General features: G+C 33.4%; 205 protein-coding genes and 2 tRNA genes (1 of these 207 cut by a window edge). 87 read left to right on the forward strand and 120 right to left on the reverse strand.

Going from position 1 to position 214924, the window contains the following annotated elements:
* The 3 genes from BM296_RS15980 to BM296_RS15990 all read right to left on the reverse strand — a co-directional run.
* Window positions 1-2822, reverse strand: the 5' portion of a protein-coding gene (locus tag BM296_RS15980) for a TonB-dependent receptor (protein WP_177214970.1). It extends 517 nt beyond the left edge of the window; only the first 2822 of its 3339 coding nucleotides appear in the window; it begins with the start codon at window positions 2820-2822; the stop codon falls past the left edge of the window.
* 196 nt (window positions 2823-3018) lie between these two features.
* Complete coding sequence (locus tag BM296_RS15985) at window positions 3019-4053, reverse strand: FecR family protein (RefSeq protein ID WP_091904454.1); 1035 nt, start codon at window positions 4051-4053, stop codon at window positions 3019-3021.
* Between the two features lie 96 nt (window positions 4054-4149).
* Complete coding sequence (locus BM296_RS15990; protein ID WP_091904456.1) at window positions 4150-4728, reverse strand: RNA polymerase sigma factor; 579 nt, start codon at window positions 4726-4728, stop codon at window positions 4150-4152.
* A gap of 424 nt (window positions 4729-5152) precedes the next feature.
* Between BM296_RS15990 and BM296_RS15995 the strand changes: the two genes are divergently transcribed.
* The gene (locus tag BM296_RS15995; RefSeq protein ID WP_091904459.1) at window positions 5153-6844 is read left to right on the forward strand and encodes a sulfatase family protein; all 1692 of its coding nucleotides are present in this window, start codon (window positions 5153-5155) and stop codon (window positions 6842-6844) included.
* A 71-nt stretch (window positions 6845-6915) separates the two neighbouring features.
* Here BM296_RS15995 and BM296_RS16000 read toward each other — a convergent pair whose 3' ends face one another.
* From BM296_RS16000 to BM296_RS16010, 3 genes are all read right to left on the reverse strand, one after another.
* Window positions 6916-7710 carry a hypothetical protein gene (locus tag BM296_RS16000; protein ID WP_091904461.1) on the reverse strand — a complete coding sequence of 265 codons (795 nt, stop codon included), beginning with the start codon at window positions 7708-7710 and terminating at the stop codon, window positions 6916-6918.
* Window position 7711: 1 nt separating this feature from the next.
* Window positions 7712-9106: a tyrosine-type recombinase/integrase gene (locus BM296_RS16005; RefSeq protein WP_091904463.1), complete on the reverse strand. Its 1395-nt coding sequence runs from the start codon at window positions 9104-9106 to the stop codon at window positions 7712-7714.
* A 55-nt stretch (window positions 9107-9161) separates the two neighbouring features.
* Window positions 9162-9235: transfer RNA gene (locus tag BM296_RS16010), tRNA-Met, on the reverse strand.
* Window positions 9236-9373: 138 nt separating this feature from the next.
* Here BM296_RS16010 and BM296_RS16015 point away from each other — a divergent pair.
* Together BM296_RS16015 and BM296_RS16020 are read left to right on the forward strand one after the other, a co-directional pair.
* Window positions 9374-9757, forward strand: a complete 384-nt coding sequence (locus BM296_RS16015) for an START-like domain-containing protein (RefSeq protein ID WP_027066832.1) — start codon at window positions 9374-9376, stop codon at window positions 9755-9757.
* A gap of 52 nt (window positions 9758-9809) precedes the next feature.
* Window positions 9810-10670 (forward strand): aminotransferase class IV, encoded by an 861-nt coding sequence (locus tag BM296_RS16020; RefSeq protein ID WP_091904465.1) that lies wholly within the window; start codon window positions 9810-9812, stop codon window positions 10668-10670.
* Here the strand turns inward: BM296_RS16020 and BM296_RS16025 are convergent.
* The 5 genes from BM296_RS16025 to BM296_RS16045 all read right to left on the reverse strand — a co-directional run bounded on the left by BM296_RS16025 (window position 10667) and on the right by BM296_RS16045 (window position 15191).
* A complete protein-coding gene (locus BM296_RS16025) occupies window positions 10667-11227 on the reverse strand; it encodes a YqgE/AlgH family protein (protein WP_027066834.1) in 561 nt (186 codons plus the stop codon). The genes BM296_RS16020 and BM296_RS16025 overlap by 4 nt on opposite strands.
* Window positions 11228-11338: 111 nt before the next feature.
* On the reverse strand, window positions 11339-11611 hold the full coding sequence (locus BM296_RS16030) for an HU family DNA-binding protein (RefSeq protein ID WP_027066835.1): 273 nt from the start codon (window positions 11609-11611) through the stop codon (window positions 11339-11341).
* A gap of 173 nt (window positions 11612-11784) precedes the next feature.
* The gene (gene fmt, locus BM296_RS16035; RefSeq protein ID WP_091904467.1) at window positions 11785-12732 is read right to left on the reverse strand and encodes a methionyl-tRNA formyltransferase; all 948 of its coding nucleotides are present in this window, start codon (window positions 12730-12732) and stop codon (window positions 11785-11787) included.
* 1 nt (window position 12733) lies between these two features.
* Window positions 12734-14629 (reverse strand): RecQ family ATP-dependent DNA helicase, encoded by a 1896-nt coding sequence (locus BM296_RS16040; RefSeq protein WP_091904469.1) that lies wholly within the window; start codon window positions 14627-14629, stop codon window positions 12734-12736.
* Complete coding sequence (locus BM296_RS16045; RefSeq protein ID WP_177214971.1) at window positions 14622-15191, reverse strand: AAA family ATPase; 570 nt, start codon at window positions 15189-15191, stop codon at window positions 14622-14624. Before BM296_RS16045 ends, BM296_RS16040 begins: the two co-directional genes overlap by 8 nt.
* An 87-nt stretch (window positions 15192-15278) precedes the next feature.
* Here BM296_RS16045 and BM296_RS16050 point away from each other — a divergent pair, with 87 nt between their 5' ends.
* From BM296_RS16050 to murA, 3 genes are all read left to right on the forward strand, one after another.
* Window positions 15279-15566 (forward strand): DUF493 family protein, encoded by a 288-nt coding sequence (locus tag BM296_RS16050; protein ID WP_027066839.1) that lies wholly within the window; start codon window positions 15279-15281, stop codon window positions 15564-15566.
* A gap of 81 nt (window positions 15567-15647) precedes the next feature.
* A complete protein-coding gene (locus BM296_RS16055; RefSeq protein ID WP_027066840.1) occupies window positions 15648-16310 on the forward strand; it encodes a DUF4290 domain-containing protein in 663 nt (220 codons plus the stop codon).
* 16 nt (window positions 16311-16326) lie between these two features.
* Window positions 16327-17634 carry a UDP-N-acetylglucosamine 1-carboxyvinyltransferase gene (gene murA, locus BM296_RS16060; protein ID WP_027066841.1) on the forward strand — a complete coding sequence of 436 codons (1308 nt, stop codon included), beginning with the start codon at window positions 16327-16329 and terminating at the stop codon, window positions 17632-17634.
* Between the two features lie 82 nt (window positions 17635-17716).
* Here murA and BM296_RS16065 read toward each other — a convergent pair whose 3' ends face one another.
* The 3 genes from BM296_RS16065 to BM296_RS16075 form a co-directional block, all read right to left on the reverse strand.
* The gene (locus BM296_RS16065) at window positions 17717-18715 is read right to left on the reverse strand and encodes a pirin family protein (RefSeq protein ID WP_091904473.1); all 999 of its coding nucleotides are present in this window, start codon (window positions 18713-18715) and stop codon (window positions 17717-17719) included.
* 24 nt (window positions 18716-18739) lie between these two features.
* Window positions 18740-19183 carry a VOC family protein gene (locus BM296_RS16070; RefSeq protein WP_027066843.1) on the reverse strand — a complete coding sequence of 148 codons (444 nt, stop codon included), beginning with the start codon at window positions 19181-19183 and terminating at the stop codon, window positions 18740-18742.
* An 82-nt stretch (window positions 19184-19265) separates the two neighbouring features.
* Window positions 19266-20693, reverse strand: coding sequence for an amidohydrolase (locus BM296_RS16075; protein WP_091904475.1), 1428 nt, complete (start codon window positions 20691-20693; stop codon window positions 19266-19268).
* Between the two features lie 226 nt (window positions 20694-20919).
* Here BM296_RS16075 and BM296_RS16080 point away from each other — a divergent pair, with 226 nt between their 5' ends.
* Window positions 20920-21969, forward strand: coding sequence for a DUF6340 family protein (locus tag BM296_RS16080; RefSeq protein ID WP_091904477.1), 1050 nt, complete (start codon window positions 20920-20922; stop codon window positions 21967-21969).
* A gap of 2 nt (window positions 21970-21971) precedes the next feature.
* Here BM296_RS16080 and BM296_RS16085 read toward each other — a convergent pair whose 3' ends face one another.
* From BM296_RS16085 to BM296_RS16095, 3 genes are read right to left on the reverse strand one after another with little or no spacing between them, the layout of a single operon-like run.
* Window positions 21972-23282 carry a cryptochrome/photolyase family protein gene (locus tag BM296_RS16085; protein ID WP_091904479.1) on the reverse strand — a complete coding sequence of 437 codons (1311 nt, stop codon included), beginning with the start codon at window positions 23280-23282 and terminating at the stop codon, window positions 21972-21974.
* Window positions 23283-23972 carry an SDR family NAD(P)-dependent oxidoreductase gene (locus BM296_RS16090; RefSeq protein ID WP_091904481.1) on the reverse strand — a complete coding sequence of 230 codons (690 nt, stop codon included), beginning with the start codon at window positions 23970-23972 and terminating at the stop codon, window positions 23283-23285.
* Window positions 23973-24470: an SRPBCC family protein gene (locus BM296_RS16095; RefSeq protein WP_091904483.1), complete on the reverse strand. Its 498-nt coding sequence runs from the start codon at window positions 24468-24470 to the stop codon at window positions 23973-23975. It abuts the gene before it with no gap.
* 171 nt (window positions 24471-24641) lie between these two features.
* Here BM296_RS16095 and BM296_RS16100 point away from each other — a divergent pair, with 171 nt between their 5' ends.
* Window positions 24642-25868, forward strand: a complete 1227-nt coding sequence (locus BM296_RS16100) for a YjiK family protein (protein ID WP_091904485.1) — start codon at window positions 24642-24644, stop codon at window positions 25866-25868.
* 90 nt (window positions 25869-25958) lie between these two features.
* On the forward strand, window positions 25959-26804 hold the full coding sequence (locus BM296_RS16105) for a DUF2911 domain-containing protein (protein ID WP_091904487.1): 846 nt from the start codon (window positions 25959-25961) through the stop codon (window positions 26802-26804).
* 73 nt (window positions 26805-26877) lie between these two features.
* Here the strand turns inward: BM296_RS16105 and galK are convergent, their stop codons facing one another.
* The 8 genes from galK to BM296_RS16145 all read right to left on the reverse strand — a co-directional run bounded on the left by galK (window position 26878) and on the right by BM296_RS16145 (window position 35948).
* Entirely contained in the window at window positions 26878-28035 is a 1158-nt protein-coding gene (galK, locus tag BM296_RS16110; protein ID WP_091904489.1) for a galactokinase, read from the reverse strand.
* A gap of 27 nt (window positions 28036-28062) precedes the next feature.
* The gene (locus tag BM296_RS16115; RefSeq protein WP_091904491.1) at window positions 28063-29799 is read right to left on the reverse strand and encodes a sodium:solute symporter family protein; all 1737 of its coding nucleotides are present in this window, start codon (window positions 29797-29799) and stop codon (window positions 28063-28065) included.
* 111 nt (window positions 29800-29910) lie between these two features.
* Entirely contained in the window at window positions 29911-32442 is a 2532-nt protein-coding gene (locus BM296_RS16120; protein WP_091904493.1) for a PIG-L family deacetylase, read from the reverse strand.
* An 80-nt stretch (window positions 32443-32522) separates the two neighbouring features.
* Window positions 32523-33101 carry a mechanosensitive ion channel domain-containing protein gene (locus BM296_RS16125; RefSeq protein ID WP_091904495.1) on the reverse strand — a complete coding sequence of 193 codons (579 nt, stop codon included), beginning with the start codon at window positions 33099-33101 and terminating at the stop codon, window positions 32523-32525.
* A 3-nt stretch (window positions 33102-33104) separates the two neighbouring features.
* A complete protein-coding gene (locus tag BM296_RS16130; protein WP_091904497.1) occupies window positions 33105-34052 on the reverse strand; it encodes a septum formation inhibitor Maf in 948 nt (315 codons plus the stop codon).
* Window positions 34053-34081: 29 nt separating this feature from the next.
* Window positions 34082-34669, reverse strand: a complete 588-nt coding sequence (locus BM296_RS16135; RefSeq protein WP_091904499.1) for a Maf family nucleotide pyrophosphatase — start codon at window positions 34667-34669, stop codon at window positions 34082-34084.
* Between the two features lie 3 nt (window positions 34670-34672).
* Window positions 34673-35200, reverse strand: a complete 528-nt coding sequence (locus BM296_RS16140) for a KdsC family phosphatase (RefSeq protein WP_091904501.1) — start codon at window positions 35198-35200, stop codon at window positions 34673-34675.
* Window positions 35184-35948, reverse strand: coding sequence for a Rossmann-like and DUF2520 domain-containing protein (locus BM296_RS16145; RefSeq protein ID WP_091904502.1), 765 nt, complete (start codon window positions 35946-35948; stop codon window positions 35184-35186). The genes BM296_RS16140 and BM296_RS16145 overlap by 17 nt, the downstream gene beginning before the upstream one ends.
* A gap of 137 nt (window positions 35949-36085) precedes the next feature.
* On the opposite strand from BM296_RS16145, the gene ccsA reads away from it, so the two are divergent.
* On the forward strand, window positions 36086-39265 hold the full coding sequence (gene ccsA / locus BM296_RS16150; RefSeq protein WP_091904504.1) for a cytochrome c biogenesis protein: 3180 nt from the start codon (window positions 36086-36088) through the stop codon (window positions 39263-39265).
* A 70-nt stretch (window positions 39266-39335) separates the two neighbouring features.
* Here ccsA and BM296_RS16155 read toward each other — a convergent pair whose 3' ends face one another.
* Window positions 39336-40607 carry a M14 family metallopeptidase gene (locus BM296_RS16155; RefSeq protein ID WP_091904506.1) on the reverse strand — a complete coding sequence of 424 codons (1272 nt, stop codon included), beginning with the start codon at window positions 40605-40607 and terminating at the stop codon, window positions 39336-39338.
* A 347-nt stretch (window positions 40608-40954) separates the two neighbouring features.
* Between BM296_RS16155 and BM296_RS16160 the strand changes: the two genes are divergently transcribed.
* Both BM296_RS16160 and bshB1 read left to right on the forward strand, forming a co-directional pair.
* Complete coding sequence (locus BM296_RS16160; RefSeq protein WP_091904508.1) at window positions 40955-42106, forward strand: trans-sulfuration enzyme family protein; 1152 nt, start codon at window positions 40955-40957, stop codon at window positions 42104-42106.
* Window positions 42107-42132: 26 nt separating this feature from the next.
* The gene (gene bshB1 / locus BM296_RS16165) at window positions 42133-42849 is read left to right on the forward strand and encodes a bacillithiol biosynthesis deacetylase BshB1 (RefSeq protein ID WP_091904510.1); all 717 of its coding nucleotides are present in this window, start codon (window positions 42133-42135) and stop codon (window positions 42847-42849) included.
* Here the strand turns inward: bshB1 and BM296_RS16170 are convergent.
* Together BM296_RS16170 and BM296_RS16175 are read right to left on the reverse strand one after the other, a co-directional pair.
* Entirely contained in the window at window positions 42846-44930 is a 2085-nt protein-coding gene (locus BM296_RS16170) for a tetratricopeptide repeat-containing sensor histidine kinase (protein WP_245787039.1), read from the reverse strand. The genes bshB1 and BM296_RS16170 overlap by 4 nt on opposite strands.
* 231 nt (window positions 44931-45161) lie before the next feature.
* Window positions 45162-47210 carry an ATP-binding protein gene (locus BM296_RS16175; RefSeq protein WP_091904512.1) on the reverse strand — a complete coding sequence of 683 codons (2049 nt, stop codon included), beginning with the start codon at window positions 47208-47210 and terminating at the stop codon, window positions 45162-45164.
* A 156-nt stretch (window positions 47211-47366) separates the two neighbouring features.
* On the opposite strand from BM296_RS16175, the gene BM296_RS16180 reads away from it, so the two are divergent.
* Window positions 47367-47442: transfer RNA gene (locus BM296_RS16180), tRNA-His, on the forward strand.
* A gap of 139 nt (window positions 47443-47581) precedes the next feature.
* On the opposite strand, the gene BM296_RS16185 is transcribed toward BM296_RS16180, so the two are convergent.
* The 3 genes from BM296_RS16185 to BM296_RS16195 all read right to left on the reverse strand — a co-directional run bounded on the left by BM296_RS16185 (window position 47582) and on the right by BM296_RS16195 (window position 50416).
* Window positions 47582-49132, reverse strand: a complete 1551-nt coding sequence (locus BM296_RS16185; RefSeq protein ID WP_091904514.1) for a M28 family peptidase — start codon at window positions 49130-49132, stop codon at window positions 47582-47584.
* Between the two features lie 158 nt (window positions 49133-49290).
* Window positions 49291-49980, reverse strand: a complete 690-nt coding sequence (locus BM296_RS16190) for an SGNH/GDSL hydrolase family protein (RefSeq protein ID WP_027066865.1) — start codon at window positions 49978-49980, stop codon at window positions 49291-49293.
* Window positions 49981-49993: 13 nt separating this feature from the next.
* Window positions 49994-50416 carry a hypothetical protein gene (locus tag BM296_RS16195; protein WP_143099091.1) on the reverse strand — a complete coding sequence of 141 codons (423 nt, stop codon included), beginning with the start codon at window positions 50414-50416 and terminating at the stop codon, window positions 49994-49996.
* A gap of 150 nt (window positions 50417-50566) precedes the next feature.
* On the opposite strand from BM296_RS16195, the gene BM296_RS16200 reads away from it, so the two are divergent.
* Window positions 50567-51022 (forward strand): YfiM family lipoprotein, encoded by a 456-nt coding sequence (locus tag BM296_RS16200; protein WP_177214972.1) that lies wholly within the window; start codon window positions 50567-50569, stop codon window positions 51020-51022.
* Window positions 51023-51035: 13 nt separating this feature from the next.
* Here BM296_RS16200 and BM296_RS16205 read toward each other — a convergent pair whose 3' ends face one another.
* Window positions 51036-52520: a S10 family peptidase gene (locus BM296_RS16205; protein WP_091904516.1), complete on the reverse strand. Its 1485-nt coding sequence runs from the start codon at window positions 52518-52520 to the stop codon at window positions 51036-51038.
* Between the two features lie 235 nt (window positions 52521-52755).
* Here BM296_RS16205 and BM296_RS16210 point away from each other — a divergent pair, with 235 nt between their 5' ends.
* From BM296_RS16210 to BM296_RS16220, 3 genes are all read left to right on the forward strand, one after another.
* Entirely contained in the window at window positions 52756-53892 is a 1137-nt protein-coding gene (locus BM296_RS16210) for a Gfo/Idh/MocA family protein (protein WP_091904518.1), read from the forward strand.
* A 190-nt stretch (window positions 53893-54082) separates the two neighbouring features.
* Window positions 54083-55705 (forward strand): PhoX family protein, encoded by a 1623-nt coding sequence (locus tag BM296_RS16215; RefSeq protein WP_143099092.1) that lies wholly within the window; start codon window positions 54083-54085, stop codon window positions 55703-55705.
* A gap of 75 nt (window positions 55706-55780) precedes the next feature.
* Entirely contained in the window at window positions 55781-57613 is a 1833-nt protein-coding gene (locus BM296_RS16220) for a cytochrome-c peroxidase (RefSeq protein WP_091904522.1), read from the forward strand.
* Here BM296_RS16220 and BM296_RS16225 read toward each other — a convergent pair.
* The 3 genes from BM296_RS16225 to BM296_RS16235 are packed head-to-tail and all read right to left on the reverse strand — an operon-like array spanning window position 57610 to window position 59619.
* Complete coding sequence (locus BM296_RS16225) at window positions 57610-58374, reverse strand: TIGR02757 family protein (RefSeq protein ID WP_091904524.1); 765 nt, start codon at window positions 58372-58374, stop codon at window positions 57610-57612. The two genes, BM296_RS16220 and BM296_RS16225, sit on opposite strands and share 4 nt — an antisense overlap.
* Window positions 58371-58928, reverse strand: a complete 558-nt coding sequence (locus BM296_RS16230) for a CPBP family intramembrane glutamic endopeptidase (RefSeq protein WP_091904526.1) — start codon at window positions 58926-58928, stop codon at window positions 58371-58373. Before BM296_RS16230 ends, BM296_RS16225 begins: the two co-directional genes overlap by 4 nt.
* Window positions 58929-58938: 10 nt before the next feature.
* Complete coding sequence (locus BM296_RS16235; RefSeq protein ID WP_027066872.1) at window positions 58939-59619, reverse strand: ABC transporter ATP-binding protein; 681 nt, start codon at window positions 59617-59619, stop codon at window positions 58939-58941.
* A gap of 231 nt (window positions 59620-59850) precedes the next feature.
* Between BM296_RS16235 and folE the strand changes: the two genes are divergently transcribed.
* The 4 genes from folE (at window position 59851) to BM296_RS16255 (ending at window position 62597) form a co-directional block, all read left to right on the forward strand.
* A complete protein-coding gene (gene folE / locus BM296_RS16240) occupies window positions 59851-60450 on the forward strand; it encodes a GTP cyclohydrolase I FolE (protein WP_027066873.1) in 600 nt (199 codons plus the stop codon).
* An 83-nt stretch (window positions 60451-60533) separates the two neighbouring features.
* Complete coding sequence (locus tag BM296_RS16245) at window positions 60534-60833, forward strand: hypothetical protein (RefSeq protein ID WP_027066874.1); 300 nt, start codon at window positions 60534-60536, stop codon at window positions 60831-60833.
* A 54-nt stretch (window positions 60834-60887) separates the two neighbouring features.
* Window positions 60888-62108: a sulfite oxidase gene (locus BM296_RS16250; RefSeq protein ID WP_091904528.1), complete on the forward strand. Its 1221-nt coding sequence runs from the start codon at window positions 60888-60890 to the stop codon at window positions 62106-62108.
* Window positions 62109-62597: a monoheme cytochrome C gene (locus BM296_RS16255; RefSeq protein WP_091904530.1), complete on the forward strand. Its 489-nt coding sequence runs from the start codon at window positions 62109-62111 to the stop codon at window positions 62595-62597.
* Between the two features lie 62 nt (window positions 62598-62659).
* On the opposite strand, the gene BM296_RS16260 is transcribed toward BM296_RS16255, so the two are convergent.
* The 9 genes from BM296_RS16260 to BM296_RS16300 form a co-directional block, all read right to left on the reverse strand.
* Window positions 62660-63214: a type 1 periplasmic binding fold superfamily protein gene (locus tag BM296_RS16260; RefSeq protein WP_091904903.1), complete on the reverse strand. Its 555-nt coding sequence runs from the start codon at window positions 63212-63214 to the stop codon at window positions 62660-62662.
* 34 nt (window positions 63215-63248) lie between these two features.
* Window positions 63249-65642: a TonB-dependent receptor gene (locus BM296_RS16265; RefSeq protein ID WP_091904532.1), complete on the reverse strand. Its 2394-nt coding sequence runs from the start codon at window positions 65640-65642 to the stop codon at window positions 63249-63251.
* Window positions 65643-65707: 65 nt separating this feature from the next.
* Window positions 65708-65947, reverse strand: coding sequence for a hypothetical protein (locus BM296_RS16270; RefSeq protein ID WP_218157896.1), 240 nt, complete (start codon window positions 65945-65947; stop codon window positions 65708-65710).
* Window positions 65948-66068: 121 nt separating this feature from the next.
* Window positions 66069-66383: a DUF6787 family protein gene (locus BM296_RS16275; RefSeq protein ID WP_091904534.1), complete on the reverse strand. Its 315-nt coding sequence runs from the start codon at window positions 66381-66383 to the stop codon at window positions 66069-66071.
* A 30-nt stretch (window positions 66384-66413) separates the two neighbouring features.
* A complete protein-coding gene (locus BM296_RS16280) occupies window positions 66414-66872 on the reverse strand; it encodes a DUF6146 family protein (RefSeq protein ID WP_091904536.1) in 459 nt (152 codons plus the stop codon).
* A gap of 65 nt (window positions 66873-66937) precedes the next feature.
* A complete protein-coding gene (locus BM296_RS16285) occupies window positions 66938-67570 on the reverse strand; it encodes a DUF937 domain-containing protein (protein ID WP_027066882.1) in 633 nt (210 codons plus the stop codon).
* 69 nt (window positions 67571-67639) lie between these two features.
* Entirely contained in the window at window positions 67640-68590 is a 951-nt protein-coding gene (locus BM296_RS16290; protein WP_091904538.1) for a D-2-hydroxyacid dehydrogenase, read from the reverse strand.
* Window positions 68591-68652: 62 nt separating this feature from the next.
* The gene (gene serC, locus BM296_RS16295) at window positions 68653-69717 is read right to left on the reverse strand and encodes a 3-phosphoserine/phosphohydroxythreonine transaminase (protein ID WP_091904540.1); all 1065 of its coding nucleotides are present in this window, start codon (window positions 69715-69717) and stop codon (window positions 68653-68655) included.
* Window positions 69718-69788: 71 nt separating this feature from the next.
* Entirely contained in the window at window positions 69789-70853 is a 1065-nt protein-coding gene (locus BM296_RS16300; RefSeq protein WP_091904542.1) for an acyl-CoA reductase, read from the reverse strand.
* An 89-nt stretch (window positions 70854-70942) separates the two neighbouring features.
* Here BM296_RS16300 and BM296_RS16305 point away from each other — a divergent pair, with 89 nt between their 5' ends.
* Window positions 70943-71293 carry a 4Fe-4S dicluster domain-containing protein gene (locus tag BM296_RS16305; RefSeq protein ID WP_027066886.1) on the forward strand — a complete coding sequence of 117 codons (351 nt, stop codon included), beginning with the start codon at window positions 70943-70945 and terminating at the stop codon, window positions 71291-71293.
* Between the two features lie 169 nt (window positions 71294-71462).
* On the opposite strand, the gene BM296_RS16310 is transcribed toward BM296_RS16305, so the two are convergent.
* From BM296_RS16310 to BM296_RS16320, 3 genes are read right to left on the reverse strand one after another with little or no spacing between them, the layout of a single operon-like run.
* On the reverse strand, window positions 71463-74564 hold the full coding sequence (locus BM296_RS16310) for a TonB-dependent receptor (RefSeq protein WP_282179800.1): 3102 nt from the start codon (window positions 74562-74564) through the stop codon (window positions 71463-71465).
* A gap of 15 nt (window positions 74565-74579) precedes the next feature.
* The gene (locus BM296_RS16315; RefSeq protein ID WP_091904544.1) at window positions 74580-75593 is read right to left on the reverse strand and encodes a FecR family protein; all 1014 of its coding nucleotides are present in this window, start codon (window positions 75591-75593) and stop codon (window positions 74580-74582) included.
* Window positions 75594-75650: 57 nt separating this feature from the next.
* Window positions 75651-76229 carry an RNA polymerase sigma factor gene (locus tag BM296_RS16320; protein ID WP_091904546.1) on the reverse strand — a complete coding sequence of 193 codons (579 nt, stop codon included), beginning with the start codon at window positions 76227-76229 and terminating at the stop codon, window positions 75651-75653.
* 199 nt (window positions 76230-76428) lie between these two features.
* Between BM296_RS16320 and ychF the strand changes: the two genes are divergently transcribed.
* Window positions 76429-77523: a redox-regulated ATPase YchF gene (gene ychF, locus BM296_RS16325; RefSeq protein ID WP_091904548.1), complete on the forward strand. Its 1095-nt coding sequence runs from the start codon at window positions 76429-76431 to the stop codon at window positions 77521-77523.
* Here the strand turns inward: ychF and BM296_RS16330 are convergent.
* Both BM296_RS16330 and BM296_RS16335 read right to left on the reverse strand, forming a co-directional pair.
* Window positions 77520-77813 (reverse strand): chaperone modulator CbpM, encoded by a 294-nt coding sequence (locus BM296_RS16330; protein ID WP_091904550.1) that lies wholly within the window; start codon window positions 77811-77813, stop codon window positions 77520-77522. The genes ychF and BM296_RS16330 overlap by 4 nt on opposite strands.
* Window position 77814: 1 nt before the next feature.
* Complete coding sequence (locus tag BM296_RS16335) at window positions 77815-78717, reverse strand: DnaJ C-terminal domain-containing protein (protein WP_091904552.1); 903 nt, start codon at window positions 78715-78717, stop codon at window positions 77815-77817.
* A 225-nt stretch (window positions 78718-78942) separates the two neighbouring features.
* On the opposite strand from BM296_RS16335, the gene BM296_RS16340 reads away from it, so the two are divergent.
* The 4 genes from BM296_RS16340 (at window position 78943) to BM296_RS16355 (ending at window position 84997) form a co-directional block, all read left to right on the forward strand.
* Window positions 78943-80808 carry a DNA topoisomerase IV subunit B gene (locus BM296_RS16340; protein WP_027066892.1) on the forward strand — a complete coding sequence of 622 codons (1866 nt, stop codon included), beginning with the start codon at window positions 78943-78945 and terminating at the stop codon, window positions 80806-80808.
* Window positions 80809-80833: 25 nt separating this feature from the next.
* Complete coding sequence (locus BM296_RS16345) at window positions 80834-83494, forward strand: DNA gyrase/topoisomerase IV subunit A (RefSeq protein ID WP_091904554.1); 2661 nt, start codon at window positions 80834-80836, stop codon at window positions 83492-83494.
* An 8-nt stretch (window positions 83495-83502) separates the two neighbouring features.
* Window positions 83503-83931 (forward strand): large-conductance mechanosensitive channel protein MscL, encoded by a 429-nt coding sequence (gene mscL, locus BM296_RS16350; protein ID WP_027066894.1) that lies wholly within the window; start codon window positions 83503-83505, stop codon window positions 83929-83931.
* A gap of 109 nt (window positions 83932-84040) precedes the next feature.
* A complete protein-coding gene (locus tag BM296_RS16355; protein WP_027066895.1) occupies window positions 84041-84997 on the forward strand; it encodes a sterol desaturase family protein in 957 nt (318 codons plus the stop codon).
* A gap of 71 nt (window positions 84998-85068) precedes the next feature.
* On the opposite strand, the gene BM296_RS16360 is transcribed toward BM296_RS16355, so the two are convergent.
* The 4 genes from BM296_RS16360 to BM296_RS16375 all read right to left on the reverse strand — a co-directional run bounded on the left by BM296_RS16360 (window position 85069) and on the right by BM296_RS16375 (window position 88269).
* The gene (locus tag BM296_RS16360) at window positions 85069-86538 is read right to left on the reverse strand and encodes a Gfo/Idh/MocA family protein (RefSeq protein WP_091904556.1); all 1470 of its coding nucleotides are present in this window, start codon (window positions 86536-86538) and stop codon (window positions 85069-85071) included.
* Between the two features lie 113 nt (window positions 86539-86651).
* Window positions 86652-87461: a TerC family protein gene (locus tag BM296_RS16365; protein ID WP_091904558.1), complete on the reverse strand. Its 810-nt coding sequence runs from the start codon at window positions 87459-87461 to the stop codon at window positions 86652-86654.
* A 2-nt stretch (window positions 87462-87463) separates the two neighbouring features.
* On the reverse strand, window positions 87464-87841 hold the full coding sequence (locus BM296_RS16370) for a hypothetical protein (RefSeq protein WP_317041561.1): 378 nt from the start codon (window positions 87839-87841) through the stop codon (window positions 87464-87466).
* 71 nt (window positions 87842-87912) lie between these two features.
* Window positions 87913-88269 carry a helix-turn-helix transcriptional regulator gene (locus BM296_RS16375; RefSeq protein ID WP_091904560.1) on the reverse strand — a complete coding sequence of 119 codons (357 nt, stop codon included), beginning with the start codon at window positions 88267-88269 and terminating at the stop codon, window positions 87913-87915.
* A 258-nt stretch (window positions 88270-88527) separates the two neighbouring features.
* Between BM296_RS16375 and BM296_RS16380 the strand changes: the two genes are divergently transcribed.
* The 3 genes from BM296_RS16380 (at window position 88528) to BM296_RS16390 (ending at window position 90836) form a co-directional block, all read left to right on the forward strand.
* The gene (locus tag BM296_RS16380; protein WP_091904561.1) at window positions 88528-89631 is read left to right on the forward strand and encodes a M14 family metallopeptidase; all 1104 of its coding nucleotides are present in this window, start codon (window positions 88528-88530) and stop codon (window positions 89629-89631) included.
* Between the two features lie 116 nt (window positions 89632-89747).
* Window positions 89748-90227, forward strand: a complete 480-nt coding sequence (locus BM296_RS16385) for an Lrp/AsnC family transcriptional regulator (protein WP_027066901.1) — start codon at window positions 89748-89750, stop codon at window positions 90225-90227.
* A gap of 87 nt (window positions 90228-90314) precedes the next feature.
* The gene (locus BM296_RS16390) at window positions 90315-90836 is read left to right on the forward strand and encodes a DinB family protein (RefSeq protein ID WP_091904562.1); all 522 of its coding nucleotides are present in this window, start codon (window positions 90315-90317) and stop codon (window positions 90834-90836) included.
* Here the strand turns inward: BM296_RS16390 and BM296_RS16395 are convergent.
* Both BM296_RS16395 and aroB read right to left on the reverse strand, forming a co-directional pair.
* A complete protein-coding gene (locus BM296_RS16395) occupies window positions 90833-91162 on the reverse strand; it encodes a hypothetical protein (RefSeq protein WP_091904563.1) in 330 nt (109 codons plus the stop codon). The two genes, BM296_RS16390 and BM296_RS16395, sit on opposite strands and share 4 nt — an antisense overlap.
* A gap of 108 nt (window positions 91163-91270) precedes the next feature.
* Window positions 91271-92332, reverse strand: a complete 1062-nt coding sequence (aroB, locus tag BM296_RS16400; protein WP_091904565.1) for a 3-dehydroquinate synthase — start codon at window positions 92330-92332, stop codon at window positions 91271-91273.
* A gap of 111 nt (window positions 92333-92443) precedes the next feature.
* Here aroB and BM296_RS16405 point away from each other — a divergent pair, with 111 nt between their 5' ends.
* Complete coding sequence (locus tag BM296_RS16405; RefSeq protein ID WP_091904568.1) at window positions 92444-93610, forward strand: proline dehydrogenase family protein; 1167 nt, start codon at window positions 92444-92446, stop codon at window positions 93608-93610.
* 7 nt (window positions 93611-93617) lie between these two features.
* On the opposite strand, the gene BM296_RS16410 is transcribed toward BM296_RS16405, so the two are convergent.
* From BM296_RS16410 to porX, 6 genes are all read right to left on the reverse strand, one after another.
* Window positions 93618-94001 carry a DUF4258 domain-containing protein gene (locus BM296_RS16410; protein ID WP_091904571.1) on the reverse strand — a complete coding sequence of 128 codons (384 nt, stop codon included), beginning with the start codon at window positions 93999-94001 and terminating at the stop codon, window positions 93618-93620.
* A 76-nt stretch (window positions 94002-94077) separates the two neighbouring features.
* Entirely contained in the window at window positions 94078-95277 is a 1200-nt protein-coding gene (locus BM296_RS16415) for an alanine dehydrogenase (protein ID WP_091904575.1), read from the reverse strand.
* Between the two features lie 98 nt (window positions 95278-95375).
* Window positions 95376-96020: a hypothetical protein gene (locus BM296_RS16420; RefSeq protein WP_091904579.1), complete on the reverse strand. Its 645-nt coding sequence runs from the start codon at window positions 96018-96020 to the stop codon at window positions 95376-95378.
* 103 nt (window positions 96021-96123) lie between these two features.
* Window positions 96124-96255, reverse strand: coding sequence for a hypothetical protein (locus BM296_RS19720; RefSeq protein WP_262493897.1), 132 nt, complete (start codon window positions 96253-96255; stop codon window positions 96124-96126).
* 227 nt (window positions 96256-96482) lie between these two features.
* On the reverse strand, window positions 96483-96893 hold the full coding sequence (gene tsaE, locus BM296_RS16425) for a tRNA (adenosine(37)-N6)-threonylcarbamoyltransferase complex ATPase subunit type 1 TsaE (RefSeq protein ID WP_091904582.1): 411 nt from the start codon (window positions 96891-96893) through the stop codon (window positions 96483-96485).
* A 10-nt stretch (window positions 96894-96903) separates the two neighbouring features.
* Window positions 96904-98448, reverse strand: a complete 1545-nt coding sequence (gene porX / locus BM296_RS16430; protein ID WP_091904584.1) for a T9SS response regulator signal transducer PorX — start codon at window positions 98446-98448, stop codon at window positions 96904-96906.
* Window positions 98449-98534: 86 nt separating this feature from the next.
* On the opposite strand from porX, the gene BM296_RS16435 reads away from it, so the two are divergent.
* From BM296_RS16435 to hisIE, 22 genes are all read left to right on the forward strand, one after another.
* Window positions 98535-99764, forward strand: a complete 1230-nt coding sequence (locus BM296_RS16435; protein ID WP_091904587.1) for an HD domain-containing protein — start codon at window positions 98535-98537, stop codon at window positions 99762-99764.
* A 23-nt stretch (window positions 99765-99787) separates the two neighbouring features.
* A complete protein-coding gene (lpxD, locus tag BM296_RS16440; protein ID WP_027066912.1) occupies window positions 99788-100804 on the forward strand; it encodes a UDP-3-O-(3-hydroxymyristoyl)glucosamine N-acyltransferase in 1017 nt (338 codons plus the stop codon).
* Window positions 100805-100806: 2 nt separating this feature from the next.
* Window positions 100807-102207 (forward strand): bifunctional UDP-3-O-[3-hydroxymyristoyl] N-acetylglucosamine deacetylase/3-hydroxyacyl-ACP dehydratase, encoded by a 1401-nt coding sequence (locus BM296_RS16445; protein WP_091904589.1) that lies wholly within the window; start codon window positions 100807-100809, stop codon window positions 102205-102207.
* A gap of 1 nt (window position 102208) precedes the next feature.
* The gene (lpxA, locus tag BM296_RS16450; protein WP_027066914.1) at window positions 102209-102994 is read left to right on the forward strand and encodes an acyl-ACP--UDP-N-acetylglucosamine O-acyltransferase; all 786 of its coding nucleotides are present in this window, start codon (window positions 102209-102211) and stop codon (window positions 102992-102994) included.
* Window positions 102995-103040: 46 nt separating this feature from the next.
* The gene (gene efp / locus BM296_RS16455) at window positions 103041-103607 is read left to right on the forward strand and encodes an elongation factor P (RefSeq protein ID WP_027066915.1); all 567 of its coding nucleotides are present in this window, start codon (window positions 103041-103043) and stop codon (window positions 103605-103607) included.
* A gap of 34 nt (window positions 103608-103641) precedes the next feature.
* Window positions 103642-104577 (forward strand): UDP-3-O-(3-hydroxymyristoyl)glucosamine N-acyltransferase, encoded by a 936-nt coding sequence (locus BM296_RS16460; RefSeq protein WP_091904592.1) that lies wholly within the window; start codon window positions 103642-103644, stop codon window positions 104575-104577.
* A gap of 73 nt (window positions 104578-104650) precedes the next feature.
* Window positions 104651-105523: a succinate--CoA ligase subunit alpha gene (sucD, locus tag BM296_RS16465; protein WP_027066917.1), complete on the forward strand. Its 873-nt coding sequence runs from the start codon at window positions 104651-104653 to the stop codon at window positions 105521-105523.
* 106 nt (window positions 105524-105629) lie between these two features.
* Window positions 105630-106379 carry a 3-oxoacyl-[acyl-carrier-protein] reductase gene (gene fabG / locus BM296_RS16470; RefSeq protein ID WP_091904596.1) on the forward strand — a complete coding sequence of 250 codons (750 nt, stop codon included), beginning with the start codon at window positions 105630-105632 and terminating at the stop codon, window positions 106377-106379.
* 67 nt (window positions 106380-106446) lie between these two features.
* Window positions 106447-108474: a hypothetical protein gene (locus BM296_RS16475; protein ID WP_091904600.1), complete on the forward strand. Its 2028-nt coding sequence runs from the start codon at window positions 106447-106449 to the stop codon at window positions 108472-108474.
* 10 nt (window positions 108475-108484) lie between these two features.
* Window positions 108485-109297 carry a prohibitin family protein gene (locus BM296_RS16480; protein ID WP_027066920.1) on the forward strand — a complete coding sequence of 271 codons (813 nt, stop codon included), beginning with the start codon at window positions 108485-108487 and terminating at the stop codon, window positions 109295-109297.
* A gap of 234 nt (window positions 109298-109531) precedes the next feature.
* Complete coding sequence (gene hisG, locus BM296_RS16485; protein WP_091904603.1) at window positions 109532-110389, forward strand: ATP phosphoribosyltransferase; 858 nt, start codon at window positions 109532-109534, stop codon at window positions 110387-110389.
* A gap of 96 nt (window positions 110390-110485) precedes the next feature.
* A complete protein-coding gene (gene hisD / locus BM296_RS16490) occupies window positions 110486-111772 on the forward strand; it encodes a histidinol dehydrogenase (RefSeq protein WP_091904606.1) in 1287 nt (428 codons plus the stop codon).
* A 43-nt stretch (window positions 111773-111815) separates the two neighbouring features.
* On the forward strand, window positions 111816-112862 hold the full coding sequence (hisC, locus tag BM296_RS16495; RefSeq protein WP_091904610.1) for a histidinol-phosphate transaminase: 1047 nt from the start codon (window positions 111816-111818) through the stop codon (window positions 112860-112862).
* A gap of 1 nt (window position 112863) precedes the next feature.
* Entirely contained in the window at window positions 112864-114006 is a 1143-nt protein-coding gene (gene hisB / locus BM296_RS16500) for a bifunctional histidinol-phosphatase/imidazoleglycerol-phosphate dehydratase HisB (protein WP_091904613.1), read from the forward strand.
* Between the two features lie 32 nt (window positions 114007-114038).
* Window positions 114039-114362, forward strand: a complete 324-nt coding sequence (locus BM296_RS16505; protein WP_091904616.1) for a four helix bundle protein — start codon at window positions 114039-114041, stop codon at window positions 114360-114362.
* Between the two features lie 86 nt (window positions 114363-114448).
* Window positions 114449-115030, forward strand: a complete 582-nt coding sequence (gene hisH, locus BM296_RS16510) for an imidazole glycerol phosphate synthase subunit HisH (protein WP_091904619.1) — start codon at window positions 114449-114451, stop codon at window positions 115028-115030.
* Window positions 115030-115452 (forward strand): GNAT family N-acetyltransferase, encoded by a 423-nt coding sequence (locus BM296_RS16515; protein ID WP_091904622.1) that lies wholly within the window; start codon window positions 115030-115032, stop codon window positions 115450-115452. Before hisH ends, BM296_RS16515 begins: the two co-directional genes overlap by 1 nt.
* 71 nt (window positions 115453-115523) lie before the next feature.
* Window positions 115524-115874 carry a four helix bundle protein gene (locus BM296_RS16520; protein ID WP_091904625.1) on the forward strand — a complete coding sequence of 117 codons (351 nt, stop codon included), beginning with the start codon at window positions 115524-115526 and terminating at the stop codon, window positions 115872-115874.
* Window positions 115875-115935: 61 nt separating this feature from the next.
* Window positions 115936-116664 carry a 1-(5-phosphoribosyl)-5-[(5-phosphoribosylamino)methylideneamino]imidazole-4-carboxamide isomerase gene (gene hisA, locus BM296_RS16525; protein ID WP_091904628.1) on the forward strand — a complete coding sequence of 243 codons (729 nt, stop codon included), beginning with the start codon at window positions 115936-115938 and terminating at the stop codon, window positions 116662-116664.
* A complete protein-coding gene (locus BM296_RS16530) occupies window positions 116657-117175 on the forward strand; it encodes a DinB family protein (RefSeq protein WP_091904632.1) in 519 nt (172 codons plus the stop codon). The genes hisA and BM296_RS16530 overlap by 8 nt, the downstream gene beginning before the upstream one ends.
* Window positions 117175-117930, forward strand: coding sequence for an imidazole glycerol phosphate synthase subunit HisF (gene hisF, locus BM296_RS16535; protein WP_091904635.1), 756 nt, complete (start codon window positions 117175-117177; stop codon window positions 117928-117930). The genes BM296_RS16530 and hisF overlap by 1 nt, the downstream gene beginning before the upstream one ends.
* A gap of 164 nt (window positions 117931-118094) precedes the next feature.
* Window positions 118095-118703 (forward strand): bifunctional phosphoribosyl-AMP cyclohydrolase/phosphoribosyl-ATP diphosphatase HisIE, encoded by a 609-nt coding sequence (gene hisIE, locus BM296_RS16540; RefSeq protein WP_091904639.1) that lies wholly within the window; start codon window positions 118095-118097, stop codon window positions 118701-118703.
* A gap of 46 nt (window positions 118704-118749) precedes the next feature.
* On the opposite strand, the gene BM296_RS16545 is transcribed toward hisIE, so the two are convergent.
* From BM296_RS16545 to BM296_RS16565, 5 genes are all read right to left on the reverse strand, one after another.
* Window positions 118750-119361, reverse strand: coding sequence for a DJ-1/PfpI family protein (locus BM296_RS16545; RefSeq protein WP_091904909.1), 612 nt, complete (start codon window positions 119359-119361; stop codon window positions 118750-118752).
* Between the two features lie 239 nt (window positions 119362-119600).
* Window positions 119601-120011: a GNAT family N-acetyltransferase gene (locus BM296_RS16550; protein WP_245787040.1), complete on the reverse strand. Its 411-nt coding sequence runs from the start codon at window positions 120009-120011 to the stop codon at window positions 119601-119603.
* Window positions 120012-120052: 41 nt separating this feature from the next.
* Complete coding sequence (locus BM296_RS16555; RefSeq protein WP_027066934.1) at window positions 120053-120244, reverse strand: hypothetical protein; 192 nt, start codon at window positions 120242-120244, stop codon at window positions 120053-120055.
* Window positions 120244-120912 carry a hypothetical protein gene (locus BM296_RS16560; RefSeq protein WP_143099093.1) on the reverse strand — a complete coding sequence of 223 codons (669 nt, stop codon included), beginning with the start codon at window positions 120910-120912 and terminating at the stop codon, window positions 120244-120246. The genes BM296_RS16555 and BM296_RS16560 overlap by 1 nt, the downstream gene beginning before the upstream one ends.
* Window positions 120913-121045: 133 nt before the next feature.
* The gene (locus tag BM296_RS16565; RefSeq protein ID WP_073244105.1) at window positions 121046-121360 is read right to left on the reverse strand and encodes a winged helix-turn-helix transcriptional regulator; all 315 of its coding nucleotides are present in this window, start codon (window positions 121358-121360) and stop codon (window positions 121046-121048) included.
* A 115-nt stretch (window positions 121361-121475) separates the two neighbouring features.
* On the opposite strand from BM296_RS16565, the gene BM296_RS16570 reads away from it, so the two are divergent.
* Window positions 121476-121988 (forward strand): VOC family protein, encoded by a 513-nt coding sequence (locus BM296_RS16570; protein WP_091904646.1) that lies wholly within the window; start codon window positions 121476-121478, stop codon window positions 121986-121988.
* An 81-nt stretch (window positions 121989-122069) separates the two neighbouring features.
* On the opposite strand, the gene BM296_RS16575 is transcribed toward BM296_RS16570, so the two are convergent.
* From BM296_RS16575 to BM296_RS16590, 4 genes are all read right to left on the reverse strand, one after another.
* Window positions 122070-123878 (reverse strand): glycoside hydrolase family 2 protein, encoded by a 1809-nt coding sequence (locus tag BM296_RS16575; protein WP_091904649.1) that lies wholly within the window; start codon window positions 123876-123878, stop codon window positions 122070-122072.
* Between the two features lie 80 nt (window positions 123879-123958).
* On the reverse strand, window positions 123959-125047 hold the full coding sequence (locus BM296_RS16580) for a DUF4097 family beta strand repeat protein (RefSeq protein ID WP_091904652.1): 1089 nt from the start codon (window positions 125045-125047) through the stop codon (window positions 123959-123961).
* Window positions 125031-125570: a hypothetical protein gene (locus BM296_RS16585; RefSeq protein WP_091904655.1), complete on the reverse strand. Its 540-nt coding sequence runs from the start codon at window positions 125568-125570 to the stop codon at window positions 125031-125033. The genes BM296_RS16580 and BM296_RS16585 overlap by 17 nt, the downstream gene beginning before the upstream one ends.
* Window positions 125570-126112 (reverse strand): RNA polymerase sigma factor, encoded by a 543-nt coding sequence (locus BM296_RS16590; protein WP_245787041.1) that lies wholly within the window; start codon window positions 126110-126112, stop codon window positions 125570-125572. Before BM296_RS16590 ends, BM296_RS16585 begins: the two co-directional genes overlap by 1 nt.
* Before the next feature lie 225 nt (window positions 126113-126337).
* Between BM296_RS16590 and BM296_RS16595 the strand changes: the two genes are divergently transcribed.
* Both BM296_RS16595 and BM296_RS16600 read left to right on the forward strand, forming a co-directional pair.
* Window positions 126338-128746: a TonB-dependent receptor gene (locus tag BM296_RS16595; RefSeq protein ID WP_091904659.1), complete on the forward strand. Its 2409-nt coding sequence runs from the start codon at window positions 126338-126340 to the stop codon at window positions 128744-128746.
* 3 nt (window positions 128747-128749) lie between these two features.
* A complete protein-coding gene (locus BM296_RS16600) occupies window positions 128750-129595 on the forward strand; it encodes a DUF4249 family protein (protein WP_091904662.1) in 846 nt (281 codons plus the stop codon).
* Between the two features lie 418 nt (window positions 129596-130013).
* On the opposite strand, the gene BM296_RS16605 is transcribed toward BM296_RS16600, so the two are convergent.
* From BM296_RS16605 to BM296_RS16630, 6 genes are all read right to left on the reverse strand, one after another.
* A complete protein-coding gene (locus BM296_RS16605) occupies window positions 130014-130775 on the reverse strand; it encodes a hypothetical protein (RefSeq protein ID WP_091904664.1) in 762 nt (253 codons plus the stop codon).
* A 373-nt stretch (window positions 130776-131148) separates the two neighbouring features.
* Window positions 131149-132192 carry a serine hydrolase domain-containing protein gene (locus BM296_RS16610; RefSeq protein ID WP_091904667.1) on the reverse strand — a complete coding sequence of 348 codons (1044 nt, stop codon included), beginning with the start codon at window positions 132190-132192 and terminating at the stop codon, window positions 131149-131151.
* 160 nt (window positions 132193-132352) lie between these two features.
* Entirely contained in the window at window positions 132353-132826 is a 474-nt protein-coding gene (locus tag BM296_RS16615) for a DUF1572 family protein (protein ID WP_027066947.1), read from the reverse strand.
* A gap of 253 nt (window positions 132827-133079) precedes the next feature.
* Complete coding sequence (locus BM296_RS16620) at window positions 133080-134360, reverse strand: alkaline phosphatase family protein (protein WP_231500553.1); 1281 nt, start codon at window positions 134358-134360, stop codon at window positions 133080-133082.
* Between the two features lie 136 nt (window positions 134361-134496).
* Window positions 134497-135162: a hypothetical protein gene (locus BM296_RS19475; RefSeq protein WP_177214962.1), complete on the reverse strand. Its 666-nt coding sequence runs from the start codon at window positions 135160-135162 to the stop codon at window positions 134497-134499.
* 261 nt (window positions 135163-135423) lie between these two features.
* A complete protein-coding gene (locus BM296_RS16630) occupies window positions 135424-136233 on the reverse strand; it encodes a DUF1853 family protein (RefSeq protein ID WP_091904671.1) in 810 nt (269 codons plus the stop codon).
* A 413-nt stretch (window positions 136234-136646) separates the two neighbouring features.
* On the opposite strand from BM296_RS16630, the gene BM296_RS16635 reads away from it, so the two are divergent.
* Both BM296_RS16635 and BM296_RS16640 read left to right on the forward strand, forming a co-directional pair.
* The gene (locus BM296_RS16635) at window positions 136647-137798 is read left to right on the forward strand and encodes a vWA domain-containing protein (RefSeq protein ID WP_091904674.1); all 1152 of its coding nucleotides are present in this window, start codon (window positions 136647-136649) and stop codon (window positions 137796-137798) included.
* Window positions 137799-137817: 19 nt separating this feature from the next.
* Entirely contained in the window at window positions 137818-139287 is a 1470-nt protein-coding gene (locus BM296_RS16640; protein ID WP_091904677.1) for a MoxR family ATPase, read from the forward strand.
* Between the two features lie 70 nt (window positions 139288-139357).
* Here BM296_RS16640 and BM296_RS16645 read toward each other — a convergent pair whose 3' ends face one another.
* The 5 genes from BM296_RS16645 to BM296_RS16665 form a co-directional block, all read right to left on the reverse strand.
* Entirely contained in the window at window positions 139358-140710 is a 1353-nt protein-coding gene (locus tag BM296_RS16645; protein ID WP_091904681.1) for a Kelch repeat-containing protein, read from the reverse strand.
* A gap of 118 nt (window positions 140711-140828) precedes the next feature.
* Entirely contained in the window at window positions 140829-142322 is a 1494-nt protein-coding gene (locus BM296_RS16650) for a sensor histidine kinase (RefSeq protein WP_091904684.1), read from the reverse strand.
* The gene (locus BM296_RS16655; protein WP_091904687.1) at window positions 142322-143020 is read right to left on the reverse strand and encodes a response regulator; all 699 of its coding nucleotides are present in this window, start codon (window positions 143018-143020) and stop codon (window positions 142322-142324) included. The genes BM296_RS16650 and BM296_RS16655 overlap by 1 nt, the downstream gene beginning before the upstream one ends.
* A gap of 241 nt (window positions 143021-143261) precedes the next feature.
* Window positions 143262-143744: a hypothetical protein gene (locus tag BM296_RS16660; RefSeq protein ID WP_027066955.1), complete on the reverse strand. Its 483-nt coding sequence runs from the start codon at window positions 143742-143744 to the stop codon at window positions 143262-143264.
* A 117-nt stretch (window positions 143745-143861) separates the two neighbouring features.
* Window positions 143862-144296: a hypothetical protein gene (locus BM296_RS16665; RefSeq protein WP_091904691.1), complete on the reverse strand. Its 435-nt coding sequence runs from the start codon at window positions 144294-144296 to the stop codon at window positions 143862-143864.
* A gap of 109 nt (window positions 144297-144405) precedes the next feature.
* On the opposite strand from BM296_RS16665, the gene truA reads away from it, so the two are divergent.
* The 3 genes from truA to BM296_RS16680 all read left to right on the forward strand — a co-directional run bounded on the left by truA (window position 144406) and on the right by BM296_RS16680 (window position 147060).
* Window positions 144406-145191: a tRNA pseudouridine(38-40) synthase TruA gene (truA, locus tag BM296_RS16670; protein WP_091904694.1), complete on the forward strand. Its 786-nt coding sequence runs from the start codon at window positions 144406-144408 to the stop codon at window positions 145189-145191.
* A gap of 34 nt (window positions 145192-145225) precedes the next feature.
* Complete coding sequence (corA, locus tag BM296_RS16675) at window positions 145226-146320, forward strand: magnesium/cobalt transporter CorA (RefSeq protein ID WP_027066958.1); 1095 nt, start codon at window positions 145226-145228, stop codon at window positions 146318-146320.
* A 113-nt stretch (window positions 146321-146433) separates the two neighbouring features.
* Window positions 146434-147060 carry a hypothetical protein gene (locus BM296_RS16680; RefSeq protein ID WP_091904697.1) on the forward strand — a complete coding sequence of 209 codons (627 nt, stop codon included), beginning with the start codon at window positions 146434-146436 and terminating at the stop codon, window positions 147058-147060.
* Window positions 147061-147132: 72 nt separating this feature from the next.
* Here the strand turns inward: BM296_RS16680 and cysM are convergent, their stop codons facing one another.
* On the reverse strand, window positions 147133-148017 hold the full coding sequence (cysM, locus tag BM296_RS16685) for a cysteine synthase CysM (protein ID WP_091904700.1): 885 nt from the start codon (window positions 148015-148017) through the stop codon (window positions 147133-147135).
* Entirely contained in the window at window positions 148010-148801 is a 792-nt protein-coding gene (gene epsC / locus BM296_RS16690) for a serine O-acetyltransferase EpsC (RefSeq protein ID WP_027066961.1), read from the reverse strand. Before epsC ends, cysM begins: the two co-directional genes overlap by 8 nt.
* 95 nt (window positions 148802-148896) lie before the next feature.
* Here epsC and BM296_RS16695 point away from each other — a divergent pair, with 95 nt between their 5' ends.
* Window positions 148897-149577: a DUF2461 domain-containing protein gene (locus tag BM296_RS16695; RefSeq protein WP_091904703.1), complete on the forward strand. Its 681-nt coding sequence runs from the start codon at window positions 148897-148899 to the stop codon at window positions 149575-149577.
* Here BM296_RS16695 and BM296_RS16700 read toward each other — a convergent pair.
* On the reverse strand, window positions 149569-149976 hold the full coding sequence (locus tag BM296_RS16700; RefSeq protein ID WP_394365312.1) for a glyoxalase: 408 nt from the start codon (window positions 149974-149976) through the stop codon (window positions 149569-149571). The two genes, BM296_RS16695 and BM296_RS16700, sit on opposite strands and share 9 nt — an antisense overlap.
* A 272-nt stretch (window positions 149977-150248) precedes the next feature.
* On the opposite strand from BM296_RS16700, the gene BM296_RS16705 reads away from it, so the two are divergent.
* Entirely contained in the window at window positions 150249-150650 is a 402-nt protein-coding gene (locus BM296_RS16705) for an acyl-CoA thioesterase (RefSeq protein ID WP_027066964.1), read from the forward strand.
* Here BM296_RS16705 and BM296_RS16710 read toward each other — a convergent pair.
* Complete coding sequence (locus BM296_RS16710; protein ID WP_091904709.1) at window positions 150647-151936, reverse strand: dipeptidase; 1290 nt, start codon at window positions 151934-151936, stop codon at window positions 150647-150649. The genes BM296_RS16705 and BM296_RS16710 overlap by 4 nt on opposite strands.
* Window positions 151937-152078: 142 nt before the next feature.
* Here BM296_RS16710 and BM296_RS16715 point away from each other — a divergent pair, with 142 nt between their 5' ends.
* From BM296_RS16715 to BM296_RS16740, 6 genes are all read left to right on the forward strand, one after another.
* Window positions 152079-153839 (forward strand): ATP-binding protein, encoded by a 1761-nt coding sequence (locus BM296_RS16715; protein ID WP_091904712.1) that lies wholly within the window; start codon window positions 152079-152081, stop codon window positions 153837-153839.
* Window position 153840: 1 nt separating this feature from the next.
* Window positions 153841-154206, forward strand: coding sequence for a response regulator transcription factor (locus tag BM296_RS16720; RefSeq protein ID WP_091904715.1), 366 nt, complete (start codon window positions 153841-153843; stop codon window positions 154204-154206).
* Between the two features lie 205 nt (window positions 154207-154411).
* Window positions 154412-156562 (forward strand): HEAT repeat domain-containing protein, encoded by a 2151-nt coding sequence (locus BM296_RS16725; protein ID WP_143099095.1) that lies wholly within the window; start codon window positions 154412-154414, stop codon window positions 156560-156562.
* A complete protein-coding gene (locus BM296_RS16730; RefSeq protein WP_027066969.1) occupies window positions 156555-157985 on the forward strand; it encodes a glycosyltransferase family 2 protein in 1431 nt (476 codons plus the stop codon). The genes BM296_RS16725 and BM296_RS16730 overlap by 8 nt, the downstream gene beginning before the upstream one ends.
* A 5-nt stretch (window positions 157986-157990) precedes the next feature.
* Window positions 157991-160372 carry a sulfatase-like hydrolase/transferase gene (locus tag BM296_RS16735; RefSeq protein ID WP_091904721.1) on the forward strand — a complete coding sequence of 794 codons (2382 nt, stop codon included), beginning with the start codon at window positions 157991-157993 and terminating at the stop codon, window positions 160370-160372.
* Window positions 160372-161679, forward strand: coding sequence for a YaiO family outer membrane beta-barrel protein (locus tag BM296_RS16740; protein ID WP_091904724.1), 1308 nt, complete (start codon window positions 160372-160374; stop codon window positions 161677-161679). The genes BM296_RS16735 and BM296_RS16740 overlap by 1 nt, the downstream gene beginning before the upstream one ends.
* On the opposite strand, the gene BM296_RS16745 is transcribed toward BM296_RS16740, so the two are convergent.
* Together BM296_RS16745 and BM296_RS16750 are read right to left on the reverse strand one after the other, a co-directional pair.
* Window positions 161669-162961 carry an interleukin-like EMT inducer domain-containing protein gene (locus BM296_RS16745; RefSeq protein ID WP_143099096.1) on the reverse strand — a complete coding sequence of 431 codons (1293 nt, stop codon included), beginning with the start codon at window positions 162959-162961 and terminating at the stop codon, window positions 161669-161671. The two genes, BM296_RS16740 and BM296_RS16745, sit on opposite strands and share 11 nt — an antisense overlap.
* A gap of 770 nt (window positions 162962-163731) precedes the next feature.
* Window positions 163732-164595, reverse strand: coding sequence for a sigma-70 family RNA polymerase sigma factor (locus BM296_RS16750; RefSeq protein ID WP_027066973.1), 864 nt, complete (start codon window positions 164593-164595; stop codon window positions 163732-163734).
* Window positions 164596-164767: 172 nt separating this feature from the next.
* Between BM296_RS16750 and BM296_RS16755 the strand changes: the two genes are divergently transcribed.
* The 5 genes from BM296_RS16755 (at window position 164768) to BM296_RS16775 (ending at window position 171816) form a co-directional block, all read left to right on the forward strand.
* On the forward strand, window positions 164768-165277 hold the full coding sequence (locus BM296_RS16755) for a DUF6155 family protein (RefSeq protein WP_091904730.1): 510 nt from the start codon (window positions 164768-164770) through the stop codon (window positions 165275-165277).
* Between the two features lie 4 nt (window positions 165278-165281).
* Window positions 165282-166211, forward strand: coding sequence for a 2-hydroxyacid dehydrogenase (locus tag BM296_RS16760; protein ID WP_091904733.1), 930 nt, complete (start codon window positions 165282-165284; stop codon window positions 166209-166211).
* Between the two features lie 96 nt (window positions 166212-166307).
* Window positions 166308-167819, forward strand: coding sequence for a DEAD/DEAH box helicase (locus BM296_RS16765; RefSeq protein WP_027066976.1), 1512 nt, complete (start codon window positions 166308-166310; stop codon window positions 167817-167819).
* A gap of 135 nt (window positions 167820-167954) precedes the next feature.
* Window positions 167955-170195, forward strand: a complete 2241-nt coding sequence (locus BM296_RS16770; protein WP_143099097.1) for an APC family permease — start codon at window positions 167955-167957, stop codon at window positions 170193-170195.
* Window positions 170196-170568: 373 nt separating this feature from the next.
* Entirely contained in the window at window positions 170569-171816 is a 1248-nt protein-coding gene (locus BM296_RS16775) for a glycosyltransferase (RefSeq protein WP_245787042.1), read from the forward strand.
* 68 nt (window positions 171817-171884) lie between these two features.
* Here the strand turns inward: BM296_RS16775 and BM296_RS16780 are convergent, their stop codons facing one another.
* The 11 genes from BM296_RS16780 to thiM form a co-directional block, all read right to left on the reverse strand.
* Window positions 171885-172973: an alpha/beta hydrolase family protein gene (locus BM296_RS16780; RefSeq protein ID WP_091904739.1), complete on the reverse strand. Its 1089-nt coding sequence runs from the start codon at window positions 172971-172973 to the stop codon at window positions 171885-171887.
* 59 nt (window positions 172974-173032) lie between these two features.
* Window positions 173033-173614, reverse strand: a complete 582-nt coding sequence (locus BM296_RS16785; protein WP_091904742.1) for a Crp/Fnr family transcriptional regulator — start codon at window positions 173612-173614, stop codon at window positions 173033-173035.
* Between the two features lie 513 nt (window positions 173615-174127).
* Window positions 174128-174724 (reverse strand): HEPN domain-containing protein, encoded by a 597-nt coding sequence (locus tag BM296_RS16790; protein WP_091904745.1) that lies wholly within the window; start codon window positions 174722-174724, stop codon window positions 174128-174130.
* Complete coding sequence (locus tag BM296_RS16795) at window positions 174725-175954, reverse strand: GmrSD restriction endonuclease domain-containing protein (protein WP_091904748.1); 1230 nt, start codon at window positions 175952-175954, stop codon at window positions 174725-174727.
* Between the two features lie 209 nt (window positions 175955-176163).
* Complete coding sequence (locus BM296_RS16800; protein WP_091904751.1) at window positions 176164-177165, reverse strand: NAD-dependent epimerase/dehydratase family protein; 1002 nt, start codon at window positions 177163-177165, stop codon at window positions 176164-176166.
* A 63-nt stretch (window positions 177166-177228) separates the two neighbouring features.
* Window positions 177229-177798 (reverse strand): Crp/Fnr family transcriptional regulator, encoded by a 570-nt coding sequence (locus BM296_RS16805; protein ID WP_091904754.1) that lies wholly within the window; start codon window positions 177796-177798, stop codon window positions 177229-177231.
* Window positions 177799-177940: 142 nt separating this feature from the next.
* Entirely contained in the window at window positions 177941-179128 is a 1188-nt protein-coding gene (locus tag BM296_RS16810; protein ID WP_091904757.1) for a TlpA family protein disulfide reductase, read from the reverse strand.
* 538 nt (window positions 179129-179666) lie between these two features.
* Window positions 179667-180479 carry a bifunctional hydroxymethylpyrimidine kinase/phosphomethylpyrimidine kinase gene (thiD, locus tag BM296_RS16815; protein WP_091904760.1) on the reverse strand — a complete coding sequence of 271 codons (813 nt, stop codon included), beginning with the start codon at window positions 180477-180479 and terminating at the stop codon, window positions 179667-179669.
* Window positions 180467-181120, reverse strand: a complete 654-nt coding sequence (gene tenA / locus BM296_RS16820; protein WP_091904763.1) for a thiaminase II — start codon at window positions 181118-181120, stop codon at window positions 180467-180469. The genes thiD and tenA overlap by 13 nt, the downstream gene beginning before the upstream one ends.
* Entirely contained in the window at window positions 181099-181740 is a 642-nt protein-coding gene (thiE, locus tag BM296_RS16825) for a thiamine phosphate synthase (RefSeq protein WP_091904766.1), read from the reverse strand. The genes tenA and thiE overlap by 22 nt, the downstream gene beginning before the upstream one ends.
* Window positions 181733-182524, reverse strand: coding sequence for a hydroxyethylthiazole kinase (thiM, locus tag BM296_RS16830; protein WP_091904769.1), 792 nt, complete (start codon window positions 182522-182524; stop codon window positions 181733-181735). The genes thiE and thiM overlap by 8 nt, the downstream gene beginning before the upstream one ends.
* A 210-nt stretch (window positions 182525-182734) precedes the next feature.
* Between thiM and BM296_RS16835 the strand changes: the two genes are divergently transcribed.
* On the forward strand, window positions 182735-183757 hold the full coding sequence (locus BM296_RS16835) for a hypothetical protein (protein ID WP_143099098.1): 1023 nt from the start codon (window positions 182735-182737) through the stop codon (window positions 183755-183757).
* A 41-nt stretch (window positions 183758-183798) separates the two neighbouring features.
* Here BM296_RS16835 and BM296_RS16840 read toward each other — a convergent pair whose 3' ends face one another.
* The 14 genes from BM296_RS16840 to BM296_RS19565 all read right to left on the reverse strand — a co-directional run bounded on the left by BM296_RS16840 (window position 183799) and on the right by BM296_RS19565 (window position 196463).
* Complete coding sequence (locus BM296_RS16840) at window positions 183799-184905, reverse strand: polysaccharide lyase family 7 protein (RefSeq protein WP_091904774.1); 1107 nt, start codon at window positions 184903-184905, stop codon at window positions 183799-183801.
* A 129-nt stretch (window positions 184906-185034) separates the two neighbouring features.
* Entirely contained in the window at window positions 185035-185982 is a 948-nt protein-coding gene (locus tag BM296_RS16845; RefSeq protein ID WP_091904777.1) for an NAD(P)-dependent alcohol dehydrogenase, read from the reverse strand.
* 24 nt (window positions 185983-186006) lie between these two features.
* Complete coding sequence (locus tag BM296_RS16850) at window positions 186007-186936, reverse strand: carbon-nitrogen hydrolase family protein (RefSeq protein ID WP_091904780.1); 930 nt, start codon at window positions 186934-186936, stop codon at window positions 186007-186009.
* 32 nt (window positions 186937-186968) lie between these two features.
* Window positions 186969-187694, reverse strand: coding sequence for a siderophore-interacting protein (locus tag BM296_RS16855; RefSeq protein ID WP_091904783.1), 726 nt, complete (start codon window positions 187692-187694; stop codon window positions 186969-186971).
* Between the two features lie 220 nt (window positions 187695-187914).
* The gene (locus BM296_RS16860) at window positions 187915-188907 is read right to left on the reverse strand and encodes a 2-hydroxyacid dehydrogenase (RefSeq protein ID WP_091904786.1); all 993 of its coding nucleotides are present in this window, start codon (window positions 188905-188907) and stop codon (window positions 187915-187917) included.
* A 121-nt stretch (window positions 188908-189028) separates the two neighbouring features.
* The gene (locus BM296_RS16865) at window positions 189029-189886 is read right to left on the reverse strand and encodes an SDR family oxidoreductase (RefSeq protein ID WP_091904789.1); all 858 of its coding nucleotides are present in this window, start codon (window positions 189884-189886) and stop codon (window positions 189029-189031) included.
* A gap of 112 nt (window positions 189887-189998) precedes the next feature.
* On the reverse strand, window positions 189999-190625 hold the full coding sequence (locus tag BM296_RS16870; protein ID WP_091904792.1) for a ferric reductase-like transmembrane domain-containing protein: 627 nt from the start codon (window positions 190623-190625) through the stop codon (window positions 189999-190001).
* A gap of 1 nt (window position 190626) precedes the next feature.
* Window positions 190627-190824 (reverse strand): hypothetical protein, encoded by a 198-nt coding sequence (locus tag BM296_RS16875; RefSeq protein ID WP_027066996.1) that lies wholly within the window; start codon window positions 190822-190824, stop codon window positions 190627-190629.
* 7 nt (window positions 190825-190831) lie between these two features.
* On the reverse strand, window positions 190832-191458 hold the full coding sequence (locus BM296_RS16880; RefSeq protein ID WP_091904795.1) for an O-methyltransferase: 627 nt from the start codon (window positions 191456-191458) through the stop codon (window positions 190832-190834).
* Window positions 191459-191631: 173 nt separating this feature from the next.
* Entirely contained in the window at window positions 191632-192651 is a 1020-nt protein-coding gene (locus tag BM296_RS16885) for a hypothetical protein (RefSeq protein ID WP_091904798.1), read from the reverse strand.
* A 40-nt stretch (window positions 192652-192691) separates the two neighbouring features.
* On the reverse strand, window positions 192692-194146 hold the full coding sequence (locus BM296_RS19660) for a nuclear transport factor 2 family protein (RefSeq protein ID WP_245787043.1): 1455 nt from the start codon (window positions 194144-194146) through the stop codon (window positions 192692-192694).
* A gap of 106 nt (window positions 194147-194252) precedes the next feature.
* Window positions 194253-195116, reverse strand: coding sequence for an AraC family transcriptional regulator (locus BM296_RS16895; RefSeq protein ID WP_091904801.1), 864 nt, complete (start codon window positions 195114-195116; stop codon window positions 194253-194255).
* 175 nt (window positions 195117-195291) lie between these two features.
* Window positions 195292-196158 carry a metallophosphoesterase gene (locus BM296_RS16900; RefSeq protein WP_218157899.1) on the reverse strand — a complete coding sequence of 289 codons (867 nt, stop codon included), beginning with the start codon at window positions 196156-196158 and terminating at the stop codon, window positions 195292-195294.
* Between the two features lie 23 nt (window positions 196159-196181).
* On the reverse strand, window positions 196182-196463 hold the full coding sequence (locus tag BM296_RS19565; RefSeq protein WP_218157897.1) for a hypothetical protein: 282 nt from the start codon (window positions 196461-196463) through the stop codon (window positions 196182-196184).
* Between the two features lie 216 nt (window positions 196464-196679).
* Between BM296_RS19565 and BM296_RS16905 the strand changes: the two genes are divergently transcribed.
* Window positions 196680-197495: a sensor histidine kinase gene (locus BM296_RS16905; RefSeq protein WP_091904804.1), complete on the forward strand. Its 816-nt coding sequence runs from the start codon at window positions 196680-196682 to the stop codon at window positions 197493-197495.
* Window positions 197492-198187, forward strand: a complete 696-nt coding sequence (locus BM296_RS16910; protein ID WP_091904807.1) for a LytR/AlgR family response regulator transcription factor — start codon at window positions 197492-197494, stop codon at window positions 198185-198187. The genes BM296_RS16905 and BM296_RS16910 overlap by 4 nt, the downstream gene beginning before the upstream one ends.
* A gap of 49 nt (window positions 198188-198236) precedes the next feature.
* On the opposite strand, the gene BM296_RS16915 is transcribed toward BM296_RS16910, so the two are convergent.
* Both BM296_RS16915 and BM296_RS16920 read right to left on the reverse strand, forming a co-directional pair.
* A complete protein-coding gene (locus tag BM296_RS16915; protein ID WP_091904810.1) occupies window positions 198237-198998 on the reverse strand; it encodes an SDR family NAD(P)-dependent oxidoreductase in 762 nt (253 codons plus the stop codon).
* A gap of 118 nt (window positions 198999-199116) precedes the next feature.
* Window positions 199117-199845 (reverse strand): phosphatase PAP2 family protein, encoded by a 729-nt coding sequence (locus BM296_RS16920; protein ID WP_091904922.1) that lies wholly within the window; start codon window positions 199843-199845, stop codon window positions 199117-199119.
* 183 nt (window positions 199846-200028) lie between these two features.
* On the opposite strand from BM296_RS16920, the gene BM296_RS16925 reads away from it, so the two are divergent.
* Entirely contained in the window at window positions 200029-200871 is an 843-nt protein-coding gene (locus BM296_RS16925; RefSeq protein ID WP_091904812.1) for a 1,4-dihydroxy-2-naphthoyl-CoA synthase, read from the forward strand.
* Window positions 200872-201285: 414 nt separating this feature from the next.
* On the opposite strand, the gene BM296_RS16930 is transcribed toward BM296_RS16925, so the two are convergent.
* Window positions 201286-202620, reverse strand: coding sequence for a serine hydrolase domain-containing protein (locus BM296_RS16930; protein ID WP_091904814.1), 1335 nt, complete (start codon window positions 202618-202620; stop codon window positions 201286-201288).
* Window positions 202621-202698: 78 nt separating this feature from the next.
* Complete coding sequence (locus BM296_RS16935) at window positions 202699-203100, reverse strand: DUF2452 domain-containing protein (protein ID WP_027067009.1); 402 nt, start codon at window positions 203098-203100, stop codon at window positions 202699-202701.
* A 107-nt stretch (window positions 203101-203207) separates the two neighbouring features.
* Here BM296_RS16935 and BM296_RS16940 point away from each other — a divergent pair, with 107 nt between their 5' ends.
* From BM296_RS16940 to BM296_RS16955, 4 genes are read left to right on the forward strand one after another with little or no spacing between them, the layout of a single operon-like run.
* A complete protein-coding gene (locus tag BM296_RS16940; RefSeq protein WP_091904817.1) occupies window positions 203208-204719 on the forward strand; it encodes an FG-GAP repeat domain-containing protein in 1512 nt (503 codons plus the stop codon).
* A gap of 5 nt (window positions 204720-204724) precedes the next feature.
* Complete coding sequence (locus BM296_RS16945) at window positions 204725-205147, forward strand: 3D domain-containing protein (RefSeq protein WP_091904820.1); 423 nt, start codon at window positions 204725-204727, stop codon at window positions 205145-205147.
* Window positions 205147-205833 carry a peptidoglycan recognition protein family protein gene (locus BM296_RS16950; protein ID WP_091904822.1) on the forward strand — a complete coding sequence of 229 codons (687 nt, stop codon included), beginning with the start codon at window positions 205147-205149 and terminating at the stop codon, window positions 205831-205833. Before BM296_RS16945 ends, BM296_RS16950 begins: the two co-directional genes overlap by 1 nt.
* Window positions 205830-207293, forward strand: coding sequence for a M14 family metallopeptidase (locus BM296_RS16955; RefSeq protein WP_091904825.1), 1464 nt, complete (start codon window positions 205830-205832; stop codon window positions 207291-207293). Before BM296_RS16950 ends, BM296_RS16955 begins: the two co-directional genes overlap by 4 nt.
* Before the next feature lie 84 nt (window positions 207294-207377).
* Here BM296_RS16955 and BM296_RS16960 read toward each other — a convergent pair whose 3' ends face one another.
* Together BM296_RS16960 and BM296_RS16965 are read right to left on the reverse strand one after the other, a co-directional pair.
* Window positions 207378-208208: an OmpA/MotB family protein gene (locus BM296_RS16960; protein WP_091904828.1), complete on the reverse strand. Its 831-nt coding sequence runs from the start codon at window positions 208206-208208 to the stop codon at window positions 207378-207380.
* A gap of 207 nt (window positions 208209-208415) precedes the next feature.
* Window positions 208416-209507 carry a vWA domain-containing protein gene (locus BM296_RS16965; protein WP_091904831.1) on the reverse strand — a complete coding sequence of 364 codons (1092 nt, stop codon included), beginning with the start codon at window positions 209505-209507 and terminating at the stop codon, window positions 208416-208418.
* Window positions 209508-209717: 210 nt separating this feature from the next.
* Between BM296_RS16965 and BM296_RS16970 the strand changes: the two genes are divergently transcribed.
* The 3 genes from BM296_RS16970 to BM296_RS16980 are packed head-to-tail and all read left to right on the forward strand — an operon-like array spanning window position 209718 to window position 212429.
* Entirely contained in the window at window positions 209718-210728 is a 1011-nt protein-coding gene (locus BM296_RS16970) for an XdhC family protein (protein ID WP_091904835.1), read from the forward strand.
* The gene (locus tag BM296_RS16975) at window positions 210725-211345 is read left to right on the forward strand and encodes a nucleotidyltransferase family protein (protein ID WP_143099099.1); all 621 of its coding nucleotides are present in this window, start codon (window positions 210725-210727) and stop codon (window positions 211343-211345) included. The genes BM296_RS16970 and BM296_RS16975 overlap by 4 nt, the downstream gene beginning before the upstream one ends.
* Window positions 211329-212429, forward strand: a complete 1101-nt coding sequence (locus BM296_RS16980) for an amidohydrolase family protein (RefSeq protein WP_091904841.1) — start codon at window positions 211329-211331, stop codon at window positions 212427-212429. Before BM296_RS16975 ends, BM296_RS16980 begins: the two co-directional genes overlap by 17 nt.
* 4 nt (window positions 212430-212433) lie before the next feature.
* Here BM296_RS16980 and BM296_RS19480 read toward each other — a convergent pair whose 3' ends face one another.
* Window positions 212434-212580, reverse strand: coding sequence for a hypothetical protein (locus BM296_RS19480; protein WP_177214973.1), 147 nt, complete (start codon window positions 212578-212580; stop codon window positions 212434-212436).
* 144 nt (window positions 212581-212724) lie between these two features.
* On the opposite strand from BM296_RS19480, the gene BM296_RS16985 reads away from it, so the two are divergent.
* Window positions 212725-213213 (forward strand): RNA polymerase sigma factor, encoded by a 489-nt coding sequence (locus BM296_RS16985; protein WP_091904844.1) that lies wholly within the window; start codon window positions 212725-212727, stop codon window positions 213211-213213.
* 3 nt (window positions 213214-213216) lie between these two features.
* Complete coding sequence (locus BM296_RS16990; protein WP_091904848.1) at window positions 213217-213816, forward strand: hypothetical protein; 600 nt, start codon at window positions 213217-213219, stop codon at window positions 213814-213816.
* Between the two features lie 4 nt (window positions 213817-213820).
* Here BM296_RS16990 and BM296_RS16995 read toward each other — a convergent pair whose 3' ends face one another.
* A complete protein-coding gene (locus BM296_RS16995) occupies window positions 213821-214450 on the reverse strand; it encodes a GntR family transcriptional regulator (RefSeq protein WP_091904851.1) in 630 nt (209 codons plus the stop codon).
* Window positions 214451-214924: the final 474 nt, after the last annotated feature.

The raw sequence follows: 214924 nt of genomic DNA on the forward strand, positions 1-214924 counted from the left end.
TGGTCTGCTGGTGTAATTGCACCGTCTCCATCTCTATCTTCAAAAATAGGGTGACCTGGTTCTGCTATAGGTTGTGCTGAATTTGCAATGTCATCGTCTTCTTGAAAAATTCCTGTTACAACATACCCATAGTAAGAAGCTAACGGGTCACCTTCTCTAATAATCGCTGTATTTCCAACGGCCATTATATTTCCGGTAACAATACTTTCTATTCTACCTAAATCAACAACTTTGTTCTTGATTGCGGCGAAGTTTAGAGAAGTATCCCATTTAAAATCATCCGTGATAACATTGGTGGTATTTATTAAGACCTCAAAACCTTTATTTTGAACTTCACCAACATTGCTTAAAATTGAAGCATAACCAGAAGCTAAGGGTAGGGGTAGATTAAAGAGTAAATCTTTAGTGTTCTTAGAGAAATAATCTAAAGTGGCACTTATTCTTCCGTTAAGCATTGCTGCATCTAAACCAATATTGAATTGTTCCGTGGTTTCCCATTTTAGGTCATCATTGGCTTTCCTAGATGGGATTACACTACCCAGAACAGAATTTCCTAGAACCACATTTGGACCCGATTGAAAAGTTAGTTGAGAGTTGTAATTTCCTATCTCCTGATTACCAGTTAAACCCCAACTAGCTCTTAATTTTAATTGGCTAAATAAATCAGGAATAAATTCTTCCTCATTAAGTTTCCAACCAAAAGCAAATGAAGGAAAGTATCCGAATTTATTATTTTCTCCGAAACGAGATGATCCATCAGCCCGTATAGAACCTGTAAGTAAAAATTTATTGTAAAGATTGTAATTAACTCTACCTAAATAAGATAACAAAGTGTTTTCTTCAGCTCTACTTCCAAGCTGATCTGTATTGGTGTCACCTAACTCTAAATTGTTAGTGCCTATGTCGTCAGAAGGAAAACCACTAATATTTCCATAGAAATTTTTCAAACTAAACTTTTGATAAGTAACCCCTCCTAACACTGTTAGGTTATGATTTTCATTAAAAGCTTTTTGATAGTTCATAGTGTACTCAAAAAGATAGTTTGATCGCTCTAGAACATTAATGTTAGCTATTCCATTTGCTGCACCACCACGTATGGTCTGAGTAGAATTATAAATATCCCTTCTAGAGGTTTGACGGTCAGTACCAAAGTTGAATTTACCTGATAAATTATCGGTAAAATCATAATTTAAATAGGCACTACCAAAAGTTCTGTTAGACTCATTTAAACTAAGAATACCAGTGATAAGAGTTACAGGATTGTTTACTGTTAAGTTTGCAGATTGCGAGAAAGTACCATCAGCATTATAAATTGGCTCGGTAGGGTCATAAAGTAATGATGAATAAATTGGACCTGCATTTTCGTTTGTTTGAATACCGTCAATGTTATTATTATCCTTTATTAAACTAGTATTGAAGTTAAGACCAATTTTTGCTCTTTCCCCAATTTTAGAATCTATATTAATTCTACCGGTATATTTTTTTATACCTGAATTTTTCACAACTCCCTCTTGATCAAAATAATTTACAGAAGCATATACAGATGTTTTTTCATCACCACCTCCAACAGAAATATTATGGCTAGTAATTGGAGCTGAACGGAAAACTTGGTCTTGCCAGAAATTACCATTTCCAATACTTGATATATCTGCTTCAGAGAAAACAGGAGAGTTACCTTGTTCTTGAGATAAGTCGTTTATTGCATTTATATATTGACTAGTATTTAATACATCAATAGTTTTAGCAACAGTCTGTATACCACTATATACATCGTATGTAACTCTCATTTTGCCTGATTTACCTTTTTTGGTTGTAATCATAACAACACCATTAGCTCCTCTAGAACCATAAATAGCTGTTGCCGAAGCATCCTTTAGAATTTCAATTGACTCAATATCTGCAGGGTTTAAGGAGTTCAGTGGGTTATTTGGGCTTTGATTTTCACTTACTTCCGCTGCACCACCAGAAGTTAAATTTGGACTATTATCAATTGGAAAACCATCCACTACATATAAAGGCTCATTACTGGCATTTAAAGAACTAGCTCCTCTTATACGAATTGAAAGACCACCACCTGGAGCAGAACTGGATTGATTTATTTGTACCCCTGCAGCTCTACCTAACATCATTTGATCTACAGATGCATTTGCACCAGGATTTAAATCTTCTGATTTTAAAGAGGAAACAGAACCTGTTAGGTCACTCTTTTTTTGTGTTCCGTAACCAACTACTACTATTTCATCTAAAGCAGCAGCACTTTCTTCTAAGGATACAGTGATAGAATTTTGACCGTTTACGGCTATTTCTTTAGAAGAAAACCCTATATAGCTTACGGATAGTATTGCATCAGCATTACTAATTGTAATTTCAAAATTGCCGTCAAAATCTGTTTGTGTACCGTTGGTCGTACCTTTTTCCAAAATATTTGCTCCTGGAAGAGGTTGACCGCTTTGATCTTGTACTGTACCAGTTACAGTAAAATCTTGTTTATCAATTTTTGATGTAACGGGTTCAGGTGTTATTTCTTTTCCGAAAATGATTACTTGGCGGTCATCTATACGGTAAACTACCCCTTTATCTTTTAGGGCATTATCAAGAATGGTGGTTAGTGTAGCTCCCTTTAAATTCAAGGAGACATATCCACTATTTAAAAGAACTTCGTCGTTGTAAAAAAATATATACTCGCTTTTTTCCTGTATTTCATGAAATAGGTTCGCTAGCGGGACTTTATTTACATTAATGTCAAGTTTTGTTTGTGAATAAGTATTGTTTGCATAAGCAGAACTTAGTCCTATAGCTATGAATAACAAAAATATTCTCATAATTGTGTGTATGGCGTGGGTGAGACTAAATTTGTCCCAACATGGAACACGCCTATTAAAATAATTCATAATATTGTAATTCAGATTAGTTAATATTGCTTTTAATGGTAATGTTAATAATACAGGCCGGGAGATGTTGGCGCATCTTTCGGCTTTTTTGTTTGTTTAATTTAAGTCATAGGCAATTTGATTTTAGTTAGTTTGAGTTGATTATTGTTATTTTTCCATTTTCAGAGCTAAACTCAAAATTGGAAGTTTCTCCTATTAATCCAATTACTTTGCTAACATTCTCTTTTAAATCTAAATTTCCAGAAAATGTTTGTGATGCTAAGTCTTCATTTTCTATTATTATTTGAACATTATAGTAACGTGACAACTTGGTCATGATATGTTTTAGACTATCTTTTTTAAAATTTAGGAAACCATCTCTCCATGAAAAATAATCATTGATGTCGACCGTCTTTGTAGTTGCCTCTTTCGATACGGCATTATAACTAGCAAATGTCCCAGGTTTTATTTTAATTCCTGCTATTTTCTCATCAGAGTAATTGATTTTAACGCTACCAGATTTTAATACAGTAAAACTTAGATTATCATCTTTATAACTGCTAACGTTGAAAACAGTACCTAGTACTTCAACTTCTTGATTGCTAGAGAGAACTTTGAAAGGTTTTTGCGGGTTATGTGAAACCTCAAAAATTCCTTCACCTTCTAAATATACTTCTCTGGTTTTTCCATTGAAGACTGCAGGATATACTAGTTTAGAACCTGAATTAAGCCAAACCATGGAGCCATCAGATAATTTAAGATTGGTTCTTTTTCCAAACGGAACTAAAATAGTATTATAAAGAGCTTTATTATCTTTTATTGATTCTTGATTAACAGTTTTTCCAGAGCCTAATTCAACCTCCTCACCTGTATTAGAATATTGTACTGTTGTATTTTTACCTTCTAAATTAAAGTTGTCACCGCTTCCTAAAATTAATGTAACACCATCAACCTTATTAATATCTACTTCGGTAGAAGTTTCAACAAAATTTTCTATCGATTGCTCTGTTTTTGGTCGAAAGAATAAACTAGCACTAATAAGAAGAACTATAGAAGCAGCAGCCATTAGGATTCTACCATTTCTTTTTGCTCTTTTAGCTTGATTTGCAGATTTTATAATACGAGTTCTTAAATTTTGTTTTTCAAAATTAGAAAGCACGTCGTTAGATTTATTTTTTTTCATAATTCAATCATAAAAAGGAGCGTATTGAATTACGAGTAAAACACCCCTATATATACAGGAGAGTGTATTTATAAAAACATAGACAAGAAAAAAGATTTATTTTAAAGAAAAAAAAAGTAGAGATAGAATGCCACCTCTAAGTATTTTTATGGCACGATATATTATTGTTCTAGCAGAAGAAGTTGATACACTCATAGTTTGCGCAATTTCTTCATACGATTTTTCTTCAGTAAATCGCATATTAAGCACATCTTGCTGGTTTTGGGTAAGTAAAGTCATTGCTCTATTTACCTTTTCTTTGATAAAACATTTGTGTTCAATCTTTATAATTTCTGATTCGTGAGAAGGAGTATTTCGTTTATTCGTTGTAGTAAAATGTATATTCTCAAAGTCATCAACAGTAATAACTTTTAAACTAGTTTTTTTAAGTAAAGTTCTTTTTAAGGATAAGAATAAGTATGATTTAATGTTCGATACATCACCAAGTTTACTATGGTATTTGTATAGGCTTAAAAATAAATCATGAATACCATCCATAACAGTTGTTTTGTCTTTGGTGATACTCATTCCGAAAATAAATAATTCATCTATATAGGAATCATAGAGTTTCCCTAAAGAATCCATATTTCCTTTTTGTAATTCTGCCCAGTACGTTTTCTCGTTACTTCTAGACATGTATTTTTTTTTCGAGGGTTGGTTTGTTTAAATTGAATTAGTTGTTTATCAATCTAGAAAAATATTAGTTCATAATAATATGTGATTGTAATTTAATTATTCTCAATTACAAGTTTAAATATTATCATTTAAACAACAAATGTATTAAAATATTAATATATTCCTAAAATTTCATTTTAAATTTTAAATTGAATTAAAGTTTTTTCCTACGTGAGTGGCTCTAAATATCTCATTTTTAGCTAAATAAAATTTAAAATAATTGGTTGTCGAATTCTACAATTCAACACTATTAAATCATTGATTTTTTAAAAAAGAATATTTTTTTGTCTACATACTTTAGAATAATCACTCTAGTTATTAGATAGCTGAATTTACGAAGTCGGTTATTCTTAAATTATTGTAAAACAAAAGAATTGAACTATCAATGAAAAAACTACAAATTATTTCGGTTTTAATAACCTGTTATTCAATGCTGATTGGTTGTGAACAACCAGTACCAGAGATAAATAAGAGACCTAATATAGTTTTCATTATGTCTGATGATCACGCTTATCAAGCTATTTCTGCATATGATACAAGTTTGATTAACACACCTAATATTGATAGAATAGCTAAAATGGGTATGTTATTTACCAATGCAAGTGTAACAAATTCTATTTGTGCACCTTCAAGGGCCACCTTATTGACTGGGAAACATTCCCATGTTAATGGAAAAGTAGATAATGTTTCACCATTTGATACCACTAATGTAACCTTTCCTCAATTGTTACAGAAAGCAGGATATCAGACTGCTATGTTTGGTAAACTTCATTTTGGAAATAGTCCAAAAGGATTTGATCAATTTAAAATATTACCTGGTCAAGGGTCTTATTACAATCCTGATTTTATAACTAAGAATGAAGGTGAAATAAACGTTTCAGGATACGTAACTGATATAGTCACTGATATGACAATTGACTGGCTAGAATCTGAAAGAAAAAAAGATGACCCATTTATGCTTATGTATCTTCATAAGGCACCTCACCGCTCATGGCTTATGGCTGAAAGACATATGGACGAGTTTACACAGAAAGAGTTTAGAGAGCCAGCTACCTTATTCGATGATCATGAGGGCATGCCAGCAGCTAAAGTTGCTCAAATGAATATACATGGAGATATGGGCTGGGCTGCTGACAGCAAATTGTATCCAGAAGTCATGGATGAAATGGGATTGGAAGAACAGATAGGGTATGATAAGTTGAGATTTGAGATGGGAGTTGGAAGGTTGAATGAAGTACAGAGGGCAAATTTTGATAAGGCTTATAGACGAGTAGCGGAAGATTTTAAAAAGAATTATCCAAAAATGACGGATAAAGATTTAGCAAAATGGCGCTACCAAAGATATATGCAAGATTATTTAGGAACTATAAAATCAGTAGATGAAAATGTAGGAAGGGTGTTAGATTATTTAGAGGCAAATGATTTAATGGACAATACAATTATTGTATATACCTCTGATCAAGGCTTTTATTTAGGTGAACACGGTTGGTTTGATAAGCGTTTCGTTTATGATGAAAGTTTAAAAACTCCACTTTTAGTATCATGGCCAGACAGAATTAAAGCTGGTAGCGTTTCTAATGAGCTTGTTCAAAATTTAGATTTTGCTCAAACTTTTTTGTATGCTGCTGGTGTTGAACAACCTAATGATATGCAGGGAGAAAGTTTAATACCTGTTTTTACCAACGAATTAAGTGATTGGGATAGAGAAGCTGTTTATTATCATTATTATGAACATCCTTCAGAGCACAATGTAAATAGACATTATGCTGCAATTACCAAAGACTATAAATTAATACATCATTATTTTGATTTAGATTACTGGGAGTTGATAGACAGGAACAAAGATCCATTGGAACAACATAATTACTATGAGGATCCTGCTTATAAGGAGATTAGAGAAGAGTTACATCAAAAGTTAGATGCTTTACGCGAATTGTATGGGGATAGTGAAGAAATAAGTCAAAAATATATTGATGACTTTATGCCTCTTGCAAAAGAAGGAAAAGTATTTGGTGTAGAAAAACATATTCTTGATCCTATTATTGACAAATGGGAAAATTCAAATAAATCTAATTGACGAATCAAAGATTATCGTCAATTATAAATAAAAAACGGGATGATATATTTCATCCCGTTTTTTATTTTTTCTTACTTATTTTCACTAAAAACGTGTTTCATTAAATACGCATCCATTTCTTCCTCGGTGGGTATTTTGTTTTTAAAAGCCTTGCTATTTACAGATAGATTGGGTTTTTCAATATTGGTATTATCGATGGTTGGAGATTGAAAAGTTTTGTTTTTTTCAAACTGATACTCATCATTCAATGCCAAAATGATTTTAAGCTCACCTTCAAATTGAATGATTTCTTTAAATATGGCTACATCATCTTTGATTTTTAAATCAAAGTGATTGGAATTACCCAATAAAAATTCATCTAAACCATTAGGGTGTTCATTTATAGCTCTTTGCTTTAATGCATCACGTTTCACATAATACAGCTCTAGCTTTGGGGTATTCTCTAATTTTGGTATGCCATTAGCGTTTTCTACCATGTGAACAAAATCAAAATTGGGAGAGGTTTTATTATTAATAATACTCACGTAAAGGACTCTACCAACCATTTTGGCTTCTTTTTTCTTTAAGCCAATAATTTGGTTATTGAATTGATGGAAAAAATTGATGAAGACATTATTTATATATTCTTGATAGGTATGTATTAAAAACTTGTAATATGTATCCAATAATTCTTTTGAAGACTCTAATCTAACTTTGAAATTATTAGCATCCAATAAGTTAATAGGAGTGTTAGATGGCAGATTAAGTACCCTAGTTGTAACGAATAGTTTTTTAGTTTTAAAATGTTTTAATCTCTGTTCGGCTGATAACTCATTAAGTTTCTCACCTTTTAAACAACCAAAATAATTCATATTCCTTTTAGCCATTTTATACTTTGTTTATTATTGATGGTTGTAGAAATTCAGAATAATCTTCTGGTAGTTCGGCATCAATATCACGTAGATATTTTTCAAGTGAGGTTAATGTAGAATGTCCAGTAATACCTAATAAGGTACTTTTGGTTTCGCTAGGATTAAGTTCCTTTCTCATTTCTCTATATAATTTTGTTATATAGGTATGTCTGTAGCTATAAAGTCCATATTCAACACCTAAATTGAAATTATCCTTCACTTTTTTAAATCTTTTTGAATAATAGTTTCTCTTATCACGTTCAGGAACATCCCATTCTCCGCCAATTTCATATGGAGTGAATAAAGAATGTTCAGGATTGGCATTTGAGAGGTCTGGTAACAAATTCAATAAAATCTCTGGAATGATTTTAATCTTAACTTTTTTATTTTTTGCCTTTACATAAATCTTTCTATCAGCAATATCGATATCCTTAATTTTTAACCTGCACACTTCAATAGGTCGCAAGAAACACAGTGAGATGAATTGAACAAAGGATAGTAATAGTTTGTCATGTTCCTCCATATAAGTCTGTAAATCGGACTCTTGTTTTGGAGTAAAAGTTTTATTTCTTGTTGGTTTAGTTGATAGCGGTTTTATCTTAGGGATAAAATTGTCATCTATGATTTCATTATCCTCCAATGTTGTGAAAATAGCACTTAAGCTTGTTCTTGCATTATTTCGTGTTCTAGGCGAAGTTCGTGCTAATACCGAATTAAGATATTGAACTACAGTTTTCTTTGTTATTGCTTTAATATCATTGATTTCATTTTCCTCCAACCATTTTTGAAATTGTTTAAGTGGACCATGATAACCTGAATATGAGTTTGGACTTAAAGATTGTTTTTTGATTTTTAAGGCAAAATCGAATGCTTCTTGAATAGTAGTGTATGGTTCTTCTATTATTGGAGAAGCAAGTGGGGCAGGAGTAGCCTTTTTTATGACTTTAGTGGGTGGTATAACTTTTTTAGGGATAGTTTCAGTATCTGTTTTATCTGCGGCGTTAGACGGGCTTAATTTAGATATTAGGTTTGCATTATCTGCATTTGGTACATAACCACCCTCTAAACGTTTGATTAAGGCTCTTTTGATAGCGTTCATGAATAATAAACGCTCACGTTTAGTTTTAAAACGATTCACTCCAGCTTTTATAGGAGTTTGTCTAACTAATTTTTTGGTTTCGGGATTTCGATAGGAGAAATATACATACCAATCTTTAGCGAGAGCATCTTTTTTTTGCTTGCTAGATAGCTTGGACCAACCTTTAATGGGGACACCACCAGTATAGAATTTAGGTTCGGAATAGTTCAGTTTCATGTTCAAACCGTATACGTTATCGTATACGGTAGATAAAAGTATGAAATTTAAGGACATAAAAAAACGGCTTGTGCGCACACAAACCGTTGATTTTATTGGTCTTGACCTATTGTAGCGAGAGGGGGGCACGATCCCCCGACCTCCGGGTTATGAATCCGACGCTCTAACCAACTGAGCTACCTCGCCATATTATTTTTAAACGGCTGCAAATATAGTGGTAATTTATTTGTTCTTCAACAAAACTTGATGAAAAAAATAATACTGATCATTTATTTTTTTATCATTTAGAAATATATATATTGCCCGTAATTAAGTAGCATGCACATGAGCGATAAAATAAAATTTGAAATAGAGTTTGTAATTCAGTCTTCACCACAAATGTTGTATCAATATTTGGCAACCCCATCTGGACTGTCAGAATGGTTTGCGGATAATGTTAATTCTAGAGGTGAAATGTTTACATTTATTTGGGACGGAGCTGAAGAAGAAGCTAAATTATTAAAAAGGAAAACGGATGAATTTGTACGTTTTGCTTGGGAAGAAGCTGATGATGACAGCTTCTTTGAGATGAAGATAATTGTTGATGAAATAACTAAAGATGTTTCATTATTTATAACGGACTTTGCTGAAGATGACGAAATAGATGAGTCTAAAATGCTTTGGACCAACCAAGTGTCAGATTTAAAACAGGTTTTGGGTTCGTCCTAGAAATATCCTTATTTACAGTATCTTTGAGCCTTAATTTTTTAAGGCTTTTTTTATGTTCAATTTTAATGGTGAACTTCTTCATAAGAATACTGATTTTTTAAATGAAAATAATAGGGGATTACAGTTAGGTGATGCAGTTTTTGAAGAATTACGTGTTATTAACGGTGATGTTATATTTTTAGAAGATCATTATCTAAGATTAATGTCTTCTATGAGAATTCTAAGAATGGAAATTCCAATGAATTTCACAATGGAATTTATGGAAGAAGAAATTTTGAAATTAATCTCTGAAGATGGATTAAGAGAAACCAAGCAAATAAAATTCACTGTATATAGAAATACTAGCGATAATAATTTCTCGAAATCCGATAATAGTATTTCCTATTTCATCACCAGTACCACGTTAATTAATCCTTTTTTTGTTTTAGATGATAAAGCGTACGAAGTAGAGTTATTTAAAGATTTCTATAAAAACTCTAGCATGCTTTCTAATTTAGATACAAATAATAAAATTCTAAACGTAGTAGGATCAATCTACGCCCAAGAAAATGATTATCAAGACTGTTTGTTGCTTAATGAAAGAAAACAAGTTATAGAGGCTCTAAATGGCAATGTTTTTATTGTAAAAGGTAATCAGGTAAAAACTCCGCCAATAACTGATGGTTGTGTAAATAGTGTCATCAGGAAAAAAATAATAGATATTGTTTCAAAATTAAATGAAGTAGAATTTCTTGAAGAAAGTTTATCTCCATTTGAACTTCAAAAAGCAGATGAATTATTTATTGCCAATAATGTCAACGGCTTAGTTTCTATTACGAAATATAGAAAAAAGGATTTTGTGAATACAACTGCTAAAAGTTTAATTGGTAAGTTGAATGCAGCGGCTAGAATGTCCGTAAGTAAAAGCGTTTAGTTTAAGCTAGGGTTTTCAGGCGCATTGGACCATAGTAAATAGTTTCCTCCTAATTGAATCATATTTTCTTTCCAAATAGCTTGTGCCGCTTTTTGGATGATTCTACTTTCGTGCTCATTTTCTACAACAATCCATGATTTTGATGTAAGCTCTTCATCTAATTGAAACGATGACCAGCCAGAGTAACCTAAGAAAAAACGTATGTCATCTTCAGAAATAATTTCCTTATTAATAAGCTCTACGGTAGTTTCAAAATTACCGCCCCAATAGATACCATCAGAAATTTCGACGCTATTATCAATTAAGTGTGGTACTTTATGTATAAAATATAAGTTGTCTTGCTCTACAGGACCGCCATTATATACTTGAAAAGGAATTTCAATTTCAGTTACCAACTCGTTTATTTGATATTCTAATGGCTTATTTAAAATAAAACCTACAGAGCCTTCATTGCTATGTTCAGCCAACAATACAACAGATCTATTAAAAGAAACATCTCCTGTTAACGAAGGTTCGGCAATGAGTAATTTTCCTTTAGTTGGCTTTAAAGCAATCATAACTAGTTTAAGTATATATACCTAATGTAAGACAAATCCTCTTAATTGCAAAAACATAGAAATAAAAAAAGCGCCAATAAAGGCGCTTTTAATAAATTTATCAGTGTAAAATTAGTTTACAGCTTTGCCTAAATCAGCACCTGCTTTAAACTTTACTACATTTTTAGCAGCGATTTGGATAGTTTTTCCAGTTGATGGATTTCTACCTTCTCTTGCATTTCTTTTAGACACGGACCAAGAACCGAAACCTACTAAAGAAATTCTATCTCCTTTTTTAAGAGAATTTTCAACATTTCCCAAGAAAGATTCCAATGACTTTTTAGCCGCAGCTTTTGTGATGCCAGCGTCTGCTGCCATTGCATCGATCAATTCTGTTTTGTTCATAATGTGATAATTAATTGTGATTAAATAATTTATACCTACTAACAAATTTATATGGATTTCTGAGCAACACAAGTAAAATGGGGGGAAATCCCTTATTTTGTTGATAACTCAGCGTGTTTGTTGATAAAGTAGGTTTTTTTTTACGTTTCTCGCAGCCCAACAACCACGGGGTCTCACCCCATTTTAGCGTTTTTTTCCAAATTTAGACCATTAAGAACGTCTCTAACCTGCATTCTTTTTTTTCCTTGAAGTTGAATTTCCTCTAGGTTTATATAGCCTTTATGCACTGCAACTTTCATTTCTTTTTTATTAAAAACAAGTTCACCCGCTGGTAAGTTATGTTCTTCTTCTTGCATGCTTGCTTTGTAGATTTTTGTAATTACTGTTTGATCTGCATTGTTCAACGTTGTCCAAGCGGCTGGGTATGGACTTAAACCTCTAATAAAATTATAGATTTTGTCTATTGGCATACTCCAATCTATTTCACATGTTTCTTTAAATATTTTGTGCGCATCCTTTAAATTGTCAGAATCTGATTGTTTTGTAGTTTCAAAATTACCCTCTTTAATACGTTCTACTGTTTTAACCACAGTTTCTGCACCTAAGAGCATTAACCTATCATGTAAATCTTCTACATTATCAGTATGATTAATAGGTGCTTCATCTTGCATAATTATGGCACCCGTATCTATTTTTTCGTCTATAAAGAATGTTGTAACTCCAGTTTTTGTCTCACCATTAATTATTGCCCAATTAATAGGAGCTGCACCACGATACTGCGGTAATAATGAAGCGTGTAAATTAAATGTGCCGTATTGGGGCATGTTCCAAACTACTTTTGGTAACATTCTAAATGCTACTACTATTTGTAAATTGGCGTTTAAAGATTTTAAAGTCTCTAGAAAATCCTCATCTTTTAAGTTGGTAGGTTGTAAAACTGTAAGATTATTTTCTACAGCATACTTTTTTACAGCAGACTCATTAAGTTTTCTACCTCTACCTGCAGGTCTATCTGGTGCGGTAATTACACCAACTATATTATATTCCTTTTTTACAAGCATATCTAAAATGCCTACTGCAAAATCCGGAGTTCCCATAAATACAATTTTCAATGCTTCCATATTATAATAGTTGGTATTCGTTTATAGCGTTTAATGTTATGTAATTTTCTTCTAAGAGTTCTTGCAGTGCAGTAATTACTATTTTTTGACTGGTGTTTAGGAGCGCTTGAAGTTCTTTTGAACTTGCTTTTTTTTCTTTTAAGATTTGAAGGATTTTTATTTTGCTGTGAACAATGTCAGTATTACCAAGCTTTTGGTTGATACATACATCACAAATACCACATTCTTTTTCTTGTACTTCTCCAAAGTAATGTAATAGCTGAATACTTCTGCATGTAGTATTGTTTTCTATGTAACTCAACATTGTAGAAACTTTCTCGACTTTAAGTTGATTTTGTTCATCAATATTTCTTGCGAACATATTTATTGTTCTATCGTCATCTCTTGGTACTAAGAATAAAAGTTCTAAATCACTTGAAACACTATTATATTCTATAATTTCATCTTTTGCTAGTTGTTCAAAATTATGATGAATTATTGATTCTGATAGAGATGTTTTTTTAGCTAATAGGTAAGTGTTAATTGGAGTATCAAATTCAAAGAGGCCACCATAGGTGCGCAATATCACTTTTATAAAGTCTGCTAATTTAGAATTTTGGTCAATATACCTGTAGAGGGAATCTTTATCGGAAATAAATTTTATAGTTATTTTTTTTGAAAAATTTTCTGAAAGAGAAATGACCGAGTTTCTATCTAAGAGTTGTAATGCATTATAGGTCAAAAAAGTATTCAACTTGTAAATACTGCAGAATTCATTGAAATTAAGATGAAATTTTACTTCTGTAAATTCTCCATATCCAATCTGAAAAAATGTATTTAGTTTTCTGTAAATCATTTTTACATAGGCAACATCCGGTAAAATTTCTATAAATTGTTTCTTAACCAAAACCTTGTCTGTGGTATTGGTTAATAATATGGCTTTTGCCAATGCACCGTTTCTACCAGCTCTGCCTGCCTCTTGAAAATAATTTTCTAAACTATCTGGTATTTGATAATGAACTACCAATTCAACATCTGGTTTGTCTATACCCATACCAAAAGCATTGGTGGCAACCATTACTTTTACTTTATCCTCTAGCCATAGATTTAGGCGTTCCGTTTTCATTTTTTGATCAACACCTCCATGGTAGAAAGTTGACTTCACATTATTCTTAACTAAAAATCCTGATAATTCTTCAGCTTTTCTTCTGCTTCTAACATAGACAATAGCGCTATGTTTTATTTGCTGACAATACTTCTTTAAATGACCATTTTTATCTTCGGTAAGTAATACTGCAAAACCAATATTTTTTCTAAAAAATGAATCCTTAATTATTAAAGGATAATTAAGGTCTAATGATGTAATAATGTCTTCACTAACTCTTTTGGTTGCTGTAGCGGTCAATGCCACAACTGGCGGAGTAGGGTGTAATTCTCTTAATATGGCACAACTTAAATATGCAGGTCTAAAATCGTGACCCCATTGAGAAATACAATGTGCTTCGTCTATAACGAACATAGAAACGTTCATAGCCTTTATGCGTTCTTGAACTAATTCTTGTTGCAGACGTTCTGGAGATAAATAGAGAAATTTATAATTGCCATAAATGCAATTGTCCAATAACTTGTCTACTTCGTTAAATTTAAGTCCGCCTTTTAGACCTATGGCTTTAATGCCAAGTTTTTGAAGGTTGTCTACTTGGTTTTCAATTAGCGCTACTAGGGGAGATATAACAATACAAATACCATCTTTTAGTAAAGCGGGTACTTGAAAACATATAGATTTACCGCCGCCAGTGGGCAATAAACCTAGTACATCTTGACCATTGGATATGGCATTGATGATTTCTTCTTGAGAGCCTCTAAAACTGTCAAAGCCCCAATATTTAAATAAAATTTCGTTTGGTGTGTTATTCACCCGTTTTGTTTATAAAATCTACTACAAATTGCATGCGGTTTTCTATAGTGCCAAATGGAACTTCTATAGGGGAATATCCAAGATCTATGTATGTTTTTTCAAGGGCATCATGTATTCCGCAAGCTTGTTCAAAATTTTCCATTCGTTCATTATCCTGTACATAAATCTCTTTCCAAGGTGGTAAGATCAACACTTCATCATATCTATGTTCAACACATAATTCAGTGTACCGCTGCTCCTTAGGCTGGCCAAAATAATCCATATAGGCTATTACATCTGGTAACCCACGGTCATAGAATAAATGATCTTTATCTATGTTTTGACCATTAATGAAATGTTGTAAACGAGCATTGATTAATTCATCATTGAAACTTTTTGCATCCTTGACAAAGTCAATAGGGTTTACTAATTGATCATCTAATGCAACATCGCCTAATGCATCTAATGTCATTGTTCGTATTACTTCATGAAAACAATAGTATCCATTTTCTTCAAGTGATGATATTAATACTGTTTTACCGGTTCCTGGACCTCCTGTGACAACAACTCTTTTACTTTTCAAACTCAAAATTTATGAATACAAAAGTACATAAACCAAGAGTATTAAAAAACTGGTACATTACACTTATCTTTGCATAAAACACTAGTTATGGACGAAAATAACCCAGTTGAATTTTATAAAAAATTAAAGGAGCAATTAACAGAAACGTCAAAATGGCCTTCTAACTACTTATATAAATTTATTGTAGAGACAGAAACAGATAAAATAGATCGTATAAATACCATATTTGATAATATGGGTGCGGTTATTGACTTGAAGAAATCTAAGAACGGTAAATATACCAGTGTTTCTATTAGAGTAGATTTAGCCAGTCCGGACGAGGTGATTGCAAAATATAAAGAAGTAGGGGCTATAGAGGGCGTTATCTCCTTGTAAAATAGCTTTTCATCTATAATTTTATTAATTTGGCATCGTTATAAGAATACTTCTCAAACACATTAAGCTAAAATTTTCAATTTGCAATTAGTAGAAAACCTAGAATATAATACGGAGCGTGAGCATTTGATTATTCCTGAATATGGTCGTCATTTTCAAAAAATGGTTAACCATGCAGTATCAATTGAAGACCGTGAAGAAAGAAATAAAGTAGCGCAGGCCATTATTAGCGTTATGGGGAACTTACAGCCTCATTTACGTGATGTGCCAGATTTTCAACATAAACTTTGGGATCAGTTGTTTATTATGTCCGATTTTAAGTTGGATGTAGATTCTCCTTTTCCAATTACCTCAAAAGAGGTATTAAGACAAAGACCAGAAGCTTTAGAATACCCACAGAATTTTCCAAAATACAGATTTTATGGTAATAACATAAAACGTATGATAGATGTAGCTGTAGAGTGGGAGAAAGGTGATAAGCGCTCTGGGCTGGAGTATGCTATTGCTAACCACATGAAGAAATGCTATTTAAATTGGAATAAAGATGTTGTAGATGATACAGCAATTTTCAAGCATTTGTTTGAATTGAGTGATGGTCGTATAGATTTAGCCGCAGAAGGAGAAAGTTTGACGGATAGTGGTCAGTTCCTTAAAAATAGAGTTGCTAAAACTCCGAGGTCAAACTCGAACTCGAACAAGAAAAATCAAAGAAATAATAATAACCGCGGTAAAAAACGCTATTAAATTTCCACTTCTCTAGATGGGGACATTCAAAATTGAAGGAGGGCATCAGTTATCTGGTGAAATAACCCCTCAAGGAGCAAAGAACGAAGCACTTCAAATACTTTGCGCAGTACTACTTACAGACGAAAAGGTAACCATCAATAATATTCCTGATATTGTTGATGTAAATAAGCTTATAGCTCTTTTAGAGGATTTAGGCGTAAAAATCCAGAAAAAAGGTAAGGGTTCATATACATTTAAGGCAGACGATATAAATTTAGATTATCTACAGTCTGATCAATTTAAACAAGATGGTAGAGGTCTGCGGGGCTCAATTATGCTTGTAGGACCTTTATTGGCACGTTTTGGCAAAGGATATATACCTAAGCCAGGTGGAGATAAAATTGGTCGTAGACGTTTAGATACTCATTTTGAAGGCTTTATAAAACTTGGTGCTAAATTTCGTTACAACAGAGAAGAGTATTTCTATGGTGTAGAGGCAGATAAGTTAAAAGGTACTTATATGTTGTTAGATGAGGCTTCTGTAACAGGGACTGCCAACATAGTTATGGCCGCTGTATTAGCGGAAGGCCAGACAACAATATACAATGCTGCATGCGAGCCTTATTTACAACAGTTATGTAAAATGTTGAATAGAATGGGCGCCAAAATTTCAGGGGTTGGTTCTAATCTTTTAGTTATTGATGGTGTAGATAAATTAGGTGGTACGGATCACCGTATGTTACCTGATATGATTGAAATTGGTAGCTGGATAGGTTTAGCTGCAATGACCAAAAGTGAATTGACGATTAAAGACGTTAGTTGGGATGACTTGGGTCAAATACCAACAGTGTTCGGCAAGTTAGGTATCACATTAGAAAGAAAAGGTGATGATATTTATATTCCTGCTCACAAAGACGGATACGAAATACAAAATTATATAGATGGTTCTATTTTGACCATTGCAGATGCTCCTTGGCCAGGATTAACTCCTGATTTATTGAGTATTATTTTAGTAGTGGCAACACAATCGAGGGGAGAAGTTCTAATTCATCAAAAGATGTTTGAAAGCCGCTTATTCTTCGTAGATAAGTTGTTGGACATGGGAGCAAAAGTAATTTTGTGCGACCCGCACAGAGCTACGGTAATTGGTCATGATTTTCAGTCTACTCTAAAAGCTACTACAATGACATCACCAGATATTAGAGCAGGTGTTTCATTATTAATTGCTGCTTTATCGGCGAAAGGGACTTCTACTATTCATAATATTGAACAGATAGATCGTGGGTACGAGAATATAGACGAAAGACTACGTGCCATAGGTGCTAAAATTACAAGGATTTAAGTATTTATTTACACGATATAAAAAACTCCATAATTAGATACCAATCTAATTATGGAGTTTTTATTTAAGTTCTATTTTGAAACTATTTTTCTACTATTGTTCCGTCGGGATATTTAGCAAATCTACCTCGTTCGTTTTCATGTGTTTGGTCTGGGTATCGCCACGGCCATCCACCAAATTGTGTCAATCTAAATTCTTCCATGGCCTTTTGTAATTCCTCATCCGTATTCATAACGAAAGGTCCATATTTAGCTACAGGTTCATTTATTGGTTTTCCTTGTAGAACTAAAAGATGAGCATTAGAGCCTATAGCTTTTAGAGTGATCTCATTTGTTGAATCAACTTCAATTCCATGATTTGGCTGTATTGACTCACCAGCAATTTCTATGGTTTCTCCCTCATAAAAATAAATTGTTCGTATAGTGTTTTTTTGAGCTTTTGGTAAATTAATAGTGCCGGTTGCGTTAATTTTTATGTTCCAAATAGCAACATCGTTTTCATCATCAGCTGCCCATGAATCGGGCGCTGGACTTTGTGCCTGTGTTGAATTGAAGCTACCTGCAATAACTTTAATAGTTCCATTTTCATACTTAATAAATGGAATATCTTCATGCCATAACATTTTAAAATGTGGGTCAACGAATTTACTTTTTCTAGGTAGATTAAGCCATATTTGAAAAAGCTCTAGCGTATTTTCTTTATCGGTATGTACTAGCGGAAACATTTCGGAATGTTGAACACCGCTACCAGCGGTCATCCATTGTACATCTCCTTCTCCAAAACGACCTGCTGCACCTAATGAATCTGAATGATCACAGAATCCTTTGTTTACTACAGTGATAGTTTCGAATCCACGATGTGGGTGTGCAGGAAATCCTGGTATAGTTGTACCATGGTACATTCTATAACCATCTTTAATAGTAAAATCATTTCCCAAATTTCTTCCTTCTAAAGAATCATCAGGACCTAATTCCCCATTTCCTTTAGGATATTTATCTAAATGATATACACAGAATAAAAAAGGATCTTGAGTTTGCCAGGGGAAACCTAACTGAAAAACATTTTTTATGATACTTTTCATATGATTATTGAACTAGGTGATGGTTTAATGAACTGCATTGTTAATTTCAACCCAATTGTTTTCCGGGTCTTTTAAGTAAATCTGACGGACTCCGTCAGCTCTCAGAGTTACTGAATTCTCTTTGCCTGGCCAGTCCCAATAGGTTATCTTTTTTTCTTCTAACGAAGCAATTAGTTCATCTAATTTTTGTGTAGCTAAACATAAGTGTACGCTTTTACTATGTTTCATGGCTACACTATCTTTTCCTATTAAATGTAATTGTGAATTTCCTTGAATAACAAACCACTTAAAACCAGAAGGTGCAGAGGGATGCGGAATTTCTTTTAAATTTAAAATGTCTTTGTAAAAAGCACCAACCTTGTCTAAGTCTTTAACGATGACCGAATAATGGTCGTATTGAAAATCGAAAGATTGCGCAGACAAAAACGGTCCTGAAATAAAAAGAAGTAAAACGATAATTTTTTTCATTGAAATGGTATAAGTTTAAGTGTTCAAGTTACTTAAAAATGAAAGAAGCTATCTGTTAAGATAGCTTCTTTTTAATTGTAAGTTATTCACCATCTAATGGTGGTGGACCATCGATCATTGGCTCATAGACTTCATCACCCTTACGTGTTTTAAATTCTTCTTTAACTTTGGTAACCAATTTCGGATTTTGAAATAAATCTAACATCGTCATACCCATTGCTTTAGATGCGTGTATCATACCTTTATGCCCTATAGACATGCCGCCACAAGCAACAACTGCCCAAGAATGCCAAGGTGTACCTGTAGGTGCAACTGAAACACCTAAGTTTATGTTAGGAACATTCCAACTTACATCTCCTACATCAGTAGAACCGCCACCTGGATTTTCTTCTGTTTCCTTTAAAGGGTGAACAGTTCCATCTAAACCAACTTCAGGCTTACCGGTAGCTTTTTGAATAGCCTTACCAAAAATTGTTTCCTCTTCAGTATAGGTGATTGGTCCCAATAACTCAAGATTGTTCTGCATAATTTCTCCACCAGAACGGTTTACCAAAGTTTCATATATACCAGAAACCAATGAGATTTTGTAATCGACATTTGCCATAATAGCGGCACCTTCTGCCATTGCTTTTACTCGCTCGTATGTTGGTAACATCTTTGATCTTTTAGGATCTCTAACACGAACCCAAAGTTTTGCATAATCTGGTACAACATTTACAACTTGCCCACCATCTTGTATATGGTAGTGTATTCTTGAAGTTGGTAAGATGTGTTCTCTGTAGTAGTTGATGCCTGTAGTGTATAACTCTAAAGCATCTGATGCACTACGACCGTTCCATGGATCCATAGATGCATGTGCCGCTTGACCATAAAATTCTACCACGAAATCAATTAATGATAAACCACTTTGAACATCTGCTTCTATACCTGCAGACGGGTGCCAGCTAACATTTACATCAACATCATCCCAAAGTCCAGCTTTTACCATCCATACTTTAGCAAAATATTTTTCTTCAGCAGGTGTACCTAAGAACTTTACTGTTCCTTTAATTTTACCGGCATCCATTAATTCTTTTATGGCAATGGCAGATCCAAGACTTGCTGTACCAAACATGTTATGTCCACAACCATGACCTGCAGCACCTTCTTTAAATGGCTCTTTAACAGGAGATGTTTTTTGCGATATACCAGGTAGTGCATCAAATTCACCTAGAATACTTATTACAGGACTTCCAGAGCCATAAGTAGCGGTAAATGCAGTTGGTATATCTGCAACGCCTCTAGTTACGGTTAAACCGTTCTTTTCTGCGTAATCAGCCAAAATTCTAGAAGATTCGGTTTCGTCAAATGCAGTTTCGGCAAGTGCCCAAATAGAATCACTTATTTTAATAAGTTCTTCTTTGTGTTTTTCTATAGAAGAAATAAGTTGGTTTTTGTCCTTACTCATTTTCTGAGAAAAAACAGATGCACTCATGCATAAGCATAGCGCCATTAAAAACGTTTTTTTCATTTTAGTTTGGTATTGGTTATTACAAGTTCTAAGTAAATATACCAATTTAAATTCATGGTTTTAATTTGCTATTTCATTACCATATTTCATAATATAAGAGTTTAATAATATTATACTTCAATATTTTAGATATGCTTATTTAAGCAGCATTCACATACATATTATATAATTTAATGACGCATTTTTCGTTAATTATCAAATTACCTCGTTTTAAAAATTTAGAATTATGAAAAATTTAGTGTTTAAATTATCCGTGACAGCTATATTTTTTTCAATGGTAGCCTGTAGTTCAACTAATAGAATGACTATGGGTATTACACAGCCAGCTCAAATATCTATTCCCAATGATGTTGTAAATGTGGGTGTTATCAACCGAAGTAGTGCTTCAGAAAAGAATAAAGTGTTAGATGATATCGATAAGATTTTATCTTTAGAAGGACTTAATTTGGATAAAGAGGGAGCGAAGAATGCTATTTCGGGTCTTAAGTATGAACTTGAACGCGGTAACCAATTTGATGCTGTGAAAATTATTGATAACCAAAAAGATGTTGCTAAAGGATTAAGTGTTTTTCCAGCAGAACTTTCATGGGAAATTGTTGATCGTTTGTGCAAGGAAAATGGCGTTGATGTTATTTTTTCCCTTGAATTTTATGATACGGATACTGCTGCTGACTATGAAATGACAATGGTTAATATTCCTAATAATTTAGGAATTAAGGCTAACGTGCCTGGGCATAGAATAAAATTGAACACGACGATTAAAAATGGATGGAGAATATATGATCCTTTAAACAGAACTATTGTTGATGAGTATGTTTCTAACGATAGGTTATTTTCTATGGGTGAAGGTATAAATCCTGTTAAGGCATTAGAAGCGGTCGTTGGTAGAAAAGAAGCTGTTTTAAGTACTAGCTCTAAGTTAGGGGCTAACTATGCCCTTTTTACTAGACCGGAAAAAATACGTATCGCTAGGGACTATTTTGTTAAGGGCAGTGATAATTTTGAAATTGCAAAAAGAAGAGCACAAGCAGGTGACTGGGATGGCGCAGCAGATTTATGGAATTCAGAATTAAATAATAGCAAAGCTAAAATAGCTGGTAGAGCAAATTATAACATGGCTATTAGCAATGAAATTAACGGGAATCTAACTAAGGCTATAGAATTTGCATCTAGAGCATATACAGATTACGAAACCAAAGAGGCTTTACAATATGTAAATATGCTTAAGAGGAGAGTAGTAAACCAAAAAGAACTAGAGCGTCAATTATCTAAGTAAAATTAACTTACCGCATCTTTATAGGTTTCTAAACACCGTTCTCTAGCCATTTTATGGTCTACCATTTTTTCTGGATAGTCGTCAGTGCCGTATCCTGAAATCCAAGTTTTTATATATTTTTTATCCTTATCAAATTTATCAACTTGAGTCATTGGATTGAAAATTCTAAAATATGGAGCTGCATCAACGCCGCTTCCAGCTGCCCATTGCCAATTTCCAACATTAGAACTCATTTCATAATCCAATAATTTTTCGGCAAAATAAGTTTCTCCCCATCGCCAATCAATTAAAAGGTGTTTGCAAAGAAAACTTGCAACTAACATACGTACACGATTATGCATGTATCCCGTTGCATTTAATTGTCGCATGCCGGCATCTACTAGAAGATAGCCTGTTTCACCTTTTTTCCATTTTTCAAATTCAGCCTCATTATTACGCCACTCAATGCGATCATATTTAGCTCTAAAAGCATTATCTACAGTATGTGGAAAATGATATAAGATGGTCATGAAAAACTCTCGCCATATTAATTCGCTCCAAAAAACCTTATTGTTCTCTGCTATTGCTTTTTTCATCATTTTACGAACAGATACGGTTCCAAAACGTAAATGAGGACCTAAATGTGAGGTACCATTTTCCTTGGCTGGAAAATTGCGGGTATCCTCATAATTATCAATTAACGTAGGGGTTACATCATAATCGGGAATCTCAATATCCGATTTCTTAAAACCAATAATATTAAGTGATAAATTAGGTAAACGAGAATTGGATATCAGGTTGGATAAGTACTGACTTGTGTAATGAATTTTTAAATCTTGGTCAGCATCAAATTGCTCTTGCCATTTATTTTTATAAGGAGTATACACCACGTAAGGATCACCGTCACCTTTTACAATTTCAGATTTTTCGAAAATAACTTGATCTTTGAATGTTTTAAATTCTATATTATTTTCGTTTAAAAATTCTGAAACTTTTTCATCTCTTTCTTTAGCATATGGCTCGTAGTCCCTATTGGTATACAATGACATAACTTCATACTCTTCAGTCAGATTTTTAAGAATATCCATGGGTTTACCATAATACATTGCCAAAGAGCTGTTGTGTTCTTTTTGCAACTCATTACGCATTGTCTGCAAAGTATCGTGAATAAAAGTTACTCGTGCATCATCTTCAGGTAGTTTTGAAAGTATTTCTTCGTCAAAAATGAAAATTGGAAGTACTGGATAATCTCCTTTTAATGCTTCTAAAAAACCAACATTATCATCGAGCCTTAAATCTCTTCTAAACCAAAAGATTGATATTTTTTTTGACATTTAGTTTACGTTTAAAGTTGAAAGTCCGCCATCTACTCCAATTATTTGCCCAGTCATCCAACTACTCTTGTCACTCAATAGAAAAACTGCGGTGTTAGCAATATCTTCAGCATTACCAACTCTTTTTAGTGGGTGGCGATCACTCATTAATTCTCTCTTTTTATCATTATTTAATAGTCTTTTTGCTAAGGGTGTATCTACTAATGAAGGGGCCACAACATTTACCCGAACTCTAGGCGCATATTCTGCAGCCAATGATTTTGCAAAACCCTCAATTGCACCTTTTGCAGCAGCTACACTAGTATGAAAGGGCATACCCGTACCAACAGCTACTGTGCTAAAAAAGACCATACTAGAACCTTCATTCATTTTAGATATTATTTCTTTTACTACATTAACCATAGCAAAGAAATTAAGTTGCATATCTTCTTTTATAGTTTCTAATGACATCATTTTAAAAGGTTTTAAATTAATACTACCTGGGCAGTATACAAAACCGTCTAAAGTTTCCGGTAATTCAGAAATATCTAAACTATCGGTAGTTGCATCAAAATTAAGATGTGTAATATTTTCGTGATCTAATGATTCATCTGTGCGGGAGGCAACATAAAGATGGTGAGTATCTTGTAATTCTTTAACAATAGAAAGACCGATACCATGAGAACCGCCAATTAAAAGTATATTTTTCATTTAAAATGATTTAAGTTGAAGTTGATTTGGAATATTGTTTACAGTCCCAAATAGCTCTTTTAACTTTTGTTCCCTAAACTTAAATATTTCCATTAATTGTTTTTTTACTATTAGTGGGTGGGCTAGTTGTCCTAGTAAACCAAAAGGAATTTTATAATCAATAATATCTTCCATTATAACACCTTCGTCTATTTCGTTAATAAAATGTTTGTGATGCCATAGAGCGTAAGGACCAAATCGCTGTTCGTCAACAAAGTAACTACCATGTTTAACGTGGGTTATTTCTGTAACCCATTTGGTGGTATACCCAGGAAATGGTGATACCTTATATTGAATTATTTGTCCTGGAAACATTTCTCTATCTGCACCTGAAAGTATATTAAAACCCATATGTTTAGGGGTAATAACTTTTAAATTAGCAGGATCCGATAAAAAATTCCAAGCTTCTTCCTTAGAAATAGGTAACGCTTGCTTAGAATGTAGTTGATATAATTTCATATACTTAATTTGGACATGGATGAATTCCTTATTTGTCTAACAATATTCAAAAATAGTTAAACATTATTAAAAATACTTTTTTAATGGGTTAAAAATTAACTTTATCGATTAAATTGAATTTAGGTCTCTTAAATACAAGGGATTAACTTTATTCTAGTTTATTTTGCAACAATGAAAATTTTCTATCAATACATAGCTACTATTATATTGTTCATTTACTCAGCGTATTCAACCGCTCAAGAGAATGTGCAAACTGTAGGTAATTTACCTGATGAAATATTTGAAACTTCTGGTTTAATTTATTTTAATGGAAATCTAATAACACATAACGATTCTGGTAATGCGGCTGTATTATATGAGTTAGATACATTATCACTTACTATTGAAAGAAGAGTAACGATTTCTAATGTTTCTAATATTGATTGGGAGGCTATTTCTCAAGATGAGAATTATATTTATATAGGTGATTTTGGTAACAATGTAGGCATTAGAACTGATTTGGCTGTACATAGAGTTTTGAAAGACGATTACTTAAATTCCGATATAGTTACTGCTACTACTATTAATTTTTCATATGAGGATCAACAAAACTTAGAAAATAATGGAAATAGTGATTGGGATGCAGAAGCATTTTTTGTTGTTGATGGAAGTATCATAATTTTAACAAAGCAATGGAAAAGCTTAGGTTCTGTAGCCTATGAGTTTCCTAAATTACCAGGAACATATGTAGCTAGTAGAGTAGGAGCCGTAGAAAATGTAGGCTTAATAACCGAAGCATCTTATGACCTAGAAACTAATAGGCTAGTTGTTATTGGGTATTCTTCTATCTTAAGTCCGTTTGTTGGTATTATTGAAAGTTTAAATTTAAATTCAGTTTTTGATGGATTTATACAGCAATCACTTGGTCTTAATTTTATACAGGCAGAAGGTTTAACACAAACGAGTTCTTCTTCTTATTTCTTTTCTTCGGAATATTATTCTAGACAAACCCCTACAATTGAATCGCCTTCAAGATTATTTTCATTTCAAATCCCAGATGTTGTTACAGAAGAACCGGAAATTCCTGAAGAACCTGAGAATCCGGAGGAACCTGAAACTCCAGAAGAACCTGAAAATGAGGAAAATCCTTCTGAACCAGAACTGCCGGAAAATGATGATGTAGAAGATAAAGTTATAATCTATAGAGACAATACATCAAATCAATATTATTATTCAATAGCTACAGAAAAGACTGTATTCGGTCAAATAATTTATGATTTATCGGGAAGACAGATTTGGGAAAATTCTGGTGAAATAGGAAAGAAAGGTATTATCACTCATCCTCTAGAATCTTCTATTTATTATTTGGCATTATATCTTGAAGATGGTGTAGTGGCAACTTCATTTGCGGTTTATTAAAAAAGCAGTCACGTATTTAAGATTTTGTTAACATTTCTAGCCCTCCTTTATAAGTAGTTTTGCGATTATAAACTAATTAGCAAAATAATTATGAACAAAGTAGTACTCTTTTTATTGGCAATTGTAGCTTCCTTAACTGTTGAAGCTCAAATAAATACCCCTGCCCCAAGTCCTTCTGCAAAATTAATGCAGACAGTAGGTTTAACAGAAGTAAGCATAGACTATTCTAGACCTTCTATGAGAGGTAGAAAAGTGTTTGGTAATTTGGTTCCTTTTGACAAATTATGGCGTACAGGAGCTAATGGTTATACTTTAGTAACATTTGATACTGATGTAACTATTGCAGGAAAAGATGTGAAAGCAGGAACATATTCTATATTCACTAAACCAGGTGCTTCTAAATGGGAGGTTTACATCTATACAGATATTGTTGGTGGTGGTACTCCAAGTAATTGGGACGATAGTAAAGTAGTTGCTCAGTTATCTGCAACTGTTCATAATATTGAAATGCCTGTTGAGACGTTTACGATCACTTTTGATGATGTAACAGGAAATGGCGCAAATATTGGTATTATTTGGGAAAACACTTATGTTGCAATACCTTTCTCTGTACCTACAGATGCTACTGTTATGAGTAGTATTGATAAAGTTTTAAGCGGTCCGTCTGCTGAGGATTACTACGCTGCAGCTGTTTATTACTCAAGCGAGGGAAAAGATATCAATAAAGCTAAAGAATGGATGGGCAAAGCAATGTCGATGACTGAAAAGCCTGCATTCTGGCAACTAAGACAACAGTCTTTAATATTGGCTAAAGCTGGTGATAAAAAGGGAGCTATAGAAGCTGCAAAGAAATCATTGGCAGGAGCTACTGCAGCTGGTAACAACGATTACATTAAAATGAATAACGATTCATTAAAAGAGTGGGGTTCTAAATAAGAAAAACCTTTTATAAAATTTAAAAAGTCCGTGTTTTAAAGCACGGACTTTTTTATGAATTATAATTTAATCTTTATTCGAAAACCTTGACACCGTCATCTATGGACAAAGGATAATATTCAGCATCAATACCGGTTTGGTCCTTATATTGTTGAAGTAAAGAATTAATACTTTCATCTAGCGTATCTGTTTGTACGAGGTTTATAGTGCAACCACCAAAGCCACCGCCCATCATTCTAGAGCCTAATACACCTTCTAATCCTTCACCTATTTTTACCAACGTATCTAATTCCGTAGTAGTTATTTCATATTCTATAGACATGGCCCAATGCCCCTTTCTTAGAATCTCACCAACCGCTAATGCATCACCCAAAGTTAAGACTTTAATCATTTGGCGAACACGGTCATTTTCTTCGATGACATACTTTGCCCGCTTAATATCAATACTATTAGAAACATTAACTAAACTGTTTAGATCTACTAAAGTAACGTCTCGTAACGATTTAATTTCAGGTCTACTTTTTTGAACTCCTTTAACGATATTTTCACAAGAAATTCGTCGTTTGTTGTACTCTGAATCAACAGCCAAATTATGTTTTATATTAGAGTTTACAAGTACCCAACTATAGCCATTAAGGTTAATGGGAATATAATTATGACTTAAGTCTTTACAATCTAGTAAAAATGCATTTCCTTTTTTACCAAAGAGAACTGCATATTGGTCCATTAAACCACAATTAAGTCCAATTTTATGTTCAGCTTCTTGGGCAATTAATGCTATTTTTTCTCTAGAAATACTTTTACCTGATACTTTGGTAATCGCATAGATAAAACCACAGCAAAGTGCCGCGGATGAGGAAAGGCCCGATCCAATAGGAATATCTCCACCAAAAACACAATCCATGCCTTTTAGCGGATAATCCTTAGATACCAAAATCTCTATGATTGCTTTAAAATAATTTCCCCAAAAAGAATTAAAAGGATTATGGTGACTATTAAGTTGAAATTCTATTTTCTCCGGTTGTGTTAAAAACGTTTCAATCCGTATGCTGTTAAGGTCATTTCCAGAGACAGCAAAATAAATACCTTTTTCAATAGATGCCGGTAATACTAATCCTTCATTATAGTCTGTATGCTCACCAATTAAATTAATTCTTCCCGGTGCTTTTATAAGGGTGGGAGATTTACTGTAATGCTCTTCAAAATAAGTTACAATTTTTTTATGTACCATTGAATATTTTAAAATGTGCCTAATTTCTTAAGCTGATGGTAAGGGTTTTTTAAGCATTCTGTCAAAGGCTTCAAATATAAAGGATATTGAAATGACAAAGGCAGCACCAAAAAAGTTAAGCCATAAATAACCTAGTTTTTCTTGACCAGAAGGATAAATATGAATTAAGTAGTAATAAATAATACATATTATAACTTGTGTTACTACTGCTGCGAAGAATACAGCATTTCCTTTTATAAACTTAAAGAAGAATGCAATAAGAAAAATACCTAACACATTACCGTAAAAGATACTACCGATAATATTTACCAACTGAATTAAATTATCGAAAAGATTGGCTACACAAGCAATTAATATAGCAACTATTCCCCAAATTAAGGTGAAGAATTTAGAGGCCTTTACATAATGCTCTTCGCTTAATGCAGTATTTTGTCTATTTCGCTTATATAAGTCTAATGCGGTAATAGTACCTAATGCATTTAGTTCTGAAGCAGTAGATGACATTGCGGCAGATAAAATAACAGCTAGTAAAAGACCCACTAAACCAGTGGGTAAATTATGGAGTATAAAGTGAATGAATACATAATCTTTATCGTTAGTTTCGACAGTTTTGTTTGCTTGACTAATTAGTGATTTTGCAGCTACACGATTAGTACTATCTTTTTGATTAATTCTTATTATTTGTTTTTTGGCATCCTCAACGGCTGTGAACTCTTTTATCTCTAATGCAGCAGAGAACTTATTCTGTGCAATTCTTTTCTCTGCCTCAAGTGCAACTTGGCCTTCTTGTAATAATTTATAATCTTCTGCATAGCTTGATTCCATTACTGCTTGTGTGGCAGATGGATTAAAATTTAATGGAGACGGATTATATTGATAAAAAACAAATACCATTACACCTACCAATAAAATAAAGAATTGCATCGGTATTTTTAAAATGGCATTAAAAATAAGACCTAACTGACTTTCTCTTACAGATTTACCGGATAAATAACGTTGCACCTGACTTTGATCGGTACCGAAGTAAGCAAGAAATAAGAAGAGACCACCTGTAATTCCACTCCAAAAAGTATATCTGCTTGAAGTATCTAAATCAAAATTTAATATTTCTAATTTATTACTGGCCCCAGCAATTTTCATCGCTTTGCTAAATGTAATGTCTGATGGTAAATACCCTAAAATAAAGAAAAAGGTAATGAACATACCAGTCATGATAATGAACATTTGCTGCTTTTGCGTAACGCTAACAGCTTTTGTACCACCAGATACTGTATAGATAATTACTAGTGTGCCTATTATAATATTTAATGTACGTAAGTCCCAACCCAATACTGCAGATAAAATTATAGAAGGAGCAAATATGGTAATACCTGCAGCTAAACCTCTTTGGATTAAAAATAGCACTGCAGCTAAAGAACGAGTTTTAAGATCAAACCTGCCTTCAAGAAACTCATAGGCGGTGTAAACCTTCATTTTATGGTATAAAGGAACAAATACCATACAGATGATAATCATGGCAAAGGGTAGTCCAAAATAGAACTGTACGAAGCCCATACCATCGTGAAAAGCTTGGCCTGGTGTAGATAAAAAAGTAATTGCACTGGCTTGGGTGGCCATTACTGATAAACCTATTGTCCACCATTTAGAGTCATTACCACCACGTACGTAATCATTTACGTTTTTACTTCCTTTGGTTTTCCATACACCGTAGACTACAATGAAGAGAAGTGTGCCGGCAAGAATAATCCAGTCTAATCCTTCCATATTAATTAAATGAGGTCATTACGTAATAAAAAATAAGAACATATATGAGGTTGAGTATAAGCACAATGCTATACTCTTTTTTCCAAGTTTTATTTTCGTCCCGTGCTTTGCTCATCCTTTAATTTTCTCTTTCTTTTCCACTTTGTCCTTACCTATAGATAGCATATTTGAAAACAATTTATATGCTCCTGGCACGCCAACCGGTAATTCTCTGAAAAAACTTAGTCCTGTATAAATATAGTTACCCTTTCCGTAAGGGGCAATTAACAAGCTACCTTTTGTTGAATCTTCTCCCTCATCGTGCATCTCTAAAACCGGAGTAAATTCGTCTGCCCATTTATTCGGAAAATACAATCCGCGCTCTTGTACCCAACCATTAAAATCAGCTTGATCTATTTTGTTTGGAAAATTTACTAACGAATGTTCTTTTGCGATTATTTCAACATTAGAATTTTCGTTAGTAACACGGTCTCTTGATATCTCTAATTTGAACGGAGCAATATTTTCAAATTGATTACCCCATCTACTGGCTGTATTGTATTGCACAATTACTGTACCACCATTTTTTGCGTAATCAAGAATAAATCGTTGTTTAAATTTTAATTCATCTATAACATTATAAGCTCTAATACCTAAAACAACAGCATCATATTTTTGTAATGATTCTTTTGTAATAGTTGTAGGGTCAATTAGTTGAACATTATATCCTATTTGTTCTAAACTTGTAGGTACTTCATCGCCAGCACCCATTATATAGCCAATATTTTCTCCAGCTTTTTCAATGTTTAGACGAACAACTTTTGCCTCTGATGGTAATAGGACTGTTTGGGTGGGCACATGATCATATTCAATAGTTACCAGCTCCTTGTTAATTTCATTTCCATTTAATCTTATAATAGGGGAGATGCTGCTTTCATTTTCGGTTGCTGGCGGACTCAATGTAAAAAATACTGTTTGCTCATCACCTTTCTTAGCTATTGTAAATGGTTGCGATTTTTTGTCCACTTGCCAACTAGATTCGTATTTTAATTCAATAGTACCAGAAATACTGTCTTTATGAGCCTTAATGGTAACTGGAATTCTTTTTGAGGATGCATTTGCAAAGATTAATACTTTATCTGCAAAACTTGCGGTAGCCTCAGGAACAATTTCAAAAGGTTGATGTATTTCTCCTTTTTCAGGTTTTGCATATTTGTACATTACAGGCTTAACAATGGGAATGGCTATACCATTAATTTCAATATTAAAAATTGCATTGAAAGCTTTAGGTGTTTCTGGTTTACCTATTAATTCTGTATTGGTTACCGTATAAGTACCTAATGTGCCCTTTTCCATTAACCAATAAGGACTAGTGAATTTTGTGGTTGTTGGAATGGTAAGTTTTACTTTCTTTTCTAATGATTTATTATTGTTTAAAACAACGTTACCTATATTTATACTTTGTTCGTTTAAGAATAAAGATTTCAATTTAATATCGATATCACTTCTGTTCAATGCCTGAATTTGAACATCTACAATTTCTCCTGCGTTTGTATAAGGTGACATGGTAGAGGCTTCTAAATATAGACCTGATATAGAAGCAATAATTGTCGTTATCTCATCGGTTTTAAGCTCTTTCCAATGTTCATCAGTTGACTTTTGTAATAATTGGTAAGCTTCTAATAATGCCGGAATATGAGTTGTAGGGTTTTTGAAATTAAAATTCTCTTGAATATCATACAAAATTTCACCTATAGCTTTACCGCCATCAATTCTTGACCAAGATGTATCTATGCCGTCAAATAAATTAGATTTATCATTTGGTAAATCACCCTTTAAAAGCTCCACATATTCATCTTCTGTTCCTCTAGAAGTTAGTCTGCCAAATCCTTGACATAAATGTTGACTGCTTGCCAAAGAAGCAATTTCATTGTTAGACATACCTAGCATTGGGTAGTAGGTACCAACATCCATATGTAACATGTTGGATTTATCTGCCTCTTTAAATTTTTCTTCACTTCCGTAGAACCACCAAGACGTATTGAAAAATAAACGTTTGGGTTGCCAAGTACTAGTATTTTTTAATTGTTCTGGATACGCGTTAGCATTATTGGCAAGGTCAAAAGCTTCAAAACTCAACATTGCTGAAGAGGTGTGGTGACCGTGTGTAGATCCAGGAGTTCTATGGTCAAATCTATTGATAATTACATCTGGCTTAAACTTTCGTATCGTTCTAACTACATCTCCTAAAATAGCTTCTTTATTCCAGATTTCAAGTGTTTCACTAGGTTGTTTAGAGTACCCAAAATCATTAGCGCGACTAAAAAATTGCTCACCACCATCTACTCGTCTTGCGGCAAGTAATTCTTGTGTTCTTAAAACTCCTAAAAGTTCTCGTAATTCCGGTCCTATTAAATTTTGACCTCCATCACCTCTAGTTAATGATAAATACCCTGTTCTAGCCTTTACATTATTAGATAAATAAGAAATTAGACGCGTATTTTCATCGTCTGGATGGGCAGCTATATAAAGTGCCGTACCAAGAAAATTTAATTTTTCAATGGAATGATAAATGTCGGTTGCTGAACTATTTTTAGGGCTTTGGGCTTTAAGGGTGCTGAGTACAAAAAGACTACAGGCTATGAACCCTAATAAGTATCGCATTTTAAGTTGGTTTTGGTAGTAATTCCAAATATAATAAGATTAGTACCTACGCTTGCTTTTTTACGACTTCTTTAACAAAATCAAAGCGTTTGTTCTTCCTCTTCTTCCGTGTTCAAAAATTCACCTTGCTGATAGGTTGAAATTAATATGACACCCTTTTGTAATACTAGGTTATTCGGGTAGGTTAGAATCTCACCGTTACTTCTTCTTAAATGAAGATGAAAAGCCCTAATATCTTCTATTACAAATTTATCTAGGTCTGTATTGTTAGGATCAAGTAATTCTTTGTCTAATATTCTAATAGTATTTCCTATTTTAAAAGGGAAAGAAAAGAAAATTATTACTCCTGCGGTTATATTACTAAGAATAGACCATTGCGCAAATAATGCTACACCAATTACTGCAAAAACAGAGGACAGCATAACGCCTAAATCTCTATAATTTACACTCCATACCAAGGTAAGAACAACTATTGCAATAATGGTTAGAGCTATATTTATAAACTTGATAATGAGGTTTGTACGTACAGGATTGTAATCACTGATTTTACTTACCTTTCTTACCGCTGTGGTAAATAAGAATTTTAAAACAAGTATAACAATTAATACAATGAGACTGTAGATTAGCTCATTATGATGTTCGGTAATAAATTCTTTCATACACTATAACCCTAAACTATCTCGCAAAGATAAATCCTTATTCGTTTTCTTCTGCCAATAGGGTGTTGTAATCCTGTTAATTCTTGTTGCTTTTGAAGTTAAAACTTTTTTATTGTCACCAAATCCATCATGAAAAGTATCTGTCCAATTTTCTATCATATATGGAAATTTATTTTCAAAATTAATCTTTAGTGTTCTTTCTAACTCAGGATAACTAATTTCATAAGTCTTTAAACCATTTGCTTCGGTCAAAGAGGCAATTGCCTTATATGACCTAAACTCCTTATGGGTAAGCCTAATAAATTCTAATGATGGAATCATAACTATTTCTCCCGTTGGTAAGTCTGAAGGGTTAATCCTGATTTTATTCCAAATTTCGTTTTCTAAATGAGCTTTTTTTAAATGATAATTTTGATCAGCTTCAGATTCAAAATAAGAATGGCTCGTTATTTCAAAATCCTCTTTATTATTCAACTGCGCATAAACATGTCCGCACCATTCTTGAGATGAAAATGAAAGTTTTATTGCATGTTCATTATCATGTACAGGATAGAAGCTACTGTTCATTATAGAATAGGGGTAAATACCTGTTATATAATTTTTTGTAGCATTTAGTTTTAAAACCGGAATATTATTCTTGTTACTATTGTCTGCTTTAACTTGCGTTCCTGGTGTAAAAGGTTCTGTTACATATATCATAACAGCGCTTCCTTCTCTTATTTCCCCGTATCTGGCTTGTTCTAAATTATAGGATGTAATTTCTGCGGTACCATTGTACCAATAGTCTTTAAACTCTTGCGAAAGCTCTTTTTTAGGAGCTTCTGTTTTTGAAACTGAGGTAGACATAGCTAAGGTGTTACTATTACTCGCTGGTTTTTCCTTGCAACTGGTAAGTACTATTAATACACCGAAAATGCTAAAAAAAGTTGTATTTAGTTTTAAGAATTTCATACCTGCTATGTTTTTATAATTACAATATATTAGGTTACTAATTTTGATAATGTTTCATAAACTAATTGAGTAGGTAAACCAACTACGTTTGTGTATGAACCTTTAATTTGTTCAATGCCAATTAAGCCTAGCCATTCTTGAATACCATAAGCACCTGCTTTGTCAAAAGGTTGATATTCTTTTATATAATGGCGAATTTCTTCAATAGATAACTCTTTAAACTTAACCTCGGTTATCGAATGTTGTATTATCTGTCGTTCATTAGTAGTGAAACATACAGATGTAATTACTTGATGCCATTCTCCAGACATTTTTTTTAACATCGATTCGGCTTCTTCACTATCAATAGCCTTCGCTAAAGATTCATTATTGTACCAAACCACGGTATCAGAAGTTATTAAAATATCCTTAGGTTTTAATTCAAGTTTAAAAACTTCTGCCTTTAATTTTGCTAGATAATCTGATATTTCAGCTCCTTTTAAATCTGTTGGATATATTTCGTCAACAGACTTAATTCGCACTTCAAAATCAAGCTCCATATCCTTAAAGAACTGATGCCTTCTTGGTGAACCCGATGCTAAAATTAGATGATAGTCTTTTAATTTATTCTTTAGCATATTTTAATCGTTTGCAGCGCTAAAATGACTGTTCCAATCACCACGTACTTTTAACACTTGTTCTATAACATCACGTACACAGCCATTACCTCCGTTAATGTGTGAAATATACTGACTAACACTTTTTACTTCAGCAACGGCATTTTGTGGACAAGTGGCTAAGGCTACAGCTTTCATGGGTGGTATATCTGGTATATCATCACCCATATATAATACGTTTTCCGCATCAATGTGGTAAATGTCCAAATATTCTTCTAAAGCATCCATTTTGTAATGTGCTCCCATATAAATATCGGTAACTCCTAAAGCTCTTAATCTAGTTTTTACACCTTCATTTGTGCCACCGGTTATAATACATACATTATATCCTTTACTAAGCGCAACTTTAAGTGCATAGCCATCTTTAACACTCATTTTTCGTAATAACTCGCCTTCGCTCGTTACCAAAAGACTACCATCGGTAAATACCCCATCTACATCAAAAATAAATGTAGTAATATCCTTTAAATATTCTTTATAACTCTTTTCCATGCTTTTCTTTAATTGCGTTGCTTAATAGGGTGTATAGCTCCCTTTGGTGTTTGTCTTTTATTAATTGTAAATGATTGTGTAATGTTTTCTGATCTCCTCGTTTTGCAGGTCCTGTTTGGGCTTCTAAAGGAGTGATCTTGTCTAATTTAGACGCAGTCTCTTTAATTAAAGGTTGTAGTAATTTAAAATCTATTTGATGTTCAGAACAGATTTCTGCGCCTACGGTATACATATAATTAGTGAAATTATTGACAAAAACTGCCGCTACATGTAGTGTTTTTCTTTGGTCAGAATCTAATTCTACAACGGTGTTGCTTAGTGTATTTCCTAGTTTTTTTAATAATTCTAAATCATCTTCATTTGGTGATTCTATGCAAATAGGAATTTCGTTGAACGTAATAATTCTGTCTTTGGTAAATGTCTGTAAAGGATAAAATATGCCCGGACGCTTAGCGGTACTTAGTTCATCAATGGAAGTAGCCCCAGATGTATGTACTAAAATACCATCAATATTTTTAAAATTTTGGGCTACAACGCTGATGGCATCGTCTGAAATGGCAAGAATATAAATATCGGCAGCTACTATCTTTTCAAAATTAGAACTTGTTATTGCTTGATCTGTTACGAAAGCCAATTTTTGAGGGTTTCTGCCTATTACCTGTTTAACGCTTACGTCATTTGCCTTTTCTAATGCGTTAAAGAGATTCTGAGCTACATTTCCTGTGCCTACTATTACAACGGATATCATGTGGCAAAAGTACAAAGTTTATAGAAGTCTTGTTGTATTAAAATTAACAGTTTTAATGAAGTTATAAAGCAGTAAAAGCCATTCGTAAATGATGAAAACACCGTATTTTTGCATCTTGAAAATCAACTCCTACTTCCATGACGGAAATGTTCAAGAAAATATTCTTCTCTACTCGATTAATGTCTATTCTATTTATCGCTTTTGCAACAGCGATGGCATTCGGTACTTTTATAGAAAGCTGGTATAGCACAGAAACTGCAAGAATTTGGATTTACAATGCCTGGTGGTTTGAAGTTATAATGGTGTTCTTTGTTATTAATTTCTTAGGAAACATATCTAGATATCGCTTATTGCGTCTAGAAAAATGGCCGGTATTACTATTGCATTTATCTTGGGTATTGATAATTATAGGTGCATTTGTAACCAGATACATCAGTTTTGAAGGTATGATGCCTATTCGCGAAGGAAAAACTGAAAATGTATTTTATTCCGATAAAACTTTTTTAACGGTTTATGTTGATGGTGAAATTGATGGAGAGGCTAGAAGAAAGATTTTAGAAGATGATCTAATAGTTACTCCAGAGGCTATAAAATCTAATCTTCCATGGAAAGCAGATTTCAACAATGAAGACTTTGAAATTTCTTATGTAGATTTTATAAAAGGTGCCAAGCAAGGTCTACTACCTGATACTAATGGAACTAAATTTTTGAAAATAGTTGAAGCAGGTGATGGTGAACGTCATGATCACTATTTAGAAGATGGTAAAGTAGCCAGCATACATAATGTATTATTTGCTTTGAATAACAAAACTGATGGTGCCATTAATATAATGACTACAGATTCTGTTTATCAAGTTCATTCTCCTTTTGAAGGGAATTATATGCGCATGGCAGATCAGTTTCAAGGTGTTTTGGTAAAAGATAGTCTGCAACCTTTAGTCTTGCGTTCGTTGTATAATACGGCCGGTATGCAGTTTGTTATTCCAGATTCAATTACTCAAGGTTCATATGGTATTGTTGAAATACCTGAAGCAGAGAAAACAAAAATGGATCAAGATGCTATAATTTTTGATGTTACTGCGAACGGAGAAACAAAACAAATCAAATTATTAGGTAGTAAAGGACCTTCCGATTTTAGCGAAAAGGTTAATGTAGGCGGACTCAATTTTTCTATTAGATATGGTTCTAAAGTTTACGAATTACCTTTTGGGATTAAATTGAATGATTTTATAGCCGAGAAATATCCTGGAACAGATAAAGGTTATGCATCTTTCATGAGTAGGGTTACCATTGAGGATGAAAGACCTTTTGATTACGACATTTTTATGAACCACGTACTGGATCATGATGGTTACCGCTTTTTTCAATCGGGTTTTGATCCGGACGAAAAAGGAACAACATTATCTGTAAATCATGACTTTTGGGGTACTTGGATCACCTATATTGGTTATTTTCTATTATACATAGGCTTAATGGGAATTATGTTTTTTGGCAAGACCCGTTTTAAAGATTTAGCTGATTCTTTGGATGAACTTAAGATCAAAAAGAAAAAAATGTTTGGAGTGTTGGCTGTTTTAATGGCATTCTCATTTTCTTCTTTTGCTCAAGAGCAACACACACCAGAAGAAGGGCATCAACAGGCACCTAGCAAGACACAAATAGATTCTTTACTTAAAGCCAGTATGGTAAGTAAAGAACATGCTGATAAGTTTGGTAAGCTAGTAATACAAGATGAAGGTGGGCGTATGAAGCCTATTAATACATTTTCATCAGAATTGCTGCGTAAGTTAAGTTATAAGGACACCTATTTAGATTTTTCTTCGGATCAGGTATTACTTTCTATGATGATGAACCCTGCTGTATGGTACAATACAGAGTTTATTGCGTTAGATAAGAAATCACAGAATGATAGTATTAGAAAAGTTATTGGTATTCCTTCCGGTCAAGAATATGTAAAAGCAACCGATTTTTTTGATAAAAAAGGGCAGTACAAATTAGAGCCATTTTTAAGGGAAGCAACAGCTACTACCAACCCAAATAAATTTCAGCAAGATTTTAAAGATGCCAATATCAGATTGAGTTTATTGAATCAGGCTTTAGGTCAAGATATTGTTAAGATATTTCCGTTGCTTGACGATGAAAATAACAAATGGATTTCGGCAGTAGAGTATAGGGGAGGGCAGTATGAAATTAGAGATTCTCTTTACTCCAACTTTGTAAAGAATGCAATGCCTTATTATTTAATGACTCTAGGTAAGGCTCAAGAAAGTGGAGATTATGCTTCTGCAGATAAATTATTGGCAGCTTTTCAGCAGAATCAATTAAATCATGGTAGTGAAGTATTGCCATCAAAGAAAAAGATTGATACTGAGGTTATTTATAATAAACTAAACATCTTCAATAAACTGTATAGGTATTATGCAGTTGTAGGGCTTTTGATGTTCTTTATTCTTGTTTTTCAAATTTTCAAAGATCGATCGATTTGGAGAGTTGCAATATATTTCTTTAAGGGAACTATAATGTTACTTTTCATTTGGCACACTGCTGGTTTGGTTCTACGTTGGTATATTTCTGGTCATGCACCTTGGAGTGATGCTTATGAAAGTATATTATACGTAGCATGGGCTACCATGGGTATTGGTTGGGCGCTAGGTCGTAAAAGTGATATGACTTTTGCAGCATCTGCATTTGTAACTTCTATGCTTTTATGGATAGCACACCAAAGTTGGGTTGACCCATCAATAGGTAACTTAGTTCCAGTTTTAGACAGTTATTGGTTAATGATACACGTAGCCGTAATTGTTGGTAGTTATGGACCTTTAACCGTTGGTATGATCTTAGGTCTTGTTTCATTAATTTTAATGATTTTGACAACCAAAAAGAATAAAAAACGTATGGCAATCAACATAAAAGAATTGACCATAATTAATGAATTAGCTTTGACCACAGGACTTGTCATGCTTACCATTGGTAACTTTTTAGGTGGACAATGGGCCAACGAAAGTTGGGGTCGCTATTGGGGTTGGGATCCAAAAGAAACTTGGGCACTTGTTTCTATTATGATCTATGCCTTTGTAATACACACAAGATTGGTTCCTGGCTTAAGAGGGAAATGGACTTTCAATTTTATGAGTGTTGTTGCTTTTGGTAGTATTATGATGACCTACTTTGGTGTTAACTTTTATTTGGTTGGTCTTCATAGTTACGCTAGTGGAGCCCAGGTTATTACGCCAACTTTTATTTATTACTTAGTTGCTGGAGTGCTGGTATTAGGCGGAATAAGCTTTTGGAGGTATAAAGTTAATTACAGCAAATAAAAATTTTAGTATAAAAAAGCCTCGTGGTATACCACGAGGCTTTTTTGTTAATATACCTTAAAGATTGTTTTTAATCTTGATTATCAAGTAAATCCATTAATTCTTCAGCGGCTACCTTACCTTTTTGTTTTAAGAAATCTCTAGGTGTGTTATCTCCTAATTCAAAAACTATAGCTGGCATACCGTGGTTCACATAAAAATAATTGCGTGATACCATAGTAGGCTTAATATTGGTTGATGGTTTCACATTTGTATGCTTTTGAGGCAATCTATCGGTAATATTCGCTATCCAATCAAAAACAATTTTACCTTTATCACCGGTAATCGTAGTGTCGATAGGGTAGTAGATATCGTCCCATGTAGAGTGGAAATCTACACCGAAGACAAACTCATATCCTTCAGATTCTTTTGTTACCAGAAAATCTCTAACACTTCTTGTTTCTGGCTGATTAAAATCTTGCCAGTCTCTATTCAAATCTATTCCGCCCATATTATGTCGCCAGTTGCCATTATCAACACCATCAGGATTCATTAATGGGACAACAAATAAGTCATAGTTATCTCTAAATTTCTGAGCTTTTTGGGAGTCTCCTGTTAAGGTTTCAATAAAAGATTTCATTGCCAGAAAACCAGTAACTTCTGGTGGATGTTGTCTAGAAATCACCATAACAGCTTTTTTATTTTTTTTAGAACTTACCTCCATTAAGTTCATAGCTCTATTCTCCTTACTTTTTCCAATTTCATACGTAGAAATAAATGGCTTGGTTGATAATGAATCTATCCAGTTTTTTACTCGTGTAGAGCCATAAAGCTCTTGCGCGGTAATATATGTTGATGTTTCACTTATTTTGACTTTTATCTCGACGAATTCTGGTGCTGCCTTAATGCCAAAATCACCAACACCTTTATTTAAGGCAGTATAATTTGTACTATCTAAAACTTTAAAATTCTCACCATCTGTACTTATTTTAGGATAATATCTACTACGAGAATCTTGATAGGTCATTTTAATGGTTATAGTTTTAGGGGTTTTTGACCAAACCTTAAAAGCATACCAAGGACTCACATTAACTGGTGTGTTTTCAGCTGTTATTAAAGCGGTAAAGTGATTGTTTCCGTCAGAGGTTATTCCGTTTAGTCTTCCACTTTCAAAATCATTACTGAAAAATGTAGCTTCATCGTCAAAAGTCCAGATTCCTTTCCACTGTTTTTGAACTGGTTTAGATAAAGTGGAGACTACTGCACTTTTCCCTTGACCTTGATATCCTTTTGCAACTGGTTCTTGGTTTTTACATGCAGCTAACGCTACAATTAAAAGAAATATATAAATTGATTTTTTCATGATAAATAGATATTCAAATGGCTATTGCTAATGTTAGATTTTATTAATTTATTCTTTGTGGATATACTTATAAATCTAAAAACAAAATGTGACAGTTCTAGTATTTCAAAGGTTTTTGAATAAACTATTCAATATTTTATAATTCTAGCTAATTATTTATATAGTATTATTAGCTTGTTGTTATTATTCTGTTTTATATTTTTTCAAAGTTATTTTAATTGTGTTCTGAAAGTTTTAAAACTATAAGGAGACGAAAGAGGTTGTAATAGTTATAATCACATTCATAGCAATGTTAGAGATAACATTTACATTCTATTCCTTACCTTTATTTTTTATAATTTTTGCATATGAATTCGAATAAAAAAGGATTGAACACCATTTGTACACACGTTGGTGAATTAGAGGACAAACAACATCGTGGAGCAATTTCTCCATTATATATGAGTACATCTTATGCTTATGAAGATGTTGATGTAAAACGTTATCCTCGATATTTTAATACACCAAATCAAGAAGGACTTTGCAAAAAGGTTGCGGCATTGGAACATGCGGAATCTGCACTTATTTTTGGTAGCGGTATGGCTGCAGTGAGTACAGCTTTATTAGCCTTTTTAAGAGCAGGAGATCATGTGGTTTTACAACAGACCTTATACGGTGGAACCTACAATTTGGTCAACGAAGAGTTTTCTAAATACGGAATTGAATATTCTTTTACCGATGGGTGGGGTGCCGAAGCATTTGAAGCTCAAATTAAAGAGAACACTAAAGTAATTTATATAGAAACACCTTCTAATCCTCTATTGACAATTACCGATTTAGAAGCCGTTGCTACCATTGCGAAAAAACATGGAATCACAACTTTAATCGATAATACATTCGCGAGTCCGGTAAACCAAAATCCAATTGATTTTGGTATTGATGTCGTAATTCATAGTGCTACCAAATACATGGGTGGTCATTCAGATATTTGCGCAGGCGCAGTAGCTTCTACAAAAGAAAATATGGAGCGTATTTTTCATTTAGCAAAAAATTTTGGTGGTAGCCTCAGTGATTATACCGTTTGGTTGTTGGAAAGAAGTATGAAAACAATGGGAATACGGGTAAGGGCACAAAATGAGAATGCTTTGGCAATGGCTCATTTCCTTGACGGATTATCACAGATTGAAAAAGTATATTACCCAGGTTTACCATCTCACCAAGATCATGAAATTGCCAAAAAGCAAATGAAAGGATTTGGGGGAATGTTATCTTTTGAATTAAATTCAGATTTAGATGCATCTCAATTTCAAAAAGAATTGTCGTTAATAAAACCATCAATGAGTCTTGCTGGTGTAGAGAGCACAGTGCTGTCACCATCCAAAACATCACACGCACTTATGAGTGCAGAGGTAAGAGCGGAACAAGGTATTGCTGACGGACTAATTCGTTTTTCTGTTGGTATAGAAGAAGTAGAAGATTTAAAGCAGGATATCTTACAGGCTTTAGAAAGTATAAAATAATAAGCATCAATTAGAATTGGTATAGAATGAAGTTAGATATTTTAGTATTTGGAGCGCACCCTGATGATGCAGAGCTTGGTGCCGGTGGCACTATAGCCAAAGAGATTGCATTAGGTAAAAAAGTTGGTATAGTAGATTTAACTCGTGGAGAGTTGGGTACAAGAGGGTCTGCAGAAATTCGTGATAAAGAATCTGCTGCTGCAGGAAAAATATTAGGTGTAGAAGTTCGTGAGAATTTAAGGTTTAGAGATGGATTTTTCGTTAATGATGAAAAGCATCAACTAGAAATTATAAAAATGATACGCAAATACAGACCACATACTGTATTGTGTAATGCTGTTGATGACAGACATATTGATCACGGCAAGGGAAGTAAATTGGTAAGCGACGCTTGTTTTTTAAGTGGATTAAGGCGTATAGAGACTAGAATAGGGCAGGAGAGCCAACAAGAATGGCGGCCTAAATTAGTATATCATTACATTCAATGGAAAAATATTACTCCAGATTTTGTTGTTGACATTAGTGAATATTTGGAGGCTAAAACAGATTCAATTTTAGCATATGGCTCACAATTTCATGATCCTAGTAGTAATGAGCCTGAAACTCCTATTAGTAGTAAAACTTTTATAGAGAGTGTTCACTATAGGGCAAAAGATTTAGGAAGACTGGTTGGTGTAGATTATGCAGAAGGTTTTACCGTTGAAAGAATGGTGGCTGTAGATTCGCTAGATAGCTTAATTTAAGCAGATTCTTTGTACTGTTTTTGTATTCTTGGTATGGTAAAGTAGAAGCTTGACCCTCTACCCAACGCACTATGTACCCATATTTTACCATTGTTTTTCTCAACCATTTCCTTACATAAAGAAAGACCTAATCCTGTACCTTTCTCATCGTTGGTACCGTAAGTGGTGTGGTTAGAATCTTTTTCGAAAAGTTTGCCTATGATTTCTTCACTCATTCCTAAACCGTTATCCTTAACGTAAATTTCGCATGTTTTAATTTTTTGAATTGCACCAATAATGATTTTACCATTATTAGGTGTAAATTTTAAGGCGTTACTTAATAAGTTTCTAATAATGATATCAATCTGGTTGGGGTCCGACCAAACCTGACAATTAGGTTCAATTCTATTAATTAAAGTAATAGATTTAGCTTCTGCAATTTCAGATAATAGTGCAATATTTTCCTCAACAATACTATCTAAATTGGTTATGGAATGTCTTGTAATAGACCCATTCATCTGGGTTTGCCCCCAAGATAATAAGTTGTTAAGTGTAAAGGAAATGGTATCTATATCAACTTTAAGTTTAGGAACAAAATTCAAAAACTCATCTTTGGTCATTTCTCCTTCCTTAAATAATTTTAATAGCCCCTGAAAAGCACCGATTGGTCCTCTTAAATCATGACCAATGATAGAGAATAATTTATTTTTTGTCTGATTCAATTCATTTAAGTAAGCTTGTTTTTGTTCAAGATCAGCTTTCTTATTTCTTAGTTCTTGATTCAGTTTTTTCTGCTCTTGTTGATTTCTATGTACAATGAACGTTATAATAGCAAAGATGAAAAGTATTATTATAAAAATATAAATGTAAATTTTCTGTTTTGCTAGTGCTTTTTCATTTTCTACGATTAGTAGTTGTTTTTGTTGATCATATTCTACTCTAGTTTTAAGCATATTCAATGCTTTTTCATTACTAATTGCAGAAAGAGATTCATACGTTGTTTGGTATAGCTCATGGTACCAAAGCGATTTTTCAAAGTCTTTTTTTATTTTGAATATTTTGGAAAGGTTTTGTGTACTATTTTTAATTCCGGATCTAAGACCAATTTTCTTAGATAAATTAAATGCGTTAAATGCATATTCTTCTGCTATACTATCTTTTTTAAGATTTAAGTAGGCTTCTGTCATACCATTTAGTAGATCTATTTTACCTCTGTCATCCTCTATTTCTTGGTGTAATAATTCGCTTTGCTTATACCAATAAAGTGCCCAAGTATTCTTATTCTTTTTGAGATATATTTTTCCTTTAATTTCATAACAGTATGCTAACCATTCTAGTATTTTTTCTTTTTCAAACGTAGCTATACTAATGTTAATATTATACATAGCATAATCCAATTCATTCATGTCTGCATATGTAGAGGCAATGTTACTTAGAGTTTCTGCAAGAAAGACAGGATTGCCGACTTCTTCATGTACGGCTTTTGATTTTTGTAAAAATACCATCGCTTGTTGAAAGTCCTTTTGCTCAAGGTATAAGTGGGCAATGTTATCATTTATAATGGAAATGGAATTTTTGTAATTATATTTTTCTGCAATTTCCATTGCTTCTAAATACCATTTTAATGATTTTGAATAATCACCTTTAAACCCATACTCCTTAGCTAAATCATTTAAGGTTCTTACCTTTAAAAAGTTGTTTTCATATTTTTCGGCAAGTTTATAAGCTTTATTGAAATATATAATAGCTTGGTCTATTTTACCTTTATCAGAATAATATCCTCCCATTGAATGATATGAACTGATCTCACCATTTGTGTATTCAGCCTTTTTACTTAAAGCTAAATTTTTTTGGCTAAGCGTATACAGACTATCCAAATTATGAAAACGGTACTCGTATGCAAGTGCAATTAAGTTGTGTATATAAAGAGTATCTTTAGAGTTGAAGTTTGAAGAATTTCTTATTTCTTCTATTTCGCTCAGTAAAATTTCTCTTTTTGAAGATTGTGAAGCTAAAGTGGTGAATGATAAAATTAGGAATATAACCATACAACCTTGAAGCAGGTTGTTTAAACAAAATGGTTTTAATATTCTAAATTTCATAGATATCACTATAATGTGAATCTAAAATTAGTTTAGAAGATTACGGATTAGTAATAAATGTTGTGAAATGCGAATTATTGTGTGTTTTAACGTTCTAAAAGTGTAGTTCGTCGATGATTTTGATTTTTTTGATACAAATAATTATTAAGGGACGAAATGTAAAAAAATGAATGTATCAGAAAATTATTTTAAACCTTATGATTGTTTTATGGGTGTAGTCAATATTATGTTTTATGCAATATCCACGGGCAACTGAACAATAAATTGACTTCCTTTATTCGGTTCACTTTTTACAATAATTTCTCCGCTATTTTTAATGACCATAGCTTTCACCAAACGAAGTCCTAAGCCGGTACCTTTCTCTAAATTTGTACCATAGTTAGAGAAATTTTCAGTGTCACTGAATAACTTTTGTACATCAGATTCTGTCATGCCAACGCCAGTATCAGAAACTTGAATAACTAAGTTTTTATCTTTTATTTTAGTTTTGATAGTAATCATACCTTCGTTTGGAGTGAATTTAATGGCATTATTGATTAAGTTTCTAAATATAACATTGAACTGTTGAAGGTCGGCAAAAACACTATGATTGACAGCAACTTGGTTATTTATAGTTATCGCTTTTTTATTTATTTCATTACGATATAGCTGTAATATAATATCCAATTCATTTCTAACAGAAATGCTTCTAACGTTTATTGTATTTCCTTGCATCTGAGTTTTTCCCCAATGTAAAAGGTTATCCATTGTAAATTGAACTTGCTCTAAGTCTTCTTTTAATTGTGGAGCAAATTTTTCAAAATAATCCTTGCCTTCAGGATCTTCTAGATACAAAGTTAGAATTTCATTCAATGATATAATTGGACCTCTTAAATCATGACCAACAATAGAAAAAAGACGATCTTGATTAGAGTTTATTTGAGTTAATGCTTCTTGATTTTTATTTAATATTTTAGCTTGGTTTGCTAGTTTTTTGTTTAATAATTTTTCTCTTTTGTTAGCATTTAAAATAAGGAAAACAATGACTAGTGAAGTGAATAGTGCTGCTAATGCCCATTTTACGTACTTACGTTGTTGATTTATAGCTAATTCATTCTGAGCTTTTAGATTTTCGGTTTCTTTTTCAAAATTTAATTTTGCATTGAGCATTGTTAAATTTCGTCTATTCTTTTTCTTGAAATTGTCGTTAGAAAGTTTTTCGGTTAGTTCAAGGTATTTTAAAGACTCTGCTACATCATCTTTACTTTTGCTAATTTCATATAACGTTCTATATGCTTTTTCTAGACCTGTATCATAATCAGAAGATGCATATAGCATTACACTTTCATTTATATTCGCCTCAGCTTTCACTAAATTATTTAGTCCTAAATATGATCTTCCAAGACCATATTTTATATCAGCTTTTGCTTTTACATCATTGAACTCATCATGCATATCTAAAGATTTCTGATAATTCACTAAAGCATTATCAAAATCATTTAATGTTAAATAATACAACCCTAAAGTAGAAAAGGTCCATGCTAACCATGTTGTTTGCTTATTTTTTTCAAGCAGCGCTAATGTTTCGTCTAATTCAATCTTTGCTTGGTTTAAATTTCCTAATTCAATATTTAAGAATGCCATATTACTTAGCATCATAGCTTCTTTAGTTGGGTCTTTTAAATTTTTAACGTGTTTAAAGGCAACAGCATAATATTTTAAAGCCTCCTCATTATCTTCAAGGCGACTAAAAATAGTGCCCAAATTCATATTCATTCGAAACAAGTGAAACTGATCACTATTCTTTTCTGCTATAGCTAGAGTATGTAAGAATTGAGTGTAAGTGGAAGGATAGTCATTTTTGAAATAATATCCTTGTCCAAGAATATTATAAATTTTCATTTCTGTTTTAGGAAAACTACTTAATTCAGGATTTTTAATTGTCTCTAAGGAGAATTCAATTGACTTGTCTGTTTGACCTGTGTACAAGTATAAAGTTGCAAGATTTGCTAAGGCTTCAAGCTCCCCTTGTATATATTTATTTTTCTTACTCAGTGCAAGTGCTCTTTCTGAGTTTACTAGCATAGAATCTTGCTCTATAAGTCTTTGGTAATAAGAGAGCTGGTTTAGGTTGTCAATATATTGAGGTGTGTTTTCTGAAAAATTAGGGGAATGGGTTAATCTCGAAATTTTTTCATGATAAAAATCAATACTGTCTTTTTGAGCGAAAGCACTAAAAAAGCTAGTACATATAAATGCAAATAGTAAAAAATTATGCTTATAATTTGATATAGAATGCATTATGAAGGTGGTGTAATCTTAATAGGTTGTGTTAGATAAAACTTGAAGTTAGAAAAATTATTATAAATGATTCTTAAAATTAAATATTTATTGAATTTTCAAATTATTATTTGTTAGAACTGTTTAAAAAAATTATCTTTGCACTCGCTTACAAATGGTGGTTGTAGCTCAGCTGGTTAGAGCATCGGTTTGTGGTACCGAGGGTCGCCGGTTCGAACCCGGTCTTCCACCCTAAAAGCAAACTAAAAGTCTTAGATTTATTTCTAAGGCTTTTTTTATTTAGAGTAGGTCACTAACTTATTCATAGCGCATAAAAAAGCCTAATAGTTACCATAACTATTAGGCTTCTTCATTTACGTATCTAAAGACTTTTAGTCTACTTTTAATTTTTGTTCTCTATTTGCAATTTCCCAAGCGGTATAAAAAATTAATCTTGTTCTATTTTCCAACAAATCGTAATTGATTTTATCTGGAGTATCACTTGGCTTATGATAATCATCGTGGGTACCATTAAAATAGAATATAATTGGAATATTGTTCTTTGCAAAGTTGTAATGATCACTTCTGTAATAAAAACGGTTTGGATCGTTCTCATCATTATAGGTATAATCAAGTTCTATATTGGTGAACTTTTTATTAACCTCTTCAGAAAGGTTATGAAGCTCTAAACTTAGTTTGTCAGAACCTATTAAATAAATATAATTGCGGTCTCCTTCACGAGCTGGATCAATTCTTCCGATCATATCAATATTAAGATTGGCTACGGTATTTGCAAGTGGAACAATTGGGTCTACATCTGTGTAATATTGAGAACCTAGTAAGCCTTTTTCTTCTCCTGTTACGTGTAAGAATACAATTGATCGTTTTGGACCATTACCTTCATTAGCAGCCTTCTTAAACGCTTCTGCGATTTCTAAAAGAGCAACTGTACCAGAACCATCATCATCTGCGCCATTATTAATATCTCCATTAGCAGAAATACCAATATGGTCTAAGTGAGATGAAATTACTAAATACTCATCTGGTTTTTCAGAACCTTTAATGATTGCAGCAACATTTTCAGATGCAATTTTATCGTTAGAACTTTCAAAACTTAATTGTAAGCTTTTACTTAATACTTTAGGCTCGTTATATGTTTCAATATTAGATAGTAAGTTAGTAGCAAGAACTTGGTCTATAAATAAACTATAGAATTCAGGAGCGTTATCATCAACAACTTCCATTCTTCCACTATTATTAGTTTTCATAGATTCAAACCTACGTTTAAACCTATTAAAGTTATCAGCGTCATAATATAAAACACCAGTTGCACCTTTATCTACTGCAATCTGAATTCTTTTTGTTAAAGATTCTGACATGTTACTCCAGATAGAAGTTTCATTAGTGCCAGTAATTGTATAGTTACCATCATCATTTTTTGGCTCACCAGATTTCATTAGAACAATCTTGCCCTCAACGTCAATATCATTATAATCAGAGTATGATGGATCTTCTATGCCATAAGCTGCATATACAATTTCCTCAGCAGTTGTGTTTGCAGCAGTAAATGTTAGCACATGTTCGCCTATAGTAAAATCTGTGCCATTGAGACTTAATTTTCCAGTAGGAAGTTTACTGATTTCTAAAGGCACTTCTTGAAAATAATTTCCATCTTTTTTTGCTGCAGGTATTCCTAATTTTTCATACTCGGCTTTTATGTATGCTATAGCTTTTTTCTGACCAGGCTGACCAGTTTCTCTACCTTCAAAATCATCTGATGCATAGATGTATAAATGCTCTTTTAATTCTGCTTCTGTAATTGATTCTGCGTATGTAATTTCAGATGCAACAGTAGATGCTTCCGTAGCCACATCTTTAACTGTTTTTTGAGAAGAATTACATGAAATGGCCGTAGCGACCAATAGGAATAGTGTCTTTTTCATTTTATATAAGTCAAATTTTTTCAAAAATAATCAAATCTTAACTAGTATGTAAGCTATTTAATACCAACAAATTTGAATTAAATTCTTAGTTGAAATTCTAATGCGTATTGGGTTTAGTAAATTAAGAGCTACTGATTTAAATCAGTCTAAATCAAATACTATTCGTTCAAAGCTTTAGCAATTGCGGCTTCAACTAAAGGCTCCATAACTTTGTAGCCTTTAACAGTTGGGTGTACTTCATCTCTAGCATATTTTTTTGGTAGACCATTACGTTTATCAACCATTTGCGAAAAATAGTCTAAGTAAATGTGACCTTGTTTATCTGCATATTGTTTGATCATTTTATTTAAAGCAATTATTTTACCTGAGGGTTCTAAACCTGGTTTCCATGGATAGTCATAAGCGGGTAAGGTAGAGGACAAAATTACCTTTATATTATTGGCATGTGCCATTTCGCTCATACCTTTAATATTGTCCATTATCATTTCTAAAGTAGAAGGACCTGTATTTCCTGCTATATCATTGGTTCCGGCTAAAAGAACTACTACTTTAGGGTTAAGGTTTATCACGTCTTGTCTAAAACGTATTAACATTTGCGGTGTAGTTTGCCCGCTTATCCCTCTATTTACATAGGGCTTATCTTTAAAAAATTCTGGACGATTTTTCAACCATCCAATTGTGATAGAATTTCCCATAAAAACGATACGGTCATCATTATTTTCAGTTTCAGATAATAGTGTATTTGCTTCTTCAAAATGTTTTAAATCTGCCCAATCTTGGGAATGCAAAGAAGTCAAACCTAATAAAGTTAGCATAAAGGCTATTGTTAATTTATTTACTGTTTTCATTTTATATATCTAATTAGGTATTTTGAATTTGGTTTTTTTCGTCTGGTGTTAGTGGTATGCTATTTATAATATTATCCTTATTTGGTCTTTGCACTGCTAAATAAGCTAATAGACATATAGAAATAACAAGAGGCAATGCATTACCTGTATTATAATAGGCAAAGAGTCCTATAAACGCAGGCATTTCTATAAGTGCATATTTTAAGTGTAGTGCAGATTGATATTTTTTTAATTTTTCTTCAAACTTGATATCCATTTTTATTTTAGATGTCATTTTTTTAAAAATCCATTGACTACCAAAATACCCTAGCATAGCAAAGACAGGTACAGCATATAAAAAAGGACCTTGTCCATTGGTACTGGTATTGAACGTGTTTATTTGCAGAATAACCCAAACCGTAAAAATGATTAACCCTCCAAGTAAGAACAAATGCATGATTGATAGGCTCTTAATAAAATTTTTTAGTTCCATATTTTTTTTTGAAATTCTAAGATAATATAAAATAAATCGAATGGGTATTTAACCTGTAAATAGTGGTATAATTTAAAATGGTGGCATAGCCTAGAATATTTATCTTTGCACGGTATGCAAAAGATTCTTATAATTTTAATTCTTCTTTTTACGCTTCATAGCACCTATTCTCAAATAGAACAAGACAAAGTACTTCACTTTTTAGGAGGAAACTTATATGGTTTAGTAGGTGCAGGAGTTGCCAATGAAATTTCTGATGGTGACAGAACCTGGACCTTTATTGGTGCTGTAGGTGGTAGTTTACTAATTGGATTGGCAAAAGAAAGTATAGATCAGAATCAATATGGAGGATGGAGCAATGAAGATTTATTGGCTACCGTATTAGGAGGGGTCACAGTAGGGGTCACCATTGATATTTTCAAAAAACGAAAACAACGCAAGAGGGAGCAGTTGTTTAAAGATGCTATTAAAACTGCAGATTTTAGCTCTAAAAAAATATTCCCAACAGCAACAACTGAAATTAATTCATTGTTGGTGTTGGGAATGACTACTAGTGTTTTAGAAAAATAAATGTAAGTGCCGATTAATATTTGGCGCTTTTACCTGTAGCAATGGTTCGCTTAATAAAATCACGAATATCATCATTCGCTGTTTTTAAATCTTCTCGCCTTAAGTACATCATATGTCCTGATCTATAGCCCTTAAAACTAAATCTATCTTTCATACGGCCGCTTGGGTCAACTTGCCACATTGTATACTTAGCATTAAAATATGTAGTAGCGCCATCATAATAGCCAGATTGTACCATTACATTTAAGTATGGGTTCTGTGCCATTGCTTGTCTAAGATCTTCCCTCGTATTATCATCATCATTGTTCCATGGGTGAACTGGTCCGAACATATTATACTTTACATCGGTTTTGAAATTTAATTCTTCTTGTAAATAATAATTAATAGCAGGGGTAAAGCTGTGTAGCCAAGAGGTAATTTCAGAATTATAGTCAGGGCGCATGCCTGCTATTTGTTTGTCTATTCCTAAGTATCTAGAGTCTAAACGCCCTACGGTATGCCCGCTTTTATCCTTTAAAAGATTTTTCCAATAGAAAGATGTAGGAACCACTAAATTTTGGTCAAGAATATCTTTTTTGTTTAGACCGGAATAGTATGCCATTTTATCTGCAACGGCATCTTTTTCAGCAGCACTTAAGAACCCGCCTTTTGCAAGTGCTGGTATTAATTTATCAATGGTGTATGCTTCTGATTCTGGTAAAATTTCTAGCAAATCTTTACTCTGTAACGCAGGGGGTAAAGCTTTATGATGCCATGCTGCGGCAGTAAAATATGGTAGATTTATGGCTTCGGCTACTGGCCCGCTATTTCTTATTACTTTATAATCTGCAGGAGATACCATTATTACACCATTTAAGTACATCCATTGCTGATTTTGTAGCGCTAATGAAAGCCCCATTACACGTGTGCCACCATAACTTTCTCCAATAATATATTTAGGTGAACGCCATCTGTTATTTCTAGTAACAAAAGTGTTTAGCCATTCGGCTAAATATTTAATATCCGCATTAATTCCAAAGAACTTATCTCTATCAACATCTTTACCACTTGCAGGTATGGTGCGGCTATATCCTGTATTTACAGGGTTTACATAAACAATATCTGCAATGTCTAATACAGAATGTGGATTTTCACTAACACCGTAAGGTTGAACGGGATATCCTTCATCATCAATTTTTAATATTCTAGGTCCGGTATACGCTAAGTGCATCCAAACTGATCCTGATCCTGGTCCGCCATTAAATGAAATTAACAAGGGTCTTGCTGCTCTATCTTTAATATTGTTTCTGGTGTAATAGGTGTAATGTAATGATGCAATTGGCTTTGCATTCTCATCCCATACCGGTTGTGTTCCCGTTTGTGCGGTATAAGAAAATGTAGTGCCATTAATTGTTGCATTGTGCTGTGAGGTAATGACAGTATCTATAGGCAGTTCCCTAGACTGTGCCAAGGCAAATGAAGTCGCTAGACAAATAGATAGTTGTAAAAGTTTTTTCATGGTTTGATAAGGTTCTGTTGAATAACGAAAATAAGAATAAAAGCTTGAATCTATATTCTGAAAAGGTTGATTTCTAAGTTAATATCATATCGATAATTTAGGCTTCTTTAAAAAAGGATTAGTCAATTTTTTTTAAAAAATTATTGATATTTTGAATAAAAAATTAACGCCGTAATTTAGGCGTTCACTGATTTTTATTTAATTTTCAATACTTTTTATTCATAAAAATAAATACATGAAACATTTTACAAGACGCTCTTTTAGCAGTTTAGCTACAAAAGGAATTTTAGGGTCTGCATTATTAGGAAACTTACCAATGGCAAATGCATTTACTTTGAGTGATAAGAATAAAAAGTTAGGAATAGCTCTTGTAGGTTTAGGTAGTTATAGTACTTATCAATTGGCACCATCGTTACAGGAAACGGAACATTGTTATTTAGCAGGAATTGTCACTGGTACTAAGGAGAAAGAATCAATTTGGAAAGAGAAGTATAATATACCAAAGCAAAGCATATATAACTATGATAATTTTGATGCTATTGTAAAGAATGACACAATTGATATTGTTTATGTAGCATTGCCCAATAGTATGCATGCAGATTTTTGTATCAGAGCTGCCAAAGCGGGAAAACATGTTATTTGTGAAAAACCCATGGCTGTTAGTGTTGCAGAGTGCGATGCCATTATTAATGCTTGTAATGAGAATAATGTAAAACTCTCTGTGGGCTATAGAATGCAAAGTGACCCATATACCAAAGAGGTGAAAAAATTCGTAAAAGAGAAAACCTTTGGAGATGTTCTTTTTGTTTCTTCAGATGCAGGTTACATCTCTAAAGGAAACCCTGATCAATGGCGATTAAATAAAAAATTATCTGGTGGCGGTGCATTAATGAATATGGGTGTTTATGCAATACAAACCAGCATTTATGGCACAGGTCAAAACCCTATATCTGTTTCTGCTCAAGAGTTTAGTACAAGACCAGATTATTTTAAGGATACTGATGAAACCATTACCGCGCAATTTAAATTTGAGAATGGAGCAGTGGCGCATATGATGACTTCACATAATGCGAATGGTAACAGGTTAAAAGTGCATTGTAGTGATGGTTGGTTTCAACTTGACCCTGCACATAGTTATGGCCCAATAAGTGGTATAACTTCTAACGGTAATATATTAGAGTTTCCGCACAAAAGGCAACAGGCTCTGCAAATGGATGATTTCTCAAAGCATATTCTTACGGGTTCTAAAAATATAGCACCAGGCGAGATGGGAAAACGTGATATGATTATCGTTGAGGCTATTTACAAATCTATTTCTGAAGGAGGAAAAGAACAGAAGCTGTCTCTAGGTAATTTAGGTGTAGTTTCTTAATTTACTTGTAATCAGATATTTAATTGGTGTGTTAACTATTATTTTATCTTTTGATTACCATGGTTTTAAGTTAATTTTACATCTTAACACAAGCATAAACTTCTGTTCATCAATTGCTAATTTTCAGTGAACCTTTCTAAAAGGTTGTCGGTATAGTTTTGGACTTTATAACCTAAAAACTATATTGATAATGAAAAAATCAAAAAATTTACTAATTAAAGCATTGTTTCTTTCTTTTCTAGGAATGGCCGTAATGAGCTGTGATGGAGAAGATGGTGTTGATGGTACCAATGGTATTGACGGTGTTGATGGTGTAGACGGCGCCGATGGAGCAGATGGCTCAGATGGTGCGGATGGGCAAGATTTAACCTTGTCAGAGTCAATACCTTTAACCAGTTCTGTAACACCAAATGAAATTTTTGAACTTAAAGGCGCGTTTGCAGGTTCTGCGAATTTGAATATGATTATGTCTTCTGCCGATATTTTAGAATCAGATTCTACTTTCGTTTATGGTTCTTATATGGATGGTGCAGCATTATTTCCAACAGAAGACGGTAACTATGCATTAATTAATAATTTAGAAGCAGATTATTCAATAGCGAGAATAATGTTGAATTCTGAACTTCAGCCACTACAAGGAGATTATATAGTAAACTCTACGGCAACTGCCTTTACAGCTATGTGTTCTGGTTCTGCAATTACGGTTGAAGAGCATGGTTTTGGACCTTTATATCTTTCTGGTGGTGAATGGGGCGGAAATGCCAAGGGTGTTTATAAAGTAAATCCATTTAGAGCTAAAGAGAATAGAGTAGAGGTAGAAAGATTACCTGCCTTGGGCGAATGGTCTACGGAAAATGCCGTTGCCATTGGTAAAGATGCATACACTTCGCAAACTGTTATATTCATGGGTGATGACCATAGCGATAATACCTACCCACAAGCTCATTTTGGAATGTATGTTGGTGCTAGAGGAGATTTATATGGTGGTAAATTATATGTACTTAGAGGTAAAAATCCTATTGAATCTTTACCTGGTGAAGGCGGACAGTTATTTGAAATGGGTATGGCTGAAGATATTGCTTACGATGTTGAGTGGGTAGAGGTTACCGAGCGAACAATTGATGAGCTAAATCAAGAAGCAATAGATCTTTCTGCTATTGGTTTTCAGAGAATTGAAGATATTGATTGGAGAAGAGGTTCTGCAGAAGCTAACAGGGAAGTTTACTTTAATGCTACTGGTAGAATTCGTGGAGATAATCCAGATTTAAATCTTAGAGGTACAGGTTTTGGTCGTGTATACAAATTAGAGCTTAATGAAAATGACCCTACTGGCGATGCAGTTTTAACGGTAGTTGTTGATGGTGATGTTGAAGGTGGTAAAGGTGACGGTATGCACTCTCCCGATAATATTATGGTTACAGAAAACTATGCATATATACAAGAAGATCCAAATGGGTATGCAGACTTAAATGCTGATATAACAGGTTTTGCCAAACTTTGGCAATTAGATTTGAATACAGGTGCTTTTGTTGAAGTAATGGAATGTAACCAAACTGTTGCTGCAGGATTAGGAATTGGTAATACCACCAGTATGTGGGAAATTACAGGTCTTTTTGATGTAACTGATATAATTGGAGCTTCTGAACCAACTTTTATTGGTGGTGCTCAAGTTCATGGATGGAATTACAGTACAACACCCGAGACTGCCGTAAGAGCAGACGGACTTAAATTTGTTGATCCAACTGCAATTAGTGAGGGTAGTGCATCTTTAGAAGGATCCGTTCTTTTTAAATTGACAGGTTTACCTAGATAAATATTTTTATAATATCATATTAAAAGGTTCCCAATTAAGGGAACCTTTTCTATTCACAAATTTTTTTCTAGTACTATGAAGGCAATACAAATTATATTAATTTTTATTGGACTATTTGTTTCTTTTATATCGTGTAATGATAGTAAGATTACATCTAAACAAATGGTGTCAAATGATAAAGAATCCATGTTTAACGATGCTATTCGTAATTACTATTTTATCACATTAGATAGTACTTCGCACTATATGCTTCAAATTGATACGCTGAATTCTCTGGCTAAAAACAAAGAATTGTTTTTAAAAAGTAGGGAATGGTACAAGAGGGTAGAGCCTATGCTTATTGCTTATGATTATGAAAATTATCTTTCTATGAACGCGCCAAATTTATTGAAGGTTGAGATAGATGATTATCAAGATATAAAAATCCAAAATCCTAAAAGTTATCAGGTTTTGGAGGAGCTTTTGTATTCAGAGGATAGTATTTCGAATAAAGAGTTACATTCTGTCTTAACATATTTAAAAGTTAGAATACCATTCGTAAAAAAGAACCATATTCTTATAACCCAAAGAGATCGACATCATCTTAAAATGATTCGTGATGCTATTGTAAACATAGCAGCGAAGGGAATTACAGGATTTGATTCCCCAATGTTGGCGAATTCATTAAACGAAGCGGTTTATAATTATGATTCTTTAGATAATATTATCGAAATTTATAAAGACGCGTTTTCTAATACAGAACTTTATAGACAATGGAAAATTGAAATTTCGTCAGCCATAAAAGTTTTAAAAAAATCAAATTTCGATGATTTTAACCGTTATAACTTTATAAAAGAGCATACCAATAATCAACTTAAATTAGTAAATGAAACAGCTAAAGATTGGAATATTGACTTAAGTACTTCTCGTTCTTTAAATCCGAAAATATCAAACCTCTTTGATAAAAATTTCTTCAACATGAAGATGTTTTCATTACAAAGATCACCTGAAATTACTGAGGAAAGAATAGCATTAGGGCAACAATTATTTAATGATCAATCTTTATCAAGTTCAGAAACTATTAGTTGTGCAACGTGTCATATCAAGGAAAAAGCTTTTACTGATGGTCATATAAAAGCAATTGGTGTTAATGGTGAAGAATTACAGCGTAACTCGCCAACATTAACCTATACAGTTTACCAACGTTCGCTTTTTTATGATGGTAGGGCAGATGGTCTTGAGGACCAAATAGTTGGTGTAACCAATAATGAAAATGAATTTCATATAGATTTAAATAAATTAGAAGAAAAAATACAACAGAATCCTAATTATAAAAATCTGTTCGCTGCTTTGTATGATGGGCAAATAACAAATATGAATGTTAGAAATGCTATAGCTACATACATTCGTAGTCTTGCTCCATTCGATTCGAAATTTGACAGAAATATGAATGATTTAGAAGATACGATGACTACTGAAGAAATTAACGGATTTAATTTATTTATGGGCAAGGCAGCTTGTGCAACCTGTCATTTTCCTCCGGCATTTAATGGTACCGTACCTCCTAAGTATATGGAGACGGAGTTTGAAAATCTAGGAGTTCCTAAAAACGCTAGTTTTGACAATCCTGTGTTAGATGATGACTTAGGTCAATTTTTTCCTTATAAAGTAAATGAAAAGAAACATTTCTTTAAAACTTCAACTGTACGTAATGTAGAATTGACAGGACCTTATATGCATAATGGTGTATATCAAACTCTAGAAGAAGTGGTTCAGTTTTACAATGTGGGCGGTGGTCAAGGTATGGGGTTAGATGTGCCGTTACAGACCTTACCTTCAGATTCTTTGAATTTAACCGATATAGAATCTAAAGCTATTATTGCTTTTATGAAAACATTGACGGATCAGCAGTACAAGACTAACAATTAGAATTTTTCAAAAACTCCTAATCCAAATAATGCAAAATCATATTTAACTGGATCCAAAGGGTCCAGTTTTCTTAGGTTTTTGTCTAATTCTGCTAGAGCTTTAGCGTCGTTCTGTTTACGTTTTAATAGACCTAATTTTCTAGCTACGTTTCCAGAATGTACATCTAAAGGACAAGATAATTTAGCGGGGCTGATGTTTTTCCAGATTCCGAAATCCACGTTTGTAGCTGCATCCCTTACCATCCATCGCAAAAACATATTTATTCTTTTAGCAGCAGATCCTTTTAAGGGGTCAGAAACATGTTTGGTTGTCCTTTGCTCATACGGAATTTCAAAAAATATTTCTTTAAATTTTGAAATTGTGGGCTGTAGTGAATCACGGTCTTGATGATTTGTAAAAACACCTTCTAAACCATTGTGTTTGGTATATATGTTTTTAAGACTTTGTATAAAAAAGGTTAAATCAATGTCGTTGAATGTTCTGTGTACAAAACCGGCTAAATTTTCTAAATCATCATCTGAGTAATTCATCACAAAATCATACGGGCTTTGACCCATTTTGTCCATTAGCTTATGAGAATTATTAATGATACTTTTCCTATTGCCCCAGGCAATAGTTGCTGTTAAAAAAGCACTAATCTCAATATCCTCTTTTTTATTAAAGAGGTGGGGTATTTGTATAGGGTCAGTTTCTAAGAATTCAGGATTATTATACTGAACAACCTTCTCATCAAGAAACATTTTTAATTCACTTTTTGTCATTCAATAGGGATATCTAATAGTTGCATGATCAATACGGGGACGATTAAAACCATGTTATAACAGGCATGTAAAGCCATAGACCAAATAAGACCAAAACGTACTCTAATATACCCCAAAAGAAAACCAATACTAATTTGCGGCGCTACTAATAGTGGAGAGAATAGAAGTACCTGCTTGGTCATTTCAAAGTTGCTTATGTGCATAAACCCGAAAAGAACTGTAAATAAATAAAAAGCAATTTTAAAGAATTTCGAATTTTTGAAAAAGACAAGTGGTCCTCTAAAAAAGAGTTCTTCGAAAAAAGGGGCTATTATTACGGCTAGGAAAAAGATCATCATTACCGTATAATTTTCGAACAGATCATCTATAGCATGTTTACCTAAATTTAGGTGAAGTATATTTTCTACTACACTGGCGATAATTAAAAGTATGATGCTAGTACATAATGCCAAGACCAATAACTTAACAAAGGTTCTTAATTTATGTGTTATAGATGTATTCGCATCCCGCATGTAAACAGGTTGCTTTGCAAATAATAAAAGTTCGTTTAGCATGTGTTTTGGCTTATGCTAAAATGATTTCTTTATCTACAATTTTACCATCTACCATGGTTAATTTACGGTCTGCCATTTCAGCTAACTCACTGTTGTGCGTAACAATAACAAAAGTCTGACCAAATTTTTCTCTTAATTCAAAAAACAGTTTGTGAAGATTGTCTGCACTTTCAGAATCTAAATTACCACTTGGTTCGTCTGCAAATATGATAGAAGGATTATTTATTAAGGCACGTGCCACTGCAACTCGTTGTTGCTCACCACCTGACAGTTCTGATGGTTTATGGTCATATCGATGAGATAGACCTAAGAAATCTAAAAGCTCTTTTGCTCTTTTTTCAGCATCAGATTTGGGTGTTTTTTTGATAAATGCAGGTAAACAAACATTTTCTATTGCTGTAAATTCAGGTAGTAATTGATGAAATTGAAAGATAAATCCAATATGTTCATTTCTAAATTTAGCAAGATCTTTATCATTTAGATTAGTTGTCTCTATGTTGTTGATCAATAGGGTGCTATCTTTTCTATTGGACTGAATATCTAATGTGCCCAAAATTTGTAATAAAGTTGTTTTACCTGCCCCAGATGCGCCAACAATAGAAACAATTTCTCCTTTTTTAATGTGAAGGTCAACTCCCTTTAGAACCTCTAATTCTCCGTAATATTTATGAATGTTAGAAGCTTTTATCATGTGAAGGGTTTGTTTTTAATACTAATTCGTTGAAATTCAAAATTAATCAAAAAGAAGCACGTTAAAAATAGAATTTCTCTTTTACTTCTTTAGCTAGTTGATAATGGTACTTTATAGTTTTATGTTATAATGTAATCTTAACTATTTATGATATTTTTATGTTTCATGATGAAAGAATATACTAAATTTGTTCAACCTAAATTTAATTAGGTTAAACATTAAATGCATTTTATGTCCCCTTATAAAAACTTAGAAGAATACAATCTTGAAATTACCGATGAAGTAAAAAGTAGATACTCGTCTATTATTGATGAAATTGGTGAAGATGTGGAAAGAGAAGGTTTGGTTAAAACACCTGAGCGTGCAGCAAAGGCTATGTTATTTCTAACCCAGGGGTATCAGCAAGATGCAGTTGAAATATTAAAAGGTGCAATGTTCAAAGAATCATATGATGATATGGTGATTATAAAAGATATTGAACTTTATTCTTTATGTGAGCATCATATGTTACCATTTTTTGGAAAAGCTCATATAGCGTATATTCCTAATGGTCATATAGTTGGGCTAAGTAAAATACCACGAGTAGTTGATGTTTTTGCAAGAAGATTACAAGTGCAAGAACGCCTTACACATGATATTTTAGAATGTATCAACAATACATTAAAACCTAAAGGAGTAGCGGTTGTAATTGAGGCTTCTCACATGTGTATGATGATGCGTGGTGTTCAAAAACAAAATTCTGTAACTACTACTTCAGGGTTCAGAGGTCAGTTTGAAAAAATAGAGACCAGAAATGAATTTTTAAAGTTGATAAGCGCTAAACTTTCTTAATTAAGAGACGAACTACCTTTTGTTTATTTTGAAATTTTGGCATCTTTGTTGCATTCTTTATAAAGAATAACTAATTTTTAAGTATGTCAATTTTAAAAAATAAAAAATACAAGCAACTATTAATGGGCTTGCTTTTTGACGGCATCGGGATGCTGTCTTTTGTAATACCTTTTGTAGGGGAATTTTCTGATATTGTATGGGCTCCATTATCCGCATGGTTAATGACACGTATGTATAAGGGTAAAGTAGGGCAGGCTGCCGGTATATTTACTTTCGTTGAAGAAATTATCCCAGGTTTTGATATAATACCTTCTTTTACCTTAATGTGGTTATATACTTATGTATTTAAGGGAGCCAAAAAAGGACAAACAATAGAAGTGTAAAGCATACTTTTATTTTTAGCAAAAACCTTAACTTTAACTCAAATTACGTACGTTTTGAAGAGAAGAAGTTTTGTTGCCAAATCTAGCTTAGGTGGTTTAGCTGCCTTATTAGGTGTAGAAATCGTATTTAAAGATTTAATGCCAGATGGTTACGTTCCTGTAGCCTTACAAGATACAGATCCATTTAAATTGTTCTATAAGGACAAGGATATGGTGGTACTTAACGACAAGCCTTGGAACATAGAAGCTCAAGCACATCTTTTAGATGATAAAATAACTCCAAACAAGTCCATATTCATAAGAAATAACGGACTCATACCCGAAGATATAGATGTTGATAACTGGACTCTTACCATAGATGGGGAGTCGGTTATACAAGAAAAAACATATTCACTTTCAGAATTAAAATCGAAGTTTAAGCAATATACCTATCAACTTACATTAGAATGTGGTGGTAATGGTAGAAGCGAGTTTGATCCTCCGGCAAAAGGTAATCAATGGACAATTGGTGCTGTTTATTGCGCTAGTTGGACAGGAGTTAGATTGCGTGATGTTTTAGAGGATGTTGGTATTAAAGAGGATGCCGTATATTTTGGTTATCATGCAGCAGACGTTCATTTGAGTAGGGATCCAAATAAAGAGCCTATTTCTAGAGGGGCACCAATGTCAAAGGCATTGCAAGATGAAACTATTCTTGCATTTAAAATGAATGGTGAAGATATTCCTATAGCCCATGGTTATCCGTTGCGTGTAATTGCTGGTGGCTGGCCAGCATCGGTTTCAGGAAAATGGTTGCAACGTTTAAGTATTAGGAATATAGTGCATGATGGTACTAAAATGACAGGAACAGCTTACAGAGTACCATGTAAACCGGTTGCGCCTGGAGAAAAAGTGGCAGATGAAGATATGTGTATTATTGAATCTATGCCTGTGAAATCCCTAATTACATATCCTAAATCTGGAGCAACACTTTCTCTTGGAAAAAAATTGAATATTAGAGGTCATGCGTGGGCTGGTGAGCTAGAAGTTTCTAAAATGGAATACTCTATAGATTTTGGTGCTACTTGGAAGGTATGTACAATTGAGAAACCAGCCAATCGATTAGCATGGCAACATTTTTCTGCAAAGATTTCTTTTCCACAAGAAGGTTACTATGAAGTCTGGGCTAGAGCAACAGATTCAAATGGTGTTAGCCAGCCAATGTTATTGCCAGGTTGGAATCCCAAAGGATATTTAAATAATGCTTGTCATAGAATAGCTGTAAAAATAGCATAAATGAAAAAGCATACTAATGAAAAGCTGAAATTAGCATTTCAAGAATTGTATCGGAAAATATTAATGATTTTTGCAGTAATTGCTATTGGCGCTATCATATTAGTCTATTTTATGGTGGACCCAAGTTTGTCAGTATTTAGAGATGATGAACCCAAAACAGAAATAGTTGTTTTACCTGAAACGAATGATGAATTTGATAAGATTGAAAATGGAATTCATGTTCGTACCGGTTTTGTTGAAGCACCTGGTATGATGGAGACTGTCCAAAATTGTACCAATTGCCACTCTTCTAAGTTAGTTATACAAAATAGAATGGATGAAGAGCGCTGGAAATCGACTATTAAGTGGATGCAAGAAACACAAAACCTTTGGGATTTGGGAGAGAATGAAGAAGTGATAATTAATTATCTAGTAACTAATTATCCACCCAGAAAAAAGGGTAGAAGAGAAGTATTGACAGATATAGAGTGGTATCAATTAGAAGAATAGAAAATATTAAAAAAGCCTTTGAATTTCTATTCAAAGGCTTTTTTAATATTAATAATTTTTTCTTATTCTACTACTACTGTAAAAGTTTGAGCAATGTCAGTCTCTCCTCCAGCTTCTGTCAAATTACCATCGTTTGGTTTTGTTGGCTCATGACGTAAAGTAATAGTTATGGTACCTGAACCTGCATCGCCTGTAGTTAATTCAAATTCAAGTCCTATTGGATTTCCGTCAGCATCTTCATCGGTATAAGCAACTTCTGCAAGAGAACCGGTTAGGCTAAAGAAAAACTGGTGTTCATTAGATTCTTCAGCTACTTCTTCTGTTATATCTTCTGCAGGAGTTTCTGTTTCGTTCAATAGCTCAATACTACCTACATAGGTTGTATTTGCAGTTAAATTATCTGCAGTAATAATAGGAGCATTTGGTCCATCTCCATCTAAATCTTGAGATTGAAATGTTGCAGTACCATCAGCACTTGTTAAGGTAACCGTCATTGTAGTAATAATTTCTTCTTCGTTTACTATTTCTGGCGTATCATCATCACTAGAACATGATGTCAAAACTGTTGCCATTAAGCTTAATGCTAAAACTGTTTTTAAGGTTTTGTTTCTTCTCATAGTTGTACTTGTTTTCATTTGTTAGTAATTATTATTAATAGTTAAATATTAAGCGCAGACTTATATTTCTGCCCATGTCGTCTACAAAATATCGTTGGCGATTTAAATAATCACGATAATTGGTATTTAATAGGTTGCTTGCAGTAAGACCTACAGTTAAATCATTTTTGTTTTTAAGTGTAAAAGATGCTTCGGTATTTAGGGATAAAAGGTGATAAGCATCTGGTGGTGTATTGATATCTAAAATCACATTTTCTTGCTGTTCGGGTGAAAAGACCTCAATATTATCTGGAAATCTCGTTTGTTCGAATACATACTGACTTTCTAGACTTACAAGAAAATTATTCCATTTAGGAATTGTATATGTAATACTATTTGTAAAGTTTGCTGCAGGTATGTTTATCAGCGGTGTGTCTGTTTCTGTATCAGTACCTTTTACCCATGCAAACTTGTGGTCTGTTCTAACTTTAGAAGACCAATTGTTGTATAAGGATGCATCAACACCCAATAGAATGGCATCGGTTTGACGATAAGACCATATAGGGAAAGCACCTCTTATAGTAAATTCTACACCGGTTGGTTCAACAAGTATAAAGTCTTTCATACTATTTAGAAAAGGAGCGAAAGTATAGCCCCATTTACTGGTATTTCTTTCTAAGGATACAGATAGTTTAGATGACGTCTCGCTCTTAATTCTTAAATCGCCCAATTCTATACGTGCTGCAGAGTGGTGTAGCCCGTCACTAAATAATTCTGAAGGATTGGGTGCCCTTTGGGAGTATGCATAATTAAAACGTAAATGATCTTTGTCATTTAATTCATAATGAAACCCTGCAGTACCAGAGAAATTATGGTAGTCGAAAACAGGATTAACAAGTAATTGTGTGCCTAAGTCTTCGATAATTATATCTGCAAAATCTACATCATAACCACGTTCTTCCCATCGTGAAACTCTATAGAATTTTTTTGAATCTATTCTGCTAAAGTCATAACGAGCACCTGCATCTAACGTCCAATCCTTGTTTAGTTCATAGCTACCAATTGCAAATAGTCCGAAATCGTATTTGTCGTAATCAGGTATCAGTCTTCTTACACCTGTATCAGGATTTGCAAAGTTAGTTTGATATCTACCTAACGCGCCCACCTTGAGGTAAAAACCTTCTTTAGCGTCAAATTTTATATTGGTTAAAACAGAATGTGTTGTCAGTTTCAAGTCTAATGATGCTTTATCTGCATCATCACCTACACGAATATCATATTCAAACCTTCTATTTTGTTGAAAATCATATTGTGTGGTCCATTTTCCAAAACCTTCGAATCTTCGGTAATAACTAAGTTTTCCTAAATGATGGGTTACCTCTTGGTAGGGTTGGGTAATATCATAAGTAAAATCATTTATAACACTAGGTACATCACTATTAATAGCGTTTATTAGATCATCTACATTACCAATATGAGAGGCTCTTAATATGCCAATCTCTGAATTAAAGTACGAGTAATAGCCCTCCCAGCCTTGTTTAAAATCGCGCTTTCCAACATTTAGAGATAAACCACTTTCGTTGATACCGGTGTTTGAAAGTATATAATCTGGAGCTTCTAAATCTCCTAATTTTTTATATGATCCTTGTGCTTTAATATATAGACCAGACTTATACGATTTGGTCAACGAAGATGTAACATTACCACCACGACCATTAGACGATAAGTTTAATTGTGTTTTACCAAACAAAGAATCTGTTCTAATAACAGGTAACGGTTCTAATACAATTACTCCGCCTATGGCGTCACCACCGTATTCAATTGCTGCAGCGCCTTTAATGACACTAATATTTTGGTTAGCATTGACATCGACATTTGGGGCATGTTCTTCTCCCCACTCCATGTCTTGCATGCGAACGTTATTGTTTAGAATTAAGATTCTACTACCGTTTAAACCTTGTATTATTGGTTTAACAATGTTACCACCAGTATTTAATGTGGATACACCTACAATTTTCTTAAGTGCATCGCCTAAACTATTACCACTATTTCGCTCTATATCTTTTACCGATAAAATATTCTCTTGTGCAGAATTGGTGCTTTTGGGAACATCACCAATTACTTTTACCTCATTTAGCTTTTCTAAATGGTGTTCTAGCCTAATCTCCGAAAAAGTATTGCCATTTATTGTTACGGTAACAAATTTGGTAGTACACTCTGGATGTGATATTTCTAATTCTAAAACTCCATCACACAAGTTTTTAAAAGTAAATTTTCCATTTTCTTTAGAAACTGTTGAAAGATTTTTACCTGTGATATTAATAGTTGCTCCACTCAACGTGCTGTTGTCATGGAAATCAACTATTTCTCCTAGTAATATTGAATTGCAATCTTGAGCATAAATAAATGAGCTACAAAAGATTGCGAAAACATATAAATAATATTTCATTATATAAGTTTTACGCGAGTATGTATCGATTTAAAATTAAATCGATTTAATTATTGGAAAGTATACTAATTGAAAGGAGGAGGTCTACCAAATATGGCATACTGAAAATAAAACGAAGGTGCCTCAAAAACCAAAGGCGATAGTTTTTTACCAGTAAAAATAATAACCGATAAAAGGACTAGCATTAAAATGGCTACGAAAGTAAATTCAGAATTTTGATTCTGAACGGCCAAATCACAAATACTACAGTTCTCTATAGTATCTACGGTATTGTCTTGATGAGTATAAACATGAAAAGAAGTCACCTTGATTAGCATTAAGCTAAGCAGGATAAATAAAGAAATATATGTAAATATTGAACTCTTCACTTCGCTAAAATACTAAAAGAAGTAGAACTGAATGTTAAATAAAACCTAACAAAAAGAATTAAAATAAGAATCCAAGCCCAATTCTTTTAAGCATCTTTTTTTCAAATGCCCAAAAGAATTTAAATTGACCAAATAACCACCCGTAAATTACCAATAGTACTTGATAAAAGGGAAAAATTAATAGAATTCGCAAAATCCAGTATAAAGTACTTCCCCACCAAACATCTGGAAAATTAGCTTGGTGTAGGCCAATTAAATTTAAAAAAGGTTTAGCTACATAAACAGAAGATGAACCTGTAATAGCAAATACAATAAAGATGATGGTTAATTGGAAATTACTGGTTACACCCCAGCGCTCTTTTAATTTTTGCATGACTAGTATTAAAAGCGACAAATATACTTTTTAAATACGGGGTACAAAAGGTCCTAGGCGTTGATTGTATTTTCTTTGAAAATATATGAAGTAATTATAGAGTTTGTAATTAACCTCGTAACCGTAATCTATTTGCTGTGAATAATCTATGCGAAGTTCATATAAATTTGGATTAAATCGAGAAGGTTGTAATACCCTATTATTCCATTCTAATACCATAATGTTATTTCTGTTTTCAAGAAAATTTTGAGAATAGTATCCCTCAGGTTTTGCAATTGAACTTAACCAAGTAGTAAAGCCAGGTTCAATTATAATAATCTCATATTCTGTTTTTTCACTAGAAATTGTAATGGTATCTTCTTGTACTTGTTTAAAAGTGTTTTCTTCACTTTCGGTAATGGACAAAGAGTCTTTTGTTGTGCTACAGTTTATAAATAATAGAGTAGTAACACTTAAAATCAGTAAACTATAAAATGTATTCTTTTTCATAGAATATAAGATACAAAAAAAGCCGCTTGCAAAAGCAAACGGCTTATATTAAAAGGTTTAGAATCTTATTTACCAAAAAGACCTCCTAAAAGACCTCCAAGACCACCTTGTTTTTTATTGCTTCCCATTACCATACCGGCAACGTCATCTAAGATGCTACCGTCACCATCAGCATCTAATAAAGTTGTTATTAAGCTTTGGTTTTCTTGTGGTTGTCCACCTAGCATGCTACCAAGTAAGGCATTCATACCATTACTGTCGCTAACGTTACTTTGTGCTGTTTGCTTCCCTAAAAAGCCCATTACTATAGGAGCTGCTATTTTTAATATTTGAGCAACCGAACCAGCGTCCAATCCAGATTTTGCACTCAAAGCACTTTCAACCTGTGGTTGCTTGTTACCAAAGACATGACCAAGAATACCAGCGCCATCAGACATAACGCTGTCATCAACACCACCGCCGAAAAGACCGCCTAAGTTATCTAAAATGCCACCACTATGTTTACTAGATAAAGCACTCATTAAACCTTGAGCACCTTCTGGTGTTGATACATTCTTTTTCATAGCACCTAGAATTAATGGCATTGCCATACTAAGTACGTTTGCGGTTTTATCTTCAGGTTGATTTGTTTGTCCTGCTACACCACTTATTAATTGTTGCCCCATTGGGCTATTTAATAAATCTAATAATCCTGCCATTGTAATAGTTAATTTAATGTTTATGCTGTAAAATACGAAAAAGAGTCAACATTATAAGGTATTGAGCACCTATTTTAATAATGAAATTATTTGCTCTGCCAATTCTAAGCCTATTCTTTCTTGTGCTTCAAGTGTTGCAGCGCCAATATGTGGTGATAGTGATATGCTTGAATGCATCAATATTTTTATTTCAGGATTTGGTTCTGATTCATAAACATCTAATCCTGCGAATGATACCGAACCATTTTCCAAAGCTTCAATAAGGGCAACCTCGTCTAAAACTCCACCACGTGCAGCATTTACAATACCGACACCCTTTTTCATTTGAGCAAACTCGGTTTTACCTAATACATAATTATCTTGCCCCGGTATATGTAATGATATATAATCGGCTTTTTCAAGTAAATCTGACTTTTTGCTACTTTTTAAATCGAAAGTCATTTTTTGACCGTCAAAGAAAGAAAGATCAATTTTAGTTTCTTTAACTTCTGGATCGAAATATATAACATTCATACCCACCCCAATAGCAAGCTTTGCTGTAGCTTGACCGATATTGCCAAAGCCAAAAATACCCAAAGTCTTCCCTCGTAGTTCAGTACCTTTAGAATAAGATTTTTTTAACCCTTTAAAATTGCTGTCTCCTTCTAAAGGCATGTTTCTATTTGCATCGTATAAAAAACGAGCACCACCAAAAAGATGTGCAAAGACCAGCTCAGCAACAGATTCTGACGACGCTGCAGGAGTATTAATAACATGAATGTCTTTTGCTTTTGCGTAATCAACATCAATATTATCCATACCAACACCACCTCTTCCTATTAATTTAAGAGTAGGGCAGGCGTCAATTAATTCTTTTCTAACCTTAGTTGCGCTACGCACTAATAAAGCATCTACCTTTTTATCATTAATATAATTAGCCAACTGTTCTTGAGCAACAGTGGTTGTTAACACGTCAAAACCGGCTTTCTCTAAAGCGGCAATACCGTTTTGAGAAATACCATCATTCGCTAATATCTTCATATGTTTTACTAAAATTTAATTGTTGAGCGAAATATTAATTACGGAACTAGGTAATTTCTATTTTATCCTTTTCGTTCCATTTCACTCATTACATCTACCAATACACCAACACTCTCTAAAGAAAGCGCGTTGTACATGCTAGCTCTATAACCACCAACAGAACGGTGACCATTTAATCCATTAACTCCAGCTTCTTTTAACATCTCGTCAAAAGTTGATTTTAAAACTTCATCGGTGATATTAAATGTAGCATTCATTAAAGAACGATCTTCAATATTTGCATATCCTTCAAATACAGGATTCAAGTCTATCTCTGAATATAATAATCTTGCTTTCTTTTCATTTTCTTCTTCAATAGCAGAAATACCACCACGGCTTTTAAGCCATTCTAAAGTAAGCATGGATGTATAAACAGCAAATACAGAAGGAGTATTAAACATACTATCTTTTGATATATGCGATTTATAATCTAACATAGATGGTATTTTTCTAGAAACCTTGCCTAGAATATCATCCTTAACAACAACCAAGGTTGTACCTGCAGGTCCCATATTCTTTTGGGCACCAGCGTATATTAAATCGAATTGAGAGAAATCTAGACTTCTAGAGAAGATGTCAGAACTCATATCGCAAATTAATGGTGCGTCAGTTTTTGGGAATTTTTTGAATTGTGTACCGTATATGGTATTATTAGAAGTAAGGTGTAGATAATCTAAGCCTTTTGGCACGGTATATCCCTTAGGAATATATTTGAAATCTTCATCTTTAGATGAACCTACTTCAACAACCTCACCAAACAATCTAGCCTCTTTAATTGCTTTATCGCTCCAAGTACCTGTATTAAGATACCCTGCTTTGTTCTCCAGTAAATTATAAGCGACCATTAAAAATTGTAAACTAGCACCACCTTGTAGAAAAAGTGCTGTATAACCTTTATCCTTTAGGTCAAGCAGTTCTAAAGCCAATGATCTTGCTTTTTCCATTACTGCAACAAAATCTTTGCTTCTATGTGAAATTTCTATAAGTGAAAGTCCAGAACCGTTGAAGTCCATAACAGCTTCAGAAGCCTTTAACAATACTTCTTTTGGTAATATACAAGGACCAGCGCTAAAATTATGTTTTTTCATTTTGTGTGTAATTTAAGGATGCAAATGTCAGGATTTTTTAAAGATTTTTAGGTAAAGTTGGGTATTAAATTCTATGATGTTCTTAATAGAAATTCAATAGTGTCTACACCATCTGCGTAATCATTTAACGATGGTTTTTGTGTTTTACCAAATAATACTTCATTCTCTATAAAACCTGAAGCAACAATGCATTGAATTTTATCTTCTTCTTTTTTAAGCTTAGTTTTCAAGGCGTCAGTATCCTCGTAATACTCGTAAAACAAAGAAGCAATAGGAGAACCGAAGCTTTCTTCTTCCTTTAGAATTAGAAAACCATTATCTAAAATTTTGAACTCGCTCATAAGGTAAACTGCTTTGTTGTAGTCGTAATTATTTGCGTATTTATTATGATTTACAATGTCATTGTATGGAAAAATTGCTTTGAAAAAAGTATCAATATTATAACTTTTCGGAATATAGATTTTAGAAACACTTCTACAGCCAAGACCAAAGTATCTAAAAATATCCTCTCCCAAAGCAGTCAGATCTTCGGTTGTTTCATCACCATTTAAAACAGCAACTGAATTTCTGTTTTTACGAATTATATTAGGTTTTTTACCAAAATAATATTCAAAATATCTAGCGGTGTTGTTACTTCCGGTTGCAATTACGGCATCATAATGACCTAACTTTTCTTTTGTAAATGAAACGCGATCAACAAAATATGGTTCAATTTCTTTTAGATACTCAATTATAAGGGGAATAAGTTTTTGATCATTACTAGATAATTTTACCAATGCCTTATTTCCTGTAATTAAAACACATAATAGATCGTGGAAGCCTACTAGAGGAATATTTCCGGCCATAATAAGTGCAACCACTTTTTCACTATTTGCATTTAAATCATACTGCTCTAACCAGGCATCCAGATTTTCTTTGGTTAATGCAATACTCCATTCTTTAAAGGCATGAATACAATTTTCTTCTGTAAACCATCCATTATAATGTTTTGCTCTCTCAATTTCTGTTTTAAACAAAGCAATCAACTTATCATTTAAATGATCTGATATGGTGTTTGTTTCTATTAAATCACAAAATTTACTTAGAAATTTTCCAAGTTTAACAAAAGCTTCTATACTAAGGTTGCTATGGGTCATTATATTTGTATACTAATTCACTAGGAATTACCTTTGTGCAAAAATAAGCATGCCCGTTCTTTTTTGGGCATTTTAATGTAGAAGAAATTATGGCAATTATAATAACAGACGAATGTATAAATTGTGGGGCTTGTGAACCTGAATGTCCAAACACTGCAATTTATGAAGGTGCAGATGAATGGCGTTACAGTGATGGAACCTCTTTAAAAGGTGGTGTTGTTTTGCCAAATGGCAAGGAAGTTGATGCAGATGAAGTTCAAGAGCCTATAAGTGATGAAGTTTACTATATCTCTCCAGATAAATGTACAGAATGTGTTGGTTTTCATGAAGAGCCACAATGTGCTGCTGTTTGTCCTGTAGATTGTTGTGTGCCAGATGATGACCATGTTGAAACCGAAGAAGTACTTTTGGCTAAGCAACGTTTTATGCACCCAGAGTAAGAGAAATTTTTACTTTTATTGGAATACCAATTTTTTGAGTTTATGCAGTAAGTGGAAATTGTTCGTTAATTGATTTTATTTATATTGAAAGAACTCAACATATTTGTACTAAAACAAAAAAGCTACCTAAATTAATAGGTAGCTTTTTTTTTAAATAAACTAAATCAAACTAAAATTTATAATTCAATGATAAGTTGAACATTGTACCTAATTGGCTAAAGTGATAACCATCATACGTCATTTGAGAATAACGTTGGTTGAAAGTTATTAAGTTAGATTGGTTTTGAGTCTGAGCAGCATCAGCTAAAATAGCATCACCTGCAGCGTTTTTAGACTTAAAGCTCCATTCAGGTAAAACATTCAATAAATTATTAATGTTTAACGCTAATGTCAATTTATCTGTTGCACTAAAATTAATACCTAAATCAGTTACAATCTTTGGAGTAAATTCAGTGAATAGATTATTGTCTAAACCTTGTTGTTGAAATGTTGTTTTACCGAAATATGTATTATTAAGAGAGAAACCGAATTTGTTAATATCATAGTTAGCTCCTAAAATCCATTTAGTTTCTGGTCTAGATGTAAAGAACAAAGCTTCTTGAGTTTCGTTTACAACAGATTGACCAGAGTTAGCTACTAATGGTACATCTTTTACAGCTCCATCTCTTTCATTTTGAATAGTGTAGTTACCAGATAAATTCAAATCTAAATTTCCTTCACCAATTTCTATTCCTTTATACGCAAGAACCACATCAATACCCGAAGTTTTAGTATCTATTGCATTTGAAAAGAAACTTACATCACTCAAGTTATTGTTAGTTAACAAGATGTCAAGCGGGTTTGTTGCATCACCACTTGGACCTATCTCAGAACCTAAAACAATTCTGTCTTTTACTGCTATATTGTAGTAATCAAATGTATAACTGAATTTGTTATCAATTTTACCACCAAAACCAATTGTAAAGTTGGTTGATGTTTCAGCATCTAATTGTGGAATTCCTAATAATTTAGCTTGTGTAGATACATTATTTATTAAACCACCAACTTGAATACCTTGTCCAGGTACAAAGCTATATTGAGCTTTCTGAGTGTAAATCTGGTGTAGGGTAGGAGCTCTAAATCCTGAAGATATAGACCCTCTTAATGTGAATGCATCACTAACTTTATAACGTGAACTGAATTTGTAAACAAAAGCATTACCGAAATCAGAATAGTTTTCAGTTCTTACAGTACCACTTAAAAGGAAGGCATCTGTTACATCATAATCTAAACTTAAGTATCCACCAATATTGTAACGGTTGAATTTACCTGCATTTTGAGGAGAAGCACCTGCAAATGAATCTGCACCACCACCATCATAAGAAGCTAACTCACCTTCAATTACTTCAAAAGTTTCAGTTCTGAACTCAGCACCAACACCAATACTTACTTTATCAGAAAGTAATCTTGATATATCAATGTTACCTACATTGTGAGAAAACTTTGTTCCTCCTGGATCAAATGATTGCTGACTATTTTCTCTGTATAGTTCAGAACCTTCTGTAATTTCACCATCATCAACAACACCATTTCCATTTGCATCAACCCAAGTTGAAGGAGAATAAACAACATTTCTGTTGTGCGTATTGTTTACCTTATACGTTTGAGTATTACCACCAGTTGTAAAACTTGCATCAAGATTCCAATCGTTAATAACGGACTTAAAGCCTATTGTTGCATTATAATCACTCAACTCACCTTCAAATGTTGGTACATAGCCATCATATCCACCAGCTGTATTTGGATTGTCTCCTGGGAAAAAGTCAGCTAAATATGGAAAATCATCTACAGTTCTCCAATACGGTGTTCTATAATTAGCAAAACTATTTACAGCCTTGTATACATAAGCCGCATTACCATACATAGAAGTATTTTCACTTAAGTCATAACCGAGGTTAACAGAAAATTTAGCTGCTGCTGTTTCTGGAGAACCATTTATATTTCCAGCATCAGGTCTTCTAGATAAGAACTCTTGTACATCTGCTATAGAAGCACCAAAATCAGCCGCTTCACCTGCAGCATTTACCGTACCTGGTCTATTTGCTTGATTTACTTTTGAAAGGTCAATAGTATAATTTATAAAACCTTTGTCCTCACCTATAGATGAACCATTGTTTAAAGCAACACCGAACATTTCGCCATCACCTTCAGAAGTGATTCCTGTTCTTACTGTTGCAGAACCTTCGTTAGGAGAATCTTTTAATATAATGTTCATTACACCTGCAATTGCATCAGAACCATACTGAGCGGAAGCACCATCGCGTAAGATTTCAACTCTTTTTATCGCATCTGTTGGTATTGCAGATATATCAGCACCTGTTTCACCACGTCCTGGAGATGTTTGTGTATATAATAGAGCACTTAAGTTTTTACGCTTACCGTTAATTAATATTAATGTTCTTGAAGGACCCATGTTTCTAATTTCATATGGATCTAATAAAGAAGTTGCATCGTTAACCGGAGTTTGTACGGTATTAAAAGATGGTATTCTGTACTGTAAAGCTTTATCAAAAGTAGCTTGACCAGTTGAACTCAAATCTTTAGCACCAATAACATCAACGGGTAAAGGAGTGTCAGCATTACTTCTTGGAGCGGTACGAGAACCAACAACAATAAATTCATCTAACTGCATTCCTTCAGATAGTTGAACATTGATTACGTTCTTACCTAGTGTTGAGATTTCCTGTGTTGCAAAACCAATATAACTAAATACTAATTTTGTGTCATCTGTTATGTTTATAGTATAGTTACCATCAAAATCTGAAGTAGTACCATTTGTAGTACCTTTTTCTAAAATGTTAACTCCTGCTAAAGGCATACCAGAATCATCTGTTACCTTACCAGAAATGCTATTTTGTACAACTTTGTTTAATGTCGTAGCAGAAATTCCATTAACAGTAGAATTGATTTTTAAAACCTTTGCTCTTTCAGGCTTTTTATGGTAAACCACATAATATTTGTTACCAAGGTATTCAAAATCAAAACTAGTCTTGCGTTCTAGTTTATTAATGATTTTGTCTAAAACAGGAAATTTATACTCCTCAGGATTTAGACTTGTTGTTGACACCAACGTTGGATTGTATGTAAAAAACACTTCGTGTTTTGCGCTGATCTCATTTAGAAATTCGCTAAGGGTCACGTTTTCCTTGAGTTCATTAGCTGCCGTTGCACTGGTGATGCTTGAAAAAAGCATTACTGCAAGCAGCAATCTCATTAGTTTGTTCGTTCTCATAAATAAATAGTTTAGTTAATAAATAGGGTTTTCTTGTACTCGTAATATATTTCCTTTGTTAATAATTCTAGTTCCTGTAGCCTTTTCTATAGCTGCAATACATATTTTTAGATTCTGGTTTGGTATACCACCTGAAATAGGAATTTGTTTTAAGGAGTCTGATGAATATTCTACTTCAAGTCCGTATGTTGATTCTAGATTGAGCATGACATCTTCAAGTGGAATCTCGTTAAAGGCATAGGTGCCACCACGCCAGAGTGCGTAGGGAGTTTTAATATCTACTTTTTTGTGTACTAGTTTTTCACTATCATTTGAGAATGACACCATTTCGCCAGGTATCATTTTAGTTACTTCTCCATTTTTGAATTCTAAGTGAATAGAACCTTCATCAAGTACTACATTTGTTTTTTGCTTTCTAGTGTTCACGTGAAATTGAGTGCCCAGTACTTCGACTTTTAAATCGTTTGTTACTACCCAAAATTTAGCATTTGTACTAGGTATTGGTTTTACCTTAAAATAGGCTTCCCCTTTTAGGTGTAATAATCTTGGATTGTCATTTTCGTAAGAGATTTCAGAATTACCATTAAGAACTACTGATGTGCCATCCGGTAATTTTAAATCTATAATTTCCCCAAAATTAGTTTTGTGAATTGTTGTGGATTGATTTGTGAAATATGCAAAGCTTGTATAACTGATAAGTACTAGTAATACAGCAGCTGCACTGGTAAAAATTACACTGTTTAATGATCGTGATTTTTTTGTTTTCTTATTTGTAGAGGAATCAATATCTAGTTTAGGTAAAATTTCTGAAAGTGCATTATTTACTTTATCGCTACTAGGATAATTTTGATTAAAATTAATTCCTGTAACTATCGATTTGGCATTCTCGACAGTTTCTAAATATTCTGGGTGGCTTTGTATCCAATTATTCCAATACGTAATATCATTTTTGTTTAGACCTTTTGCCCAATTTTTAAATGACGCATCTGTTAAGAAATACTGTAAATCGAATTTGTGTTTGTTGTCCATTTAGTAAGGTGTTCCATTTATAAGAGTTTTAATTCTTAAAAATATACCCTACTATTTTCAACTTTTTTTTAAAATATTTTTAATTTGTTGATTTTCAGATGCTTTTCGAAGTTTTGATAATGCTTTTTGTAGTACATTTAAAACACTTTGGTAGTTCATATCCATTACTTCTGCAATGTCAGAGCTATTCATTCCACTATAATATTTTAAATAAAGAACTTCTTTTTGTCTTGGAGAAAGGTTGTTAATTAAGTTGGCTAGGGTAGAGGTACAAAGAAACTGTATCTCCTGATGTATGGAAATCTCTTCAGCAGAAAAAGTAAAGTTTGTTTTAAAAAGTTGCGCTTCAGATATTGGAAGGTTTTTTTGATTTTTTTGAAGTTGTTTAATTAACCTTCTTTTAAAGGATACAAATAAGTATGCTTTAAGGTTTTTAATTGAATTTTCTTTTTCCCGATCTTCAAATAATTGAATAAAAAAGTTTTGAAGGCAATCTTCTGTGATTTCTTGGTTGTTGCTCAACTTTAAACCATATACATGTAATTGTGGGTAGTATTTTTTAAAAAGTAGACTAAAGCCGTTAGCCTCGCCTTTTTTAAAGAAATACCATATTGTTTCATCTGAATGAAGTTCCATAAATTTCACATGTTCTACCGCCAAAGTAAGAAATAATTCTTAAAATATGTTAAAATTAGATATTTTAACTATCCTACGTCTAAAATATTTGAGTATTATATAAATAAAGTGTATAAAATTTCAAAAAAGTTATACTGCGATTTTGAGCGTAAAATATTTAAGTAAAAACTATATTTGCATCCTCGAAATATTCTTAATTATGAAAGCAGGTATTGTAGGATTACCAAACGTAGGTAAATCAACACTTTTTAATTGTTTGTCTAATGCGAAAGCACAAAGTGCAAATTTTCCATTTTGTACTATTGAGCCAAATATAGGTGTGGTGAATGTGCCGGACTCAAGATTAGAGAAATTAGAAGAATTAGTGAATCCAGAAAGGGTTTTGCCAGCAACAGTTGAGATTGTTGATATAGCGGGACTTGTAAAAGGTGCTAGTAAGGGAGAAGGATTAGGAAATCAGTTTTTAGGAAACATTAGGGAAACGGATGCTATATTACATGTACTTCGTTGTTTTGATAATGACAACATTGTTCATGTTGATGGTAATGTAAATCCTATTAGAGATAAGGAAACTATAGATATGGAGCTTCAGTTGAAAGATTTGGAGACCGTTGACAAGAAACTAGAGAAAGTTAAAAGAGCTGCTAGAACGGGTAATAAAGAAGCTCAAAAAGAAGAGGCGGTTTTACTAGCAATTAAAACTGGACTTGAGGCAGGGACATCTGTTAGGGCAATTAAAATTGATGAGGAATCTAGAATTGAATTCGTTAAGCCTCTTCAATTTATTACAGATAAACCGGTTATGTACGTTTGTAACGTTGATGAAGATGGAGCAGTTACTGGTAATGCTTATGTAGAAAAAGTAAAGGAAATGGTTGCAGCTGAAAATGCAGAAGTTATTTTCTTGGCTGTTGGTACTGAAGCTGATATTACGGAATTAGAAACGTATGAGGAGCGTCAAATGTTTTTAGAAGATTTAGGTTTGGAAGAGCCTGGTTCCGCTAAATTAATTCGTGGAGCATACAAATTATTAGATTTGGAAACTTATTTCACGGCTGGTGTAAAAGAAGTTCGTGCCTGGACTATACCTGTTGGCGCAACTGCACCGCAAGCAGCGGGAGTTATTCATACAGATTTTGAAAAAGGTTTTATTAGAGCTGAAGTTATCGCTTATGATGACTATGTTACTTTTGGTAGTGAGGCAAAAGTAAAAGAAGCCGGTAAAATGAGAGTAGAAGGTAAGGAGTACATCGTTAAGGATGGAGATGTTATGCATTTCCGTTTTAACGTCTAGTGCTCGTAAATAGTCAACCGATCTCGCAACAATTTTAATTCTTGTTCTAATCGGTTGACTTTCTCTAACATATGGTTTATGGTGTCTATGCCTTCCATATTTATTCCTAGTTCATTGCGTAATCTGTATATACGTTCTATTTCAACAATATACTGGGGTTCAACATATTTTTTGTCTTCAATTTGCTGTACCTCTATCATTTCAAATTCTAGAAGGTCGTCTATAAATTCAACAGGCGTTTGTGTCCGTTTGCAATACAGCTCTATTTGTATATAGTTTTCTGAATCCATACTATCGTAATTCTGAAAGTTGTTTGAATAATTGTTTCTCTTTATCTGAAAGGTTGGTAGGCATTGTTACTTTGTAAGTAATATAAAGATTTCCATGAACACCTTTTTTCTTGTAAACAGGCATTCCCTTTCCTTTTAATTTCACTTTAGTGTCGTTCTGGGTTTCGGGTTTTACCTTCAGTTTTACTTTTCCTGTTAAGGTTTCTACTTCTATGGAGCTTCCTAGTATAGCGTCATATAAGGATATGGATTCATTTTTATATAAATCATTTCCTACTCGTTTAAAGTTAGTGTTATTATTAATTTCAAAGGTTAAGTATAAATCGCCTTTTGGTCCTCCATTTGCTCCATCACCTCCATAACCGCTTATTTTAATGGTTTGTCCATCTTCCACCCCGGCAGGGATGGTTATTCTAATTTTTTTAGAACCAAGATCAAGAGTTTGTTTTTGATCCTCTAAAATATCACGCAAATTTAATTTTAGAGTTGCATTTAGGTCTTGACCTTTAAATTGAGAAGTTCTTCTGCCTCCGCCACCAAAACCACCACCGCCACCGCCGAACATTGATTCGAAGAAATCTGAAAAGTCTTCATTCGTTCCGCTTGACCTGGTGTAACCGCCACGATTTCCTGAAGAAGAGCTACGTTGATTTCGTTTGGCTTCCTCATAAGCATCGGCATGTTCCCAATCCTTACCGTACTGGTCATACTTTTTTCTTTTCTCAGGGTCGCTCAATACTTCGTTAGCTTCATTTATCCGTTGAAATTTTTCTTGCGCAGTTTTATCATTCGGATTTAAATCTGGATGAAGTTTGCGTGCCAATTTTCGGTATGCCTTTTTAATATCGGCTTGTGAGGCTTTCTTGTCTATTTCTAGAATTTTGTAATAATCAATAAATTCCATAGGTATTCAAAATCTAGTTTAAAGATATAAAAAGGACAAAATAATTCCTATGATACATATCATCATTTAAAAGTTCTTTTTGAATATCTCTAATTAAAATTTGAGAATGATTATCAGAGCTATCAACAATAAAACAAAACTTATTGTTAATTACTTTAACAGATAGGGGTTTTATCTTTTGCCGAGTGGTGCTATCTTTAGCGCAACTTTCATAAACTTTTTAAAATGTCCCAAGACACTACTAAATATACCGAAGATAACATACGCTCGCTTGATTGGAAAGAACATATCCGATTAAGGCCCGGTATGTACATTGGTAAATTAGGAGATGGTTCTTCTGCAGATGATGGTATTTATATACTTTTAAAAGAAGTAATAGATAACTGTATAGATGAGTTTGTAATGGGTGCTGGCAAAACCATAGAAATATCTATTAAGGATAAAGTGGTTAAAGTAAGAGATTATGGTCGTGGTATTCCACTTGGTAAAGTAGTAGATGTAGTTTCTAAAATGAATACGGGTGGTAAGTACGATAGTCGTGCTTTTAAAAAATCTGTTGGTTTAAACGGAGTTGGTACAAAGGCAGTAAATGCATTGTCCAGTTTTTTTGAAGTTCAATCATCACGAGATAACCAGGTTAAAACGGCTCAATTTAGTTCGGGTAATTTAGAGAACGAGGTTGGTCCTGAAGAATCCTCAAAAAGAAAAGGTACCAAAGTTACATTTATACCTGATGAAGCTATTTTTAAAAATTACAAGTTTAGAAATGAGTATGTAGAGCGCATGCTTAAAAACTATGTGTATCTAAATCCTGGATTAACCATTGTTTTTAATGGTGAAAAGTTTTTCTCTGAAAATGGATTACGTGATCTTCTTGAGGATAATAATAATATGGATGATATGCTTTATCCTATTATCCATCTGAAAGGAGAAGATATCGAAATTGCTATAACCCATAGTAGAACACAATATAGTGAGGAATATCATTCGTTTGTTAATGGACAACATACAACTCATGGAGGTACACACCAAGCTGCATTTAGAGAGGCAATCGTAAAAACAATTCGTGATTTTTACGGAAAGAATTATGAAGCTTCCGATATTCGGAAATCTATCATTTCTGCCATCGCCTTAAAAGTGATGGAACCTGTATTTGAAAGTCAAACTAAAACAAAATTGGGCTCTACGGACATGGGTGGTAATTTGCCAACTGTTCGTACATATATCAATGATTTTGTTGGTAAGTATTTAGATAACTATCTGCATAAGAATTCAGACACGGCCGATAAGCTTCAGAGAAAAATTATGATGGCCGAGAAAGAGCGAAAAGAACTTTCTGGTATTCGTAAATTGGCAAGGGATAGGGCTAAAAAATCTAACCTTCATAATAAAAAACTTAGAGATTGTAGAGTTCACTTAAGTGATATAAAGCATGATCGTAGATTAGAAAGTTCTCTTTTTATTACTGAGGGAGATTCAGCTTCTGGTTCAATTACCAAATCTAGAGATGTAAATACACAAGCTGTTTTTAGTTTAAAGGGTAAGCCTTTAAATTCTTATGGAATGACTAAAAAGATAGTTTATGAGAATGAAGAGTTTAATTTACTGCAAGCTGCATTAAATATAGAAGAGTCAATTGAAGATTTAAGATATAATAATATCATAATAGCTACCGATGCCGATGTTGATGGTATGCATATAAGGTTGTTGTTGATTACTTTCTTTTTGCAATTTTTTCCAGAGTTGATTAAAGAAAATCATTTGTACATTTTGCAAACACCTTTGTTTAGGGTGCGAAATAAGAAAGAAACTATTTATTGTTACAGCGATGAAGAGCGACAAATGGCAATTAATAAATTAACTGGCAAACCAGAGATAACTCGATTTAAAGGTTTGGGTGAAATTTCTCCAGATGAGTTTAGGCACTTTATTGGTGAAGATATACGTCTTGAGCCAATAATGTTAGACAAGGCAATGTCTATTGAAGAATTGTTGAGTTTCTATATGGGAAAAAATACGCCAGATAGACAAAAATTTATAATTAACAATCTTAAAGTAGAGGTTGATTTAATTGAAGATAAAGTAATATAAACTAAGTAAATACGATTGCTTCTGAATGGAAGAAAATGACGATTTAAACGAGGAGAATAACGATAATCTTTCAGAGGATAATAATGTTGATGCGGAACCGACCGATGCTCTAACAAGAGTATCTGGTATGTATAAGGATTGGTTTCTTGACTATGCTTCTTATGTTATTTTAGAACGTGCTGTACCAGCTATCGAAGATGGTTTTAAACCTGTTCAACGTAGAATTATGCACTCCTTAAAGGAGTTGGATGATGGTAGATATAACAAGGTAGCCAATGTTGTAGGTCATACAATGCAGTACCACCCACATGGTGATGCTAGTATTGCTGATGCTATGGTGCAAATTGGTCAAAAGGATTTGCTGATAGACACTCAAGGAAACTGGGGTAACATTCTAACAGGAGATCGTGCAGCTGCATCTAGGTATATTGAGGCTAGACTCTCTAAATTTGCTTTAGAGGTTATTTTTAGCCCTAAAATTACAGAATGGCAATCATCCTATGATGGTAGAAAGAAAGAGCCTGTAAATCTTCCAGTTAAATTTCCTCTGTTACTGGCACAAGGTGCAGAAGGTATTGCCGTTGGTTTATCTACCAAAGTACTTTCGCATAATTTTGTAGAGCTAATTGATGCTTCAATCAAACACCTAAAAGGACAGCGATTTAAGATTTATCCAGATTTTCCAACAGCAGGTATTATAGATGTTACAAACTATAATGATGGACTAAGAGGTGGTAAAATACGAGTTCGTGCAAAGATCGCTCAATTAGATAAGAATACGCTAGTAATCAATGAAATACCATATGGTACTAATACTGGTAGTTTAATAGATTCTATTTTAAAGGCCAATGATAAGGGCAAGATAAAAATTAAAAAAATTGAGGATAACACAGCGGCAGATGTTGAGATTTTAATACATCTTCCTTCTGGGATATCACCAGATAAAACAATAGATGCCCTTTATGCTTTTACCGCTTGCGAATCTTCAATTTCACCGCTTGGTTGTATTATAGAAGATAATAAGCCATTGTTTATCGGTGTTACGGAAATGCTTAAAAGGTCTACTGATTCAACAGTGGAATTGTTAAAGCGAGAGTTAGAGATTCAATTGAAGGAATTGGAAGAGCATTGGCATTTTGCTTCTTTAGAGCGAATTTTTATTGAAAATCGTATCTACCGTGATATTGAAGAAGAGGAGACTTGGGAAGGCGTTATCAAGGCAATAGATAAAGGTTTAGCACCTTTTACTAAACATTTAAAACGAGCCGTTACAGAGGAGGATATTACCAGGCTTACAGAAATACGTATTAAGAGGATTTCTAAATTCGATTTGGACAAAGCACAGCAATATTTAGAAAGTCTTCAAGAGCGAATTGCAGAGGTAAAACATCATTTGGCGAACCTGATTGAGTTTGCAATAAATTATTTCAAAAATCTTAAGGAAACTTACGGTAAGGAAAGAGGACGTTTAACCGAAATTAGAATTTTTGATGATATTGAAGCTACTAAAGTAGCTATAAGGAATACCAAGCTCTATGTAAATAGGGAAGAAGGCTTCGTTGGCACTTCTTTAAAGAAAGACGAATATGTAACGGACTGTAGTGATATTGATGATATTATTGTTATTACCAATGAGGGTAAAATGATGGTGTCAAAAGTTGATTCTAAAATTTTTGTGGGTAAGGGAATTATTCACGTAGCCGTATTTAAGAAGAAAGATAAGCGTACTACTTATAATTTAGTTTATAAAGATGGTAAGGGCGGTGCAACGTACATAAAGCGATTTAATGTTACGAGTATTACTAGAGATAGACTTTATGATTTAACTACAGGAAAAGCTGGTTCCCAAGTATTGTATTTCACTGCCAACCCTAACGGAGAAGCAGAAGTTATTACTGTTTTACTTCGTCAAGTGGGTAGTATTAAAAAACTGAAATGGGATATAGATTTCTCTGATGTTCTTATTAAAGGAAGAGCTTCTAAAGGTAATATAGTCACTAAGTATTCTGTAAAACGAATTGAGTTAAAGGAGAAAGGTGTATCTACATTAAAGCCAAGGAAGATTTGGTTCGATGATGTTGTACGTAGATTGAATGTTGATGGAAGGGGTGAGTTGTTAGGTGAATTTAAAGGTGATGATCTTTTATTGGTGATTAATCAGAAAGGGGTCGTTAAGACATTTTTACCTGTGTTGACTTCTCACTTTGATGATGATATGATCGTATTGGAAAAATGGATACCTGAAAAACCAATTTCGGCTATTTATTGGGAAGGTGAAAAAGAACGTTTTTATGTAAAAAGGTTCTTGGTGGAAAGCGAAAATAAAGAGGAATCATTTATTTCTGAACATCCAAAATCATATTTAGAGTTGGTTTCAACAGATTGGAGACCAATGGTTGAAATTGAATTTCCTAAACCAAGAGGTAGGGATGCTAAAGAAAATGAATCTGTTGATATTGAAGATTTTATATCGGTTAAAGGAATAAAAGCTTTAGGTAATCAATTCATTACTGAAAAGGTGAAAAACATCAATTTACTGGAGCCTTTGCCTTTTGAGCCGGTAGCGCCTGAACAACCTGAGAATATAGAGGTAGTAGATGAGGAGTCTCTAACATCTAACGATGAAAATGAAAAATCGAAGGATGGGAAAGACCCTTCGGCAGATGAACCTACATTATTTGATTAGTCGTTTTTATGAAGAATTTTTTTCAAGAGTTTAAGAATTTTGCCATCAAGGGCAATATGATCGATCTCGCAGTAGGTATAATAATCGGTACTGCGTTTAACAAAGTGGTTAGTACAATTGTTTCCGCTATTATTATGCCCCCGCTTTCCTTATTAACTGACGATGTTAATCTTTCCAATAAGAAATGGATTCTTAGAGAGGCGGGCGAAAAGGTTGAAGAGGTAGCGATAGGTTATGGAGAATTAATAGAGTCCTTAATTGATTTTGGAATAATTGCATTTACCATTTTTGTAATGGTGAAATTTATAAATAGGTTTAAGGAAAAGTCAGAAGACCCTACGAATAAGGAAGTTGAAACACCTAAGAACATAGTATTGTTGTCAAGTATGGAAAAATTGCTAAAAGAACAGAATGCTATATTAAAAGGAAAGAAATAAGAATAACTGTTTAATTATTGAGATGCCTTATTTCAATATAGAGAGTTAAGATTAGACAACTTTAAAGAATAGTTGGTTTTATAACTACCTTTACAAAAATTTTGAATTAATGGATTTTACTAACCCGCTGGTATACGGTGCACCGGCTTTCATTGCTTTTATTTTATTAGAATTAACCTACAGCAAAACCCATGGAGATGATGATCTTTATGATTGGAAAGATTTTGCTGCTAGTAGTGTAATGGGTATTGGCTCGGCAATTATTGGACCTTTATTAAAAGTTATTTTGTTAGTTGTTCTTTTTGAATATGCTTATGAGTTTTTCAATCCTATGGTAGATGGGGTTAGAACTAACATAATGGGCTATAAATCGTTTGGCTATGCATGGTACGTTTGGTTACTGTGTCAATTAGCGGATGATTTTACCTATTATTGGTTCCATCGAGCAAATCATGAAATTCGTATTCTTTGGGCAGCACATATAGTACATCATTCTTCGGATAACTTTAATCTTGGTACTGCAATCCGTAATGGATGGTTTACCTTATTGTACAAGCCTTTTTTCTATGTATGGATGCCTATCATTGGATTTCCGGTAGAAATGGTAGTGGTTTGTTTGGCAATTGAATCTTTTTGGCAATTTCAGCTACATTCTCAGTATGTACCCAAAATGGGATTCATTGAAAAAATATTCAATACACATACAATGCATCAAGTGCACCACGCTCAAAATGTGGAGTATTTAGATAAGAATCACGGTGGTTTTTTAAACTTTTTCGATAAGATTTTTGGAACCTGGAAAGAGTATGATGAAGAGATTGATGTGAAATTTGGTGTTATTCATGCGCCTAATTCTAACAACCCTATCGTAATACTTACGCATGAGTTTAAAGATATTTGGGCAGATGTAAAAAAGTCTAAAAAGTTAAGTCATAAATTAATGTACATTTTTGGACCTCCAGGCTGGAGTCATGATGGTAGTACAATGACCGTAAAGCAGCAACAACGCTTGTTTAAAGAACAAAAAGAAGCAAACCCAAAGGTTGCTTTTAATAGACCGAATTAAGGTTGATTAATTTATATAAAAAAGGGAGGCTGAAAGCCTCCCTTTTTTATGCGCATTATTTATATTAGATTTTAAACTTCCCAACCTTTTCTATATGTTCTACCAACAAATAGGTTGGCTTCTTCCATATTCGTTATTCTCATATTTTCTCCATCCCACAGTAGTTTTTTACGAGCAAAGAATTCCATAGCACCTTCAGAATTCTCTCGTTGAAGCATGTAACTTCTAATCGCTAAATTACCCATAAGTACTGTTTCTGTCATTGGTCCGGCGTAATCAAAAGAGGATGTTAGATTTAGGTGCTCATCACTGCCAAAACCGGCTTTACAAGCGTCTATCCATTTACGTTGATGGCCATACTCTGGCTCTAAATTCTCTTCGACTTCAGGTCCAAACTCAGTGGTTCCATCGTTAAGATATAATTTTGGCATTAAAGGAGAGCTATCGTTAATATTAGTGGAGATGATTCCTTTTTCACCAATGATTAATACACCGTTAGCACTTTCTTTGCCGCCTATATCATCATTTGCAGGAATAATGTCTGGATGTGATGGACGGATACCACCATCGCTCCATGTCATTTCAATAGGTGATTTTGATTTGTCTGTAGCATTAAAGTGCAAGGTTATGAAAGAAGAAGGGGGACAGCCTTCTGGGTAGTAATCTGGGGTCCACATTTTTGAAAATACTGATGCAACACTACATTCTGCATCCGTAGGGTACTTTAAATTTAATGTTCTAAAAGGTATATCTATTAAGTGGCAGCCAACATCGCCAAGGGCTCCTGTTCCAAAATCCCACCAACCTCTCCAATTAAAAGGGTGTAGGTTGGGTACAAATTCCCTTTCGGTTGCAGGTCCTAGCCATAAGTCCCAATTTAGAGCATCGGGTTTAAGGCTTGCATCTGGTTTGGGCATTTCAATTCCTTGCGGCCAAACGGGTCTATTGGTCCATACTTGTACTTTTGATACCGCACCTATTTTATCCTCATCTATCCATTGTTGCACCATACCAAGAAGTGGATTGGATCCGCCTTGATTTCCCATTTGAGTGACAATTTTGTTGGTTCTTGCCATTTGGGTTAGCGCTCTGGCTTCTTTAATGTTATGTGTCATGGGTTTTTGCACGTAAACATGTATGCCGCGCTCCATAGCCCATTTTGCTGCGGGACCATGTATATGATCTGGCGTAGAAATTGTTACGGCATCTATGTTTTTCTTCTTGTCTAACATTACCCTAAAATCATCATATAATTTTGCCTTTGGGAAGTTTTCAATGCTTTTTGCCGCACTTCCTGAAAAATCTACATCACATAAAGCTGCTACACGCTCTCTACCATTAACAGATGCGTTCTTTATATCGCTAATACCTTTTCCTCCGGCTCCAATAGCGGCAATGTTTAAACGGTCGCTAGGGGATATAAACCCAGGTCCGCCTAATACATGTCTTGGTACTATAAAAATAGAACTTGCCAAGGCAGATTTTTTCACAAAACTGCGTCGGTTAATTTTAGCTGGATTTATCTTTTTGTTGTCTTTCATGATTGTTCTTGGTTAAAAGTTGAATGGTGTAACCAAGATACATAAAAGCCCCTTGTAAAGCAATCGTGAAACAATTGATTACAAGGGGCTTAAGTGGTTGATGAAAAGTAAATTTATTCCTCTATTTCCCCAACGTTTTTTTTATTCTTCTTCATTCGTAAATCAAAAAATTCTACCATTAAAGAAAAGGCAATAGTAAAGTATAGGTAGCCTTTAGGTATTGTACCTGCTTCATTACCAAATACAACCAAATGGCTTAGATGTGCAGATTCTGCTATTAACATAAAGCCAATTAGAATTAAAAATGACAATCCTAATATTTGAATTGATGGATGTCTATTTACAAACTCTCCAACAGGGTTTGCGAATAGCATCATTATAATTACAGATATTACTACAGCTACAATCATTAGCACAAGGGCATCATTAGGATTGGGCGATATTCCGTTAGTCATACCAATAGCGGTAAGTATAGAATCAAAAGAGAATACTATGTTTATTACGGTTATTTGAAGTATGGCATTAGTTAATGAGGTTGATCTGGCTTTTTTTACTTCGCGCTCATCATGTCCTTTATCTTCTACTTTTTCATGAATTTCCTTGGTGCTTTTATAGAGTAAAAATAAACCACCGAGAAATAAGATTATTCCTTGTCCGCTAATTCCTCCGCTAATCCAATCGCTATCAAATACCCAAAAAGGTTTTTTCATTGATGTAAGTAATGATATACCAAAGAGCAATACAATTCGCATTGCCATGGCTAGAACCAATCCTAAGCTTGTCGCCTTTTTTCTTTGGTTGGGCTCAAGCTTTCCTGCTGCAATTGATATGAAAATTATATTATCTATTCCTAATACAATTTCTAGAAAAGTTAATGTGAGCAAAGCGATCCAAGCATCTGGATTTGTGAAAATTTCGAACATGGTTAGTTGATTTTTATAGCAGTTCCGGTTTTAACTACAAGCTTCTTATTAGGGTCTTTTACTGCACTTTTATATTCAAAGGTGTACGAAGAGTCCGTTGTGCTTATTATTTTATAATGTATGGCTGTTTTGCTGTGGATATCTTGTAGAACAAATTCGCAATCGTTAAACCAGCGGACGGTAGCGCTGTCAATTTTATTCTCATAATAATCTACACTGTAGTCTTCGCTTCTGGCAAATTTGCCCTCTTTTTCTACACCGTCAACTTCGTAAGTGAATTTAAAAGTTCCTGTTTTATATTTTTCACATTCGCGTTCAGGTTGATAACAAGAAGCTAGGAATATGCATAAAGCTGCTGTAGATAATAAGTTTTTCATCATATTGCAAAATAATGAAAATAGGAGTGAAGTAATGATGAAATGGATAGAATAGTTTCTATGCTGAGAGAAATTTATTTCTCTGTGTATGTTTTAAATGTTCCGTCAGTGTAAAACATGACTATTCGTTCAAGTGTTTTATGATTAGAATTATGTTCAAATTGATTTTTGTTATTCGAAGAATGAATTTGATTTTTATTTTCAGACTTGGGGAAGTCACCTTCACCGTACAGCAGCCATTGCAAATCGACTTCAGAAAATGCTTCATCAATTTTCATAATGAACTCTAAGCTGGGTTTATTTCTGCCGTTTAATAAATGTGAAATACTTGATCGTTGAACATCTATTAAATCTGCGAATGCAGCCGATGAAAGTTCCTTGTGAGCTAAAATTGTCTTTAACCTTAATATAAAAGATGTGGTGTCTAGCATGTTTACAAAGTTAATATATTCTTTAATCTAGTTCTGTTATAAGTTTAATAAATAGGTGTTATACAGGTGTCATTTATCAAGTTTTGGTTTAAATAAAATATTATAACACACTGATTTAAAACATTTTAATACCAAAATTATTAAAAAAGTTAATTTTGTAAACTAAGGAAGCTTGTGTTCAGTTTAATTTCATTTGAAAATGTTTACAATTGTAAACTAAGGCTGTAGTATTTTTGCATTTATAAAAGTTGAGTGAAAATGAAGGAATCAAATTATAGTGAGATTTATGTTTCTAATATTTTAGGGAGATATATTACGTATGACCATATAGATGAATTTATAAATGGCCTGCCCAGCACTTTTAAAATCGAAAAAGTAGGGGAGTCTGTACGTGGAGAATCAATTAAAAGCATAACGTTTGGCAATGGACCAAAACGTATTTTAATGTGGTCTCAAATGCACGGTAATGAATCTACGACAACGAAGGCTGTAATTGATTTATTAAATTATTTAAAACGGAATGTTGCAGAAGTATCTGATATTTCAAACGCATGTACATTAAAAATTATTCCGATTTTAAATCCTGATGGAGCTCGAGATTATACGAGAGTCAATGCTAATAAAATTGATCTTAATAGGGATGCGCAAGATTTATCACAACCAGAGAGTCGTGTGCTAAGAAAGGTCTTTCAAGATTTTGAACCATACTTCTGCTTTAATTTACATGATCAGCGAACTATTTTTAATGTTGGGGAAACTAACAAGCCTGCTACAGTTTCTTTTTTGGCTCCAGCTTTTGACAAGGAACGTAACAATTCTCCATCACGAGAATTAAGTATGCAATTAATTGCAGCTATGAATAATAGGTTGCAAGAAGAGATTCCCGGTCAAGTAGGTAGGTATGATGATGGTTTTAATGCTAATTGTGTTGGTGATGCTTTTCAAATGAGTAAAACCCCTACTATTTTATTTGAAGCTGGTCATTATCATGAAGATTATAATAGAGAGAAAACAAGAGCTTTCATATTTAAGGCTCTTTTAAAAGGTGTTTCTACTCTTTTAAACAACACAATTTCAGATTATAGTATAGAGCAGTACCTATCTATTCCCGAAAATGGAAAACAGTTTGTAGATGTAATAATTAAGAATGATGACTTTATTTCTAATCATTTAACCAATAGTAAAGCGGTTGCGATACAATATAAAGAGGTTTTAAATAAGGGCAAAGTTGAGTTTAGGCCAGAATTACATGTGTTTGAAAAGGAACCTAAAGAATTGTATGCGCATAAGACATTGAATTGCAACGATGAAAATGACCTTAAGTGGTTAAAAGAAAATGATTTATTGAATCTTCAACCGTGATATTCTTTGTCTTTTTTCTTTGAAAAGGTAAAATTGTTTACGTTTTCTATAAAAAAAACGAAGTTTCAATGAATTTAATGTGATTATTTTTTATTTTTGGCAAAAATTTTACAACTATGGGCAAAGTCAAATTAGACGAAATAGACCACCAAATTCTGGATATGTTGATTGACAACACCAGAACTCCTTTTACCGATATTGCAAAAAAACTACTTATATCTGCTGGTACAGTGCATGTAAGAGTTAAGAAAATGGAGGAAGCAGGAATTATAAAAGGATCATCCCTTACTTTAGATTATGTAAAACTAGGATATGCTTTTATAGCTTATGTTGGTATTTTTCTTGAAAAAACACATCAGACAAAATTTGTTCTTGAGCGTTTAAATCAAATACCTAATGTAACTATAGCACATATAACAACAGGGAAATTTAATATTTTCTGTAAAATTAGAGCAAAGGATACTACACATGCCAAAAACATTATCTTCAAAATTGATGATATTGATGGTATTAGTAGAACTGAAACTATGATTTCATTAGAAGAAAGCTTCAACGATAAAAAGCGTTTGATGCATACCATTTTTAATGAGTTATAAATAACGGTTATTCAACTAACTTAAATAAAGCCCGGTTATCTTATATAATTGGGCTTTTTTGATTTTTAATTATATAAATTTTATTCAATGAGAGTTAAGGATTTACAGGAAAATGAATTTCAATATTTTTATAAAACCTATTTAAATACCCTCGATGAGCAAGATGATTTGAAATCAGCTTTACAAAATGGTAAAGAAAGCTTTAAAGGCTTGGTTCATGGTTTAACCGATGAACAATTTAAATATAGTTACGGAGAAGGCAAATGGACCGTAGCTGAAGTTTTGGTGCACTTGATTGATACTGAGCGGGTATTTCAATATCGTGCCTTTAGAATATCAAGAAATGATAAAACCCCATTGCCTGGTTTTGATCATAATATATTTGTTGTTGAAAGTAATGCTAATCAAAGAACCAAAGAAGATATACTTAAAGAATATCTTTTTGTTCGTAACGCCTCAATAAATTTGTTCGATACAATGTTAGATGAACATTTAAAAAGAACTGGTACTGCTAGTGATATTCCTTGGTCAGTAGCCGCGTTAGGTTTAGTGATAAGTGGTCACCAAAAACATCATGAAAATATATTGAACGAGCGCTATTTTAGTTAATCTAGCTCTTCTTCATTTTCCATCTCAAAATTTAAGTAGATTGCTTTCGTCAAATCTTCCGATTGCATTACTTCTTCGGGTGTTTTGGTTTCTAACTCCTTTTCTATATTCTCTTCAAAATTTGCGATGAAGTTAGAAAGGCTTTTACTTATCTTAACAAGATACAATGTATCTACTGTTCTTAACTCTACAGCTTCAACATAATCACCTTTAATATTTTTGAAGCTGATAATGTCTTCATCACCATATCCATAAGGATAAGTTTCTATTAAAAGTGCTGCTAATTGGTGGTCTAATTTACGGTAATCAATAAGTCGTCTGGTCATAACTAATTTATTTATAGAGGGTTGTGATTATCTATAACTAAGCTAGCAATTAAAATCACATTTCGCTTTATAGAGTTGTGAAAGTGCCTGTTTGAGTATATGAAGTTTTTAAACTTTGTAGTAAGCGAAAGCTTCTGAGAATAAATCTACAGGAATTTCTACATCGAACTCAGGTTCACCAATAGATTTTAAGAGGACAAAGTTTACTTTACCGTGCGAATTTTTCTTATCATACTTCATAAGTTTAAGAATGTTGTCAATATCATCATTCAAAAATTCTACTTTATCATATCTATTTAAGAATGTAGTTTTTATATCTTCTAAGCTTTCATTAGTTAGTCCTAAAAGTTTATTTGATAAATAAGCTTCTAAAATCATTCCTATCGCAATTGCTTCACCATGTAAAAGCATTTCTTTAGATTCATTCTCTAAGAAGTAAGATTCAATAGCATGACCAAGTGTGTGTCCGTAATTCAAAATTTTACGAATATGTTGCTCTGTGGGGTCTTGAAGTACAACTTTGTTTTTTATCTGAATAGATGTTAGAATATGATTTTTCATATCCTCTAAACTTTCTGCATCTTTTAAGGCTTCCCAGTAAGCTGTGTTTTGGATTAGTCCGTGTTTCAGCATTTCTGCGAAACCGCTTCGTACTTGTCTATTATCAAGAGTATCAAGAAAATCTGGCACAACTAATACCATTACTGGTTGGTTGATAACACCTATCTGATTTTTCAAGGAACCTAGATCTATTCCCGTTTTACCACCTACAGAAGCATCTACCATAGATAATAGGGTAGTAGGTACGTTTATAAAATCTATTCCTCTTTTAAAAGTTGAGGCTATAAACCCACCCATATCGGTCAATACGCCACCACCAAGGTTAATCATAACGCTTTTTCGGTCGGCACCTAATTCAGATAAAGCTTCCCAAACACCTATGCATGTTTCAATGTTTTTATTTACTTCACCGGATTCAATTTCAATAATCTCAAACTGATATTCACCACTAATCTCTGCCATAAAATTTGGTAGACAAAGTTCATGTGTATTTTCATCCACCAAAATAAAAACAATAGAATATTTCTTTTGAGCTAAATGAGAATTTAAAGCTTGAAAAGCTTTTTCTTTAAAATGTACTGCGTAAGAATCTGAAATTATAGAATCCATTAAAAATATGGCTTAGTATTGATTACTATTTCACCGCAAAATAAAGGTTATTTTTAGTCTTAGGATTATAAATTCTGTGATTATATTTGATCGTTATAGAAATTTTAAAAAATGGACCAAATATTTGAAAATACCGCAACGGCATTTGCTTTAAAATCAGACTCAGAATTAGAAAGAGCTTATTTTCTTTTTAAAATGATTTCAAATGAACCATTAGTGAAAATGGGTTCGGTAATTACCAATTTTGCTTTTAAAGCACATTTACCTGTAGAAGGTCTTATTAGGGCTACTGTGTTTGATCATTTTTGTGGAGGCGTAAATGAACGTGATTGCTTGCCTGTAGTGGACCGAATGTGGGGAAAAGGAGTTTGCTCTGTTCTAGATTATTCAGTTGAAGGTAAGGAAGAAGAAGACCCTTTTGACACGGCTACCGAAATGATTTTGACAATTTTAGACTTTGTCAAAGAAAAGGAAGCTATTCCCTATGCAGTTTTTAAACCAACCGGTTTTGGAAGATTTGGGTTGTATCAAAAAATTAGCGAGAAAAAAGAACTTACAAAAAAGGAACAAGCTGAATGGCAACGTGTTGTTAATAGGTTTGACAAGGTTTGTAAAAAAGCGCACGACTTAGAGGTGTCTTTGCTTATAGATGGCGAAGAAAGTTGGATGCAAGATGCCGCAGACGATTTAGCTGAAGATATGATGCGTAAATACAACAAAAAGAAAAGAATTGTATTTAATACTTTACAGACATACAGATGGGATCGATTACCTTATTTGAAAGCACTTCAAGAACGTGCGGTAAAAGATGGTTTTTTGGTAGGTATGAAGGTTGTACGTGGTGCATACATGGAAAAGGAAAATGAAAGAGCCAAAGAAAAAGGGTATACTTCTCCTATATGCAAAACAAAAGCAGAAACAGATGAAAATTTTAATGCTACCATTGAATATATGATAGATAATCTTGATTCTCTATCTATTTTTTCCGGTACGCATAATGAAGATAGTTGTTACCGTCTAATGGAGTTAATGGAGCAAAAAGGTATAGCTAAAAATAATGAACACGTTTGGTTTGGGCAGTTGTATGGAATGAGTGACCATATCTCATATAATTTAGCGGCCAATGGCTATAATGTTGCTAAATATTTACCATTTGGACCCGTACGTGATGTAATGCCTTATTTAATTAGAAGAGCGGATGAAAACACTTCTGTTGCCGGACAAACTAGTAGAGAGCTATCGTTATTGAAAAAAGAAAGAAAGCGTAGAAAGATATAATTTTTATTTATTGTAGTTCCACTTTCTGAATGGTGGCTTTTTCTCTACAATTTTTTACGGTAAACCTATAATCTCGTTCCTTGTATTCAGATTCTACAATGTATGTTTTACAAGGAACAGATTTAGTATCGCTTTTACCAAAATCAACATCACCTTCTGTTAAAATATAGGTAACCCCAATAGAGTCTAATTGAAACTCTTGAAGTTTTTGCTTTGCTTCATCGCTATAGTACATTGCCTTTGAACGAATATCTTTTAGTGTTCTACAATCAGGAAGATAGCAGAAATACACTCCGGTTTCTTGAGATTTCTTTTTAAGAAAGAAAGTAAGAAATACAATACCAATGGATAAACCTACCAAGAAAAAACCTAACCTTTTAAGAAAATCCATTTATGCGTTTTATGTAAAATTAAAAATGCAAAATTATGTCTTTTTATAGGATAGAAAAAAGAATGCTTTCAGTATTCTAAAAAATAAGAAAATTAATATCACTGTATTGTAAGTCAAACCACTCTCCAACAGATTTGTTGGTAAGAATACCATGATACATATAAAGTCCGTTACGTAGACCTTTGTCAAAACGTAATGAATTTTCTAAACCGCCATCTTCACCAATTTTTAATAAATACGGAGTGAATATATTGCTGATACTTACAGAAGCTGTTTTTGGATATCTTGACGGTATGTTTGGAACTCCATAATGTATTACATCAAATTTTCTTCTTGTAGGTTTATTATGATCGGTAATCTCGCTAGTTTCAAAGCAGCCGCCTGTATCAATACTTACATCTATGATAACGGCACCTTTTTTCATATGCTCTACCATAGTGCTTGTAACCACTACTGGAGACCTGTCTTTACCTCTTGTGGCACCAATAGCTACATCACAACGTTTTAAAGCTTTAAGTAGATTTTTTGGTTGAATAGTAGAAGTGTAAACGGTCTGTTTTAAATTGGTCTGTATATTTCTGAGTTTGGTGATAGAGTTGTCAAAGACCTTTACATTGGCACCAATGCCTATAGCTGAACGCGCGGCGAACTCTCCAACTGTACCTGCTCCAATAATAACAACTTCTACAGGTGGTACTCCACTGATGTTACCAAACATTAAACCATTACCGTTATTATTTGCAGCCATTAATTCCGCTGCAATTAATACAGAGGAAATTCCTGCTATTTCACTTAAAGACCTTACAGCTGGGTATTTTCCTTCTTCATCACGAATATATTCAAAAGCAATAGCGGTAATTCTTTTTCTGGCAAGTTCTTCGAAATACTCTTTATATTGAGTTTTAATTTGAAGCGCAGAAATAACCGTTGTTTGCGGATTTATAAATTCTATTTCGGTTAGGGTAGGAGGCTCCACTTTTAGAATAAGAGGACAAGCAAAAACTTTTTTTGTATCTCTTGTTATCTCGCCACCTGCAGTAATATAATCTGCATCTGAATAATGTGCGCCTTCACCTGCACCAGATTCTATTAAAACACGATGTCCATTTGCTGTAATTGCATTAACTGCATCAGGAGTTAAACAAATTCTTTTTTCTTGATATTGATTTTCTTTCGGAATACCTATAAAAAGCTCACCTTTTTGACGTAAAACCTCTAAGGTTTCCTCTTGTGGAATTAATTGATGTTTGCTAAAGGGTGAAGTGGGTTGGTTCATAACTAAAATATGCGTTGTTCAAATCAATGACTTGAAACTCAAATGTACAATTTTTAAAGAAATGAATGTTTTGTACTATCTGTAAAGATAGTTTAATGCTAAAGTTTAAGATGAAGCCAGTTTTGCAAGCGATTTTGTAAACCTTTTAAAATGTTCTCAATATTACCTGTAGATAGTTTGGTATTTAACTCTTCTGAAATAGATGGAGCTTCAAGGTCTTCATTATTAGTTGATTTATGCTTGTTGCCAAAACCTTTCGCTTTTAATTCTTCAAGTTCCGCCTCCATTGCCTCTAAGTCTATACCATGTACATGTTTATCATAAAGTTTAATACGAATAAAATACACAAAAGGTATTGTTATCATGCAAATTGGTATTATCCACCATATATTATCAGTATCAATATAATGATCGGAATCATAAAATACTTCAAATAATTGAAATGCATACATCGCTATTGGAATGATAATAATATGGTACCACCAATCTCTTGACGTTAAAAACCAAAATATTAACAGATATAATGGAACAATTTTAGAAGTCAAAAACCATAGGTATGTTGATGCATCAGGAAATCCATTTCCACCTAAAGTAAAACCGAAAAGAGATATGTCACCATTTGAATCGTATGGCAAATAATCATAGGTCTTATATAGGAAAGGAGAAATGGCTATAAAGAAAACTATAAGAGATTCTAGGAAAATCTTTTTTTTAGCTTTTTTTCTTTTAGATTTATTAATCATTGGGACATATAGTATTACTATATGCTAACGATGTAAATACCTAAATATTATATATAAAAAAAGAGCAATTAAATTGCTCTTTTTATTTCAAAAAATATAATAATTATATTTTCTTAGTCAACTTCCTTTTATCAACATTTAATTGTTGATTATCAATATCAATAACTGGAGCAGTCATTGCTAATAAAAATACGCCTAAGGCAAGGGAAGCTAAGAATGTTCTTTTGTTTTTCATTTTCAAGGGGTTTTTGGTTAAACATTAGTTTGTTCTCCTACAAACGTAAGAAATAATGTACAATTAAAAATGTTTTAAACGTTAAAAATGAGCATTTTATCTGATTTTATGAACATTACATCGATTTTTTGGTTTTTCATCGAATAAATACAATAATAATTCGGTCTCAACGATGTTCGTTTTCTACATATAAGGTTTGTACAAAACCATAAAGCTATAACAACTAGTTATGAGAGTTTTAGCCTACGAGTTGACTCATCTAGAATTTCTATAGTTATTTCTTGAACGTCTTTCGGAATTAGGTTGGGTATTTTCTCTGGCCACTCCATGAATATCCAACTGTCAGAGGTTAAATAATCATCTATGCCCATATCCATAGCTTCTACTTCATCTTCAAGTCTGTAAAAATCAAAATGATAAGCTAATAATTCTCCATTTTCTAATGCATATTCATTTACTAGACCAAATGTAGGGCTGCTTACATTATCCTTACTGCCTAACTCCTTAATAAATGCTTTAATAAGTGTAGTTTTACCAGCACCCATTGGAGCATAAAAAGCTAAGGTTTTGCTATTTGATTTTTCTATTAGCTGCTTTACAATGTTGCTTAAATCTTCTTCTTTATAAATAAATTCCATATTCCAAAAACTATTTAGGCTCCAAAACTACAAAAGGTATAATCATTTCTTCTAATGATACACCGCCATGTTGGTATGTATTTCTATAATAACTAACATAGTGATTGTAATTATTTGGATAAGCAAAAAACAAATCATTCTTAGCGAAAATATAAGAGCTACTCATATTAATACTTGGTAAATGAATAGATTTAGGATCTTTTGCAGCTAGCACATCATTCTTTTCATAAGTTAAGCTCCTACCGGTCTTGTAACGTAAATTTAGACTGGTATCTCTGTCGCCCACTACCTTTGAAGGTGATTTTACATTTATAGTTCCATGATCAGTAGTGATGATTAACTTCATTCCCAAAGTTTGTGCTTGTTGAATGATTTCTAACATTGGGGAATTTTTAAACCAACTTGTGGTTAGCGATCTGTATGATTTATCATTAGATGCTAATTCCTTAATTACCTCCATTTCGGTTTTGGAGTGAGATAGCATATCCACAAAATTATATACAATAACAGTTAGGTCATTGTCTTTTTGCCCTTTGAAATTCTGACTTAAATGCTTTCCTTGTTTAAGACTACTAATTTTATGATACTCCCATTTTAAATCTAATCCCAGTCTTTTTAACTGTGCATCAAGAAATTTATCTTCAAATAAATTTTTACCTCCTTCATCCGTATCGTTTTTCCACCAATCCGGATACTTTTTCTCCATATCTAAAGGGGTAAGTCCAGAGAATATAGCGTTACGTGCATATTGTGTAGCCGTAGGTAATATGCTATAATATGAATCTTCTTTTTTCTTTTTGTAAAAGGAGTTTACAGTATCTTCAAAAGCGTACCATTGATCGTAACGCAAATTATCAACTACAATCAATAAAGTTTTTTGATCTTTAATTTCTGGTGCAATCCATTTTTTGAATAGTGTATGAGACATTACCGGTGCATCAATATCTGTAAACCAATCTTCATAGTTGCGCTCTACGAATTTCCCAAATTGCTGATTTGCTTCCGTCTTTTGCGATTCAAGAATTTCGAACATGCCACTATCTTCAATTTCTTCTAATTGTAGTTCCCAATAAATAAGCTTTTTATACAAATCTGCCCATTCTTGATAAGAATTAACCATTGATAAGTCCATCGCAATTTTTCTGAATTCTTGCTGATAGTTGCTTGTGGTTTTTTCAGAAACTAATCTAGAATGATCTAAATTCTTTTTTAAAGAAAGCAAAATCTGGTTTGGGTTTACTGGCTTAATTAGGTAATCGGCAATTTTAGAACCAATAGCTTCTTCCATTATAAACTCTTCTTCACTCTTGGTAATCATAACCACGGGTAAGGAATTATCTATTACTTTAATTTCTGAAAGTGTTTCTAAACCAGATATACCTGGCATATTTTCATCTAAGAAAACAATATCTACTCTAGTTTCCGCTAATTCTTCTAAAGCCTCTTGTCCACTCTGGCAGTTGATTACGCTATAGTTTTTAGATTCAAGAAAGATGATATGAGGTTTGAGTAAATCAATTTCATCATCTACCCATAATATTTTTATTTTGTTCATTGAATTATTATTTGACGATAATCAAATTCTATGCTAATGCTTTTGTATAACTTTGAAATGTTAATTTCAGAAAAGACGACGTTATCTTGAAGACATCAAACAAATTGAAAATCTTTAATGATCCAATTTACGGATTTATTAGAATTCCCAATACGCTCATTTTTGACCTCATTGCAGATCCTTATTTTCAAAGGCTCCGAAGAATTTCTCAAATGGGACTATCTTATTTAGTGTATCCTGGGGCACACCATACTAGATTTCATCATGCATTGGGTTGCATGTATTTAATGCAGAAATCAATACAAGTACTTCGTTTTAAAGGAGTTGAAATAACTCAGAAAGAAGAAGACGGACTTTTAGGAGCTATACTTTTACATGATATTGGGCATGGTCCCTTTTCACATGCTATGGAGCATAGCATTGTAGAAGGTGTTAGTCATGAGTTTATTTCGCTTCAATTTATGAAGGAACTTAATGAGCGATTTAACGGAAGTTTAACGGAAGCAATTTCTATTTTCACCGGTAAGCACTCGAAAAAGTTTTTAAATCAATTGGTATCTAGCCAGTTAGATATGGATAGACTTGACTATTTAAAACGAGATAGCTTTTATACTGGTGTAGCGGAGGGTAATACCAATGCGGAACGATTAATTACGATGTTAAATGTTGTAGACGGTAATTTAGTAATTGAGGAAAAGGGAATTTATTCGGTAGAAAAATTTCTTATGGCTCGTCGCTTTATGTACTGGCAAGTGTACTTGCATAAGACTGCAGTAGTCGCAGAACGTTTACTAATTAGTATTCTTAAGAGAGCACGATCACTTATTGAAAAAGGAGAAACTTTAGTTTGTAGCCAAGCGCTAGATTATTTCTTAACCCACCATATTGATATAAATAATTTTGATAGTGATACGTTAGAAAAATTCGCCAAACTTGATGACGTTGATATATTGGCTGCTTTAAAAGAATGGCAAAATTCAAGTGATTTTGTGTTATCCGCTCTTTGCGAGATGATAATACATAGAAAGCTATTACATATTAAGGTTAAAAAGGATCCTATTTCTGATAGTAAATTTTTAATTCAACAAAATAAGGTGAAAAAGCGTTACAATCTTACAGATGAAGAAGCTTCATACTTTGTTTTCAAGGGAGAGTTAAAGAATAAGGCTTATGATAGGGAACATCAGACTATCAACATTTTAAGAAAAAATGGAAAGATAACAGATGTTGCCAAATTATCTGACCACCTTAATTTGAATGCACTTTCAAAAACAGTGACCAAATATTATATGTGTTATCCTAAAGAAGGTGTTTAACAATTTTTCTTACTTTTACGCTCATGAAATTTACAGCAGGTCAGATTGCAGGTATCTTAGAAGGAGAAGTGCATGGAAATCCAGAAATAGCCGTACATAAACTTGCTAAAATCGAGGAAGGCGAAGAAGGTTCCCTTACTTTTTTAGCTAATCCTAAGTATACTTCTTTCATTTACAAGACAAAGGCATCTATAACAATAGTAAATAAAAGTTTTGTTCCTGAACAAGATCTTGAAACTACTTTGATTAAAGTTGAAGATGCTTATAAGTCTTTTTCTAAATTGTTAGAATACTACAATCAAGTCAAAAACAATAAAGTAGGGATAGAAGAACCTATTTTTAAATCGGACACCGCCACTTATGGTTCCGATGTTTATATAGGAGCTTTTGCTTATTTGGGAAATAATGTAACCTTAGGAGATAACGTTAAAGTATATCCTAATGTATATATTGGTGACAATGTAAAAATTGGAAATAATGTTATTCTTTTTGCAGGTGCAAAAGTTTATTCAGAAACCATAATCGGTAACAATTGTGTAGTAAATAGTGGAGTGGTTTTAGGTGCTGATGGATTTGGTTTTGCGCCAAATGAAGATGGGGAGTTTGCGAAAGTACCACAGACCGGTAATGTAATATTAGAAGATAATGTAGATATTGGTGCCGGTACTACCATAGATAGAGCAACTTTAGGTTCTACTATTTTGAGAAAAGGCGTGAAGTTAGATAACCAAATACAGATTGCACATAATGTTGAAATTGGTGAGCATACCGTTATTGCTGCGCAAACAGGAATAGCTGGATCTACCAAAATAGGAAAACACTGTATGATTGGTGGACAAGTAGGTATTGTAGGCCATATTGTTATTGGTGATTTTGTGAAAATACAAGCCCAATCTGGTATTGGTAGAAATGTAAAAGATAATGAAGTATTGCAGGGTTCACCAGCATTGAATTACGGTGATTTCAACAAATCTTATGTTCATTTTAAGAACTTACCAAAAATAATTAGTAGAATCGACACTTTAGAAAAGAAGGACTGAGGATGAGTACAACAAACAACAAACAAAGAACAATTAGTAAAGAGGTAAGCCTGACGGGAGTTGGTTTACATACTGGGAGCAATGTTACCATTAAATTTTTACCTGCAAATGAAAACCACGGTTATGCATTTAAAAGGGTAGACCTAGAAGGAGAACCTATAATTCCAGCTGATGCTAACCTTGTTATAAATACACAACGAGGCACCAATTTGGAAAAAAATGGTGTAAAGATTCAAACTTCAGAGCATGTTTTAGCTGCTTTGGTTGGTCTTGAAATAGATAATGTTTTAATAGAGCTGAACGCTGCTGAACCGCCTATTATGGATGGTTCTTCTAAGTTTTTTGTAGAAGTTTTGGAGAGTGCTGGTATTGTTGAGCAAGATGCAGTTCGAGAAGAATACATTGTAAAAGATGTTATTTCATTTAAAGATGAAGAAACTGGTAGCGAAATAACAATCATTCCCTCAGACGAATATCAAGTGATGACAATGGTAGATTTTGGGACTAAAGTCTTAGGAACTCAAAATGCTACTCTGGATAAAATTTCTGATTTTAAATCGGAAATTTCTAATGCACGTACATTTAGTTTTTTACACGAGCTGGAAATGCTTTTGGAAAACGGACTTATTAAAGGTGGAGATTTAAATAATGCCATTGTTTATGTGGATAAAGAAATTTCTGAAGCTACAATGTCAAAATTAGAGAAGGCTTTTGACAAAAAGAAGCTTTCTGTTAAGGCAAATGGTATTTTAGATAATCTAACATTACACCAACCTAACGAAGCTGCAAGACATAAATTATTAGATGTTATTGGAGATTTAGCCTTAATTGGTACACGTATTCGTGGTAAGGTGATAGCAAACAAACCAGGGCATTATGTAAATAACCAATTTGCCAAGAAACTGTCTCAAATCATAAAATTAGAAAAACGTAATAAAGTACCAAAGTACGATTTAAGTTTACCTCCATTAATGGATATCCACAAGATAATGGATATGCTTCCTCACAGACCTCCTTTCTTATTAATAGATCGAATTATTGAGCTTTCTGATGAGCATGTAGTAGGTATGAAAAATGTTACGATGAACGAACCTTTCTTCGTTGGTCATTTTCCCGGGGCTCCGGTAATGCCAGGTGTACTTCAAGTAGAAGCTATGGCGCAAACGGGTGGTATTTTAGTTTTAAGTACTGTTCCTGATCCAGAAAATTATTTGACTTTGTTTATGAAAATAGATAAAGTAAAATTTAAAAGACAAGTACTGCCAGGCGATACTTTAATATTTCACTGTAGTTTAATTACACCAATTAGAAGAGGTATTTGTCATATGCAGGCATATGCATACGCTAATGATAAATTGGTAAGTGAAGCAGAGTTAATGGCGCAAATAGTTAAAAGAACTTAGAATGAATCAACCTTTAGCCTATATTCATCCAGGCGCTAAAATATCTAAAAATGTTGTAGTTGAACCTTTTACTACCATTCATAACAATGTAACAATTGGTGATGGTACATGGATAGGTTCTAACGTCACCATAATGGAAGGAGCTCGTATTGGAAAAAATTGCAATATATTTCCGGGTGCCGTTATTTCTGCATCTCCTCAAGATTTAAAGTATGACGGAGAAGAAACAACCGTAGTTATTGGAGATAATACTACTATTAGAGAGTGTGCTACAATCCACAAAGGAACATCAGACCGTATGAAAACGGTAATTGGCAAGAATTGTTTAATCATGGCATATTGCCATATTGCTCATGATTGCCTAGTTGGTGACAATTGTATATTTTCAAATAATTCTACCCTGGCAGGTCATGTAACCATTGGCGACAATGTTATTCTGGCGGGTTTAGTTGCTGTGCATCAATTTGTATCGGTAGGTCAACATGCTTTTGTAACTGGCGGATCTTTAGTTAGAAAAGATGTGCCACCTTATGTGAAAGCAGCAAGAGAGCCATTATCATACGTAGGTATTAATTCTGTAGGATTAAGAAGGAGAGGCTTTATATCTGATAAGATTAGAGAGATACAGAATATCTATCGTATTCTATATCAAAAAAATTATAATAATTCTCAAGCAGTACAAATAATTGAAGCTGAAATGGAGGCAACTCCTGAGCGCGATGAAATTTTACAATTTATTCGCGATTCCCAACGTGGAATTATGAAAGGATATTTCAGCAACAATTAGTAAATCTATTTTAAACTTAAGTTAATAACATTAATACATATTACGAATGGCATCTACATCAGATATACGAAAAGGACTATGCATAAGATATAATAATGATATCTATAAGATTATCGAATTTTTACACGTAAAACCGGGTAAAGGTCCTGCTTTTGTGCGTACAAAGCTTAAAAGTGTTACCTCTGGTAAAGTGTTGGATAATACGTTTTCTGCAGGTCATAAAATTGAAGATGTTCGAGTTGAAACTCGTTCGTACCAATATTTATATCCAGAAGGAGATACATATCACTTTATGAATACTGATGATTACAATCAAATAACCCTTCAAGAAAGTTCTCTTGATGCACCTGGTCTTTTAAAAGAAGGTGAAGTGGTTAAGATTATGTTCAACACAGAAGATAGTATGCCATTATCTGTAGATATGCCTGCAAGTGTAGTTTTAGAAATTACCTATACTGAGCCAGGCGTAAAAGGTAATACCGCTACTAATGCTACTAAGCCGGCAACAGTGGAAACAGGAGCAGAGGTAAATGTTCCGTTATTTATCAATGAAGGAGATAAAATTAAAATTGATACCTCCAATGGTTCTTACATGGAGCGTGTTAAAGAGTAGTATGTATTTACTAATTAGAAACTAAGCAAGTCATTTGAAATTTCCGACTACTTTTTCATTAAAACAGATCGCCGATATTATATCAAGCGAATATGTTGGGCAAGATGATTTTCCTGTCTTTGGCATGAATGAAATTCATGTTGTAGAAAACGGTGATATCGTTTTTGTAGATCATCCAAAATATTATGATAAGGCCTTACAGTCTAAGGCAACCATAATTTTAATCAATAAAAATGTAGAATGCCCAGTAGGTAAGGCTTTGTTAATTTCAGATGATCCATTTAGGGATTTCAATAAATTGACAAACTTTTTTCAGCCATTTGTTCCAAATAGTCAGACTATTTCTGTAACTGCTAAAATTGGAAAAAATACTGTAATACAGCCTAATGCATTTATTGGAAATAATGTAATAATAGGTGATAATTGCCTGATACACTCTAATGTTTCTATTTATGATAACTGTATCATTGGAAATAATGTTACCATACATGCGGGTTCTGTTTTAGGTGCAGATGCATTTTATTATAAGAAAAGACCAGAAGGATTCGATAAATTGATTTCCGGAGGTAGGGTTGTTTTAAAGGATAACGTTGATATTGGTGCACTTTGCACTATAGATAGAGGTGTAACTGGCGATACAACAATTGGATTTGGTTCAAAATTAGATAACCAGGTGCATGTTGGTCATGATACCGTTATTGGCGAAAAATGTTTAATAGCATCACAGACTGGTATTGCAGGTTGTGTAATTATTGAAGATGAAGTAACGCTTTGGGGTCAAGTTGGTACTGCAAGTGGTATTACAATTGGTAAAAAAGCGGTGATAATGGGGCAGACAGGTGTTACAAAATCGGTTTCCGGCGGTAAGAGTTATTTTGGAACTCCCATAGAAGAATCACGCGAAAAGTTGAAACAACTAGCATATTTAAAGAAGATTCCAGAAATAATTAAAAAAATGGATAATAAATAAGGCTGTTAATGCTATAAAATTCATTAACAACTTATATTTTTGTTCTATTAAAAAAAATAAAAACTACAGTAGTATGAGCGTATTAGTAAATAAGGATTCCAAAATAATCGTACAAGGTTTCACTGGTAGTGAAGGTACTTTCCATGCCGAGCAGATGATTGAGTACGGTACTAATATCGTAGGTGGCGTTACTCCAGGTAAAGGAGGACAAGAGCATTTAGGAAAACCTGTTTTTAACACGGTTACCGAAGCTGTTGAAAAAGTTGGAGCAGATACAACAATTATTTTTGTTCCGCCTGCATTTGCTGCAGATGCAATTATGGAAGCTGCAGAAGCAGGTATAAAAGTTATTATTACAATTACAGAAGGTATACCAGTTGCCGATATGGTAAAGGTTGCCAACTATATTAAAAATAGAGATTGTCGTTTAATTGGACCTAACTGTCCTGGCGTTATTACTCCTGGTCAAGCCAAAGTTGGTATCATGCCAGGTTTTGTATTTAAAGAAGGTAACGTAGGTATCGTTTCTAAGTCGGGTACTTTAACTTATGAAGCTGCTGATCAAGTGGTAAGACAAGGTTTAGGAATTACAACTGCAATCGGTATTGGTGGTGATCCAATTATTGGAACTACAACTAAAGAAGCTGTTGAACTTTTAATCAATGATCCAGATACTAAGTGTGTGGTTATGATCGGTGAAATTGGCGGACAATTAGAAGCTGATGCTGCACAATGGTACAAAGCTAGTGGTAGCAAAAAACCAGTTGTTGGTTTTATCGCAGGTGAAACTGCTCCTGCTGGTCGTACTATGGGTCATGCTGGTGCAATTGTAGGTGGTAGCGATGATACTGCGCAAGCTAAAAAACAAATCATGAGAGATTGTGGTATTCACGTTGTAGATTCACCAGCAGAAATTGGTTTGAAAGTAAAAGAAGTAATGGGTTAAGAACTCATATTTTTCATATAAAATCCCGTTTATAGCGGGATTTTTTTTAGCCTATAAATTAAACAAAAGGTATATTTGGTAAACATCGGTTTAAAATAACGGACTTATGAAATTATTAGAAGATAAAAATGTAATTATTACAGGAGCAAGTAGAGGTATTGGTATGGGTATAGCCCAAGTTTTTGCTGATCACGGTGCAAATGTTGCATTTACATATAGCTCTAGCGAAGCGCCAGCTCTTGAATTAGAAAAAGAATTGAAAGCAAAAGGTGTAAATGCTAAAGCTTACAAAAGTAATGCTGCTAATTTTCAAGAAGCTGAAGAATTGGTTGCAAAGGTTTTAGAAGATTTTGGTGGTAGAATTGATGTTTTGATCAATAACGCAGGTATTACTAAAGATAATCTGTTGATGCGTATGTCTGAGGCTGATTTTGATACCGTAATTGATATCAACTTAAAGTCTGTATTTAACATGACAAAAGCTGTACAACGTACTTTGTTAAAGCAACGAAGTGGTTCAATAATTAACATGAGTAGTGTTGTAGGTGTTAAGGGTAATGCCGGACAGACAAACTATGCTGCATCTAAGGCGGGTATGATTGGTTTTACTAAATCTGTAGCTTTAGAATTAGGATCTAGAAATATTAGATGTAATGCAATTGCACCAGGTTTTATTGAAACAGAAATGACAGATAAGCTTGATGAGAAAACTGTACAAGGTTGGAGAGACGGTATTCCGTTAAAACGTGGTGGTTCTACTGAAGATATTGCTAATGCATGTCTTTATTTTGCATCAGACCTTTCTAGTTATGTAACAGGTCAGGTTTTGAATGTTGATGGAGGTATGTTAACTTAAATCAAGATTAAAATACATTGGAATATTAATTATATATTCCATATTTAGGTTCAATTTTAATTATTACATGGAAAGCAAAACGATATTGTACATTATTCTTGCTGCAATTGTAGCCTTGGGTATCGTTGTCTTTCAATACATATATAAACAGAAGGCTAAAAGTAAAATCTATTTGCTTTTAGCCTTTTTACGTTTTGTTGGAATTTTCGGATTATTACTACTTCTAATTAATCCAAAGTTCGCACAAAAAACTTATACATTAGAGAAACCTAATTTGGTGATTTTGGCAGATAACTCTACTTCTGTTACTGAAAAAGGTGAAGAATTAAAAGAGATTATTTCAAAAATAAAGGCATCCAAAGAAATATCTAATAGATTTAAAATAGCAGATTACAAATTTGGATCTGATCTTAATATTCTTGACAGCCTTTCTTTTCAAGCTAAAAATACCAACATCTATAAATCGCTTTCTTCTTTAAAAGATGTCTACGCAAGAGAACAAATGGTTGCCCTTGTACTATCGGATGGCAATCAAACTATAGGTGAAGATTATAGTTATTTCAAAACTGACAGAAATAACACTATTTATTCAATGGTTTTAGGAGACACTACTAAATATAAAGATATTTCTGTAGGACCAATACAGACTAATAAGTATGCCTTTTTAAAGAATAAATTCCCATTAGAAACCTATGTTTCATATCAAGGTAACACTCCCGTTTCTGTTTCTGTATCTGTTAAAATGAATAGTAAAATAGTGCATAAGGAGAATTTAAAATTTAACGCTGATGTTAATTTTAAAACTATTGCTATTCAAATAGATGCAAATAGTGTTGGTATTAAAAATTTTGAAGTGGAAGTCTCTCAATTAGTTGAAGAGCGTAATATTAAAAATAACCGTAGAGCTACTAGTATTGAGGTGATTGATGAGAAAACTAAGATTGCTTTAATTTCGGATATTTTGCATCCAGATTTGGGAGCCCTTAAAAAAGCAATTGAAAGTAATGAACAACGGGAAGTTTCTATTTTAAAATCTAGTGCTAGTAATAGTGTTTTAGAAGATGTTGATTTATTTATATTTTATCAACCTACAGCTAAATTCAAACAATCTTTTGATTTCGCCAAAAGTAAAAATGCTAATACCTTTATAATTACCGGATCTCAAACAGATTATACTTTTATAAATAAATTAAATGTTGGTATTGAGTTCGAAACAGGTTATCCGCAACAAGAAGTTTTTGGCTTATTAAACAATGCTTTTACCAAGTATGATATTACCAATTTTGATTTAACGGATTATCCACCTTTAGTAAGTGATGCAGGACCTATCTTAATCACATCCCCTTTTGAAACTTTATTGGGTACTCAAATTAAAGGATTAAATATTCAACAACCGTTACTGTCGGTAATTGACGAAAACGGTAGTAAAAGGGCAGTCGTAATAGGGGAGAATATTTGGAAATGGCGTGTACAAACGTATCGAAACACTAACGAATTTATAAACTTTGATGAGTTTATTGGAAATTTAATTCGATACTTAACAAGTTCCAAAAACAAATCTAGACTCAATGTCGATTATGAAAAAGTATATCAGGGTAGTAATAATACAGTTATAACTGCCACATACTTTGATGAGGCTTTTCTTTTTGATAAAAATGCAAAGGTTAGTATTAAAGTAACGAATTCTGATACTCAAAAAAGTCAAATCAATCCAATGGTACTTAAAAATGGTTTTTTTGAAGCTGATTTGTCTAATCTAGTTGCTGGTGAGTATGATTTTGTTGTTTCTGTAGAAAAGGAATCAAAAATAGAAAAAGGATCATTTGTTATCTCTGAATTTGATATGGAAAATCAGTTTGTTTCTAGTGATAATTTAAAGATGGAAAAACTGGCAGTTAATTCTGGCGGAAAAGTATTTTATCCTGCTCAAATAGATGTGTTACTAAAGGATTTAAGTACTAACGATGCTTACGTTCCAACAGAGAAAAGCACTGAAAATATCGTATCTTTGATAGATTTCAAATTTCTTTTGGGAATCATAGTTTTTGCTTTCGCGGCAGAATGGTTTATCAGAAAATATAACGGATTAATTTAAATTGAAACGAATGGATAAGTTACCTAAGATTGCGCTACCCGCAATATTTATTTTTATTGTATTGATTATTGGAATATCAAAATCTACTGTTACCATCGACTCAGGTCAGGCAGGGGTTTTGTATAAAACTTTTGGTGGAGGTGTAGTTACCGATGAACCACCGATGGGTGAAGGATTTCATCTAGTTGCACCATGGAATAGAGTTACTATTTATGAAGTAAGACAACAAGAAGTTCTTGAAAGTATGAATGTATTATCAAGTAATGGTTTGGATATTAAATTGGAAGCTTCTGCTTGGTTTGAACCTATTCGTAATGATTTAGGGAAATTACATCAAGAAAAAGGGGAGGATTATATTCAAAGAGTTCTTTTACCTACAATACGTTCTGCGGCACGTTCAGTCGTTGGTCGTTATACACCAGAACAATTGTACTCCAGTAAAAGAGATGCTATTCAACAAGAGATTTTTGACGAGACTCAAAAAATTGTATCTGGTCAGTATATTCAATTGAATGAGATTTTGGTAAGAGATGTAACCTTGCCTCCAACAATCAAAGATGCTATCGAAAGAAAACTAAAGCAAGAGCAAGAGTCTTTAGAATATGAGTTTAGACTAGTTACGGCTAAGAAAGAAGCAGAAAAAGTAACAATCGAAGCACAAGGTAAGGCAGATGCTAACCGTATTTTAAGTGCTTCTTTAAATGACCAAATCTTAAAAGATAAAGGTATCGATGCTACATTAAAATTATCAGAATCACCAAATTCTAAGGTGGTTATTGTTGGTGGTAGTGATGGACTACCTTTAATTTTAGGTAATAACTAAAACACGGAGTCAATTATTTTTGTTTCATTTTAAACTTTTGTTTTGTGAAATGGAAAATACCTTTTACTTTTACAGTATCATGAAAAATAGAACTACACATCATCATATTCATACACACGCTTAGGCGAGGTAGGAATGTATTGTAGTAGAACAACATATTTTAAAACCCGTTTGAGCAATCAAACGGGTTTTGTATTTAAATCTCTTTTGGTTGCCAAGCATTAAATTAAGAAAATGACTAAAATTAGAATTGCTATTCAGAAATCGGGAAGACTTAATGAGGAATCCCTTCAGATTTTAAAAGATTGTGGAATTTCCATTGATAATGGTAAAGACCAGCTTAAGGCATCTTCAAGAAACTTTCCTATGGAAGTGTTTTATTTGAGAAACGGAGATATACCTCAATACCTGAGAGACGGTGTAGTTGACATCGCCATAATTGGAGAAAATGTACTGATTGAAAAAGGGGAGGATATTTCTATTGCTGAAAGACTAGGTTTCTCTAAATGTAAGGTGTCTTTGGCGGTACCCAAATCAGTTAAATATAATTCGATAAAGGATTTTGAAGGTAAACGAATTGCTACTTCTTATCCAAATACAGTACTTAATTATTTGAAAGATAAAGGAGTTAAGGCAGATTTACACATTATTAATGGATCGGTAGAGATAGCTCCAAATATTGGCCTTGCAGATGCTATTTGCGATATTGTTTCTAGTGGAAGTACCTTATTTAAAAATAATTTAAAAGAGGTTGAAGTAATGTTAACTAGTGAAGCGGTGTTGGCAGTTTCTCCAAAGATTACTGTAGAGAGAAAGGAACTACTTGAAAAATTACAGTTTAGAATTCAATCGGTTTTAAGAGCGAGAGGGTCTAAATATGTTTTACTTAATGCACCAAATGATAAATTAAATGGTATTCTGGAATTATTACCGGGAATGCGTAGCCCAACAGTTTTACCTTTGGCAGATGAAGGTTGGAGCTCTGTACACACAGTTATTAATAAAGATTCTTTTTGGGAAGTAATAGACGAGTTGAAAAAAGCAGGAGCAGAGGGTATTCTTGTTTGTCCTATTGAAAAAATGGTATTGTAATTAAGCTTTTAGCTATTAGCCTATCGCTATTAGCTATTGTAAATGATTATTTTTTGCCAAGAGCAAACAGCTTAAGGCTAATAGCTAGTTAAAGAAATGAACAAAATATATAATCCTAAAAGACAAGATTGGAAAGACGTTCTTATGCGCCCCACCCAAACTGTTGCTGATATTGAAGGATTGGTCAATACTATTTTTGAGAAAGTTAAGCTTGGTGGCGATACTATCTTAAAAAATTATACCCAGCAATTTGATAAGGTGAACTTGGATAATCTTCTCGTATCACAAGATGAAATTAAGGAAGCCAAATCATTGGTTTCAGAAGATTTGAAAGCTGCTATTCAATTAGCGAAATCAAATATAGAAGTATTTCATACCGCTCAGAAAACGGGTCGTGTTGAAGTCGAAACGACTACTGGTGTTTCTTGTTGGCAAGAAAAAAGACCTATTCAAAAAGTAGGTCTCTATATTCCAGGAGGTACGGCTCCTTTGTTTTCAACTATTTTAATGTTAGCTGTTCCTGCAACTATTGCTGGCTGTTCTGAAATTGTTCTATGCTCTCCACCTGATAAAGAAGGGAAACTAAACCCTGCAATTTTGTATACAGCAAATTTATGTGGAGTTACTAAAATTGTAAAAGTTGGTGGCATACAGGCAATTGCTGGGATGACATTTGGTACAGAAACAATACCACAAGTATATAAAATTTTCGGACCTGGAAATCAATATGTAACCGTTGCCAAACAAATTGCAACTAAACATGGTGTTGCTATTGACATGCCTGCTGGTCCGTCAGAGTTATTGGTAGTTGCCGATGATTCTGCAAACGCTGCTTTTGTTGCTTCAGACTTATTGAGTCAAGCAGAGCACGGGGTGGATAGTCAGGTTATTTTGGTTTCTACTTCTAAGGAAATGATTAATGCTGTTGAAAAAGAGGTAGCCGTTCAATTGGAAGACTTACCAAGAAAAGAGATTGCTAGACAAGCTATTGCTAATAGTAAATTAATTTATGTGGAGAGTGACAAAGAAGCTGTCGACTTAATTAATGAATATGGACCAGAGCATTATATTGTTTGTGTAGAAAATGAAGATTTCTATATAGATAATACTCAAAATGCGGGTTCAGTTTTCATTGGTAATTATACACCCGAAAGCGCAGGTGATTATGCTTCGGGAACAAATCATACTTTACCAACAAATGGGTACGCAAAACAGTATAGCGGCGTTAATTTAGACAGTTTCTTAAAAAGTATGACTTTTCAGAAGATAAGTGAAGAAGGTATTCTTGCTATTGGTAATGCCATTGAGTTAATGGCGGAGGCTGAAGGTCTAAAAGCTCATAAGAATGCAGTAACGCTTAGATTAAATAGCCTTAAAAAATAGAGTATTGTCCGGTCAAGCATAGTCGAGACCTAATTGTGAAGTAATGAGTTTCAATTTAGATAACATAACAAGAGAGAACGTTAAAGGATTAAATCCTTATTCTTCAGCACGAGATGAATATGTTTCAGACGGGTCTACAATGGTCTTTTTAGACGCAAATGAGAATCCATTCGAGAATGGCGTGAATCGTTATCCTGACCCACAACAACGTGGTTTAAAAACGATATTGGCTGAACAAAAGGGAATTAAAGAAGAAAATATCCTTTTGGGCAATGGTAGTGATGAAGTTTTAGATTTGCTGTTCAGGGCTTTCTGTGAGCCTAAGGTGGATAACATAATTACCTTGCCACCAACATATGGGATGTACAAAGTACTTTCTGGAATTAATATGGTTAAAAATAGGGAGGTTTTATTAACTAATGATTTTCAGCCTAATGTTTCCGAAATTAAAAAAGCTATTGATGAGCATACGAAACTGTTGTTTATATGTTCTCCAAACAATCCTACCGGTAATAGTTTTTCAACAAAAATTATTGACGAGCTTTTAAATTCTTTTAATGGTTTAGTAGTTATAGATGAAGCTTATGTCGATTTTTCATCCGAAGAAAGCTGGATGTCTAAACTTGGCGACTATCCAAATGTAGTTATCACGCAAACCTTATCAAAAGCATATGGTATGGCAGGTATACGTTTAGGTATTTGTATAGCATCTGCTGAAATCATCACTGTCTTAAATAAAATAAAGCCACCTTATAATGTAAATCAATTAACGCAAGAGAAAGCAACTGAACGTGTGTTAAATCAACAGGCGGTTAAAAATGAGATAAATGAAATTTTAGTTGAGCGTAAAAAATTGGTAAACGCATTGAAAACAGTTTCGTTTGTTGAAGTAATACATGATACGGATGCTAATTTTGTTTTGGCAAAAGTGGATGATGCTACACTTAGATATAATCAATTATTAGCAAAAGGAATTGTCGTTAGAAACCGTACTACACAACCATTGTGTGAGAATACATTACGTTTTACAGTTGGTACATCAGAAGAAAATAATATTGTAATTACCGCTTTAAAAGCACTATCTAATTAATATGGAAAGTAAAAAAAGAGTACTATTTATAGACCGTGATGGAACTATAATAAAAGAAACAGTTGATGAACAGATAGATGCATTTGAAAAAATGATTTTTTATCCAAAGTCATTTACTTTTCTAGGTAAAATAGCTATAGAATTGGATTATGAATTAGTCATGATTACCAATCAAGATGGTTTAGGTACCGATGTTTTTCCTGAAGATACCTTTTGGCCGGTACATAATTTCATCCTTAAATCATTTGAAAATGAAGGGGTTGTGTTTGATAAAGTTTTCTTAGATCGTACTTTTCCTCATGAGAATGCCGATACTAGAAAACCAGGTACTGGATTATTGACAGAATATTTTTCTGATGATTACGATTTGGAAAATTCTTTTGTAATCGGTGATCGATTAACAGATATGGAATTGGCAAAGAACTTAGGTTCTAAAGGTATTTTCATAAATGATGAGACCAATTTGGGAACTGGTGAGATTACTGTAAAACGAGATGAATTAGATAGTCACATCGCTATAGAGAGTAATGATTGGGAGAAGATTTATGAGTTCTTGAAATTGAATGACAGAACTGCTGAAATTCATAGAAAAACCAATGAAACAGATATTGCCATAAAACTGAACTTAGATGGTACTGGTAAGAGTGATATTAAAACCGGATTGGCATTCTTTGATCATATGTTAGATCAATTGGCGCGTCATGGGCAAATGGATTTAATGATTAAAGTTGATGGTGATTTGGAAGTTGATGAACACCATACTATCGAAGATACCGGTATAGCACTTGGAGAAGTATTTCATGCTGCACTAGGTAATAAATTGGGTATTGAGCGTTACGGTTTCTGTTTACCAATGGATGATTGTTTAGCGCAATCTGCCATTGATTTCGGAGGCAGAAATTGGCTAGTATGGGATGCAGACTTTAAACGTGAAATGGTAGGGGATATGCCAACTGAAATGTTTCATCATTTCTTTAAATCATTCACTGATGGTGCTAAAGCAAATCTAAACATTAAAGCAGAAGGCACCAACGAGCACCACAAAATTGAAGCTATTTTTAAGGCTTTTGCCAAAAGCATAAAAATGTCTGTTAAAAGAGACGTTGAAAAAATGGTGTTGCCAAGTACAAAAGGAGTATTATAAGGTACGAGGTGTGAAGTTAAAAGTACAAAGTAATGCAAGATTTAAAAAAACGAACTAAACAATTTGCAATTGATTGTTGGGTGTTCTGTAAACATGTTCCAAGATCAAGGGAGTTAGATGCTTGGGTAAGACAATTAATAAGGTGTTCTAGTTCTGTTGGTGCAAATTATCGAGCTTCGCAAAGAGCAAAATCTACCGCTGATTTTATAAATAAACTAAAGATTGTTGAAGAGGAAATTGATGAATCTGCATATTGGTTAGAATTGTTTTTAGAAGTTAATTCTGAAAGAAAAGAAGAAATAGACAAATTGCACAGTGAGGCTAAAGAACTTTTAGCAATAATCGTTCCTCGATAAAAACGTCAAGAGCAAATAGAATGTAAAGAAATGAAAAATACGATAAACACCTTGTACTTTGTACTTTTAACCTTGTATCTGAGCTTATGAAAATTGTAATTATAAATTACGGAGCAGGAAATATACAAAGCATCAAATTTGCCATAAAACGTCTGGGCTACGAGGCTATTTTAAGTAATGATGTAACTGAAATACAACATGCTGATAAAGTTATATTCCCAGGAGTTGGTGAGGCGAGTAGCGCAATGCACAAACTTCGTGATAGCGGATTAGATACACTAATTCCGACTTTAACGCAACCTGTTTTAGGTATTTGCCTGGGTATGCAGTTAATGTGTCACTCCTCTGAAGAAGGTAATACTACCGGATTAGGAATTTTTGATGTTGATGTTATTAAATTTGAAGACATTGTTAAGGTGCCTCAAATTGGTTGGAATCAGATTACAAACTTAAAATCTACTTTGTTTAAAGATATAGAGGAAAAAGAGCATATTTACTTGGTACATAGTTTCTATGCACCATTGTGCGATGAAACTATCGCAGAATGTTCTTATGGAGTTGATTATAGTGCAGCTTTACAAAAAGATAATTTCTATGGTACTCAATTTCACCCTGAAAAGAGTAGTGATGTTGGACAGCGAATTCTAGAGAATTTTTTAAAAATGTAATGGAGCAAAATTATTTTATTTCAACTGATAAAAACCTTTTGAACGTAGATGCAATTCAACAGTTTATTGCTAATTCATATTGGGGTGATAATAGAACATTAGAAGAAGTAAAAACAACGATTGAAAACTCTTACTGTTTTGGAATATATACACTTAAAAATGAACAAATTGGCTTTGCTAGGGTAGTTACCGATTATATTTACTTTGGATATTTCATGGATGTGATTATTCTAGATAAATTTCAAGGTCAGGGTTATGGTAAGATTTTGGTGAAAGAGATATTAGAAGATGCTACCATTAAAAAACTAAAAACATTAGCATTAAAAACTAAGGATGCCCATTTGTTATATGAGCGTTTCGGATTTAATAAAATAGGAGATTCACCATTGTGGATGTCTGTTGATAAACAAATTTTAGAGTAGTTAGAATTAATTTGATAAGTATTAAGTGTATTATATTTTGTGTGAATTAAAATGTAATTAGATTCATTTAAATGAATTATTATAGAGAATTAAACATTTGGAAAAAAGGTATGCAACTTGTTGAGGAAATTTATTTCTTAACTAAGAAATTACCTGATGACGAAAAATTTGGATTGATTTCGCAAATTAAAAGATGTAGCGTGTCAATTCCATCAAATATTGCTGAGGGCGCAGGTAGAAATTCAAATAAAGAATTTGTCCGTTTTCTCAGTATTGCAAATGGTTCAACCACAGAATTAGAAACACAATTGATACTAACTGTAAATCTAAAATTAGTAGCTGAAGCTGATATTAATAATGCGTTAGCGTTATGTAATGAAATAAAGAACATGAACTATGCATTACAAAAAAGCTTAAAATAATTAAAATCATAGTATTTAAGACTTAATACTTTAGACTTAATACTTTATACTATAAAAAAATATGAGAATTATTCCTGCTATAGATATCATTGATGGTAAATGTGTACGTCTTTCAAAAGGTGATTACGATACTAAGAAGATATATAATGAAAACCCTTTAGAAGTAGCCAAAGAATTTGAGGCATACGGTATTATGCACTTGCACTTAGTAGATTTAGATGGTGCAAAATCTAAACATATCGTCAATCATAAGGTGTTAGAACAAATAGCCTCGCAAACCGGTTTACAAATTGATTTTGGTGGTGGATTAAAAACTGATGATGATTTACGTATTGCTTTTGAAAGTGGAGCAAAACAAATTACAGGTGGTAGTATCGCTGTAAAAGATTCAGATACTTTTATTGGATGGATTGAAAAGCATGGTGCGGATAAAATTATTCTTGGCGCTGATGCTATGGATGAAAAAGTAGCGGTTTCTGGATGGCAAGAAGAATCTAAAGAACTGCTTTTCCCATTTATACAAGGGTATCAAGAAAAAGGTATTACTTATGTAATTTGCACTGATATCAGTAAAGACGGTATGTTAGAAGGTCCGTCGTTTGAATTATACAAACATATTTTAGATCAGACCAATGATTTAAAGCTAATTGCTTCCGGAGGTATTTCTACTTTTGATGAGCTGCCTAAATTAGCCGAAATGGGTTGTGAAGGTACAATCATAGGCAAAGCTATTTATGAAAATAGAATCAGTTTAAAACAATTGGAATCATATATTTTAAGCAATGGATAAAGAAGCTCGCTTAGTGGAGGAAATCGTTGAGAATGCGTTGTACAGAATGGATGAAAGTACACGCATGATTAAAAAGAGCCTTGCAGAAATTTCAGAAGATGAAGTTTGGCAAAAACCTAATCCTTCATTGAATAGTATAGCTAACTTAATGCTCCATCTTTGTGGAAATATTTCGCAATATATTATTTCATCTTTAGGCGAAACGGAAGATAAAAGGAATAGGGATGATGAATTTTCAGTAACTGGAGGACTTACCAAAGATGAGCTGTTTACTAAGTTAGAAAGTGTTGTTGATGATGCTAAAAGAGTGATTTTTAATGTAACACCAAATCAATTGGTGAAAATGAGATCTGTTCAAGGCTTTTCATTTTCGGGTGTTGGCATTATTCTTCACGCAGTAGAACATTACTCATATCACACCGGGCAAATTGCTTTTTGGGTAAAGCAATTAAAGAATAAGGATTTGGGCTTTTATGATGGTATAGATTTGAACAAAAAAAATATAGACTAGTGCTTGCAAAAAGAATAATACCTTGTTTAGATATAAAAGACGGTAGAACTGTAAAAGGTGTCAACTTCGTCGATTTACGAGATGCTGGAGATCCTGTTGAACTTGCTGAGATTTACAGTAAAGAAGGAGCGGATGAGCTGGTTTTTCTAGATATATCTGCAACAGAGCAGAAACGTAAAACTTTAGCAGATTTGGTTTTCCGGGTAGCGGAAAAAGTAAATATTCCGTTTACTGTTGGTGGCGGAATTTCTTCTGTTGAAGATGTAGATGTGCTGCTTCAAAATGGGGCAGATAAGGTTTCAGTTAATTCCTCTGCTGTAAAGAACCCACAGTTAATTAATGATTTAGTTGCTAAATTCGGCTCTCAATGTATCGTTGTTGCTATTGACGCTAAACAGATAGATGGCGAATGGATTGTTCATTTGGTTGGAGGAAAAGTACCTACCGAACGTAAATTGTTTGAGTGGGCAAAAGAAGTGGAAGAGCGCGGAGCTGGAGAAATCTTGTTTACCTCAATGGATAATGATGGTACCAAAGACGGATTCGCAAATAAAGCATTGGCAAAATTGTCTACGGAATTAAATATTCCGATAATTGCCTCGGGTGGTGCTGGTAACAAACAGCATTTTACTGATACCTTTGTTGAGGGTAAAGCAGATGCAGCTTTGGCGGCAAGTGTTTTTCACTTTAAAGAAATTGGTATTCAAGAATTGAAAACTGAGTTAAAAGAAAATGGTATTCCTGTTCGAATATAGTTTACAGTTTTGACAAACAAAATTTGACTTCGACTAGGCTTCGTGAGCGAATTAGAATTATTAAACTAGGTATTATCCTAAGCGCAGTTGAAGGTTTCGGACCACGATAAGGATATCGCCTTTTAAGAAAATGATCAATAGAATTGAAATTGAATAAAGAGAATATGGAATTTAATACACCCAATTGGGAGAAAATGAGTGACGGACTAGTGCCTGCAATTATACAAGACGCACGTACGAAGAATGTATTGATGCTTGGCTATATGAATGCCGAAGCATTGAAGAAAACTACTGATAGTGGTAAGGTTACATTTTTTAGTCGTTCTAAGCAGCGTTTATGGACTAAAGGTGAAGAAAGTGGAAATTTTTTGAATTTAGTTTCCATTAAAAATGACTGTGACGATGATTCTCTTTTAATTACCGTAAATCCTGTAGGTCCTACATGCCATACTGGTACAGATACATGTTGGAAAGAAGAAAACAATTCACAATTCGGGTTCTTTTCTGAGTTAGAAGATACTATAAAAGAAAGAAGAACTACTGCCGATGATAGCAAATCTTATGTAGCTTCATTATTTAAAAAAGGAATCAATAAAATTGCCCAAAAAGTAGGGGAGGAAGCCGTTGAAACGGTGATTGAAGCTATGGATGATAATGATGAATTATTCTTGTACGAGAGTGCTGATTTATTATTTCACTACTTAATGCTGTTACAGGCAAAAGGATTTACGCTTAAAGATATTGAAGCAGAATTAATGAAAAGGAAGAAGTAGATGTCATAAGTTCAAATGATACGTTAACTGCTTTTCATGCAGTTTATCATTCTGCAGTAAACGTATCATTGTCCTTGTCTTCTATCCAATTGTATTCTATTTCCCAAGCTACATTTCTAGCGAAATCTAAACCGTGTCGGTCGGCTAAAAATCCTAAAGCCATATCCATACCTGCACTTACACCTGAAGAAGTATAATAATTTTCGTCTACCTTCCAACGAGCTTCTTTATCCCATTGTACATCTGGTCCGTTGGTTACGACCCATGCAAATGCACGTTTGTTTGAAGTAGCCTGCCTTTTGTCTAAAAGTCCTGTTTTTGCTAAGAGCGCACTTCCTGTACATACGGTCATTACAAATGTGCTAGTTAGGCTTATATCTTTAATAGAAGTTATTAGCTTATCGTTATTTACTTCTACTCTTGTTCCTAAACCACCAGGGATCAAAAAGGCAAATGGCTTCTTATTGATATCTGCTAGTTTTTCTGTCATGATTGGGACTTGATGTCTATTGGTCACAATACCACCTTCTAGTGAATAGAATTTTAAAGTATATAAGTCGGTTAATCGTCCAAATATTTCAGCAGGTCCAAATACATCAAGGGTTTCATAATTGTCGAAAAGCAAGAATGCAATTTCTTCTTTTTCAGTTGAACTCATTTGGCTGGAATTTTCTTGGGCAGTTACACTTGAACTGAGAATTAATACAACTAATATCGACTTTATAAGCTTAGTAAATATTTGCATAACTGCTATTTAAATTATTATCAAAGAGAAAACTTTCGTTCTAAAATAAGATAATATTTAAATGATTCTAACGGATTACTCCTTGGTGTATGTAATTTTTGGCATTATTATCAATACCATAAAAAAATGACTAAATTTTCAGAAATAAGCTATTAAAATATCCTTTCCATGATTTCATAATCTACATCGCCTTTTATAAAAATGGTGTTAGTAGCTACCAAACCAAACTTCTTATAAAATTCAGATTTGTTTCTTCTGGCATTACACCATATTCTTTTTAATGATTGCTTAACGGCAATTTGCATAATTTCATTTAGAAGTATACGGCCATATCCTTTACCTTGGTAATTTTCTAATGTAGCAAATTTTCTAAATTGAGCTTCTCCGTCATTAATAAATAAAGAGATTACCGAAATTAATTTTTTATCTAAAAAGAGTCCGTAATGTAGACCTTCATTGTCATTTGGCAGTTTTACGTAGTCAATTGGTTTATTAGGCCACATTACCTGATGTCTAATGGGTAATGTTTCATCGGCTGTTATCTCAATTATTTTTGTGGTCATGAATAGTATAGTTGACCTCAAATGTAGGTAGCTTTTATAGTTTATTCAAGTACTAAAGAATCTTGAACGTTTGCAACAGATACCCATGTAAATTTTATAGGCGACCATTCTTCTTTTGGGTTGGACCTAATAGAAGTTTTCTTCTTTATAAAAACTTTATTATCCTCTGTAAAGACATGTTGCGTGTCTATAACTTCTTGAGAATAAACTTTATTGGATTTCTTTTTTCTCATTACTGTACGTTTTTCTTATAACGGTTTCTACCCATATTAAATATGCCTACTTTTATTCCTATGCCAGCGGTAAAACCGTTAATACGTGTAATACGCGTAGGAGGTAGGTCTATTTTACTTGAGAAGCGATATTTTACACCAGCTTCTATTTGTAGATATCTTGAAATGTTAAATAGTGCGTTAACGCCAGGTTCTGCAACGAATACGGCATCAAAATCATCTTCAGTAAGTTCTTCTTCAAAATCATCATCATGCCTAAACTTATTGTCTACATAACCTACGGCTCCAGCACCTAATAAAAGAGGGAAACTTAAATTGACGCGATTTTTACTAAATAAAATAGGCTCTAAATGCAAGCCCCCATAAACGGCAATTAAATCTTCATACCTAGATAAGCTATTGTTGTATATATCTTGTTCGGAGTAAAGAAAATTACTGGCAAATCCGACTTCAAATTGCTGATTGGCTACGTATGCTATTTTTAGTCCGCCCATATATGCGTTTTCGCCATCTATTTCTCCCAAACCCATGTTTATACCTACGTAAACACCATGTACAACATTATTACGGTCGTTAAATTCTAGGTATTCATTAGTTTCTTCTTGTCCGAAGCTATCCAAACAGGATACAAGTGATAATAGGAGAAGAGTTAATTTTAGTGGTTTCATTACTGTTCGATTTTTGATTGATTACTTAATAGACAACCTAACTAACAAATAGTTGCACCAAAAACCTATATTTTTTAAATAAAACCCAAAATTTCGTTATTTGTTGTGTTGGACTATGCTAAATACTTATGAATTAGCAATTTGAAGCATCATTTGCACCCCAAGAATCTAAACTTAGAAGAATGCTTTTAAGAGATTTTCCACGTTCGCTTAAAGCATATTCTACCTTTGGTGGTACAACGGGAAATACTTCTCTAATCACCAATCCGTCTTTTTCCAATTCTCTTACGGTTTGGGTGAACATTTTATTTGAAATACCTGGCACTTTCTTTTGAAGAATTCCTGAGCGTAGTGGTCCTTCTAGAAGGTGAAAGAGAACTATTGGTTTCCATTTGGTGCCAATTAAATTCATTGTATAGTCTAAAGGGCAATATTTTTTTAAACTCATATAGAATTAAATAACTGATAATTAGCAATTAACTCTTTTTGGTAACTATAATACTTTAAGGTAAGTTATTGCTAATAAGGCAAATATATGTTTATTTTACATTAAAATTAGAATTATGAACAAGAATAAAGAATATCCAAAATCATTTTCACATATAGGGATTACAGTTCCTAATCTAGAGAAAGCAGTAGAATTCTACGCTGAAGTAATGGGATGGTATGTGATAATGAAACCATCTAAAATTAAGAAGGAAAAAGAAACTGCCATAGGGCAAATGTGTATCGATGTTTTTGGTGATGACTGGGAAGAATTTGAAATTGCCCACATGTCTACTTCCGATGGTATTGGTGTAGAGTTGTTCTGTTTTCCACATGGTGTAAAAGAGGCTCCAGAATTTAATCCATTCAACACAGGGTTATTTCACTTTTGTATCCAGGACCCTAATATTGAAGAATTGGTTGCTAAAATTGTATCACATGGTGGTAAACAACGTATGCCAATTCGTTCTTACTATCCGAACGAGAAACCATATAAAATGTGTTATGTAGAGGATCCCTTCGGAATCGTTTTTGAAGTCTATACCCACAGTTATGAATTAACGTATTCATCTGGAGCTTATACTGGATAAGTTTAAAATACAAAGCTAAAAAAGCGATTAATGTTTAATTAAACATTAATCGCTTTAATAGTATAGTTTTCAAAATCTATATTATTTTTTATCCATATCAAGGTAATATTCCTGTAAAGTATAAAAAGCTTTCTTTTTCATCCCTTGTTCAGAAATAAGTCCTTTTCTGTTGAAATCATCTTGAATTCTACGTAATGGACGTCTAGATGAACGAAAGTCCATCAAAATCCAAGGAGATAGGCCTGCCATAAATTCTATATTTTCCATCATTTCAATGTTAGATTTAAAAAGAGCGTCTTGGTATTCTTCTGTCCATCTTTCATTCTTATCGCCATGTTTACCATATAAAGCTCCGCCACCGATTTCACTCATAATCATTGGTTTATTATATGCACTTGCCCATTTAATACTGCTGCATGAATCTACATCGCCATAATACCATCCACAATAATTATTAATACCAATAACATCCACAACTTTACCTAATGGGTCTTCTATTAAATTACCATCATCTCCTTTACCTTGGGTGTCCAAAGCTGCAGTTATTAATCTAGAATTATCTAAGCTACGTGCCTTTTCTGCCAAATTACTTATGAAAGACAAACGTGGTTCGCTCTCTGGTGTTTCATTCGCCATTGACCATAACACTACAGATGCTCTATTTTTATCGCGAGAAATCATTTCGGTTAATTGATTTTCCGCATTTGCATATGTGTCTTCATTTTCGAATTGAATAGTCCAATATACAGGTATTTCAGACCAGATTAAAAAGCCCATCTTTTCAGCTTCTTTCACCATAGCTTCGCTATGTGGGTAGTGCGCTAACCTCAAGAAATTACAACCTAGTTCTTTTGCCCAATTTAAAAGTACTTTACACTCTTCAACAGAAATTACACGACCTGTCTTAAATGCTGCTTCTTCATGTATACTAATACCTTTTAGGAAAGTTTCTTTTCCATTAACAAGTATTTTAGAGCCATCTGTTGTTACCGTTCTAAAGCCAATATGATCTATAATTTTATCTGTACTTGTTTCTAAAACAACCTCATATAACTTAGGAGAATCTGGCGACCATAAACTTGGTTTAGCATTGATTAGAAAAGATGCTTTCCCATCATTTAATTTTGCTTTTACCGTTTTCTTAAGCTCAGGAATCTTAATGCTTACTTCGTCTCCGTCAGTTGCATTTTCTATAGCTACCCACCCTTTAATTTTACCGGTTTCTCCTTTTTCTAATTGAACATAATAATCAGATATATGAGTTTTAGGTACGCTTATTAAGTGGACAGATCTAGTGATGCCACCATAGTTCCACCAATCTTGGTTTACTGTAGGTACATTTTCTTTTTTACGTTTATTATCAACTTTTACAACAACAAAGTTATTTCCGTCAACAAGTTTATCCGTAACATCGAACTGAAAAGGAGTATAGCCACCAACATGTTTGCCAATTTTTTCTCCATTCAAATAAACAATAGCCTCGTAATTTACCGCTTCAAAATATAGATAAGTTAATTCGTTGGAAGTAGGCGTATAGTCAAAGTCCTTTTTATACCAAACTGTGCCTTCATAATAATATAGCTTGTCCATTTGTGTATTCCAATCACCTGGTACATCTAACTGTAAACTGGTATCAAAATCATACTCAATAAGGTCAGAAGGAGATTGCATTTTTGCATTCCTAAAATATCCTTTATTGTATTCCTGTAGCCTATGGTTGTAAAACCCATTTTCAAGGGGATCTACGATCATATCCCATTTTCCATTTAATGAAGTCTTTTCTCTGGAATCTATATTCTGAAGAAGATTTGCATAATTAGCATCTTGTGCTGTGCTTATTATGCTTAAAAAAATAAAGAGAATGAACGTTAAATTATTTATTCCTTTCATGTGGTAAACCTAGTTTTAATTTAAGCTTTCAATTTACCGTTTTATTTAAAAAAGGGTGCAATTATAAGTCAATCTTATTTTTAAATTTCTTTCAATAGAACTACTCCCTTTTTACCTGAAATGATAATATGCCCTTTTCCGCCTTTACCATAGGTAGCTTTTATTTCTCGTAGCTTCTTACCTTTATCTTGTAATTTTGAATCTACATTCTGAAATGATTTTGGCAAACGAACCAAACCTTCTTCTAATATAGCAGAGAAACTATGTGGAAAGTTTAAAATATTTATACTCACTTCAGAAGATTCCTGTTCAATGGTAATTTTTGAATTTTGAGAAACAACATGGTCTATCCAAAAATCTGAAATCTTCAAATTTAAATCAATGTCTTTATTTAAGTGTCGTATACGTAATTGACTAAATTTAAGATTACCATATAGTGTACTTATATCTTTAATATCCGCTTCATCTTTATTAGCGTAATATTCTAAAGATTCAACTTGTTGTATATCTATTGTACTACCACTACTATTTAACCTCATAGTATTAGCATGGTCTATATCTAAGCCACCATTATTTAAGTCTACGTTGGCATAGTTGATGTTCTTAGCTTTTAACTTGCCATATTTCATGCTAATATCTGCTTTGTTCAAATTATCATTTATCCACATATCGCCATGTTGTACATCTGCTTTTAATATTCCTACCCAATCTTCTATAAATACGTCACCAAATTTATTGACGATTTCCAACTCTACCTTTTTAGGGATATAGATTTTGTAATCTATTTGAACATTACTACGATCAAAATCAAACGGATTGGCTTTTTCAAATAAGTTAGAAAAGAATCCGGTACTCTTTTCACCAATTTCATAATTCACAGAAATGAATTTTTCACTTTGTCTTATTATTGGTTTTATACGCCCCAATAAGTCTTTAGCATTTTCTTTTTTCTTGTCGGTAACAGTAATACTAACCGTTATGGAAACCTCTTCTTTTGCCCATCCATATACATTAATATTACCATATTTATTTTCTAAATGTAATTCCCCTGTATTATCGAAAGGGTAGGTTTTAGTTGTCTCTTTAGACACCTTTTCTTGCGCCAAAACGGTAAAGCCGACAAAAATTGCAAGGGCGAAAAGGAACAGTTTTTTACAAAGTATATCCATAATCTTCGTCTTTAATTTTAGATTCATTAAGCTGTTGTAATAGGTTTTCTATAAGTTCTATTCGTTTTTTATAATTGCCTATTATCGCTTCAAGTACGAGCTCATTATCTAAGTTGTTCTGCATTTCAATTTTCAACTGTTGGTATTCTTTATCTAGTTCTACCATAAAGGATAGAAATTCTTCTTTATCAGATTCTGACAATTGCTGGTTGCTTTTTACCAATTGAACTTGATATGACACCAAACCTTGGTAATGCATATCTATATCCTGCAATTCTTGGGAAACATAATTTGTTTCTGCAGTAACGCCACTATACGCAGAAACACCAATAAGACCTAAAATACCAATTACTAAAACTATGCTAGCAGCAATACGAAGCATAGGAGATTTCCAAAGCGGAATAACTTTTGGTTGGTTACTATTTAATTCCGCTTCTATATGTGCCCACATTTTGGCACGGTCTGCCTGTTGGTCATCAAAGACCGATTTATTTTCTCTTATATTTTTTTCAAATTGATCCATTATAATGTGTTTATAATTTCTACTAATTTCTTTTTTGCTCTATGGTATTGAGATTTTGAAGTTGATGTTGTTATGCCCAATACTTCGCTTATTTCGTTATGGTCAAACCCTTCAAGTAGGTATAAGTTGATAATTTGTCTGTAACCTTGGGGAAGTTTTTCTATTCCTGTTTTTACCTTTAAAATATCTACCGCAGCAATCCTTTCATATGCTACCTCTTCGGTTAAGTGAAACTCATGATCATTTATGGTACTTAGCGGTAACCGTTTAACTTTTAAGTGATTGATACATTTATTAATTACAATTCGCTTTAACCATGCCCCAAATGTGCTTTCATATTTAAATTTATGAAGGTTTTTAAAAGCATCAATGAAACTATCTTGTACAACATCTTCTGCATCTTCCTTACAACCTAAAAACCGCATACCAATATTGTACATAGCATCAACATAAAGCTCGTACAGTTGGTACTGAGAGTTTCTGTCGCCAGACTTGCTGTTTTCAACAAGAGACTTATGCGTAAAACGTATTTCGGTTTCCAATTAATTAAAGAGGTTGATTGTACTCTAAATTAGGTTTCTATATAAAGACAGTTGAAAATGTTGATGGTTGCATATCACCAACAATTTTTAGAAAAATTAGTGTTATGAAGGTACAGTGATTAATGAATATCAATGTTACTTTTTTGCTAAATATTTAGATACATGCAACCTTTTAAAAATTAAGTTGTCAATTAGTGGCATTCATCAATCATTCAAATAAATAATATGACAAGAAGAAGAAAAGAGAAAGTACGATTAAGGTGGTTAAACTTAATTACCACTCTAACTTTATTTCTAAGTACTACTTTCTTAATTGCCCAAGAAAGTTATACCATTAGCGGTAAAATTACAGATATAGATAATGGAGAAACGCTTTTTGGGGCATCTGTATTTTTAGAAGGAACATCTATAGGTGTCGTTACCAATGAATATGGTTTTTATTCCATTAGTGCACCTAAAGGAGAATATCGTTTGCTAATTACCTATATGGGGTATTCTGATATTAAGCAGGAGGTGAACCTTAACAAAAACCAACAATTCAATTTCGAAATTTCTGAGGTGTCTACCAAATTAGATGAAGTTGAAGTGGTTGCAGAAGAGTCTGAAATTGCGGTGTTAAGAAAACCAGAAATGAGTGTTCTTAAAATGAATATTGAAACCGTAAAACAGATGCCTGTTGTTCTGGGTGAAGTAGATATTCTAAAATCTTTACAAATGTTACCTGGTGTTACCAATAATGGTGAAGGTACAGGTGGTTTTCATGTACGTGGGGGAGCGGGCGATCAAAATCTGGTTTTGTTAGATGAGGCAATTATTTATAATACATCGCACATGTTCGGGTTTTTCTCTGTATTTAATGCTGATGCTATCAAAGATGTGAAATTATATAAAGGCGGAATTCCTGCGCGTTATGGGGGTCGTGTTTCATCTGTTTTAGATGTGCGTCAGAAAGACGGTAATAGTAAACGGTTTGCTGCTACTGGTGGTATAGGTATAATTTCTAGTCGTTTAGCTCTTGAAGGTCCGTTATTTAAGGAAAAAGGATCCTTTTTAATTGCTGGTAGAAGCTCATATGCCAATCTATTATTAAAAGCGGCTGGGGAAGATAATAGTGTTGGTTTTTACGACTTAAACCTAAAGACCAATTATAAGATCAATTCGAATAACAGACTTTTTCTATCTGGTTATTTTGGAAGAGATTCTTTTGAACTAGGGGATACTTTCAGTAATTCTTACGGTAACTCTACCGGAAATCTTCGTTGGAATCATATTTTTAACGACAAGCTCTTTTCAAACCTTTCTGTTATCTATAGTAAGTACGATTATAAGTTAGGTCTTACTTTTGCTGAGTTCGACTGGGTATCGTCTATTATCAATTACAACCTTAAATATGATCTAAAATACTATTTCAGCGATAAATTTAAATTAGATTTTGGCGCAAGCGGAATATATTATGAGTTTGATCCAGGTGAGATAAAACCAACTTCTGAAACCTCGGCAGTTAATCCGTTACTGCTAGATCAAAAAAAGGCTATCGAAAGCGGAGTTTATGTAAATGCTGAACATAAATTGACAGATAAATTTACGGCTCAATACGGGTTGCGTTATAGTGCGTTTACTAGAATGGGTGGTCAACCAATGACAGAATATGAAAATAACCAACCAGTAGTCTATAATTCAGACTTAGGCATTTATGAGCGTGGAATGGCAGTAGGGGAGACTGTTTACGAAAATGGTGATGCCATTAAATCTTTCGGAAATATAGAACCTAGAGCTTCTTTAGCCTATACGATTGATGATAACTCTTCTTTAAAAGCCGGTTTCTCTAGAGTGGCGCAGTACATTCATTTATTATCGAATACTTCTTCTGCAACACCTTTAGATGTATGGGCACCAAGCGGACAGTATATAGACCCGCAATTATCTAATCAATATGCACTTGGGTATTTTCGAAACTTTAAAAACAAGGCGTATTCTATGGAAGCTGAAGTGTATTATAAGAATACCGATAATAGAATTGATTATATAGATGGTTCAGACCTTATTGGACAAAATACAATTGAAACCGAAATTTTAACTGGGGAATCTAGAGCATACGGATTAGAGCTATTATTCCGTAAAAATGAAGGGAAATTTACAGGATGGATTGCTTACACTCTTTCCAAATCTGAACAAAGAACTCCTGGTGGTACTGCTGGCGGACTAGGTATTAACGATGGTAATTGGTATAATACTCCGTATGATAGAACTCATGATATTTCTATCTCTGGATCTTATCAATTAAATGACAAATGGAGTTTTGGAACCAACCTTGTTTTTCAAACAGGTAGACCGGTTACATACCCTAATGGGCAATATGAGTATGAAGGTATTTCAGTGGCAAGCTATGCCAATAGAAACTCTGATCGTTTACCTGCTTATCATCGTTTAGATCTATCAGTCAATTATAAACCGAATAAAAAACCAAATGCGAAACTAAAAGGAGAATGGGTATTAGGGCTGTATAATGCGTACAACCGTAAAAATGCAGCTTCCATTTCATTTGGTCAGAATATAGAAACAGGGGCTAATGAAGCTACTAGAACTGCAATTTTCGGTATTGTGCCTTCATTAACCTATAACTTCAAATTTTAAGACATGCAAAATCCAATAAAATTTATAGCACTTTTGTTTTTATGTACTCTAGTTTCATGTACAGATGTGATTGATGTTGATGTACAGACAGATACTATACGTTTGGTGGTAGAAGCTTCTCTAGATTGGGAAAAAGGTACTACCGGTAATGAGCAAACCATTACGTTACGTACTTCTACACCGTTTTTTGATACCCAAAGTACAGATGTAGTTGGAGCACAGGTTTCTGTAACCAATGATGTCAATGGAGAAGTTTATCTCTTTACAGACCAAGCTGATGGTACTTATACTACTGATACATTTAATCCGCAATTGGACGCTAGTTATACCTTAGAAATTATTTATGACGGACAATCATATACTGCAAATGACACTATGAATCCGGTGGCAGATATTATAGATGTATTTCAAGATACGGAAGATGGATTTGATGATGAAACCATTGAATTACATATTGTTTTTAATGATTTTGAAGCGGAAGGGGATAATTACTTTTTTAAGTATGAAAGACCGCAAGATCTTTTACCAATACTAGAATCAGGTGATGATGAATTTATAAACGGTAACGAGGTAGATTGGTGGTTCGAAATAAATGAAGATGATGATGAAGAGGGAGAAATAAAACCATTAGCCCCAGGTGATGTGGTAACTATTAGTATGCACAGTATTTCTAGACCCTATTACAATTATATTGATATTGTAATCGATCAACTTGGTGGTGTCGGTCTTTTTGAATCTACGCCTGTAGCAATAAAGGGTAATTGTATTAACACAACTAACCCAGATAATTACGCACATGGCTATTTTAGGGTTACTCAGAAGAATACGATAATCTATACGGTAGAGTAGCATATTTTAAATGAATTTTATGAATACTAAAGTCCCAAGAAATTGGGGCTTTAATTATTTATATACAAACCATAATACAATCGAAAAAGAAATAGCTAGTACTATTTCAACACTATTTAATATTCTTCTATTCTTTATATACTTAGTTAGTATAAAGACAACTAACAAGCCAGTTAATCCAAGTAACATAAGGGCTGATAAAGAAATAACCTCCCACCCTTTATAGAATGGTGTAGTATTCCAGTTCACTAATTCATTCCAAAAAAAGTTCCAATTTATTATCTTATAAATTAAGCAAGAAACTAAATACAAGATGAAATATACTTTTAAAATAGGTCATTTTTTCATTTAGGAACTACTAATTATTGCTGTATAACAAAACACATTTAGGGAGATTATTTGATTTCGTTTTTTAGAGTTATGTGTCTTGTATTATAAATCCAACGACTTTGCTAATTGGCTCCATAAAAACATACAAAGATCCGCTACCCCAAAATCTTAAACTTTTATTGTATTGCATAAAATAATCTTCCGCAGATTTTAGATTTGATTGGCCAACCTTAACTAATTCTGAAGTGTTCAACTGACAAACAAAGTGCATTAAATTACCTGTTTTTGGACATTTAGGTATATCTGGGTGTTGAATCCAAAAAGGGATTCCTGATATTCCCGCGTACCAATATTCAAAATCTAAATCCTCATCTTCATTAAGATCTTTAATTGATATAATAGATAAATTGGTTCGATTGAATTTATGTATTCCCGCTGTGTCCATTTTTCTAAATGGATAGTCAATGTTTTTGTAATTTTCAATTAACTCGGGAGATAACGGTTCACTATAATCTAAAAAAATGAATTCACTTGTGCCTGAAAATATGGGATATGTAATGTATAATTCTTCAAATGGAAGCCAAGAAAATGGTTTATCTTTTCTCGATATTTTTGCAATAATTTGAAATGAAACTTCAATTAAATTTGATTTTGGAGTTGTAAATTTTGATGTACCATCTTCACCAATGAAACTTTTTGATTCTTTCTCTGTCGGTATTAAAAAGTTGATTCGATTTCTTTTATTTTTAAAATAGCGAAAACTTTTAGCTGAATTAGTAAGTACAATATCGATATTGTTTAGTTGATTTACATATCTAATTTGAGTTAGATAATCATTGTCATATTTCAATTGTAAACTTGGGCTTTGAGTTTTTATTTTTTCTAAAAATTCAATTTAAAATGTCCCTGCGTATTTATCAAATTGCGAAATTCATCTTCCGAATCAAGGTTAATCGAACTTTCTGAGATATATTGATACTTAGAATTCATTATTAAAATTACTGGTAACCCATGAGCCATACATAGCAGATAAAAAAAGAAACGTTTCGTGTTCGTATACCCACGAAGCTAAAGTTTATTGTCTTCCAATACATTAAAGCTACGTTCGAATGGACTTAGTTTTTTTTTGTCCAAATCCAATTCGAGAAGGTCTGTTGATATTATAAATATACAGAGACCTTTCAATTTTGCCCTAAACTCCGCATCTCATTTACATTTTGTTATTAGTTTTTTTTACTTCTTACTATTTTTACTATACGGTTATATACGATTTCCGATAAATTCCAAGTGTATCCACCACCAGTATTTACAAACTGAATAACAACGGTATCAATATCTTTGTGATACCTGGCAATGCTTGAGTATCCCGGCAATAATCCTGTATGTTCATATACATAAATGGATGAATATATTTCCTGTTCACCTTCATTAAATAGTGAACCGTCATTTAATGCTCGCAAGAATATTCCCGTATCTTCTGCTGTAGCCACCATTGAGCCGGCAGGGTTTATAAAATCATTATATTTTATATCAGCATCATAACCTTTGTAATATCCACTCATTACATCGTCTAAATCTACTTCACTTAGCAAACTATAAGTATTGTTAAGTTTAAGCGGAATCAAAATTTCACTCTTAATGTATTGGTGATGGCTATATCCCAATGTTTTATCAAGTATTTCACCTATCAATAAATAATTCGTATTTGAATAACTATATTTTTTATTTGGTTCAAAGTCAGCAGGCTTATCCAGTACCAAATCTAGTGTTTCCCTATTGCCTCTCGATATGTCTTCCCAATAGCCAGGGGTATCGGTAAAATTGGGAATTCCACTTCGGTGTTGCACCATTAATCTTAAAGTAATCTTATTTGCATTAGCAATCCTTCCTTTCAATTCCGGTAAGTAATCAGCGAGCGTTTTATCCAATGACAAACGTTTGTCTTTAACTAATTTGGCAGTTGCAACAGCTATATATAATTTGCTGATACTCGCAATTTTGAATAAGGCTTTCGGGTCGGCAGGTATTTTATTTTCTCGATTGTGCCAACCTGCTGCGTATAATTCTGGTTGCTTACCAGATTGGTCCACGTAGACAATCATTCCATCAAATCCATGACCGATTGCTTCATTTACTTGTTCTTTAATAGTATCAGGTAGTGGTAGAATCCAAGCTTTTACTAAAACCCATGGGACAAACATTAAAGACATTACACCTGCAATAATAAATACTATTCTAAGTATGCGTTTTCTTTGTTTTTTTGTCATTACTATTTCAGGTCGGTGAATTTATTAATCGCTCTTATCGGTTTAACTAAACGTAGTGCAGAAGTAATGAAACTTTTCGTTTTCTTCTGGTCAACGAGCCAGAGCTTTTAAATATAGCACTTTATACTCTACTTGCTATAGCCATTGTTGTATGTAGTATTTATTGCCTCGCAAATATTATTTTCTTTATCAATACAATTTGTCCAAGATGATAGTAACTGTGTTCAATCAATCCATCAATATTTCTCTTGTAGGTTCCGTATTTAACATCCACAAATCCCTGATTTAATTTTTCATCAGGTAATTGCTCTATACATTTTGCCAGGTTTTCTGCATCTTCCCAAAATTTGGTCAAGAAGGATTTCCATTCACTTTTTGATTTTATTTCAGGAAAATCAAAACTGTATTTGTCTCTTATTTCAAGATTACCGCCATCAAAGACATTTTTGATTCCATTAACAAAGTAATGAACGTGTTGAGCTATTATTGCAATAGTATTTAAGGAATCAATTTTTGATACCGCAATTTTCCAATCTAAATTTTCCAATTGGTCCTTGTAATTGGTATTCGCTATCCAAGTCCCATTTATGATAATTTCTCTAAATCTATTAGCTAATTCTATTGTTTTTTTCATTCATTAAGATAATTTAATCATATTGCATACAACGGTTTAGACATGAATAGTATGGTAGAAAACTAGCGTTTGCTTTCCGCCACGTGCATGGCGAAATCATTTGGTTTTGTTTTTTTTCCCATTCAGTGCAAAATCCCAAAAATTTTTCGGACTTCATAATAATACTCAATCCCTGCAATTAAGCCCAAAGTCCGTATTGTTTATAGGGGTTCTTTTCTACTGGCTTTATGTTATAATTCTTGTTCATTATTTACTATTTCAAAACGCTTTCGATTTGATTTATATCTCCATCAATTAATTTTGGAATTTCTAAGCCTAATATCTTACACATTAATGGATAAAGATGAATGTTTTTTATCGAAGGTATTTCATAGCCATTTTTAAAGGCAGGACCATTCGCATAAAATATCCCATGCATTTCTTTGTATTTGCTATCATAACCATGCACTCCAAAGGTTGTAACACCCGCTTCGACAAGAGCGTCTTTGCGTCTTTGATTCCAAAAATGATAACCGTAGTCTGGTATTAATTGTATTGCACCCCAGTTTTTATTTTTTGGGATGTACTCAAAACCTGGTGTATTCTCAGTTTTATAAGCTTTGAAATTACTTTCCTTATGTCTTAAATACTGAAGTACAGAATCTATTTCACCATCTTTTTTAGGATGAATGTTTACTATTGTACCATTTTCAATCGTCATGAACAAGTTATCGTTTTCGATGGAATCTATGGGGATAATTTTGTTAGTAGACTGATTTCCCATGCCATGATCAGAAACTATTATAATATTCATAGGAAGTCCAGTTTCTGATACTCCTTTAAACAAATCGCCTAAATTTCTATCCAAATCAAATAACGCCTTTTTTAATTCCTCGTCATTAATACCATAATCGTGTCCAACTTTATCCATATCACCAAAATATAAAGTGATTAAATGCGGTCTGTTTTGCTCATTCAAGTTCAACCAATGTATTGTTTGATTAACTTTTTCATCATTTTTAACGCTATTATCAAATGTATAATAATACGTAGGTCTTATACCTTGAATATCTGCTTCTGTACCTACAAAGAAATAACTGGCAGTTACAATATTTGCCTTATTTGCCTCTACCCAAATCGGTGAGCCTCCATAAAAGCTTCCATCTTCTGCCATCCCTGGGCTTCTTTTATTAAAGAGCGTGTCCTTCTTATAATCGTAAAAAATATTCCCTATTATTCCATGTTTTTCAGGATAAAGCCCAGTAGCAATGGTATAATGATTTGGAAAAGTCTTGGTAGGGAATGAGGGTATTAATGATTCTGCCTTAACACCTTTTTTAATGAATGCACTCAAATTTGGCGGCTGATATTTTTCTACATAATCCCATCTAAAACCATCAAGTGAAATTAAGATTAAATAAGGCTTTTCTTGAGTAGTTTTTGAATCTGTATTCGCATTGGAATTAGCCGGACTCACTATTTTTTTATTACAAGAATTCAATAAAATCATTCCAATAATAAAAACTGATGTAAGTAATACTTTTCGTTTTATCAATTCGGTTGACTTTTAGAGGTTGCAGGTAACTTGATTGTGTATGATTAGTTGACTGGTTTAGCAAATAAAAACCTAATAAAAATATGCAAGTATTTTTGTAAGTAGTCGAAAACCAAGCAATTAATTAAACATGTTGTTATGCTTTAGTTATTTTTTCTTTCAATTCAGATTCAACCAAATTCAATATCTCATTTGAGTAATCTAACATTTTAGCATACAATTTTAATCTATTAGTTTCAACACCTGTTTTCATAAAGAGTGGGTGTAAAATATTTGAATTTTGATATAAATTTGAAATTATTATATTCTGTTGTTCTCTATCTTCTTTAACCTTGCTTAAACCAATAGATTGTCTAAGTTTATTGTCTAAAAATAAGGTTTCAATTGATTTGAATTCATTATGTAGTGTATTTAGTAAATTTATAGATAGTGATTCATCTTCAAATCCTTGATTTATTTCTGCAGAAAATAAAGCTAATTTTGATTTAAGAGTTTCGCTTTTCAATATTTTTAAATCTCCACTTCCAACCATAGCTTGATAACCTCCCAAAATAGGTTCGGCTCTATAATAATTAAAAGCCCCATAGTAGATAAATCTACCAATAGAATCTCTCTTATATTGTACATTTTTTCTTTCAAAACATTCAATTAGTGATTTACAATTACCAATAACAAAGGTCTGTTTATCGACTATGTCTGAAAATATTTTTTTGTTCTCGATAAAGTCTTTTTGTAGCGTTTTAAGTATTAATAGTTCACTCTTTTCTTCTTTTTGTTTTTCATTCCAATTATTAATGCTCAATGCAATTAAAATTCCAATTACAACAAGGAAAATCTCACCTATAGCATATTTAAATTACTTTCTGGTTTTACCTTCTGAAAGTAAATTTTGTCTGATTTTTCTAAAGAATTTTATCATTGGTTAGCGGTTTGTCATAATGAAGCACAACATGCTGATATATCAACAATTACACATATCCCTATTTTAAAAGTACTATAATTAGCAGGTAATTTAAAACCTACTTTTCAACATTTATAAACAACTAATTTTAAAATGCAATTGTTACCACCAAACCACAAAAAACTTCTCAAATTGCATATTGTTTTTCTTCATCCATACTAATGGCGATTTTTGTTTAGCTAGTTGTAATTCAATAGCTAATAGTGCATCGGTATATGAAATCCATTCTACGGTTACATTTGGGTTTAAAGTCCATTCCTTTTTGTTTGGAATATAGAATCGGCAGGTGATAAAATCATCAGTAGTAAATTCTTTTAGCCGTAACCAATAGCCAACAATACAATTCTTGTTTATTGGACTTAGATGTAAAGCTTCTAAGTTGTAAGGTTTAAAGAGTTGCGCCTTAAAACATGTTTGATGTTTCAGGTTAGAAGCTTCAATATTTAAACTGGATAATGCAGCTGTACCAGCTTCTGAATGTAATAATGCAAATTGCTTGTTCTTTATTTTTTCCATTTTCATAAAGAATGCATCACTTTTATTGGGTCCTATTAATTGGTGTATAGGTTCTGTTATATCTGGGTTTATGATATAGAATTTATAGGTCAATTCTACATGTATAACCTGTTTGGTAGTAGCATCTTTAAGTATAAAATCAATTTCACCAAGGGTTTGTTTTCCTTCTCGTATAGGTAAATTATACACCAGTACATTAAACTGAGAAGAATGCGCTAACAACTGTTTACAGACAGATTCCATCTGATGCCCTAATCTTAAATTATCGGGTATTGGTGTAGGAGAGAAGTTTTCCAAATTTACCGCTGGAAAATTAAACTGTTCTATTCCAAACTGTTTATTAATCCATATTGGTGGAGTATTTAAAAAACTTTGAAACTGCTTAATTAATGTCAATTTTTCGTTGATAGTTTTGCTTTTGCTCGAAGTTACTTTAATTTAATGTCATTGCGAGCACAGCGAAGCAATCTGTACATTTGAAACACGAAACAAACAGATTGCTTCGCTGTGCTCGCAATGACGAACTCAATAACGTCTCTCGCAATGCGATGAACGCTTTGCGCCACGCGCATATCGCATTTATGCATTGCAATATGAATCTTAAGTACACGAAACAAACAGATTGCTTCGTCGCTAAAATGCTCCTCGCAATGACGAACTTGAGAACGCGATGCTCCATTCGCTAAACGCATAGGAAATAGAGAATTGTGTCATGCGCTTAGCGTCTAGCGAAAAGCGAATATTAAACAACAACGTTAACATTTCTTAAATAGCAGGGGCATCCAGCCTAAAAGCGTTAATTTTATACTATGGCTATGAATGAAAGAAAAGGATTCCGCTTTGAAACTTACGAAGCTCCCGAACAATCGATTTTTGACAAGCTATTTGATATTTTTCAAGAGCTTATTACACATACATCTGGGGATTTTGACGAGGCTATAGATTGGTTACGCGAATTGGATAAGGAATATGAACTTACCACAGAAGACTATACCATAGAGGATTTTATTGAAGATTTAAAGGCTAAAGGGTATATACGAGAGGAGTTTAAAGATGGTGGAGGAGACGGACAAGATGGTGAAGAGGGTTCTGGCGGTGGAGATATTTCCATAACCGCAAAAATGGAACGTATTATTCGCCAGCGTGCGCTAGACCAAATATTCGGGCAGTTAAAACGTAGTGGTGCCGGTAATCATAAAACTGGTAAATCTGGACAGGGTGATGAACATACTGGAGATTTGAGAGAGTACAGATATGGTGATGGTCTAGAAAACATATCTATGACCGAGAGTCTGAAAAATGCCCAAATTAATCATGGTGTGGGTAGTTTTCAATTAAGCGAAGATGATCTTGTTGTAGAGGATACACAACATAAAGCTCAAATGAGTACCATACTAATGATAGACATTAGCCATAGTATGATTTTGTATGGCGAAGATCGTATTACACCAGCAAAGAAAGTGGCAATGGCACTTGCAGAATTAATTACGACCAGATACCCAAAGGATACTTTAGATATTTTGGTTTTTGGTAATGATGCCTGGCCAATACCTATTAAAGACCTTCCGTATTTAAAAGTAGGTCCTTACCATACCAATACTGTGGCTGGATTACAATTGGCAATGGATATGTTGCGTAGAAAGCGAAATACCAATAAGCAGATTTTTATGATTACCGATGGCAAGCCAAGTTGCTTGCGCATGCCAGATGGTACGTATTATAAGAACAGTGTTGGTTTAGATGATTTTATTGTGGAGAAATGCTACAATATGGCACGGCAGGCACGTAAATTACATATACCAATTACTACCTTCATGATTGCCCAAGACCCGTATTTAATGCAGTTTATTCGCCATTTTACCGAAGCTAATAAAGGCAAGGCATTTTTTACCGGATTAAAAGGGTTGGGTGAAATGATTTTTGAAGATTATGAAGCGAATAGAAAAAAAAGATTGAAATAAGACTAAGAGAATATATTTTATGAAATTAGATTATAAAAACATACATACACTAGGGGAGTTAAAAGCTGCCGGATACCAAACAAAAAGCGTTAAGGATGAGTTGCGAGATAACCTTATTATAAAGATCAAAAAAGGAGAAGATGCTTTTCCAGGTGTTTGGGGTTATGAAGATTCTGTTATTCCAGAATTGGAACGTGCCATTCTTTCTCGTCATAATATAAATTTATTGGGACTTCGTGGTCAGGCAAAGACACGTTTGGCGCATTTAATGGTGAATCTATTAGATGAGTACATTCCGGTAGTAGAAGGTTCAGAAATTAACGATGACCCTATGAAACCGATGTCTAGATATGCCATGGAGCTTATTAAAGAAAAAGGTGACGATACGGCTATAACTTGGATGCATAAAGATGAACGTTTTGCTGAAAAATTAGCGACGCCAGATGTTACGGTAGCAGATTTAATCGGAGATGTAGATCCTATAAAAGCAGCTAACTTAAAGTTATCTTACGCAGATGATAGAGTAATTCACTTCGGAATGATACCACGTGCTAACCGTTGTATTTTTGTTATCAATGAATTGCCAGATTTACAGGCACGTATTCAGGTTTCATTATTCAATATTTTGGAAGAAGGTGATATTCAAATTCGTGGTTTTAAATTACGATTGCCTTTAGATATTCAATTTGTATTTACGGCAAACCCAGAAGATTATACCAATAGAGGTAGTATTGTTACTCCGCTAAAAGATAGAATTGGGTCTCAGATATTAACACATTATCCTGATGATGTTGAAACTGCAAGAAAAATTACCGAGCAAGAAGCAAAATTAGATTCTAGACAAACCGATGCTGTTTATGTACCAGACTTGGCTAAAGATTTACTGGAGCAGATTATTTTTGAAGCTAGAGAAAGTGAATATGTAGATGCAAAAAGTGGTGTAAGTGCGCGTACAAGTATTACCGCTTTTGAAAACTTATTAAGTACAGCAGAGCGTAGGTCATTGTTAAATGGCGGTAATCACACTATGGTACGATTAAGTGATTTCCTTGGGATTATACCTTCTATTACTGGTAAAATAGAGTTGGTTTATGAAGGAGAGCAGGAGGGGGCAGACGGAGTAGCGGCTATTTTGATAGATGACGCTGTTAAAACATTATTCCCAACATATTTCCCAAAAATCAATAAGCTGGAACGTAAAGATGAAGAAACGGTTTATGATGAATTGTTACATTGGTTTTTTCAAGGTGAAGGTTTTGAATTGATGGACGATTTTACTGACGAAGAGTACAAACGTGCTTTAGATAGTATACCTGCATTGAATCAATTATTGAAAGAGCATCAACCAGATTATGATGCAAAAGATGCTTACTTCTTAAAAGAGCTTCTATTGTGGGGATTGGTCTCTTACAAGAAATTGAATAAACAACGATTTACCGATGGATTTGAATTTAAAGACCTCTATAGTAGTTTCTTAAAAGGTATTTAAAACATCCAAAGAAAAAAAAGAAAGCCCATTCAATAATGAACGGGCTTTTTTATTATTGTAAAGTAGATTATTATTCTATAATCCAAACATCATTCAAATACGTTCTACTGTTTGCGCTTGCATTTAGATCTAAACCGCCGGTAACAATAATCTTATTTTCAAATAGTGTGGTTGCATGACCTAAACGAGCCGCATACGCCTCATTAATTGAAATTTGCACCCAATCAATACCATTCTCAGAATACCAAGCATCTGCAAAAGTAGTAACGTCTTGCTCATATGTCATTTCGTTCACAACAGCTTGCCATCCACCAATAATCCATATTTTATTATCGAATACCACCGATGTATGTTCGGCACGTACACCAAATATGGTCGTTGGATCAACTTCAACCCAATTGATACCGTCTGTAGAAGTATAAATATCGTTTAAAAAGTTTGATGAAAAATTTTCTATGAACATACCACCTATTAAATACATTTTATCTTCAAATACAACAGTCGTGTGGTCTGCTCTTGGAGAAAATTGTGTGCTTTCTGCCACCTGTTCCCAAACAAGTCCGTCTTCTGAAGACCAAACGTCGTTCTTTTGATCAGTAACACTAGTGCCACCAATTACCCATAGTTTATCATTGTATACAACTGTGGAGTGACCTTCGCGTGAACCGAAACCAGGTGAAGTTTCATTTCGTGTCCAAGTTTCACCATCGCTCGTTGACCAAACATCACTATTTCCGCCACCAATGACCCAAAGTTTTTCTTTAAAAACAATAGCTGTGTGGTTGCTTTTAGGAAAGAAACCAAATAGTTCTTCGGCAACTAAGGTCCAATCTTTTCCATTTACGGAAGACCAAACATCTTTAAAAGTATTAGAATCACCTTCTCCACCAATGAGATAAAGTTTACCATTAAATTCTGTTATGGTGTGATTTCTTCTTGCCGAAAACGCTGCATTCTCTTGTAATGCTACTTCTGCCAATGAGATACCTTTGGTCGAAAAGCTAAATATCGATGAACTATTGGTTTCTGCACCATTTGCATCTATAGCAACCACCATCCAATAATAGGTAGTGTTTCTTTCTAAATTAGTGGTCAATACAAATGTGGTATCCTCAATATTTTCACCCAAAACGGTTTCAGGAGTTGTATTTGTATCTAATAGTATTTTGTAAGTAACATCATCTCCGTCAGTATCAACAGCTGCATTCCAAGTTAGGGTAGGTGCAAGTTCAATATCACTGCCTTCATTTTCAACGGTGAGTAATTCAAACGCATCTGGAGCACTATTTTCAGATTCTACAGGTTCTTCGGTAGTTGGTTCTTCGGTAATCGGTTCTTCAGGCTCATTAACTATGTCGTCATTAGAACATGATTGAATAAAAAATGCTGACATTGAAATAAATAATAAGTTTTTTACTTTCATTTATAAGGGAATTTAAGTTTAACTTATAACCCTATAAAAAAGCAATTATTGTAATTCAAAATAGAAAAGCCCTATCCAACAGCGATAGGGCTTTTTCTTCTTCATAGCAAAATTGTTATTACTGTAATTGGTGAGCTGGCAGTTTAAAAATGAAAGAACTTCCTTCATAAGGTTTACTCAAAACTATAATAGTAGTGTCATGTAAATCCATAATTTTTTTAACAATGGCCAAACCAAGTCCTAATCCTTGTTTTTTGGTAGTGTTGTCCACTTGCTTATATCTATCAAAAATAAATGGTTGATCACTTACAGGAATACCATTACCGGTGTCTGTAATATTTATTTCTATCTGTTTGCCCATTTTTATAAGGCTCAACGTTACCTTTCCTTTAGGTTCGGTATATTTTATAGCATTTTCAATTAGGTTCTGTAATGCCCTTTCAACTAAACCTATATCGGCATAAACCATGTAGTTCTCCTCTGGATTATCTAATTGTAGCTGTACTTGCTTTTGCTCTGCCAAGATTTTGAATTTGGCAATAAGATCATGAGAAAGCTCTGTAATTGAAAAAGGTTCCTTTATGGGCGTTACTTGCTCTGCTTCTAATTTAGAATACTCGAACAACTGATTAATCAGACTAGATAACTTATCAATATTGTCATGGGTAATCTGTAAATATTCTTCTTTTTGAAGCTCTGTTAGCGTGTCTTTCTTTATTTGAAGGGTCTCTATATAGCCCTTTAAAACTGCTAATGGTGTTCTTAGATCGTGAGAAACATTAGCAATTAATTCTCTACGTAGATTATCTACAGATTTCATCTTATCCATATTCTCTACAATTGTATCTGCCATCTTATTAAAAGACAACGCTACAACTTCTATATCAGATTCTTCTGGATTCGCTATTCTTATATCAAGATCGCCTTCTTGAAATTTACGTACGGTATGTGTAATCAATCTAAGATTCTTGGTCAAGAACCAAATACTTAATATGCCAATTAGTGCCGCAAAGAGCATAGTTAAGACCATTGCACCAATACTTAATTTGGTAAAGTAAGTACCAAATAGGCTATCACTAATAAGCTCTAACTGTTTTCCGGCAACAATAATATAAATATACCCCTCATGACCATCTATGGAAAAAGGAGCTGCCGAGAATATGTTCTGCTTTTCAGGATTCAATGGATCGTCACCTAAAACAAATTCTTCCCCTTCAGTATTAATGAATTTTTCTATTGGCGCTAAAGTCACAGATTTCATAGGTTCGTTTTCGTTATGTTTTAAAACGACCGAGTAAAGGATGTCTCCGGACTTATTTAATAAATAAACTTCTATGCCACGGTTAACGGCCATCATATCGTGCATTAAGTCTCCAAAAAGTTCTTTGTTGACAGTACCATCTTCTAAAAATGGAGCCGCATTTTCAAATTTTTCTTGAATTACATGATTGGCAACATCAGCATTCATACGCTGTGTTATTGCTTCGTTGTAGTTTAAGGTAAGGTATCCCGTTATAAATATATATGATGCACCCATTAAAATTATTAGCAAGGCAAATGCGAGCCACAATTTTTTAATAAGTTTTGGTGTTAGCGTTTTTTCCTTATTCATTATGCTATTATCTCTTCATTAAACTTATAACCAACACCCCAAGTTGTTAATATATAATTAGGATTGGCCATGTCTGATTCGATTTTGGCACGTAATCTATTGATGTGAGAGTTTACCGTATGTTCGTACCCTTCAAAATTATAACCCCAAATAATGTTAAGCAGTTCTGTTCTAGTATAGTTTCTACCTGGGTTAGAAGCCATTAACACCAGTAGTTCAAATTCTTTAGGGGACAGCTCTATCTTATAATCATCAAGTACTACTTTTCTTTTATCTATATCAATTGATAGTCCTTCAGCAAAAATGATTGAAGTATCTTCTTGCTTTTTGCTAGGTTCATTTGTGCGTCTAAGTACTGCTTTTATCCTAGCCAAAAGTTCTCTTATACTAAAAGGTTTGGTCATGTAATCATCAGCACCAATCTCAAGTCCTAAAACCCTATCTATCTCTTCAGATTTTGCGGTTAACATAATTACAGGAGTGTTTTTGGTAGCTCGTAATTTTCTACAAATTTCTACTCCATCTAAACCTGGTAATGTTAGGTCTAATAATATGAGGTCATAATCATTTTCAAGGGCTAATTTTAACCCTTCAATACCATCCATTGCCATGGTGGTTTCATAACTGACATCAGAAAGATGTAGTTCTAAAAGTTTAATGATTTCAGGATCATCTTCAATAATAAGTATACGTTTCATAATCAAGTACGAATAAAGAAAAAAAGTATCACAGAAAAATCACATCTAAAAGAAAATAGCTAATACTATGTAATTTAACCTATTAGTAAGTCGAAGTTTATATTGATAATTACAGCGGGTAAATATCTTTTATTATGCAGGACGTGTAATTAGAGTCCTTAAATAGCAGATTAATATCTTATTTAAATTAAAAAACCCTCAACAATTGCTTGTGAGGGTTTCAATATATTTTAGATAACCTTTATTTCCAGTGATCTACATGTTGGTTCATATCGTCAAATAAATAGGTACCTACAATTTCTTTTCTATAAAGTACTGCTAAAAATGTTACTAGTAGTAGCATAGCGTATAAAACCATCATTAAAAAACCTAATGGTAAAAATGTACTAGGAATAAGATGATTTTCGAAATCTGAATAGCTTGATACTGTTATAATAGTTTCTACTAATTTGTAGATATATACCAATGAAATAATATAAAGAACGTACTCTAAAGTTCTCATAGGTGGATCACTCAACTCTTTCTCGCTAATTTTAAACCAAAGCACATAAAGAAATACGAAATGTACTATTGATAGCAATGGAAAGATATAGTTATCAATCTTAAAGAAATAAAACTTATTGGTGTACAGACCGTAGAAACTAAATATGTTCAATAAAAATAGTACGGCAATTGAAACAATTAATGTACGCTTCCAAGTAAATATTCCTTTAATAGAATTCATAAAAAAAAGTTTATATGGCCTTAGGGGAACCATAATTTCGATTCAAGAACGGGTATGTTTTTCGATTATTTTAAACAATTCGATGAACGGTAAAGTTTGTTGTTCAAGTAATTAATTCTAAGATAACCACTTCTTAATAATACTATATTTTACAAACAATAACAATAAAACACTGGTAATTAATATGATGAGTGGATATTGCATATTTATAATCCCGATTACATCCGTTATAGAAGTAAACATATTATAATACAGAATTTGAATACAGGTACATAGCACTGCTATAATACCAAATTTAAAAGCCAACTTATTTCTAAGCAAAATTAGCACTGCCGAAATGCTACCGCAAATAACATTTATGCCAAATACAATTAAAACCCAAAAAGGTCTATGGGTTTGAAAATACCTTTCTTCAGCTGTAAGACTTTTGAAAACTTCGTTAGACATAAATAACTCGCTAACAAACGTCATAATACCACAGAAACTAAAAAACAACGTAAAAACAGAAACTGCCCAAAACCACTTTGGCTGTTCGTTTGTAAGAATTGTCATAAGCTATTAATAAGAAGGTATTTATGAATATCAATTTACAAAAAAAACTTACGAAGACTAATTACGCTAAATATATGCATCTATATTTATTGTAATTACTTTTACATATATGAAGAAAGAGCGCTTTTGCTATTTAGTACGTTTACAATATTTGGGCTTTAGATTTAATGGATGGCAGGTTCAACCCAAGCTACGCACAATTGCCGGGATGCTTAATAAAACGTTTACATTTTTATATCCAGATGAATCTTTTAAGATATTAGGAGCTGGTAGAACAGATGCAAAAGTATCTTCATTAGATGGTGCTTTTGAACTTTTTGTAGAGAAAGAGCTTGATGATCTTGACAATTTTATTTTAGATTTCAATAAGAATTTGCCGTCAGATATACGGTTACTTTCCATAAAACCTATTGATCAAGACTTTAATGTTATTAAGGATAGTAAAACAAAAGAGTATCATTATTTTTTTTCCTTTGGATCTAAAAATCACCCGTTTAGTGCTCCTTTCATCACTAATTACATCGATCCATTAAATATAGAATTTATGATGGAAGGTGCCGAGTTATTTGAAGGTACACACGATTTTACCGTGTATACCGCATCTTTAAAACCAAATACAAAAACTGTACGTAAAATTGAATCTTGTAGCATTGTTGAAAATGATATTTTGACAGCAAATTTCTTTCCCGAACATAGTTATATCTTAAAAATTAAAGGAAGCGGATTTATGAGGTATCAAATTCGAATGATAATGGGTGTGCTTGTTCAACTAGGTAAAAGTGAACTTTCACTTGAAGATATAAAAGCATCTTTACTAACAGGTTCTGAACTAAAATTAAATACCATAGCTCCTGGATCAGGATTGATGTTGAATCAACTTCACTTTAATAAATAGGTTTTAGATTTAATATATTTATAAAAAATACTACATGGCTACAAATAAGAAGCTCAATTTCCCTAAGCGTAAAAAGAAAAAATCTCGCCAGCAAAATAAAATGGGTAAAGCTCCTGGAACCATTAGTTACATGGGCGATAAGGAACGTGGAGATAGTCTTATTTATAGTACCACATATAATGCCGACGGATTTGAAACTAAAGAATTTAAAGACTTAGAAGTTTTTATTAAAGAAGAACGTGCCGAAAAAATATCTTGGATCAATATAGTGGGCATTTCAGACGAACCCTTTATAGAAAAGCTAGGAAAGCATTTTAATTTAAACCCGTTAGTTCTTGAAGATATTGTAAATACTGAGCAGCGACCTAAGATAGATGAGTATGACGATTATATTTTTGCGGTTTTTCGTATGCTTTATATAACTGAAGAAGATGAAATAGTGGGTGAACATGTAGCAATTGTTTTACATGAGAATACTGTTTTGGTTTTCCAAGAGGTAAAGGAAGATGTATTTGATGGTTTAAGAGGACGTATTACAGGTAAGCTTGGTCGTATTAGAAGTAGAGGTGCAGATTACTTATTCTTCGCCTTATTAGATGCAATCGTAGATAATTATTTTTTAGCCGTAGAAAACTTAAACAATAGAATTGAAATTTTAGAGGAAGAAGTCTATAATAATCCAGAACCTATTGTTGCAAAAAACATACAACAATTAAAAAAAGAAGTGCTAAAAATTAGAAGGTGGATATTCCCCGTAAAGGAATTAATAAGCAGACTAATAGATACTGATAATCCACTAATAACCAAAGACACAAAATTATTTTTACGTGATGTTCATGATCATACCGTTGAAATCAATGAAAGTTTACAAATATACCGCGAAATGTCCATGAGTTTAATGGAGATGTACATGAGTAATATGAGTAATAAAATGAACGAGGTAATGAAGGTATTAACCATTATGGCTTCTATTTTTATTCCGTTGACATTCATAGCCGGTATCTACGGAATGAACTTTGACCACATGCCAGAACTTCATTATGAATATGGTTACCAAGTAGTATGGGTAGTTATGATCGTTTTATTTATAGGTATGATGATTTATTTTAAAAAGAAAAAATGGTTGTAATAGCATATTTCAAACTACCCAAAACAGACTATAACGCCTGCTATTAAAAGGAATCCAATTAAATATTAATTTATATGGGTCACTCATAAATTAACATTTCATATATCTTGCTGATGTCTAAAATACTAGACGTGAGTGATTTAAATGCACAGTTTAAAACTACTTTTAAATCTAATTTAAATTTAAAAACAATACATATGAAAATGAAATCTGTTTATATGTCGCTTGTCGGAATGTTCTTGGTAACAGGAAGTCTAATGGCACAAGAGGAAAATCAAGAACTTTTAGATACCAAAATTTCAAAATCCTATACTATTAATGATGGTAAGAAATTGGTGAAGAATACAGTAGAAATTACGACTCAAAGACTTAATACTGTAGAAAGTGCAAAAGAAGATGCAGCAAAAATTGATCAAGATAGGGTAGTGGACAGTGTTTCCACTATTATTAAGACAGTACAAATTGATAATGATGACGATGATGAATTCGATGAGAAAATAGTTTTTAGCTATGAATCTAAAACGCCAGAAGATTTTGTACTCGTTTCAAAAAATGATGAATTGGTTGTAGCCATGAACGAAGGAGAAAATTTAAAAATCGTAGAAAATGTGAGTTTAACAAGCAAAGAAACTACGAATGATAAAACCACTTATGTTTTTACCAATGAGCATGGAGAAAATTTAGAATTTTTAGTTCAAGAATATAGCAAGCCCAATGAAACTGCTATGTTGGAAAAATAATTTTTCTTTCATTTATAGAATTGAAAAGAGCCGTATTCACGGCTCTTTTTTATGTAAAATCTTAATTGTATCCTAATCAAACAAGTCAGAAGAAAGGTATCTATCTCCTCGATCACAAACAATAGATACAATAACACCATGTTCTATCTCTTCTGCCAAACGTAATGCTACTGTGGCGGCACCACCACTGCTCATACCAGAAAAGATACCCTCTTCCTTAGCTAATCTTCTTGCCATGGTTTTAGCTTCAATTTCATTGACCTCCATAATACGGTCTACCTTTTTAGCATCAAATATTTTTGGTAAATATTCTTGAGGCCATTTGCGTATACCTGGTATGCTTGCATTATCACTTGGTTGTACACCTACAATTTGCACATCGTTATTCTTTTCTTTCAAATAGGTAGAAGTACCCATAATAGTCCCTGTAGTACCCATTGAGGAAACAAAGTGAGTAACCTTGCCTTCAGTGTCGTTCCATATTTCTGGACCGGTAGTTTTGTAATGGGCCTTCCAGTTATTTGGATTTCCAAATTGGTTCATCATTATGTAACCCTCATTTGCAACTTTACTTTCCGCATAATCTCGCGCACCTTCAATACCTACATCAGAAGAGGTCAACGTAACTTTTGCACCATACGCCCTCATCGTTTGCACACGTTCTTTAGTCGCGTTTTCTGGCATCACTAATTCAATATCAAGTCCGTATACTCCGGCTATCATTGCTAAAGCAATACCTGTATTACCACTTGTTGCTTCAATTAATTTATCATTAACCGTAAAATCTCCATTATCAAATCCGGTTTTGATCATATTGTAAGCTGCACGATCTTTTACGCTACCGCCAGGATTATGACCTTCCATTTTAAAATATAAAGAGACATTAGGATTTGTATTCAGAACTCTTGACTTTACCAATGGTGTATTGCCAATAAGCGATAGTAATGATTTAGACATGGGGTAATGTTTTAATTTTAATTTCTGGGGTATGAAAAACTGTAGAATGGGGTGGAACCGTTGATGTAATCCAAGCGTTGCCGCCAATGACACTATTTGCACCAATTATAGTGTCTCCACCTAATATAGTAGCATTAGCATATATGGTTACATTATTTTCAATTGTTGGATGACGTTTAGTCTTCTGTAAATTTTTAGCAACAAATAAGCCGCCTAGGGTTACACCTTGGTAAATCTTGACATCATTTTTAATAATCGCAGTTTCACCAATAACAACACCCGTACCATGATCAATATGAAAAGATTTTCCTATTTGTGCTCCAGGGTTAATATCAACGCCAGTTTGCCTATGTGCGTACTCCGTCATCAAACGTGGTACAAGAGGAAATCCGGTCTTATAAAGTTCATGTGCCAATCTATATACAGATATAGCATAGAAACCAGGATAAGCCATATAAACCTCTTCAATAGACAATGAGGCGGGATCACAGTTTACGGTTGCCTCAGCATCAAGATTTAAACTCTCTAGAACTGAAGGCAATTTCTCTACATAATTCTCCCATACTTTTTTGCATGGCTTTTCACTTTCCCAGCAAGCCATATCTACAAGCTCATCAAACTGTTTTTCTAGTTTTTCAAGACTTTCCGCTACAGGGGTTTCAATATCAAACAGCATGTAAAAAAGAAGGTCGGTAAATTTCTCCGTATTCTTTTTTAAACGAAATCTAAGATTAGGCTGTTTCTTGTGCGTATTAATTTTTTCGATTATCGATCGATGGTCCATGTATATTGATTGTGTTCATCAAAATTAACCAAATAACTAAAAGTAGTTCTCATGTTATGGTTAACTTTAGCTTAAAATAACAAGAGTTAGGTCGTATGTTAGAATCGAATATTACAAAAAGTACACTTCAATTTTTAAATACCTTAAAGAAAAACAATAATAGAGATTGGTTTGCTGAGCATAAATCTGATTTTAAAGTAGAAGAAGTAAAGGTAAAAAGCTTTTTTAATCATGTGCTTGAAATGCTACAAACCCATGATGAAATTGAAAAACTAAAAGTATTTAGAATTTATAGAGATGTTCGTTTTTCTAAAAATAAGACACCTTATAAGCATAATTTTTCGGCATCTTTCTCTAGAGCAGGTCAACATAGACGTGGTGGGTACTATTTACAAATAGAACCTGGCAATAGTTTTATAGCAACAGGATTTTGGAATCCTGAAAAAAATGATTTGTTACGTATAAGAAAAGAATGGGAAATAGATACCAGTGACCTTGTAGAAATCATTGATAATGAAAAGTTTAAAAAAGTTTGGGGACCCTTGGTTGGCGATGAACTAAAAACAGCACCAAAAGGTTTTGATAAGGAAGACCCAAACATTGAATTCATTCGTAAAAAGCAATTTATTTTTGTAAAAAGCTTTACGGATAAAGAAGTTTTGACAAATGATTTTGCAAAACAAGTAAATGATTGTTTTGTGACTATTCGCCCATATTTTGATTTAATGAGTAATATACTTACCACTAATTTAAATGGCGAGTCGTTACTAGACTAACTCATACTTATCAAAATATTGAATTTGATCTTCTAATCTTTTTATAACCATATTCATCATACGTTTATTTAGCGCTGAAGAATTTTGAATATAGATTTCATACTCATCAACAGTAAGTTGACCTATAATCATACCCTTCAAGGAGTTTCTTAGTTTTACATCCTTTTGAATGGCTTTGGTAATATATTCCATACGTTTTTCTAGCTTTAACTCATAAAACGTATTCTTCATTTTTTTGATGTAATTCTTAAAAGAAGCTAATAATAAGTCGTTTTGAAGTTTAATAATAGGTCTTAAAGTTTGGTTCTGAAAACGTTCATCATCACTCATTTCAGGCATTATTTTGGCAGAGGCAATTAAAGGGCGTATCGATAGCAATTTCTGTGTCCTGTCCATTATATTTTGATTTTACTTAAAGGTACGTATTAGATAAAACCCATTTGTTAAGGCATTAATAAGTTTTAAACCTGTTATAAACAATGAAGTTAGCATCAAAAAAAGAGGAGTAAAATTAAGGGTATAATAATTCTGTTAAGAGACAATTATTAATTTATAAGTTATTAATTGTTCAATTGCTTCGATTAGTAAATCGTTACACTAACTGAGACAAAATTGTATTTTTCTTTATTTACGAACTAACTTTGCAAAGTAAATTTTCAAAAGATAAGACTATGAGATTTCATACTAGAAAATTAGTAAAACCTGGTGACCTTAACTCTAATGGTACTTTATTTGGAGGTCAGTTACTGGCATGGATAGATGAGGAAGCCGCACTTTACGCCATTATTCAACTAGAAAACGGAAAAATTGTAACTAAATATATGTCCGAAATAAATTTCATGAGCGCCGCTGTTAAAGGTGACGTTATTGAAATTGGTATTGAAGTTGTAAAATTTGGTAAAACATCGTTAACCTTAAACTGCGAGGTTCGTAATAAAATGAACCACGAAACAATTGTTACCGTAGACAATATTATAATGGTAAACCTTGGCGAAAATGGAAAACCTAAGCCACATGGTAAAACAAAAATTGAATTCGTAAAAGATCGTTTGGCAGCAATGGGTGAAGATTAACTTTCACCCATTTCTTTTGCAACAGCTTGCACCTTGTCAAGTACTCTCATAAGGTTTCCGCCCCATAATTTTGCTATTTCTTCTTCTGTATAACCGCGTTCTACAAGTTCTAATGTTACATTGAATGTTTCAGAAGCATCGTTCCAACCTTCTATACCGCCACCGCCATCAAAATCCGAACTAATACCCACATAATCTATACCTATTAGTTTTACCATATAGTCTATGTGGTTAACAAAATCGGCTACATTAACTGCTTCTGGTGCATCTTCTTTATTTGCTGCCAATTCCTTACCTATTTTAAGAACCTTTGGATAGTTTTCCATAAAAGTTTCTTTATCGGAATCTGATAAACTAGAAATCTGAGAACGCTCGTACCAAGCTATATCTAATGAATCTGCTACTTGCTGATAAATAGATTTCATGAAAGCTGCTCTTGCTTCATGCTTTTCGGTGTTTAGATAAGAGCTAAACGCAACAGTTTGTACGACTCCGCCATTTTCTTTCATCATCATTAATTGCTCGTCATCTAAGTTTCTGCTATGACCACATAAAGCTCTTGCCGATGAATGAGAAGCTATAATAGGCGCTTTTGATAATGAAATCATTTGTTTCATAGCTTCTTTAGATGGGTGAGATACATCAATCATAATTCCCAATCTATTCATCTCTTTTACAGCTTCTTTTCCTAAATCACTTAATCCATTATGTAACCATGTATCATCGGCTTCACCGGTATTGGAATCTGAAAATTGACTATGACCATTATGTGCCAATGAAATATAGCGTGCGCCTAAATTGTAATAGTTTTCAAACTCACTCATATCAGTTCCTATAGGGTAGGCGTTTTCTACACCGATCATAGCAGCTTTTTTACCAGAACCAACTATACGTTTTACATCTTTAGAAGTTAAGGCCAATTCTATTTGGTCTGGAGCAATTTCTTCACAAAGCTTATGAATTGCTTCAAATTTTTGAATTGCATTTTCTTTTGCTTTTGCATAACCTTCATCTGTAAGGGTGTCTTGCCCAGTATATACTATTAACCAAGAGACGTCTAAACCACCTTCTTTCATCTTAGGTATATTAACCTGAGTTTCTAGTTTCTGAGTGTAATTTATACTGTCTGTAAAGTTCTTGATATTAATGTCATTATGGGTATCTATCGTAATAACATCTTCATGTATTCGCTGTGCTTTTTCAAGCGTAGTTTCTACAATCTTTTCTTTTTTTTCTGCACAGGAAATTGCAGTTATAAAACACATAAAATAGATAAGCTGCTTCATAGAGTATGTTTAGACCTACAATTTAGGGGTATTCACAACAAATAACCACTCTTAGAGAACATTTTATTGTTCACACAGAGGTTATGGTGCATTTTTAGATAATTATAAATAAAAGCCCCCATAAACTAAAGAATACTTATTTATGCCAATTTCAAAAACTAAGGATTTACTTGGTCAATTATCTCAACTAGAAAGAACTGTTAGTGAATTCTCTTTCGAGGAATTAAGTGCCGATGAAGCTAAGGTGTTAAAAGACTCTTTTAATACGTTTAGATCTAGTTTGGAAAAACATATTTATGAATCTAAGGAAGCGAACAGTATTCCGCAGAAAAAGGAGTCTGTTGCTGTAAATGGTCAAGATATTTCTCAAAAAAAATTCATAGCGCATATAAGTCATGAAATAAGAACACCTCTAAACAGTATTATTGGCTATGCCAATCTTTTGAATGATGAAAGATTAACTCAAGGACAGCATAAAAAGGTGGATGCCATAAAATTTGCATCTAATACACTTTTGAAACTTATTAATGAAGTTCTAGAATATTCTAAAATTTCTTCTGGTAATACCAATTTTGAAACTGTAGATTTTAATCTGCATAGTTTACTCAAAGATGTTATGTTTTTATGTGAAACTTTGGTTTTAGATAGAAAAATAGAGTTGCTTATTGATATTGATGAAAATGTGCCTAAAATAGTAAAAGGAGATCCATCTAAACTTTCTCAAGTTCTTTTAAACCTCTTAGGTAATTCTGTGAAATTTGTTGAAAACGGTTTTATAAAGCTTGAAGTTTTTTCTAAAGAATCTTCAGATAACGATTGTATGTTACAATTTTCTGTTGCCGATACTGGTATTGGTATTTCATCTGAAAAAGTTAATACAATTTTCGATCAATATACGCAGGCAGAAAATGATACTTCTAGTAAATATGGTGGTACCGGACTAGGTTTAACCATTACAAAAGAGATTATAGAGAAACTTAATGGAGAGATAGAAATTGAAAGTGTTCTAGATAAAGGAACTACAGTAACTTTTAGATTGCCTTACCCTTACGGCAGTACATCTGGTGTTGTAAATAAATCAGTAAACGAAAATTATAAATTAAAGGACGGTAAATTATTAGCTGGTACCGAGATAATGGTGTTTGAAGACAATCAAATGAATCAGCTTTTAATAGTTGAACAATTGACCAAATGGGGTTGCAGAGTACACACAAATTTTACACTTGATAAAGGACTGGAAATTTTAGCTGCCAATAATATTGACCTTATCCTTATGGATTTGAAAATGCCCAATCTAAACGGATTTGAGGTTTCTAAAGTAATTAGAGGTAACGATAACTCCAATATAAATTCAATACCTATTGTTGCCTTTAGTGCAGATTTCACTGAAAGAGACAGTAAAGAATGTAAAGAAATAGGGATAAATGATTTTCTCCTTAAACCATACACCTTAGAAGATTTAATGACGGCCATAGTAAAGAATAAGAGAAAGAAAGTTGAACCTTTAGAGTTTGCCTCAATATTGCAGAAACCAATGATAGAACCAAAAGAAACCACGGTAGTTGACCTTACAAGTCTTTTAAAAGATTGTTTTGGAGAGATTGATATGTTAAATGAACTTGTAAAGCTTTTTAAGCTTAATGCCATTGAGTTCATTGGTAATGTAAAAGTGCATTTACAGACCGAGGATTTAAATCAGATTGCATTATCCGCCCATAAGCTAAAGGCTGGGTTTGCGATGATTAAAGCTGATGGTATGCGTAGCTTAATTGTCGAACTTGAAGTTAGCTGCAAATCGAATAAGCCAAATAAGGTAAGAGAGTTGTATCAAGCTTTTTTAAACGATTATCCACTATTGGAAGAAAATCTGACCGATGCGTTGAAATCATTGAACAAGAAGTAATATGAGCAAACGTGTACTACTAGCAGATGACGACCAACTTTTGGCTTCCTTATTAAATTTTAGGTTAAAGAAAGGTGGGTACTCTGTACATCATTCTGTTAATGGTAAAGAGGTAAAAGAGTATTTACAAAAAGAAATGCCAGACATTATTGTCAGTGATATTATGATGCCATATTTTTCTGGTATTGAGCTCATTGACTATGTCAGAAACGAACTAAAATCAAAAACGCCTATTATAATTATTTCATCTGCAGGTAATGAACAGAACGTTCTTACTGCATTTGAATTAGGTGCAAACGATTTCATTACTAAACCAGTAAGTCCAACAGAATTATTAGTACGCATAGCAAGAGAGATAAATAAGTAACCCAAAACACCATTTGTTGATTCCCCCAAATCAAATAAACATATTATTAATAACAGCACCAGAATTCAATTTAGAATATCTGTGGTGGCTGACCATATTGTTTTTTGTTTTGTCTATTATTTATTTCATTGGAGTTTTTCTGATTAGAAATAGAATCACTTCTACTAACAACCGTACAAAAGATAAAAAGATTGAATTTTCCCCCATGATCAATGAATTTCTATTCTATGAGGATTCAAATACTAAGGAGGAAAAAATGAACTACTTAAACCTTAAAATTCAGATACGGGAATTAATTAAAAACGATTTCGACAGACAAGTTCTTACCGAGGTATTACTAGATTTACGAAAAGATTTATCTGGGCAATCACAAGCAGTTTTAATAGATCTTTATAAAGATTTAGGATTGCATAATGATGCTTATAACAAGTTAGGTAGCCGAAAATGGCAAGTTGTTTCCAGTGGAATTTTAGAGTTAACTACCATGGAAGTTGAAGAAGCTTATGGTTTAATTATAAAATTCATAAATCATAGACAAAGCACTATTCGCAAACAGGCAGAAATAGCCGTGGTTAATTTAAAAGAAGAAGGAATTAAATATTTTCTGGATAATACTAAATATAAAATTGCAGAATGGCAACAATTAAAATTGTTAGATGTACTAAGACACAAGCCTAATTTTAATGCTCCTCAATTTGGACTTTGGCTGACTGCAACAAATACACATGTAGTATTGTTTTCTTTGAGATTGATAAAATATTACAATCAAAATGAAGCTGAACAATCTATCATCACATTATTAAAACATAAAAATCGCGATATACAGGCAGAAGCCATTGAATGTATTAAAGATTTTCATTTTGTAAGTGCCTTGACTACCTTAAAACTGGTGTATCCAAAAGCCAGTCACGATATTAAAATAGCCATTTTAGATGCTATAGGTGAAATTGGTTCTAAAAACGAAGTAGCATTTTTAGAATACCTAGCATCAACGGAACGCCATTTTAACATCAAAGGAAAAGTCAATAGTACGTTGAATAAAATTAATCCGGAAAGTGTATTACCTACAAAGAACATCTCAACTGAAGATTTTTATGAAGCTGAAATGGATTTAGAAGATACACTGACTACAGTTGACGAAATTAAAAAAGAGCCAGAGCTTTCTATCACACAGCCTGATTTGAATATTACAAAGGAATTAGAGAATGAGCCAGAAATCTCAGAAGAGATTATTGAATTAGAATCAGCTACTATAAATAGCTCACCAAAAGAAGAAACTGAAACCGAAATTGTAAATGAAACCAGTTCTGAGGAGGTTGAGAATGAAGTTGCGTTGGATATAGAAATTGAAAATACTCGTAGCGAACAGCTTGAAATAGATTTAACTTTTTTACCGCATGTTAATGATGAAAATGTACAGGCAGAGAACGACGTAGAAGTTGAAAAAGTTGAGGAAGTTAAAAAGATAGAAGAAATAGTATTAGAAGAAGAATTTACTTTTAATTTTCTGCCATTCGTGGTTGAAGAAAATGCATATAAAGAAGAAGTTTCAGCTTTTGTAGAAGATGATTTTGAACCATTATTTGTATTAGATGAGAATTTTAATAATGACCAAGAAGAGGTAGTATCTATAATCTTGGATGAAAGCACATCAAATGAATTTGAAGATATTGATTGGTCTACGGTTTCTACAGAGACTTTAACAGAAAATGATAGTGAAGAGCCGGCTGTTATTGAAGAACCATTAATTTCTTTTGAGAGTGAGGAAATTTCATTCTCTGCAAATTTTATGCCTCAAGAAGAGTTGGATGCTATGGTAATTCTGGAAAATATTGCGGAATTAGGTGATAGTCGAGAGCTTGACTTGTTACAAAATATAAAAGAAGAAAATAGCTCTGTCCTTGTTAAAGAGCGTGCTGAAGAATTAATTCAAAAATTCTTATATCAATCTCCAAGACCAACGGAGTTGTTTTCAGCAGATAATGATCTTTCTGAAAGTGTATTTACAGAAATATATAACCTGGCAGACAAAGAAACCAAGCTTATACTTTTAAGTGAGATTAAAAGTATTGGTGATGAAAAAGAAATTCAGTTGTTAGAAAGTGTCATTAAATCAGAATCTAAATCACTGGCAAAAGCAGCAAAAGATGCATTAGAGAATATAAAATCTCAATTATCTCTTGAAATAGATGTTACACCTAAAGAAGTAGATAATGATTCTATTTTTGACGTTGATTTCGAATTAGAACTTAGCGAGTCAATTAAGAGGAATATCGCATCGAATGATAACGGTTCTACTTTATTCGATCAATTGTGCTCTATGTCCAACTCTTTATACAAAAAGAAAAATGGATAGTGAGTTATTTGGAATAGTATTGGAATACATCAATTTTGTATTCTTTGTATTTACGTTAATTCTATTCGTACTTTTTTCTGCGATGGCGTATTTCTCTACTCGAAATTCTCTTCATTATAGAAATAAAAACAGTTTTACTGATATATCCAAGATAATGGCTTCACCATTGGCGCCAACAATTACCATTATTGCGCCGGCTTATAATGAAGGTTTAACCATTGTAGAAAATATACGTTCCTTATTATCCTTACAATATGTCAATTATGATGTAATGGTTGTAAACGATGGTAGTAAGGATGATACCTTACAGAAATTAATAGATTCATACGATTTAGAGAAAATTGATGTTGAAATGGACCCAGACTGGAAATCTAAAACGGTTAGGGGTATTTACAAATCAAAAAATAGAGCTTTTGAAAAGCTAACCGTAGTCGATAAAATGAACGGTGGTAAGTCTGATGCTTTAAATGCAGGTGTTTCTTTATCTACAAGTAAATATGTTGGTTGTATAGATGTTGATTGTCTTTTGCAGCCTGATGCCTTATTACATGTAGTGAAGTCCTTTTTTCAACGTTCTAAAAAAAGGGTTATTGCGGTTGGCGGAGTTATACGTGTTGCCAACTCATGTATTATACAAGGCGGACAGTTAGAAGAAATTAGATTGCCAACCAATTGGCTGGCTCGGTTTCAACTTTTAGAATATACTCGATCTTTCATTCTAGGTAGAATGGCATGGGGTAGAATAGATAGTTTATTGATCATTTCAGGGGCATTCGGTTTTTTTGAACGCGAAATTGCGTTGGCTGTTGGTGGTTATGATACGGATACAGTTGGTGAGGATATGGAAATCGTGTTTAAAATGCGTAGGTATATGCATGATAGAAAAGAACCATATACTATAGAGTACATACCCGATCCACTTTGTTGGACAGAAGTACCGGAAGACCTTAATATACTCGTAAATCAACGAGATCGTTGGGCTCGTGGAAATTTAGAAACCTTGTTCAAGCATAAAGACATGCTGTTCAATTCAAAGTATGGTAGGCTAGGTTTATTAAGTTATCCATATTGGTTTTTCTATGAATGGCTTTCTCCGTTATTGGAGTTTTTTGGCTTTTTTACCATTCTACTTTTTGCCTATTTGGGTATTCTTAATTGGGAGTTCTTTTTAATGATAACGCTAGCCATATTCCTGTTTTCAATCATGATTTCGTTTTATGCTATTCTGTGGGATGTGTATTCATACAATCAATACCGAAAAACAAAAGACATATTAATATTAATGGGCTTAGCGATTTTAGAGCCTTTCATTTTTCACCCTATTGTAGTATATGCTGCAGTAAGGGGTAACTATAAAAAATTATTCAAGATAAAATCTGGTTGGGGATCCCAAGTTAGAAAAGGTTTTGCAAAAGCAACTTAAAAGTAATGAACACAAGTAGTATAGATAGATATTCTTTAAAGCAGTATACGCGGCTTATGATGTCCTTTTTTGGATGTTTGCTGGTATTGACGCTTTTTCAATATGGTATTCTATACTATAAAGGAGTTCTGGATTCTATTTTGTCCACTAGTTTATTAAAAGCAATTGTACACCAAATTGGCTTTACCGCGCTTATGGGTATTGTTATGGTTTTCCCGTTTAACTTTTGGGAAAATCTACGTTCCAAATATGGCTTCAATCTGGTATTTGTGTTGCTAAGTATTGTTTTAATCATAGAAGCTATGCTAACTGCATACTACTGTACCACGTTGGTGCCATTAGGGTCAGATTTATTGGGGTATAGCTATTCTGACATGAAAATCACGATAGCCAATTCTGGTGGATACATAATTTCAGTGTACTTGCTAATTGCCTCTGCTATTTTAATCGGTCTATTTTTAATACTGTACAGGATCACTTCTAAATTCTATAACAGAATTAGTAAAATGTACCCGTTTACCATAGTTTTATTTAGTTTGTTCGTTGCCTCGTTATTTACAGATGGTAAACCTATTAACCAAAATAAAGTACAGTACCTAGCTGTAAATCTTTACAATTCTTCTACTGAAGACAATTCGTATACTTCTACGGAAGAATATCCATTAGTAGAAAGTTCAAATATTGAAAATGTACTTGGAGATTACTTCGAATTAAAAGAGGAAAAACCTAATATCGTTTTTATAATGGTTGAAGGTTTAGGTAGGGATTTTGTTGGTGAAGGTGCTGAATATGGCGGATTCACTCCTTATCTAGATTCATTGACCACTAAATCTTTATACTGGGAGAATTTTCTAAGTAATACCGGTAGAACTTTTGGCGTACTACCTTCATTGTTAGGGTCGTTGCCATTTGGTAAAAGCGGTTTCATGGAGTTAGAGGAATACCCTAATAAGTTGACCCTGTTTAGTGTACTTAAAAATAACGGTTACCATACTTCATTTTATCAAGGAACCAATAGCTCTTTTGATAAGGTAGATAGATTTCTAAAAAGTGAAAATGTTGATTTTGTTTTGGATAAATCAGGATTCGGAAATAAGTACCAACAACAGGCAGAAGACGCTGCAGGTTCTTCTTGGGGTTTTCCAGATTTAGAATTATTCAAGAAAAGTATCAGTTTAGAAAGAGGAGAAAATCAGCCAAGGTTAGAGGTTTATATGACTATTAGTACACACGAGCCTTTTATTCCGCCTAATCAAGATTTGTATGAAGGCAAAGTAAAAAACATACTGTCAAAAGAAGGCTTCGATTCTAGGGTTGAAAAAGTGATTGAAAAGAATGATAATGTCTTTGCCACACTTTTATATACCGATAATTCTATAAAATGGTTCATGGAATCATATAAGTCTCAACCAAATTATGACAATACTATTTTCATAATAACTGGTGACCATAGGTTAATTCCAATTCCACAGCGTAATAACATCAGTCGTTTTCATGTGCCATTAATTATGTACAGCCCAATGCTGAAATCTACACGAAAAATGAGTTCTGTTTCTTCTCATTTTGATGTTACTCCGTCTATTTTGGCGCTATTAAATGGTTCTTACGAATTAAAAATGCCTAAGAAAGTCGCTTGGATGGGGGGCGCTATAGATATGCAAACTGCCTTTAGATCCACAAAAAACATTCCTCTTATGAGAAATAAGAACGAATTAAAGGAATATATAAGTGGAGAAAAACTATATACAGATGGCGATATTATGCAAATAGATGAGAATATGGATATCAGCTCTGCTTTTGGAGGTGGTGCTATTGAATCTACTTTAGAACGTTTTAAGTCCGTAAACCATTACGTTACTACAGAGAACAAAATTATACCTGATAGCTTGGCAATTTTTACCATTCAAAAAGAAAAATTTACCGATAGTGAAACGGTTTGGTTGAACAGTGTTTATGATGGTAAAGATTCTGATAAGGGCTATTTTAAGGCTAGGGATTTAGCATGGAATAAAAAATGGGACAAAGCGTTATTGTTATGTCGCTACAACCTTTCTGGAGCACCTAGTCATATAGATACTAAAATATTAATGGGCAGGGTAAACTCTTGGCAAGGAAACCATGAAAAGGCTGCGGAGATTTTACAAGAATGCATTGCTATTAATCCCAATTATATAGATTCTTATGCCGCGCTATTTGATGTGTATTATTGGTCAGATAAGTTGAGAGAAGGTTTAGAATTAATAGATAAGGTTCAAGAAAATAGTTCTAGTGCCAATGAAATAACAGATAAAATTTCAAGGGCACGTACAATTGCTAGAAATGCAGGAATTAAAGTGCACCAGCTAAAAAAGAAAGAACCTTTAAATACAGTAGCGTCAGTTAAATAATGAGTAATACGTACGTACATATCATCCTTTTGGTCCTATTTGCCGGTATCTATCAAGGTACAGGTCAGGATACTGATGATAATTTTGACACGGCATATGCATTGGCTTATGAAGGCAAAACGAATACTGCGCATAATATGCTGTACGTATTAGTTAATAAGCCTGCTACAGATGTGGAAACTTCTTTATTATGGGCAAGTACGCTTAGTTGGCGAGGTAATTATGATTTAGCTCGGTCATCGTTTAATACCATTTTATCCAAAACCAAGAACAATAGAGAAGCATGGATCTCAGCTATAAAAAATGAGTTGTACGCTAAAAACTATGCTACCGCTTTGGGACTGTCCAACAAAGCATTGGTACATATAGAAAATGATGAGGAAATTATAAGACTTCAAGCAATAGCAACTGACGGGGTTAATGGTTTGTCGTATACTGAAGATGGTTGGTATAATGTAGACAGTGCTGTCAAAACGAGATTGGTAGTAGCTAAAAAACAAAAACCAACAGTAGCGAAGAGCATTGATAATAAGAACTTAGAATTGGAAAGAAAAACACCGGTTACGGAAGAGAAGTTAAAGAATTCTGTTATGGTAAATAGTTCTGTAACTTTCTATGACCAGCGTTTTGATCCCATAACTACATCTAGTATTGCTTTTAAAAGACAGACCCCTTATGGTTCTATTATTCCAAGAATAAACAATAGCAATAGGGTAGGTAAAAATGGAATTCAATTAGATATTGATCTGTATCCTAAAATTGCAAAGGGTTTTTATGCTTATGTAAACTATGGCTATTCAGAATCAGATTTATATCCTAACCATAAAGTTGGTGGAGATATATATTACAACCACAAAAGCGGATTTGAATTTTCTGGTGGTGGTAGACTAATAAATTTTGCAACTAGAGATGTAAAGTCGATCACCAATTCACTGGGGTATTATAAGGGCAATTATTATTTTTCTTTGCGATCTTATATTACTCCAGAATCTAACAACTTAACCAATGTTTCTGGAAATCTATTGGTACGTAAATACTTGAAGGATGCTGAAAATTATATGGGTTTTAATGTTGGTTACGGATTTTCACCTGAATTGAGGCAATTTACATCGGGTAATCAATTATTGGCAGAAACACTACTGTATATTGAATCGCAACGTTTAAGTTTTGAATATCAATTTACCAGTAAAAATAATCTTAGTGCTTACAGAACCAATGTAGGTGTCTTGCGTCAAGAGCAATCTTTTGATCCTGGCAGTTATTTTTACTCTATCTCTGCAGGATTAACGTATGAGTTTAATTTTTAGACTTCATAGCAGGTATCCATTTATCGGCATACATTCCATATACTAAGCCTAACTCATTATCATACACATATCGTTCGTCTTTTCCGGCGTCAAAATTCACATTGAATACATACACTTTAATTTCGGCATCTCTTAGTTGTAGCATCAATTTCTTCTGACTAGCGATTATCCTTCTTGAAACCGCCACATGCTTTACATTGTTTACTTTTAAAAAATTCACTTTATCACCTTTAATACTTAATAAAGGCTCTTGAGAAATCATAGTGTTTATTCCATGTTCAGATGCTTTTTCTACTGCCATAACACTAAATAGTTCCATTATTAGACGTTTCTTATCTATAAAGGCGTCGGCAAATGCAATAGGGTCATTAACTTTATCTGTAATCAATGTAGCGTCAGGGTGATTTTTAAACCAGGTATTTATTCCATCCATATCTAAGGTCGTATAATCGCCATAAATTTTCTGTTTCATGAATTGCGAGTGGGTAGGAGGTAAGGTTCCTGTATAATCGGTAAAACGTGCCCACATGTTCCAATCATGGGCGGCCACTAATTTTCCGTCAGATGTTTCAATAATGTCCAACTCAAAAATTCGGAATCCCTTTTTGTAATTCTCATCTAAAGCATGTTTGGAGTTTGTTGATTTTACACCATTTACTTCACCTCCTGCATGCGCAATGTACCTATCACTGCTAGGTTCAAACTCATACACCTCTTTTGGAAAGAAAATTTCTTTGCCACCTATTTGTGCATTTACTTGAATGGTTTCTGTAATGGAATTGTCGTTTATTTGTTCAGAAATAACCCCTTTGGTATTATGCATAACATATGCTTGCCTTCCTTTTAAAGTACTTAATTGAATGAGTCCTAATGCACTAATTTGTTTTTCATACCCGGTTAATTGTGCTGCGGCCGAATCATGTGCCAATATGGCGAATGTGGCTTTTGATTGTATCATTTTAGTAAGAACATCTAAAAGATCTTGCACATCTTCTTTACTACCGTAGGTATCAAAAGTTTTAAATTCAAAATTATTACCCGCTTGAAAATGAACTATGGTGAGACCGCGTTCTATGGCTTCTAATTGCGAGTCATACATAAACGTACTTCGTTCATGTGTATTAAAGCTATGACTATTAAGCACCACGTCTCCGTAAATTACACTTTCATTAAAAGAACTTATAGTATATGTTGTAGCTGCTTCTAAATGGTTTCCTATGAACAGGGAAACGAATAGCAAACAGATTTTGAAGTTTATAGTACTATAGGGGGATTTCATCATTATAAATGGATTTTTTCAACACTAGTTTACCATTAAGTATATGTTGTACTAATATGGTTATAAAGAAAACGAAATTAAAAGTCTGGTATTGTGATAAGGTAAATAATTGTATTCATCTAATTTATAGATGATTACAGGTCTAGTATTTTTAAATTTTTTGACTCATAATTAATCTGCATCTCATATAATCCTGTATTCTTAGGTTTAGTATCGTTTAAATCTAATTGTTTTGTTTCTAAAACTTCGGTAAAATACCAATAAAGAGGATGAACTGCGCATCTCAAAAGCCTTGTAAAATATAGGTTTCATAGTTTTTAGATACTAAACAACACTTTTTAGTGGGTTTTACAACAAATTTAAAATGGTTCACCACAATTTGTTGTCACAGCCTTAACATCACTATATATTTACTTCCAAGATATGTGTACCCAAATTAAGATTAACTTTTAAACCTACAATATGCTTTACGACACCTACGGAGAAGAATACCTTGTGTTTCTTCAAGATTTAAATGAAATTCTTAGTATCAACGAATTAGCTGAGTTGGACTATATGTAAATGTCTACCAAACCAAACACCAAAAACAAATAACCCATGGCACATCAAAATCAAGATTTCTCATCCTATCAAAACTTTATTCAGGATCTTAATAGCATCCTAGTAAACTTTAATATCAACAAATTGACCCATTCGTAATGTTCTAAACATTAGAAAAAAAGAAAGCGCCCGTAAAAACGGGCGCTTTCTTTTTTTTAAAACAATTGTTATATCTAGCCTAAATAGGTCTTAAGTAACTTACTTCTAGAGGCATGACGTAATTTACGTATAGCCTTTTCACGTATTTGTCTCACACGCTCTCTTGTTAAATCAAACGTTTGTCCAATTTCTGCTAAAGTCATTGATTGTTGGTCACCAATACCATAATACAATTTAACTACATCTGCCTCTCTTGGAGATAATGTATCTAAAGCTCTATTAATTTCTGTATTTAATGACTGTTGTAATAAAACATTGTCCGGTCTTGGAGATTCACCTGAACGTAATACGTCATATAGGTTAGAATCTTCGCCTTCACGTAAAGGTGCATCCATAGATACATGTCTACCTGAATTCTTAAGTGATTGTTTCACTTCAGAAACCGTCATTTCTAATTCTTTTGCAATTTCTTCTGGAGAAGGTGGGCGCTCATGTGCCTGTTCTAAGTAAGAAAATGTCTTTTTGATTTTATTAATTGAACCAATTTTGTTCAACGGTAAACGAACTACTCTAGATTGTTCTGCTAAAGCTTGTAATATAGATTGTCTGATCCACCAAACGGCATAGGATATAAACTTAAATCCTCTTGTTTCATCAAATCTTTTTGCTGCTTTAACTAACCCTAAATTTCCTTCATTAATTAAATCTGGTAATTTAAGACCTTGATTCTGATATTGTTTTGCTACGGAAACCACAAATCTTAAGTTGGCCGTGGTTAACTTTTCCAAAGCTGCTTGACTACCTTCACGAATCTTCTGTGCTAATTCTACCTCTTCATTCGCAGTAATCAAATCAATTTTACTGATATCTTGCAAGTATTTATCCAGTGATTTTGACTCACGATTCGTTACCTGCTTGATAATCTTTAGTTGCCTCATATGTGTGTATGGAATTTAGAAGTTGTACAAGTTTACAGTATACCGCTTTTTATCCTAATATCCTAATGTATTTCACTAATGTTGTACAGCATTTATTAGCTTTAACAAAGCTTTAAGCATTTAGGACGTTATATTTCGATAGCTTATTTTTGAACTTAGACAGTTATTTAATATGAGTAAAAGAGCCCTAAAAACATATATCTCCAAACTTCCTAAAAAGGCATTGGAAGAACAAATAGTGGAGCTTTACGAAAAATTCCCTGCCGTAAAAACATATTACGATTTTGCGTTTAACCCTAAGGAAGATAAATTGGTACAAGATGCCAAGGCAAAGATATCTAACGAATACTTTCCGTTAAAGCGTAGAAGACCTAAAGCAAGACGTTCTGTAGCACAGAAATTCTTGAAGCATTTTATAAAGTTGGGCGTAGATCCTCACCTTGTAGCAGATGTTATGTGTTGCAATTTAGAAATTGCTCAGGCCTTTTCTATGGAGAAAAATGTGGCAGACTCTTTTTACCGTAGTATGCTAAACTCATTTAACGAAGTCATACAGTATACCACTGTACAAGGTATTTTTCCTGAGTTTAGAGAACGTATCTTAAAAATATATACAGAAACACAAAACCAAAAATGGCTTTTAGAAGATGAATTCTCTAAAGCTTTGGATATTATAGATTAGCAATATGGCAATAGTTATTATAAGACAAGATTCTAAGATTGAATTGTGGAAAAACGCTTTACAAAAAGCGGACAGCTCTTTAAAGGTGTATAGCTATTTAGAAGACCACCCAAAAGATGAGATTACTATGGCGGTCATTTGGAAACATCCGGCTGGTTCGTTGGCAGTTTATCCCAATCTAAAATGTATTGCTTCTGCTGGGGCAGGGGTAGATTATATTTTTGAAGATAATACCCGTCCAAAGAATATCCCAATTACCCGTATCGTTGATCCGTTTTTGGCCGGCGATATGTCCGAACATGTGCTTGCCGTAATCTTCGCACACCTAAAGAATTTAAACGCTTACAAATTAGATCAAGTTGCCAATGTTTGGGAACCTAAAGATTATCTACGAATTAAAGATGTTACTGTTGGTATTTTAGGTCTTGGGGAACTAGGTTCGCTTACCGCAACCGACCTTAGCAAATATGGTTTTAATGTGCAAGGGTGGAGTAGAAGCAAAAAAAATATTGATGGGGTGCAAACTTTCTTTGGTGAAGACCAACAGCAAAACTTTTTAGGTTCTACAGATGTTTTGGTATGCTTGCTACCGTTGACACCTGCTACCCAGGGTATTTTGAATACATCTTTAATGTCTCAACTTCCAAAGAACGCCTATGTGATAAACGTAGCCCGTGGCGGACATTTAGTGGATGAAGATCTGTTGGAGTTATTGGACTCAGGACACTTATCCGGTGCTTGTTTAGATGTGTACCATACAGAGCCATTGCCTACAACACATCCTTTTTGGAATCATAAAAAAGTACACATGACTCCCCATTATGCCAGTGTTTCAGATACCAATTCTGTAATGCCACAGATTGTAGATAACTATAAAAGGTTAATTTCTGGTAAGAAATTACTTCATCTGGTAGATTCTGACAAGGGATATTAATATTGTGTTTTTAAAGTTTTTTATTTCCTAGACCCATAAAAATCACATAATTTTATAAGGTTTTTGCATTATTAATCTATTTAAGCCTACCACCTTTTGAAATTACAGAAAGAGACCGTTGAGAAAACCTTATATGATTATCAAGAGGAAGATCTACATGCTATTTTTAAGTATCTAGATGAGAATGGGGATAATTCTAACTTACTATACCAATTACCTACCGGTGGTGGTAAAACTGTGGTATTCTCTGAAATTGCCAAGCGCTATATTGCAAAGACCAATAAGAAGGTAATTGTACTTACCCACCGTATAGAATTAAGTCAGCAGACTTCTAAAATGCTGAACGGTTTTGGAGTTAAGAACAAGATTATAAACAGCGAAGTAAAAGAATGGCAAGACCAAGACGAGTTTATGTGTTTTGTGGCTATGGTAGAAACGCTGAACAACCGTCTACAAGAAGAGAAGATTGAAATAAACAATATCGGTCTTGTTATTATAGATGAGGCACATTACAACTCTTTTCGAAAACTATTTAAATTTTTTGAAAACTCCGTTATTCTTGGGGTTACCGCAACACCGTTAAGTTCAAATATTAAGCTTCCCATGAAAGACAACTATAAAAAGTTGATTGTGGGCGAGTCTATAGATTCCTTGATTCAAAAGAAGTTTTTGGCCAAAGCGAATATGTATAATTACGATGTAAGTCTGCAAACCCTTAAACTGGGTATTAGTGGAGATTATACCGTAAAATCTTCTGATGAGTTATACGGTAACCATAGTATGCTGAATAAACTGGTGGCTGCCTATAATGAAATTGGAAAAGGAACCAAGACTCTTATATTTAATAATGGTATAAACACCTCAAGGTACGTATGCGAGACGTTTAAGAAGGCTGGGTATAATATTCGCCATCTCGACAATAAGAACAATGCAAGTGAACGTAAAGAGATTCTAAAATGGTTTAAAGAAACGCCCGATGCCATATTAACATCGGTAAGTATTTTAACTACTGGTTTTGATGAGCCTAGTGTAGAAACCATTATTCTAAACCGTGCTACACGCTCACTTACCCTATATTTTCAAATGATTGGTCGTGGGTCTAGATATTTGCCACATAAAGAGGAATTCAATGTTATTGATATGGGGAACAATGTTGCCCGTTTTGGTCTTTGGAATGCAGGTATCGATTGGCAAGAGATTTTCCACTTCCCAGATTTCTATTTGGAAAACATAAAGAATGATGAAGAGATAGAACGTGAATTCGTTTATGAAATGCCGGCAGATTTACGCGCCGAATTTGCGAATTCTACCGATATTGATTTTGACATTAAAGCGGAATACAAAAAGAGCTTTGCTAACGGAGAGAAATCTAAACTGGTGCTTGAAAAAAGTATAGACCAGCATGCAAAAATTTGTGTAGAGAATTCTGAAGATGTTTTTGATGCCCGTATTCTGGCAAAAAAACTAAAAGAGGAAATTAAATACCGTGTCCGCCAATATTCATATTGTATTATGAACAATACAAAGAACTACAAAGAATGGCTAGAGGAAGATTACGAACGAAAATTACGTTCTAAAATCTCTAAGATGTTCGCAGCTAAGATGTAATTCTTACGGGGGATTAGGTATTGAAAATTAATGTTCATCTAATTGTTAATTCTTTATTCTAGGGCGGTCTTTATTATTGGATGTTGAAAAATGACCAGACCATGATTAATAACCACTTAACATGGTTAAATTCATATGCTAGAACCACTAGAACATTCCCTACCAATGAAGAATCGCTTATTTACCCTTATTTTAATTCTAACTCTTGTTTTTTATGCTATTGTCGGTTATCATTTTTTAACCGGTTGGCACCCCATTATAATGATGATTTTTGCCATTCTGTTAGGTCTGGTAATTAACTTAACTGTATTCACATTACTTAACCTCATTGGCAAAGGACTAAAAAGTATTCAGCTAAAATCTATTACTGCAATTCTAAGCGGTATTATCGTTTTTATCATCTTAAAGTATGTTGGTTTTGGCTGGCCAATAGTATTCTATAGTGGCATAATTACTTTAGGGATTCTATTTTGTATCGCCATTTATAGATTTCAATTAAAAAGATCATTTCGATCAAGTGCCTTTCTTCTCATAATGGGAATTGGTGTCGGCTATGTATTATTAATTTTAGCTGGATCCGGTGCTGATCCTTATGAAAAAGAAGTCCCTCTAGCTTTTTCAACTAATACTAATTTTCTCCCCTCGGAAGCGACTTTAGAGAACCCTGCTGCTATAGGTCCTTATACCGTTAAGACATTTACGTATGGTAGCGGTACCGATGAACTACGCGAAGAATTTGCTGCGGGAGTTACCTATAAAACCAATACTGTAGATGCCACATGGTTGATTCCCGACTGGATCGATAAAAAGAAGAAATGGCGTGAACGCTATTGGGGATTCGGTGCAGAAAACTTTCCATTAAATGGTAGGGCTTATATGCCTAAGGGTGAGGGTCCTTTTCCGTTAACTTTAATCGTGCATGGCAATCATAGCATGATAGATTACTCTGATGATGGCTATGGGTATCTAGGCGAATTATTGGCAAGTAGAGGTATAATAGCAGTGTCGGTGGATGAGAATTTTTTAAATGGACATTGGTCTGGAGATTTTAGGGGAAAAGAAATGCCCGCTCGTGCATGGTTACTTTTAAAACATTTAGAACAATGGAGAAATTGGAATACAGAAGAAGGACATGAGCTATCCAAAAAAGTAGATATGGAAAATATTATGTTGGTTGGTCATTCTCGTGGTGGCGAAGCGGTTTCTATTGCAGCAGCTTATAATCCGTTGCCCTATTTTCCTGATCAGGCAAAAGAGAAATTCGATTTCAATTTTAATATCAAAGGGGTGGTTGCACTTGCACCGACAGATTATAGATATGACCGAAAAATTATATTGAACAACATCAATTTCTTGAGTATACAGGGTTCTTATGATGCAGATGAAGTCAGTTTTTGGGGTATGAGACCATATCGTCGTTTGCAGTATACAGATTCTATTTCTAGATTTAAATCGGGAGTATATATTCACCATGCCAATCATGGTCAGTTTAATTCCACGTGGGGAAATTCAGATTTTGGAGCCCCATCCAAATGGTTATTGAACTTAAATCCGTTATTAAAAGAAGAACAACAGCAAGAAGCCGCTAAAGTATTTATTAGTGCTTTTGCGGAAGCCTCTTTAAAAAACAATCAAGAATACCGTACACTATTTAAAGATGTGGCTATAGCTAAACAATGGTTGCCCGTTGAACATTACTTAACTTCTTTTCAGCCATCTAATTTTCATACTATTGCTGATTTTGAAGAAGATTTAGATGTTACAACAGCAAAGGATGACACAAAAATACAAACGAGCCATTTAGCACTTTGGAAAGAGCAAAATCTACCAACTCGAGACAAAGGAAGCCAAGAAAATAATGCTGTTATTCTTGGATGGGATGCCGAAACTTCTGCTAGTTCTTCGGATATGGGTGTTTATGAATTGACGCTCTCGGCTAATGATGCTAGTGCGTTTACAACAAATTCAACATTACAATTTACGTTGGGTGCAGGAAATCATGAATGGTTAGATATTAACTTAACCGAAGCGCAAAAAGAAGCAAAGAAAGATGAAGATAAACGCGAAGTGCAACAGCTAGATTTCACCATTCAACTAACCGATGCATCTGGACACACAAGTGCTATGAAAATTAATGAGATTAAAGGCATTACCAAACCGTTAAAGACAAGGTTCACCAAATTCAAATTCTTGGATAAAGATATGATCGGAGAAGATTGGGAAGTGCAGTTACAGACCTACCATTTACCAATACAACGCTTTATAACCGCTAACCCTGAGTTTACCGCGAAAAATATAGCATCCATTAAATTTATTTTTGACCAAACTGATTTTGGAGTAGTGGTACTTGATGAAATAGGGGTTTCGGGAAGTTAGTTGTTGGTTGTTCGTCATAGCGGGCAAAGCGCGGCTACCTGTTTCTTCGGAACACACCTACATACTATCTAATGAATGGTCGGTTCAAGTGAATTTAGAGGTATTAGAAATTAGTATCGAGAACCCTTCTGTGTTCCAAAGGTTCTCGATACAACTTTTTGGTTTTCGCAATGCTACAACTAAAAAGCCACTCGAACTGACAGAGGTACTAAAACGTACTTATTTACAATGATTCAACAGATTGCCACGTCGCGAAAAACTCCTCGCAAAGACAGAATTAAAACTGAGTACTGCTAACTGAAACTGGCTACTGATACTAAAAACTTGTCAACCAACAACCAATTCCCGTACTTTGTACTTAATACTTCGGACTTTGTACTTAAAGAAAAATACCCAAACCCTTCTCGTAATAGCACTTGTATGGCCAGAACCTGCTTCTACGGCCGCGGGAGTGCGAATGATGCAATTGTTAGAAGTATTTAAAAAGCAAGGCTATTCCATAACCATTACTTCCGCTGCTTCTAGGTCGGAGTATGCTGCGGATGTTGAACTTTTAAGTTACAACTCGCAGGATATAAAAATAAACGATGCTTCGTTTGATGTTTTTGTAAAAGATTTGAATCCTGATGTGGTGTTGTTTGATCGTTTTTTGACCGAAGAACAATTTGGGTGGCGTGTGGCTGAAAACTGTCCAGATGCGCTCAGAATTTTAGATACCGAAGATTTACACAGCCTACGTCATGTGCGAGAACAATGTTTTAAAAAGGATGTTCCGTTTACTACAGATGCATGGTTGATAGATGATAAAACCAAACGCGAAATTGCATGTATTTACCGTTGCGATCTGTCTTTAATTATCTCTAGCTATGAATTAGAATTATTGACCGATGTTATAAAAATAGATGAAAGTCTATTGTTGTTACTTCCTTTTATGGTTGATGAGATTACCGATGACACCAAATGGAACTCATTTAATGAGCGAACCGATTTCATATTCATTGGTGGCGGAAAACATGCGCCCAATATAGATGCGGTTAAATGCTTAAAAACAATTATTTGGCCATTAGTTCATAAACAATTGCCCGAAGCCAAATTACATGTGTATGGTGCTTACTTGCCTCAACAAATTTTAGAAATGCATAACCCAGCAACCGGATTTCTAGTTGAGGGCAGGGCAGAAGCTGTTGATGATGTTATGAGTACCGCTAAGGTATGCTTGGCTCCCTTACGTTTTGGTGCCGGCATTAAAGGGAAATTGATTTCCGCCATGCAAAATGGCACACCTAGTGTTACTACGACCATTGGCGCAGAAGGCATGGCGGGCATTTTGGATTGGAACGGTTATATAGAAAATGATCACACCGCTTTTGTTGCAGCGGCAGTTCGTTTATATACAGTGAAAGATACCTGGCAACAATCACAAAACCAAGGCAAAACTTTGATTAATACGCTGTACGCTAAACCAAGTTTAGAAAGTGTATTTCTAGAGAAAGTAACACAACTTCATAAAGACCTGACCCATCATAGAACACAAAACTTCACCGGCGCTTTATTACAGCACCAAACCATGACTGCTACCAAGTTTATGGGTAAATGGATTGAAGAGAAAAATAAAGTATAATTGGTGTTTTATATATAGATGAGTATATGAATTGTATTGATTTACGAGCCATGATTTCATATGCAGTGTTAGTGGCTTTTTTTATTTAATTCGTTATTAAAGAATTCTATTATCATAGTGGAAACTTCTTTGTGTATTTCATCTCTATTAACAGACTTATCGTCTTTAAAAACAATGGGAGCATTTCTTTTAAGACGATTTTTTGCTTCGTTCATAAAAATGTAATGCCCTACTTGTCCTCTCAATTCTACGTATTTTGAGCCATCTAATAATTCACTATAATGTTTAGCATTGGTATTAACAGGTGTCCGTTCATCATTTTGCGCACCAATGATTAAAACTGATTTATTAACTTTTTCAAATTGACTTTTTTCATTAAACCCTTGTCCAATAGCAGGAGCCATTGCAATAAACGCAGATATTCTATTGTCTTTCAGGTATCTATTTTCTTTATTTCCCAATTCAATAATCTCGGGCGTAATGAGTTTTGAAACATCCCCCAATTCAGGTAAGTCAAACTCCACCTTTCCTTCTTCGGTATTAGAAAATTCTTTTAGTAATTCATAATTCAACACGCCTCCCGCTAGTGCAATTGTCGTATAACCGCCTAATGAAAATCCTGCCATTCCGATTCTTGTTGAGTCTATTATCGAACTAAATTCTGAAGCATTCAACAGATTGTCGAGTGCATAACTGATGTCTAATGGTCTATCCCAAACTTTTACAAAATTCTCTGGAATTTTATTATCTAAGGTATTGCCGTAATGATCAACTGCAGCTACTATAAATCCGTTGGAAGCTAGTTCACAAGCAAGCCACATTTGGCTAATTCTATTTCCTCCTGTTCCGTGAGAGAGTAAAATCAAGGGGGATTTTTCCGCAATAGGTGCTGCGTCTTTTGAAGTAGGAGGTAACTTGAAAGGGTATTCCTTTGTGACATTAAATTTAGTAGTGTCTTTTGTCGGATACCATATTTCGGTTTTTAAAGGTCTGTTTCTTAAAGAATCAAGAAATGTAAAATTGGTTTGACCAATTGCATATTTATGTGTTTGCAAATAATTTTGAAAACTTTGGTCTTTATAATTATCGTTATTGCAAGCTGTAAAAGTGAAGAAAACAAATAAAATGATTAGAAAGGATAAAGTTCTTGAATACATATGATTTTTAATTTAAGTACAAAATTAGAACTCATCTATGTAAATAAAATTGATAAAAATCAAGAAGCCTCAATTTTTTTAGCTTTTAGTCTACTAAGTGTTTCTTGGGACATACCTAGGTAGCTGGCTAGAACTTTGTTAGGTAATCTTATTAAAAGCTCAGGATGATTTATTTTAAAATCTTGGTAAAGATGTTTTCCGCTCATTGTAATTAATTTTTCAATTCGTTTCACACTATTTATATATGCTTTCTCAAGAATATCTGTATAGAATTTTTTCCACTCAGGAAGCATCTTATTAAGCTTTTTAAAATCAGAAAATGAAATATAGAATATTTCACTTGCCTCGATAGCCTGCAGGTATGAACTGGTATTTGTTTGTTCGATGAAACTAGGAAATATTGTAATGAAGTTGTTTTCAGTTTCAATTTGCCTAGTCCATTCTTGACCATCATCTCTAGTGCATACAACTCGTAAACATCCTTTTTTAATGAAAAATAAATGTTTACAAACTTTGTTTTGATGAATCAATATCTGATTCTTCTTAGTTTGTATTTCCTTGAAACAAATTAATATACTTTCTAATTTCTCATCAGAAAGTATTAATTTTTGATTTAGATGTTTCTTTAGATAATCAGTCATATTACTTTAATCGTTAAAACAACTGGTAATGGGTTTGTTTTACAATTACCGCCAACGGTCTCGGCTCGTATGTTTTGTTTTCAGTTTGAAGATACTATAATTATAAAAATAAAGGAGAGTTATTAAGGGGTTGAGCTAGATACATTTTCAGCAATCTTTGTAAACGACATATAACCAAAGAAAAACTTTTGTCAAAACCTTGTATACATAACCAATTTGGAACAGGTGTTTCTAGAAAAGATAGCAAATCTGCAACAATCAATTACAACTCATAGAACACAAAACTTCACAGGTGGTTTATTACAACACCAAACTATGACCGCTACTAAGTTTATGGGGAAATGGATTGAGGAGAAGAATAGGGGGTAAGCTAAAGGGTTTCGTTATCGTTCGGCGCTATGCAATGGCGCAGCTCTCAAGTTAGGTTTGTTTTTCGAAGTTAAGAATTGTTTTGCTCAGTTTGGATGATTTCTCGAAGTTTGAACCTGCGCTTGGGAATAACGTGTGTTAGGTTTATTTTAATGCTTTTATGATGCTGTCGAGGTCTTTAATTTCAGGGATTATTTGGATATTAATTCTATCCTTTTCAGTTTTTAAATCAATGGGATTCTGTACACTATGAGTAGAATGGGCTATACTTCCACGTTTAGCACCAAAGTCATCCATTGTGTTTAACCAAGTTTGATCCAATTGACTCTCTTCAATACCTAAAGGAAGTAAAATGTTTTTGACGTTGTTTGATTTTATACCGTGGTTACTGTTCAGCTTATTTGTGTAATGTCCAGTAGTTCTATTTATTCTATGCTTGATATCATTTTTAGATGGATCGTTTTCCCAATTAATTTCATGCGAACAAAAAGCAATAATAGACAAAATACAATTGCTTTTTTGCCTAGTTGCAATCCATTTTGATTTGGCATTTGAAACCACTTGTTTAGCTATATCCTCAAAATATGCTTCGATTTCCGCATGCACTAACAGAATATAACCTCGAATTAAATCCTTTTCCTTTTTTGTGTAGTTACCAGTTATTTTTTCGTCTGGCAGTAGGTTGTTCTCAATGAACTTAATTCTTGACTTTAATTTGTTGTATCGCGCAGAATTAGCCATCTAGATTTTTTTTTCTGAATAGCCATTACTGTCGTATGTTGGAATTGTAACCTGAGTATCTAATATTTCTGCAAGAGATTCTCCCCATGTTGTGATTCGTTTAAACGTATTATCGATACTTTTTGTGGTATGCTCGAATGATGTTCTAAAATCACCATCATTTACACATAGAGATTTATATTTGTCCAAAATTTCTGTCTTCTTTCCACGAGCCTCCTCTAAAATACCAGGGACACTGAAATAAAACACCATTATATCGAAAACTGCCCGGTTAAAATTAGACTGAAACTCGGTACCGTTCCACTTACTAAAAGCATTTTTTTTAGATCCAAACAATTCAATCGTGAAGGAAATGGCGCTATCCAGATTATTCGCATCTTTTTTTATTTTAGATGCATCTGTTACCCAAGAGTGATTTAATCGATTTACTGTTGAGTCAAAAGCTTTCTTTAGATTTCCGTCATATTCGCTTAAAAAGTATTTATTTGCAAAGTAGCGAATAACTATCTCAACATCACGCATTCTATAATCTGGTTTGGTGAGATTAAGCATTTCCTTAATTGGATTGCTTGAGATTGAAAACTCATCTGCGAAATCAATAAATGGTCCGGGATGTAAAGCTTGTCTTAGTTCCTGTGGACTAAGTTTAATACTACCTGTATTTAGCCTAAGAAACACAGTAAATAAAAATTCTTCATTAGGCCAGTTCTTAATAATGGTTGTTCTAATGCTTTGATTTTCGAGCGAATTAACCTCGTTTTCGAAGTCAGAGTTTTCTTTAATTTTCTTGTATGTTTTACCATTTAGTTCAGTGAGGATGTCTAATCCACCTAATCTCAAAGGCTTAAATTCATCATCTTCTTTTTCCGAAAAGAATTTACGTATAGTTAGTAAACGTTGCTTTCCATCAATTACAATGTATTTTCCTTTTTTATCTTTTTTCTCAGCTAAGATTATTTGCGGAACTGGTAGGCCAAGAATCAGAGATTCGATAAAACGACTTTTTTGTTTATTAGACCATGCGTCACGTCGTTGAAATTTGGGAAATAAATCAATATTTCCTCTTGTAAGTTGGTTGTTCACTGTTTCAGCGGTCCAATCAGTCCCCCAAATTACAGCATCAGTAAAACTTCCGATACCTTGATTAATGTCATCTTCATCTTCGCTACCAATATCTTCAGGATCTAAAAATAATTGATCATCATTTAAATCGATTTCTTCTTGGGGCATAATTTTACTTTTTTTGTATTCTAAATATAGTGGTTATCTATTAATCTTAACGATTGGCTAAGAGGAATTTCAATTCCTTTTAAATGCTTCATTAATATATTTCGGGGAGTGATGGCTAAGTTCTATATTTCAATAGGTGTACGCAAGTACTTACAAATAATTTGTAAGAAAGTTATTAACGAATGAGTTAATACAATTTAGCCTGTTTGTTATACTTTCCAGTCGTTTTTTAAATACGCAAGCGCATCTTCCAAGGCCTTTTTAGAAGGTTTAGGGTTAAAGCCTAATTCTTCTCTAGAGTTACGAATATCATAGTCTTGTTTTAAACCATAAAACATATCTAGGTAATGTCGCTGCAATAAAGGTTCATTACCGGTAAGCTTACTGCTAAATTCCATTAAACCAGCTACACCATACAAAAGCCATTTTGGTACTTTTTTAGGCATTTTTAACTTTAGTTCTGGGTATAGATCTGCTGCGATTTTTACACTCTCTTGTAAGGTAGTATGTGTTTCATTCGCTAATATATAGCGCTCGCCATCTCTGCCTTTTGTCATTGCATTGAACATGCCTAAAGCAACATCTTTTACATCTACCCAATTTAAGGTAACACTAGTATCTACAGGTATTTCTCCATTTAAAACTTGTAGTACCAAATTGTTAGAATAACTGAGTTTAAACGCTATAGCACCAACCATTGCAGATGGTAAAACCAATACCGTTCTAATACCGTATTTTTTACCTAAAGCTACCGCTAGTTTATCTGAATCGTTCTTAGAATTGAAATACCAGTTTCTTCGATCTTTATTATAGCCATTAACTACATTGGCGGGTAGTTTGGTGAAATCTAAACTGGCTACAGAACTTACGTATACAATATTTTGTACGCCACATTCTTTAGCGACATCAAAAACGTTTTGGGTTCCTTGTAGGTTGTTATCATAAATTTCAGTTTTAGGGTCTTTTGCCCACATACTAAAATTTGCCGCTACTGCGTATACATTAGTGACCCCTTCAAATGCCATTCTTAAAGAGGCTTTATCAGTTATATCTGCCTGTACAATCTCACAGTCCAACCCTTTAAAAGGTGCGGTATTATTCGTATTTCTAACAGTTGTTCTAACTTTTTGATTATTGGCAAGTAATAATCGTATTAAGTTGTTTCCTAAATGTCCGGTACCGCCTGTTACTAATGATATCTCGTTGCTCATACTATTTTTGAATTTTGCTTAGGCAAATTTCAGTGACTTTTAATTGGTAAGAAATAACATTTGTTAGAAAGCGATCTGTTTTCTAATACGACTTAGCGATTGTGGTTCCATTCCTAAAAAGGAAGCGATATTATCTATAGATACGTTTAAAGCTAATGTTGGATACTGGTTTACAAATTTTTGATACCGCTCTTTTGCGGTTAAAATCTGAAAATCTTTTACACGTTCTAGTTTACAATTTAAATGCTCATTGGTGACTTCCTTCACAAATATTGCCCAGAAACTGGTCTCTCTTTGTAACAGATCAAAGTCCGGCTTTGCTATTTTTACTAGGGTGGCAGCGGTTACAGTTTCGTAATAATCCATTGACGGAGTCTCTGTCATAAAACTCTCTAGCGATGTAAAGAAATCTTGCTCTGCAACGAGATGCTGAACAACTATTTTTCCGTCAATATTCTGATATCCCTTTACAATACCGGTATCTAAGAAATAAATATACCGTTCTACTTTTCCTGCTTCTAAGAGAATGGTTTGCGCAGGAACTTCTTCCGACACGGAATATTTTTTAATTAGATCAATATCCGTTTGCGAAATGGTTGCTCTTGACCGTATGTAGTTAATTAGATTTTCCATTGTTGAAAACGAAGTTCGTTTTTTACAAATCTCAAAGCAAACACATACAGCCGTACTTCTAATTAGTTATTAACGATGGGCCTAATAATGACTTATTGCTACAATATAAATGGTCTGAGAAGTTTTTTGGGTGAATTGCTTATTACTTTTTAAAATGATTTTTAACCAAATCCATTAAATCTTCTCCGTGAATATTCTTAGCTATGATGACACCATTTTCATCGAGAATAAAATTGGCTGGAATTGTACGAACACGAATTTTCTTCAAAAAAGGTGCATCATCTCCCTGCAGATCCGATGCTTGGTGCCAACGATCTGCTCCATCGCGTTCTGCCGCTGCTTTCCAGCTTGCTTCATCACTTTCTAATGCATAGGCAACTATTTGTAAACCCTGGTCGTAATATTCATCCCATAGCGGTACTAAAACTTTACGGTTCTCTAACCTACAAGGAGCACACCATGATGCCCACAAGTCTATAATTGTAAGCTTTTTACCCAATACTTCTTTCAAGTGTAGCGTTTCTTGTGTTAACATAGGAAGAATGAGATTAGGAAATTCGTCTCCTATTAAAACAGGTAAGTTTTCCGGCTCACTTAATTTACAAAGCTGTTGTACCCAAGGATTATTAGATTGTTTTTTATTCCACTTTTCACATTGATTCACTAAAAATTCAGGAACACGTTCATAATCATTCTCTGGACTTACCCATCTTGTCGCTACCAATGCAGGCAGAAGGTGTTGCGTGGTATCTGCAAAATTCATTAATGCTGTCTTATATTGTAAGATAGCATGTTCTTTTTCTATTAATTCATTGCCTTCTTCTATTTGCCAATGCTTTTCTGCAAGATAAGTTTGGTAAGCTTTCGCTTTAATACCCCTTACCTCTAACAAAGCATTATTTATTTCTGAAGGGTTTTCTATTTTAAAACTCTTTTGAAATTCATCAACCCTAGCTGTAATATGAAGCGGTTCTCTAGATTTTAAAACAATAGGCATATAATTAGCCCTATTAGCATTATCATTTTGTAAATAATTTCCAGCTTTTCCTGTATGCTGCACGGCTAATTCTAACAATACAGTTTCTTTATTTTTAGGTACGTTGCGGAACTCAAAGCTACCATCGGTATCTACTACGGCAGAATCTATGACTTTCCCCAAGTAAGAAGCTGCAACCTGTTGTAACGTTTCAGGTTCAATTAAATAAACTTTTATGTCTTCCTTTTCTATACCTTCTAATCTTCCTGATATATCCACAGGAGCATTACAAGCCATCAAGTTAAGACCTATTACAAGAAGGCAGGTTATAATTTTTATGGGTGTTTTTGACATTAGTTTGTATTCTGTAGAAATTTAATAGCTCAATTCCCTGATATCGTATTTATTCTTGTTTCATTAAATCTAATTTCAATTTACCTTTTGGATGTTTGTAATACTGGCAACTATTTATTTGAGATACGTTCACTTCTTACTTTTCAAGGTAATTGTAATTATATCTAAAAACAATCTCAGAATAGAAAATAGCAGTATACCTAAAAATAGCATGAACAGAAAGAATGTAAAATAATGTTCTGTACTAAGAAAGTAATCTATGGATTTTATCATAACATAATAGATTCCACATAATGAAACATAAGAAATTATAAATACACTTTGTGATATCTTTCTTTCAACAATTAATTGTTTAATGTAATTGGAAAATGAATAGGAAGAGAATACGTTCAATATCATTATAAATACAAATAGTACTATAAAATAACCAGAGCCTATTTTATAATTCAAGACTTTACGTGCGTCTAAAATAATAGCGATTACAATTGAAATCGTAAACAGGTACAATGCTATTTTTAGGCAAGGGTTTTTCATTTAATTATAACCCAAAATGATTAATAGGTCCGTTGCCTTGACCTAAGGTTTTATGTTTGCCAGCTACAATTGCCTTATTGACATAGTTGCAACCTTTTGTAATAGCACTAAGCATAGGTTCTCCTAAACTTAAATAAGCGGCAATGCTTGAAGAAAGGCTACAACCCGTACCGTGAGTATTGTCTGTATGTACTCTTGGGTTTGTTATAATGCTTACTTCTCCTGTGTTATTATCATAAAATACATCGGTCATTATGATGGTATAGTCATTTATATGTCCGCCTTTTAACAATACAGAAGTTTGAAACTGTTCTCCGATGCTCTTTGCCATGACTTGCATATTATCTTGAGTGATAGCTTTGTCAATCAACAGTTCTGCTTCAGGAATATTAGGAGTGATCAAACTTACTTTTGGTAATAAATTCTTTAAACAAGCAATGGCATCATCGGTAATTAATTTATGTCCGGATGTGGTCACCATCACAGGATCTAGAACTATGTTATTGAGTCCGTATTCACCTAATTTATCCTGAACTACTTTTATCACTTCACAAGAATGCAGCATGCCGATTTTAACCGCACCGAATTGAATATCGCTAAGTACGGCATCTAATTGTTTTTCTATATGAGAAATAGGTATGGCGTGTATATCTGTGACTCCTAAAGTATTCTGTGCGGTAGTTGCTGTAATTACCGTAGCGGCATAAGCTCCGCAGGCACTAATGCTTTTAATATCTGCTTGTATACCTGCACAACCACCAGAATCGCTTCCGGCGATGGACAAGACACTGTTGTAGGGTGTTTTTATATCTTCCATGCTTCTTTATTATAGGCGCTATCCCAAAACATCCACTCTAATTTTGATGCTTTTACGAAAGCTTCTTCCATCTTTTGCAATACATCATCAGATGCATTTGCAGCGTATGTATTGGTAATCGCTATAGCTTGGCTAACCGAAGCAGCAAAGGCCTCGCCACCGTAAGTATCTATCCAACTTTGATAGGTGTTATCGTCTTTATTGGTCTGGTTTGCCTGTATGTAATCTCCAATTTCTTTGTAAATGGTAAAACAAGGTAGTACAGCTGCCAATGCTTCTTCTACCGAATGATTCGTAACGATACGACTCAAGTAACTTGTATACAGTTCACAAGTAGGAGAGGGCTCGTATGCTAACTGATTATCTTTTAGAAAAATTTGATGCAGCGCGTTCTCAACATTGATAATCCCTGTAGCGGAATCTAGAAAAAACTGGGTATCATCTTCATGCCCGCATTTGATAGCCACAGTTGCCAATACCTTTTTATATTCCGCAAGGTACATCGCATCTTGATTGATATAAAACTGAAAAACATCGGATGGGAGCGTACCGTTCATCAACTCTGTAATGAAGGGTTGTTTTTTGATGGCTTCCAGAATATGATCCGTTTTTTCTCTTGCTAGTTGGTACCAGTCTTGCATAATATATTTTTAAGTTCTCTTGATGCTTCTTCAGGATTATCTGCCTTAGAAATTGCCGATACTATGGCGATTCCGTCTGCTCCATGACCCATCAAATCTCTTGTGTTGTTTTTGTTAATTCCGCCAATACAAACAATTGGTTTTGCATATAATTGGCGTATTTCTTTCAATCCGGCAATACCTAATGGTTTTGCTAAATCGGTTGTTTTTGTATTCGTAGAAAAAATAGGGGAGATGCCAATATAATCTGCTGCCTGAGCATTAGGCTGCTCGGCTTGTTCTTTATTACTTACCGATAGTCCAATAATCTTACTATTACCTAATAATATACGTGCAACGGCATAAGGCATATCTGTCTGACCAATATGTACACCGTCTGCATCTATAGCCAAAGCAATATCCAATCGATCATTAATAAGCAATGGAGTATTATATTTCTCACAGATTTCTTTACACCGTAATGCACGCTGGTAAAAAGTCTGTGTATCGCACGTTTTCTCCCGTAACTGAATAATAGTAGCTCCGCCTTTTAAGCTGGCTTCCAGAATATGGAAAAAGCTATTATCATCTTTTATGCTGTCATCGGTAACATACATTAAAGCGTAGTCTACTTTAGGCATTTGTTTTCACTTTAGCTGCTAAAACATCTGGAGAAATTTCATATAAACAATCAATAAAGTTCATCTGAAAACTACCAGGACCTGAAGATTTTTCATTTGCTAAATCTCCTGCTACGCCCATAATTGCCATTGCCGCAGTTGCTGCCAAATGCGCATTTTCTTCCACACCTAAACATGCACCTACAATAGCAGTTGCCGTACAACCCATACCTGTAATTTTTGCCATCATAGGGTTGCCATTTTCTATTTTACTAACAATATCTCTGGTTATGATGTAATCGGTTTCACCACTAATAACAACGGTGTTATTGTATTTCTTAGCCAAAAGTGTAACGCCTTCAATAGCATCTTGAGTATCCATTGTACTATCTACACCTTTTGTAGAATTGGTCAATTTTGCCAATGCCATAATCTCAGAAGCATTACCACGAATTACATTGGGTGTGGCAGCTTTCATAATCATTTGGGCAACTTCTGTTCTATATGCAGATGCACCAACGCCAACTGGATCAAATACAAATGGCGTATTGGTTTTCTTTGCTTGCTCTGCAGCCAAGAGCATACTTTCTACCCATTTCTCACTTAACGTTCCCATATTAATAACAAGAGAGGAAGAAATGGTTACAATATCCTCAACCTCTTCAATAGCATGCGCCATTACAGGTGATGCGCCAACGGCTAACAATGCATTTGCTGTGTTGTTCATTACCACGTAATTGGTAATATTATGTACTAGTGGGCTCTTGGTTCTAATTTGGTTTAATACGGAGGCAAAACTGCTCATTGTAATAATTAAATTTATGTTGGTTGATTTATTTTAAACTGAATCAACTAAGTTCGATAATTTCAAAAAAATAGAAAACAATATCTTGTTACCATTGTGATAAGTTATTAACGTTGTATAATAAATTCAAGTAAAATAAAGCCATTGATATTCCGTTAGCTTCTTCAGAATGGTTCACGTAAATTCGGACTAGTTAGAATAGCATTTAGTATGAAAAATATAGGAAAGAGTGTTTGTTTCATTTTAGCGATAATCTCAATGGCGTGTTCATCTAGTGATGATGCCACTGTAACTCCTCCAGTTGAAGCAATCCCTGAAGAGATAGCACCTGTAGAAACCTTAGATTTTGTAAATGCAGAGTTTGTTGCAGATATGCCTGTATCTCAATTTAATACGAGCTTTGTATATGATGATAAAATTTATGCTACAGCTGAAGATGAGACCTATGCTTTTGATATTGGATCAAAAACTTGGAGTCTATTAACCACAGATACAGATACTCCAAAGACAACTTTTGATATCGGTTTAAATTTTATACGTGATGGAAAATGGTATCGATTAATTAGGAAAGGACTTTTTGTATTTGATTTTGAATTAAATGATTGGGAGGTCATTAAATCATTTCCTTTATCAGATTTAATATATTCTATACAAGGGTATTACGTAGAAGCTGAAAATGCTGTTTATGTCTTAGACCAAATAAACCGAGCGGAAATCATCTACAAGTATGATCTTTTAACTAATGAATTAATGGAACACTCAACTTTTGATAATAATGCCGGCTGGTATCCCATACCTGAAAATGCATTTATAATAAACGATACGCGATATGTAGCTCATTTGAATGATTGGGAGGATATGGAAATATCTAAATTCAATGAAGATTACACGGTTTTTGAAACCATAAATGTATTAGAAACCGAAAACTATTTAGACGAAGGTGTTGCTTGCCAATTTGGTGATTATATCATTTTTGGATTAGGAGGAGTCCCTACAGGTGATGCCAATGGAAATATTACAAGAGATCCTTCAACGTTGAATTTTCATTACTATAATACAATTACGGATACCTTTGGTACTATGAACACCCCTTTTTACGAAAGTTGCAGAGATGCTCAATTAGTTACCTATAACAACGAATATTATCTAATTGGCGGACTTACTATAACTAATAACCGAACCGAATTTAGAAGTACTATTGAGAAGCTACAATTTGAAATTATAGCTCCTTAAATAGTTAACATGTAAAAAAATGCTTCTGTTTTGTGACTGAATTAATCATTTTTCGTGAAATAGCCTTCGTTAGATACGGCTGCATCACTAACCGATATGCTCGCGGTTTTAAACCAAACTTCTGCATAGTTACCATCTGCATATTGTTTTTGAATATCACCACCATGGGTCTCGGCACCTGAGCACCAGTTTTTATTTATTTCTGGAGATTTACCATTTGTTTGGTTGTAAGCTCCCAGCTTAAAAAAACAACCTTCGCCAGTGTACGCTTCTTTACGTTCTACACCATCTTGACCAATAGGGAAAAATAATTTTCTGGTTTGCTCTGGAATACTAGCTTTCGTAGCATATTCAGATTCCACTAAGTTTTTTGTAAAGGTTTTGGTCTCATGTCCGTCACTCATAAACTTCAAGCTCATGATTCCGTCTTGTACAACAACTTCATAGCTGAATTCTTCACCTAAAGCAATACCGTCTTCAGGCTCCGCCGGATAAGTGTTTTCACCAGTACCGACAACCGAAAAATCATTACCCCAAACAGCACTAGAGTAATCCCATCTTTTGGCATTATCCTCGCCAGCCGTATTAATTTCGTAATGCCAGAAAACAGAACCTTTTGTCTGCCCTGGATATTTTTTATAGAATATTTTCAATGGCTCATTCTCAAAGGCATCTGCACTATGAATTTGACCAACCACAACGGCATGTGTCGCTGCAACGCGAGCATCGCCCGTAGCAGATACATTCATAACTTTTAAAGTAGCGGTTAATTTATCATCTGCTGTTTTTGGGAACCATTTTTTAGTCTGGGCTAATTCCGTCCTCGTATTATTAGAGGTACCGTGGGTATCACCTCCATTCGGAGCTTTAAAAACCACCCAATTCTCACCACCTTCATTTACAGTATAAAAGAAGTCTTTGTTCTCAAAATTATTGGCAATTCCTGCGTTGGAACCATCACCCAATATCAACTTCCAATTATCAAAAAAGGGAATGACATCGCTGGCATAAACCGTTTTATCCAATTGTTCTTCAACAGAACCATTCTCAGTTGCTGAATCTACTTTTTTATTAGTGTTCTTACAGCTATTAAATGACAGACCTAACACTAAAAGAGAAGCTACTAATGTGATTGTATTTTTATTCATTTTTCTTATTATATAGGGGGATAAGTTATGAATAGTTTTGTCATTTTAACAGTTATAGCTTAAAAATTACATAACGGGTACAAGTGATTATGTTTGTAATATTCAGTTAATAAATATAAACAATTGGAATTATTCCCAAACCATAGCTACTTTTCCTCTTGTGCGCATTTGCTCAATAAAAGTGATAGCTTCAGGAATATTAGTATACGGATATGTGTTTTCTAAATGAATTTTAATTTTACCTTCTTGTACTAATGATGCCAAGATATTTAGGTCGTCTGAATTGGCTTGTGCAGTAAATTGAGTCAACGAAAATTTGCTAATTGCATTACTCATTAAAACAGAAAACATATGTTTCATAGTAGTAAAACCGACCATTACACCTCTTTTACCCATTCTTTTGTAATCTGAATGCGTGAGGTTACCGTGGGTGTCAATTACCAAGTCGTAATTATCTTTATGCTGATGGATATTGGTTTTATCGTATGCAATGATTTTATCTGCTCCCAGCGATCCTACAAAGTCTGTATTTCTTGACGAACAAACTGCTGTTACTTTTGCTCCATATGCTTTTGCCAATTGCACTGCAAAATGACCTACACCACCAGAAGCTCCATTGATTAAAACCGATTCCCCAGCCTTTATTTTTCCATGTGTAATTAGCGCTTGGTACGCTGTTAGTCCGGCAACGGGAATACTGGCCATAATAGGGAAATCTATATGTTCAGGTATTTTGGCACATACCTCTGTTGGTACACAAGCATATTCCGCAAAAGCACCGCCGCCCAACATTTCTCCAAAAACGTGATCCCCAACTTTAAAGTCTTTTACACCGTTACCTACTTCCTTTATTATACCTGCAAAATCTGAACCCAATATAGGTTCCTTGGGTTTGAACAATCCGAAAGATAAGCGAGCAAAAAAAGGTTTCCCACGAAGAATATGCCAATCAGCAGGATTAGCGGAGTTCGCCATAACCTTCACCAAAATGCTATGATCTTTTACAGTAGGCATCTCAACTTCTTCTAGTTGAAGTACTTCCGGTCCGCCATAGGTTCTTTTGGTAAAAGCTTTCATTTTATGTAGTTATCAATGTGATTATTAAGTCTTCTTTTCAATTTTTATATCGGGCTGATTGTTGGCTTTAAACTCAAAAATATCGTTACGTGAATAATGACCAATGACATCAAAATCTAATTTTGCATGTACTATTTCATCTAAATCTATTTCTGCTATTAAAGCTCCTGCTTCATCAAACAATGGTCCTGCAATAACTTTACCCAATGGAGAAACAATAACACTGCCGCCACGACAAAGATTTTCCGGTTCATATTCTACTAAATGCTGATATTTCTCTGGATACATAGATTTGCGATAATACTGATTGCAACCTAAAACAAAACACCTGCCTTCTAAAGCAATATGTTTCATGGTAGATGTCCATTCTTCTCTTGAGTCCGCAGTAGGAGCAATATAGATTTCCACACCTTTTTGGTACATGGACATTCTAGCCAACGGCATATAATTCTCCCAACAAATGAGTCCGCCCAGTTTACCAATTTTAGTATCGAAACTCACAAGGGACTTACCATCGTCTTCGCTCCAGATTATGCGTTCGCTACCTGTAGGTTTTATTTTTCGGTGAACACCCAAAAAGCCGTCAGTAGGGGAGATGTAAAGCATTGAACAAAATAAACTACCATTATTAGATTGCTTTTCTGTGATACCAATAACTAAATAGACTTTCTCCGTCTTCGCAAGTTTTACTAATCTTTGGAGTTCTTCACCTTCTAAATCAATACTGTTTTTATGATATTCGGTATAGATTTTTCTACCTTCTTCTGTTCTGCTACCAACAACAGCACCAAAAGAGAACCCTCTTGGGTACCCAGGAATAAAGGATTCTGGGAAAACAATTAATTCAGAACCTTGCCTTGCATGGGTTTTTACAAGACTTTCTATTTTTTGAATAGTTTTTTCCTTGTCAAAAAAAACTGGACTATCTTGAATTAGGCAGACTTTTACTTTCATGTATACGGCAAATATTCACCGTAAGTTAACAATTATTCCAACCCCTTTTTATCGGGATTCCAGAATGGTTTGGTTTTAATTTGTTTTGCACTCCAATTCAACTCTTTTCTAAAATAATTGATCAATGCAATACAGACTCTACTATCCCCAGCAATGTATACCATTGTCTCGCCTTTCATTTCAGGAATTATACTATTCAATTTTTGGATGATCTCTACGGATGGATTTTCACTCATCACATTAAAATCAAACGGATTAGCACCATTTACATCTGGAAAAAAATCATCCATATTCTCACTGTAGATAATGCTCTCTATTTGTTTATTATCCGATAGATTTCGATTAATAATATATAGATGTGAAAGTGCCGATAGATCGCCGATCATTAAATAACTATCTGCGGAGTCATCAACAAGAAATTTGCCTTTTTTCCACTTAAAATATACCATGTCATTGGGTTTGCAAGTTTCTACCCATTTAGCCCCTATACCGTAACTATGAGTTGCAATGGCAATATCTATCGTACTATTTTCTTTATTAATATCCCAAACGCTATAACTTCTTACTTTGTCTTTTAAAGAAATTTCATCTTGATCGATTCCTACGCCTAGCCTTAAAAAATGCCCAGGTACAAAATCATAATCAGCAATGCCATCACTCTGAATGCGTATTTTATAGACTGAATCTGATATTTTTGTTTTTGTAAGGATAATTCCTTTTTCAAGTACTTTCTTTATTATGGTTTCAACTAAACCCATTTCGTTTACTTTAAGTAATGAATAAATAATCAAGAATTTAATATCTCGATGATTTGCTTATAATTTGATGTAAAACAGTATTTATAAAAAGCTAATGTTAATTGTTATTCTTGTACTCCGTAGTCATCATAAGAAGAAATTAAGGAGCCTTAATCCTTACTTATTCTTGGCATATCCTATATTCTCCTCCTAGTGTAAGTGAATTTTCATTATAAATTAATTATTGTTTCACCTCATTTTTTAATGCTTTATTCTGGTCAAAAGCGGTAATATTCTCTAACGTGGTAATGGTAATTTGATCCATAGCTTCTTTAGTAAAATATGCCTGGTGAGAGGTAATCAAAACATTTGGGAAGCTTAACAGTCTTAAAATCATATCATCTTCTATAATGATTTCGGACAAATCTTCAAAAAACAGGTTTTCTTCCTGTTCATATACATCAATACCTAAATATCCAATTTTCTTATTCTTAAGTCCTTCTATGGCATCTTCCGTTTTAATCAATGCCCCACGACTGGTATTAATAATCATAACCCCGTCTTTCATGGTTTCTATTGAAGCTTTATTTACCAGATGTTTGGTATGCTTGTTTAGCGGGCAATGAAGCGATAACACATCTGCTTGTTCAAAAACCTTTTCTAATGACATATATTCCACACCAAGTGCTGTTACATTTTCATTCTCTGCAATATCATATGCGATAATCTTACAACCGAACCCATTTAAAATCTTACAGAAAGTTTCCCCAATTTTACCAGTTCCAATGACTCCAATAGTTTTATTGCTTAAATTGAAACCTATGAGATTTTTAAGCGAAAAATTACCTTCTCTTACACGATTATAAGCTTTGTGTGTTTTTCTATTTAAAGTTAAAATTAAAGCCAAAGCATGTTCGGCAACTGCTTCTGGAGAATATGCAGGTACTCTTACCACTTTTATATTTTCCTTTGCGGCAGCGTCTAAGTCAACGTTATTATAGCCAGCACAGCGTAATGCAATTAATTTAATTCCATTTTTAGAAAGAATTTTAATTGTATTCTCATCTACAATATCATTTACAAATACACAAACCACATCACAGTCTGTAGATAGTTTAGCAGTATCAGGATTTAAAGCCGTTTCGTAATATGAAAAAGAGTAGTTGTACTCTTTATTGTATTTTTCAAAATACTCTTGATCGTAAGATTTTGTACTAAAGACAGCTATTCTCATTATTGCTTTTAAATATGAAATTTAATTTGAAGATAAATATAACCCTGAAATGAACATATTGATTGAAAACAAAAGAACATTTTTTGATTTTGATTACACCGAAAAGTAAGTCTTTATATTGTTATTCTTTTTCAATAGCCTTAAACTCAGAAATCATCTCGAAAAGAGATTTAGGAGCCCTGCCTGTTGCTTTTTCAAAGTCGGACGGCACATCGTTAGCTCCAGCTTTTATCCCTTCATATATACCCGCAATAACGGTACCCATGAAATCTCCTAAAGCAGCTTTTCTATCTGCAGCATAATTGTCTACCGTTACCGAGTTGTAGATAAGATTAGTGCCATATACCTTATTGATATTTTCTGCCAACTCGCTTTGCGTTACTGGCTCACCAACCAAATTGTATACTTGACCATTGTGTTTATCTTCAATTAATAATTTGGCGTAGGCGTATCCTAATTCTTCTCTGCTAGTGTAAGTACATTTTCCTTGTCCGGCACAGTTCTCTATTCTACCTTCTTTAATATAAGTATCCAAATACTCCAAATCTGGCTCAATATAGATTCCGTTTCTACCAATTACCCATTGCAGTCCAGATGCCTGGACGTCTTTTTCTGTTTGTCTGTTGCTTTGTACTATAGGGCTAAAAGCGTTTTTATCTTCATCACCAACAATGCTCGTATATACTATTTTTTTAACGCCATTTTGTTTTGCAGCTGCTATGACATTCCTATGTTGTTGGATTCTTTTTTGAGGTTCGTCCATTCCAGAAACTAAAAGAACGGCGTCTACGCCTTGTAAAGCTGAATTAAAATCTTCACGACTATTATAATCTCCTTTTCTAATTTCTACCCCTAAATAGGCTGCCTTCTCTACAGTTCTGGCAATACCTATTACATTCTCTTTTCCTATTAAATTAATTAAGTGTTTTACAATAGACGCACCTAATTTTCCACTGGCTGATGTTACTGCTATTTTCATTTGATTTTATATTTTCCTCGATAATCGAGATTATAAGGCTCCGAGACCAGTATCGAAATTTTATCTTGGTTCTCTAAAGTATGCCTAATGGACTTGCCTAGAGGTAGCTTTTTTAAGCTACAGTAGCTTTGTTTTTTCTTCTATTGATGAATTTATCTTTTATAACGGGTATTCTAATGATAAAACCTAACCCCACAATTACGGCATATATAATCCAGGTTTTTTCTAATATGGCAACATGTAAAAGACTAAGTACAATGGCGGCATATGCCCAACTCTGAAGCTTTTTCCATGTGGCTTTTAGCTTTTTCATCCATTTTCTATTAGAAGTGAATAACAATGGAATTAGAATTAAAACAGCTATAAAACCTGCTAGGTAATTTACTTGGGTAAACGTTTCTAAAAAGCCTTCTGCCCAAATAAATATTATAAAGTGCAATAAACTCCATACTGCAGTAGCAATACCCATTGCTTGCCTAACAAATAGATTGTTAACACCGAATAGTATGAAAAATGGAGTACAGGTAAGTACAGCAGTCATCCATCGAATAGCAAATTCACCTGTAATATGGTATAACATTTCTAGGGTAGACAAACCTTCTTTACCACCGTTATCTACCAATGATAAATGGAAGCCATTAGTAATATCAATTTTAAACATATTGCTTAAAATGAATAATGGAAGTATTGCCAAAATAGCAACAATCATCCAACCATAATTTTTCTTTAAAAATGCCATATTATAATGAAGCTTTTAATTCATTCAATTCTTTTTCCAAAGCTTCAGATTTTGCTTTGAACTTTTCCATAGCTTTCTTTAATTGAACTATTTTATTAAAGGCTTCTTCATCTTGTACCGCTGTATAAACCTTTTGACCGTCAACCTCTTTTATTTTCGATTTGCTACCACAAGTTGGGCAATTTGCTACTTGACTCATAAACTTATTATTTAATTCTTATTAATACTACTTTACCTTCAAATATACTTTCTAGCATATACTTATCATTTCTACCAACTTCCTTTAAAAATGCACGAGATTCACTCATGTTGGCGTTATCAACATAAATTATTGTATTGGTATGAAAGTTTGACTCTAACATATTAAATAGTGGTTGATACAAATCTTTCCAGCCATCTAAAAACAATAAATCTATAGGCTCTTTATGGTTTTGTAAAGTTTGCATGGCATCACCAATTCTTACATCGATGATATTGGATACTTCCGCTTTCTTAAAATTCTCCATAGCCTTTTCAGCCTTTGAAGCAATTAACTCGGTGGTAATAATTCTACCTTTCGTTTCTAAGGCACCTTGCGCTAAAAATAAGGTAGAGATACCAAATGATGTTCCGAATTCTACAATATTCTTTAGCTTATTTTTCTTTATTAAATCTACTAAAAACAATCCTTGTTCTTCTGTTATAGAGAGATAGGCATGTTTAAAATCTTCAGGCTGCATTGGTCTAATTATACTCTTGACCAAACCTTTTATAATTCTAGTTTTATCGTTTTTAGCATCATTATAAAGTTCGATTAAAGTTGCTTTTATGTTTTCTTGATGTAGGACAATCATATTTTTTTATTAAATCAATTAAATTCTATTTTTAGAACTACATTATTTTTTGATACTTAATTATCAATGGAACTGGATAGCTCCCAATCAGTATAATTCAAAAAACTCTCGAAAAAAATTTTGATTCAAGAGTCTTTTGGTATACATAATTAATCTTTATTACAGTACATTAATTACTCTAGATTGATTGTGAACGATGCTCCTGGTTGAAACACAAATCCTTCTCCAATTTCTACTACTAAAACGTTATCAGAATCAATTCTAAGATTTACTGCGGCATCACTTGAGGTAAAGCTTTTTACATTATGATCTACATCAAAAGTTAAATAATAACGATCAAAAGATCCTGCTTCAATAGTTCTAAAAAGAGGACCGTAGTTAGCATCATCTGCTTGTGCAACTAGGTTATATTCAATACTATTACCGTCAATATCAATATCATACAACCCTAATAAATAAGATGGGAATTCTACACTTTCCACAATGGTAGTAGAAGCTTCTAATGATCCTGCTGGAGCGCCAAAAAGGTCTTCTATCTTTTCTTCAATACCATCCGTTATTTCTGTTCCCTGAAACGTGTTTCTAACATGAACCGTCTCTCCATTTAAAACTTGAGGAGTTATGGGCTCTTTTTCACTTACAGTAATTGAAAAAGAAGCTCCTGGCTGAAATACGAATCCTTCACCAATTTGAACCACTAAAACATTATCAGAATCAATTCTAAGATTTACAGCAGCATCGCTAGAAGTAAAACTTTTTACGTTGTGAGGTTCGTCAAAAGTTAAATAGTATCGGTCAAAAGATCCTGCTTCAATTGTTCTAAAAAAACCACCATATGTGGCATCTCCTGTTTGTGCAGTCATTTGAAAATTAATACTATTTTCATCAATATCAACGTCATACAGTCCTAGTAAATAAGATGGAAATTCTACATCATCTTCAATTGTGGCAGTTGCGGATAATGCAGTTGGGTCCGCATCTGGAAAAAATACTTCAATTGGAACTTCAGCACCATCAGTAAAAGCTGGTCCGACTCCTCCTTGAAATGTGTTTTTTATAGCAACACCGGTTCCTGTTTCAATTACTGAATTTGCCGTAATGTCAAGATTGTCGTCATCATTACTACATGATACTAACGAAATAGCTGCTATTGTTAAAGCAAAAAACAGCGTATTATATTTATAATTTTTCATCGTTTATATTATTATTATTATTTAAAAAAGTATGTGTTAATTAAAATTTACCGTTTGTATTCTTCCAATCAGATTTTGCAGGAATAGTAGCTATCACATCCCAGTGCTCAACTATTAATCCGTTCTCTAGTCTGAACAAATCATAATATGCCGTATGGTCTCCTTTTCCGAATTTTCCTTCACTAACACTTAATACAAAGTTCCCTTGCCCTAAGACCATATGAAGATTATCATACTCCATTACCAATCCGTTTTCTGCGAAATACTTCATTGCAGCTCCAAAACCTTCTAAACCGTCTGCAACCGCAGGATTATGTTGTACATATTCTTTAGGATTGATGTAACTAGCCACTTTATCCATTTGATGATTTAACAATACATCTTCAATAAATCCTCTAACTACTGCTTTATTAGCTTCAGTCTTGTCTAAATCTGTAAGTGCAGTTGCACCATCAAATTGAGTATGACCGCTTGGGTTTGGTTTTTGAACCTCTAAAAGATTATCCCAGTGCTCAACAATTAATCCGTCTTCAAAACGAAAAATATCAAATGCAGCTTTTGGTCCGAAGAAATCATATTCTGTTTGTGCAAAAACATAATCACCATCTTGAAACGCACGGACAACGTTTGCTTTAAATCCGCCTTCTGGAGCATGTTGCATTAACTCTCCAAAACCTTGTAAACCATCTGCAACACCTAAGTTGTGTTGAATGTATTTGTTTGGATTTATGTAAGAAATTGGCGTTTGATCACCTGTATTAAAGCTGTTTAACAAAGCAACTACTTTATCCTTATTTGATAACGTTACGTTTTTCAAAGAAGCTAAAGATTGGAATCTCATCATATCTATAGTAGACTGATCCATCATTCCCATAAACTCTTTGGCTACGGGAGCATTCATGAAATCATTGATTACAGCATCTGAATTTGCTTTTGTATCCCAATAAACGACTGCTACTTGTTCACCAGAATCATTGGATCCCGTAATGCGTTGTAAAAAGCCTTTTTGTTTTTCGGTAAACTTTGGACCAACACTTTTATTTACTTTATTGAAAGCTTTGATATCAGTACCCTCTTTTGTGTTGAAAGTCATTACCTCTGTAAACGTGCTATTGGTTGCCTTAAATTTATCTTTGATGGTGAAACGAGACATTTTCATGGTAGACCCTTCAATCATACTAGCATAACCAGCCACAGATTTGTCATTCATAAACTTATCCATTGACGCTTTGGCATCTGCAAGTGATTTCCAATATACCAATACAACATACTTACCTTGTTCGTCCACACCGCTTTGACGTCTAATATAACCAGGTTGTTTACTTGTAAAAGTCTCTTCTATTTCAGCATCTAGGGTATTGAATTCTAATTCACTTGCCGTGGTTTTTAGATTAAAACTAGTTACTTCTAAAACTGTTTCTATTTTTTTATCTTCTGTATTACAACTAGCTATTGCCATTGTAAAAAGACTTAATGCTATTAATTTAGATTTCATAATGTTCATTTGTTCTTAATTAGTGTTATTTAACACTACAAAACTAATGGTACATTAATCTGTTTTGATTATCAATATGATGCTAAGAATGGTAAATGTGAGATTTCTAGAATTGCTTGTTTCTGAACTCTTTAGGAGATAAATTCATGTTCTTTTTAAAGAACTTGGTAAAATTAGTGAGTTCGTCAAAACCGGCATCAAAAGCAATTTCTTTAAAGCTTTTATGTGTACTGACAATAGCTCTCTTAATTTCTAATACTACATAATTATCAATGAAAGTTTTGGCAGTATTCAAAGTGAATTCTTTCACTACCTCATTAAGGTGCTTTGTTGTAATTGAAAGCATTTCTGCATAATCTTTTACATTTCTAGTTTTTATATAATTCTCTTCTACTAAATTTTTAAACGTAATGAATACGGGATAGTGTTTTGAGTTGTTCTGTTCTGTATGGGTGCGAGAATTACGCTCTAATCGTAATAAATATAAATCTATTAAAGCTGCGACAATATTTATTTGAGCAAAGGTATTAGTGTTTCTAAGCTCTAAACTCAGCTCCTTTAAAAAGTCTTCGTTAAGAGATTCATTATTAGAGATAGGAGAGGTAATATGGTAATTATACAGATGAGAAATAATAGCTATAGAAGATTTTGAAAAATGATTTAATACAAAATCTTCGGTAAAAATTAATAGGAAACCTTCATAGTCTGCATCTTTCTGAAATGCATGTATTTGCCCTTTTGCAATTTTAAGTACCGTACCTTTTTCCAAAGGATATTCTTTTAAATCTATAGTGTGTTTTCCTGTTCCTTTTGTAACAATCAATAAGGCGAAAAAATGAATTCTATGAGATAGGGTGGGGTCATGGTCTGCCATCTCAGGTATTCTTGCGAATAACTCCGTTAGAACCAAACACTCAAAATCTTTTGTGTTATCATGACCTTGAAACGATATGTTAGGAATTTCTTTCAAATAGAATTCAAATTTATCATGGAAAAATAACTAATGTATTAAGTTAATCCTTGTAATTTATAATTAACAAAGCTTAAATAATTTACCATAACCTCCAACTATAAAATAAACAGCTGAATTATAAAGCTTAATAGTATTATGAATAGCGACCACATATCTACAATTTAATATCAGGTTAAAGTTGTATTCTAGTGCCATCTGCTTTAGCTCTATAATATATATGGTCATTGATATATAAACCTTCAGAGTTTTTGCTTGGCCAATTTTTATTATAATCCTTTGGGTGTTTCACATCAATGGCAATTACTTTTCCATTAAAATATTTTTTAGGTTTCCACTGAATGGTATGACCAACTATAACTGTTTTTGCTTTAAACTTATGTAAACCAACTTCAATATCTTCTTGGGATAAATCATCTTTGAAATAACCGCGATACCAACTAATACCTTTTTTGGTTGAAATTATTAATTGTTCGAGGTTTTTCTCTGGTTTAGGAAAATAAGAATGGTAATAATTTTTTCTATTTAATTGGTTTACCTGCTCTATTGAAACATCGTAATCAGCAATCTCTGGATGTATACCGCCATGCACAAATAGATTACCATTTATACGTTCTATGGTATTCTTACTTGCCATCCAACGGCCAATGAAAGATTGTTGGTCAAAAAGGTTATGATGTTGTTTACCTAATATTGATGCAACACTGTAATATTTATAGGATGCCGACTGATATTTTCCTTGCATATTATACAGTTCATGATTTCCTAAAATAAAATGGACATGACCTCCGTAATTCTTTGCATCTTGTTCTAGCTTATAAATAAACCAAAGAACGTTGGTAGTCGAATATCCTCTATCTACAAAATCGCCCACAAGAACCAGATGTCCTTTGCCAAAAGACCAATTTAAATTTTCATTGATAACTTTATTCTCAATTAAAAAATCTCTAAACGTTTTATACCCACTTTCAATATCTGAAATTGCTAGTATTGGTTCACCATCATCATATACACTTTTAGGTATTTCAATATTTGGTGATATGGTAAATTGAAAACTGGTAGAGTCTAATGGAAAAAAACTACTGCCTTAATATCGTCGTCTGTTTTATATTCTTTTTTATTTAAGTAAAAACCATCTGTTTTATTCCCTTTAATGTAATTAACGTTTACAATACTATCATTTTGATAGAAAACGTACGGACCTTCATTTTGTAAATTAGTACTTAATTCATTTGTTCCATAGCCCATACTGCCATGCAATGAAACCACTATAATTATTCCTATTAACAAAAGAGTAATTAGGGTTATAAAAATGTGTTTTAAATAGCGAATGATTCTTAGTTTCATGATTATTAATTTAACTGTTCGTTTTTTGATGAGTTCAAAAATCGACAGTATGCATGCTTTTAAATAATATATGTGATGAATGGCAGCTGAGGAGTGATGTATAAAATCTTAAATCATTTTTGACGAACGTTTATTAGTTAAATACTTTATAAACCTAAATTATAGCCGTTTGTCACAATTAATTAGTTGGTATTAAGATTCTACTACTTTTGTAAAATGATACCATTCTTAAAGAACAATAATTGGTTTGTAATTAAATTTATCATTGCCATTAGTATTTTAATACCCTTAGGCATTTTAACCTATGAGTTTATTGTTTTAGGAAATGAATCTGTAGTGTTTTTGGCTAATTATCCGTTAGCAATTAGTATTATAATAATTGTTTATTATTCTATAATTATTGTGTCCATCATAGTATGGTTAATATCAAAATTACTGGCACTCTTGACTCTTAAAAATGAAATGCGTAAGATTGAAATTTTACACTTACAGAGTCAGGTGAATCCTCATTTTTTCTTTAATATGCTAAACACGGTTTATGGACTTGTTGATCAAGATACCGACAAAACAAAAAAATTGATTTTAAAACTATCTGAAGTAATGCGATATAGCATTTATGAAGGAGATAAAATGACAGTAACTATAGAAGAAGAAGTTAACTACATCCATAATTTTATTGAATTGCAAAAAATAAGATATCATAAGACTATAGATGTCAAGTTCACAACTCATATTGAAAAGAATATATCAATAACTCCGTTAATGCTCATTATGCTAGTGGAAAATGCGTTTAAGCATGGTGTTGAAAATTTAAGAGAGAATGCGTATGTTCATATAACACTAAAGGTTGATGATCATAAAATGATTTTTGAAATAGAAAATAATTTTGATGAAAGTGAACCTCCCCAAAAAGAGGGAATAGGTTTATCAAATCTAAAAAGACGTTTAAAATTAGTGTATCCTAAAATGCATGAATTAACAATTGCTTCACATTCCGGAAAATACAAAGCACAACTACTAATACAATTATGATAACGTATTTGATAATTGATGATGAACCAATAGCTCATGATATCGTTAAAGGTTATTGTGACATGCTTCCTAATATGAAATTAATGAAGCATTGTTATGATGCATTAGAAGCTTTAGAATATTTGCGAAAGCATACAGTTCATTTAATATTTTTGGATTTGAATATGCCTAAGTTAAAAGGTTTTGAGTTTCTAAAAACACTATCGGTGCCACCAAAAGTTATTGTAACCACTGCTTATCAAGAACATGCCCTTGAAGGTTATGAATTAAACATTATAGATTATCTATTAAAACCCTTTTCGTTTGAACGTTTTTTAAAAGCTTTAAATAAAGCTACGTTACCAGTAAATGAAGTATTAAATCCGAAAATAGATTTAACTGAGGATGAACGAATTTTTTTATATAGTGATAAGAAGCATTACCAAGTTAAGGTATCAGATATTAAGTATGTAGAGGCTGCTGGAAATTATACCAAGGTGGTTCTAATTAAGAGTCAGTTGATTGTAAGAGAAAAATTATCCAATGTTTTAAATCTACTTTCGCCAGATATGTTCATACAGGTTCATAAATCATTTATCGTAGCAAAATTACATATCGAAATTATTGAAGGAAATAGAATAATTATACAAGGTCAACAGATTCCAATAGGTAGAATGTACAAAGAAAAGGTACTAAGCAGTCTAGATTTGTAACTTTCATAGCATACTTAATACCATTTGCAAAAAAATATATTAATTTATTCTAAAGCATTATTCCCCCAGAAGCCTCTATGCGTTGACCGTTGATCCAACGTGCATCTTCGGTGCAAAGGAAGGCTACGATGCCGCCAATATCCTCTGGCTCGCCAACGCGACCTAAAGCTGTATTTTGACTTATCAATGCTCGCTTTTTATCATTTTCTTTATTCTCACCACCACCAAAGTCTGTGGCTACAGCACCAGGTGCAACTACGTTTGCCCTGATTTTTCTATTGCTTAATTCTTTTGCCAAATATCTAGTGAATACATCTACAGCACCTTTCATACTTGCATATGCCGATGAGCCAGGCAAAGAAACTCTTACTAGTCCAGATGAGATATTAATGATTCCGCCACCATCGGATAACAATGGTGCAGCTTGCTGACTTAGAAAATACACTCCCTTTATATGAATATTCATCATTTCATCAAAATCACTTTCAGTAGTTTCTAAGAATGGTTTATAAATTCCTGTTCCCGCATTATTTACGAGATAGTCTAACTTACCAGAATCATAATTTTCTTTTAAATAGGCAGCTATCTTTTCAAAGAAAGCTTTAAAGCTGGCAGTGTTTGTAGTATCTAGTTGAAAAGCAACTCCTTTATTTCCAAGTTTTTCAATTTCAGATACCACTTCAAGTGCGGCATCTTTATTAGCGTGATATGTTATAATAACATCCAGACCTTTTTCGGCGATTTTCAATGCCATGTTTTTTCCTAATCCGCGGCTACCGCCAGTAACCAAAGCAATTTTATTTGTAGACATAATTCTATGAAACTTTAAATCTTTTTAGTGTAATCATTCGCTTTTACTAAAGTATTAAAAATGATAACTAAGCGTATTTAGATTACGTTATTCTTATATTAAAATTGAGAGTCCATAATTATGTTTTTGGATCTTTTCTAAATAATTCTATGACATCGAAAACAAGTACGCAGAAAACTACCCAAATGAATCCGGCAATAAATCCGCCAGCAATATCTGAAGGAAAATGGACTCCCAGGTAAATTCTACTTATACCAATACTTAATATTAGTAGCATTAGTATAACTATTAAAGCATATTTTATGACCTTATGAATCTTGAATTTGGTAACCAGAAAGATTAAGAATCCATAAAACGCCATAGCGCTCATGGCATGACCGCTTGGGTAACTTAATGTTTCAACGGAAACTAAATGTTCTATACCAGGTCTTGCTCGGTCAATAAATCGCTTTAACATCATATTAGATACAGTCGCCAACGCCAGAACCAAAGTAGCTTGTACCACATATTTCCATCGTTTAAAAACCAATAACGATAGCAACAAAAATATGACCAATACTATTAAATACCCATATACATCACCAACGTTGGTCATAAATTTAAAGTAACTAGTAAGGTTAGGGGAACGATAAGAAATAACATAGTCTGTTATTGTCGTATCATAGGTTGCCAATAGGTCTGTTTTTAATGTTTCGGTTAATTCTATAAATAAATTAATTCCACCAACAACAACTATTAACGCGACTATTACTGTAATTACATAAGGCAGCGTTGTATTGTATTGGTTAAGTTTATTCGCTAGAAATTCTCGTAGCGTTTTAATTAAACTAAATAAAGTTTGTTTCATGCCAAGCATCCTAAATTAGTTGTAAACATAGTAGATATTGACTATAACTAGTGTTTCATATAAATTGATAAATAGCTCGATTGAGTTAATTTGACGGATTAAGCACCAGCCAGCTAGTAATCATATTTGGTAAGGTAGGCACTGAAACCTTATCTTTATACCATAATAGAATTGTTAGAAATTATGAAATCACCCAATTGGAAAACTGCCATAGAATTTGATGATATTACCTATAAAAAATGTGACGGAGTCGCCCGTATTGCATTTAACAGACCTAATGTTAGAAATGCTTTTAGACCTCATACCACAAGTGAGTTAATTAAAGCTTTTTATGATGCACAGGAAGATACTTCCATAGGTGTAGTTTTACTTTCTGCGGAAGGTCCTTCTACCAAAGACGGAATTTGGTCTTTTTGTAGTGGTGGTGATCAAAAGGCTAGGGGAGAAAAAGGGTATGTTGGACAAGATGGGCAACATCGATTAAATATACTTGAGGTTCAACGAATGATTCGTTTTATGCCTAAAGTGGTTATTTGTGTGGTACCAGGATGGGCAGTAGGTGGCGGACATAGTTTGCACGTAGTGTGCGATATGTCTTTAGCTAGTAAAGAATATGCGATTTTTAAACAAACAGATGCAGATGTTACCAGTTTTGATGGTGGCTATGGTTCTGCATATTTAGCGAAAATGGTGGGTCAGAAAAAAGCTCGTGAAATCTTTTTCTTAGGCAGAAACTATTCTGCACAAGACGCTTTTGAAATGGGGATGGTAAATGCCGTAATACCACATGATGAGTTGGAAGATACCGCCTTTCAATGGGCACAAGAGGTTTTAGAGAAATCTCCAATCTCCATTAAAATGTTGAAGTTCTCAATGAACCTAACCGATGATGGTATGGTTGGGCAACAAGTATTTGCTGGTGAAGCAACACGATTGGCATATATGACCGAAGAAGCTAAAGAGGGTAGAAATGCATTCTTAGAAAAACGTAAACCAAATTTCGGTAAAGATAATTGGCTACCGTAAGTGGTTGTCAGTTGATGGTTGTCCGTTGATGGTTGTTCGTTGATGGTGACTTTAAAAAAGTTCATTTTATTAAAAATGAACTTTTTTAGGCTAAAGGCTAAAGGCTAAAGGCTAAAGGCTAAAGGCTAAAGGCTAAAGGCTAAAGGCTAAAGGCTAAAGGCTAAAGGCTAAAGGCTAAAGGCGCAACTGCCATCTGAATTACCCAAAACTAAAAAGAGTCTAATAAGTAAATATCAGACTCTTTTACGAGAACACTATATGAAAATGAAAAAATTTTAATTCGTTTTTAATAACACTGTAAATGTATAGATCATCTTGAGTTTCTTGAAACTATTGTTGCCATCTCGGGAGATTCTGTTGTGAAAGTCTATGTAAATGTGGTATTGTTTTAAGAAAGTTAAAATTTTAACCCTTTCATCGAATAGATTGAATTATTTCTTTAAGTAGGGTATTGAACTGCTCGTCGGTTTGTTCTTTTGTTCCTGTACGTACCACAACCAAATCTTTTGAAGGGATTATGAATATGCGTTGACCTTGAAATCCGTTAACCGAATATAGGTCAGTGGGAATGTCTTCATATTTACCTTCTGCATTCAACCAGAAATGTGCCCCATAAGTTCCGTTAGAATTTATAGTTGGTTTAGCTACATAGTCTGACCACGACTCTGAAAAAATGCGCTTACCGTTCCAATCACCTTTATTAAGATAAAGAATTCCGAATTTAGCCCAATCTCTGGTTGATGCCCATCCGTATGATGACAAAATATAATTGCCAGATAAATCGGTCTCTAAAAGCATGGAGTTCATTCCTATTTTATCAATCAACGCTTTATATGGAAAGTCTAAATATTCTTGATGTGTAGCGAACTGCTCTCTTAGAATACCAGAAAGTAAATTGGTGGTACCAGAAGAATAGTTCCATACCTCAGTAGGTGCTGCAATCACATTTTTATTGCGCTGTGCCAAGGCCATATCAGAATCTAAGAAAAGCATCTTTGTAACATCTGAAATTTTAAAATAATTTTCATCCCAAGCCAAGCCACTCTGCATTCTTAATAGGTGGTTAATGGTTATATTCCCTTTTGGATTCTTCATTCTAATCTCTTCAGAAAAAGGGGTGTCATTCATTTTAATCTTTCCTTCAAATTCTAAAATTCCATATAGCGTAGCCAAAATACTTTTAGTCATAGACCAGCCAAGAATTTTTGTGTCTTTAGAAAATCCGCGTATGTAACGCTCTCCAATAATTTGATTTTTATGAACCACTAATAGCGACTTTGTTTTTTGCTCAGGGTCATTGAACGCATTTACAAATGCTACTTCTAACTTATCATAATCTACATTCTCAAGTATTGTATCAATAATTCCTTGATTTCCATATGGAAAGGGCAGGGTGTCTTTTTCAATAAATCTATTGGGTACAATATCAAAGTTGTGTTTTGGAAACTCCTTGTTGGTTAACACGGCACCTAAACCTTCTTTATAAACAGAAGTTCTAGGCATAAGACCAAAGACTGATGCTGTAGATGATTTATCAGCCTCAGATACTTCACAATCAGACAAATTTATCAATGGCATTTCATCATGATCCACTGTAACATCCGTAGGGTCTCTATCTGCTATATTTACACTAGAAGCCATGTTTTTAGAAGCATAGCCAGATATAAGGTTTAGCTTTGGATAGTTAAAATATACGGCAGCAATAATTCCAATTAATGCAATACCCAAAAGCAATTTTAGTTTCCTCATTCTTATTTTAATTTATAGGTAATTAGATGTGTTACAATTTGTTTTCTGAAAGTTTGGTACTGAATTATACGTGGTCGATTATAATTTTTCCCATGTTTTATCTGAAGTAAGTCTAAAGCTGCCTATATGATTAAAGTTACATTCCTGAGGGGGTATCAAAGACAAAAATGTGCTCTCGTCCTTTGCTTTATATAAATGATATTCTTTGCCAACAATTGGCTCAAAACTAAACTTAGCACTGTACACTAAATTGTTATATTCAAAATTATCCATTAATTTCTTATACGAACTTTGTAATGCTTCATACTCAGCCTTAAACTGATTATTAGCACTTACAATATGCGTATTCTTCCAAGAAGTTACATCTGGCGGAGTAATTTTGGGTGCTGATACTCCGGTTGCAAAAGGGGATAGTTTTCCGTGATATTCTTGAGTTTCCTCATTGAAAACTACATTATCTGGTTTTTTGTCTTTTTTCATAGCAATACAAATTTAAATAAAAGCCTTCATTTATCACTTGCGAGATTTTAAGGGTATAGGTATCTTCCATTCTTTAATTCTGTACACAATTAATCATTCTCTTATAAATGGATTTCAAATCTTGCTTTTACTGTATTTTATTTTGCTTTTTAATATCATGTAATACAGCTGAAAAGCCATCTAAAGGTGAAATTCTTTTCAATACTAATTGTGCTAGCTGCCATATAGCACCTGCCGTAACTGATTTGCCCAAAAATATTTGGAAAGACAATGTACTACCGGCCATGGGAGCGCGTATGGGTATTATTAACGCTGAAAATCATCCGTACCATAAATTAACATTTAGGGAGCAAATGGCAGTCATCAAAACAGGCGTATATCCATCAAGACCTACTATAGACCTTGCAGATTGGGAACTACTTAAAGATTATATAATAGAACTTGCGCCAGATAGTCTCAACAATATAAATACGATTAAGAGTTCTCCGTTAACCCAATTTGAAACCAAACCAATAACTCTAGATAGTGTAAAAGGAAGTTTATATACTTTTTTAAAAATAGATACATTAAACCACTCGATTATTACTGGTTCTAGAAAAGGGGAATTAGCTAGTTATGATTTAATTAAAAAACAAAACACTGTTTTAGATTATTTTGGCTGGGCTATTATTGATGCAAAATTAGTTGGTGACAGTACCTATGTTACCAATATGGGAGTGATGGACCCAAATGAAATACCTAGAGGTAATACCGTATTGCGATATGGTAGTTCTACAGCCATTCTACAAGACTCTTTACATAGACCGGTGCATACGCTTTATACCGATTTAAATAAAAATGGTTCTGAAGAAATCGTAATTAGTGAATTTGGTGATTTAAGAGGCAAATTATCGCTATTAAAAAAAGATTCCTTTGGATTTTATAGAAAGAAGGTACTACTAAATTTACCTGGCACTTTAAGAGTAATTCCGAGAGATATGGATAAAGACGGAAAAGATGACCTAGTAGTAATGACTGCTCAAGGTGATGAATCAGTTTATATTTTATACCAAAAAGATAATTTAGAATTTGAGATTGAAAAAGTACTACGCTTTAGTCCCGTATACGGATCTAGCTGGTTTGAATTGATAGATTATAATGGTGATGGCTTCGATGATATTATAACCGTAAATGGGGATAATGCGGATAAATCTTTCGTAAACAAACCATATCATGGTATGCGAATTCATATCAACGATGGTAAAAATAATTTTAAAGAGACTTATTTTCACCCTTTAAATGGAGCAACCAGAGTAATTGCCAATGATTTTGATCAAGATGGCGATATAGATTTTGCCCTTTTAGCGACTTTTCCTGATTATAACGAACATCCTGAATTTAATTTCGTGTATTTGGAAAACATAGAGAGTAGTACGTATACCTATAATCAAAATCATTTTGAAGACACCAAAATGGCAAGATGGTTTTTAATGGATGCTGCAGATATCGATGGTGATGGAGATGAGGATATTGTATTAAGTGCATTGACATATTCGTTTACACCTGTGCCAGAATTCTTAGAAGAAGCATGGAGCGAAAGTTATACTGACCTTCTTATTTTAGAAAATAAACTACATTAGTAGGTATGATCAAAAGATTATCCATTGCGTTTATCTTGGTAATAGCATTTAGCTGTTCAGATAAGCCCGTGGATGATAAGTATAATTGGATTCCTTTACAAGTAACAGCGACAGCATACAATTCACTTCCTTATCAAACATCATACGAGCATCCTGCCATAACTGCATGGGGAGATTCTATTAAACCTGGTGTAAAATGGATTGCTGTTTCTAGAGATTTACTTAAGAAAGGACTTTCATATAACACTTTGGTCAAAATAGATACTTTTGATGGTATATACATTGTTAAAGATAAAATGCACGCTCGTTGGCGGAATAGAATTGATATTTACATGGGTGAAGATGTTAAAAAGGCTAAGGAATGGGGAAGGCGGAAACTTACCATTAAATATGCCGTTAAAAAAGATAGTTTAGTAATTATAGAATAATGAAACATAGTGCTGTATATTTTATTTTTGGACTACTAATAGTGTCATGTACTTCCACAAAAAGTATTGTGGACCATCCAATTACTTTTAATGAAGAGCGAAAAATATTGACTCTAGAATATCTTCAAAATAGATATGGATTAGAGCAGGAATCACCTAAAATTGATCCTAAAATGATTGTTTTACATTGGACAGTCATCCCAACATTTCAAAAATCATTTGAAGCCTTTGATCCTGTTACATTGCCCAATTGGCGGCCAGATATTAAAAATGTAAGTGGTTTAAATGTATCCTCTCAATTTATGGTAGATAGAGATGGAACCATTTATCAGCTTTTACCTGAAACAACTATGGCAAGGCATGTCATAGGGCTTAATCATTGTGCTATTGGGGTGGAAAATATAGGCGGAACCGAAGATTTACCTTTGACAAAAGCACAATTAAAATCTAATATTTGGTTAGTGAAGTATTTGAAAGATAAGTATGATATTGAGTATTTAATAGGACATTACGAATACACATTGTTTGAAAACCACCCTTTGTGGTTAGAAAAAGATGAAGGATACCGTACCGTAAAAACAGACCCTGGACCAGATTTTATGAACAATGTTAGAAAAGCTGTGAAGAATTTAAATTTTAAGGAGCTACCTAAAAATAGAATTAACAAAACAAATCAATCTAAATGAAACGTATAGTACTTGTATTAATAGGTTTATTCTCCTTTTCTTTAATGGGTCAATCAGAGAATATAACTACTCAGTTATTTGATTCTTACGATAACTACAAAGAGAATTCTATTGGAAAACGACGTATTAAACGAGCGGATATTCAACCGTTAATTGATAAATATTCCAACTACAAAAAGTTTAAAGTTAATAAAGTAGGTACGTCTATTGGTGGTAAAGATTTGAGTCTTATAAGCATTGGTACGGGCGAAACAAATGTTTTTCTTTGGTCTCAAATGCATGGAGATGAGCCTACTGCAACACAAGCTATTTTTGATATTTTGAATTTCTTTGACAGCTCTGATTTTAAAACAGAAAAGGATGCCATTCTTGCCAACTTAACGGTTCATTTTTTACCAATGCTAAACCCAGATGGAGCTGAGCTTTTTCAACGAAGAAATTTATTGGGTATAGATATTAATAGAGATGCTTTACGTTTACAATCACCAGAATCGCAAACTTTAAAACGTGTACGTGATAGTTTAGATGCTGATTTTGGATTTAATCTACACGATCAAAGCACTTATTATAATGCAGAACGTACAGAAAAACCTGCTACTATTTCATATTTAGCTCCAGCATACAACTATGAAAAGGACATTAATGAAACACGTGGTAATGCTATGAAGATTATCGTGTTTATGAACGACATACTTCAGAAATATGCTCCAGGTCAAGTAGGGCGTTATAATGATGATTTTGAGCCTAGAGCTTTTGGTGATAATATTCAAAAGTGGGGTACAAGTACTATTTTAATAGAATCTGGCGGTTATGCAGAAGATATTGAAAAACAAGAAATTAGAAAGCTTAATTACACTTCTATTTTATCTGCCATATATACTATTGCCAAGAAATCTTACGAGGCTATTAGTATTGATGAATATGAAAAGATACCGGAGAATGATAGAAAGTTATTCGATTTAAAAATAACTGGAGCAACTTATAATCTAATGGGTAATACGTTTACTATCGATTTAGGGATTAATCAGGTGGAAGTAGATTATCCAGACCATAATTCTTTTTGGTACAGCAGTCGTGTTTTAGATCAGGGAGACCTATCTACTTATTATGGATATGAAACTGTAGATGCTTCTGGTTATACTATAAAGCAAGCAAAAGCGTATCCAACAACTTTAAACACATTTGAAGAAGTTAAAGCTTTAAATTTTAAAGATATTTTAAAGCAAGGTTACGGATATGTACCTATGTCTACCATACCTTTAAAGCAAGTTAATTCGCCATTTCCGGTTCATTTAATTGGAAAGAAATATACTGTCCCGGAATTGAATTTAATGCCAGGTATTAACCCAACTTTCTTTTTAGAAAAAGATGGTAAAATTGAATACGCGATTATAAATGGATTTTTAGTGAACTTAAAAGAATCTATTATCAATGTGCCCAATGGTATGATATTTAGATAAATCAGCGATTAGAAAGAACTAAATATAAAGCATAAAAAAAGGGAAGCATTTGCTCCCCTTTTTAATTTTATAAATGCCTAATTCTTATAACCCTTCTTCTGCATCTAAAAGTGCAAAGAATTTATCTAAGTTAGGTAAGATGATGATTTTAGTTCTTCTGTTCATCGCCATGTTCTCTTTGGTATCATTTTCTACTAAAGGTAAGTAGCTACTTCTACCAGAAGCGATTAATTGAGAAGGATCTACATCATACTCTTTTTGTAATTTACGAACAATTGAAGTTGCACGTTTTACACTTAAATCCCAGTTATCTGTAACCATTGGAGTATTAATAGTTCTAGAATCGGTATGACCTTCAACCATTACTTCCATACTTGGCTCTGACTTAATTACATCTGCCAATTTTTTCAATATTTTATCAGCCTTACTGCTTACGTTATAACTTGCAGTATTGAATAATAACTCATCTGAGATATTAATCATAACTACAGTTTTATCAATACTAACATCGATATCTTCACCTTCATCAGAAATTGATTGCTTCAACTTGTAAGAAACAGCCAAGTTCATTGAATCTTGTAATGTCTTAGCACCTGCTAATTTTGCTGGATCAACATTTTTCAATGTATTTCTCATTTTAGCTTTGGTATTGTTACTCATTACAGCAACATCATCAACGCTTGTGAACTGACTATCGTTCATTTCTTTTAATGAGTTGATTTTAGAATTGTACTCTTCAACACGAGCTTCAATTTTTGTCATTTGAGCTTGCAATTCCTCTTTCTCTACTTGAGTCTTTTGTAAAGTACTCTGAGTTTGAGATAGGTTATCTTCTAAAGCAACATATTTCTTTTTAGAAACACATGAAGTTAAAAGCGCTACCGATAAAATAGTAACTAAGGATAATCTTTTCATTTTGTTCTCTGTTTAATTAATATTAGTCTAATCGGTTTTATATACGGCACAAATCGACAAACGGACGTTTAAATCATAAGTTGAAAGATGAAAGTATTGCAATTATCAAGGTCAACAAAATGATAATCAACAGGTTGATGATTTCAATTTAGGGCAAAAAAAAAGAAGCATTTTCATGCTTCTTTCTGTATTTTAAAGGTGTTTCACCTATTCACAACCACCTGTAAATCCGTTTGCACTAAACTTGGTTTGTACTGCTCCTTGTCTAGAACCTGTATTAATTTCAATGGCTAAATTGTTCTCACCACTTCCATCTCTTTTTGGACTACAGTATTCAAATAAGTAAAAGCTATTAGCTCTTTCTGAAACTTTCTCAGATATATCTCTAAACGTTCTTTCTAGCTCATCTTTGTTCTGAGCGAATACACTAGCTGTTTTTCCTATTGCCGTCAATACTTCCGTATCAATCTCACCACCTAAACCAATACTAAAGAAAGAAATGTTGGCATTGGCTTCATTTACCTTCTTTAAAGCGGCATCTTCAGTAAAACGAGAAGCTTGATCAGTACCATCTGTAAAAATTACAACAGATGCAGCACCAATTTTACCATCTGCAGTGGATACTTTCACTAAATCTGAAGCAATATCCGTAGATTTTATAACGGCTCCATATAAATCGGTAGAAGGGTCATTACTAATATCATCTGTTATACCTTCAACAGCATCTTTAAGTTCAGTTCTTGAAGAAGTTAATGCATTTAATAAATGAAGCTCATCTTCACCATCAAACCAATAAATGGCCATTTTTACAGATTCTTGAGTTGTGCTAGGCATAACAGCATCAATAAAACTTGTAGAAGCTAACTTCAATTCTTCTAAACTACTGCTCAATACACTATTACTTAAATCTAACACCAATAAGGTATTGTTTGAAAATATCTGTGAATTAGGTGAAATACGTGCTGACGATTCTGATGTTGAGATAGTATTGAAACAATCATCATTTCTACCTTGCTCATAAATTGTAAATTGATTAGCGGTAAGTCCAGGAACTGGGTTTCCGCTAGTATCTGATACTCTAAAAAAAACAGACACCTTACCTGGCAAGGTTGTATATTGTTCTTGTATAGATAAAACTAATTCACCTTCCTCAAGTCCTAAACAATCATCTACCTCCGTACCTTTTCCTAATCCTTCACCAGTGTTCAAGTCTAAACTAACATCATCATCGGCATTACCACAAGAAACTAATAGCGTCAGTAGAAAAAATATACTATATGTTTTTAAAAAATTTTTCATATTCAATTATTATGGGTTCAACTAGCAGAACGGTCAAAGTTTGTTTAAATTATAGGGATTAAAAAAATAAATGTTAAAGATTGTTAAAGCAATAATAGCAAAGGACATAAAATTATCAAAAGCCCTATATTTCCATAGGTTTAAGTCCATTGAGGCATGGTATATTTAACCTTGGTTTCACATATTTAAAAGTGTAATAAGCGACAATAAATGACCCACGAGTTCAAGAATATTATTAAAGAGTATCTAATTGCCAAAAATGCAAATTTAAAATGTGTTTTGGCAACGGTGGTAGATTTAGATGGTTCATCTTATCGTAGGCCAGGTGTGCGCATGCTTATACGTGAAGACAATATTATGATTGGCGCTGTAAGCGGTGGGTGTGTTGAAAAGGAAGTGCTGTTTCAAGCACAGTCTGTATTTAAAAAACAAATCCCTAAACTAATGACCTATGATGGACGGTATCGTTTGGGTTGCGAAGGTATATTATATCTTTTGTTAGAGCCGTTTTCACCAAGTAAATCTCTCATTGCAGATTTTAATACGGTAATAGAAAATCGTTCATTTTTTGAACTTACTACATCTTATAAAAAAGAATACGGAGACCTTAAAGGTTTTGGAACATTTATACATTTAGATGATAAGAGTTATACGTTTAATGAAAATACCCGTGAGCAACTAGAAGCCTTGATTTTTAAACAAATTATGTCTCCGTGTCAACGCCTATTATTAATTGGTGGTGAGCATGATACGGTACAATTAGCTCAATTCGGGTTAAATATGGGCTGGGAAGTAACAGTTGCCGTTACGCCAAAAGAGGATAAAACAAAGGCAGATTTCCCAGGTATAAATGCATTGTTAAACTGTGAACCCGAAGATTTCCCCGTAAAGATTATAGATGCCAATACCGCTGTTCTTTTAATGACACATAGTTATGTAAAAGATTTAAAGTATTTAATGGTTTTGAAAAATAGTAATCCGGCTTATTTAGGCGTACTGGGTCCTGCTAAACGTAGAGAAAAATTATTGTCTGAACTACTGGAACATGATATGGATATTGAAATGGAATTCATTGAAAATATTCATGGACCGGCAGGGCTAGACATTGGGGCAATAACACCACAGGAAATTGCTATTTCTATACTGGCTGAAATTTTAACGGTCATTAGAAAAACAGATCCTATGATGTTAAAAGATAAACTGAAAGAAATTCACCATTGAAAAAAGAACCTCATATCGCTGTTTTGATTATGGCAGCTGGTGCATCTAAAAGAATGGATGGTATTAAGCAATTAATGCCATGGAAAGATTCTAACTTCTTATTGGAAACCATTAAAACCGTTCAAAAAACTAATTTGAGTTCCATTCACGTGGTGTTAGGAGCAAATGCCGAAATTATTGCTGCTCAATGTGTTTTTCAAGATATCAATATTATTACTAATCCTAACTGGGATAACGGATTGGGGAACAGCATAGCATACGGAGTTAAAGTAATACTTAAAGAGAAAAATACTTTAGACGGCATCTTAATCTGTCTTGTCGATCAACCACTACTTACTCCGAAATATCTTCAATCTATTGTAGAGGTATTTAAAATGCATCCCACAAAAATAATAGCAACAAACTATGGTAATAAGGCAGGAGTACCCGCTTTGTTTCCTAAATTGCTGTTTCAAAAATTATGTGAATTAGAGGGTGATTATGGAGCCAAAGACATTTTAAATAATCAACAGCATGCTATTATTCAACTAGAAGCAGGAAATCAAATTAGAGATATTGACACCAAAGAAGAATACAATCAATTATTGAATCAAACTAAAAATGAGCACACGCATTAGTAAATTTAATTTAGCAATAGTAATTACCATTTGTTCTATAATTTCTACCCCAATTATAGCTCAAGAAATGGGCTTTGAAGAATACAACCCAACATCTACCTTAGTAGTGACCGGTTCAGAAATCACCAAGGCAAAGTTTCCGTTCATTGATGTACATAGTCATCAGAGAGATATGTCCGTTGAAGCCTTAGACGGTTTAATTGGTCATATGGATGCAATGAACGAGGCAATTATGGTGAATTTAAGTGGCAGATCTGGCGAAAGTTTAAAAGAAAAAATCGATAATATTAAAAAGAGCTACCCTAATAGATTTGTAGTTTTTGCAAATGTTGATTTTGAAGGAGCAAAAGATTTGGCTTGGGGAGAAAAGGCTGCTGAACAATTAGAACAAGACATTAAAAATGGTGCAAAAGGATTAAAAATCTTTAAAAGTCTAGGGTTAAGAAATAAAGATGCCGATGGTAATCGTTTGGCAATAGATGATTCTAGATTAGATCCTATTTGGGCAAAATGTGCAGAAATGGGAGTGCCTGTTTTAATACACGCTGCAGATCCAAAATCTTTTTGGGATGAAATGGACTCAGATAACGAACGGTGGTTAGAATTAAAAACACACCCAAGAAGAAAACGTACGGCTATCGATCCCGCACCGTTTGAGCAAATTATACAAGAGCAACATAATGTTTTTAAAAAGCATCCGCAGACTAAATTTATAAATGCCCATATGGGTTGGCATGCCAATAACTTAGCAAAATTAGGTGAACTGCTAGATGATATGCCAAATATGAATGTTGGTATATCTGCAGTTATAGCCGAACTAGGTAGACAACCACAAAATGCAAGAGCATTTTTTATAAAATACAAGGACAGGGTTTTATTTGGTAAAGACAGTTGGAAACCTGAAGAATTCCCTACGTACTTCAGAGTATTGGAAAGTAATGATGAGTATTTCCCTTATTACAAGAAATATCACGCTTTTTGGGCAATGTATGGATTAAACCTCCCTGACGATGTATTGAAAAAATTGTATTATAAAAATGCTTTAAACCTAATCCCAGGATTAGACGCATCTTTATTTGATTAATAGTTTATACTTTTTTAAGTGCAACCGTTTTTTCAACAACAGGTATATCTTTTACATCTTGAAAAATACCGCATGATACTTGCTTTTTAGCTAGTGCTGGGGTATTTTTTCTTTTTGTTAAAGCCTCAATCTCTGGATTTAAAAACTGCATATCAGAATATTTTTTAATAAAACGTACTTATATGGCTCATGTTGTACGAGTTAGGCGTTTTTTACTATTATTTAAAAAAGAATTTATGTTAGCGTGTGACAAATTAGATAAAATTCACACTAATAAGTAAATAGCGAGTTATAAATGCAGAAAGAAACAGTCTTCACTAATTTAATAAGAGAACATCAGGCACTTTTATATAAAGTGACTTCCATCTACATTGATAATAAAGAAGACCAAGAAGATTTATTTCAAGAAGTAGTATACCAACTTTGGAAATATTTTGACTCTTTCCGGAACGATGCTAAGATTACGACTTGGATGTATCGTGTAGCCATGAATACTGCTATTACCTATATCAAAAGAAAAAAGAAAAGACCAGATTCGGTTCCTATTGCAGATGTTATCATAAAACAGGCAGAGGTTAAAGATGATGTTATTGAAGAAAGACTACGACTTCTTTATCGGCATCTTCAATCATTAAACACTTTAGAAAAAGGACTTATTTTTTTATTACTTGAAGGAAAAAGCTATAAAGAAATATCTGAGATTACAGGGTTAAGTGCCAGTAATGTAGGTACTAAAATATCTCGTGTAAAGAAAAAATTAAAAACAAACATGACAAATCATTAAATCATGGAAATAGAAGAACTACAATCTGCTTGGGTACAAATGAGCCAAGAATTAGACCATCAAAAAAAATTAACAAATGAAATTATTTTAGATATGACAAAACAGAAATATCAAAACAAATTCAACATACTTACTAAGTACGAGACCGTAGGCGCATTTGTATGTTTCATTGTTGCCTTCTTTGTATTATTAAATTTTGGTAAGCTAGACACTTGGTATTTAAAAATTTGTGGCATATTAACCCTATCTTTTCTTATCGTTTTACCTGTACTGGTTTTAAGTACACTTAAAAAAATTAAGAATATTGACATCACCAAAGGCTCGTATAAAGAGAATTTAAAGGTTTATTTACGAACTAAGAATAGACTTCTAAAATTACAACAGGTGGGTATGGCAATAGGCTTTGTAGGGCTACTATTCATAGTACCTGTTACATCAAAAATTATTTCTAATAAAAATGTATTCTTAACCAACCTTAAAGTAGAGCAGTATGTAATATTTGCAACAACCTTAGTGGCACTAGCATTTTTCTGTAAATGGGCTTATAAAGGATACCTAAAGATTACCCAATCTGCTCAAGATTTAATTAAAGATTTAGAATAAATAACTACTCTGTAAGTTTCTTCTGAATGTAATTTAGTATTAGCATCCAATTCATTTTTAATAGGAGGGAAGCTGTTGGTACGTTATCATCTGCAATTGCAGCTATAATGGATTCATGCTGATTGTCTGACTTATTGTAGAAAAAATCGTCATTTGTAAATGCGCGTTCATAGAAAAATATACGCGTCTTTAAATCGTTTAGAATTTTTAAGGCTAAATCGTTTTTATATCCTTTCGTCAAAAGCCTATGAAATTCCAAATCTGCTTGAATTCTTGAAATAGCATCCGGTGCATTTTCAAAAACTTCTTGTTGATTTTTTAGATTGATAATATCCTCTTCATTAAACTCTGAATTTTCAATTGCCATTACCTCTAAGTTTGCAACCAACTCATAAAGATCTTCGGCTTCTTCTACGTCTAGTTCGGCAATAATAAAACCTCTGTTTGGTACGGCTTTAATAATATGTGCCTGTTGTAGCTGCGTTAGTGCCTCCCTAATTGGCGTTACACTTACTTTTAAATGCCTGGCAAGTGCGGCTAAATTAATAGTTTTACCAATTTTAAGATTACCGGTAATCATCTCTGATAGTAAGTAATCCCGTACTTGATCTCTAAGATTTATTTTCACTAACATGTATCAAATATAATATATCGTATACGATATAACAGAAAATCAACTTGTTTAGTGCCTTTTTAAATATTATTGATTTTTTAGTATGACAAAATGATATGAGTGATGAGTTCATATCATTTGTATACTTAGAATGCAAGCTGCAATTTTGGTCTGCGCAACATTTTTTGTTTATCTCTTATGGCTGTCCATAAATTTAATTTTGCTGATGTTATTGGTAATGAATTTTTAAATTTTCTCATGATATCCGTTTTTTAAATCGGTGATTAGCCGTATGATTTATGATTGATGTAGACTGATGAATGTTTAATGGGTATGTTGCCTAGATGATGCCCATTGTACTCTTTTACTATTCTTAAAACTTGAAAAAAATGTATTCCTTCTTGTTTCTGTCGGTGTGTTTCTGATAAAAGTTCTCATGATGTTCGTTTTTAAAGCGGTGATTAGCCGTATGATTAATGATTGATGTAGACTGAT

The organism is Maribacter stanieri (assembly GCF_900112245.1).
Lineage (GTDB): Bacteria > Bacteroidota > Bacteroidia > Flavobacteriales > Flavobacteriaceae > Maribacter > Maribacter stanieri.

Coding starts and splice junctions, on each gene's coding strand:
- BM296_RS15985 (WP_091904454.1), bottom strand. CDS start 4,053: ATGAAAAAAAATAAATCTAACGACGTGCTTTCTAATTTTGAAAAACAA.
- BM296_RS15990 (WP_091904456.1), bottom strand. CDS start 4,728: ATGTCTAGAAGTAACGAGAAAACGTACTGGGCAGAATTACAAAAAGGA.
- BM296_RS15995 (WP_091904459.1), top strand. CDS start 5,153: ATGAAAAAACTACAAATTATTTCGGTTTTAATAACCTGTTATTCAATG.
- BM296_RS16000 (WP_091904461.1), bottom strand. CDS start 7,710: ATGGCTAAAAGGAATATGAATTATTTTGGTTGTTTAAAAGGTGAGAAA.
- BM296_RS16005 (WP_091904463.1), bottom strand. CDS start 9,106: ATGTCCTTAAATTTCATACTTTTATCTACCGTATACGATAACGTATAC.
- BM296_RS16015 (WP_027066832.1), top strand. CDS start 9,374: ATGAGCGATAAAATAAAATTTGAAATAGAGTTTGTAATTCAGTCTTCA.
- BM296_RS16020 (WP_091904465.1), top strand. CDS start 9,810: ATGTTCAATTTTAATGGTGAACTTCTTCATAAGAATACTGATTTTTTA.
- BM296_RS16025 (WP_027066834.1), bottom strand. CDS start 11,227: ATGATTGCTTTAAAGCCAACTAAAGGAAAATTACTCATTGCCGAACCT.
- BM296_RS16030 (WP_027066835.1), bottom strand. CDS start 11,611: ATGAACAAAACAGAATTGATCGATGCAATGGCAGCAGACGCTGGCATC.
- fmt (WP_091904467.1), bottom strand. CDS start 12,732: ATGGAAGCATTGAAAATTGTATTTATGGGAACTCCGGATTTTGCAGTA.
- BM296_RS16050 (WP_027066839.1), top strand. CDS start 15,279: ATGGACGAAAATAACCCAGTTGAATTTTATAAAAAATTAAAGGAGCAA.
- murA (WP_027066841.1), top strand. CDS start 16,327: ATGGGGACATTCAAAATTGAAGGAGGGCATCAGTTATCTGGTGAAATA.
- BM296_RS16065 (WP_091904473.1), bottom strand. CDS start 18,715: ATGAAAAGTATCATAAAAAATGTTTTTCAGTTAGGTTTCCCCTGGCAA.
- BM296_RS16070 (WP_027066843.1), bottom strand. CDS start 19,183: ATGAAAAAAATTATCGTTTTACTTCTTTTTATTTCAGGACCGTTTTTG.
- BM296_RS16075 (WP_091904475.1), bottom strand. CDS start 20,693: ATGAAAAAAACGTTTTTAATGGCGCTATGCTTATGCATGAGTGCATCT.
- BM296_RS16080 (WP_091904477.1), top strand. CDS start 20,920: ATGAAAAATTTAGTGTTTAAATTATCCGTGACAGCTATATTTTTTTCA.
- BM296_RS16085 (WP_091904479.1), bottom strand. CDS start 23,282: ATGTCAAAAAAAATATCAATCTTTTGGTTTAGAAGAGATTTAAGGCTC.
- BM296_RS16090 (WP_091904481.1), bottom strand. CDS start 23,972: ATGAAAAATATACTTTTAATTGGCGGTTCTCATGGTATCGGTCTTTCT.
- BM296_RS16095 (WP_091904483.1), bottom strand. CDS start 24,470: ATGAAATTATATCAACTACATTCTAAGCAAGCGTTACCTATTTCTAAG.
- BM296_RS16100 (WP_091904485.1), top strand. CDS start 24,642: ATGAAAATTTTCTATCAATACATAGCTACTATTATATTGTTCATTTAC.
- BM296_RS16105 (WP_091904487.1), top strand. CDS start 25,959: ATGAACAAAGTAGTACTCTTTTTATTGGCAATTGTAGCTTCCTTAACT.
- galK (WP_091904489.1), bottom strand. CDS start 28,035: ATGGTACATAAAAAAATTGTAACTTATTTTGAAGAGCATTACAGTAAA.
- BM296_RS16115 (WP_091904491.1), bottom strand. CDS start 29,799: ATGGAAGGATTAGACTGGATTATTCTTGCCGGCACACTTCTCTTCATT.
- BM296_RS16120 (WP_091904493.1), bottom strand. CDS start 32,442: ATGCGATACTTATTAGGGTTCATAGCCTGTAGTCTTTTTGTACTCAGC.
- BM296_RS16125 (WP_091904495.1), bottom strand. CDS start 33,101: ATGAAAGAATTTATTACCGAACATCATAATGAGCTAATCTACAGTCTC.
- BM296_RS16130 (WP_091904497.1), bottom strand. CDS start 34,052: ATGAAATTCTTAAAACTAAATACAACTTTTTTTAGCATTTTCGGTGTA.
- BM296_RS16135 (WP_091904499.1), bottom strand. CDS start 34,669: ATGCTAAAGAATAAATTAAAAGACTATCATCTAATTTTAGCATCGGGT.
- BM296_RS16140 (WP_091904501.1), bottom strand. CDS start 35,200: ATGGAAAAGAGTTATAAAGAATATTTAAAGGATATTACTACATTTATT.
- BM296_RS16145 (WP_091904502.1), bottom strand. CDS start 35,948: ATGATATCCGTTGTAATAGTAGGCACAGGAAATGTAGCTCAGAATCTC.
- ccsA (WP_091904504.1), top strand. CDS start 36,086: ATGACGGAAATGTTCAAGAAAATATTCTTCTCTACTCGATTAATGTCT.
- BM296_RS16155 (WP_091904506.1), bottom strand. CDS start 40,607: ATGAAAAAATCAATTTATATATTTCTTTTAATTGTAGCGTTAGCTGCA.
- BM296_RS16160 (WP_091904508.1), top strand. CDS start 40,955: ATGAATTCGAATAAAAAAGGATTGAACACCATTTGTACACACGTTGGT.
- bshB1 (WP_091904510.1), top strand. CDS start 42,133: ATGAAGTTAGATATTTTAGTATTTGGAGCGCACCCTGATGATGCAGAG.
- BM296_RS16170 (WP_245787039.1), bottom strand. CDS start 44,930: ATGAAATTTAGAATATTAAAACCATTTTGTTTAAACAACCTGCTTCAA.
- BM296_RS16175 (WP_091904512.1), bottom strand. CDS start 47,210: ATGCATTCTATATCAAATTATAAGCATAATTTTTTACTATTTGCATTT.
- BM296_RS16185 (WP_091904514.1), bottom strand. CDS start 49,132: ATGAAAAAGACACTATTCCTATTGGTCGCTACGGCCATTTCATGTAAT.
- BM296_RS16190 (WP_027066865.1), bottom strand. CDS start 49,980: ATGAAAACAGTAAATAAATTAACAATAGCCTTTATGCTAACTTTATTA.
- BM296_RS16195 (WP_143099091.1), bottom strand. CDS start 50,416: ATGCATTTGTTCTTACTTGGAGGGTTAATCATTTTTACGGTTTGGGTT.
- BM296_RS16200 (WP_177214972.1), top strand. CDS start 50,567: ATGCAAAAGATTCTTATAATTTTAATTCTTCTTTTTACGCTTCATAGC.
- BM296_RS16205 (WP_091904516.1), bottom strand. CDS start 52,520: ATGAAAAAACTTTTACAACTATCTATTTGTCTAGCGACTTCATTTGCC.
- BM296_RS16210 (WP_091904518.1), top strand. CDS start 52,756: ATGAAACATTTTACAAGACGCTCTTTTAGCAGTTTAGCTACAAAAGGA.
- BM296_RS16215 (WP_143099092.1), top strand. CDS start 54,083: ATGAAAAAATCAAAAAATTTACTAATTAAAGCATTGTTTCTTTCTTTT.
- BM296_RS16220 (WP_091904522.1), top strand. CDS start 55,781: ATGAAGGCAATACAAATTATATTAATTTTTATTGGACTATTTGTTTCT.
- BM296_RS16225 (WP_091904524.1), bottom strand. CDS start 58,374: ATGACAAAAAGTGAATTAAAAATGTTTCTTGATGAGAAGGTTGTTCAG.
- BM296_RS16230 (WP_091904526.1), bottom strand. CDS start 58,928: ATGCTAAACGAACTTTTATTATTTGCAAAGCAACCTGTTTACATGCGG.
- BM296_RS16235 (WP_027066872.1), bottom strand. CDS start 59,619: ATGATAAAAGCTTCTAACATTCATAAATATTACGGAGAATTAGAGGTT.
- folE (WP_027066873.1), top strand. CDS start 59,851: ATGTCCCCTTATAAAAACTTAGAAGAATACAATCTTGAAATTACCGAT.
- BM296_RS16245 (WP_027066874.1), top strand. CDS start 60,534: ATGTCAATTTTAAAAAATAAAAAATACAAGCAACTATTAATGGGCTTG.
- BM296_RS16255 (WP_091904530.1), top strand. CDS start 62,109: ATGAAAAAGCATACTAATGAAAAGCTGAAATTAGCATTTCAAGAATTG.
- BM296_RS16260 (WP_091904903.1), bottom strand. CDS start 63,214: ATGAGAAGAAACAAAACCTTAAAAACAGTTTTAGCATTAAGCTTAATG.
- BM296_RS16265 (WP_091904532.1), bottom strand. CDS start 65,642: ATGAAATATTATTTATATGTTTTCGCAATCTTTTGTAGCTCATTTATT.
- BM296_RS16275 (WP_091904534.1), bottom strand. CDS start 66,383: ATGCAAAAATTAAAAGAGCGCTGGGGTGTAACCAGTAATTTCCAATTA.
- BM296_RS16280 (WP_091904536.1), bottom strand. CDS start 66,872: ATGAAAAAGAATACATTTTATAGTTTACTGATTTTAAGTGTTACTACT.
- BM296_RS16285 (WP_027066882.1), bottom strand. CDS start 67,570: ATGGCAGGATTATTAGATTTATTAAATAGCCCAATGGGGCAACAATTA.
- BM296_RS16290 (WP_091904538.1), bottom strand. CDS start 68,590: ATGAAGATATTAGCGAATGATGGTATTTCTCAAAACGGTATTGCCGCT.
- serC (WP_091904540.1), bottom strand. CDS start 69,717: ATGAAAAAACATAATTTTAGCGCTGGTCCTTGTATATTACCAAAAGAA.
- BM296_RS16300 (WP_091904542.1), bottom strand. CDS start 70,853: ATGACCCATAGCAACCTTAGTATAGAAGCTTTTGTTAAACTTGGAAAA.
- BM296_RS16305 (WP_027066886.1), top strand. CDS start 70,943: ATGGCAATTATAATAACAGACGAATGTATAAATTGTGGGGCTTGTGAA.
- BM296_RS16310 (WP_282179800.1), bottom strand. CDS start 74,564: ATGAGAACGAACAAACTAATGAGATTGCTGCTTGCAGTAATGCTTTTT.
- BM296_RS16315 (WP_091904544.1), bottom strand. CDS start 75,593: ATGGACAACAAACACAAATTCGATTTACAGTATTTCTTAACAGATGCG.
- BM296_RS16320 (WP_091904546.1), bottom strand. CDS start 76,229: ATGGAACTTCATTCAGATGAAACAATATGGTATTTCTTTAAAAAAGGC.
- ychF (WP_091904548.1), top strand. CDS start 76,429: ATGAAAGCAGGTATTGTAGGATTACCAAACGTAGGTAAATCAACACTT.
- BM296_RS16330 (WP_091904550.1), bottom strand. CDS start 77,813: ATGGATTCAGAAAACTATATACAAATAGAGCTGTATTGCAAACGGACA.
- BM296_RS16335 (WP_091904552.1), bottom strand. CDS start 78,717: ATGGAATTTATTGATTATTACAAAATTCTAGAAATAGACAAGAAAGCC.
- BM296_RS16340 (WP_027066892.1), top strand. CDS start 78,943: ATGTCCCAAGACACTACTAAATATACCGAAGATAACATACGCTCGCTT.
- BM296_RS16345 (WP_091904554.1), top strand. CDS start 80,834: ATGGAAGAAAATGACGATTTAAACGAGGAGAATAACGATAATCTTTCA.
- mscL (WP_027066894.1), top strand. CDS start 83,503: ATGAAGAATTTTTTTCAAGAGTTTAAGAATTTTGCCATCAAGGGCAAT.
- BM296_RS16355 (WP_027066895.1), top strand. CDS start 84,041: ATGGATTTTACTAACCCGCTGGTATACGGTGCACCGGCTTTCATTGCT.
- BM296_RS16360 (WP_091904556.1), bottom strand. CDS start 86,538: ATGAAAGACAACAAAAAGATAAATCCAGCTAAAATTAACCGACGCAGT.
- BM296_RS16365 (WP_091904558.1), bottom strand. CDS start 87,461: ATGTTCGAAATTTTCACAAATCCAGATGCTTGGATCGCTTTGCTCACA.
- BM296_RS16370 (WP_317041561.1), bottom strand. CDS start 87,841: ATGATGAAAAACTTATTATCTACAGCAGCTTTATGCATATTCCTAGCT.
- BM296_RS16375 (WP_091904560.1), bottom strand. CDS start 88,269: ATGCTAGACACCACATCTTTTATATTAAGGTTAAAGACAATTTTAGCT.
- BM296_RS16380 (WP_091904561.1), top strand. CDS start 88,528: ATGAAGGAATCAAATTATAGTGAGATTTATGTTTCTAATATTTTAGGG.
- BM296_RS16385 (WP_027066901.1), top strand. CDS start 89,748: ATGGGCAAAGTCAAATTAGACGAAATAGACCACCAAATTCTGGATATG.
- BM296_RS16390 (WP_091904562.1), top strand. CDS start 90,315: ATGAGAGTTAAGGATTTACAGGAAAATGAATTTCAATATTTTTATAAA.
- BM296_RS16395 (WP_091904563.1), bottom strand. CDS start 91,162: ATGACCAGACGACTTATTGATTACCGTAAATTAGACCACCAATTAGCA.
- aroB (WP_091904565.1), bottom strand. CDS start 92,332: ATGGATTCTATAATTTCAGATTCTTACGCAGTACATTTTAAAGAAAAA.
- BM296_RS16405 (WP_091904568.1), top strand. CDS start 92,444: ATGGACCAAATATTTGAAAATACCGCAACGGCATTTGCTTTAAAATCA.
- BM296_RS16410 (WP_091904571.1), bottom strand. CDS start 94,001: ATGGATTTTCTTAAAAGGTTAGGTTTTTTCTTGGTAGGTTTATCCATT.
- BM296_RS16415 (WP_091904575.1), bottom strand. CDS start 95,277: ATGAACCAACCCACTTCACCCTTTAGCAAACATCAATTAATTCCACAA.
- BM296_RS16420 (WP_091904579.1), bottom strand. CDS start 96,020: ATGATTAATAAATCTAAAAGAAAAAAAGCTAAAAAAAAGATTTTCCTA.
- BM296_RS19720 (WP_262493897.1), bottom strand. CDS start 96,255: ATGAAAAACAAAAGAACATTCTTAGCTTCCCTTGCCTTAGGCGTATTT.
- tsaE (WP_091904582.1), bottom strand. CDS start 96,893: ATGGAATTTATTTATAAAGAAGAAGATTTAAGCAACATTGTAAAGCAG.
- porX (WP_091904584.1), bottom strand. CDS start 98,448: ATGAACAAAATAAAAATATTATGGGTAGATGATGAAATTGATTTACTC.
- lpxD (WP_027066912.1), top strand. CDS start 99,788: ATGAAATTTACAGCAGGTCAGATTGCAGGTATCTTAGAAGGAGAAGTG.
- BM296_RS16445 (WP_091904589.1), top strand. CDS start 100,807: ATGAGTACAACAAACAACAAACAAAGAACAATTAGTAAAGAGGTAAGC.
- lpxA (WP_027066914.1), top strand. CDS start 102,209: ATGAATCAACCTTTAGCCTATATTCATCCAGGCGCTAAAATATCTAAA.
- efp (WP_027066915.1), top strand. CDS start 103,041: ATGGCATCTACATCAGATATACGAAAAGGACTATGCATAAGATATAAT.
- sucD (WP_027066917.1), top strand. CDS start 104,651: ATGAGCGTATTAGTAAATAAGGATTCCAAAATAATCGTACAAGGTTTC.
- fabG (WP_091904596.1), top strand. CDS start 105,630: ATGAAATTATTAGAAGATAAAAATGTAATTATTACAGGAGCAAGTAGA.
- BM296_RS16475 (WP_091904600.1), top strand. CDS start 106,447: ATGGAAAGCAAAACGATATTGTACATTATTCTTGCTGCAATTGTAGCC.
- BM296_RS16480 (WP_027066920.1), top strand. CDS start 108,485: ATGGATAAGTTACCTAAGATTGCGCTACCCGCAATATTTATTTTTATT.
- hisG (WP_091904603.1), top strand. CDS start 109,532: ATGACTAAAATTAGAATTGCTATTCAGAAATCGGGAAGACTTAATGAG.
- hisD (WP_091904606.1), top strand. CDS start 110,486: ATGAACAAAATATATAATCCTAAAAGACAAGATTGGAAAGACGTTCTT.
- hisC (WP_091904610.1), top strand. CDS start 111,816: ATGAGTTTCAATTTAGATAACATAACAAGAGAGAACGTTAAAGGATTA.
- hisB (WP_091904613.1), top strand. CDS start 112,864: ATGGAAAGTAAAAAAAGAGTACTATTTATAGACCGTGATGGAACTATA.
- BM296_RS16505 (WP_091904616.1), top strand. CDS start 114,039: ATGCAAGATTTAAAAAAACGAACTAAACAATTTGCAATTGATTGTTGG.
- hisH (WP_091904619.1), top strand. CDS start 114,449: ATGAAAATTGTAATTATAAATTACGGAGCAGGAAATATACAAAGCATC.
- BM296_RS16515 (WP_091904622.1), top strand. CDS start 115,030: ATGGAGCAAAATTATTTTATTTCAACTGATAAAAACCTTTTGAACGTA.
- BM296_RS16520 (WP_091904625.1), top strand. CDS start 115,524: ATGAATTATTATAGAGAATTAAACATTTGGAAAAAAGGTATGCAACTT.
- hisA (WP_091904628.1), top strand. CDS start 115,936: ATGAGAATTATTCCTGCTATAGATATCATTGATGGTAAATGTGTACGT.
- BM296_RS16530 (WP_091904632.1), top strand. CDS start 116,657: ATGGATAAAGAAGCTCGCTTAGTGGAGGAAATCGTTGAGAATGCGTTG.
- hisIE (WP_091904639.1), top strand. CDS start 118,095: ATGGAATTTAATACACCCAATTGGGAGAAAATGAGTGACGGACTAGTG.
- BM296_RS16545 (WP_091904909.1), bottom strand. CDS start 119,361: ATGAGTTCAACTGAAAAAGAAGAAATTGCATTCTTGCTTTTCGACAAT.
- BM296_RS16550 (WP_245787040.1), bottom strand. CDS start 120,011: ATGACCACAAAAATAATTGAGATAACAGCCGATGAAACATTACCCATT.
- BM296_RS16555 (WP_027066934.1), bottom strand. CDS start 120,244: ATGAGAAAAAAGAAATCCAATAAAGTTTATTCTCAAGAAGTTATAGAC.
- BM296_RS16560 (WP_143099093.1), bottom strand. CDS start 120,912: ATGAAACCACTAAAATTAACTCTTCTCCTATTATCACTTGTATCCTGT.
- BM296_RS16565 (WP_073244105.1), bottom strand. CDS start 121,360: ATGAGTTTAAAAAAATATTGCCCTTTAGACTATACAATGAATTTAATT.
- BM296_RS16570 (WP_091904646.1), top strand. CDS start 121,476: ATGAACAAGAATAAAGAATATCCAAAATCATTTTCACATATAGGGATT.
- BM296_RS16575 (WP_091904649.1), bottom strand. CDS start 123,878: ATGAAAGGAATAAATAATTTAACGTTCATTCTCTTTATTTTTTTAAGC.
- BM296_RS16580 (WP_091904652.1), bottom strand. CDS start 125,047: ATGGATATACTTTGTAAAAAACTGTTCCTTTTCGCCCTTGCAATTTTT.
- BM296_RS16585 (WP_091904655.1), bottom strand. CDS start 125,570: ATGGATCAATTTGAAAAAAATATAAGAGAAAATAAATCGGTCTTTGAT.
- BM296_RS16595 (WP_091904659.1), top strand. CDS start 126,338: ATGACAAGAAGAAGAAAAGAGAAAGTACGATTAAGGTGGTTAAACTTA.
- BM296_RS16600 (WP_091904662.1), top strand. CDS start 128,750: ATGCAAAATCCAATAAAATTTATAGCACTTTTGTTTTTATGTACTCTA.
- BM296_RS16610 (WP_091904667.1), bottom strand. CDS start 132,192: ATGACAAAAAAACAAAGAAAACGCATACTTAGAATAGTATTTATTATT.
- BM296_RS16615 (WP_027066947.1), bottom strand. CDS start 132,826: ATGAAAAAAACAATAGAATTAGCTAATAGATTTAGAGAAATTATCATA.
- BM296_RS16635 (WP_091904674.1), top strand. CDS start 136,647: ATGGCTATGAATGAAAGAAAAGGATTCCGCTTTGAAACTTACGAAGCT.
- BM296_RS16640 (WP_091904677.1), top strand. CDS start 137,818: ATGAAATTAGATTATAAAAACATACATACACTAGGGGAGTTAAAAGCT.
- BM296_RS16645 (WP_091904681.1), bottom strand. CDS start 140,710: ATGAAAGTAAAAAACTTATTATTTATTTCAATGTCAGCATTTTTTATT.
- BM296_RS16650 (WP_091904684.1), bottom strand. CDS start 142,322: ATGAATAAGGAAAAAACGCTAACACCAAAACTTATTAAAAAATTGTGG.
- BM296_RS16655 (WP_091904687.1), bottom strand. CDS start 143,020: ATGAAACGTATACTTATTATTGAAGATGATCCTGAAATCATTAAACTT.
- BM296_RS16660 (WP_027066955.1), bottom strand. CDS start 143,744: ATGAATTCTATTAAAGGAATATTTACTTGGAAGCGTACATTAATTGTT.
- BM296_RS16665 (WP_091904691.1), bottom strand. CDS start 144,296: ATGACAATTCTTACAAACGAACAGCCAAAGTGGTTTTGGGCAGTTTCT.
- truA (WP_091904694.1), top strand. CDS start 144,406: ATGAAGAAAGAGCGCTTTTGCTATTTAGTACGTTTACAATATTTGGGC.
- corA (WP_027066958.1), top strand. CDS start 145,226: ATGGCTACAAATAAGAAGCTCAATTTCCCTAAGCGTAAAAAGAAAAAA.
- BM296_RS16680 (WP_091904697.1), top strand. CDS start 146,434: ATGTCTAAAATACTAGACGTGAGTGATTTAAATGCACAGTTTAAAACT.
- cysM (WP_091904700.1), bottom strand. CDS start 148,017: ATGTCTAAATCATTACTATCGCTTATTGGCAATACACCATTGGTAAAG.
- epsC (WP_027066961.1), bottom strand. CDS start 148,801: ATGGACCATCGATCGATAATCGAAAAAATTAATACGCACAAGAAACAG.
- BM296_RS16695 (WP_091904703.1), top strand. CDS start 148,897: ATGTTAGAATCGAATATTACAAAAAGTACACTTCAATTTTTAAATACC.
- BM296_RS16705 (WP_027066964.1), top strand. CDS start 150,249: ATGAGATTTCATACTAGAAAATTAGTAAAACCTGGTGACCTTAACTCT.
- BM296_RS16710 (WP_091904709.1), bottom strand. CDS start 151,936: ATGAAGCAGCTTATCTATTTTATGTGTTTTATAACTGCAATTTCCTGT.
- BM296_RS16715 (WP_091904712.1), top strand. CDS start 152,079: ATGCCAATTTCAAAAACTAAGGATTTACTTGGTCAATTATCTCAACTA.
- BM296_RS16720 (WP_091904715.1), top strand. CDS start 153,841: ATGAGCAAACGTGTACTACTAGCAGATGACGACCAACTTTTGGCTTCC.
- BM296_RS16725 (WP_143099095.1), top strand. CDS start 154,412: ATGATCAATGAATTTCTATTCTATGAGGATTCAAATACTAAGGAGGAA.
- BM296_RS16730 (WP_027066969.1), top strand. CDS start 156,555: ATGGATAGTGAGTTATTTGGAATAGTATTGGAATACATCAATTTTGTA.
- BM296_RS16735 (WP_091904721.1), top strand. CDS start 157,991: ATGAACACAAGTAGTATAGATAGATATTCTTTAAAGCAGTATACGCGG.
- BM296_RS16740 (WP_091904724.1), top strand. CDS start 160,372: ATGAGTAATACGTACGTACATATCATCCTTTTGGTCCTATTTGCCGGT.
- BM296_RS16745 (WP_143099096.1), bottom strand. CDS start 162,961: ATGATGAAATCCCCCTATAGTACTATAAACTTCAAAATCTGTTTGCTA.
- BM296_RS16750 (WP_027066973.1), bottom strand. CDS start 164,595: ATGAGGCAACTAAAGATTATCAAGCAGGTAACGAATCGTGAGTCAAAA.
- BM296_RS16755 (WP_091904730.1), top strand. CDS start 164,768: ATGAGTAAAAGAGCCCTAAAAACATATATCTCCAAACTTCCTAAAAAG.
- BM296_RS16760 (WP_091904733.1), top strand. CDS start 165,282: ATGGCAATAGTTATTATAAGACAAGATTCTAAGATTGAATTGTGGAAA.
- BM296_RS16770 (WP_143099097.1), top strand. CDS start 167,955: ATGCTAGAACCACTAGAACATTCCCTACCAATGAAGAATCGCTTATTT.
- BM296_RS16780 (WP_091904739.1), bottom strand. CDS start 172,973: ATGTATTCAAGAACTTTATCCTTTCTAATCATTTTATTTGTTTTCTTC.
- BM296_RS16785 (WP_091904742.1), bottom strand. CDS start 173,614: ATGACTGATTATCTAAAGAAACATCTAAATCAAAAATTAATACTTTCT.
- BM296_RS16790 (WP_091904745.1), bottom strand. CDS start 174,724: ATGGCTAATTCTGCGCGATACAACAAATTAAAGTCAAGAATTAAGTTC.
- BM296_RS16795 (WP_091904748.1), bottom strand. CDS start 175,954: ATGCCCCAAGAAGAAATCGATTTAAATGATGATCAATTATTTTTAGAT.
- BM296_RS16800 (WP_091904751.1), bottom strand. CDS start 177,165: ATGAGCAACGAGATATCATTAGTAACAGGCGGTACCGGACATTTAGGA.
- BM296_RS16805 (WP_091904754.1), bottom strand. CDS start 177,798: ATGGAAAATCTAATTAACTACATACGGTCAAGAGCAACCATTTCGCAA.
- BM296_RS16810 (WP_091904757.1), bottom strand. CDS start 179,128: ATGTCAAAAACACCCATAAAAATTATAACCTGCCTTCTTGTAATAGGT.
- thiD (WP_091904760.1), bottom strand. CDS start 180,479: ATGGAAGATATAAAAACACCCTACAACAGTGTCTTGTCCATCGCCGGA.
- tenA (WP_091904763.1), bottom strand. CDS start 181,120: ATGCAAGACTGGTACCAACTAGCAAGAGAAAAAACGGATCATATTCTG.
- thiE (WP_091904766.1), bottom strand. CDS start 181,740: ATGCCTAAAGTAGACTACGCTTTAATGTATGTTACCGATGACAGCATA.
- thiM (WP_091904769.1), bottom strand. CDS start 182,524: ATGAGCAGTTTTGCCTCCGTATTAAACCAAATTAGAACCAAGAGCCCA.
- BM296_RS16835 (WP_143099098.1), top strand. CDS start 182,735: ATGAAAAATATAGGAAAGAGTGTTTGTTTCATTTTAGCGATAATCTCA.
- BM296_RS16840 (WP_091904774.1), bottom strand. CDS start 184,905: ATGAATAAAAATACAATCACATTAGTAGCTTCTCTTTTAGTGTTAGGT.
- BM296_RS16845 (WP_091904777.1), bottom strand. CDS start 185,982: ATGAAAGCTTTTACCAAAAGAACCTATGGCGGACCGGAAGTACTTCAA.
- BM296_RS16850 (WP_091904780.1), bottom strand. CDS start 186,936: ATGAAAGTAAAAGTCTGCCTAATTCAAGATAGTCCAGTTTTTTTTGAC.
- BM296_RS16855 (WP_091904783.1), bottom strand. CDS start 187,694: ATGGGTTTAGTTGAAACCATAATAAAGAAAGTACTTGAAAAAGGAATT.
- BM296_RS16860 (WP_091904786.1), bottom strand. CDS start 188,907: ATGAGAATAGCTGTCTTTAGTACAAAATCTTACGATCAAGAGTATTTT.
- BM296_RS16865 (WP_091904789.1), bottom strand. CDS start 189,886: ATGAAAATAGCAGTAACATCAGCCAGTGGAAAATTAGGTGCGTCTATT.
- BM296_RS16870 (WP_091904792.1), bottom strand. CDS start 190,625: ATGGCATTTTTAAAGAAAAATTATGGTTGGATGATTGTTGCTATTTTG.
- BM296_RS16875 (WP_027066996.1), bottom strand. CDS start 190,824: ATGAGTCAAGTAGCAAATTGCCCAACTTGTGGTAGCAAATCGAAAATA.
- BM296_RS16880 (WP_091904795.1), bottom strand. CDS start 191,458: ATGATTGTCCTACATCAAGAAAACATAAAAGCAACTTTAATCGAACTT.
- BM296_RS16885 (WP_091904798.1), bottom strand. CDS start 192,651: ATGAAAAATTATAAATATAATACGCTGTTTTTTGCTTTAACAATAGCA.
- BM296_RS19660 (WP_245787043.1), bottom strand. CDS start 194,146: ATGAAATCTAAATTAATAGCATTAAGTCTTTTTACAATGGCAATAGCT.
- BM296_RS19565 (WP_218157897.1), bottom strand. CDS start 196,463: ATGAAACTAAGAATCATTCGCTATTTAAAACACATTTTTATAACCCTA.
- BM296_RS16905 (WP_091904804.1), top strand. CDS start 196,680: ATGATACCATTCTTAAAGAACAATAATTGGTTTGTAATTAAATTTATC.
- BM296_RS16910 (WP_091904807.1), top strand. CDS start 197,492: ATGATAACGTATTTGATAATTGATGATGAACCAATAGCTCATGATATC.
- BM296_RS16915 (WP_091904810.1), bottom strand. CDS start 198,998: ATGTCTACAAATAAAATTGCTTTGGTTACTGGCGGTAGCCGCGGATTA.
- BM296_RS16920 (WP_091904922.1), bottom strand. CDS start 199,845: ATGAAACAAACTTTATTTAGTTTAATTAAAACGCTACGAGAATTTCTA.
- BM296_RS16925 (WP_091904812.1), top strand. CDS start 200,029: ATGAAATCACCCAATTGGAAAACTGCCATAGAATTTGATGATATTACC.
- BM296_RS16930 (WP_091904814.1), bottom strand. CDS start 202,620: ATGAGGAAACTAAAATTGCTTTTGGGTATTGCATTAATTGGAATTATT.
- BM296_RS16935 (WP_027067009.1), bottom strand. CDS start 203,100: ATGAAAAAAGACAAAAAACCAGATAATGTAGTTTTCAATGAGGAAACT.
- BM296_RS16940 (WP_091904817.1), top strand. CDS start 203,208: ATGGATTTCAAATCTTGCTTTTACTGTATTTTATTTTGCTTTTTAATA.
- BM296_RS16945 (WP_091904820.1), top strand. CDS start 204,725: ATGATCAAAAGATTATCCATTGCGTTTATCTTGGTAATAGCATTTAGC.
- BM296_RS16950 (WP_091904822.1), top strand. CDS start 205,147: ATGAAACATAGTGCTGTATATTTTATTTTTGGACTACTAATAGTGTCA.
- BM296_RS16955 (WP_091904825.1), top strand. CDS start 205,830: ATGAAACGTATAGTACTTGTATTAATAGGTTTATTCTCCTTTTCTTTA.
- BM296_RS16960 (WP_091904828.1), bottom strand. CDS start 208,208: ATGAAAAGATTATCCTTAGTTACTATTTTATCGGTAGCGCTTTTAACT.
- BM296_RS16965 (WP_091904831.1), bottom strand. CDS start 209,507: ATGAAAAATTTTTTAAAAACATATAGTATATTTTTTCTACTGACGCTA.
- BM296_RS16970 (WP_091904835.1), top strand. CDS start 209,718: ATGACCCACGAGTTCAAGAATATTATTAAAGAGTATCTAATTGCCAAA.
- BM296_RS16980 (WP_091904841.1), top strand. CDS start 211,329: ATGAGCACACGCATTAGTAAATTTAATTTAGCAATAGTAATTACCATT.
- BM296_RS19480 (WP_177214973.1), bottom strand. CDS start 212,580: ATGCAGTTTTTAAATCCAGAGATTGAGGCTTTAACAAAAAGAAAAAAT.
- BM296_RS16985 (WP_091904844.1), top strand. CDS start 212,725: ATGCAGAAAGAAACAGTCTTCACTAATTTAATAAGAGAACATCAGGCA.
- BM296_RS16990 (WP_091904848.1), top strand. CDS start 213,217: ATGGAAATAGAAGAACTACAATCTGCTTGGGTACAAATGAGCCAAGAA.
- BM296_RS16995 (WP_091904851.1), bottom strand. CDS start 214,450: ATGTTAGTGAAAATAAATCTTAGAGATCAAGTACGGGATTACTTACTA.